We start from the raw sequence: 226770 nt of genomic DNA on the forward strand, positions 1-226770 counted from the left end.
CCGCCTTGCTGGCCTTGTACAGGCAGATTTCGCCGCCGTCGGGGATGGTCACGCTGCCGAGGATCGAGCTCATGAAGGCCAGCACGCCGCTGCTTTCGCGTACCTGGCCGACCAGGCGGCGGGCCACGCGGATTGGCGCCACGGCGTTGGTCATGAACAGGTCGCCGATGTCCTTGTTCTGCACCGTCTCCAGGTCTTGCGGCAGAGGCCCCATGACCCCGGCGTTGATGAACACCAGGTCGAAGACTTGGTCTTGCAGGCGTTGCTTGAGGCCATCGAGTTGGGCCGTGTCGTTCATTTCCAGCTGTTCGATGCGCACGCCGGGCACGTCCGCCAGGGCGCCGGGCTGCTGCGGGTTGCGCACGGTGGCGGTGATGTTCCAGCCGTCTTCCTGGAGGCGTTGCACCAGGCCCAGGCCTAGCCCGCGCGAGGCGCCGATGATGAGTGCGGTTTTTGCGTTAGCCATTTGGATGCGCTCCGTGATCGGTTCGAAGAAGGATATTGAGGATAATGCACTGTGGTGCCGAGCGCCTCGTGGTGGGCTGTACGAAAAATCACCAGTTGCGTCAGGCCCTTGTACGGCGTGGCCTTCGGCCTGTTGGCGCACGGGTTATCCACAAGCTGGTCCACAGTTATTGTGTGCAAGCGCAGATTGCTTGCGGGGGGTACGCAGGCTGGGGACCTGGGGATAACCTCAGGAGCATCAACGGTTTGCGGCTGTCATCAAATGGTGATCAAAATATGATCAAGCCTCTGTAGCCCTTGATTAATGCTGCCTGCAAGCGAATGCCCCAAGCTTATCCACAGGCCGGCCCACAGTTGTTGTGGGCAATGTTCAACGTGCTTCGAGCAGAATGCGCCCGCGGCTCAAGTCGGCCAACTGCTGCTGAATTTGCGCCAGATGGGTGTCGCCGAGTGCAATCAGCAGGTCCACGCCATTGGCGGTGAATTGTTCGTCCAGAACCAGGCCGTCAACCTCTGCCAGACGCAGCTTCACCAGTGCCAGTTCGCTGAAACTGCAACTGCAGGTGAATTCGCTGCGCTGCACAAGGAGCCGCTTGGGTGCCTGTTGCAGGCATTTGTTGGCGCCGCCGCCGTAGGCCCTGGCCAAGCCGCCAGTTCCCAGCTGAATGCCGCCGTACCAGCGGATTACCAGCACCACCACCTGGTCGCAGTCCTGCGCCTCGATGGCCGCGAGGATCGGCCGCCCTGCCGTACCGCCAGGTTCGCCGTCATCGCTGCTGCGGTACTGGGCACCAAGCTTCCAGGCCCAGCAGTTGTGGGTGGCGGCCAGGTCGCTGTGGCGTTCGATGAAACTCATCGCGTCGGCGGCACTGCTGATCGGCCCGGCCAGGGTGATGAAGCGGCTTTTGCGGATTTCCTCGCGGTACTCGCAGAGGTCGAGCAGGGTAGAAGGCATAAATGACGATCAGGCAGCCGGCTTGATGCCGCAGCCCTTCAAAATGATGTGGATAAGATTGTTGCTCGCGTCTTCCATGTCCTGCTTGGTCAGGCGGCTGCGGCCGGTCACCTGGCAGATCTGGGTGGCGAAGTCGGCGTAGTGCTGGGTGCTGCCCCACAGCAGGAAGATCAGGTGCACCGGGTCGACCGGGTCCATCTTTCCGGCTTCGATCCAGGCCTGGAACACCGCGGCCCGGCCGCGGAACCATTCGCGGTAGTCGGCACTGAAGTATTCGCTCAGGCAGGTGCCGCCGCTGATCACTTCCATGGCGAAAATCCGCGAGGCTTGCGGGTTGCGCCGGGAGAACTCCATCTTGGTGCGGATGTACTGGCTCAGGGCTTCGCCCGGGTCGTCGTCGACGCTCAAGGCGTTGAAGGTGCTGTCCCACAACTCGATGATGTTGCTGAGTACGGCAATGTACAGGCCCAGCTTGTTGGTGAAGTAGTAATGCAGATTGGCCTTGGGCAACCCCGCCTTGAGGGCGATGGTGTTCATGCTGGTGCCCTTGAAACCATGGCGGGCAAACTCGTCTTCCGCGGCCTGGATAATGGCCTGTTCGTTCTTCTGGCGGATGCGGCCCGCGGGCTTGCCCGAGGCGGAGAGGCGATGCGCAGGGACTTCTAGGGTCATGGACGATTCCGTACGGGTCAGTGGCTGCGGCTGTCGGACAAGATTACCTGCCTGTGCCGAAGTGACAAGCGTTTGCGGCACAGACTGGCATCAGCGTGTCGCAGCCAGGCTTTCGAGGAAGCTTTCCAGTACCAGGTTCGGCCGCCGGCCCTTGCGCGTTACCCAGCTGAGACTCAGATCATAGAAGCGTTCCCGGGGCTTGAGGGCACGCAAGCGGCCTTGCTGCACCCAGAACGTGGCGTAGTGGTCTGGCAGGTAGCCGATGTAGCGCCCGGTAAGGATGAGAAACGCCATGCCTTCGCGGTCCGAAGCACTGGCCGTGCAATTCAGTGCCTGGTAATGCGCCTGGATTTCGGCCGGCAGACGGAAGGTGGGGGTGATGGCTTCCTGGCTGTTGAGGCGGTCGTCGTCGATCTGCTGGTCATCGGCATAGAACAGCGGGTGGCCGACTGCGCAGTACAGCAGCGAGCGCTCACTGTACAGCGGCTGGTACTCGAGGCCCGACAGCGGGCTGGTCTGCGGCACCACGCCGACATGCAGGCTGCCATCAAGCACGCCGTGCTCGACCTGGCTGGGTGCGATCATGCGGATCTGGATGCGCACATCGGGGCCGCGGTCCTTGAGCTCGGCCAGGGCATGGGTAATGCGCATGTGCGGCAGCGTCACAAGGTTGTCGGTCAGGCCAATGTTCAGCTCGCCACGCAAATGCTGGTGCAGGCCGTTGACCTCGGTGCGAAAGCTTTCCAGAGCGCTGAGCAGTTGCAGCGCCGAGTGGTAGACCTCGCGGCCTTCCTCGGTCAGCGAGAACCCGGCGCGTCCGCGCTGGCACAGGCGCAGGCCAAGGCGTTGCTCAAGGTCGTTCATTTGCTGGCTGATGGCCGAACGGCCAATGCCCAGCACGTTTTCGGCGGCCGAGAAACCGCCGCACTCTACGACACTGCGATAGATCTTCAGCAGGCGGATGTCAAAATCGCTGACTTGGGCGAGTGGATCGGGTCGTCGGCTCATTAGTTTAGTCAGGGCCTGTCTGAAGATTAGAAATGTTGGCTTTTCCAGACTTTATCGCCGTGCCAATTTAGCTGCAACAACATCCATCGTTGCCTAATCGTCTCCGAGGAACCGCCGATGAACATGCCCGAAACCGCCCCCGCCGGTATCGCCAGCCAGCTCAAGCTGGATGCGCACTGGATGCCCTACACCGCCAACCGCAACTTCCAGCGCGACCCACGCCTGATCGTGGCGGCCGAAGGCAGCTACCTGTTCGACGACCAGGGGCGCAAGATCTTCGATGCCCTGTCCGGTTTGTGGACCTGCGGCGCCGGGCACACCCGCAAGGAAATCACCGAAGCGGTGGCTCGCCAGATCGGCACACTGGACTACTCCCCGGCCTTCCAGTTCGGCCACCCGCTGTCGTTCCAGCTGGCCGAGAAGATCACCGAACTTACCCCGGGCGACCTGAACCATGTGTTCTATACCAACTCCGGTTCCGAGTGTGCCGACACCGCGCTGAAGATGGTGCGTGCCTACTGGCGCCTGAAAGGCCAGGCGACCAAGACCAAGATCATCGGCCGTGCTCGCGGCTACCACGGCGTGAACATCGCCGGCACCAGCCTCGGTGGCGTCAACGGTAACCGCAAGCTGTTCGGTCAGCTGCTGGATGTCGACCACCTGCCTCACACCGTGCTGCCGGTCAACGCCTTCTCCAAAGGCATGCCGGAAGAGGGTGGTATCGCCCTCGCTGACGAGATGCTCAAGCTGATCGAGTTGCACGACGCCTCCAACATCGCTGCCGTGATCGTCGAGCCGCTGGCAGGTTCGGCTGGTGTTCTGCCGCCGCCGAAGGGTTACCTGAAGCGCCTGCGTGAAATCTGCACCCAGTACAACATCCTGCTGATCTTCGACGAAGTGATTACCGGCTTCGGTCGCATGGGCGCGATGACTGGCTCCGAAGCCTTCGGCGTGACCCCGGACCTTATGTGCATCGCCAAGCAGGTGACCAACGGCGCCATCCCGATGGGCGCGGTTATCGCTAGCAGCGAGATCTACCAGACCTTCATGAACCAGCCGACCCCGGAGTACGCCGTGGAATTCCCGCACGGCTACACCTACTCGGCCCACCCGGTAGCCTGCGCCGCCGGTATCGCCGCGCTGGACCTGCTGCAGAAGGAAAACCTGGTGCAGGCCGCCGCCGAGTTGGCGCCGCACTTCGAGAAGCTGCTGCATGGCGTGAAGGGCACCAAGAACATCGTCGATATCCGCAACTACGGCCTGGCCGGCGCGATCCAGATCGCTGCCCGCGACGGTGATGCCATCGTGCGTCCGTACGAAGCGGCGATGAAACTGTGGAAGAAAGGCTTCTATGTACGCTTCGGTGGCGACACCCTGCAGTTCGGCCCAACCTTCAACACCACGCCGCAGGAACTGGATCGCCTGTTCGACGCAGTAGGCGAAACCCTGAACCTGATCGACTGATCTTTCCGATTCTGATGCCTGGCGCGTGAACGCATCGCGCGCCTGCCTCAACCTTCTTTATCTGGAGTTTTGCATGAGCATTGTTCAGCACCTGATCCATGGCGAACTGGTTACCAAGGGTGAGCGCACCGCCGATGTGTTCAACCCGTCCACCGGTCAGGCCGTGCGCAAAGTCGAGTTGGCCAGCCGCGCGACCGTGCAGGAAGCGATCGACTCGGCCAAGGCTGCCTTCCCGGCCTGGCGCAACACCCCACCGGCCAAGCGCGCCCAGGTGATGTTCCGCTTCAAGCAACTGCTGGAGCAGAACGAAGCACGAATCTCGCAGATGATCAGCGAAGAGCACGGCAAGACCCTGGAAGATGCTGCCGGCGAACTGAAGCGTGGCATCGAGAACGTCGAGTTCGCCTGCGCCGCGCCGGAAGTGCTCAAAGGCGAGTACAGCCGCAACGTCGGCCCAAACATCGATGCCTGGTCCGACTTCCAGCCGCTGGGCGTGGTTGCCGGTATCACCCCGTTCAACTTCCCGGCCATGGTGCCGCTGTGGATGTACCCACTGGCCATCGCCTGCGGCAACGCATTCATCCTCAAGCCTTCCGAGCGCGACCCGAGCTCGACTCTGTTCATCGCCCAGCTGCTGCTGGAAGCCGGCCTTCCGAAGGGTATCCTCAACGTGGTGCATGGCGACAAGGAAGCGGTGGATGCGCTGATCGAAGCGCCGGAAGTGAAGGCCTTGAGTTTCGTCGGTTCGACTCCGATCGCCGAGTACATCTACGCTGAAGGCACCAAGCGCGGCAAGCGTGTGCAGGCCCTGGGTGGTGCGAAGAACCATGCGGTGCTGATGCCGGATGCCGACCTGGACAATGCCGTGAGCGCACTGATGGGGGCAGCCTACGGTTCGTGCGGCGAGCGTTGCATGGCCATTTCGGTGGCGGTATGCGTGGGTGACCAGGTGGCTGACGCCCTGATTGCCAAGCTGGAACCGCAGATCAAGGCCCTGAAGATTGGTGCCGGCACCTCGTGCGGCCTGGACATGGGCCCGCTGGTGACGGCTGCTGCCCGTGACAAGGTAGTGGGGTATATCGACGAAGGTGTTGCTGCTGGCGCCAAGCTGGTGGTGGATGGCCGTGGCTTCCGTGTGGCTGGTAATGAGGATGGCTACTTCGTCGGTGGCACCCTGTTCGACAAGGTGACCCCGGAGATGCGTATCTATAAGGAAGAGATCTTCGGCCCGGTGCTGTGCGTAGTGCGTGTGAACAGCCTGGAGCAGGCCATGCAACTGATCAACGATCATGAGTATGGCAACGGCACCTGCATCTTCACCCGTGACGGTGAAGCGGCGCGCCTGTTCTGCGACGAGATCGAAGTGGGCATGGTCGGTGTGAACGTACCGCTGCCGGTGCCGGTGGCCTACCACAGCTTTGGTGGCTGGAAGCGCTCGTTGTTCGGTGACCTGCATGCCTATGGTCCGGACGGTGTGCGCTTCTATACCCGTCGCAAGGCGATTACCCAGCGCTGGCCGCAGCGGGCCAGCCATGAGGCTTCGCAGTTTGCGTTCCCTAGTTTGTAAGGGATGAAGCGGAAGCGGGGAGGCCGACAGGCCTCCCCGCTTTGTTTTTGGGGTTTGGTGTTTTGGCTTTTGGTTGTCGTGTGCGTCAGGGCGGCTATGGGCCTGTCTTGAGATGGTATTGGCTTTGAGATATGCCTGCCTTAGGTTCCCTGGCGCCTGTGAGATCGAGCGCCGCCCGCGCGGCGCTTCGCAGCACAAGGCTGCTCCTACCGTTTGTTTCGGGCCAATTATTCCTGTGAGAACGGCACGCGACCGCCTTGGCGTCCACCTCGATGTCGCGTCGGGCAAACAAGGCGGTCGCGTGCGCAGGCACAGGCGTGACTGGCCCGAAACAGATGTAGGAGCAGCCTTGTGCTGCGAAGCGCCGCGCGGGCGGCGCTCGATCTCATAGGCGCAGAAGGTGTTGTGGCGAACATCTGGTGGCCTTTATAAGGTCTTCGCCTGGGATATTTCAAATAAATGAAATTAACCCTTGACCGCCTTCTGAATCCCCTTATAATGCGCCCCACTTCCAGCGACGCCGGAACGACAAACTCCTTGATTTTCAAAGAGTTAGATAGTTGAAGCGAAGTTGAAAGGGCTACGATCGAATGATCGGCAGCGGTTGAGATGATGGTTGACAGCGCTTCTAAACGCTGTATGATTCGCCTCCCGCTACGAGAGATCGCAGCGAGTCAAGTGTTTGAAGCTAAACGAGTTTCTCGCAAAAAACTTCAAAATAAACGCTTGACAGCAAATGAGGAAAGCGTAGAATGCGCGCCTCGGTTGAGACGAAACGCTCTTAACCAAACGCTCTTTAACAAATCGAATCAAGCAATTCGTGTGGGTGCTTGTGAGTACGGACTGATAGTCACAAAGATTATCAGCATCACAAGTGGCCATGCGAGAAATCACATAGTCATTTGAGATTGCTGAGCCAAGTTTAGGGTTTCTTAAAAACCCAAGCAGTATTGAACTGAAGAGTTTGATCATGGCTCAGATTGAACGCTGGCGGCAGGCCTAACACATGCAAGTCGAGCGGATGACGGGAGCTTGCTCCTTGATTCAGCGGCGGACGGGTGAGTAATGCCTAGGAATCTGCCTGGTAGTGGGGGACAACGTTTCGAAAGGAACGCTAATACCGCATACGTCCTACGGGAGAAAGCAGGGGACCTTCGGGCCTTGCGCTATCAGATGAGCCTAGGTCGGATTAGCTAGTTGGTGAGGTAATGGCTCACCAAGGCGACGATCCGTAACTGGTCTGAGAGGATGATCAGTCACACTGGAACTGAGACACGGTCCAGACTCCTACGGGAGGCAGCAGTGGGGAATATTGGACAATGGGCGAAAGCCTGATCCAGCCATGCCGCGTGTGTGAAGAAGGTCTTCGGATTGTAAAGCACTTTAAGTTGGGAGGAAGGGCAGTAAGTTAATACCTTGCTGTTTTGACGTTACCGACAGAATAAGCACCGGCTAACTCTGTGCCAGCAGCCGCGGTAATACAGAGGGTGCAAGCGTTAATCGGAATTACTGGGCGTAAAGCGCGCGTAGGTGGTTCGTTAAGTTGGATGTGAAAGCCCCGGGCTCAACCTGGGAACTGCATCCAAAACTGGCGAGCTAGAGTACGGTAGAGGGTGGTGGAATTTCCTGTGTAGCGGTGAAATGCGTAGATATAGGAAGGAACACCAGTGGCGAAGGCGACCACCTGGACTGATACTGACACTGAGGTGCGAAAGCGTGGGGAGCAAACAGGATTAGATACCCTGGTAGTCCACGCCGTAAACGATGTCAACTAGCCGTTGGAATCCTTGAGATTTTAGTGGCGCAGCTAACGCATTAAGTTGACCGCCTGGGGAGTACGGCCGCAAGGTTAAAACTCAAATGAATTGACGGGGGCCCGCACAAGCGGTGGAGCATGTGGTTTAATTCGAAGCAACGCGAAGAACCTTACCAGGCCTTGACATGCAGAGAACTTTCCAGAGATGGATTGGTGCCTTCGGGAACTCTGACACAGGTGCTGCATGGCTGTCGTCAGCTCGTGTCGTGAGATGTTGGGTTAAGTCCCGTAACGAGCGCAACCCTTGTCCTTAGTTACCAGCACGTTATGGTGGGCACTCTAAGGAGACTGCCGGTGACAAACCGGAGGAAGGTGGGGATGACGTCAAGTCATCATGGCCCTTACGGCCTGGGCTACACACGTGCTACAATGGTCGGTACAGAGGGTTGCCAAGCCGCGAGGTGGAGCTAATCTCACAAAACCGATCGTAGTCCGGATCGCAGTCTGCAACTCGACTGCGTGAAGTCGGAATCGCTAGTAATCGCGAATCAGAATGTCGCGGTGAATACGTTCCCGGGCCTTGTACACACCGCCCGTCACACCATGGGAGTGGGTTGCACCAGAAGTAGCTAGTCTAACCTTCGGGAGGACGGTTACCACGGTGTGATTCATGACTGGGGTGAAGTCGTAACAAGGTAGCCGTAGGGGAACCTGCGGCTGGATCACCTCCTTAATCGACGACATCAGCCTACTGATGAGCTCCCACACGAATTGCTTGATTCATGGTTGAAGACGATCAAGATCCTGTATGGGTCTTGTGTTGTTCCTGGTCAGAACTTGGAAATGAGCATTCGCATCGAATGTTGATTTCTGACTTTTGTCAGATCGTTCTTTAAAAATTCGGATATGTGATAGATATAGACTGATGGCCAGTTTCACTGCTGGTTAATCAGGCTAAGGTAAAATTTGTGAGTTCTGCTCGAAAGAGCAACATGCGAATTTTCGGCGAATGTCGTCTTCACAGTATAACCAGATTGCTTGGGGTTATATGGTCAAGTGAAGAAGCGCATACGGTGGATGCCTTGGCAGTCAGAGGCGATGAAAGACGTGGTAGCCTGCGATAAGCTTTGGGGAGTCGGCAAACAGACTGTGATCCAGAGATCTCTGAATGGGGGAACCCACTCAGCACAAGCTGAGTATCTTGTACTGAATACATAGGTGCAAGAGGCGAACCAGGGGAACTGAAACATCTAAGTACCCTGAGGAAAAGAAATCAACCGAGATTCCCTTAGTAGTGGCGAGCGAACGGGGACCAGCCCTTAAGTTGATTTGAGATTAGTGGAACGCTCTGGAAAGTGCGGCCATAGTGGGTGATAGCCCCGTACACGAAAATCTCTTGTCAATGAAATCGAGTAGGACGGAGCACGAGAAACTTTGTCTGAATATGGGGGGACCATCCTCCAAGGCTAAATACTACTGACTGACCGATAGTGAACCAGTACCGTGAGGGAAAGGCGAAAAGAACCCCGGAGAGGGGAGTGAAATAGAACCTGAAACCGTATGCGTACAAGCAGTGGGAGCCTACTTTGTTAGGTGACTGCGTACCTTTTGTATAATGGGTCAGCGACTTATATTCAGTGGCGAGCTTAACCGAATAGGGGAGGCGTAGCGAAAGCGAGTCTTAATAGGGCGTTTAGTCGCTGGGTATAGACCCGAAACCGGGCGATCTATCCATGGGCAGGTTGAAGGTTAGGTAACACTGACTGGAGGACCGAACCGACTACCGTTGAAAAGTTAGCGGATGACCTGTGGATCGGAGTGAAAGGCTAATCAAGCTCGGAGATAGCTGGTTCTCCTCGAAAGCTATTTAGGTAGCGCCTCATGTATCACTCCAGGGGGTAGAGCACTGTTTCGGCTAGGGGGTCATCCCGACTTACCAAACCGATGCAAACTCCGAATACCTGGAAGTGCCGAGCATGGGAGACACACGGCGGGTGCTAACGTCCGTCGTGAAAAGGGAAACAACCCAGACCGTCAGCTAAGGTCCCAAAGTCATGGTTAAGTGGGAAACGATGTGGGAAGGCTTAGACAGCTAGGAGGTTGGCTTAGAAGCAGCCACCCTTTAAAGAAAGCGTAATAGCTCACTAGTCGAGTCGGCCTGCGCGGAAGATGTAACGGGGCTCAAACCATGCACCGAAGCTACGGGTGTCATCTTTGATGACGCGGTAGAGGAGCGTTCTGTAAGCCTGTGAAGGTGAGTTGAGAAGCTTGCTGGAGGTATCAGAAGTGCGAATGCTGACATGAGTAACGACAATGCGAGTGAAAAACTCGCACGCCGAAAGACCAAGGTTTCCTGCGCAACGTTAATCGACGCAGGGTTAGTCGGTCCCTAAGGCGAGGCTGAAAAGCGTAGTCGATGGAAAACAGGTTAATATTCCTGTACTTCCAGTTATTGCGATGGAGGGACGGAGAAGGTTAGGCCAGCCTGGCGTTGGTTGTCCAGGTTTAAGGTGGTAGGCTGGAATCTTAGGCAAATCCGGGATTTCAAGGCCGAGAGCTGATGACGAGTTGCCTTTAGGCGACGAAGTGGTTGATACCATGCTTCCAAGAAAAGCTCCTAAGCTTCAGATAACTGGGAACCGTACCCCAAACCGACACAGGTGGTTAGGTAGAGAATACCAAGGCGCTTGAGAGAACTCGGGTGAAGGAACTAGGCAAAATGGCACCGTAACTTCGGGAGAAGGTGCGCCGGCGAGGGTGAAGGACTTGCTCCGTAAGCCCATGCCGGTCGAAGATACCAGGCCGCTGCGACTGTTTATTAAAAACACAGCACTCTGCAAACACGAAAGTGGACGTATAGGGTGTGACGCCTGCCCGGTGCCGGAAGGTTAATTGATGGGGTTAGCGCAAGCGAAGCTCTTGATCGAAGCCCCGGTAAACGGCGGCCGTAACTATAACGGTCCTAAGGTAGCGAAATTCCTTGTCGGGTAAGTTCCGACCTGCACGAATGGCGTAACGATGGCGGCGCTGTCTCCACCCGAGACTCAGTGAAATTGAAATCGCTGTGAAGATGCAGTGTATCCGCGGCTAGACGGAAAGACCCCGTGAACCTTTACTATAGCTTTGCACTGGACTTTGAATTTGCTTGTGTAGGATAGGTGGGAGGCTTTGAAGTGGGGACGCCAGTTCTCATGGAGCCATCCTTGAAATACCACCCTGGCAACTTTGAGGTTCTAACTCAGGTCCGTTATCCGGATCGAGGACAGTGTATGGTGGGTAGTTTGACTGGGGCGGTCTCCTCCCAAAGAGTAACGGAGGAGTACGAAGGTGCGCTCAGACCGGTCGGAAATCGGTCGTAGAGTATAAAGGCAAAAGCGCGCTTGACTGCGAGACAAACACGTCGAGCAGGTACGAAAGTAGGTCTTAGTGATCCGGTGGTTCTGTATGGAAGGGCCATCGCTCAACGGATAAAAGGTACTCCGGGGATAACAGGCTGATACCGCCCAAGAGTTCATATCGACGGCGGTGTTTGGCACCTCGATGTCGGCTCATCACATCCTGGGGCTGAAGCCGGTCCCAAGGGTATGGCTGTTCGCCATTTAAAGTGGTACGCGAGCTGGGTTTAGAACGTCGTGAGACAGTTCGGTCCCTATCTGCCGTGGACGTTTGAGATTTGAGAGGGGCTGCTCCTAGTACGAGAGGACCGGAGTGGACGAACCTCTGGTGTTCCGGTTGTCACGCCAGTGGCATTGCCGGGTAGCTATGTTCGGAAGAGATAACCGCTGAAAGCATCTAAGCGGGAAACTTGCCTCAAGATGAGATCTCACTGGGATCTTGAATCCCCTGAAGGGCCGTCGAAGACTACGACGTTGATAGGTTGGGTGTGTAAGCGCTGTGAGGCGTTGAGCTAACCAATACTAATTGCCCGTGAGGCTTGACCATATAACACCCAAGCAATTTGCTAGCGCAGATTGCGGTGGTGAAGACGAAACAACCGAAAGTTCGCAACATCACAAATATCGCATATCCGAATTCGCTGGGCTGTCCATCTGGACATTCTGGCAACAGAATTTCTTGACGACCATAGAGCATTGGAACCACCTGATCCCATCCCGAACTCAGTAGTGAAACGATGCATCGCCGATGGTAGTGTGGGGTTTCCCCATGTGAGAGTAGGTCATCGTCAAGATTCATTTCGCAAAACCCCTATCTGCGCATGCAGGTAGGGGTTTTGTCTTTCTGGCCAATAAGTCCCAGGCCTGCACAACCCTCCGCTGTAGGAGCGGGCGCGTCGAGGCGTCGAACCGCCGCGAAGCAGACGACGCGGTGTATGGCACCGGCTTCGCCGGTGTGGCGGTTCGACGCCTCGACTCGCCCGCACTGGTCTCCGTTCAATCGTCGCCTCCCACAATTCGAGCCAGAACACTAGAATAGGCCCACGCACCTATTCAGAAGCGCTATATGCCCAATCCTGTCGAACCTGAAACCCTGGCCCAGTTGCCGTTGGACGAGCTTGTCGCCTGTCATGAATGTGACCTGCTGCTGCGCAAGCCCGTGCTCCAGCATGATGAGAAAGCCCAATGCCCGCGCTGCGGCTATGAGCTGTATGCCCATCGGCACAATGTGGTCAACCGCAGCCTGGCCCTGGTGCTCACCGCCTTGCTGCTGTTTGTGCCTGCCAATTTCCTGCCGATCATGCAGCTGCACCTGCTTGGCCAGACATCGGACGATACTGTCTGGAGCGGCGTGCTGGGCCTGTACAACTCGGAAATGCGCGGTGTGGCCGTCGTGGTTTTCCTGTGCAGCATGGCCATCCCTCTGGCAAAACTGCTCTGTCAGCTGGTCGTGCTCTTGAGTATCCGTCTGAACGTGGGGCGTAGTTTCGGCCTGCTGTTCTACCGCATCTATCACCACTTGCGTGACTGGGGCATGCTCGAGGTCTATTTCATGGGCGTGCTGGTAGCCATCGTCAAGCTGGTGGACCTGGCCGAGCTGACGGTAGGTCTGGGGCTGTTCTGCTTCATCAGCCTGTTATTGATCCAGGTGTGGCTCGAGGTGGTGATGTCACCGCACCAGATCTGGAGTGCGCTATCAGGGGAGGACCTGCATGCGGGCGATTGATGCAGGCATTCTTGTCTGCAATGAATGTCACGAGCTGAACCGGCAACAGCCAGACAGCACTTCACAAACCTGTACACGCTGCGGTGCCATCGTGCATGCCCGTCGGCCGAACAGCATCGCGCGTACTTGGGCGCTGCTGATTGCCGCGTCGATCCTGTACATCCCGGCCAACATGCTGCCGATCATGACCGTGAGCACCCTGGGCCAAGGCAGCCCCGACACGATCATGTCCGGTGTCATCACCTTGCTCAAGCATGGCATGGTGCCCATTGCTGCCGTGGTGTTCATTGCCAGTATCCTGGTGCCCACGTTCAAACTGGTGGGCATCGGCTTGCTGTTGTACTCCGTTCAGCGTCGTCAGCCGCTTTCGGCACGGCAACGGATATTGATGTACCGCTTCATCGAATTCATTGGGCGCTGGTCCATGCTCGATATCTTTGTCATCGCCATCCTGGTGGCGGTGGTGAATTTCGGCCGAATAGCCAGTGTCGAAGCCAACCTGGGCGCTGTCGCCTTTGCAACTGTGGTGATCCTGACAATGCTTGCCGCTTTAACTTTCGATCCCCGACTGATTTGGGATAACACGGAGTCGGATGACGACCATGAGTGACCTGCCAACGGCTAAAACCCGCCCAGCCTCGAACTGGTCGGCCATATGGATCCTGCCTTTGATCGCCTTGATGATCGGTGGCTGGCTTGCGTGGCAGGCTTACCGGGATGCCGGTGTGGAAATTGAAGTCCGCTTCGAGTCGGGTGAGGGTATCGTCGCCAACAAGACCGAGGTGATCTACAAGGGCATGCCGGTTGGCAAGGTCAAGAGCCTGGTGCTCGACGCCAAGGGTGAGAACCAGGGAGTGATCGCCACCATCGAGATGAACAAGGCTGCCGAGCCGCATCTGACCAAAGGCACGCGTTTCTGGCTGGTGAAGCCGAGCGTCAGCCTGGCGGGTATTTCCGGCCTGGAAACTCTGGTGTCAGGCAACTACATCGCCGTCAGCCCAGGGGAGGGGGAGCGCACCAAGCGTTTTACTGCCTTGAAGGTTGCGCCGCCGCTGTCGGACACCGAGCCGGGCCTGCACCTTACCCTCAAGGCTGAGCGGCTTGGGTCGCTCAACCGTGACAGCCCGGTGTTCTACAAGCAGATCCAGGTTGGCCGGGTAAAAAGCTACCGCCTGTCCGAGGATCAGAGCACTGTCGAGATTAAGGTCTTCATCGAGCCGGCCTATGCCAGCCTGGTGCGCAAGCACACGCGTTTCTGGAATGCCAGCGGCGTCAGCATCGATGCCTCGCTGTCGGGCGTGAAAGTGCGTAGTGAATCGCTGTCGAGCATTGTCGCCGGTGGTATCGCCTTTGCCACGCCGGAACACCGCAAGGACAGTCCACCCACCGACTCGAACCTGCCGTTCCGTCTGTATGAGGACTTTGATGCGGCCCAGGCCGGTATCCGGGTGAAGGTGAAATTGAGCGATTACGAGGGCCTGCAGGCGGGCCGTACACCGGTCATGTACAAGGGCATCCAGGTAGGCTCGCTGAAAGCCCTGACAATGGCAGACAACCTGGCCAGTGCCTCGGCCGAGCTTACGCTGGACCCGTTGGCCGAGGATTACCTGGTCGAGGGCACGCAGTTCTGGGTGGTAAAGCCGTCGATTTCTCTGGCGGGTATCACCGGCCTGGAGGCGCTGGTAAAGGGTAACTACATTGCCATTCGCCCTGGTGAAAAGGGCGCGCGGCCCGAGCGCGAGTTCGAAGCCCGCGCCAAGGCGCCTCCGCTCGACCTCAAGGCACCAGGCCTGCACATGGTGCTGTTCGCCGACACCCTGGGTTCGCTGGAAGTCGGTAGCCCGGTCATGTACCGCCAGGTGAAGGTGGGTAGCGTGCAGAGCTACCAGTTCGCCCGCAACAGCAACCGCATCCTGATCGGTGTGCATATCGAGAAGGAATACGAAAAGCTGGTCAACGGTTCGTCGCGCTTCTGGAATGTCAGTGGCATCACCCTGACGGGCGGCCTGTCGGGCATCAAGATCAAGAGTGAATCACTGCAGACCCTGATGGCTGGTGGTATCGCGTTCGACACGCCACGGCCCGATGTGCCGCTCAAACGCCACATCCCACGCTTCCGCCTGCATGACAGCCAGGAGGCGGTCAACCGCGCAGGAACGTTGATCACCATTCGTGTGGACCGTGCTGACGGCCTCAAGCCAGGCACGGCGATCCGCTTCCGTGGCCTGGATGTGGGCAGCATCGAGAGCGTCGACCTGACCGATGACCTGCAGGCGGTGCTGCTGCGGGCGCGCATTACCGAAGCGGCGGACCGTATCGCCCGCGTCGGTACGCAGTTCTGGGTGGTCAAGCCAGCCTTTGGCCTGGTGCGCACGCAGAACCTCGACACTCTGGTGGGTGGGCAGTACCTGGAAGTGCAGCCGGCTGCCAAGGACCGTGGCCCGCAGCGCGATTTCATCGCCTTGGCCGACGCCCCGCAGGTGGCAGGGCCCGAAGTCGGGCTGCCGTTGACGCTGAGCGCCCCGCGCCGTGGCTCGATCAAGCCGGGCGTGCCGGTGACCTATCGTGAGGTTGCGGTGGGCAAGGTGACGGGCTTCGAGTTGGGCCAGAGTGCTGACCGCGTATTGATCCATATCCTGATCGAGCCGCGCTACGCGGCCCTGGTGCGCAGCGGCAGCCGTTTCTGGAACAGTAGCGGCTTCGGTTTCGACTGGGGGCTGTTCAAGGGGGCTACGGTGCGTACCGAGTCGGTGGAGACCATGATCGACGGCGGTATCGCCTTTGCCACGCCGGATGGCGAGCGGATGGGCAACCCGGCACGGCCGCAGCAGACGTTCGCCTTGTTCGACAAGGCCGAGGATGAATGGCTGCAGTGGGCGCCGAAGATTCAGATAGCGAAGTAGCACTGGGCAAACGCGGCCCTGCTTTTTGTAGGAGCGGCCTTGTGTCGCGATCGGGCTGCTCAGCAGCCCCTCGGTTTCAGCGTCGATGCTGATATTGCTGGGGCTGCTGCGCAGCCCGATCGCGAAACAAGGCCGCTCCTACAAAAGCGGATCAGCGATGTTGCATAGGTCGCAGCAGCGGGGCGGCGATGTGCACAAATCGCAGGCAACAAAAAACCGACCCTAGGGTCGGTTTTTCGACTAGCGCGTCGCTTAGGCAGCTGCAGCTTCTTTCAGCGCCTTGATGTGGCCATTCAGACGGCCTTTGTGACGAGCAGCCTTGTTCTTGTGGATGATGCCCTTGTCGGCCATACGGTCGATTACAGGCACAGCCAGAACGTAAGCGGCTTGCGCTTTTTCGGCGTCTTTTGCGTCGATGGCTTTAACTACATTCTTGATGTAGGTACGGACCATGGAACGCAGGCTGGCGTTGTGGCTGCGACGCTTCTCAGCCTGTTTTGCACGTTTCTTGGCGGAAGGTGTGTTGGCCACCGTCGAGCTCCTCGAAAGACTTTAGGTAAATAGCAAACAAAATAGGCCGCGAATCATGCCGATCAGTCGAACGGATGTCAAGGCCACCTGCAAGGTTCCGCCGAGCGGTGCGCCAACAAGAGGGAAATATTCCTTTCTGCTGCGCGACCTGTAAACTCGGGAATTTTTGGCTCCCCTGCGAAGGCGCGGGAGTATCGCACATTCGGACGCTGTCTGGCAGCGTCCTCTGCCCTTGGCGTGAATCTTTTCGATGAACCTGCTCAAATCCCTGGCTGCGGTAAGCTCGATCACCATGATTTCGCGGGTGCTGGGCTTTGTCCGCGACACCATCCTGGCGCGTGTTTTCGGTGCCGGCATCGCCACCGATGCTTTCTTCATCGCCTTCAAGCTGCCCAACCTGCTGCGGCGCATCTTCGCCGAGGGCGCGTTTTCTCAGGCCTTCGTGCCGATCCTGGCCGAATACAAGACCCAGCAAGGCGAGGAGGCGACCCGCACCTTCGTCGCCTATGTCAGTGGCCTGCTGACCTTGGTTCTGGCGCTGGTGACCGCCATCGGCATCCTGGCGGCGCCATGGGTGGTGTGGGCGACCGCACCAGGCTTTGTCGACAGTGCCGAAAAGTACGAACTGACCACCGCCCTGTTGCGGGTGACTTTTCCTTATATATTGCTGATCTCGCTGTCCTCCCTGGCCGGGGCAATCCTCAATACCTGGAACCGTTTCTCGGTGCCGGCCTTTACCCCGACCTTGCTGAATGTGGCGATGATTGCCTTCGCCGTGCTGCTCACGCCGTATTTCGACCCGCCCATCATGGCCCTGGCATGGGGCGTGCTGGCCGGTGGCCTGGCACAGTTGCTGTACCAGCTGCCAGCGCTGAAGAAGATCGGCATGCTCGTGCTGCCGCGCCTGAACCTGCGTGATACCGGCGTGTGGCGGGTGCTCAAGCAGATGCTGCCAGCGATCCTCGGGGTGTCGGTGAGTCAGATCTCGCTGATCATCAACACCATCTTCGCCTCCTTCCTGGTAGCCGGCTCGGTGTCGTGGATGTACTACGCCGACCGCCTCATGGAGCTGCCTTCCGGCGTACTGGGCGTGGCCTTGGGCACCATACTGCTGCCGACCCTGGCCAAGACCTACGCCAACAAGGACCGCGAGGAGTACTCACGGATCCTCGACTGGGGCCTGCGCCTGTGTTTCCTGCTGGTGCTGCCCTGCACCCTGGCCCTGGCCATCCTCGCCGAGCCTTTGACCGTGGCGCTGTTCCAGTACGGCAAGTTCACTGCCGTCGACGCAGCCATGACCCAGAAGGCGCTGATCGCCTATTCGGTGGGCTTGCTGGCGATCATTCTGGTCAAGGTACTGGCACCGGGCTTCTATGCGCAGCAGAATATCCGTACACCGGTGAAGATCGCGGTATTCACCCTGGTCTGCACCCAACTGTTCAACCTGGCCCTGATCGGGCCGCTCGCGCATGCCGGCCTGGCCTTGGCGATCAGCCTGGGGGCCTGCCTGAACGCCGGCCTGCTGTTCTGGAAACTGCGCAGTCAGCAGCTGTTTCAGCCGCAACCAGGCTGGGCGATATTCCTGCTCAAGCTGTTGCTGGCGGTGGGGCTGATGTCGGCGGTGTTGCTGGCCGGCATGCATTATCTGCCAGCCTGGGAACAGGGCAACATGCTCGAGCGCCTGGTGCGCCTGGGGGCTCTGGTACTGGCGGGCGTCGTGACCTATTTCGGCTGCCTGTACCTGTGCGGCTTCCGGCCTCGGCATTTCGCCCGCAAGGCCTTGCACTGAGGCATCGGGCGGGTCAGGCGTCGGTTTTTCGCATTCCACGCCGCCCTTGGGCGCTGCTGCCTGTCACCGGCGCCCGGGTGTGGTTATAATCGGCCACTTTATGAGCAAGAAGCGCGTTATGCAGCTGGTTCGAGGTCTTCACAACCTGCGCCCCGAGCACCGGGGCTGTGTCGCCACCATTGGCAACTTCGACGGGGTTCACCGCGGCCACCAGGCTATCCTGGCGCGCCTGCGCGAGCGCGGCCACGCCTTGGGCCTGCCGACCTGCGTGGTCATCTTCGAACCGCAACCACGCGAGTATTTCGCCCCCGACACCGCGCCGGCCCGCCTGGCCCGGCTGCGCGACAAGATCGAGCTGCTGGCGGCCGAGGGTATCGACCGGGTGCTGTGCCTGGCATTCAACCAGCGCCTGAGCAAGCTCGGCGCCGATGCCTTCGTCAAGGCCATCCTGGTCGACGGCCTGGGTGTACGCCACCTCGAAGTGGGCGATGACTTCCGCTTCGGCTGCGACCGCGCCGGCGACTTCGCCTTCCTGGTCGAGGCCGGCAAGCAGTACGGCTTCACCGTCGAGGCTGCCAACACGGTGATCCAGGACGGCCTGCGGGTCAGCAGCACCGAAGTGCGCAAGGCCCTGTCCGAAGGCAACTTCGAGCTTGCCGAGCACCTGCTGGGCCGCCCGTACCGCATCAGCGGCCGCGTGCTGCATGGCCAGAAGCTGGCCCGCCAGCTCGGCACACCTACCGCCAACATCCAGCTCAAGCGCCGCCGCGTGCCGCTGTCCGGGGTCTACCTGGCCAGCATCGAAATCGACGGCAAGGCCTGGCCGGGTGTCGGCAATATCGGCGTGCGCCCCACCGTTGCCGGTGACGGGCGCCCGCACCTGGAGATTCATCTGCTGGACTATGCCGGCGACCTTTACGGCCGGCGCCTGACGGTGGAGTTCCACCACAAGCTGCGTGAAGAGCAGCGATTCGCCTCCCTGGAGGCGCTGAAGTCGGCGATCGATGCGGATATCGCCGCCGCACGTGCACATTGGCACGCTCAACCGCTAACGAAGAGCCTGAAATGACCGACTACAAAGCCACGCTTAACCTTCCGGACACCGCCTTCCCCATGAAGGCCGGCCTGCCTCAGCGCGAACCGCAGATCCTGCAGCGCTGGGACAGCATTGGCCTGTACCAGAAGCTGCGCGAAATTGGCAAGGATCGTCCCAAGTTCGTCCTGCACGACGGCCCGCCCTATGCCAACGGCAAGATTCATATCGGTCATGCGCTGAACAAGATCCTCAAGGACATGATCGTCCGTTCCAAGACCCTGGCCGGCTTCGATGCGCCGTATGTGCCGGGCTGGGACTGCCATGGCCTGCCGATCGAGCACAAGGTCGAGGTCACCCACGGCAAGCACCTGTCCGCCGACCGCACTCGCGAGCTGTGCCGCGAGTACGCCGCCGAGCAGATCGAAGGGCAGAAGACCGAGTTCATCCGCCTGGGCGTGCTGGGTGACTGGGACAACCCGTACAAGACCATGAACTTTGCCAACGAGGCCGGCGAAATCCGCGCCCTGGCCGAGATGGTCAAGCAAGGCTTCGTGTTCAAGGGCCTGAAGCCTGTGAACTGGTGCTTCGATTGCGGTTCGGCCCTGGCCGAGGCCGAAGTCGAGTACGCCGACAAGAAATCGCAGACCATCGACGTTGCCTTCCCGGTAGCCGATGACGCCAAGCTGGCTACTGCCTTCGGTCTGGCTTCGCTGGCCAAGCCGGCTGCCATCGTGATCTGGACCACCACCCCGTGGACCATCCCGGCCAACCAGGCGCTGAACATCCACCCGGAGTTCAAGTACGCCCTGGTCGACACCGGCGAGCGTCTGCTGGTTCTGGCCGAAGAGCTGGTCGAGTCGTGCCTCAAGCGCTACAGCCTGGAAGGCTCGGTCATCGCCACCGCCCAGGGTTCGGCACTGGAACTGATCAACTTCCGCCACCCGTTCTACGACCGCCTGTCGCCAATCTACCTGGCTGACTACGTCGAACTGGGCGCCGGTACCGGCGTGGTGCACTCCTCGCCAGCCTACGGTGAAGACGACTTCGTTACCTGCAAGCGCTACGGCATGGTCAACGACGACATCCTCACCCCGGTGCAGAGCAACGGCGTGTATGTGGACTCGCTGCCATTCTTCGGCGGCCAATTCATCTGGAAGGCCAACCCGGCCATCGTCGAGAAGCTGAGCGAAGTCGGCGCGCTGATGCACACCGAAACCATCAGCCACAGCTACATGCACTGCTGGCGCCACAAGACCCCGCTGATCTACCGCGCCACCGCGCAGTGGTTCGTGGGTATGGACAAGCAGCCGACCACCGGCGAGCCGCTGCGTGAGCGCGCACTTAAAGCCATCGAAGACACCAAGTTCGTCCCGGCCTGGGGCCAGGCGCGCCTGCATTCGATGATCGCCAACCGCCCGGACTGGTGCATCTCCCGACAGCGCAACTGGGGTGTACCGATCCCGTTCTTCCTGCACAAGCAGACCGGCGAGCTGCACCCACGCACCGTCGAGCTGATGGAAGCAGTGGCCAAGCGCGTCGAACAGGAAGGCATCGAGGCCTGGTTCAAGCTGGACGCCGCCGAACTGCTGGGCGCTGAAGCCGAGCAGTACGACAAGATCACCGACACCCTCGACGTGTGGTTCGACTCGGGTACCACCCACTGGCACGTGCTGCGTGGCTCGCATGACATTGGCCACGCCACCGGCCCGCGTGCCGACCTGTATCTGGAAGGTTCCGACCAGCACCGCGGCTGGTTCCACTCGTCCTTGCTGACCGGTTGCGCCATCGACGGCCACGCGCCGTACCGCGAGCTGCTGACCCACGGCTTCACCGTGGACGAGAACGGCCGCAAGATGTCCAAGTCGCTGGGCAACACCATCGAGCCGGAGAAGGTCAACAACACCCTGGGTGCCGATATCCTGCGCCTGTGGGTTGCCGCTACCGACTATTCCGGTGAAATGGCCGTTTCCGAGCAGATCCTGCAGCGCAGCGCCGACGCCTACCGCCGTATCCGCAACACTGCACGCTTCCTGCTCTCCAACCTGTCCGGCTTCGACCCGGCCCGCGACCTGCTGGCCCCGGAAGACATGCTGGCGCTGGACCGCTGGGCGGTTGACCGCACCCTGCTGCTGCAACGCGAGCTGGAAGAGCACTACAGCGAGTACCGTTTCTGGAACGTCTACTCCAAGGTGCACAACTTCTGCGTGCAGGAACTGGGCGGCTTCTACCTCGACATCATCAAGGACCGCCAGTACACCACCGGCGCCAACAGTGTCGCTCGCCGCTCCTGCCAGACCGCGCTCTACCACATCAGCGAGGCGCTGGTGCGCTGGATCGCGCCGATCCTGGCGTTTACCGCCGACGAAATCTGGCAGTACCTGCCAGGCGAGCGCAACGAGTCGGTAATGCTCAACGGCTGGTACGAGGGCCTGAGCGAGCTGCCGGAAGGTACCGAACTGGACCGCGCCTACTGGGACCGCGTGATGGCCGTCAAGGCATCGGTCAACAAGGAGCTGGAAAACCAGCGTACCGCCAAGGTCATCGGCGGCAACCTGCAGGCCGAAGTTACCCTGTACGCCGACGAAGGCCTGAGCGCCGACCTGGGCAAGCTGGGCGACGAACTGCGCTTCGTGCTGATCACCTCGGCTGCCAGCGTGGTGCCATTCGCGCAAGCGCCGGCCGAAGCGGTGGCCACCGAAGTCGAAGGCCTCAAGCTGCAAGTGGTCAAGTCCGGCCACACCAAGTGCGGCCGTTGCTGGCACTTCCGCGCCGACGTCGGCAGCCACCCGGAGCACCCGGAAATCTGCGGCCGTTGCGTCGACAACCTGAGCGGTTCCGGCGAGGTGCGCCACTATGCCTAACCCTGTAGCGGGGCGCTTCGGGCGCCTTGCATGGCTTTGGCTGAGCCTGGTGGTACTGGTCCTCGACCAGGCCACCAAGCTGTATTTCAACAATGCCCTGACCATGTACCAGCAGGTTGTCGTCATCCCTGACTACTTCAGCTGGACCCTGGCCTACAACACCGGCGCGGCGTTCAGCTTCCTGGCTGAAAGCTCCGGCTGGCAGCGCTGGCTGTTCGCCCTGATCGCCGTGGTGGTCAGTGCCGTGCTGGTAGTGTGGCTCAAGCGCCTGGGGCGCAACGAGACCTGGCTGGCCGTGGCGCTGGCGCTGGTGCTGGGTGGCGCGATCGGCAACCTGTACGACCGCGTCGTGCTCGGCCATGTGGTCGACTTCATCCTGGTGCACTGGCAGAACCGCCATTACTTCCCGGCCTTCAACCTGGCCGACAGCGCCATCACCGTTGGTGCGGTGATGCTGGCGCTGGATATGTTCAAGAGCAAGAAGTCCGAGGATCCGGTCCATGACTGACACCCGTATCGGCCAGAACACCGAAGTCACCCTGCACTTCGCGCTGCACCTGGAAAACGGCGACACCGTCGACAGCACGTTCGACAAGGCCCCGGCCACCTTCAAGGTTGGCGATGGCAACCTGCTGCCAGGGTTCGAGAACGCCCTGTTCGGCTTCAAGGGCGGCGACAAGCGTACCGTCGTGGTGGCCCCGGAGAACGCATTCGGCCAGCCAAACCCGCAGAACGTGCAAGTCATGCCGCGGTCCCAGTTCGAGGGCATGGAGTTGTCCGAAGGGCTGTTGATCATCTTCAACGACGCCGCCAACACCGAGCTGCCGGGTGTGGTCAAAGCGTTCGATGACGACCAGGTGACCATCGACTTCAATCACCCATTGGCTGGCAAGACCCTGACCTTCGAGGTGGAGATCCTCGAGGTGAAGGCCCTGTAAGCCTGGAGCCGAGCATGCAAATCAAACTCGCCAACCCTCGCGGCTTCTGCGCGGGGGTCGACCGGGCGATCGAGATCGTCAACCGCGCGCTGGAAGTCTTCGGCCCGCCGATCTATGTGCGTCACGAAGTGGTGCACAACAAGTTCGTGGTGGAAGACCTGCGCAACCGTGGCGCCATCTTCGTCGAAGAGCTGGACCAGGTACCGGACGACGTCATCGTCATCTTCAGTGCCCACGGGGTTTCCCAGGCCGTGCGCCAGGAAGCTGCTGGCCGTGGCCTGAAAGTGTTCGATGCCACCTGCCCGCTGGTGACCAAGGTGCACATCGAAGTGGCCAAGTACAGTCGCGACGGCCGTGAGTGCATTCTCATCGGCCACGAAGGGCATCCGGAGGTCGAAGGCACCATGGGCCAGTACGACGCCAGCAACGGTGGCGCCATCTACCTCGTCGAAGACGAGGAGGATGTTGCCAACCTGCAGGTGAAGGACCCGGACCACCTGGCGTTCGTCACCCAGACCACGCTGTCGATGGACGACACCAGCCGCGTGATCGACGCCCTGCGTGCGCGCTTCCCGAACATTGGCGGCCCGCGCAAGGACGACATCTGCTACGCCACCCAGAACCGCCAGGACGCGGTCAAGCAACTGGCGGACGAGTGCGACGTGGTACTGGTGGTCGGCAGCCCGAACAGCTCCAACTCCAACCGCCTGCGCGAGCTGGCCGAGCGCATGGGCACCCCGGCCTACCTGATCGACGGTGCCGAGGACCTGCAGCGTGGCTGGTTCGACCAGACGGCGCGGGTCGGCATTACCGCTGGCGCTTCGGCTCCCGAAGTGCTGGTACGTGGCGTGATCGAGCAGCTCAAGGCCTGGGGCGCCACCGGTGCTGAAGAGCTGGATGGGCGGGAAGAGAACATCACCTTCTCCATGCCCAAGGAGTTGCGGGTTCGGTCGCTGATCTGAAACGGCCCTCACCTGGTGCTGTTTTATGTGGGAGCGGCCTTGTGTCGCGAAAGGGCCGCAAAGCGGCCCCGGCAATATCAGCTCCAACGCTGAAATCCTGGGGCTGCTTTGCAGCCCTTTCGCGACACAAGGCCGCTCCCACAACGACCACGTATGCTAGCTGGAGGCGTCTTTGCATCGGGATTTTTTTGGCTCTCCCATCTGTACCTTGACCCTGCCAGTCGATGCCATCACCACTTGATACTGGCTAGTTGCGGTCAAGCGCTCGCAAATCTCCATCGTTGAACCTAACCAATTACCGTTGGCCCCAAGCGGAACACCCTGCGCACTGAATTTCAGCTGCTCACCGCGATTGCTCGTGATCTTCAGCGGCCGTGAAAGACGCTGCTCGCGCAGCACCTGCCCGTTATGCTCCAGCATCACCTGCCAACCATTCCCCCAGTTACCGTCCAACGCCTGCACCAGCACCGGCTGGCTTTGCAACATGGCATGGCTGCGCGCACTGCGCAGCGCCTGCGCCAAGTCACGCGCAGCTGCCGCCCTGTGTAGGTCGTCGCTCAATCTGGCGTAGGCCGGCATGCCGAGCTGTGTCAGCAACACGGCCACCGCCAGGGCCGACAACATTTGAATCAGTGTTACACCTCGTTGCTTCACCGTGCATTCCTCCCTGGAAGTGCTTGGCTGTAGCTTCACGGTCGTTGGACCGGCGGTCCAGTCGCCCGGGTTCAATGCAATTGCAGGAAAAGTCGCAGGAGGTGCAGGGATGCACGCAAGACAACGGGGCATGACGTTTCTGGAAGTGTTATTGGCGGTGGTAGTGGTGGCTGTGGGTATGTTCGCAGCGGCAGGCCTGCAACTGCAGGCATTGCAGGCTGCGGAGAACGCGCGCCGCGATGGACAGGCGGCAATGGCGGCGCACAGTGAGCAGGAAAGGGGGCGGCCATGAGTCGGGGCCAGCGTGGTTTCGGCTTGCTTGAGGTGATGCTGGCGCTGACCATCGGGTTGCTGCTGTTGGCGGCGGCCAGCCAGCTATTCGCCTCGGCCCACCATACCTGGCGGCTGCAAAGCACGGCAGTACGCATGCAGGATGAGGCACGCCTGGCATTGCTGCGAATGGCCCAGGATATCCGCATGACCGGGATGTTTGGCTGCCTGCGACTGCGGCCAAAGCACTTCGGCAGTTCGAGCGCAGAGCACGCATTCGCCCGGCCGATGGAAGTCGAAGCATCCACCCTTAGCCTGGTCGTTGCGGAGTTACCTGGGCAAGCCGGGGGCCCGCAGTGGTTCCTGCACACGGACTGTACTAGCAAGGTGTCTGTGGACGATGAGTTGAAGGAGGACTACCCACAGGTTTACCCCATCAGCAAATATGTCTACCAACTCCAGGGCAATACGCTGAAATTCAAACGCAACAAAAGCAACTTCCAGCCGCTGGTTGAAAATGTGCGCTCAATACGTTTCCAGCGTGTGCAAATGGCACAGGGTGAGGGGGTGGATATTGCCCTGACGCTTTACGAACCCACGCTCGAACTTGAACAGCACCATGAACTGAGCGTCGCAATCCGCAACCCGGTGCCGGCCTCATGAATCGTCAGCGTGGCATAGTCCTGTTGTTGGCCTTGGTCCTGAGCCTGCTGCTTGGGCTGCTTGCGGCGTCCGCCCTGCGTGATGCGCTGGCGCAAACGCGAATGACCGGCTATCTGAGCGAAGGCCTGCTGGCGCTGGAGCAGGCCGAGGCCACGCTGCTGGCAGGGGCAGGCGAGCTCGAGCGGGCTCCCCCCGACCCTTGCGAGGCGTGCCCGCCACCCGCTCGACCGCATGACCTGAGCGGGCAGTGGCAGCGCACGCGAACCGGCTATTTCCATTTGCAGAATCTGGGTACCAGCGAACACGCGGCGCATATGCCGGAAGGGCAGCAGGTCACCCTGTACCGCGTCACCGCCGTCAGCCTGCAAACCCAGTCGCGGCATGTGCTGGAAGCGGTCTACGCCATGGCCGGCGACACAACCCGGCGCATTGCCTGGCGGCAGAGATTGCGAGGAGACTGACATGCAGCAAGGCTTGAGCCTGATCGAGTTGTTGATTGTGCTGGCCGTGACCGGCATTCTGGCAGCCATTGCCTACCCCAGTTACAGCGACCAGCTACGGCGAGCCGCGCGCAGCGAAGTGGTTGGCCTGCTGCATGACGCCGCCCTGCGCCTGGAGCGCCACCGCGTACGCACTGGCCAATACGCCGAGGGCGACCCGGCGTTGCCCGACGGTACCCGCTATTACAGCCTGCAGGCCCAGCGCGACAGCGACACCTTCACGCTGCGCGCCCGGCGGCTGCCGAGCGGGCTGATGGCGCAGGACCGCTGTGGCGATTTCCAGCTCGACCAGGCCGGCGTGCAGCGCAATCCGGGTGCCGTCGAAGACAGCGTGCACTGCTGGGGAAGCTGAAGATTGAATGATGCCCGGTGCATCGCGGATTTACTTCAGGTGTTGGATCGACAGATGAACAAGCAAGTAGTGGTGGTCGGCGGCGGGGTGATCGGCCTGCTGACGGCATTCAACCTGGCGGCGAAGGTCGGGCAGGTGGTGGTGTGTGATCAGGGTGAAGTCGGCCGCGAGTCGTCCTGGGCCGGGGGTGGTATCGTCTCGCCGCTATACCCGTGGCGCTACAGCCCGGCCGTGACCGCCCTGGCACACTGGTCGCAAGACTTTTATCCGCAGCTGGGCGAGCGTTTGTTCGCCAGCACCGGCGTCGACCCCGAAGTGCACACCACGGGCCTGTACTGGCTCGACCTGGACGACGAGGCCGAAGCGCTGGCCTGGGCCGAGCGTGAGCAGCGGCCGCTGAGTGCCGTGGATATTTCGGCGGCCTATGACGCGGTGCCGGTGCTGGGCCCGGGCTTCAAGCGTGCCATCTACATGGCCGGCGTGGCCAACGTGCGCAACCCGCGCCTGGTGAAGTCGCTCAAGGCGGCGTTGCTGGCGTTGCCCAACGTGACCTTGCGTGAGCACTGCCAGGTTACCGGTTTTGTCCAGCAAGGCGGTCGCGTGACCGGGGTGCAGACGGCAGACGGCGTTCTGGCGGCGGATGAGGTGGTGCTCAGTGCTGGCGCGTGGAGTGGCGACCTGCTGCGTACGCTCGGCCTGGAACTGCCGGTGGAGCCGGTGAAGGGCCAGATGATTTTGTTCAAATGTGCCGAAGACTTCCTGCCGAGCATGGTGCTGGCCAAGGGGCGCTATGCGATCCCGCGGCGTGACGGGCATATTCTGGTGGGTAGCACGCTGGAGCATGCCGGGTACGACAAGACGCCGACCAAGGAGGCGTTGGAGAGCCTGAAGGCCTCGGCGGTGGAATTGTTGCCTGAGCTCGAGGGGGCCACGGTGGTGGCGCATTGGGCCGGGCTGCGGCCGGGGTCGCCGGAAGGTATTCCGTACATCGGGCCGGTGCCGGGGCATGCGGGGCTGTGGTTGAACTGCGGGCATTACCGCAACGGGCTGGTGCTGGCGCCGGCTTCGTGCCAGCTGTTTACCGACCTGTTGACCGGGGCAGAACCGATCATTGACCCGGCGCCGTATGCGCCAGCCGGGCGGTTGAGCTGACATTGCCGGGGCCGCTTTGCGGCCCTTTCGCGACACAAGGCCGCTCCTACAGGGGCCGCGTACTCCATGTAGAGCGGCCTTGTGTCGCGAAAGGGCTGCAAAGCAGGCCCAGTTTCTAACGGGATTGCCCCGGCCCTTGCTGCAGGTGTGCCTGGCTGCAATACCACTCGTTGCCCTGCTGCAGCGCCCGGTCATTGGGCAGGTGCACGCCGCAATGGGCGCAGCGCACCATCTTCAGCGGCGCATCCAGCTTCGCCTCGGGGGGCGACTGTTGGCTGGCTTTGAACTTGCGCCACAGCCAGAACGCGGCGGCGATCAGGGCGATCCAGAAAAGTAGGCGAACCATGGTGTCCAGCTTGTCGGTTGAAGAAGCCGACAGTCTAGGACGCGGCCAATAAAAAAGGGAGGCCCAGGGCCTCCCTTTCATGTACCGCTACGTATCAGTCGAACAGACCAAAGGTCATGTAGCTGAACCAGGAACGGTCCTTCTCGGCTTCCTTCGGCCCTTCCGGCACGATCGGGTCACCGTTCTCGTCAGTTGGCAGCAGCTCACGCGGCATCTCGTCACGTGCATCCTGGAACTGCTTGACCACGTCCTGGTTGGCGCGGGTTTCACCCGGTGGCAGCGGGGTTTCGGTTTCGATCAGGCCCAGGGTCGCCTTGGACAGCCAGCCGCGGCCGTCAGACTCGGTCTGCTTTGGCTGGAACTCGCCATCTACCAGGCTCGGGTGGTCCGGGTAGTTGAGCTTGAGGGTTTCCAGGCTGGTGGCGGCCAGTTCGTCCAGGTGCATCTTCTGGTACGCCTCGACCATCACCGCCAGGCCGTCGCCGACCGATGGGGTTTCCTGGAAGTTCTCTACCACGTAGCGGCCACGGTTGGCAGCGGCTACATAGGCCTGGCGGCTCAGGTAGTAGTCGGCCACATGGATTTCGTACGACGCCAGCAGGTTGCGCAGGTAGATCATGCGCTGCTTGGCATCGGGGGCGTAGCGGCTGTTGGGGAAGCGGCTGGTCAGCTGGGCGAACTCGTTGTACGAGTCGCGGGCAGCACCCGGGTCACGCTTGGTCATGTCCAGCGGCAGGAAGCGCGCCACCAGGCCACGGTCCTGGTCGAACGAGGTCAGGCCCTTGAGGTAGTAGGCGTAGTCGACGTTCGGGTGCTGCGGGTGCAGGCGGATGAAGCGCTCGGCAGCCGACTTGGCAGCCTCGGGCTCGGAGTTCTTGTAGTTGGCGTAGATCAGCTCGAGCTGCGCCTGGTCGGCATAGCGGCCGAACGGGTAGCGCGACTCCAGGGCCTTGAGCTTGTTCACGGCGCTGGTGTAGCTGGAGTTGTCCAGGTCAGCTTGCGCCTGCTGATACAGCTCGGCCTCGCTGAGGTTCTCGTCAATCACTTCTTTATTGGAGGAACAGGCCGCGGTGAGCCCGAGGATGGCGATCAGCAGCAGGTGTTTCACTTGCATGGCGGCTTGCGTCCCTTTGACGGCCGCTGTCTTGGGCGGTGCCGTCCTGTTATGATGAGCGCCCCGGCCAACCCCGGGACAAAAGAAGTCGTATTTAACCACAAGCTCGCAGCCGAAACCAAAGGCTGTGCGCCCGCCGAATCGAGCATGTCCGAGATCATTCAACTTAGCGCAGAGGTCCCGTCCGAACTGGGCGGTCAACGCCTCGACCAGGTCGCCGCCCAATTGTTCGCCGAGTACTCGCGTTCCCGGCTGACTTCGTGGATCAAAGAAGGCCGCCTGACGGTCGATGGTGCCGTGGTGCGCCCTCGAGACCTCGTCTATGGTGGCTCGCAACTTGTCCTGGAGGCCGAGCAAGAGGCCCAGGGCGAGTGGGTCGCCGAAGATATCGAGCTGGATATCGTCTACGAAGACGACCATATCATGGTGATCAACAAGCCTGCCGGGCTGGTTGTGCACCCGGCCGCCGGGCATGCCAGCGGGACTTTGCTCAATGCACTGCTGCACCACGTGCCTGACATCGTCAACGTACCGCGCGCCGGTATCGTCCACCGCCTGGACAAGGACACCACCGGCCTGATGGTGGTGGCCAAGACCTTGCAGGCGCAGACCCGGCTGGTCGAGCAGATGCAGGCGCGCAAGGTCAGCCGCATCTACGAGTGCATCGTGATTGGCGTGGTCACTGCCGGCGGCAAGATCGATGCCCCGATCGGCCGCCACGGCGGCATGCGCCAGCGCATGGCGGTCACCGATGGCGGCAAGCCGGCGGTCAGCCACTACCGTGTGCTCAAGCGCTTCCGCTCGCACACCCACGTGCGGGTCAAGCTGGAAACCGGCCGTACCCACCAGATTCGCGTGCACATGGCTCACGTTGGCTTCCCGTTGGTCGGCGACCAGACCTACGGCGGGCGCTTCCGCATTCCGCCGGCAGCCAGCCCGACCATGGTCGAGGCGGTGAAAACCTTCCCGCGCCAGGCACTGCATGCGCGCTTCCTGGCATTGGCCCACCCGATTACCGGTGAAGTCATGAAGTGGGAATCGCCGCTGCCGGATGACTTCGTCTGGTTGCTGTCGCTGCTGAACCAGGACCGCGAGAGCTTTGTCGGATGAGTGGCCTGACGCAGTCGCTGCTGTTCCCCGACTGGCCAGCCCCGGCCTCGGTGCGCGCCTGTGTCACCACCCGCCAGGGCGGCGTCAGCCTGCCGCCCTATGAAACCTTCAACCTTGGCGACCATGTAGGGGACGACCCTGCCGCGGTGGCCGAAAACCGTCGTCGCCTGAGCGACGAATTCGCCATCCAGCCGGCCTGGCTCAAGCAGGTGCATGGGCTGGTGGTGGCAAATGCCGACCCGGCTGTGGTGGCCGAGGCCGACGCCAGCTGGACCGACCAGCCTGGCATTGCCTGCACCGTGATGACTGCCGATTGCCTGCCAGCGCTGTTCTGCGACCGGGCCGGTACCCGTGTGGCGGCGGCGCATGCTGGCTGGCGCGGGCTGGCCGGTGGTGTGCTGGAGGCCACCTTGGATCGCCTGGCACTGCCACCCGAAGAGGTGCTGGTGTGGCTGGGACCGGCGATTGGCCCACAGGCGTTCGAAGTGGGGCTGGAAGTGCGTGATGCCTTTACGGCGGTGCACCCGGAAGCGGCCCGGGCCTTTGTCGATGGTGCGCGGCCGGGCAAGTTGATGGCCGACATCTATGAGCTGGCGCGTATTCGTTTGGCGGCGCGTGGGGTGACTGCTGTTCATGGCGGTGGCTTGTGCACGGTCAGCGACGAGCGGTTCTTCTCCTATCGCCGTACTCCGCAGGGGGGGCGCTTTGCTTCCCTGGTGTGGCTGGAGCCGCGCTAGCCTGCACCGGCCTTTTCGCGGGCACGCCCGATCCACAGGTTTCAAACATTGCGGATTCCCTGTAGGAGCGGGCATGCCCGCGAATGGCCCAGCACTAATCCAACAGGTTGATCCTGGTCAACCCCGCTACGCTTGAATCTTCCAGAATCAGCCTTATCTATAAGGTCATCTCAGGCAGGTTTCTTCACAAACAGGCGCTGTCCATCGCTCCGACCTGCCCTTTAAAAGGAAGGTACCCCCATGCGAATAGACCGTTTGACCAGCAAGCTGCAGCTTGCGATATCCGATGCCCAATCCCTGGCGGTTGGCATGGATCACCCTGCCATCGAGCCGGTGCACCTGTTGCAGGCACTGCTCGAGCAGCAGGGCGGTTCGATCAAGCCGCTGCTGATGCAGGTAGGCTTCGACATCAACAGCCTGCGCCAGGCACTGGTGAAAGAACTCGACCAGCTGCCGAAAATCCAGAACCCCACCGGCGACGTAAACATGTCGCAGGACCTGGCGCGCCTGCTCAACCAGGCCGACCGCCTGGCCCAGCAGAAGGGCGACCAGTTCATTTCCAGCGAACTTGTGCTGCTGGCTGCCATGGACGAGAACAGCAAGCTCGGCAAGCTGTTGTTGAGCCAGGGCGTGAGCAAGAAGGCCCTGGAAAACGCCATCAACAACCTGCGCGGCGGTGCGGCGGTCAATGACGCCAACGCCGAGGAATCGCGCCAGGCGCTGGACAAGTACACCGTCGACCTGACCAAGCGTGCCGAAGAAGGCAAGCTGGACCCGGTGATTGGCCGTGACGACGAAATTCGCCGTACCGTACAGGTGCTGCAACGCCGTACCAAGAACAACCCGGTGCTGATCGGTGAGCCTGGCGTAGGTAAAACCGCCATCGCCGAAGGCCTGGCCCAGCGCATCATCAATGGTGAAGTGCCGGACGGCCTCAAGGGCAAGCGCCTGCTGGCGCTGGACATGGGCGCGCTGATTGCCGGTGCCAAGTACCGCGGCGAGTTCGAAGAACGCCTCAAAGGCCTGCTGAACGAGCTGTCCAAGCAGGAAGGCCAGATCATCCTGTTCATCGACGAACTGCACACCATGGTCGGCGCCGGCAAGGGCGAGGGCGCCATGGACGCCGGCAACATGCTCAAGCCGGCCCTGGCTCGTGGCGAGCTGCACTGCGTTGGCGCCACCACGCTGAACGAGTACCGCCAGTTCATCGAAAAAGATGCTGCCTTGGAGCGCCGCTTCCAGAAGGTGCTGGTCGAGGAGCCGAGCGAGGAAGACACCATCGCCATCCTGCGTGGCCTGAAAGAGCGCTATGAAGTGCACCACAAGGTGGCCATCACCGACGGCGCCATCATTGCTGCGGCCAAGCTCAGCCACCGCTACATCACCGACCGTCAGCTGCCGGACAAGGCCATTGACCTGATCGACGAAGCGGCCAGCCGCATCCGCATGGAGATCGACTCCAAGCCGGAAGTGCTCGACCGCCTCGACCGTCGCCTGATCCAGCTGAAGGTGGAGTCGCAGGCGCTGAAGAAGGAAGAAGACGAAGCGGCGAAAAAGCGCCTGGAGAAGCTGACCGAGGAAATCGACCGGTTGGAGCGTGAATACGCCGACCTGGAAGAAATCTGGGCCTCCGAGAAGGCTGAGGTGCAGGGCTCAGCGCAGATCCAGCAAAAGATCGAGCAGGCCCGCCAGGAGCTGGAGACCGCCCGTCGCAAAGGCGACCTGAGCCGCATGGCCGAGCTGCAGTACGGGGTGATCCCGGATTTGGAGCGCAGCCTGCAGATGGTCGACCAGCACGGCAAGACCGAAAACCAGTTGCTGCGCAATAAGGTCACCGAGGAAGAAATTGCCGAAGTGGTCTCGAAGTGGACCGGTATCCCGGTGGCCAAGATGCTCGAAGGCGAGCGTGAAAAGCTGCTGAAGATGGAAGAGCTGCTGCACCAGCGTGTGATCGGCCAGAACGAGGCGGTAACCGCCGTGGCCAACGCGGTGCGCCGTTCGCGTGCCGGGCTGTCCGACCCGAACCGGCCGAGTGGTTCGTTCCTGTTCCTCGGCCCGACCGGGGTGGGCAAGACCGAGCTGTGCAAGGCGCTGGCCGAGTTCCTGTTCGACACCGAAGAGGCAATGGTGCGCATCGACATGTCCGAGTTCATGGAGAAGCATTCCGTGGCTCGCCTGATCGGTGCCCCACCAGGCTATGTGGGGTATGAAGAGGGCGGTTACCTGACCGAGGCAGTACGGCGCAAGCCATACTCGGTGGTGCTGCTGGACGAGGTGGAGAAGGCCCACCCGGATGTGTTCAACGTGCTGCTGCAGGTGCTGGAAGACGGCCGCCTGACCGACAGCCACGGGCGCACCGTGGACTTCCGCAACACCGTGATCGTGATGACCTCCAACCTGGGCTCGGCGCAGATCCAGGAACTGGTGGGTGACCGCGAGGCACAGCGTGCGGCGGTGATGGATGCGGTGGGTTCGCACTTCCGTCCGGAATTCATCAACCGTATCGACGAAGTGGTGGTGTTCGAGCCACTGGGCCGCGAGCAGATTGCCGGCATTACCGAAATCCAGCTGGGCCGCCTGCGCAGCCGTCTGCTGGAGCGCGAACTGTCGCTGAGCCTGAGCCCGGAGGCATTGGACAAGCTGATTGCCGTGGGTTACGACCCGGTATACGGCGCACGGCCACTGAAGCGGGCGATCCAGCGCTGGATCGAAAACCCGTTGGCGCAGTTGATCCTGGCAGGCAAGTTCATGCCGGGGACGGCGATTACCGCCAAGGTGGAAGGCGACGAAATCGTCTTCGGCTGATCTGTTTCACCATGAGCCCCGCATCTGCGGGGCTTTTTTTGTCTGTATCTCCCAGGCCTCACACACATTCCGAGGACCGGTGCCGTACCTGTGGGAGCGGGCATGCCCGCGAAGGGGCCCTCACAGCCCCAGCAAATCCGGGCCTTTCCGGCCTTCTGGATAACTAGCTGAAATTTTTGAAATTTTTGCTTGCATCTAAAATCGGGTGCCCCTAATATACGCCGCGTTGTCAGGCACTAAGCGAATCACCAGCAACATCGGTGACCGCAAAACAACTTACAAATCAGTAAGTTGAATGAAAAAAAGTGGTTGACAAGCAAAACGAAGAATGTAGAATAGCCGGCCTCAGCAGCTGCAACGCGAAAGCGGATAGCCAAAGAGACCGAAGCTAACACAAGCTTCGAAGCTGTAAAGATGTACCGAAGTTCAGTTCCGCGATAGCTCAGTCGGTAGAGCAAATGACTGTTAATCATTGGGTCCCTGGTTCGAGTCCAGGTCGCGGAGCCAATCTCGGGGTGTAGCGCAGTCCGGTAGCGCGCCTGCTTTGGGAGCAGGATGTCAGGAGTTCGAATCCCCTCACCCCGACCATTTTCCGGGTCGTTAGCTCAGTTGGTAGAGCAGTTGGCTTTTAACCAATTGGTCGTAGGTTCGAATCCTACACGACCCACCATGTAAAAAGGGCATCTCAAGCGAGATGCCCTTTTTCTTTAAGTATCACGGGGTGTAGCGCAGTCCGGTAGCGCGCCTGCTTTGGGAGCAGGATGTCAGGAGTTCGAATCCCCTCACCCCGACCATTTCCGGGTCGTTAGCTCAGTTGGTAGAGCAGTTGGCTTTTAACCAATTGGTCGTAGGTTCGAATCCTACACGACCCACCATGAAAAAAAGGGCATCTCGCATGAGATGCCCTTTTTTTTTGCCAGAATTTTGGGCCTGCGTTGCAGGCCATCGCGACACAAGGCCGCTCCTACAGCAAGCAGATATTGCGCGGTCGTTTGTAATCGATGGACTCGCCCCCGCCGAGGCATCACAGTGCCACGGTGGCGTTCTAAGAAGCCAACGGCAGCGAGGGCGAGACCATGAAAAAGCATAGTTCCAAGCAAGGTTCCCTGTCGTCCACTGATGTGGAGCTTTGCACAACCATCTGTGTAGACCTGGCCAAGCAGGTCTTTCAGTTAGCAGGCGAGGATGCTACCGGTCGGGTGATCTACGAAGATCGCATCAAATCCCGTCAGGCCTTTCATGATTTCCTGCTCAGGTTGCCAGCGACAGTGACCGTCTTGATGGAGTGCGGCCCAGGTGCACAAGCCTGGGCAAGGCTGCTGCAGGCCAAAGGTAATGCGGTTCGCATCCTGCCTGCGCAACGAGTCGCCGAACACCGCAGCGGCGCGAAGAACGACCGTAACGACACCCATGCCATTTTGCGCGCCGGTCGCGATACCAGTATTGCCTCGATATCGATCAAGAGCACCACAGCACTGGCTATTCAAGCACTGCACCGTATCCGCCGCGGCAACATCAAGCGGCATACCGCGCTGGGTAACCAGATACGTGGTTTGCTGCTTGAGCATGGCGTATCCATGCCACAGGGCGACGCTGCGATTGGTAAGCATGTGCCGCGGTCTCTTGAGGATGCCTCTTTACCTTTGCCCGACCTATTGCGTGAGTTGCTCGATGAGCTGTTGACGGACTGGCTGTCTCTGGGTGAACGCATTGCGGGGCTCAGTAGACGGCTCGAAGCGACAGCCCGGGAGGATAAAGTCGCACAGCGACTGGTCACCATTCGTGGCGTAGGCCCTATCATCGCCACGGCGATCGTGGCGAAACAGACCGAGCCCAGCCGCTTCGCCAGTGGCCGAATGTATTCCGCCTTCTTCGGTATCGTGCCCGATCAGCACAGCAGTGGAAACAAAGTCAGATTGGGCAGGATGAGCAAGCGAGGTGACGGCTACATACGTAGCCTGATGATCCAGGGCGCACATGCTGTCTTGAGTCAGCTAAGGCCTGATTCCGATCAGCCAGACGATCGCCGCCTCTTGCGCTGGCTATCCCGCCTTGGGCGCAAGGAAGCGGCGATCAGACTGGCTAATCGAAATCTGCGCATTATCTGGGCCCTGTTACAGAACGACCAGGTTTATCAACACAAACCGAACAGCAACCCGGAGGCTGCCATGAGCCTCTGACCAACCGAGTAATGCCACCGGGGCGCTAAGCGCTCCAACCCCTGCTAGTGAACATTGACCCCTGGTAAGACCGTCGCAGACTGATGCCTCCGCTCCTACAGGCCCGATGCAGTGGCCTCAATGTAAACGGCACGCTGCGAGCTCACCACGATGTCGGCCAGAAGCAAAAAGCTTCCTCGAACAGGCCTGATACATAGATGCAACCGGGTTCCTATGTTCAAAAGCAGCTAGACAGTGTGGGCGAGTCCATACATAGGAGCGGCCTTGTGTCGCGAAAGGGGCGCAAAGCGCCCCAGCAATCTTCAGTGTCAGTGCAACTTCAACCTAGGCTCGGTACCCCGGCCAATCTTGCTACCCAGCATCATCAACGCCGTACGGAAGAACCCGTACAACGCCATCTGGTGCATCCGGTACAGCGACACGTAGAACATCCGCGCCAGCCAGCCCTCCAGCTTCACGCTGCCCATCAGGTTACCCATCAGGTTGCCCACCGCCGAGAAGCGCGACAGCGACACCAGCGAGCCGTAGTCCTTGTACTCATAGGTCGGCAGCGCCTTGTTCTCCAGCCGCGCCTTCAAACTCTGCGCCAGCATCGAAGCCTGCTGGTGCGCCGCCTGGGCACGTGGCGGCACGTTGCGGTCGCTACCCGGTTGCGGGCAGGCGGCGCAGTCCCCGAAGGCAAAGATGTTGTCATCGCGCGTGGTCTGCAAGGTAGGGCGTACCACCAGCTGGTTGATGCGGTTGGTTTCCAGGCCATCGATGTCCTTGAGGAACGCCGGCGCACGGATACCAGCCGCCCACACTTTCAAACTGGCCTGGATCACTTCACCGTCTTTGGTTTTCAGGCCATCCTCGGTCACTTCACTGACGGCGGCATTGGTCATCACCTTCACCCCGAGCTTTTCCAGGGTCTTGTGCACCGGCACGCTGATGCGCTCTGGCAGCGCCGGCAAGACGCGCGGGCCCGCCTCGATAAGGGTGATGTGCATGTCCTTGGGCTGGATGCGGTCCAGGCCATAGGCCGCCAGTTCGTGGGCCGCGTGATGCAGCTCGGCTGCCAGTTCCACACCGGTGGCACCGGCGCCGACAATGGCCACGCTGATCTTCTCGCTCGCCACGTCACCGGCATGGGCACGCAGGTAGTGGTTGAGCAACTGCTGGTGGAAACGCTCGGCCTGCTTGCGGGTGTCGAGGAACAGGCAGTGCTGCGCCGCGCCCAAGGTGCCGAAGTCGTTGGTGTTGGAACCCACGGCAATGACCAGGGTGTCGTAGCCCAAGGTGCGCGCAGGCAACAGCTCGCGGCCCTCTTCGTCGAGGGTGGCGGCCAGTTGAATCTGTTTGCCTTCACGGTCCAGGCCGCTCATGCGCCCCAGCTGGAAGTTGAAGTGGTTCCACTTGGCCTGGGCCACGTAGTTCAGTTCGTCTTCCGAGGAGTTCAGCGAGCCGGCGGCCACTTCGTGCAGCAGAGGCTTCCAGATGTGCGTGAGGTTGGCGTCGACCAGGGTAATCTCGGCCTGCTTGCGCTTGCCCAGGCTTTTACCCAGGCGGGTCGCCAGTTCCAGGCCGCCGGCGCCGCCGCCGACAATCACGATGCGATGAGTCATGGGGATATCTCATAAGGTTTACGGAATTCGTGGCCCCGGGGGCCGGCCGCAAACTGCACGAGGGGAGGGCGAGCGCGAAGCAGCTCATAGCACCAGTCCACTGAGCAGGCGGCTGATGAGACCCAACCCGATGGTCACGGCCACCACCAGCACAAGGAGCAGCCACGGCCGGAAGGGCCTGCGCTCGACTTGGTGCTGGGGGGCTCGCAGATACTCATCGACACGACGCTGATCTTCCGGATTCAGGCGGCTGGTCATGGTGGGGCCTCGTCAGGTAGACGTTTGGGACTGCGTAAACGCTACAGCGTTCACGCAAGCGCTTGAAACAAATGATAAGGCTTTCTATCTCTGGCGCCGAGTGTACGCCATCGCAAACACTCGCTGCAGTGGATCAAAGACTGATGCCCACGTCGAACACAATGCTGCGGCCCAGGTTGCCGCGCAGGAAGTCCGGCGCATCGGGGTGGGCGAACAGCACCCGGGCAAAAGTCGGCCCGACCAGTGACAGCGAGCGCCAGCCCTGGCGCAGATATTCGGTGGGCGGCGGGAAATGGGTATTGAGGTCGAGCACTTCGCGCTTGAGGCTGGCGAAGGCAATGATATCCAGCTCGTTCAGTTCCAGCCCGCGTTCCCGGTAGTTGTGCGCCTTCTTGCGCAAGGTCGGCGCCAGCCGCCCCAGCAGCTCGGTGGCACTGATGCGCCGCGGGCGCGCTTCGCGGCGCACCAGTTGCGCCAGGGAAAACGCACTGCGCCGGCGCTGCAGTTCTTCGCGCCATTCATCGTTGAGCCGGCGGCCCTCGTCGAGCACGAAAAACACCTCGAACGCCGCGTCGCGGAACAGCACGTCTGGCGGTTCTTGCCCGGCCGGGGTGAAGTCCTCGCTGCGATAGGGGATGTTCAGCCCCTGCAACAGGCGTTGGCACACCCAACGCTCCCGCTCCCACTTGCGGGCGTTGGAGAGAAAGGCGTTGGCTTGTTCCGCCTGGATGGTAAGCAGGCGCAGGTAGTCTGAGTCATCCATGCAGACAAGCTTAGCTGCTAATCGATGACGATAAGATGCTGTTTGTGCGCAGAAATCAGCCCAGTATTGGCCATTGCTGCACCACCCCAAGCAGGTGCACCAGGCCAAACCCCAGGCAGATCAGCGAACTGACCACGATGAAACGCCGCGAGCGCCCGGTACCCGCCAGCAATATCGGCCCCAGCAGGCCGCGCGCCAGGTACACCAAGGTGATCAGGCAGATGGCCGGCAGCAGCAAGGGCAACCGCCCGATGGCCCCGGCAGCTGACAGCGCATACCCCGACCAGGCCAGCAGCACGCAGGCGATGGCTGCGGTGATCAGCCCTGGGTACCAGCGGCCGTTTTCGGCGGCCACGGCCATGCGCTCGCCGGCCCCGAACAAACGGTACCAACGCGGCCCGACGGCGATGATGACCAGGTGAAGTACGCCGATGATGGCGTTGAGCGCTGCTGCCAGCAGCAGGGCGAGGTTGATTCCTTCCGGCATGAGCAATGCTTCCTGCATCGAGTGAGGGTGCCAGCCTAGCGCAACCGAATGAAACGGAGAATGGGTGTAGACTCGGCGTTATCCACATGGCTGCAAGGGGCATTCGTCAGGTGATCAGCGCGCAGGTGTTGTCGGGCACCACCCTTACGCTTGGCTGGCTGGGATATGTGCCGTTGCTGATCTGGGCGGTCAGCCAGGTGCGCTGGGTTGAGCTGTTCACCGACCGGCGCCGCCAGCATCTGCTGTTTGGCACGGTGTTCTGCCTGTTTGCCTTGTGGTTGGTGCGACGCGATTTCGATACCGGTGTGTCGTACCACTTCATAGGCATGACGGCGGTAACCCTGTTGCTGGACTGGCCACTGGCGGTGCTTGGCGGGTTCATGGCCCAGCTCGGTTTGCTGGTGCTGGGGCGTCAGGACCTGGCGGCGCTGGGGGTGAATGGCTTGTTGCTGGTTGGCCTGCCGGTGCTGATCGCCGAGGCGTGCGCGATAGGGGTCGAGCGCGCCCAGCCGCGGAACCTGTTTGTGTATATCTTCTGTTCAGGGTTCTTCCCGGCGGCACTGACCGTGCTGGCCTGCCTGTCGACCGCGCTGGGGCTGTTGTGGCTGGACGGGCGCTTCGCCATGCCGGAGTGGCTCAGCGATTTTGTCGGCTACCTGTGGCTGATGATGTTCCCCGAAGCGTTCATCAACGGCACGGTGATCAGCGCGCTGGTGGTGTTTTGCCCGGAGTGGCTGGAAACCTTCAACCGCACGCGGTATCTGCAGGCGCCGTGGAAGGAGGATGATCGATAACTAACCAGGCCACCGCAGCGGTGCGGTCCTTGCTTGTAGGAGCGGCCTTGTGTCGCGAAAGGGCTGCGGAGCAGCCCCGGCGAACTTTGGGTTAACGCTGAAATCGATGGCCGCTTTGCGGCCCATCGCGACACAAGGCCGCTCCTACAGGTACCGCGCCAGTCTTGAAGCTTGTGGGGTTGCCTGTGGGAGCGGGCATGCCCGCGCAACGGCCCGCACAGCCACTTGGCTATCGGATCAATGCCGCGGCTCCAAATCCCCCGAGTACAGCTCATCCTCGGACTCTTCCGCCCCCGGAATCTTGTGCTCCTCCGCCGCCCAGGCGCCCAGGTCGATCAGCTTGCAACGGTCCGAACAGAATGGCCGGAACGGGCTTTTCTCGTTCCATTCCACAGGTGCGCCACAGGTCGGGCAATCGACGGTCAATGGCTGGCTCATGGCTGGCCTCCTCGTAAAGTCAGGTAAAAGTGGTGCAGGCGGTCAATCTGCTGATGCAGCGCGGCCAGGTCGCCGTCATTGACCACCACATCATCGGCATGGCGCAGGCGCTCCTCGCGGGCCAGCTGGGCCTTGAGAATGGCCTGCACCTGCTCGGCGCTGGTGTTGTCACGCGCCAGGGTACGCGCCACCTGCAGCTCCTGCGGCGCATCGATCACCAGCACCCGTTGGGTTTTCTGGTGCTGGCCCGACTCGATCAGCAGCGGCGACACATACACCGCATACGGCGACTCCGCCTTGGCCAGGTAGCTGAAAATCTCCTGCCCGATCAGCGGGTGCAGCAATTGCTCCAGCCATTTGCGCTGCGCCGGGTCGGCGAATATCAGCTGGCGCAGTGCCGAACGATCGAGTTGGCCGTCCGCCTGCAGTACGCCGGCGCCAAAGCGCTCGACGATGCTGGCCAGGGCCGGGCGGCCAGGCTCGACCACCCAGCGCGCCGCCTGGTCGGCATCGACCAGATGCACGCCAAGCTCGACGAAACGCTCGGCAGCGGCGCTCTTGCCGCTACCAATGCCGCCGGTAAGGCCGAGAATCCAGGGGGTAAAGGCCGCAGTGGTCATCAGAATCCAAGCAGGTTTGTGTATGAGGCGTATATTTCATCACCCCAGAGCACGGCAATCCACCCCGCAATCGCCAGATAGGGGCCAAACGGGATCGCCGTGCCCATCGCATGCCGGCGCAAGCGCAACAGGCACAGCCCAGCCAGCGCCCCGACCACTGACGACAACAGCAAGGTCAACGGCAACACCTGCCAGCCACCCCAGGCCCCGATCAGCGCCATCAGCTTGAAGTCGCCATAGCCCATGCCCTCCTTGCCGGTAACCAGCTTGAACACCCAGTACACCGTCCACAGGCTGAGGTACCCGGCCACCGCGCCCCACAACGCACTGGTCAGCGGGACGTAGAGGCCAAAGGCGTTGACGATCAGCCCCAGCCACAGCATCGGCAGCACCAGCGCATCCGGCAGCAACTGGTGCTCGGCATCGATCAGGCTCAGGGCCAGCAGGCACCAGGTCAGCGGCAGCGCCAGCAAGGCCTCGGGCGAAGCACCAAAGCGCCAGGCCACCACCAGCGACAGCAGCGCGCTGGCTAACTCCACCAATGGGTAGCGCGGGCTTATGCGGGTCTTGCAGGCTGAACAACGCCCGCGCAAGGCCAGGTAGCTGATGACCGGAATGTTCTCCCACGCGCGAATCCGATGCGCGCAATGCGGGCAGCGCGAGGCGGGTAGCCACAGGTCGAAACGCTCGTGCGGCGTGATCGGCAACTCCAGCATTTCCTGCGCCTCACGCTGCCATTGCCGCTCCAGCATGATCGGCAGGCGATACACCAGCACGTTGAGAAAACTGCCCACCAGTAGGCCGAGCACCGTGGCCAGGGTGACAAAGTACGCCGGCTGCTCAGCCAGCAAAGTCCATAAAGTCATGTTCAGATCAAGCTACCCAACTGGAAGATCGGCAGGTACATCGCCACCACCAGGCCGCCCACCAGCAGGCCCAAGACCAGCACGATGGCCGGCTCCAGCAGGCTGGTCAACTGGTCCAGCGCCTGGCTGACCTGTTCCTCGTAATGGCTGGCGGCTTTTTCCAGCATCTGGTCCAGCGTGCCGCTGGATTCCCCGATGGCCGTCAGTTGCACCAGCAGCGGCGGAAACAGCGGCTCAGCGGCCATCGCCTGGTGCAGCCCCTGCCCATTGGCCATGCCCTGGCGCAGCCGTAACACCGCCTGTTCATGCAGGTCGCCACCACTGACCCTGGCCACCGTGCCCAGTGCATCCAGCAACGGCACCCCGGCGGCGTAGGACGTTGCCAGGCTACGCGCAAACCGCGCCAGAGCCGCCTGCCCCAGCAGCGTGCCAAACACCGGCAAGCCCAGCACCCGGCGAGATATCCACAGGCGCGCTGGCGCGTGCTGCCGGTAGAGCTGGCGCATGGCAAAACCCAGCACCACGCCCATCACCAGCAACAGCGGCGCAAAGCGGCTCAGCCCTGTGGACAAGTCGATCACCCATTGGGTAAATGCCGGCAACGCCACGCCCATGCCAGAGAACATGCCCTCGAATTTCGGAATCACCTCCAGCAACAGGATCGCCGACACCCCCAACCCCGTCAGCAACAGCAGCAACGGGTAAATCATCGCCTTGCGCACCTTCTTGTGCAGCACCCGACGCTGCTCCAGCATGCCTGCCAGCTGTTCCAGCTGCCGGTCGAGCGTGCCGGACTGCTCACCGACGCGCACCAGGTTGCAGTACAGCGCATTGAACCACCCCGGGTGGCGCTGCAACGCATCTGCCAGCCCCAGGCCCGAGGCCACATCCTGTTTCAATCTATCCAGCAATGCCGCCTGCGCCGCATCACAGCCACTGCGCCCCATCACCTCGAACGCCTGCAGCAGTGGCACCCCGGCCTTGAGCAAGGTCGCCAGCTGCCGGCTGAACCCCGCCGGGTCGGCCTTTGCACGCCGTTTCGGCAAACTGAGCGTCAACCCACCGGCAGGCCGCAAACTGGCAACCTTGATGCCCTGGCGGATAAGCCCGGCACGCACATAGGCCGGGCTGCGCCCGGACGTTTGCCCGCTGACCGGCGCGCCGTTGGCGTCGGTGCCGTGCCAGGTGTAGAGGAGTGTGGATTGGGTCATGCAAGGTCCTTTTTCTGCCCGTGCGACAAGCCTGGAAACAGCTTGCCGCGCCCATGCGAGGGCGTGCGTCCGAGATGCTCACTAGAGTAGTTCAGCGAAGACGACGCCCAAGCGGGCAGGGGTGACAAAAGGTGTCTGTTCAGGCCTACTGCGCCGCTGCCAGCCGGGGTCGAGCCTGACCTCAACGAGTACGCGTATCAAAAAGGAAAACGTTCATGAAAGGGCAACGCGGTATCACCCTGATCGAACTGATGATCGTCGTCGCGATCATCGGCATTCTGGCGACCATCGCCTTACCGATGTACACCAACCACCAGTCACGCTCCAAGGCCGCGGCCGGGTTGCTGGAGATCAGCGCGCTGAAGACGGCGATGGACCTGCGATTGAATGATGGGAAGGATGTAGCGGATGTGGCCGCGCTGGGTGGCCAGCCGGCGACGGCGCACTGTGCGATCACGGCTAGCGGCAAGGCGGCGGATGGCACTGGGAGCATCGTTTGCACGCTGGTGGATGCGCCGGCGACTGTGCTCGGCAAGGCACTGACCCTGACGCGCTCGGCTACCGGGTGGGCGTGTACTACCGACATCGAGGAAGACCTGGCGCCGAAGGGGTGCAAGGAGCCTTGAGGGTGGGGCAATAAACTAGCGGAAACAGGGGTTTGCGTAACGGGTGCGAGCAGTGGTACGTTGCGCTACACGCCGGTGTAGCTCAGTCGGTAGAGCAGCGCACTCGTAACGCGAAGGTCGCAGGTTCGATTCCTGTCTCCGGCACCAGATCTTGTTGGCACGATGCAGGTTTTCCTGGTTTCGGCCCCTCCAGAAATGCCCGCCTTGTGCGGGCATTTTTGTTTCTAATCTGTCGCGCTATTTCTTTAACCTGCCATGGCCTACCTCTACACCGCGCCTCGAAATGCGACCTCACCGTTCTGTGGCGCGAGACAGACCAAAACGTCTCACTCAGACCAGATCGTGTCTCTCGCGGACCTGGCGTGAGCCAGGCAGCCGCCTGATACATTGTTTTGCTGGCAATTGGCCGCACATCCTACGCTGAACAAGGAACGTGAAATTGAGAACATCTGCCATTTTGTTGCTCGCACTTGCGGTGAGCGGTTGCGCCCAACGGCCATCAGTTGAGTGGATAACAGTCCGTGACACCGACCAGTTCACTGACAAGTCAACTTGCGGCGTTACCGTAGGCAGTTTCTACACGGGAGGAGGCGTATTTACCGTTTCGAACCACTACTACCCATACATCGAGTCGGCGAATGGGGAGTTGCGAATAGGGATTCGGAGCGGTGGACGCTTCAAGGTACCAGTAGGGGATGTACAGCTCAGGATCGACCAGAACCCTGCTTGGACCATTGCAACAAGTGAAACTCCAGTGGATTACGTTCCGGAGGGGCAGTTGAAAGCCATGCAAGCCTATGCTGGTGACGCCAAACAGCAGCAAATGCTGGAGAGTACATACAAGGCTGCCCTCCAGGCCTCAGCCCAAGCTATGTCTCCTTTCACAGCCACTACCGGTGAGAAGGCCGAGAAGATCCTGGCGCAGATGAAGAACGGGAAAGTGCTGATTTATCGCACGCTAGGCCTGAACCAGGCTGCCAGTACCACCGGTGAGTACGCCTTGGATCATTCGCTGAGCAAGGCGCTAGCTGAATGCGGTATCAAGTGAAGGATTAATCGTTAGCCAGCCGCATCGAGGGCTGGCCAGCCACGGCCAAGCACTAGTATTTGCTAACAGGGAAGGTGCCTGGAGGGGCGCGCGAGCCTCCGATGTCAACATTTGTCAACGTCTGGCCGGGTCGCCATGCTGACCCGGATGTGAGGTTTTGACAAGTTCCCCACCTAGGCGTTCACTCCGATAACGGCACACGCGGAAGACAGAGGGCGCTACTATGGTTTGGGAACTTAGGCATGACCCAGACGAATACATCTCGATCATTGCTGAGGTCTTTTACGATTCTGCCCGCCGCAAGAATGGCGTTCGTCCTGCGAGTGACCAGCCCTTCCCGCAGACCATGAAGATCGAGTGCGCGCGGAAGATTAGAGACTATCCGGTCGGTACGAAGGTGAAACTGTGGGTCGTGGCAACCACAAAGGAGGACAGTCGTCCATTCCTGTACAGCAGCTACAAGTGGAAGCATGAGCTTGTATAGGCCGCCTAGGCTGGCTGGTATCCACAGAGCAGGCCCCTCTAGGGATAATCTAAAAAAGCCCACTTTTTAGAAAATCACTGACCTGGAGGCCACGTATTTCAAGGGTTCATTTTTCTGAGGCAGGGCTTTTTCAGACCATCCCTAGGCGCGAGTACTGGGGGCACTTAGGGCCTCCGCACGTTCGTAACGCAATCGGAGTGCGCGATCCCGCCGGGTACGTAGCCAGGTACGCGCTGCTGGTACGCATTCTGGCGGTGATGCTGGGGCAGCTCGCACCGGTGGTTCGCGCTACAGGTTCGCAACCCCGATGGCGCGAACCTAGGCGGCCTGCGTGTTGAGAAATGTTGAGGTTGCCAGGCCCGGTTACCACTCTGGTTTCCATGGTATTGCAGTGTTTTCCGCTAGCAACCATGGCCTGATCTCGAAGAAACCCACGAGGACAGCGCGACGAGCTTGCAGGCTATTTATGAAAGCCTACGGGCGCGTAGGATCAATATGCACAAATCGGAGGATGCCTTTATGAATTTGGTCATGGACTTCAAGGCCGACTGGCACGAAACACTCAAGGAGATCATGAAGTCAGAATGGGATCTCGACACGAGAGCAATCACTGAAGACGTTCCTGTTCACTACTTCAACGCGGCCCAACGCCGCATAATCGCGACGCCGAGAAAGATTCTTGTATCTGATGATTTTCACTGCCCGGCCGAACATTTGCAGGGGTGGGAAAAGATCAAGCGAGGCGTGATAGAGGGTAAGGATCTCAACCCCCATCTGAGTAGACTCATCGGCAAGGTAAAAAAAACTGATCTTCTGCTCAGCGACTGGGGAGTTCACCACCTACATCTGGGCACCGTATTAGAAGGGCGGTACATGGCTAGAACAGGGCCGCTTTTATTTGCACGAGTGACCAAGGAAGTTTTTTATGCGATCAATATCTATACGCATTATGACTTCGCAGATGCGGAGATCGTGGAGGTAATCCACAGAAACTGGCCTAAGTCGATTGAACGTTGGGTTCTTCGTGGAGTCCGGCAAGAGGGCAGGCTCACTTCGGATCAACGGGAAGCTCTTCGCAAGAAACGATACAATTCCTTTGTTCAAGTATTAGACGGTACTACATATGCCCCGATTGGCGGAGGCTTCGTTTTTTCTGGGCACAGCGTCCACGCGATCACCGAGATGGACAAAGAGCATTATCTTTTGGAAGAACTGGAAAAATTGGTGGTTGACTTACTGCCGGAATTGCTTCCAGAGCTGGAGCAGCGGGGTTATCTGAAAGGAAACGAAGTAAAAGTCAGTTTATTGCTTACCGATCTCGCTTACTTTGCTCATTTCACTGAATACGGAATTGCCACCGAGCTACAGAAACGGCGTCCAGGCCCTTGGAGTGCTGTCGTCTCCAAAAATGCCCAGACCTTGAAGTGGGCTTAGGCGTGGCGCGCGCACTTTGACTACGCTTTGACGGAATGTGAGACAGGCATGAGACGAAATGGGCGCCGACTGAGCGTCTGAAGTCAGTCCTGTGCGGGAGGCTTTCCAAAGTTACGGGCCTGGCCGTCTCATACCCCTGACAGGCCTTAGACGGATTTTGGACAGATCGTCGCTGGTGTTGCGCGGTGGTGCTGGCGCCGCTGACGCCGCGGCGCGTGATGGCTAGGCTGCCGGCGTCGAGGTGGTCTGTTTCGGCCGCACGCTCGTCCAGAATCGCCTGTTGAAACTAGACCAGCACGAGACCAGCACTAGACCGCGGTCGACCGGTACCGCCGCCCAGATGCGTTCGACGGGCTTGGCTTGGCTTGGGGCTATGCGTGATGGGCTGGTGCGGGCAACCCCGTCTTATGCCGAGGGACGAATTCTGGACAGGCTCTGGACGGATTCGCGGGGCCAGGGGGGGGCAGCTGGACCAGGGAGCCCGTCGGCAATGAGCTGCGCACCGGTGCCGTTGGGTCTTGGCCGAATCGCTGTCCAGAATGGCTCGCACCCTAGACCCGCCCTTGACGGAAACTCTTGACCACACTTGACGGATTGGGCGGCTGGCGCTTGAGCAGGATCGTCTGTAGGGCTTGCTGTACAAGGGCTGGCGCTAGACGCGACTGACCTGTGGGAGCGGAAGCCGTCAAGAATTTCCGCGCAGGCTAGTCAAGGGAAACCTGGCGCTCCAGAACCTGACAAAACCGCAAAGGGGGCGGTGAATACCGCGGCAGGAGAGTAGAAATGATGAGTGCAATCATATTTGGGCTATTGCCCTCCGCACTGAGCTCATTTCAAATAGAATTCCTGGACTAGATCCTTGGCAAGACCCTACCCCGGGCCTGTGCTGTAGGGCATAGGACGATAGAGTGGATGTCATGGCCGCCACAGACAGTGACCGCGGGCCTAGAGGCGGATCACCGTACTTCTTCAGCCTAGGATGGAGCTAATAATGCTTGCGACAGAAATTGAGAATGCCCAGCGGAACGTTCGTACGGACGCTTACCAGATGTCTGTTGGCGAAATCGTAAGCATGTACGAAGAGGGAGAGATCACTATTGCTCCGGAGTTCCAGCGTCTATTCAGATGGGGTATTGGGCAAAAATCCAAGCTGATCGAGTCACTTCTGCTTGGTATTCCATTGCCTTCGATATTTGTCTTCGAGACTGAGGATGGCACTTGGGAACTCATCGATGGGCTTCAACGTATTTCGACGATTTTGGAGTTTATGGGGCGCTTGCGTGGTCCTGACGGGAATTTGCTGCCTCCATCTATTTTAGAAGCTACAAAGTATCTGCCATCACTTTATAATGCAGTTTGGGAAAATACTCAGCTTGTAGACGTGCCTGCGGAAGATCAGGCTCCACTGGACCGTGCTCAACAACTTTCAATTCGTCGAGGCCGTTTGGGTGTTGAGATATTGAAACGGCCGAGCGATGACCAAACGAAGTATGATCTCTTTCAGCGATTAAATGCTGGGGGTACTTTGGCTAATGCCCAAGAGCTTCGAAATTGCGTAATGCTGATGATCAATCAAAATTACTTCAGAGCGATTAAAATGGCCGCTGAGGCGGTCGCGTTCAGAGATGTAGTTGCAGTCACCGACGATCAAGCTGAGAAGCAGCGGCACATGGAGATGGCGGTGCGTTTCCTTGTTCATACAAAAGTTCCCTATGATGGACGACTTGATGTCGAGGAGTACATTGATGAAGGTGTTGTCGCTCTTTCGGAGGCAGGTGATCATGCTGACGCAGTCGCTTTAATTGACGGAACATTCACGCTTCTGGCACAGGTCGCAGGTGGAAACGCCTTGCGTCGTTTCCAGCACGGAGGCCATCAGGGTAAAGTGGGCTTAGTTGGTCTAGAGGGCATCGCGGTTGGCATTGCCAAAAACCTACAAGCTATTATGGCTTTGGGCCAAGATGCCGCGCTAGAGTTTGTGAGGGTACGGATTGAGCAGTTTTGGGCAGCGCCGCAGATTGCTCAGTTTTCTTCGCCAGGCCTTCGCGGCACTATTCGTATCCAGCGTACAGTTCCATTCGGTGAGGCCTGGTTCAGGCCATGAGCAAACCTTATACGGAAGCAGATTTTTCTGCACAGATCACTGACGATCGAAATTGGCGCATAAAAGAAATATCCGATCTGAAGTCGGCAATACGTCGGGGTGACGCAAATCTGCGCAAGGTTTTACTTCGTGCGCTTATCACGCTTAGTTATGCCCATTGGGAAGGGTATGTGAAGTTCGCTGCGAAGAAGTATTTAGATTACGTTGCGCTTCGGAAGTATGCGTACGGTAATTTGAATAAGCAATTTCTTCGAAATTTATTCTTGCCTCGTCTCGGTGCGATGTATAACGCAAGGATTAATGTTGCTGAGCGGGTTTCGCTTATTGATGAGATATTGAATTCCGCGGATCAACGTTTTAGTCAGGTCAATGAGGATTTGGTTAATACAAAGGCTAATCTTAATTTTGAGGTGTTTTCTGAAATTTGCATAATCTGCGATGTGCCTCTACAGGGTTTTGCAGAAAAAAGTACGTTCATCGACGTTGTATTGCTAAAGCGTCGGAATGCCATTGCTCACGGCGAAAACACACTTATTGGACTGGACGACTTAGATGCAATCTGTGAAGAGACTATCAGTTTGATGCGCGCTTTTGGGGATGCTTTGGAGAATCATGTTGTTCTGCAAACATACAAAGCGGGCTAAATCTAGGTCCATCGGCAGATGAGTCTGTGGGTAGCGGAGACCATCTGCCGTAACTCGAAGCAAGGCTGTGTTATCGCAATGCCTAGTGCGGCACACCCAGCATGATCGTATCGGAAGGCTGGCCGTCCCCCCCCTCCCGGGGTGGCCTGCGGTGTAGTACAAAGGAGGTGCCGGGAGGGGTATTTTTCGTTTTAGGTATATGTTTAGGTATACAGTGGTGGCTTTAGGCTGGCAATAGGCCCTATTTTGCTGGCCTGTAGGTGCCTGATTCGACTCCTGTTTCCGCACCAGATCTTGTTGGCACGATGCAGGTTTTCCTGGTTTTGGCCCCTCCAAAAATGCCCGCCTTGTGCGGGCATTTTTTTCTGCCTCATTCTGTGTTTGGCCGCTCAGGCTACCTTCAGCCCACCGCTTCGCCTGAGTGAATGGTCTGCGGCTTTTCACTTCCGATTGCACTGTTTTCAAGATAATGGGTGGCTGGCATTTGGCTTTCGCCCAGTGTTTTCGGGGCGTTTGGAGAAAATTTTTTAGATAGTGCCTGCACCGGTAGAGATATTTTCAGATGGCCAAGCTTTCCATCACGATCTCCAGCTGCTGGCCCAGCTTGGTCATCACATAGCCGGCAGACACACTGCAATACCCTGCGGCTGGAAATCGGGCTTTTCGGCATCCCTAACCGTCCATTTCCGGCTGGTGAGCAACCTGTTCGGAGTTTCCCTAAAGGCCCCTGATGGCCATCTTCCTACGAAACGCATAGTCCTTTCCTACTCTTGGAAACTTGCGAAAACAGCCACTCGGGAATAAAGTCCTCCCGTCACCGAAGCATCGGTGATGCGACCTTGGCCGGTCGGAATCGAAAGGCGCATCAGCGCCCAGTCTTCATCGCAGGCGCTTTTTTTGTGCCCGCGATGTCGCGTTATGGCGGTGGTGCGCGGGACACCTTCGGGTGTGCCGGGCTCCTTTCGTCCCGGTCGGCCAACCCGCGTACTGCTGCCACCTTAACTTGCTTGGCCGCGAGCGGTGGCAGTTCCATCACGAAAGGAACTCATGCATGACCACCGAAAATCCGCTAAAGATCCTCGTATCCGTTCTCCACCGTCGTACCTCGGCGGCCTTCGACGATCTCACCTCCAGTCAATCTCGCTCTGTCTCTGCAACAAGGGAGGCACGTCATGACTGACCAAGAACGCCTATCCACCATCCAAAGCTACGCCTGGACCCTAGAATTGCTAGGCGAAGCCCTGGTCCAGCACGACGAAATGCTGGAGTGCGAACACAACCCCCACCTGAGCTTTCGCAACACTGCCGGTATCCACCAGGCGATCCGGATCATCAGCCGTTTGGCCAGTGAGCAGTGTGGGAAGGTGATGGAGCGAAACGGGCAGGACCCTGTTAGTTAGGCAGGATCATTGATGAGCGGCGGGCCGGATATCACGCTTGCGGCTGGCCTTCTGCTAATGGCCTTCTGGTGGTGTATTCCTGTCGGGTAGGGTTATGGGGCTGCTGCGCAGCCCTTCGCAGGCAAGCCAGCTCCTACAGGGACCGCGCTAGTCCCTCCAGCACGGCGAAATGCTGGAGTGCGAACACAACCTCCACCTGAGTTTTCGCAACACTGCCGGTATCCACCAGGCGATCCGGATCATCAGCCGTTTGGCCAGTGAGCAGTGTGGGAAGGTGATGGAGCGAAACGGCCGGGACCCTGTTAGTTAGGCAGGATCATTGATGAGCGGCGGGCCAGATATCACCCTTGCGGCTGGCCCTCTGCTAAAGGCCTCCTGGTGGTGTATTCCTGTCGGGTAGGGTTATGGGGCTGCTGCGCAGCCCATCGCAGGCAAGCCAGCTCCTACAGGGACCGCGCTAGTCCCTCCAGCACGACGAAATGCCGGAGTGTGAACACAACCCGCACCTGAGCTTTCAAAACACGGCCGGTATCCATCAGGCGATCCGGATCATCAGCCGTTTGGCCAGTGAGCGGTGTGGGAAGGTCATGGAGCGAAGCGGCCAGGCCCCTGAGCGTTAAGCAAGATCCCGTTGTTGCGTGTAATCGCCATGCCGTCGTCAGCCCCGCACCGAATCGGAGGCTGGCAGGCTGCTGTGAGGCGCTTTGGCACGCCTTGCCTGCTCGTCTTGACCAAGCAAAAAGAACGCCGCTCCAGCCGATAACACGGTGAAGCCGATAAGCACCAGCACCAAGGTGCCGAAGCCGTCCAGATACGCAGCCTGCAGCAGCAACGGATCGACGCCCTGAACCTGGCCCAGGTCGCCCATCACCAGGCGCTGCGCCAGTTCGCTGTAATCGCCGGCAGGCAGTACGCGCCCAAGACTGTTACCTACCAACGCGGTGAGCAGGGCGATGGTGATCGCCAGGGCGACACCTTCGCCGGCTACCCGGGTGGTGTTGAAGATGCCGGCGGCCATGCCTGCTTGCTCTTTGGGGATCACGCTAACCGCCAGCCCGTCCATCAGGCCCCAAGGGAAACCGGTGCCGATACCAATCACCAGCATTGCCAGCACCAGTTGCTGGTAATCGCCAATAGCGGCATGGGCCAACAGGTACAACCCCGCAGCCGCCACCAGGAAGCCTGCAGCCGACAGCACGCCAGCACTTACCCAGCGGGTCAACCAGGCGGCCAGCAGCGGGACCACCAGCATCGGCGCCGACAGTGCCAGCATGGTCAGGCCGCTGTGCATCGGGGCGATGCCTTCTACGCCGATCAAGCGAAACGGAAGCAGTACGATCAGCACGATGTAGCAATAACAGGTGCCGATCGGCAGAATCTGCACCCCGACAAAGCGCGGGTATTTCAGCAGGCTCAGCTCGAGCATCGGCTGCCTGGCGCGCAGCTCGATGGTCACGAACGCCAGCAAGCTCAGTGCCGCGCCGCCGAACAGGCCCAGGATCAGCGGGGAGCGCCAGCCGGCCTGCGGCCCCAGGATGATCGCAGTGGTAAACAGTGCGAGCATGCTCGAGAAGGCAAGCACACCGGGCAGGTCCAGCTTGGGCGCTTCGGGGTTGAAACTTTCGCGCATCCGTGACAACGCCGCCAGCAGCGAGATCGCAGCAAGGACCGCGGTGCTGACGAAGATCGAGCGCCAGCCGAACTGTTCGATCAGCAGGCCGCTGACCATCGGCCCGAACGCCAGGCCCAGCCCGAACGTGGTGCCAAGCAGGCTGAACGCGCGCGTGCGGGCCTGGTCCTCGAACTCTTGGGCCAAGGCGGCGGAACCGCTGGCCAGGGCAGCGGCGGCGGCAACGCCCTGCACCGCCCGCAGGGCATCAAGCCAGACAATGCTGTAGACGCTCGCCAGCAGGATGCTGACGATGACGAACAGGGCCAGGCCCAGCGTGAACAGGCGCTTTCGCCCGTAAATGTCCGACAGGGTTCCGGCTGCCATCAGCAGGCTGCCGAAACTGAGCATGAAGGCGTTGGCGATCCAGGTAAGCGAGGACGGCTCGGCATCGAAGGCCTTGCCGATGGCCGGCGTGGCCACGGCGCCACCGGTGAAACTCAGCGGCAGCACCAGGGCGGCCAGGCAGATGGCTGCCAGAACATGGTAACGGCCCGCGTGCGGGGTGTGATCAGTAGCCTGATCCATTGCGCTATCCCTCCTGTTGTAGCTCCGTGTGCGTTAAATCTATAGTGGCCGCAATGCTGGATAAACAGGCTGGAACTCCACTCATAATGGACAAAAGGGAAGTAATGCCATGGAAAGCCTGAACGGCATCCTCGCCTTCGTGAAAACCGCCGAGTCGTTGAGCTTTGTCAGCGCGGCGCGGGCGATGGGTATTTCCGCATCGGCGGTTGGCAAGAACGTTGCCCGCCTGGAGAGTTCGTTGAAGGTGCGGCTGTTCCAGCGCAGTACGCGCAAGGTCAGCCTGACGGCGGAAGGCCAGCTGTTCTATGAGCGCTGCCGGCGTATCCTCGACGACCTCCAGGATGCGGAGGCCATGCTGTCCCATGCGATACAGGCCCCGCGTGGTCGCTTGCGGGTCAGCCTCCCGACCATCGGCTACCGTTTTCTGCTGCCGTTGATGCCGGCTTTTCGCAAGGCATACCCTGAAATCGAACTGGAAATGGACTTCAACGACCACCTGGTCGACCTGATCGACGATGGCTTCGATGTGGTGATCCGCAGTGGTGGGCTAGCCGATTCAAAACTGATGTCGCGCAAGCTCGGGCCGTTCCGCTTTGTCATGTGCGCAGCGCCTACCTACCTGGCACGCAAGGGGCGGCCCCAGACGCTAGCCGACCTGGAGCGACACGACTGCCTGCGCTATCGCTTTGTCACGACCGGCAAGATCATGGACTGGAGCCTCGGCGCCGATCCCGAGATTACCCAGTTGCGCTTACCCACGGTGCTGACGCTGAACAACATGGAGGCAATGCTGATGGCTGCGGTGGACGGCCATGGTATCGCCTACATGCCGGACTTTCTGGTACGGGAATCGGTCAGGACTGGCGCACTGGAAAGCCTGCTTGATGCGCATACCTCCGACCAGGGCCAGTTCTGGGCGCTGTGGCAATCGAGCCGCCACCTGTCGCCGAAGATCCGTGTGTTCGTCGACTTCATCGCCGAGCGTTTGTTCAAGGCGTAAATTGCCCGGCGCCTCCCACGCTCTCCACAACACATAACTCATTGAGTTGGCAGTGACCTAGTGGGCGCGGGCGTGTCGAGGCATCGAACCGCCGCGAACACCGGCGCAGCCGGTGCCAGGCACCGCGTTGGATTCTTCGCGGGCACGCCCGCTCCCACACGGTACGCGGACCGCTTGCGAGCGCTTCACAAATGAAGCAACCCCAACGCCCCGATCAAGGCAGGCGGCATTACCAGCGCCCCCAGGCGCAGGAAGTCCAAGGCACCGACGTGTTCGCCTTCACGGCGAACGGCAACCAGCCAGAGCAAAGTGGCCAGGGAGCCGGTAATCGACAGGTTCGGCCCGAGGTCGACGCCAATCAGCAGCGCCGCAGTGGTTCTCGCGGGTAAATCGACAATATGGCCAACGGAGCCTGCGATCAGGCCGGTCGGCAGATTGTTCATCAGGTTGCCGGCGATAGCCGCGACCACGCCGGCGCCCCAGCTCGCCTGGTGCTCGGAGCTGCGCGCCAGCGCGGCCAAGCCATGGGCCAGGTGCTCGATCACACCCGTCTGTGCCACCGCTTCCACCAGCACGAACAGGCCCGCGACCAACGGCAGTACGCCCCATGCCACACCTTTGAGCACCGGCATCGGGTTGCGCCGCTGGCGCAGGTGGATCAGCCCGGCCGTGGCGATGCCGGCGCAGAAGGTGGGTAAGCCGAGCTGCCGGTCCAGGGCGGAGGTCAGCAGCAACAGGGCGCCTGTCAGCACGATACCCAGCGCGCACAAGCGTGCACCGCTGGACAGCGGTTGCATGTCGATAGTCGTTGCCAGGGGCTGGCGTATCTGTTTGCGCTGGGCCAGCCGCAGCACCAGGTAGGTCAGGCCGATGGCCGCAAGCGACGGCAAGGTGAACTGCCGCAGCCAATCCAGCAACGGCGGCATCTGGCTGCCGAACACTACCAGGTTGGCCGGGTTGGAAATGGGCAGCACAAAACTGGCGGCATTGGCGATGAAGGCACAGATGAACAGATAGGGCAGCGGCTCGGCCTTGGCCGCCCTGCATGCGGCATACACTGCTGGGGTAAGCACCACAGCCGTGGCATCGTTGGAGAGGAACACCGTTACCAGTACCCCCACCAGGAATACCAGGTCGAACAGGCGCTGGCCGGAGCCCCGGGCATGCTGCACCGCGTACATGGCCAGCCAGTCGAACAGGCCTTCCTGGCGTGCCAGTTCGGCCAGCACCATCATACCGATCAGAAACAGGTAAACATCGCCACCCTCGGCGACAGCGCCGAGGGCCGTGGGTAGTGGCACCAGGCCAAACGCGGTCAGCAATACAGCGGCGCCGACTGCCCAGACATATTCCGGCACCCGCCAGGGGCGCAGGATTACCCCACCGGTCGCAACGGCGGCGACGGCCCAGATGAGCGAGGATGGATCAAATACAGGCATGCAGTTTACTCAGGTGAATGAATGAGTTGGCGCGGCTTGGCCGGGTGCCAGCCTTTGGTGGATGGCGTGCAGCACGCTATATCGTGTCAACATTATTTGGCTGAGCTGGCAATTGCCGGCTTGGGTGTTCCTTCCTAAGGCCTGTCTGATAGGTGAGTAGCCCGATAGCAGCCACGATACCCAGAACGACGAAGGCTGTGCCATAGCCGAAATGTTGCGCGATCCAGCCGGCGAGTGCGTGGCTCATGGCCGCGCCTATTCCCTGTATCGTCATCACTGCACCAAGCCCTGCATTGATGTGCCCAGTGCCGCGCAGGATGGAGGCGACAAGCCCAGGCAAGGCGACACCCAGCAGGCCTGCCCCGATTCCATCAAGGGCCTGTACCGGAATCAGGGCCCAAGGGGACTCCCAGCAACCGGCGATCAGCCCGCGCAAGGGCAAGGCCAGGAGGGCGGCAAGGATCAGTGCCCGATACCCGTGCCGAGAGGCATGCCGCCCGGCCCAAAGCGCGACGGGAATCATGACCAGCTGCGCCACGATGACGGTGGATGCCGTGAACACGCTGGGGTCGGCCAGCCCACGCGTGACAACCGACTGTGCCAGCAAGGGCAGCATCGCGGCATTGCCAAGGTGGAACAGCAGCATGGTGATCGCGAGCAGGCCCAGCTCGCGCGAGTGCGTCAAAACCCGCACCATGGAAGGCGAGGGGCTGCTACCTTGCGCAGGCTGGTTGCCAGTGAGGTCACCACCGCGGGCACGCTCATGATCGATGTCATGTGGATCGATCTTGCGCAAGCAGGCAAGGGCCGCGCACGCCATCAGGGCCATCAGGACGAATACGGCTGACAGCCCCCAGCGGTAGCCTGCCAGCCCGGCCAAGGCAGCCGCTACCACGTTGCCGGCATGGTTCCAGGCTTCGTTGATGCCTAGCTGCCGAGACAAGTCTTTTTGATCAACGATGCCCAAGGTGATGCCCATGATGCCGGCGCCCATCAACGCACCCACAACACCCGTCACCACTTGAGAGGCGACGGCGACGCCGAACGTTGGCGCCGTCCATAGCGCTGCCGTGGCGAGAATGAGTGCAATGGCGCCGCTTGCCAGAAGCAGTCGCTTGTGGCGCGAGGCGTCGATCCACGCGCCCATCGGCGTGGTCGCCAACATGCCTGCGATGCCGCCGGCGGCCATCACGTAGCCGATGTCATCGGCTCGCCAGCCGTGGCTGGCCAGAAACACACCGAGGAAGGGGCCCAGGCCGTCACGGACATCGGCCAGGAAGAAGTTGAGGCCGGACAGCCAGCGCCGTGAGCTGGCATGCGCCGGGGTTATGAAAGGCGTTGCCGGGTGCATAGAGGCATTCCCTTATGGCACGCGGTCATAGAGCGGCTGCAGGGTGGATAACGTGGTGCCCATGCTGACCGCTTCCAAAGCGGTGCCAAACGCATTGCGCGTGCCCAGCCCGGATGCCGCGAACGGTGCGCCCGTCTGCACGGAAATACGCAGGCTCTCTGACGGGAAACGTACGATGCTGCCATCGCTCAGGATGACGCCGTTGGCCTCGCCCCGTGGGCCAGTGAGCACGGTCTCCACCTGGCCTTCCACCTGTTGGGGCTGCAAACGCTGGGCGCGCAGGTGTGGCGGCAGGGCTCGGCCTTCGCCAACCGGTGGCGGCTGGTCGTACACGGTGCGCCCGCTGTCGGCGTGGATGATGGCGTCGGCTTTGACCGTGCCTCGCGTTTCCACCCGCCCGATGATGCGGACGGCGTCCCCCACTTTGACCGTGGCTGTGAGCGCATCGGCCATATGCGGTGGAAACTTTGCAATGGTCCCGTCGCTCAGGCGCAGCCCGTCGACCTCACCATAGGGATTGATGAGCATCCGTTGCACCTGGCCTTCCACCACGTACTGGCTCACCAGGCCAGGTGTTTCCACACCCTGATGCGGTGTTGGAGGCAGATGGGCGGCGGCGGGCGGCATGGCATGCGCGCTGAGGCTACCCAGGCCAATTGCCAGTGCAAGAGATGTGGCGATGAAATACCTGGACATTGGAGAAGCTCTTTTGGGTGGGAACACCCAACCTGTAGCGCAAACACCATGCCAGATAAAATTGTTAATTAAATCAATCAGTTATGATTGATAGGAGTGATGTGCCGTCCGATTCCGTGACGCTAAGGTGTCACGGAATCGGACACCTCCTTTGCGTGCGAAGGGGTTAGTCCAGATCGAACTCGGCCAGCTTGCGGTAGAGCTGCTGGCGAGACAGACCGAGGCGCCGCGCCGCCTCTGCGCGGTTGCCCGCCGTCGCAGCCAGGGCGCGCACGATCATTTCGCGCTCCAGCTGGGCAACGGCCTGTGCCATTGGGCCTTCCCAGTCAATGTCCAGGCCCGGGGTGGGCGCCGCCGCCGTCTGCAACCCGATGTGTTCGGCCTCGATGACCGGGCCGTGGCTGAGGATGGCCGCGCGCTCCATGGCATTGCGCAGTTCGCGCACGTTGCCCGGCCAGGAATGGGCCAGCAGCATCCGGGCTGCCGCCGCGCTCAACCGCTTGGGCGAGTCGCCGCCCAGCAGGCGTAGAAAGTGTTCGGCCAGCAGCAGCACGTCGCCCAAGCGCTCACGCAGCGGCGGCAGCCACAGGGGCACTACCTGCAGGCGGTACCACAGGTCTTCCCGGAAGCGCCCTTCCTTGACTGCGCTGGGCAGGTCCCGGTGGGTGGCCACGATGATGCGCACGTTCACCGGCTGGGCACGATTGGCGCCCACGGGGGTGATTTCGCGTTCCTGCAGCACCCGCAGGATCTTTGCCTGCGTGGCCAGCGGCATATCGCCTATTTCGTCGAGGAACAGGGTGCCGCTATCGGCCTCGCGAAAGCGCCCGGTGCGTTCAGTGATGGCACCGGTGAACGCGCCTTTGACATGACCGAACAGCTCGCTTTCCATCAGTTCGGCCGGGATCGCCGCGCAGTTGACGGCGACGAAGGGGCCGGTGGCTCGCCCGCTGTTGCGATGCAAGGCACGCGCGACCAGTTCCTTGCCTGTGCCCGTCTCGCCCAGGATCAACGCAGTGGCATCGGAGTTCGCGGCCAGCCCGATACGCTTGAAGACCTGGCGCATGGCCTCGCTGCTGCTGACCAGTTCGGTGCCATCCACGGGCTCTTGTGCGGCAGGTGATGCCCCGGCCGCCTGGGGGGTGTCTGGGGTGTTGGCTGCCCGTCGCAGGGCCCGTTCGAGCGTCTCGATCAGGGCGGCCCTGGTCACGGGCTTGGTCAGGTGGTCGAACGCGCCCAGGCTCATCGCCTCGATGGTGTTGCCGCCACTCGCATAGGCGGTGAGCATGATGCAAGGCACCGGCGAGATGCGCGCCGCGCGGCGCAGGAACACCAGGCCATCCTCGCCCGGCAGCCGCAGATCGACGATGGCCGCATCCACGTCCTCGGTGCGCAGCCTGTGCAGGCCTGCATCGGTGGTTTCAGCCTGCAGCACCGCATACCCCAGGTCTTGCAGCATTTCTGCAAGGCTGTCGCGGAATGCGGCGTCATCGTCGACGATCAGGATTCGGGCCACGGTAGCTCCATCTCTATGCGCGTTCCTTTGGCCGACTCGGCGAGACCGACCCGCCCGCCGTGACCCTGCACGATCTCGCGCACCAGCGCCAGTCCCAGGCCGGTACCTCCAGCGCGGTTGGTGGAGAACGGTTCGAACAGTGTATCGCGCAGGTCATTCGGTATGCCGGAACCATCGTCCGCCACCCACAACAGCAATGTGCCGCGGTGCGTGCGATGTGCACCGAGCTCGATTTCACCGCGTTCTTCCGTGTGCGCCAGCGCATTGAGCAGCAGGTTGTCAAAGACCCGCGCCATTTGTGTCGGGTCGAACAGCGCAACTTGCTTCGCGCTAGCGGTCAGCGCCGGTTCAACGGCCAGTGTTATTCGTACGCCTTTCTTTTGCGCTGCTTCGGCGTGGGCATTACGCCGCTCCTCCAGCCATTCCTGCAGGTCAACTGCCTGGCGCTCGGCGCGGAAAGGTTGGGTCAATGCCAACAGGCTCGACACCAGCGTCTCCAGCCGTGCCGTTTGCGAAAGTACGGCCTCCAGGGCACCAACCACACGTGCTTCGCGCCGGTCAGCCGGGGCAGCCATCGCGTTTTCCACCTTCATGCGCATCGTGCCCAAAGGGTTGCGGATCTCGTGTGCAAGCCCGGCGGAAACGCGCCCCAGCGTGGCCAGGCGCTCGGACTGGGCCAGTTGCTTTCGCAAATGCGCCGACTGGCGCTGCCAACGCGAAATCATCCAGCCCAGCCATGCCCCGGAGACAACGACCAGCGCCAGCAGCAGGCTTACCGCGAGTATCAAGGTATTGACTGTTTCTGTGGCCAAAAGCGGAACGCGCATCAGGGTCCAGGCGATCAGCTGCCGGTCATAGGCCTGAACGGGGCAGGCGGCGAAGGCCACGGCTTCGCGTAAGCCCGGTCGGACGTCCGCCACCAGGCCTGCAGAATCCTGCGCACGCTGGGCCGTGGAGGCAATGCGCTGCAACTCGGCGCTCGGCGGGTCGCGTTTGATTCCCGTGCCGTCGTAGGTTGGGAAGGCGTAGGCCACCACACCCGCATCCGCTCGCCAGAAGCCGCCCTCCATGCCCGGCTGATCGCGCAGTGCCAAATCCAGCACTGCCTGTGCGGCAGCGGGGGGCATGAGATCAGGGTGGTCTTGTGCAGGCGGGAGCTGCTGGCGAACCCGTGCCGCACCCGCCTGGAGCGCCTGGCAACTGGTCGAGGTGAGTTGGCGCGCCTGCGCAATCTGAGGGCCGGCGCCTTGGCGGCTGATTATCAGCAGCAGCCATCCCAGCACAAGCGCAACTGCGGCAATGGAAAGCCACAGAATCAGCAGATCACGGCGAACGGAGGGTTGCAGTGACAGGTCAGGTTTCCTTTGATGTGGGGCACCGCTGGTCAGTCGGTGGGCGTTCTGATGGCAACCTTGCCAGATGGAAAATCGCCGTGCAAGGACAGGGTCGGTTGAATTAGCAGTGACTCTGTGGGCGCTTGGCGGTGAACCAGTACTTGGTGGCCATTGGCGATGCGCGGCAGGTGAGCTTGTCCAGTACCTTCGAGTTCTAGGCCAGCCTGCACCGGCCTCTTCGCGGCTAAAGCCGCTCCCACAGGTACTGCACTGCACTCGAAGGTGGCGCGGTCCTTGTGGGAGCGGCTTTAGCCGCGAACACCGGCGCAGCCGGTGCCAGGCAACGCGTTGGATTCTTCGCGGTTAAAGCCGCTCCCACGGGGTACGCGTACCGCTTCCATTTGCCTTTGTGTGGTCTTTTCGCCTCAGCAGGCGATACTTCTCTGTATTGCAGGCGTGTTCCTGGTGGCGCGCGCCGCTGGGAGGTGTCGTGTGAACAAACTGACAATCGTGGGTGCCGGCATGGTCGGCGAGGCGGCGGCGCAGATCATCGCTCGGGAAGAGTTGTGCCGTGAGCTGGTGTTGATGGATGTGCAGGGCGAGATGGCGCAAGGCAAGGCGCTGGATGTGTGGCAGGCGGCAGTCGAGTCGGGTTCCGATACCCGGGTTCACGGCGGGGCCAAGGCTGAAATGCTGGACGGCTCTGAGCTGGTGGTCATCACTGCAGGCGTGCCGCGCAAGCCGGGGCAGTCGCGTCAGGATGTACTGAGTATCAACCTGCCAATCCTCGACGGCATCATGGCCGACATCAAGCTGCATGCACCAACTGCGACGGTGCTGGTGGTGTCGAACCCGGTCGATGTGCTCACCTATCGCGCCTGGAGCTTGAGCGGGCTGGGGCGCACCAAGGTGTTCGGCCAGGCGGGGGTGCTGGATACCGCACGCATGAAGTGTTTCATCGCCGAGCAGACCGGGTTTTCTGCCCGGGATATCACGGCGCTGGTCCTGGGCGGGCATGGCGACAGCATGGTGCCGCTGATGCGCTACTGCCAGATCGGTTCGGTGCCGTTGTCGCACTTCCTGTCCAGTGAGCAGATCGAGCAGATCGTCGAGCGTACCCGCAAGGGTGGTGGCGAGATCCTGGGGCTGAAGAAGCTGGGCAGCGCCTGCGATGCGCCGGGCGTGGCGATTGCGCAGATGGTCGATGCGATCGCCAACGGGCGAAACCGCATCTTGCCGGCGGTGGCGATCCTGGAAGGCGAGTACGGGCGCACGGATATTGCCATGGGTGTGCCCTGCGTCCTGGCAGAGGAGGGGCTGGCGCGGGTGATCGAGTTGCCGCTGGATGCGCAGGAGCAGGCGATGTTCGACCAATCGGCTGATCAGGTGGCGCGGGATATTGCTGAAATGAAGGCGCTGTAACGCTGTGGGAGTGGCTTTAGCCGCGAAGAATCCAACGCGGTGCATGGCACCGGCTGCGCCGGTGTTCGCGGCTAAAGCCGCTCCCACAGTGTCACTGCTAATTCAATGAGTTTACGTGCAGTTCAATAAGGGGGGGCTGCCAACCCAGCCTGGCCCCTAGCGCTGGTAAGCCTTGCCAAAATGCCGCTCCAGCCGCGCCTGCACCAGCTCGAGCAGGATCGACAGCACCCAGTAGATCACCGCCGCCGTGGTCAGCATCTCCAGGTATCGATAGCTCGACCGCCCGTACGACTGCGCCAGGAACATCACCTCCCATACCCCCATCACCGATATCAGCGATGAATCCTTCAGCATCGAGATGAACTGGTTGGCCGTAGGCGGAATGATCACCCGCATGGCCTGGGGCAGGACGATATGCCAGAAGATCTGCGGCGTGCGCATGCCCAGCGCCAGTGCCGCTTCACGTTGCCCGCGCGCGACGCCGAGGATGCCGGCGCGGAAGATTTCGCTCAGGTAGGCCCCGTAGTTCAGCGACAAGGCGATGATGCCGGCGCTGATGGCGCCCGGTACAAGGCCCAGCTGTGGCAGCCCCAGGTAGATCAGCAGAATCTGGATCAGCAGGGGTGTGCCGCGGAAGAACGAGGTGTAGAAGCTGGCGACACCCACCAGCACCGCGCTGTTCGACAACCGCGCCAGCGCGGCGGCGAAGCCGAACAGTACCGACACCAGCATCGAGCACAGGCACAGGAACAGGGTCAGTGCCGCGCCTTGCAGAAAGCCGTTGGGCCCCAGCTTGAACCCTGCGAGGTTCGGAAACTTCTCCAGGATGATCGAGAACTTCAGATCGAAACTGAGGAAAAACGCAACGAACAGGCCAAACAGCGCCAGCCAGGTCAGCAGCAGCCGGGTGCGAAAGCCGAACAGGCCGGCACCCGTGGGCTTGGCCACGGGCTTGGGGGAGGAGGGGAAGGTGCTCATTTGCTGATATCGGCGCCAATCCATTTCTGCGACAGCTTGGCCAGGGTACCGTCAGCCTTCAACTCGGCAAACACCTGGCGCACCTTGGCATCCCACTCGGGGTCGCCTTTCTCGATGGCCACCGAGTTCGGCTCTTCATACAGCGGGGCACCTGCCAGCTTGAAGCGTTTGTCCTGGTCCAGGCGCGGCTGCGCGGTCACCAGGTTGGTGAGGATGGCGTCCAGGCGTACGCCGGCACCCAGGCCAAGGTCCTGGAAGGCGACGTTGTCGGTGTCGTAGGGCGCGATCTGCACGAAATCGAAGGGGTATTCGATCTTCTTGTCTTCGTCGCCTTCGATCACCAGGTTCTTGTTCAGGTAGCTCTCGTAGCTCGATGCACTGGTCAGGCCTACCTTGCGGCCTTCCAGGTCCTTGGCGCCATGGATGCGCTCATCCTTGGCGTTGACCACGATCACCGCAGGCGATGCGTAGTACTCCACCGGGAAGTCGAACACTTCGGCGCGGGCCTTGCTCGGGGTCATCGAGCAGATGCAGATGTCGTAGCGGCCGCTCCAGCGGCCTGCGGCGATCACGTCCCACGAAGGGGTTTCCAGGCGCAGCTTGACGCCGAGCTTGTCCGCCACGGCCTTGGCCACATCCACGTCGAAACCGTCCAGCTGGTTCTGGTCATTGAGGAAGGAAAACGGTGGGTAGCTTTCCATCAAAACGTTGACCAGTTCCTTGCGCGATTCAACCCGCTCCAGCGTGGCACCGGCAAAGGCCTGGGAAGCAGTTGCGAGCAGCACAAGGCCCGCACCGAGCACAGTAGAAAATCGCATGGACATACCTGAAATGTTGGCCAATTATAGGAAGCGGTATTTAATAGTTATAAATGTCACCTACATAATGAATTTTATTCATAAGCACCTTTAGAGTAGTTATATGAAACAGCGAGCGATGGTAATTCTCGACGGTGGCATGGGCCGTGAGCTGCAGCGCAGTGGGGCGCCGTTTCGTCAGCCCGAGTGGTCGGCGCTGGCGCTGAGCGAGGCGCCGGAAGCGGTGGTTGGTGTGCACGCAGCGTTCATCGCTGCCGGTGCCCAGGTCATTACCAGCAACAGCTATGCGGTGGTGCCGTTCCACATCGGCGAAGAGCGTTTTGCAAAGGAAGGGCGACAACTGGCCAATATCGCAGGCCAGCTGGCGCGGCATGCCGCCGATACCGCAGCGCACCCGGTCAAGGTGGCGGGCTCGCTGCCGCCGCTGTTCGGCTCCTATCGCCCGGACCTGTTCCAGCCCGAGCGCGTCGAGGAGGTGCTGGCCCCGTTGCTGCAGGGCCTGGCCCCGCATGTTGACTTGTGGCTGGCCGAAACCCAGAGCTCGGTTGCCGAGGTGCGAGCCATTCACAGCCAATTGCCGGCAGACGGCAGGCCGTTCTGGGTGTCGTTCACCCTGCAGGACGAAGAGGTCGACGAGGTGCCACGCCTGCGCTCCGGCGAGCCAGTGGCCGATGCCATCGAAGCCGTGGTCGGCCTGGGCGCGGCGGCCGTGCTGTTCAACTGCAGCCAGCCCGAGGTCATTGGCGCTGCACTGGATGTAGCGCGCTCGGTAATCGAGCGACACAACGCCGACATCGCCATCGGTGCCTATGCCAACGCCTTCCCGCCACAGCCGAAGGAAGCCACCGCCAACGACGGCCTGGATGAGCTGCGCGAAGACCTTGACCCGCCGGGTTACCTGGCATGGGCCAACGATTGGCGTGAACGGGGTGCCAGCATGATCGGTGGCTGCTGTGGCATTGGCCCGGAGCATATCGCCGAGCTGAAACGCAACCTGGCGTAAAGCCTTGAAGGGGCAGGGCGGCTTCCGCACCCGCTCGGCCCCAGCCATTAAAAAAAACGTTACTCAGACCCGGATTCCATCGTTTTTCAGTCCCCCCGCCATGCCCCTATAGTCCGCTGAAAGCCGATGCCGAATCGGTGTACACAACTCAGCGGTGCGGGAACCGGATATGAACAAGAACGAGAAATTCGAGGGCAATGCAGCGGCCGGTATCGGTACGCGTGTGGTGTGGAGCGGGGAGCAGGTTCAGCATCCGTACAACGCTACCCAGACCCCGATCGTGGTCAGTGCCGCCTACGGCTACAACGACATCGATGCCTGGTACGACGTGGCGCAGGGCAAGCTGCCCGGCTACATCTACAGCCGCATGAGCAACCCGACAGTCGCTACCCTGGAAGCCAAGCTCTGCGAGCTGGAGCAGTCCGAGTCGGCGGTGGCATTCAGCAGCGGCATGGCTGCCATCAGTGCCGTGCTGCATACCTTCCTCTCAAGCGGCAAGCGTGTGGTATCGACCCGCGACAGTTACGGCGGTACCAACAAGATCTTCGAAGAGTTCCTGCCGCGCATGGGTGTGCAGGTCTGCCTGTGCGACACCCTCGACACCGAAGCGCTGGAGCGCGAGATCGCCGCGGGTTGCGACCTGCTGTATCTGGAAACCCCTACCAACCCCACCCTCAAGGTACTGGACATCCAGCGCCTGAGCGCTGCCGCCCGGAAGGCTGGCGCCGTGGTGGTGGCCGACAACACCTTCGCCACCCCGCTGAACCAGAACCCGCTGGCCCTGGGCGTGGATGTGGTGGTGCACAGTGCCACCAAATTCCTGTCCGGGCACGGTGATGTACTGGGCGGGGTGGTGTGCGGTGCCGAGTCGTTGATGGCCCAGGTGCGCCACTACCGCGAGATCAACGGTGCGGCGCTGGACCCGTTTTCCGCCTACCTGATCATCCGCGGTATCAAGACCCTGGCCCTGCGCCTGCGTCAGCAACAGGCCAGTGCCCAGGCCCTGGCGCATTACCTGACTACCGAACCGCTGGTCGAAGCGGTCAACTACCCGGGGTTGCCCCAGCATCCGGGCCATGCGATTGCCAAAGCGCAGATGCGTGGCTTCGGCGCCATTGTCAGCTTCGTGCTCAAAGGCGGCATGCCCACCGTAGCGCGGCTGCTGCCGCGCCTGAAGTACGCCCATCGGGCGGGCAACCTGGGCGCGGTAGAAACCATCTACGGCCCGGCGCGTACCACCAGCCATGTGGAAAACACCCTCGAAGAACGGCTGGCCCTGGGCATTTCCGAAGGGCTGGTGCGCATTTCGGTGGGCATCGAAGACACCGAGGACCTGCTGGCAGACCTGGCACAGGCCTGTGCATCGGTGCGCCAGGAGTTGGCCGCAGCAAAGGAATTGCACGGTGACGAAGACGCCTGCCTGGCCGAAGCACAGGCCTGAGACAGGCGTGTAGCACCCGCTCCTTGCGGTGGGTGCCACTTCATGAAGTCGAACAAAAACAATATGCAAGGCAATTCGCTTCGCTCTGCCAAGACGAGGTCGTTGCAACGTCCTTGCCCGCCAACTTTCATGAGTAAACCACAATGTCCCTGCAGACAACGACAACGAGAAATGCTTCGGCGCATAGCTTCAAGCAGGATATGCAAACACGCCATATCGTCATGCTGGCGCTGGGCGGTGTCATCGGTACCGGCCTGTTCCTGACGTCGGGCTACACCGTCAACCAGGCGGGCCCGCTGGGGGCGGTCATCGCCTATATCCTCGGCGCGATCATGGTCTACCTGGTGATGATGTGCCTGGGCGAACTGGCGGTACACATGCCGGAAGTCGGCTCGTTCAGCAGTTACGCCACGCGCTACCTCGGGCCGGGTACAGGCTACATGGTGGCCTGGATGTACTGGCTGACCTGGACCGTGGCCATCGGCTCGGAATTCACCGCCGCCGGTATCCTGATGGTGCGCTGGTTCCCCGATACGCCGGTGTGGATATGGAGTGCGCTGTTCGGGTTTGCGGTGTTCATCAGCAATATCATTTCGGTGCGGTCGTTTGCCGAAACCGAATTCTGGTTGTCACTGATCAAGGTGCTTGCGGTGATTGCCTTCCTGGTGGTGGGCGGCGGCGCGATCCTGGGCGTTTTCGAAATCACCCAGGCGCACAGTGTCGGGCTGGGCAACTTCACCCGCGAGGGGCTGTTCCCTACGGGCTTCTGGTCGATCGCCATGACCCTGCTGGCGGTGGCCTTCGCGTTCTCGGGTACCGAGTTGATCGGCATCGCCGCCGGCGAAACCCGCGACCCGGAAAAGAACGTACCCAAGGCCATCCGTACCACGGTCCTGCGCCTGGCGCTGTTCTTCGTCGGCACCATCTTCGTATTGGCTACCTTGTTGCCGCGTGAACAGGCCGGGGTGGTTGAAAGCCCGTTCGTGATGGTCTTTGCCATGATCGGTATCCCCTATGCGGCGGACATCATGAACTTCGTCATCATCACTGCACTGCTGTCGGCGGCCAATTCCGGGCTTTATGCAGCGGCGCGCATGCTGTGGACCCTCAGCGACCAAGGCAACATGCCCCGCCGGTATGCGGCGCTGTCGCGTCGTGGCACGCCGTTCAATGCCATCGTCCTGAGCATGGCCGGTGGCATGGCATCGCTGCTGAGCAGTGTGTTTGCCCCCGACACCATCTACCTGGCGCTGGTGTCCATTTCCGGGTTGGCGGTGGTGGTGGTGTGGATCAGCATCGCGGCCAGCCAGATGGCATTCCGTCGCCATTACATCGCCAATGGCGGCAAGCTCGAAGACCTCAAGTTCCGCGTGCGCGGCTACCCGTTCGTGCCGCTGGCGGCCATCTTCTGCTGCGTGCTGGCCTGCGTCGGCATTGCCTTCGACCCGGCACAGCGCGTGGCCCTGTACTTTGGTCTTCCATTTATCGCCTGGTGTTACCTGGCCTACTGGCTGACCCGCAAGTACCGCGACCGTCGCCCGCTGCAACCGGAAGCCTTGGCAACAGGTTCCGAGGCCGCCAGAGCAGGGTGATACTAGGGCACCGGAACGTTGCCACGAGAAACCGCCGATGACCCAGAAAACCCTGCCACCCTTGAACTGGCTCAGAGCCTTCGAAGTGTCGGCGCGTTACCTGAACTTCACCCATGCAGCCGAGGAACTGCACCTCACCCAAGGGGCCGTGAGCCAGCAGATCCGCCACCTGGAGAGCCAGTTGGGGGTGGCGCTGTTCAAGCGCCTGCCCCGGGGGCTGGGGTTGACCGAAGAAGGCCAGTCCTACCTGCCGGTGGTGCAGGATGCGATAAGCCGCCTGGCGGTAGGCACCAATGAAATTTTCGGGCAACGCCAGCGTCGGCCCCTGAAAGTGCGCGGCAGCCTGTCGTTCCTGCATTTCTGGCTGGCGCCCCGCCTGGTCGATTTTCGCCGTTCGCACCCACAGGTGGACATCCGCTACATCAGCAACCTGTGGGTCAAGGAACTGGATGCAGAGGATGACCTGGAAATCCGCTGGGGCAGCGGCCAGTGGGCTGGCGTGGAGGCGCAGCGCCTGACCCGCGACCTGCTGGTGCCAGTCTGCTCCCCTGCGCTGATTGCCGGCTCCCCGCTACGCGAGCCGCGCGACCTGGCCCGCGTCCCGTTGTTGCATGTGCTGGGTTACGAGGAGGGGTGGGGTTATTGGCTGGAGCGGGTAGGCGCCGACCAGGTCGATTCTTCCAGCGGCCTGCAGTTCGACACCCTGGTGGCGACCTTGCGCATGGCGGAACTGGGGCTTGGGGTGGCACTGGCGCGCTCGTCGCTGGTCGAGGACTTGCTGCAGGAGGGGCGGCTGGTGGCGCCTTTTGCGCAGCGCATCGAGGCGAGCGAGTCGTTTTACCTGGTACGTGGCCTGGGTGAGGCGTTGTCCACGGATGCCCAAGCCTTCAGCCACTGGTTGGTGGCGATGGCCCACCGTTAATCAAATATTTACCTGGAGCACCGATGCAGTACACATCCACGCGCGGCAACGAGACACGGGTTGATTTCCGCACGGCGCTGCTTTCCGGGCTGGCCGACGATGGCGGGCTGTACGTGCCGACTGCGGTGCCGACGTTCAGCCAGCAGGATATTGCCAGCTGGTCGTGGTTGCCGTTCGACGAACTGGCCTGGCGGGTAATGGCGCCGTTTGTCGGCGACACGCTCGATGAGCCGACCCTGAGAGCGCTGGTAAGCGACAGCTACCGCGGCTTCAAGCACCGTGGCATCGCACCGCTGCAGCAGATTGGCCATAACGAATGGATCCTGCAGCTGTTTCACGGGCCTACCCGTTCCTCCAAGGATTTCGCCGCGCAGTTGCAGGCGCGGCTCATCCGCCATTTCCTGGGCCCCGATTGCGAACGGGTCATGCTGGTCGGTGCCAGCAACGGCGATACGGCGGTGGCCGCTATCGAAGCCTTGCGGCATTGCCCTACGGCACGCTTGCTGGCGCTTTACCCCAGTGCCGGGACACCGGCCGACCGGGCGGCGGTGATGCGCAGTGCCGCTTCCGAAAGCGTGAGCTGCGTGGCCGTGGACGGCAGCTTCGATGACTGCCAGTCGCTGGTGTCGGCGCTGCTGCGTGCATGGCCGTGCCCCGGGCTGATACCCGTGAGCTTCAATTCGACCAACTGGGTCGGCGTGCTGGCGCAGATCGTGTTCTATTTCCACGCGGCGCTTCAGCTGGGTGGTGGGATTCGGCCGGTGGGTTTCAGCATCCCCACGGCCAGTTTTGCCGAGATCTACGCGGGGTTCATTGCCCAGAAAATGGGCCTTCCAATCAACCAGATCATTGTTTCCACCAACCGCAACGATGCCTTGCACCGGTTCATCCACTGCAATCGCTACAGCCGTGGTTCCACCAGCCAGACCTTGTCGCCGGTCATGGACTTTTCGCTGTTCTCCAACCTGGAACGTTTCGTCTGGGAGCTGTATGACCGCGATGGTGGGGCGACCCGGGCACTGATGGAGCATTTCGAGGATTGTGGCGAGTTGAGCATCGGCAACCGCCAGTGGCTGCACGCGCGCATGCTGTTCGACTCCTATGCCGTGGATGACGCGCTGATTCGCGAAGAAATCGTCACGCTGTTCCAGGAAACCGGCTGCGCAGTAGACCCACACGCTGCCACCGGGGCATTCGCCGGGCGCCTGCACCGGCGCAACATTGGTGCGCCGATCGTCACGCTGGGCCAGTTTGCCCCGGAAAAGTCTGCCGGGTTGCTGGCGGAGCTTGGGGCCTGGCATGGCGAGGTGCCGGCCTGTGGTGTTGGCAGCGCAGGCGTTGGGCCGCTGCTGGCGCCAGAGGACCTGGCGGGGGTTCATGAGATATTGGCCCGGTTGCAGGCAGGACGATGAAGCGCATCCTCGACCCCCTGGACGAGCGAATTCTCGCCGAACTCACCGCCAATGCACGCATTGCCCATGCCGAACTGGGGCTCAAGGTGAACCTGTCGCGTAATGCGGTACGCCAGCGCATCGAGCGCCTGGAGCGTGACGGGGCCATCCAGGGCTATACCCTGCGTATCGGTGAAGGGCGACGACCGACCTCGCTGATCAACGCGGTCATCTTCGTCTACCGCTACGACCGCATGCGCGGAGAGGCTGTGCTCGATGCGTTGCGCCAGATCCCCGAGGTGATCCAGTGTGAAGTGCTCAGCGGCGAATTCGACCTGCTGCTGCGCGTCGAGGCTTCCAGCCCGGAACGGGTGCACCATGTATGGAAGGAGATTGCCGCCATGCCAGGGGTCGAGAACACCGTGACATCGTTCGTCCTGGCCACGGTGATCTGAGACGCGCGTTTGCCTTTTGGCAACCATTGCTACAACAACGCCGCCCGGGTTTGCGCCCTGGCGGCGTTTTGCATTCCGGCGGCGCTCAGGCGTGCATCGGCTACTGGTCAGATTGGCCAGTAAATACAGCGGATTGCCATATTCAACTGGCATTGCACGGCTCTTACGCTTGTCCCCATCGACCAACCGCCTGGAAAGGACAGCGAACCATGACCGAATACAAAATTGCACTTGTTGGCTTTGGCGGTGTGAACCGTGCCCTGGCCCAACTGATCGCCGAACGCAATGCGCGCTGGCAGCAAGAGCTGGGCTTTGGCCTGAAGATCGTTGGCGTGACCGACCTGTTCCTGGGGTCGGCAATCGACCGCAACGGCCTGGATGCGGCCACGCTGGCTGCTCTGCCTGCTCAGAAGGGGGCGCTGGCGCAGATCCCGCAAGGTTCGGCTGAAGCGTTCAACGAATCGGTGATCAAGCAGTCCGGTGCCGACATCATCGCCGAGGCCACATTCACCAACCCCAAGGACGGTGAACCGGCGGCAACCTTCTGCCGTTGGGCGCTGGAAGCTGGCAAGCATGTGGTCACTACCAACAAGGGGCCGATCGCCTTGCATGCTGCGGCGCTGAAGGCCCTGGCCAAGGCCAATGGTGTGTCGTTCGAGTACGAAGGCGCGGTCATGAGCGGTACGCCGGTGCTGCGCATGGCGCGCCAGACGTTGGCCGGCGCAGGCCTGGTGGGGTTCGAGGGCATCCTCAACGGCACCTCCAACTATGTGCTGACGCGTATGGAAGAGGGACTCGGTTTTGCCGATGCAGTGGCCCAGGCGCAAGCACTTGGCTATGCCGAGGCGGACCCGAGCGCCGATGTGGAGGGGTATGACGTACGCCTGAAAGTGGTGATCCTCGCCAACGAGCTGCTCGGCGCTTGCTTGCAGGTGAATGATGTGACCTGCAGCGGGATCAGCAGCCTCGATAGCGCTGCTATCCAGCAAGCGCAGGCGGCGGGCCAGCGCTGGAAACTGATCGGCAGTGCCAGCCGTGAAACCGATGGTTCGGTGCGTGCCAGCGTCGAAGCGCGCCTGTTGCCCGGCAACCACCCTCTGGCGGGTATTTCCGGTGCCACCAATGCGGTTGCGTTCAACACCGAATTGCTGGGCGCTGTAACCGTGTCCGGCCCGGGTGCGGGGCGTGTCGAAACGGCATTCGCCCTGTTGTCGGATATCGTCGCCATCCACACTGCTGGCCGCTCGGCCTGAGGAGCAACCTTCATGAGCCTGACTTCCGTGTCCCGGGTAGCCGTCCAGCAACCCGCCTTGATCGATGTGTATAGCCCGTTCGACGGTAGCCTGGTCGGCAGCGTCGCCAACCTTGCTGCCGATGCCGTGCCAGGTCTGCTCGTGCGTGCTCGGCAGGGCGTGCACGAAAGTGCTGCGCTGCCTCGGCACCGTCGCGCCAGCATTCTGGAGCAGGCCGCCCGGCTGATCGAACGTGACGCCGCGGATTTTGCCGGCCTGATTGTCGACGAAGCGGGCAAGACCCTGCGTCAGGCCGAGAAGGAGGTGAAACGCTGCATCAACACGCTCAAGCTGTCTGCCGAGGAAGCGCGGCGCAACGCCGGCGAGGTGGTGCCTTTCGATGCCTATGAAGGCTCCGAGTCGCGCCAGGGCTGGTTCACCCGCGAGCCGTTGGGGCTGATCCTGGCCATTACCCCGTACAACGACCCGCTCAACCTGGTGGCGCACAAGCTGGGGCCAGCGATTGCTGGAGGCAATGCGGTCATTCTGAAGCCTTCGGAGCTGGCCCCGCTTTCTGCGTTGAAGCTGGTGCAGTACCTGGTTGATGCAGGGCTGCCGGAGGCTGTCGTCACCGTGGCCACTGGCGGTGCCGAACTGGGCAAGGCGCTGGTGGCCGTGCGTGAAGTGCGGATGATTTCCTTCACGGGCGGCTTCGCCACGGGTGAACAGATTGCCCGGGGGGCGGGCCTGAAAAAACTTGCCATGGACCTGGGCGGTAACGCCCCGGTGCTGGTACTGAAGGACTGCGACCTCGAGGCCACTGTCGAGTCATGTGTGTCAGGCGCATTCTGGGCGGCCGGGCAGAACTGCATCGGCACCCAGCGCATCCTGGTGGACGCTTCGATCTATGAGGCGTTCCGCCAGCGCTTCGTTGCCTTGACCCAGGCGATGGTGGTGGGTGATCCTGGCCTGCGCGAAACCGACATGGGGCCGATGATCACCGAAGGCTCGGCACGGCAGATTGAAGAGCGCGTGAGCCAGGCCCTTCAGGGCGGCGCTCGCCTGCTCTGCGGCCACAAGCGGCAAGGGGCTACCTATGTGCCGACGGTGCTGGAAGGCGTTGACCATGGCAGCCGGCTGTGGCGTGAAGAGGTATTCGCACCGGTAGTGATGCTGGCGCCTTTCGAGGATATCGAGCAGGCGATTGCATTGGCCAACGCCCCGGAGTACAGCTTGCACGCCGGTGTGTTTACCCGCGATCTGTCCTTGGCATTGAGCCTGGCGCGGCGTATCGAGGCGGGTGGCGTGATGATCAACGACTCGTCCGACTACCGCTTCGATGCCATGCCATTCGGTGGCTCCAAATATGGGAGCCTTGGGCGCGAGGGGGTGCGGTTCGCGTACGAGGACATGACCCAGCCCAAAGTCGTCTGCCTCAACCAGATGGGCTAAGAGGAGGAATCTTGATGATCGAACGGTATGGACAAGGCGAACGGATGTCGCTGGCGGTGAGCTACAGGGGCCTGTTCGAAACGGCTGGCGTGGTCGCGGACGACCTGCAGCAGGATGTGCAGGGGCAGTTGCGCCAGGCGTTGAGTACGATCGATGGGCTGATGGCTGAGGCCAACGTCGGCAAGGAACATTTGACCCGGGTTCAGTTATGGATTGCCGACTACAGCCACTTCGACCTGGTCAATGAGGTGTACGACGCCTGGTTGAAGGGGTATCCGAAACCTCCACGGGCTTGCGTAGGCGCAGACCTGGGAGAGGGGTACCTGGTCGAGGTGCAGGTGTTTGCCGTGTGCCCTGAGCGCTCCTGACCCAAAGCGGCTGACGCCCCGGGTCAGCGCACAAACCGGGGTATCGCCTTTACGTAGACCAGTTCGCCTAGCAGTTCCACCAATGTCTGCGTAATCACAGCTGCCGCCGCCAAACCGCGCATGTCTTCCGGCAACGCCAGCGCCAGCGGCAGCACTACCAGCGAATTGCGCGTGGCGGCGCTGAAGGTTACCGAGCGTGCCTCGGTCACCGGCAAGCGCAGCAAGCGCGCCGCAACGAACCCGAGCACTGGCGCCAGCAGCATGAAGCCGATGTACACCGGAATCACCGGCAGCAAACGGTCGAAATCACGCAGTACCACGGCAATCTGCGAGGCGATGACCACCACCAGCACCAGAGCCATGGCCGGTACCGGCATCCACGCCCAGGCGTCGTTCCAGGTCGAGACCGTGCGTGAGCGACGGGCGCCGGCGCTGGTGAGTACAGCGAGGACCATCGGCAGCACGATCAGCAGCACGAAGGCTTCCACGAACGGGGTGGTGGAAATGGCCACGCTGCTGTTGTCACCCAGCATCAGGGCCAGGTAGAGCGGCAGCATTGCCAGTTGTACCAACAGCAGCACAGGGGTGGCGGCCAGGGTCAGGCGGGAGTCGCCTTTGCCGATGTGGGTGAAAACCACCACGTAATCGATGCACGGTGTCAGCAACACCAGCAGCGCGCCGATGAGGATCGCCGGGTGCTCGACCAGCCCGCGGGTGATGGCCCATACCAGTAGCGGCACGAGGACGAAGTTGGCCAGCAGCAGGGCGGAAGTGAAGCGGCGGTTGCCCAGGCCTTGGCGCAGGTCGAGGAAGGGGATTTGCAGAAACATCGCGTACATCAGCACGGCGATGGCGGGGGTGACCAGGGCTTCCAGGTGGCGTGCAGTGTCGCTGGCCAGCAGGCCGAAGGCCACGGCGGCGAGCACGGCGGCGAAGTAGATCGGGATCTGCTGGGTTTCGAGTTGCTCTCTGGTCAAGGTCCGGTCCTGCTGACTGATTTCGCGCTCATGAGGGTTGCTAGCGGCGGCGATAGTACACCGTTGCTCGACTCGCTGGTTCGTAAGGTTTATATTTGTCTTATATTTTCTTAATTCATAAACCTCAGGAGGAGGTCGTCAATGATCGGCGAGCGGCTCAAACGTGCCCGTGCTGCTGCTGGCCTGTCGATGCAGGCGCTAGGTGATCAGGTGGGTGTGAGTGCCAACATGATCAAGAAATACGAACATGACCAGAGCATGCCGAGCTCTGGCGTGCTGGTGCGTTTGTGCAAGGCGCTATCGGTGCGTGCCGAGTATTTCTTTCGGCCTGCCAAGGTCGAGTTGACCGGTGTCGAGTATCGCAAGCGCTCCGCTACCTCCAAGGCCACTTTGAAGCGCATCGAAGCCGATGTGCTGGATCAGGCGGAGCGTTGGCAGGAACTGATCAACCTGTGGCCGGAATACCCTGTCCAGCCATTCAGCGTGCCTGCCGGATTGCCTGAGCAGGTCGCTTCGCTGCAGGCGGTCGATGCTCTGGCGGATCAGGTTCGGTGCCTGTGGAGTCTCGGTTCGAGCCCGATACCGGACCTGATCGACGTGCTGGAGTCGTTCGGTATTCTGGTGATCATTACCCAGGTGGATGCGCAGGCGAAATTCGACGGCTTGCAGGCGAGTGTGGCTGGCCAGCCCGTGATCGTGGTTTCTGCGGACTGGCCTGGTGACCGGCAGCGATTCACCCTGGCCCATGAGTTGGGGCATCTGCTGATGCATGGTCGCCTGGCTGAAGGGCTGGATGAGGAAAAGGCTTGTAACCGTTTTGCTTCGGCATTACTGGTGCCAGCCTGCGCCATGCGGCAGCATCTTGGCGATAAACGCCACATGCTGGAGGTGCGCGAGTTGTATCTGCTCAAGGCCGAGTATGGCCTCAGCATGCAGGGCTGCCTGTATCGTGCCGGGGATCTGGAAATCATCCCGCACAGTGTGCGCGATCGGTTGTTCATGGTGTTCGTCAAACAGGGCTGGCGCAAGCAGGAGCCTGGGGCTGCGTACCGGCAGGAGACCACGCGGCTGTTCCAGCAACTGGTCTACCGGGCGCTGGGGGAGGGGATTCTCACTGAGTCCAAGGCGGCGGAATTGCTGGGGATGGCGGTTTATCAATTCCACCAGGCGCGCAAACTGGAGTTGCTGGATGCAGTTGCTCATCAGTGATGCCAACATCCTGATCGACCTCGAAGAGGGAGAGCTACTGGCTCAACTCTTCACGCTGCCTTATCAGTTCACGGTGCCGGACCTTCTCTATTTCGAAGAGCTCGAAGCGCAGCATGCTCACCTGCTCGGTATGGGGCTTGAATTGGCTGAGCTGAACCCTGCAACCATGTTGTATGCGATGGAACTGGCTGGCCGGGTGAGAGGGCCTAGCCGTAATGACTGCTTTGCGCTGGCACTGGCAAGGCAGGAGGGGTGTCCGCTGTTGTCCGGGGATGATGCGTTGCGCAGGGCTGCCATGCAGGAAGCCGTTGATGTGAAAGGGACAATCTGGGTGGTTGAGGAGTTGGTGCGAACGGGTGTGATCACCGTTGGTCGGGCTCGTGAGTCTTACGAGCAGATGCGTGCCAATGCCCGACGGCTGCCTTGGGCTATTGCGCATCAGCGGCTGGACGAGTTTTAGCGGTAAGCGAGTACCCTGCTCATACTGGGGCCGCTTTGCGGCCCATCGCAGGCAAGCCAGCTCCCACCTCGACTGCATCGATCTCACGCTATGTGCAATCCCTGTAGGAGCCTGGCTTGCCAGCGATGAGGCCAGTACAGGCAGCACAAGACAGTTGCTCCCACAGGGTGCGCGACAGGCCCGCGAACGTTGTCCATGGTCCGAAAACGAAAAAGCCCGGCACGAGGCCGGGCTTTTTCCTGTCAGGCAATCGCCAATCAGTTGCCGTAAACCGGCAGCTTCTTGCAGATGGCCTTGACCTTCTCACGCACGGCGTCGATCACCGCTTCGTTGTTCAGGTCAGCCAGGATGTCGCAGATCCAGCCAGCCAGCTCGCGGCACTCGGCTTCCTTGAAACCACGGGTGGTAACGGCTGGGGTGCCGAAACGCAGGCCCGAGGTGACGAACGGGGAACGTGGGTCGTTCGGTACCGAGTTCTTGTTGACGGTGATGAAGGCTTTGCCCAGGGCGGCGTCAGCGTCCTTGCCGGAGATTTCCTGCTTGATCAGCGACAGCAGGAACAGGTGGTTCTGGGTGCCACCGGAAACCACGTCGAAACCACGCTCGATGAACACGCTGGCCATGGCCTGGGCGTTCTTCACGACCTGCTGCTGGTAAGCCTTGAACTCAGGCTGCAGGGCTTCCTTGAAGCAGATGGCCTTGGCAGCGATGACGTGCTCCAGCGGGCCACCCTGGGCGCCAGGGAAGACGGCGGAGTTCAGCTTCTTCTCGATCTCTTCGTTCTTGCGAGCGAGGATCAGGCCGCCGCGCGGGCCGCGCAGGGTCTTGTGGGTGGTGGTGGTGACCACATCGGCGAACGGAACTGGGTTCGGGTACACGCCAGCGGCAACCAGGCCGGCAACGTGGGCCATGTCGACGAACAGGTAGGCACCGACCTTGTCGGCGATGGCGCGGAAGCGGGCGAAGTCCAGAACCTGCGAGTAGGCCGAGAAGCCGGCAACGATCATCTTCGGCTTGTGCTCGACAGCCAGGCGCTCGACTTCGTCGTAGTCGATCAGGCCGTTGCTGTCGATGCCGTACTGGATGGCGTTGTACAGCTTGCCCGAGGAGCTTACCGAAGCACCGTGGGTCAGGTGGCCACCGTGGGCCAGGCTCATGCCCAGGATGGTGTCACCGGCCGACAGCAGGGCCAGGTAGACGGCGGCGTTGGCCTGGGAGCCGGCGTGCGGCTGGACGTTGGCGTAGTCGGCGCCGAACAGTTCCTTGGCACGGTCGATGGCCAGCTGCTCGACGACGTCGACGTACTCGCAACCACCGTAGTAGCGCTTGCCTGGGTAGCCTTCGGCGTACTTGTTGGTCAGGACCGAGCCCTGGGCCTCCATGACTGCCGGGCTGGTGTAGTTTTCCGAAGCGATCAGCTCGATATGCTCTTCCTGGCGCAGAGCTTCTTGCTGCATGGCTTCGAAGAGCTCGGCGTCGTACTTGGCAATGGTCAAATCACGGCTGAACATGGCGGTCCTCAAGGATCGGGGTGAATTGGGGGGGCATTCTAACCGATTGATCCGCGGCTGGCATATGAAGTGGCATCAAGTCGCGGACCAATGGGCTTCACGTTGCATCCCGCGCCGTGTCTGGGCTGGGCGGGAACTGGAGTTGACTCGCAGGTCCGTTTTTTTGGGGGCGCTGTGCGCCCCATCGCCGGCAAGCCAGCTTGTGTCTTCAAGGTCTCTTAAACTCGAAAGGGTGAGAGCAGTGGATGGCAGACTGAAAGCCAGATGTGCTCTAAAGCACGAGTGGGAGCCTAGTCGCCATCCACCTCTCACTCTGACCTAAGCCCGAACAGTTGAATGAGTGGCGAACTCGTAGTCACAAGCTAGGGCTAAGTCAGAGTGCTCTCACTTCTTGAGTGTAAGAGGGCTTGGCGATGATTTCCTACTTCGTTGGTCTCGACGTTTCGAAAGCGACTCTGGATGTGGGCTTTCTTCCTGAAAGTATTCCCCAGTTCCAGGTCAGGAATGACCCAGAGGGCTTTGCGCAACTGATCGCATGCCTGAACGAGCTTGAGGTCGAACGGGTCTTGCTGGAAGCCACTGGTGGCTATGAACGAGCCGTATTCAAAGCCTTGCGACTGGAGGGTTTGAACGTCATCAGGGTCAACCCCAAGCGCTGTCGGGACTATGCGAGTGCCATGGGCAAAATTGCCAAGACTGACAAGATCGACGCCCAGATGCTGGCGCGGTTTGCCAGGGATTTCGAGGACTTGCCGCAGATAGAGCCTAATCAAGATCGGGATGAACTGGGAGAGCTCATCAAACTCCGTGGCAATCTTGTCCAGCATCGGGATGATGACAAGCGTCGGATGAAACAAACCACTTCAGTTACGGCCATTACCGTTTATACCGAGCATGTCGCTTACCTGAATGATCAGATTAAGGCTTTGGACAAGGCGATTGAGCGCGCCTCGAACGTGCTGGATCGCACGACAGCCATGCGGCTAAGGTCTGTGAAAGGGATTGGCGTCATCAGTTGTGGCACCTTCATGGCCTACCTACCTGAGCTGGGAAGCGTGACGGGGCGCGAAATTGCAGCCTTGGCTGGGTTAGCGCCGTACAACAAAGACAGCGGCAAGAAGAGTGGCCCGAGGAAGATCGAAGGCGGGCGTTACAGAGTCCGCAAGGCGGCCTACATGTCGATCTGGTCAATGATCCAGCATGTCCCAGAAGTTAGAACCCGCTATGAAGACCTGATAGCCCGAGGCAAGTGCGCAAAAGTTGCCGCAGTGGCGTGCATGCGCGTGTTGCTGGTGCGCCTGAACGCAATGCTGCGTGACGGAACGGAGTGGAAAGAGCTCAAGCCTCAGGTACCCGCAACCTGATCACGAACGAGGATCGATTTTCTACAAATGCGGGCTTCGCCAACGACACCGCTACGCGGTATCGAGCGAAGCCCTGCCCGAATGGCACGCTTGAAAATAAATTTCTAAAGACAGTTGCTCCCACAGGTACTGCACAGGGCTCGAGGTCTGTGCGGTCGAGGTGGGAGCTGGCTTGCCGGCGATAGGGCCAGTGCAGGCAACTGCTCAATGAAACATGAAGAGCTTCTCGTTGGCGAACTGCGCCTCGAACTGATGCGCCGGCATCGGCCGCCCGAACAGGTAGCCCTGCACCTCGTCGCAACCATGCTCGCGCAGGAACTCCAGCTGCTCGTGGGTCTCCACCCCTTCGGCGATCACCGCCAGGTTGAGGCTGTGGGCCATGGCGATGATCGCCCGGGCAATCTGCGCATCCTGTTCGCCTTCGGGCAGGCCGTCGACGAAGGTGCGGTCGATCTTCAGCACGTCGATCGGGAACTGCTTGAGGTAGTTCAGCGACGAATAACCGGTGCCGAAGTCGTCCACCGCGATGCTCAGGCCGAGGTTTTTCAGGCTGGCGAGAATCTGCATGGCTTCGTTCACTTCGCGCATCAGGATGCTTTCGGTCAGCTCCAGCTCCAGGCACGCCGGTGGCAGGCCGGTTTCTTCCAGAATGGTGGCGATGCGCGTGCCCAGTTGGCCGTCGGAGAACTGCCGCGCCGAGATGTTCACCGACACCTTGGGCACGCGCACCTTGGCCTTGTGCCAGGCCTTGAGCTGGCGGCTGGCCTCGCGCAGCACCCAGTCGCCCACGTCCACCACCAGGCCCAGTTCTTCGATCACCGGGATGAATTCGCCCGGCGGGACCAGGCCGCGGGTCGGGTGGCGCCAGCGCAGCAGGGCTTCTGCGCCGGTCAGGCGCTTGCCGTCGCCACTGAACTGCGGCTGGTAGTAGAGGATGAACTCGTTCTGCTCCATGGCATGGCGCAGGTCGCTCTCCAGCTCCAGGCGTTCCAGGGCGCTGGCGTTCATCTCCGCCTGGTAGAACTGGAAGTTGTTCTTGCCGCGCTCCTTGGCGTGGTACATGGCGGTGTCGGCGTTTTTCATCAGTTGGCTCAGCTCGCTGCCGTCCTGCGGGCTGAGGGCGATGCCGATACTTGCGGTAACGAAGAACTCGCGGTTTTCCAGCACGAACGGCCGCACCAGGCTGCCGAGGATGTTCTCGGCCACATGGATGGCGCGGTTGAGTGCCATCTCGCGGGTAGCGCGCGGTTGCAGCAGCAGGGTGAACTCGTCGCCGCCCATGCGCGCCACGGTGTCGTCGTTGTCCACGCAGGCCAGCAGGCGCTGGGCCATGTCCTTGAGCATGCGGTCGCCGGCAGCGTGGCCGAGGGAGTCGTTGATCGGCTTGAAGCGGTCCAGGTCGAGGAACATCAGCACCACCCAGGCCTTTTGCCGCTCGGCCTGCTGCAGGGCGTTGTACAGACGGTCCTGGAACAACGTGCGGTTGGGCAGGTGGGTGAGGGCGTCGTAGTAGGCCAGGCGGTGGATGCGCTGTTCGCTGGCCTTGCGCTCGCTGATGTCGGTGAAGAAACACACGTAGCTGGCCAGGTCGCCTTCGTCGTCCAGCACTGCGGTAATGCCGACCCAGGCCGGGTAGTGGTCGCCGTCGCGGCGCTTGAGCCACATTTCGCCCTCCCAGCTGCCGCGCTGGTAAAGCTGCTTCACCACGTAGCGCAGGTGGCCTTCCTGCTGCTCGTCGACGGTAAGCATGCCCGGCAACTGGTCGAGGACCTCGCTGACGGCGTAGCCACTGACGCGGCTGAACGCTTCGTTGGCCTGGACGATATAGCCCGCCGGGTCGGTGATGAGGATGGCCGAGGTGGAGTGCTCGAATACCGTCGCTGCCATGCGCAGGTCTTTCTCGGCACGGCGTTGCTGGCTGATGTCGCGGCCAACCCCGAGCACGCCTTCGAAGCGCTCTTCATCGTCCCACACCAGCACCAGGCGCAGTTCGATGGGGATCTTGCGGCCATCGGCGCGCAGGCAGTCGAAAAGGAACAGCTGGGTGGGCAGTTGGTTGCGTAGCTGGGCCAGCTGGGCCGGGTCGCCCATGGCCTTGCTGACGCGCTCCATCAGGCTGTAGATGCCGGTGAGCTGGGACGGGTTGGCGATGATCGACTGCCAGCCGTTGGCGAAGATCCAGTCGGCCTGGTAGCCCAGCACGCTTTGCACCGAGGGGCTTACGTAGTTGAGCTGGAGCAGGTTGTCGGTGGAGAAGATCACGTCGCTGATGCTTTCGGCGAGCATGCGGTAGCGCTGCTCGCTGTCGCGCAGCGACTGGCTGGCCTCGATCTGCACCGTCACGTCCTTACCCACGCCGATGATGCGTGTAACCAGGCCGTCGGCGTCACGGGTCAGCACTTGTTCGCGGATGTCGTAGCAGCGCCAGCCGCCATCGCGGTGGCGGAAACGCAGCTGGCAGTGCAGCGGCTGGTCATGGCCGCTGTCCCGCTGTTGCTGGCGCAGCGCCTGGTAGTGCGTGGCATCCTCGGGGTGCAGCAGCAGTTCCCAGAAGCGCTCGCCCATCTGCGCCAGCTCGGTACGGTCGTAGCCCAAGGTCTGGCCGAGGTGGCGGTTGCTGAAGATCATGCGCTGGCTAAGCACGTCCTGCACATACAACTGGTCGGGCACGGTGCGCACCACGTCCGACCAGAAGCTTTCGCGCTCCAGCAGCGACAGCTCCACCTGCTTGCGGCTGGTGATGTCGCTGATGCTGAGGATGACCGCCTGGTAGTCGCGGCGCTGCTGCGGCAGGCGGGCCATCAGCCACAGGTGCAGCTCGCCACCCAGCGGCGCCGGCAGGCGCACCTCCAGCTCCAGCAGCGGGCGCTGCTCGATCAGCGCGTCGATCAGTTGCATGCCGATGCTGTCGCGGCCATCGCCAGTGCCATCGATCAGGCGCTGCCAGGCACCTTCGTGGCTGTCGATGTTCAACAGTTGGCGGGCGACCTGGTTGATCTCGGTGATCTTCAGCTCCAGCAGCAGCGAGCGGCGCAGGTTGGGGTCCAGGGCCAGGCTGTGTTTGAGCGCGGCACGGTTGCGCAGGTGGTAACGGTCGAGTTGGCCGGGCAGGCTGGACAGGTCGAGCACACACAAGGCCACGCCGGTGCCTTCGAAAATTTCCTGATAGCGCCGGCGGTCGTCCTGCAGCGCCCGTTGGCGGCGGCGCATGTTGACCAGGGCCAGCATCGGCAGCAGGGCGCAGAACAGCACCAGCAGGCATTTGCCGAGCAGCGCCGGCAGCAGCTTCTGTTGGGCCAGCTTGGCGTCGAACAGGCCGCGCAACTGCCAGGTACTGTTGTCGATGAAAGCCAGCATCACGCTTTGCAGCGGTTCGTTGCTGGTAACGGCCGGCGCATGGCTTTGCAGTACCTCGCCGTTGCGGCTGTTTTCCAGCAGCCACAGCGGGTGGCCGGCACCATCCAGGTGGAGGGTGAGGGTGCGGTAGTAGTCCGGCGACAGGCGCAGCAGCCAGTAGCCGCGGCCCTGTTCGGTGGCCTGGCGTAGCAATAGGTAGACGGTTCGGTTGTCGCCCGAATTGGTGAAGAAGTACGGGCTGCCCTGGTTCAGCCTAAGCAGCTCGTCAAGCAAATGGCGGTCGGGGCTGCCGGCCAGGCTGTCGGCCTGCACCTGCCCGGTAGCGTCCAGCCAGGCCATGCTCTGCAGGGCCGGCAGGCGCTCGCGAAGGGTGCCCAGCAGGCTGGGCAGGGCCGAGGGCGTCGGCGCCTTGACGTAGGGCTGCACCACATTCACGGCCTGTTGCGCCTTGAGGGCCATGTTCAGGCTCAGGTGGTCGGCCAGTTCGGCGGTGGCGTCCAGGCTCTGTTTGCGCAGGTCGGCCTGGGTATGGTTGAACTGGGCGAACAGCTGCCACAGCAGCAGGCCCAGCAGGATCAGGGCCAGCAGCGCCAGCGCACCCTTGATCGACCCGCGCAGCGAGGCGACGGGCGCCTGTGGCGCGGAACGCAATGACGACGGATGAGTAAGATTGGTCAAGCGTTGATCCTGCGATTGGGCTGGCGATGGCAGGGATGGATCATGCACGGTGTGTGCCGGTGTCTGGTTGCCAGACCGCGGTGGCGCACTATACGGCCGGACACCTGAAACGGGCTAGCATGCCTAGGATTATGGCAAAGTGCCAGCCGATGTGACCGGTGGTGCCTGCCCGGTGGTTCGGCAAGCCCCTGCAACCTGTGCGAGAATAGCGCCCGCTTCAAATGACAACGCATCGGAGATGTTCGGTTTTGGTTACTCACTTTTCCTCCAATGGCCTCGATTCCGCCTGCGGGCGCAGCAGTCAGACCCTTGTCAGCACTGCCGTGACCGAGGACGTATCCTGCAAGTCTTGCCAGCGTTCGCTGAGCAAACCCGAGGCGGCAGCTGTCGCCAAGAGCAAGAGCCCATCGCTGGCCGAACTGCGCAAGACCGCCAAGGCGGCAGTTGAGCCGGCAGTCGCCGTGGCCGAGGTCAAGCCGGCGGCCAAGGTTGTCAGCGTGCCTGTGGCCGCCAAACCGGCAAAAGCTGCCGAGCAGCAGCCGGCTCGTAGCGGTGGCTTCAGCGTGAAGTCCGCCTGGGCCGCGCGCCTGGCCGAGCAGGGCGACCGTTGCCGCTTGCCGCGGGGCAAGGCCAAGCAGCGTCACGTCTGAGTCATCTCTGGCTGCCGTGCCGGCCTTTTCGCGGGCTCGCCCGCTCCCACAGGGATCCCTGATTGCTCAGGGCCTGTGGGTCAACCTGTGGGAGCGGGCGTGCCCGCGAAGAGACCGGTACAGGCAATAGATTCTCCCCGGTCCTACCCCCCACCATCCGCCCCTCCTATGCAACGCCGCGCGTTGGCGTAGAATGGTCGACTTTGTTCAATGACACCCCGTAAATACATCCCCCTGGCCAGCGCGCCGGGGCGATCGTCGATGTCTTTACCTATCTGATTAGAGGGCTTGGTTTTGGCTCAATACGTCTACACCATGCATCGGCTGAGCAAGGTCGTGCCGCCGAAGCGGGAAATTCTCAAGAACATTTCCCTGTCGTTCTTCCCGGGCGCCAAGATCGGCGTGCTCGGCCTGAACGGCGCGGGTAAATCGACCCTGCTGCGGATCATGGCGGGCGTCGACAAGGAATTCGACGGCGAAGCCCGTCCGATGCCCGACATCAACGTCGGCTACCTGCCACAGGAACCGCAACTGGACCCGAACAAGTCGGTGCGCGAAGTGGTCGAGGAAGCGGTCAGCGTGATCAAGGACGCCCAGGCGCGCCTGGACGAGGTCTATGCTGCCTACGCCGAACCGGATGCCGACTTCGACAAGCTGGCCGCCGAGCAGGCCAAGCTGGAAGCCATCCTGCAGGCCGCTGACGGCCACAACCTGGAGCGCCAGCTGGACGTTGCCGCCGACGCCCTGCGCCTGCCGGCCTGGGATGCACGCATCGAGCACCTGTCCGGTGGTGAGAAGCGCCGAGTGGCCCTGTGCCGCCTGCTGCTGTCGGCCCCCGACATGCTGCTGCTGGACGAACCGACCAACCACCTGGACGCCGACTCGGTGGCCTGGCTGGAGCGCTTCCTGCACGACTTCCCAGGCACCGTGGTAGCCATTACCCACGACCGTTACTTCCTCGACAACGTCGCTGGCTGGATCCTGGAACTGGACCGCGGCGCCGGTATCCCGTACGAAGGCAACTACTCGGGCTGGCTGGAAGCCAAGTCCGAGCGTCTGGCGCAGGAATCCAAGCAGCAGAGCGCCCACGAAAAGGCCATGAAAGAGGAACTGGAGTGGGTGCGCAAAGGCGCCAAGGCCCGCCAGTCCAAGTCCAAGGCACGTCTGCAGCGCTTTGAAGAAATGCAGTCGCAGGAATTCCAGAAGCGCAGCGAAACCAACGAGATCTACATCCCGGCCGGCCCGCGCCTGGGCGACAAGGTCATCGAGTTCAAGAACGTCACCAAGGGCTACGGCGACCGCGTGCTGATCGACAACCTGTCGTTCTCCATGCCTAAAGGCGCCATCGTCGGTGTGATCGGTGGTAACGGTGCCGGTAAGTCGACCCTGTTCCGCATGCTGATGGGCAAGGAACAGCCGGACTCGGGCAGCATCGAGATCGGTGAAACCGTGCAGCTGGCCTGCGTCGACCAGAGCCGCGAAGACCTGGACGGCGGCAAGACCGTGTTCCAGCAGGTTTCCGACGGCTCTGACATGATCCGCATCGGCAACTACGAGATCCCGTCGCGTACCTATGTGGGCCGCTTCAACTTCAAGGGTGGCGACCAGCAGAAGTTCGTCAAGGACCTGTCCGGTGGTGAGCGTGGCCGCCTGCACCTGGCCCTGACCCTGAAGGAGGGCGGTAACGTCCTGCTGCTCGACGAACCGTCCAACGACCTCGACGTCGAAACCCTGCGTTCGCTGGAAGAAGCCTTGCTCGACTTCCCGGGCGCGGCGATCGTGATCTCCCACGACCGTTGGTTCCTGGACCGTGTGGCTACCCACATCCTGGCGTACGAAGACGACTCGAACGTGGTGTTCTTCGAGGGTAACTACACCGAGTACGAAGCCGACCGCAAGAAGCGCCTGGGCGATGCTGCTGCCCAGCCGCACCGTGTACGGCACAAGAAGCTGGCCCAGTAAGCCGGTGTTCTGATGCACAAGAATGGGGCCCTTTGCGGCCCCATTTTTGTGCCTGGCTGGAAAGTGGTGCTGGCTTCATTCGCGGGCATGCCCGCTCCCACAGGAGCCCCTGGAACCAAGGCCTGTGATGAACCAGTGGGAGCGGGCGCGCCCGCGAATGAAGCCACCACCGACCAAGGTTTTGTATACACTTATAGAAAACGCACCAAATAATTTCAAAAAAACGACATTTCGCCCTATTCCGGTGCGATTGCTTCTTGGTACATTCCTGAAAAAAACCAATAAGTCCAATCCTCTTGGTGAGATGTCTACCATGATCGAATCTGTCGACAATTTCCTCGCGCGCCTGAAGCAACGCGATCCGGCCCAACCTGAATTCCACCAGGCTGTGGAAGAAGTGCTGCGCAGCCTGTGGCCATTCCTCGAGGCCAACCCGCATTACCTGCAGGCCGGCATTCTGGAGCGCATGGTCGAGCCCGAGCGCGCCGTACTGTTCCGCGTGTCCTGGGTCGATGACCAGGGCAAGGTGCAGGTCAACCGCGGCTACCGCATCCAGATGAGCAGCGCCATCGGCCCGTACAAGGGCGGCCTGCGCTTCCACCCGTCGGTCAACCTGGGCGTGCTGAAGTTCCTGGCCTTCGAGCAGGTGTTCAAGAACTCTCTCACCTCGCTGCCCATGGGCGGCGGCAAAGGCGGCTCGGACTTCGACCCCAAAGGCAAGAGCGACGCCGAAGTCATGCGTTTCTGCCAGGCGTTCATGAGCGAGCTGTACCGCCACATTGGCGCTGACCTGGACGTCCCGGCCGGTGACATCGGCGTGGGTGCCCGCGAAATCGGCTTCATGTTCGGCCAGTACAAGCGCCTGGCCAACCAGTTCACTTCGGTGCTGACCGGCAAGGGCATGACCTACGGCGGCAGCCTGATCCGTCCGGAAGCCACCGGCTACGGCTGCGTGTACTTCGCCGAGGAAATGCTCAAGCGCCAGGACAAGCGTATCGATGGCTGCCGCGTGGCGATTTCCGGTTCGGGTAACGTGGCCCAGTATGCCGCGCGCAAGGTCATGGACCTGGGCGGCAAGGTGATTTCGCTGTCTGACTCCGAAGGCACCCTGTACGCCGAAGCTGGCCTGACCGATGCCCAGTGGGATGCGGTGATGGAGCTGAAGAACGTCAAGCGTGGCCGCATCAGCGAACTGGCCGCGCAGTTCGGCCTGGAGTTCCGCAAGGGCCAGACCCCGTGGAGCCTGCCGTGCGACATCGCCCTGCCGTGTGCCACGCAGAACGAACTGGACGCCGAAGACGCCCGCACCTTGCTGCGCAATGGCTGCATCTGCGTGGCCGAAGGCGCCAACATGCCGACTACCCTGGAGGCTGTGGATATCTTCCTGGAGGCCGGCATCCTGTACGCCCCGGGCAAGGCCTCCAACGCCGGCGGCGTGGCCGTGTCGGGCCTGGAGATGTCGCAGAACGCCATGCGCCTGCTGTGGACTGCCGGTGAGGTGGACAGCAAGCTGCACAACATCATGCAGTCGATTCACCATGCTTGCGTGCATTACGGTGAAGAGGCGGATGGCAGCATCAACTATGTCAAAGGTGCGAACATCGCGGGCTTCGTGAAAGTGGCTGATGCGATGTTGGCGCAGGGCGTGGTTTGATCTGAGGCCGTTGGGGCCGCTTTGCGGCCCTTTCGCGACACAAGGCCGCTCCTACAGGTATCGCGCATGTTCAGAAATGACGCGGTCCTTGTAGGAGCGGCCTTGTGTCGCGATGGGCTGCAAAGCAGCCCCCAGGTCCTCAATCTTCACCAAAAACCTCAACCACTTCGATCACCTGCTCCCCCACCGGCCGCCGCCAGACCACTTCATCCCCAGGCCCCGCCCCGAGCAAAGCCCGCCCCAACGGCGAACCCCAGTTTATCAACCCCCGCCCGGCATCCGCCTCATCCTCGCCCACCAGCCGCACCACATGTTCCTGGTCCTGCGCATCGACATACCGCACCCGGCTGCCAATCTGCACCTTGCTGCGCGACGTCGCCGCCGGCACAACCTGGGCGCTTTGCACTCGCGCGCTGAAGTAGCGCAGGTCCCGTTCGGTATCCGCCAGCCGCTGCTTGTCGCCACGTTCACCTTGTGCCTGCAGTTCGCTGCGCAGGGCATTCAGCTCGGTCACGCGCTCCTGCAGCTGGCGCAGGCCACTGGCGGTCACGTAGTTGGGTTGTTCGCTGACCCGTCGCTCGACCGGCTGATCAGCCTGGGCGGCGGTCTGGTCTTCGTTGACGAATGCTCGGCTCATGCGGGGCCTCCTTTTGCAGGAGACCATCATCGCAGGCCGCCGGTTTCAAGGGATGTCCGTTTGCGACTCAGTTGTGGCGATAGGCGCGTGCGGCGTCGCGGTCCTTTTCCTGCTCCCAGTCGCGCTCGCGCTGGTCCCAGAAGCGCTCGTGGTACTGGCGCTGTTCTTCGCTGTTCTGCATGGCGTGGCACTGGCGAAAGCCGTCGTCCCAGCCGCTTTCGTACTGGCGCTCGTGCAGGTAGCGCGGCACGTCCTTGCGAAAAGCGCCGACCATCAGCCCTGCCGCCTGTCGGCCGCTGCTGCAGCCGTCCTGGAAGCCATCGGCATAGGCGGGGGGATAACCCTGGTGGACCATCTGCTCGTGGGTGGTTTCGCAACCAGACAGCAACAACGCCATGCACACGCCGAACCAGTACCGCGACATAACCCCAAAACCCTCCGGTTGATACTGGAAAGTCTAGGTGGCGATTTGTCGGGGAGCCGTTAAAACAGTGTCAAAGAGTCGGTTGGTTCACACTGCTCTGCTGACCTCACTGGCCCATTCGCGGGCACGCCCGCTCCCACAGGATCACCCCAGGATTCGAGGCCAGTGCAGTACCTGTGGGAGCGGGCATGCCCGCGAAAGGCCGCAAAGCGGCCTCAGTAGTGATACCACTTCAACTCCAGCATCACCTCGTTCTGCGCCGTAGCCAGGTGGCTGAACTCTCGCGAAGCACTCAACCGCAGGCCCAGGCTCTGGCTGATCTCCCATTGCTGGTTCAGGCTCACACTGCGCCGTACTTCGCCATTGGTGAAATAATCGCCCTTGGCCTCCAGCGTCATGTTGCCCAGCCCGTTGCGCCACAGCAGCCCGCCATTGAAGCCCGCCGCCGGGGCGATGAACTGGGCAAAATCATTGTGGTGCTCGACCCGCACCGTGCCCAGGGCAAAGCCCAGCAACCCGTCGGCCAGTTGCCAGGTGCCGCCGGCCCCGCCGTTCACATGGCTTACCAGCACTTCGTCATCATGCTTGCCCGGCACGCGCTCCAGCCCGCCGGCCACCTGCCACGACCAGGGCTTGAGTAGCTCGTTGCGCGGTGTCAGCGAACGGATGGTGGCCAGGTCCAGGCGCTGCACCTGCCAGTCATTGCCTTCGTACTGGCGCAGCTTCAGCTGCAGGATCTCGATCTGCGCCCCCAGCGGGAAGCCATAGGCGTTGTCATTCAGGTCGTGGTAGGCCATGCGCAGGCCGTACTCGGCGTAGGCGCGGTCTTCGCGGGTGCCTACGCCCAGCTGCCAGGTGCGCGAGTCATGGCCGTCCTCGGGCAGGCCTGGGCGCTCGATCTGCAGGGGCGGGGGCGGGTTGCTGTTGATTGCCCGCAGCAGTTCGAAGCTGCGTTTCGCCTGCCCAGGGTCGCGCTCCTGGCCATTGGCACGGTAACGCTCCAGCCGGTACGCGGCGTCCTGCACCAGCGCCTGGCGCTGGCGGGGGAGAGCCTTGAATTCGGGGCTCTGCAGTTGCCCGGTGTCGGCACTTACAGCCAGCACCTGGCGCTTTTCGTCGTGATCGAGCGGCTCGGCCCGGGCCAGCAGTTCACGTTCGCGAGAGGGGCGGTACGTCTCGCTGGCGACCATGCCTGACTGCTTCACGGCCTTCACCGTGTCGGTCGGGATGGCGGTCAGCGGGAACTGCGAGGTCAGGTCAATGCCCGGCCGGGCCACCTGCAGCAGCTCCAGCAGGCGGTACGAGCAGTTCTCATCGAAGAAGAAGTAGTCGAACTGGATCTGCTTCAGCTCCCACACATGTTCGACCATGCGCCCGGTTTCTTCCGGGGTCAGGTCCAGTTGGTACTCCCACAGGTCGCGGTTTTCCAGGCTGCGGTATTCGGACAGTTTCTCCTGGTAGGGCATCAGCGCGAACAGGCCCGGGTAGCCACCCATCAGGCCCTTCCAGGCATACAGGATGCTGTTGTCGCTGCCTTCGATGTAGGCGCCGAAGTTGATTGCGTAGCTCAGCAGCGTGGTGTCGTCGCTGCGGGTGTTGGACTGGTCGATGCGCAGCAAGGTGTGGCCGAACATCGATGACGGGCTGTTCAGGTAGGCCGCCGGGAAGATCAGCGCCGCACTGTGTGGGTCGATCGACTGGTACCAGGTGGTGAACTCCTGGCAGTCAGGTTGCGGCAAGTCTTGCAGGTCGAGCTGTTCGCGCAGCCAGCGGGTGCGCGCCGGGAATACGCACTGGGCATGTTTGTCACCGAGGCTGGCCGGGGCGTACAGCGCTTCGACCGTGGCTTGCAGCTCTTGGTCGGGGTGGTGCGCGCCGTCCTCGGCAAGGAAGAACGCATCATCATCCACGTAGCTGCGCCAACCACCCAGCTTGGCGGTTTCGTAATGGCCCAGGGCAATCCAGTAAGGGGTGTTGGCCAGTTGCTGGACACGGCCTTGGTCCAGCACCGGCGCGGCATGAACAGGGGCGCAGGCACACAGCGCCAGGGATACGAAGCGTTTGAGCATGTCGGGCAACTACTTCTTAACGATGCCGAAAAAAGGCGAAACCCGCCCCGGGGCCGGGGCGGGAGGAGCTGCACTCAGGCCTCGGTTGCGTATTTGGCCAGGCGTGGGTCGTTCTTCAGAACAGCCAGGGTGTTGCTATGGACGGTTTCGGCAGTGACGTCGGCGCTGCTGAAGATCTGGTTGAAGTGCTGATGGGTGACCGATGCGAAGTAGCCACGGTCTTCCGGCGCCACGCCGAGAACCACGGCATAGGTGGTCAGTGCTTCGCCTTGGCCCATGGCCATGTCTTCGGAAAGTTCATTCATCATGCCGTTCATGGCGAACCAGGACTTGCCGCCGTAGGTCAGCGACGCTTTGGTCGAGCAGCCGTTGGTGCCGGAGGTCATGCCGAAGGTGGCGTTACCGGAGGTGCCGTTGGTGGTGGAAGCCAGGAAGTGTGCCGGAGTGCCGCGCTGGCCTTCGAACAGCATGTTGCCCCAGCCGCAGTTCGGGCCGCCTGGCGCTTCGGCCATGGCATTGATCGAGACCACGGTGAACAGAGTACCCAGAAGAATCCGTTTCATAGCATTTGTTCTCTATTTGACTTAACCAAGGGTCAGGGTTTCTGGCAACTCGGTTGCCAGGTCGGGAAAGCTTTTCACCCACCCGCGCAGCTTGGAGTTTAGGCACGATCTAAGAGTTGCGTTGTTGATTGCGAAAAATTTGCTGTTGCATGACCCGCACCGGCTGCGACATAAAGTCCTGCGGAGCCTTGCAAGGCGCGCGCGGGCAGCGCCAGAATGCTGCGTATCTGCCCCGCCGAAGTAAGGAAACCCAATGCCCGATCCTGTCGCTGCGCGCCTGCGTCTCGCGCCTGAAGCCCTGACCCGGCGTTTCTCCCCCGAGCAGTTTGCCTTTACCAATACCGACGATCTGGAGCCGTTTCGCGGAGTCCTGGGCCAGGAGCGTGCTGTCGAGGCCCTGCAGTTTGGCGTGGCCATGCCGCGCCCTGGTTACAACGTGTACGTGATGGGCGAGCCCGGCACCGGCCGCTTCTCGTTCGTCAAGCGCTACCTCAAGGCCGAGGGCAAGCGTCAGCAGACCCCGGCCGACTGGGTTTACGTCAACCACTTCGATGACACGCGTGAACCCCGCGCACTGGAATTGCCGTCCGGCACCGCCGGGGCGTTCATCGCCGACATGAACGGGCTGATCGACAACCTGTTGTCGACCTTCCCTGCGGTATTCGAGCACCCGTCCTACCAGCAGAAGAAAGGCGCCATCGACCGCGCCTTCAACCAGCGTTACGACCGCGCCCTGGATGTGATCGAGCGCGCCTCGCTGGAAAAGGACGTGGCCCTGTACCGCGATGCCAGCAACGTCGCCTTCACCCCGATGGCCGACGGCAAGGCGCTGGATGAAGCCGAATTCGCCCAGTTGCCGGAAGAGGTGCGCGAGCAGTTCCACGAGGATATCGCCCTGCTCGAGGAACGCCTGAACGAAGAGCTGGCCAGCCTGCCGCAATGGAAACGCGAGTCGAACAACCAGCTGCGCCAGCTCAACGAGGAAACCATCACCCTGGCCCTGCAGCCGTTGCTGGCGCCGCTGTCGGAGAAGTACGCCGAGAACGCTGCGGTCTGCGCCTACCTGCAGTCGGTGCAGCTGAACCTGCTGCGTACCGTGGTCGAGCAACTGGTCGATGACAGCAAGACCGACGCGGCTGCGCGCAAGCTGCTGGAAGAGCAGTACGCGCCAAGCCTGGTGGTCGGCCACCACGCCGACGGCGGTGCGCCGGTGGTGTTCGAGCCGCACCCGACCTACGACAACCTGTTTGGCCGTATTGAATACAGCACCGACCAGGGTGCGCTGTACACCTCTTACCGTCAGCTGCGCCCAGGTGCGCTACACCGCGCCAACGGCGGCTTCCTGATTCTGGAAGCCGAGAAGATGTTGGGCGAGCCGTTCGTCTGGGACGCGCTCAAGCGTGCGCTGCAGTCGCGCAAGTTGAAGATGGAGTCGCCACTGGGCGAGCTGGGGCGGGTGGCTACCGTCAGCCTGACGCCGCAGATGATCCCGCTGAACATCAAGCTGGTCATCATCGGTTCGCGCCAGCTTTACTACGCGCTGCAGGACCACGACCCGGACTTCCAGGAGATGTTCCGGGTGCTGGTGGACTTCGACGAAGACATGCCCATGGTCGATGAGAACCTGGAGCAGTTCGCCCAGCTGTTGCGCACCCGCACCAACGAAGAGGGCATGGCGCCACTGACCAGTGACGCGGTGGCGCGTCTGGCCACCTACAGCGCCCGCCTGGCAGAAAACCAGTCGCGCCTGTCGGCACGTATCGGCGACCTGTTCCAGCTGGTCAGCGAAGCTGATTTCATCCGCCAGCTGGCCAGTGACGAAATGACCGACGCCGGGCACATCGAGCGTGCGCTCAAGGCCAAGGCCACCCGCACCGGGCGTGTTTCGCAGCGGGTGCTGGACGACATGCTCGCCGGCATCATCCTGATCGACACCGAAGGCGCGGCCATCGGCAAATGCAACGGCCTGACCGTGCTGGAAGTGGGTGATTCGGCGTTCGGTATGCCGGCGCGTATCTCCGCCACCGTGTACCCGGGCGGCAGCGGTATCGTCGACATCGAGCGTGAGGTAAACCTCGGGCAGCCGATCCACTCCAAGGGTGTGATGATCCTCACCGGTTACCTGGGCAGCCGCTATGCCCAGGAGTTCCCGCTGGCGATCTCGGCGAGCATCGCCCTGGAACAGTCCTACGGCTATGTGGACGGTGACAGCGCCTCGCTGGGCGAAGCCTGCACGCTGATCTCGGCCTTGTCGCGTACGCCGCTCAAGCAGTGCTTCGCCATCACCGGCTCGATCAACCAGTTTGGTGAAGTGCAGGCGGTGGGTGGGGTCAACGAGAAGATCGAAGGCTTCTTCCGCTTGTGCGAGGCGCGTGGCCTGACCGGCGAGCAGGGGGTGATCATCCCGCGTGCCAACGTTGCCACGCTGATGCTCGACGAGCGTGTGCTGCAAGCAGTGGAGAACGGCATGTTCCACGTGTACGCGGTCAGCCAGGCCGACGAGGCGTTGAGCCTGCTGGTGGGCGAGGAGGCCGGTGTGCTGGATGACAAGGGCCAGTTCACCGAAGGCAGCGTCAACGCCCGGGTGGTGGAGCGCCTGCGTGAGATTGCCGAGATGATCAGCGAGGAAGAAATCGAGAAGGCGGAGAAAGAGCGCCTGGAAGAGGTGATTGCCCAGGCCAAGCCGGCCTGAGTCAAAAAGCCGGCGCTGGCGGCGATGTGCTACCGTTCAGCGCCGGTTTTCCATCTTTCTGTACCGTTCTTCTATGCTGGAACTTAAGGACGGTAACAGCGTTCAGGATGGAAACAGCCTGAGGTTCAGGCTGAACAAGGCTTATTGGAGGGGGCGCGGCCATGCGCAATCTCAGCCTCACACGCCAGTGCCTGGGCCTGGTGACCCGCATCGAATGCAGCATCCGTCCGCTGGCCGGGGATAACGGCATGTGGACGCTGCTGTTCGCCGCCGGCATGGCCGGTGAACAACCGTCCGCGATCAAGGCCCAAGGGCCGTTCCATGGGCCGCTGGTGGCCGAATCTGTGCTCAATGCCATTGTCGACAGCTTGACCTTGCATGGGTACCAGGTGGCCGAGGATCCGCAGATCTGGTGTTTGCATTTGCAGGCGCAGTTGCGGCGGATCAACGGTGAGCGGTGTCGGAATCTGGGGGATTACCAGTTTCATCCTGAGACCTGAGTAACTTTTACTGGCCTCATCGCCGGCAAGCCAGCTCCCACAGGTAAAGTAAAGGCCACAGGTCGGTGCTCAACCTGTGGGAGCTGGCTTGCCGGCGATTGGGCTGCAAAGCAGCCCCGTTCACCGGGCTTTTGCTGTAACAGGTGGCTGGCTATACTCGCCGTCGCTTTTTTAGTCACCTGATGAGTCCCGACACTCCATGGAACGTATCCTCGAAAATGCGATGTATGCCTCGCGCTGGCTGCTCGCCCCCATCTACTTCGGCCTGTCCCTCGGCCTGCTGGCCCTGGCGCTGAAATTCTTCCAGGAAGTGGTCCACGTCCTGCCCAACGTCTTCGCCCTCAGCGAAGCCGACCTGATCCTGGTGATCCTGTCGCTGATCGACATGTCGCTGGTGGGCGGCCTGCTGGTGATGGTGATGATCTCCGGCTACGAGAACTTCGTCTCGCAACTGGACATCGACGAGAGCAAGGAAAAGCTCAACTGGCTGGGCAAGATGGACTCTTCGTCGCTGAAGATGAAGGTTGCTGCATCGATTGTGGCCATTTCGTCCATCCACCTGCTGCGGGTGTTCATGGACGCACAGAACATCTCCACCGATTACCTGATGTGGTACGTGATCATCCACATGACCTTCGTGGTCTCGGCATTCTGCATGGGTTACCTGGACAAGCTGACCAAGCACTGAACCTTTCAGGCCTCTTCGCAATCCCTGTGGGAGCGGGCAAGCCCGCGAAGAGGCCGGCACGGTCTAACTGACGAGCGGCGTCAGTCATGCCTTGTGCATTCGCCCTTTCTGTACAAAAAATGAGCTCTCATGCGTGGTTCCCATCGCGAGGTGCTCTCATGAACCTGCATCAGCTCAACACCGAGGCCAGGGCTGGCCATGTCGACGAACTGAACCTGATCGCCATCGAAGGCGGTGACTACCTGCTCGAAGCGCGGATCAAAGGCCACCCCCATCCCCTGTCCGATGCCCGTGGTGAACGCTTGCGCGTGCATTCGGTGGAGGATGCGCGCAAGTTGCTGCAAACCATCCCCATGGTCTCGATGAACCTGGTGCACTGGTCGGTGCAGGACGAAATGTGCGGCATGGGCACGCACCCGGAAGAAGACTTGAAGGTGCCGATTTCCCAGCGCTCGGCCTGGTAGCTGCTCGCAGCGCCCCAGTGTGCTAGGCTGCTCGCCCTTTTCATCAAGGGCGCGGCTTCACTGCGCCCTGCAGTGGAGCACGACAATGTCCGAACTCAACCTGTCCACCGACGAAACTCGCGTCAGCTACGGCATCGGCCGTCAGCTGGGCGGCCAGCTGCGCGACAACCCGCCACCGGGCGTCAGCCTGGAAGCCATCCTGGCTGGCCTGACCGATGCCTTCAACGGCGCCGACAGCCGCGTTAGCGAAGCCGACCTGTCGGCCAGCTTCAAGGTGATCCGCGAAGTGATGCAAGCCGAAGCAGCTGCCAAGGCTGAAGCCGCTGCTGCCGCTGGCAAGGCATTCCTGGTCGAGAACGCCAAGCGTGACGGCATCACCACCCTGGCTTCGGGCCTGCAGTTCGAAGTACTGACCGCAGGTGAAGGCGCCAAGCCGACCCGCGAAGACAATGTGCGCACCCACTACCACGGCACCCTGATCGACGGCACTGTGTTCGACAGCTCCTACGACCGTGGTCAGCCGGCTGAATTCCCGGTAGGTGGTGTGATCGCTGGCTGGACCGAAGCCCTGCAGCTGATGAACGCTGGCAGCAAATGGCGCCTGTACGTGCCGAGCGAGCTGGCCTACGGCGCCCAAGGCGTTGGCAGCATCCCGCCGCACAGCGTGCTGGTGTTCGACGTCGAGCTGCTCGACGTTCTGTAATGCCCTCGGGGCCGCTTTGCGGCCCATTCGCGACACAAGGCCGCTCCTACAGGGGAACGCATACACCTGTAGGAGCGGCCTTGTGTCGTGATCGAGGGCGAAGCCCTCGCCAGGTCCGTCAGTTCCAGTCTATCCCTCCGGGGCGCAACGCCCGCGCATAGCAGAACAGAAACAGATTCCGCACTAGCTCCTTGAGTACCCCCGGTTCACTCGAATTCAGCCCGCTCATGTCCAGGTCGCCCTGGTCACGCAGCTCGTCGAGTGCTTCTTCTTCAAGCACCGCGCACACTTCGCCGGTTTCCCGATGAAGAATGCGCAGGTAGGGGTGAGGGCGGTCCAGCCAGGCGTCGATCAGATAAGTCATGGCTATTCTCCTTGGATAGCAGTCCCAATGAGAATAATTCTTATTATCTGAATAGCAAGCGCCAATTGGCGGTTTTATGGAAAATCAGACCTTGCGTACGAACTCGGACTTCAGCTTCATGGCGCCGATGCCGTCGATCTTGCAGTCGATGTCGTGGTCGCCGTCGCACAGGCGGATGTTCTTGACCTTGGTGCCGACCTTGACCACCAGGGACGAGCCCTTGACCTTGAGGTCCTTGATCACGGTGACGGTGTCGCCATCCTGCAGGATGTTGCCGACCGAGTCCTTCTTCACCACCTCGTCGCTGGCCGCTTCGGCGTCGCCGCTGGCCGACCACTCGTGGGCGCATTCAGGGCAGATCAGCTGCGTGCCATCCTCATAGGTGTATTCGGAGTTGCATTTCGGGCAGGGTGGCAGAGTGCTCACTTCGGTTCCTCAAACAAACAGACGGGCGGTTAAAAACCCGAATTGTATAAGGTATTTTTTCAGAAGTGATTATGTCCGGACAAAAGCATCGCGGGCAAGCCAGCTCATACAGGCGACGCAATCCTGTAGGAGCGGGCTTGCCCGCGAATGAAGACGACTCGGTCTATCAGTGAGTACGCGCGACAGCAAACTCGCTCAACTCGACCAGCGCATCACGATATTCGCTGGCCGGCAGCACTTCCAGGCACTGGATGGCACGCTTCACATAGTCACGCGCAAGCTCCGCCGTGTACTTCAGAGCACCCGACTCCTCGACTGCCACGCGAATCTGCTCCAGGTCTTCCAGGCCACCCTTCTGGATCGCCTGGCGCACCAGCGCAGCCTGTTCGGCGGTGCCTTCGCGCATGGTGTAGATCAGCGGCAGGGTAGGCTTGCCTTCGGCCAGGTCGTCACCGACGTTCTTGCCCAGGGTCTGCGAGTCGCCCTTGTAGTCCAGCAGGTCGTCGACCAGCTGGAACGCCACGCCCAGGTGGTCACCGAAGGTACGCAGGGCCTCGCGCTGTTCGTCGGTTGCTTCGGCCAGCGCGGCGGCGCTGTGGGTCGAAGCCTCGAACAGCATCGCGGTCTTGCCGCGGATGACCTCCATGTAGACTTCCTCGGTGGTACTGGCATCGCGTACCCGCGACAGCTGCAGCACCTCACCTTCGGCAATCACGCGGGTGGCCTTGGACAGGATCTGCATGACCGGCATCGAGCCCAGTTCGACCATCATCTCGAACGAGCGCGAATAGAGGAAGTCGCCCACCAGCACGCTCGGCGCGTTGCCCCACAGGGCATTGGCGGTGGAGCGGCCACGGCGCATGCCGGACATGTCGACCACGTCGTCGTGCAGCAGGGTAGCGGTGTGCAGGAATTCGATGGTGGCAGCCAGCAGGCGCAGGTCGTCGCCTTCGCGGCCCAGGGCCTTGCCACACAGCAGCACCAGCAGGGGGCGCAGGCGCTTGCCACCGGCGGACGTGATATAGTCGCCGATCTTCGATACCAGCGGCACGCGCGAGGTCAGCTGCTTCTTGATGATCTCGTCGACGGCGCTGAAATCATCAGCCACCGCGCGGTAGAAGGATTGGGGTTGCATCGGCTGCTCCAGTGAGGTTGCGCGGCATGCTAGGTCGCGGGTCCCGGTGTGTCAAGGCGCGGTGCCAGCGCCCCGGGGGCGGCACTTGCAAGCAAAACCGCGGTTGCGTACAATCGCGCACCCTAACTTCCTGGGCAGCACCTGCCTTACGCAATTGCGCCGGGCCGTTCCAGCCCTGTGCAGCCATGCCAGCCAATACTCATCATATAAAGCGCTGGGTGAGCAGGATTATCGGAGAAATACCATGTCTTACGCAGTAATCGTTACCGGCGGCAAGCAGTACAAAGTCGCTGAAGGTGAATTCCTCAAGATCGAAAAACTGGAAGTCGCCACTGGCGAATCCGTGACCTTCGATCGCGTCCTGCTGGTCGCCAACGGTGAAGAAGTCACCATCGGTGCTCCAGTTGTTGCTGGCGCTAAAGTAGTGGCCGAAGTCGTTTCGCAAGGCCGCCACGACAAGGTTCGCATCATCAAGTTCCGTCGTCGTAAGCACCACATGAAGCGTATGGGCCACCGCCAGTGGTTCACCGAGATCAAAGTCACCGGTATCCAGGCTTAATCCCCTAGATCCCCTGAATTTATTTGGAGAATTGAACCATGGCTCACAAGAAGGCTGGTGGTAGTACTCGTAACGGTCGCGACTCAGAATCGAAACGCCTTGGCGTGAAGATGTATGGCGGCCAGGTTATCAAGCCAGGCAACATCATCGTCCGTCAGCGCGGCACCGAATTCCACGCTGGCTACGGTGTTGGCATGGGCAAGGATCACACCTTGTTCGCCAAGATCGAAGGCGTGATCAAGTTCGAGAAAAAAGGCGAGTTCATGCGCCGTTACGTGAGCATCGTCGCCGCTTAATCGCGACGTCGCTCCAGAAGCCCCGTCATGCGACGGGGCTTTTTCGTTTGTGGTGAGCCTCTTGCAAAGCTGTTTGTATGGGCTGCCGGCGTGGGTTTCTACGGTCGTACGGGGCCGCCGCGCTCATTTTTGCAAGAGCCTCAGGTTTTTCAGGTATTCAACTCGCCAGCAGGCGAGAGGCGGTTTTGAATGAAGTTTGTTGACGAAGTATCCATTCGGGTCAAGGCCGGTGACGGTGGCAACGGTTGCATGAGCTTCCGTCGCGAGAAATTCATCGAGAACGGTGGCCCCAACGGTGGTGACGGTGGCGACGGTGGTTCGGTGTACATGATCGCCGACGAAAACCTCAACACCCTGGTCGACTATCGCTACACCCGTCACCACGAGGCCCAGCGTGGCGCCAACGGCGGCAGCACCGACTGCACCGGCAAGAAGGGCGACGACCTGTACCTGCGTGTGCCGGTCGGCACTACCGTGATCGACGCCTCCACCCAGGAAGTGATCGGTGACCTGGTCACCCCGGGCCAGAAACTGATGGTCGCCCAGGGCGGCTGGCACGGTTTGGGCAACACCCGCTTCAAGTCCAGCACCAACCGTGCACCGCGCCAGACCACCCCGGGCAAGCCAGGTGACCAGCGTGACCTGAAGATGGAAATGAAGGTGCTGGCTGACGTCGGCCTGCTGGGCCTGCCGAATGCCGGCAAGAGCACTTTCATTCGCTCGGTTTCGGCCGCCAAGCCGAAGGTGGCCGACTACCCGTTCACCACCCTGGTGCCGAACCTGGGTGTGGTCAGCGTCGACCGCTGGAAGAGCTTCGTCATCGCCGACATTCCCGGCCTGATCGAAGGTGCTTCCGAAGGCGCCGGCCTGGGTATCCGCTTCCTCAAGCACCTGGCGCGTACCCGCGTACTGCTGCACCTGGTGGACATGGCGCCGCTGGACGGAAGCAGCCCAGCCGATGCCGCCGAAGTCATCGTCAACGAGCTGACCCGCTTCAGCCCGTCGCTGGCCGAGCGTGAGCGCTGGCTGGTGCTGAACAAGGCCGACATGGTCATGGATGACGAGCGCGACGAGCGGGTCAAGGAGGTGGTCGAGCGCCTGCAGTGGGAGGGCCCGGTCTACGTGATTTCGGCCATCTCCAAGCAGGGCACCGAAAAGCTCAGCCACGACCTGATGCGCTACCTCGAAGACCGCGCCGACCGCCTGGCCAACGACCCGGCCTACGCCGAAGAGCTGGCCGACCTCGACCAGCGCATCGAAGACGAAGCCCGTGCCCAGCTGCAGGCCCTGGACGATGCCCGTACCCTGCGCCGTACTGGTGTCAAGAGCGTGCACGACATCGGCGACGATGATGGTTGGGACGATGATTTCGAGGACGACGAAGACGGCCCGGAAATCATTTACGTGCGCGACTGACCGGTTGCAGTACACTAAACGCCGCTCTTTGGAGCGGCGTTTTTGTATCCACGGTATCTACAGATTCGACATAGGTTGGAAGAAGATGCGAAGCAAGGTGACGGGCGCCAAGCGCTGGGTCGTGAAGATTGGCAGTGCTCTGCTGACCGCCGATGGCAAAGGCCTCGATCGCGGTGCCATGGCCGTTTGGGTCGAGCAGATGGTCGCGCTGCGTGAGGCAGGCGTGGAGTTGGTACTGGTCTCCTCCGGGGCCGTGGCTGCCGGCATGAGCCAGCTGGGCTGGACGTCGCGACCGAGTGCGATGAACGAGCTGCAGGCGGCTGCCTCGATCGGCCAGATGCGCCTGGTGCAGGCCTGGGAGTCGAGCTTCGGCGAGCACGGCAAGCACACCGCGCAAATCCTGCTGACCCATGACGACCTGTCCGACCGCAAGCGCTACCTGAACGCCCGCAGCACCCTGCGCACGCTGGTCGACCTGGGCGTGGTGCCGGTGATCAACGAAAACGATACCGTGGTCACCGATGAGATCCGCTTCGGCGACAACGACACCCTGGCGGCGCTGGTGGCCAACCTGGTCGAGGCTGACCTGCTGGTGATTCTCACCGACCGCGATGGCATGTTCGACGCCGACCCGCGCAACAATCCCGAAGCCCAGCTGATCTACGAGGCTCGCGCCGACGACCCGGCACTGGATGCCGTGGCCGGCGGTACCGGTGGCGCGCTGGGTCGTGGCGGCATGCAGACCAAGCTGCGCGCCGCGCGCCTGGCTGCCCGTTCCGGTGCCCACACCATCATCATCGGTGGCCGCATCGAGCGCGTGCTGGATCGCCTCAAGGCTGGCGAACGCCTGGGTACCTTGCTGTCGCCCGAGCGCGGCATGCTTGCCGCGCGCAAGCAGTGGCTGGCCGGCCACCTGCAGACCCGTGGCACCCTGGTGCTGGATGCCGGTGCCGTGCAGGCGCTGCGCCAGGCCAACAAGAGCCTGCTGCCGGTTGGCGTGAAGACCGTGCAGGGCAGCTTCCGTCGTGGCGAGATGGTGGTGTGCGTCGGCCCGGACGGCCTGGAAGTAGCCCGTGGGCTGGCCAACTACAGCGCCCTTGAGGCGCAGAAGATCATCGGCCAGCCCTCCGATGCCATCGAAAGCCTGCTGGGCTACAGCGCAGAACCGGAGTTGGTGCACCGCGACAACCTGGTGCTGGTATGAGCGTGCTGAAACGGGTAATCGGCGTGGCGGCATTGGTGCTGCCAATGCTGGCCGGGGCCGAGGAAATCGGCCAGGTGTCCACCGTGTTCAAGTTCCTCGGGCCGAATGACCGCATTGTGGTCGAGGCGTTCGACGACCCCAAGGTCGAGGGTGTGACCTGCTACCTGTCGCGGGCCAAGACTGGCGGCGTGAAGGGTGGGTTGGGGTTGGCGGAGGACCGGGCGGAGGCATCGATTGCCTGTCGTCAGGTCGGGCCGATCAGCTTCAAGGGTGAGCTGAAGGATGGCGAGGAAGTGTTCAAGGAGCGCACCTCGCTGGTGTTCAAGACCATGCAGGTGGTGCGCTTCCTCGACAAGAAGCGCAATACGCTGGTGTACCTGGTGTACAGCGACCGCATGATCGAAGGCAGCCCGCAGAATGCGGTGACCGCGATTCCGATTCTGCCTTGGGCTCATTGATAGCCTGACAGATCGCCGGGAGGCCTTTGGCCTCCATCGCGACACAAGGCCGCTCCTACAGGGGGACGCGAATCCCTGTAGGAGCGGCCTTGTGTCGCGATAGGGCCGCAAAGCGGCCCCACTACTCCGATATCAGGCCAATTCCTCGGCCTGATGATCCTCACGCACAACCGCCTTCACCTCATCGCGACGGCTGATGAACTTCCAGTCCGCCTCGTCGATGTAGATGCCATTCGGCCCACTGCCACCTTCCAGGTCGATCGCCACGCGCGCCGACACCTGCGGCTTCACGCTCGCCAGGATCGGCACGAAGCCGAGCTGCAGGCTGGTCTCCAGCAGTGCAGCCTGGTTGCGTTCGTCGATGTCCGCCGCTTCGTCCAGGTAGTACGGCAGGCGGATACGCCCGGCCAGGTCGCGGTCCATCAGGTGCAGCAACAGGTACATGTTGGTCAGCGCCTTGATGGTCATGGTGGTGCCGTTGGATGCCGCGCCGTCGATGTCGGCATGGATCACCGGCTGGCCGTTGACCTTGGTGATCTCGAACGCCAGCTCGAACAGGTCCTTCAGGCCCAGCTGGTTGTGGTTGGCCGCCACCAGCCGTGCCAGGTATTCCTTGGCCTCTTCGTTCTTGTTGTCCTGCTCGGCGCTCTGGGTCAGGTCGAATACCGACAGGGTTTCGCCTTCTTCGTACTGACCGGCGCTGTGAATGATCTGGTCGATGTGCTTGAGCGCTTCCTTGTTCGGCGCCAGCACCACACGGAAGCTCTCCAGGTTGGATACCTGGCGCCTGTTGATCTCGCGGTTGAACAGCGCCAACTGGTGCTCGAGGCTGTCGTAGTCGCTGCGGATGTTGCGCAGGGTCCGGGCGATGTCGGTGACCGCTGCGCGGCGGGCCTTGGCCAAGGTCAGGGCTTCGTCGGTGCGGTGCGCGTAGGCATTCACCAGCAGCTGCAGGCGGCGTTCCATGTCGTCTTCACTGTCGAACTTTGCCACGCCTTTCAGGCGCACCTGGGCGTACAGCGCCTCGATCTGGTTGTCGACCCGTTGCAGGCTCTGCCAGCTGTCCTGGTAGTCGTTGAGCAGTGGCAGCAGGTTGTCCATCGAGTCGTCGATGGCTTCCATGTACGGCGTGCCGTAGGGCAGGTCGGCCGGCAGCAGCTGGCGACGGCGCAGGGCGTCTTCCAGGGTGCGCTGCTTGGCCTCGAGGTCGCCGATCTGCCGGCCGACCAGCTGCAGCTTGGCCGACAGCTGCTGGACACGTTCAGTGAAGGCGTCGCTGGAGCGTTTGAGTTCGTCCTGGGCGGCTTCGAGCTGTGACAGCTGCTCCAGCTTCTCGGGCTCTTCGGCGGCCAGGGTTTCGCTGCGGCGGAAGTCTTCCAGCGCTTTCTGCGCGTCCAGTACTTCCTGGTAAAGGGCTTCGGTCTGCGCCTTGGAGGCGGAGCGGTCGGCGGCCACGGCTTGCTGGGTCTTGAGCTGCTTCAGCTCTTTTTCCAGGCGCTCTTTCTGGTCACGCAGGGCGGCACGGTCGGCCAGGGCCTGCAGTGCCGGTGGGTCGATGTGCGACAGGTCGATGGACAGGCCCGGGGCTTCGAAGCGTTCGCCCTTGAAGCCGTCGAGCACCGCTTCCAGCGATTTTACCCACAGGTCGCTGTCGTCCAGTTCGATACCGCGGTCGCCCAGCGGCAGGCTGAACAGCGCGCCATTGAACAGGCGCATCAGGCGGTCGACGTCCTGCTGCGAGAACTCTTCGCGCAGGCGGGCGTAGCTGTTGTTGTCGGCGTGGTCGAGCTGCTGCTTGACCTGCTTCAGGCGCTTTTCCAGGTCGCGGACGCGTTCGTCCAGGTCTTCGGCGCTGAACTGCCGCGACTGGGCCAGGGCGCCGGCCAGTTCGTCGTGGGCGTCCTTGGCCGCCAGCAGTTGCTGCTCCAGCACCTTGACGTCATCGACCAGGGCGAAGCGATGCTTGAGCACCGACAGCTCGCCCAGCCAGCGCTGGATACCGGTGATTTCACGCTCCAGGCGCATCAGTTCCTGAGTACCGCCGCGCTGGTCGTTCTGCAGGCGGTCCTGCTCGCCACGGTAGTGCTCGGCCTGGATCACCAGCTCTTCCTTGCGCGCCATGGCGTATTCCTGCCAGGTGCCCAGCAGGGTGTCGAGCACTGGTGAAATGCGGTGCAGCTTGCCGCGCAGGATGTCGCGCTGGGCCACGCCACCGGCCAGGGCCTCGACCAGCGGGCCGGCGGCGACCAGGGCGTTGTAGTCCTGTTCCATGCGGCGCACGTCGCGGAAGGCTTCCTCGCACGCGGCGATATAGTCGACGCTACCAGAGCGCAGGCTGTGCTCGAAGGCGTCGAGGAACAGCTGCTTGAGCTTGGCGGCGGTGATTTCGCGCATGTGCAGCAGGTTGATAAACAGCGCGCGGAAGGTTTTCAGGCTTTGCTCGCTGGTCGAGCGCAGCGGGATCATGGTCAGGTCCAGCGGCACCGAGGTGTGGCCACCGACCAGCAGACGACGCAGTTCGTCAGGCTTCAGCTCGTAGGCCTTGATCCCCAGGCGCTCGAGGTTGGTGAACAGCTCTTTCTGGCGCAGGCAGGTGTCGTTCTTCTGGTAGTGGGCCAGGTCCAGTTCGCCCTTGTAGGCAAAGAACTGGTGGCCGAAACCGCCGCCCGGGCCGCGGCCGACGACGCCGATGACGTGCGGGCCGTGGGGCAGGCTCAGTTCGCAGAGAATGTACGAGGTATCGCTGGCGAAGTAGAAGCGGCGCGACTGCTCGAGGCTGTACTTGCCGAAGCTCATGTCCGACATGCGCGCTAGGATCGGGAACTGCAGGGCGTTGATCGACGCCGATTTACCCAGGTTGTTGGCACCGTATACCGACAGTGGGTGCTCCAACGGGAACAGGCCAAGGCTGTAGCCGGCGGTGTTGAGCAGTGCGAAGCGGCGGATGCCGTAGCGTTCCTGGCTCATGCGTCAATCTCCTGTTGCTCTTCGCGGATGGCCCGGGCCAGGGCTTCCTCTTCGCTTTCCTCGCCCTCGAAGGGGCTGAGGTCGAGCGGGTCGTCGGTGCGGTTGAGTTCTTCGGGGCTTTCTTCCTCGACCAGTACCGGGGTCGGCAGCGGCAGGTCGCTGTGCAGGGTGGCGGCCAGGTCGCGGTCCTGCTGCACGGCCAGGCACACGTCGAGGAAGCGATGCATCGGCGGCAGGAAGCGGTAGATGCCGCCTTCCTCGAAGGCGAAGCCGAGCTGGGTCATGCGGCGCAGGATTTTTTCTTCCAGCTCGTCCACGGTCTGCACTTCGGCCTGCAGGAAAAGGTCGCGGTACTTGTCCAGCAGCGAGGGCAGTTCGTCACGGCCAATGCTGCCGCCATCGAGCACGGCCATCGGGTCGCGGCCCTGGTCGGCCAGGTGTTCGACCAGGATGAAGGTGAACAGCGACAGGCGCTGCGCGGTCTTGTTGACCTGCGCGGCGGTCATGTCCGGCACGAAGTAGTAGAAGCCACGGGTGTCGCACACCAGTTCGAAGCCCAGGGCCTTGAACAGGGTGCGGTACTGGTCCTGGAAGTTCGACAGCTGGGCGTACAGCTCGGGGTCGCGGCGGCTGACGTGGAAGCCTTTGAACAGCTCGCGGAAGATCGGCGCGAGCTGGGACAGTTCGGAAAGATCAAGATGCATGGGCTGGGCTCGCGTTGGATTCGGTAGGCGCGCTGGCGGCGTCTTCGCGGCTGGAGGTCAGGGCGAACGAGCGCAGGCTGACCAGGTGTTCCTGGGTGATGTACTCGCGGCGGTCGAGGCGTTCGCGCTTGAAGCGCTTTTCCCGCGACAGGCGCGAGAACCAGTACAGCAGCTCGTCGGTGGCGCCTTCGGGTTCCTGCTCCAGCAGCCAGACCATCAGGTCGGGCAGCGGCAGGGCCTGTTCGCAGCGTTCGGTCATTTCCTTGACCGTGCGCGGTGCGCGGGGCAGGGCGCCGGACTGGGTCTTGTGGGCCTTGGGGAAGCGCGCCGGCTTGGGCTCGAAGCGGGCCAGTGCGTAGACATAGGCCTCGACCTGGCTGGCGCTGCCGAGGAAGGTGCTTTGCGGGCGGGTGAACATCGGCATGGCCGCTTGCGGTACGGCGTCGATGCCCTTGCGCCGGATCACCGACAGGGCCAGTGCGGCTCCACGGGTCACGGCGTTGTGCCGGCGGGCTTCTTCACGCAGCGGCAACAGCAATTCGCGGGCGTGGCGCAGGGTCAGCTGGGCGCTGGTCTGCATTTCCAGGATGCGCGCGTGGGTGCGCAGCAGCATGTCGTCGTCGACCAGGTGGCCCAGGCGCGCCTGTTCGCCCAGCAGCTTCAGCAGCACGGTCTCGACCTTGCGCACGCCCTGTTCGAAGGCGCCGTCGGCGTTGACCAGCTGGATCATCGGCTCGACGTACTCGTCCCAGGTCGCCAGTACTTCGGCATAGCGCTGGCGCAGCGGGATCTGGCGGTTGCTGGTCTTGGCCCGCTCGGCCACGGCCACCAGTGCCTGTTCGTCGTTGTCGAGCTTCTTCAGTACATCGCGCACCCGCATGTCGAGCAGGCGCAGCTGGCGCGCCAGGTCGTCGCTGTCGCGGTTGTCGAAGGCGTCCTGGATATGCCCGGCCAGGCGCTCCAGGTGGCGCAGGTAGGCTTCGATCTCCAGGCACAGGCCCAGCCGGTGTTCGCGGCGCAGGTAGGCGAGGAAGTCGTGGATCTGCGCGTTGAGCTCGAAACGGTTCGGGCTCTTGGCCACCGGGACCAGGATATCCAGGCGGATCCACACGTCGAGCAGCTGGGTGATGTCCTGCGGGGTGCTCTCGACCTGCTGGCGGGCCACATGCTGACGCAATTCGACCAGGCTCAGGGTGCCCTGGTCGAAACGCTCGCACAGCGGCTCGATCAGGGCCCAGTGTTCGGCTAGGGCGCGCAGGACGCGCTTGGGTTCGATCATTGGCTTCGACTCGTTGCCAAGAAAAAGGGGGCGATTGTACTGCATCCGGGGGGGAGGTTTTCACCCCTTGGTCTGTAATGGGGGATCACCCTTGCTTTGATGAGGGTTTCACTGGCCCTTTCGCGGGCACGCCCGCTCCCACAGGTACTGCGCAAGGCCCTGTGGGAGCGGGCGTGCCCGCGAAAGGGCCGGTACAGGCAATAAAAATCCGCCGACCAGTTGCGGCACTCGAATGCCAACGGCGTTAGAATGGCCCTTTGTCTTCACCCCTCGGAACCCCGCCCCTTGCTCACCGAACCCCGTCGCCGCGCCTACCTTTCCGCCATGCAAGTGGTGCACTGGCTGCCGCGCGCCGAACTGCCGTTCGCCGCACCGTCGCGGCCCGAGCTGCTGCTGCCGGTGGCGCCGGTCGAGGACCTCGACTTCGACGTCAGGCCGGCACCGGCTGCCAACGAGGCGCCAGTCACCCCACAGGCCCGCTCCGGCGAGCGGCCGAAAATCGAGATTCCGCGCCCGGGCAGTGCGCCCAAGCCGGCCGCCAAGCCCGCCGAGGCCGAGGAGCAGGTCGCGCCACCGCGCCCGGCCCCGGTGCCTCCCCCGCGCTTCTCGCTGCAGCTGCTGCGAGCCGGCCGCTGCCTGCTGCTGGTGGAGTTGGCCACCGGCCAGCCGTTCCAGAGCCGCGACCCGTCGTACCTGCTGCTCAAGGACATGCTGCGCGCCGCCGGCCTGCCCGACGCACCGCAGATCATCGGCGAGCCGGTGCGCTGGCCGCTGCTGGTGCGCGGCAACATGGACCAGGGCCCGGAGGCGGCGCGCGATTTTGTCCAGGGCTTTGTCCAGGCGCGCCTGGAGGACGCCCCGTGCACCTGCCTGTGGCTGGTCGGCCTGCCGGCGCTGCGCTTTGCCGCCAATGTCGACGGCGAAGCCTATTACCAAACCCTGAAGCTCGAGGGCCTGGGCGAAGCCTGGGCCTTACCGGGCCTTGAACTGTTGATGGACGAGCCGCAGCGCAAGGCGGACGTCTGGAAAGCCATGCGCCAGCTGATGGCGCGCTGGAAGAGCGTTGAATGAGTGACTCGATCAGCTTCCGCCGGATGACCGAGGCGGATCTGGATGCCGTACTTAAGATCGAATATGCCGCGTTCAGTCATCCCTGGACTCGAGGGATCTTTCAGGATGCGCTCAAATCGTATGAAGTCTGGCTGATGTTCGACGGCCAGCAGCAGGTGGGCCATGGCGTGATCAACGTGATCATCGACGAGGCCCACCTGCTCAACATCACCGTCAAGCCGGAAAACCAGGGCCGCGGCCTGGGCCTGCGCCTGCTCGAGCACCTAATGGCCCGGGCCTACCAGCTCAATGGCCGCGAGTGCTTCCTGGAAGTGCGTGCCAGCAACCAGTCGGCCTATCGTTTGTACGAACGCTATGGTTTCAACGAAATCGGCCGCCGCCGCGACTATTACCCGGTTGCCGGCGGCCGTGAAGACGCCTTGGTGATGGCCTGCACCCTGCTCGAAGATTGAGCAGGGCGGGCTTCAATCACAGGTCCTGTGGCTGAGCCTCCATCGGCTTGGCCAGGTCGCGCAGGCTTCTGGTCACGCTGCCGGTATTGCATTTTGCCGCCGCCTGCTCCGGCGTGTACTTGCGAATGGTGCGGAAGAACAGCTCGCAGGTCTGTTTCTTCTGTGTAACCTGCCACTTGGTCGAGCAGGCATCCAGCGTCAGCTTGGCATCGGCCCGTTGATTGCGCCCCATCCCTGCCTGCCAGCAGGCTGCCGTCAGGTCCTGCCCCATCATTTTCAAGCCGGCAGCATCAGCTGCATCCTGGTTGCCGCCGTGGCTGTCCTTGTCTGCCGCATACCAGATGGCACTAGGGTGGTTGGCACCCAGTACCGGTACCTTGGCACCTGCCTGCGGGCTGATGCTGACCAGGCCCAGCACATTCACCTGCGGCCCGTACTGCTGCTGGATCCAGCTGCGTACCGGCGCGCCGAATGCCACCATCGGCAGAGGCCTGGCGGGGTTTTGCAGGGTCATCTCGCTGACCATGCGCACCTGGTAGTCCTTGAAGTAGCTGTAGGTTTCCTTCAGCGTTTCACCCGCGCTGGCGGGTGCGGCGATGGGAGCGATATCGATGATGGTCTGGTAGGCCGGGGTCTGGCTGGCGTCGATGCCGTTGAATGTCAACAGCTCGGCCCAGCGGTCGGTGGTGTTGGAGCGCAGGTAGTCCTGGGCCTGGGTCAGCGAGTAGTCCGGCGGGAAGTGCAGCAGTTCGATGCTGCGGCGGTTCTGCAGGGCCATGCCCAGCGGCAGGAACAGATACCAGTCGTAGGACCATTTGCCGTCCTCGTTCAGCCGGGTGGCCGCCTGATAGGCCAGTTCACCGCTGTCGAGCAGCTTGCGCAGGGGTTTTGCATAGTTGGCGGGTACGCCACTGATGGTTGCGTGCAGGCGATCGTTGTCGCGGCTTACATGCACCTGGGCCGCGGCATGGCCGTCGCGGCGTACGCTCTGCGTCAGATAGTGTTCTACGGTTTGCTCCAGGGTCCAGTCGCGATAACAGATCACGTGGCAGTTGTTGGGGAAGGCGAAAAGGCGGGTGACGCGCTGGGCGTCGCCCAGGTCGATTCGCGCATCGGCGGCTGCAAGGCCGCTGAAGGCCAGGGCGGCAAGGCTCGGTAATGCCATCTTGTGCATGCTTAACTCCTTGTTGGGCGCAACCGTATTCGGCAGCGTGGCACATACTGTGGCAAGGGGAGCAGGGATGAAAAGGGCTGGATGGCTGCCGCTGGTGCTGGGCATGTTGGGTGCAGGAGCGCAGGCCGATGAGCGTGATATCTGGTTGTTCGCGCAATGGGCCGGGGACCATCAGACACGGCCATTTCGCGAGATGCTTGTGGATGCCCGTCTTTATGGCGTGGTGCCGATCCATCAGCTGCTGCGTTCGGCTTCGGACTGGAAGCTGTGCCACGCGTCCCCCTTCGCCGTGCCGCCCGCCAGCAACTGGCCGGCAGTGCGCTCGACGCTCTCGCTGATAAAGACGCTTCATGACCAGGGCATCCTGCGTCAGTTCGAGGTGGTTTCAGCCTATCGAGCCCCGCGCCTGAATGCCTGCGCCGGCGGGGCGGCCAACAGCGCCCATGCCCGGGCGTTCGCTGTCGATATCCTGCTGCCCGACTGGGCGGACCCCAACCCGCTGTGCCGGTTCTGGCAGCAATACGGCCAGGCCTGGAACATGGGCCTGGGGCGCTACCCCTCCGGGCGTATTCATGTGGATACCGCGGGTTACCGTACCTGGGGTGGTGACGGCCGTGCGGGTTCGTCGTTCTGTATCAAGCCCAGATGAGCCAGGCAGCTCCGGCATTCGACCATCACCCACGTGGCGAAGCGCTGGCGCTTGCCGTCGTCTTCCAGCGGCAGGGGGCTGAGCAGGTGGTAGGCCGAGCCGTCACGCACGAAGCCGAACGGTGCCTGCAACTGCCCATTGTCGAGTTCGTCGCGCACCATGAGGGCTGAGGCCATGGCCAGGCCCAAGCCGGCGCTGGCGGCCTGAATCGACAGGTAAAAGTGCTGGTAGTCGCTGCGCTCGGTGTGCCGGACCTGTTGGCCGCTCAGGCGCAGCCAGTTGGGCCAGGCGCCGGGGCGGGTGGCGCTGTGCAGCAAGCGCTGGCCTTCGAGTTGGAGGGGGGCGGTGGGGTGGCAGACCGGGCCGATCCATTCGTCGCAGATCTTCTGGTTGTACAGCTGTTTGTCCCAGTGGAAGTCATCGCGGCGAATTGCCAGGTCGACACCACTACGTGCGAAGTCCAATGGCCCGCCAGCGGCCACCAGGTGCAACTGCAGGTCGGGATGGGCGGCGTGGAAGCGGGGCAGGCGCGGGATCAGCCAGCGCATGGCGATGGTCGGCTCGCACGACAGCACCAGTACGTTGTCGCGGGCCTGTTGTTGCAAACGCTGCACGGCACCTTCGAGCTGCTCGAAGATCGCCTGGGTAGTGCCCTGCAAGGCACGGCCGGCAGAGGTGAGGAAAATGGCCCGGTTGCGGCGCTCGAACAACTCCACACCAAGGCTTTCTTCAAGCAGACGCACCTGGCGGCTGACTGCGCCATGGGTGACATGCAGGTGCTCGGCGGCGCGCACGAAGCTCTCGGTCTGGGCGGCTATGTCGAAGTAGCGGAAGGCGTTGAGTGGCGGCAGTTTCATGGCATTTGTGTTGCCAGTACCGGCCTCTTCGCGGGCTTGCCCGCTCCCACAGGGTTTCACACCGACTGAGAGTTGTGGGTTACCTGTGGGAGCGGGCGAGCCCGCGAAGAGGCCGGCACCGACACTAGACCTCTGTGAAGAAAACTATCAGATTTGCCTCACTATAAATCGATTTTTCCTGGGCTATAAGCTCTCGATAATTACATGGTCTGTGCATTTCCATCGTCTATCGAGAGCCTCCAGCATGACCGAACTCATTGCCGTCGCCCTGTTCACCCTGCTCGCCGTCATCAGCCCCGGTGCCGACTTCGCCATGGTCACCCGCAGCAGTTATGCACAGGGCCGTAAGGCCGGGCTGGCTGCCGCCGTGGGCATTGCCCTGGGAGTGCAGGTGCACGTCCTGTACACGGTGCTGGGCATCGCGGTGATCATCAGCCAGAGCCCGACCCTGTTCCTGGGCATGAAAGTGCTGGGTGCGGGTTACCTGGTCTACCTGGGTTTCCAGTCGCTGACCAACACCCGGCGTATCAGCCTTGACGGTGTTGCCGCATCAGCCACCAGCGTAACGCAGGCCCTGCGCACGGGCTTTCTGACCAACGCCCTCAACCCCAAGACCATGCTGTTCGTGATCAGTGCGTTCACCCAGGTGGTGCAGCCTGGCAGCTCGCTGGCGCTGGATTTTGCCTACGGCGCTTTCATGTCCGTTGCCCACTGGCTGTGGTTCAGCCTGGTGGCGGTGTTCTTCTCCAGCGCGGCATTGCGCAAGGCGATGATCGAGCGGCAAAGGCTGGTGGACCGGGTAATCGGCCTGGCGCTGATCGGGTTGGGCCTGGCTGTGGCGGTGACCGGCATGCGTTGAGGTAGCGATTGCATGCCCTGTGGGGGGAGGGGCAGGCCTGTTGTATTTTCCGCAGGCAAAGAAAAAGGGCTTACCTTGCGGTAAGCCCTTCGTCTTGTTTGGTGGCTACACAGGGACTTGAACCCCGGACCCCAGCATTATGAATGCTATGCTCTAACCAACTGAGCTATGTAGCCGATGGCGCGCATTATTCTCTTGAACGGCCCCCCTGTCAACACTCATTTCAAAAAAAATTTGCACGCTTTCAAAAACTTAGCGGCCCGGCCCGGGTTCTGCCTTGCCCAACGGCATGTCGCCGGCTTTCAACTGCCCGCTGCGCCAGCCATCGGCGGCTTTGAGGTCGGCTTTCCGTACCGGGCCGATATGCGCGCCATCGAAGGTTACCCGCTCACCCATCGATACCATGCGCTGTTCGCTGCCTTGGATAACCATGGCCTTGCCACTGAGCACCACCAGTTCGTCATGGCCTGCATGGCGGGCGACCTGCAGGCGGGTACCGAACACCTGGATGCGCGCGTCGCCCACTGCTATCTCCATGGCCCTGCCGTCGAGCATCACTTCCAGGTATACCCGGCCCTGCACCAGGTGCAGTTGGCGCGTGCGGCCACGCAGGTCGGCGTTCATCGCACTGGCGCTGCCCAGGTGCAGGGTGGTGCCATCGGCCAGGCGGATGCTGCGGCGCTCACCTGCATCGGTATGCAATTCGCTGCCCAGGCGCTGTATCACCGGCCAGTACAGGTAGGCGGTAGCGGCCAGCCCCAGGAGGAACAATAGCGCCAGCCATTTGCCCAGATGGCTGCGGTGCGCGTTGATCTGCCGTGGACGGACGCGAACGGGCATTGGGCTCATGGGGTGGGTGTGCTCGCGATTAGGGCCGTTTCGCCCAACGATGACGGGTATTTTGGCCAAGGATGCTAATTATATTGAGAACCATTTTCAAGTGTGTTGCGGACAAAGGAAATAAAAGGTAGCTATGTATCTATTTGTTTTCCGATAATCGGATCCCAAACTACGGACGGAGATTCAGGCACATGGCTATCAGTAGCGCCTCCACGGCGCCCACCAGTGCGGCGGCGAGCCAAGCCACGCCGCTGGTGATGCGCATAATCGGTTTCTGCGCCCTGGCGCATCTGATCAATGACCTGATCCAGTCTGTGCTGCCGGCGATCTACCCGATGCTCAAGGCCAACTACGACCTGAGTTTCGCCCAGATCGGCATGATCACCCTGACGTTCCAGATCACCGCCTCGCTGCTGCAGCCTTGGGTCGGCTTCTTTACCGATCGCCGACCGGCACCGAACCTGCTGCCACTGGGCACCCTGTGTACCCTGGTGGGTATCGTGATGCTGGCCTTCGTCGGCAGCTTCCCGATGATTCTGCTGGCCTCGGCCCTGGTGGGTATCGGCTCGTCGACCTTCCACCCGGAAACCTCGCGTATTGCGCGCCTGGCATCGGGCGGGCGCTTCGGCCTGGCCCAGTCGACCTTCCAGGTCGGTGGCAACACCGGGTCGGCTTTGGGGCCGCTGCTGGCGGCAGCCATTGTCATTCCGTTCGGCCAGAGCAACGTGGCCTGGTTCGGCCTGGCTGCGCTGTTCTTTCTCGGCGTCACCCTGATGTTGCGTGGCTGGTACAAGGAGCACCTCAACCAGGCCAAGGCGCGCAAGGCTGTGCAGGCGACCCACGGCATTTCCCGCGGGCGGGTGGTGGCGGCGCTGATCGTGCTGGGCCTGCTGGTGTTCTCCAAGTACTTCTACATGGCCAGCTTTACCAGCTATTTCACCTTCTACCTGATCGAGAAGTTCGATGTGTCGGTGGCCAGCTCGCAGCTGCACCTGTTCCTGTTCCTCGGTGCGGTGGCGGCGGGTACCTTCTTTGGCGGGCCGATCGGTGACCGCATCGGGCGCAAGGCCGTGATCTGGTTCTCGATCCTCGGCGTGGCGCCGTTCACCCTGGTGTTGCCGTATGCCGATCTGTTCTGGACCACCGTGTTGAGCGTGGTGATCGGCTTTATCCTGGCTTCGGCGTTTTCCGCGATCGTGGTGTATGCGCAGGAGCTGGTACCGGGCAGTGTGGGCATGATTGCCGGGATCTTCTTCGGGCTGATGTTCGGCTTTGGTGGCATCGGTGCGGCCTTGCTGGGGTATGTGGCGGACTTGCGTGGCATCGAGTACGTGTACGAGGTGTGTTCGTTCCTGCCTTTGTTCGGGTTGCTGGCGGTGTTCTTGCCAAGTACCGGCAAGCGCTGAAAGATGCACAGAACCTGTAGGAGCAGCCTTGTGCTGCGAAGAGGCCATTACTGCCGAAGACCATTTGTTGTCTTGCCGGCCTCTTCGCAGCACAAGGCTGCTCCTACAAGGGCCCGCGCAGGTCTGGAGAGCATGCAAGGCGGTTGCTCTCCGAAATTTGACGACTTGACCACCCTTGGCCTAGAGTCCGCCCTTTCTTCAACCACCTGCGTAGTAGTCAAAGCAATGTGCCGTACCCAGTCCCTGCCAAACGCCCGCCAGCCTGCCTTCCAGGCCCTGCGTCGTGCGTGGCCGAGCGACACGGTGCTCAAGCGTCGCCGCAGCGTGCTTTTTGCCTTCACCTTCTCGCCACACCTCGCCTGAACTGATCTGCGCTTTCGCGTCGCTCGCCGCCCTGGCGTGCGCGCCTGTGTCTGCACGTCTTTTCGGTTTGCAAGGAGTGGTACATGAACATGCGTTTGCTGGCGGGCCTGTTGTTCGCCGTTTCGGTCGTGGGTTTCAGTTTGGGGGCCAGCCTGCCGCTGGTGTCGTTGCGCCTGCATGAAGCCGGTGCGAGCACCCTGGAAATCGGCATCATCTCGGCCATCCCCGCTGCGGGCATGATGCTCTCGGCGTTCCTGGTCGACGCCTGCTGTCGCCACCTGACCCGGCGCACCATCTACCTGCTGTGCTTCAGCCTGTGCACGCTCAGCATTGCCTTGCTCGAGTCGGCGTTCGGCTCGCTGTGGCAGCTGGCGCTGTTGCGCCTGGGCCTGGGGCTGGGCATGGGTATCGCCATCATCCTCGGCGAGTCGTGGGTCAACGAACTGTGCCCGGAGCACAACCGCGGCAAGATCATGGCCCTGTACGCCACCAGCTTCACCGGTTTCCAGGTGCTCGGCCCGGCAATGCTGGCGGTGCTGGGCGCCGACAGCCCGTGGATCACCGGTGTGGTCACCGCCTGCTATGGCCTGGCGCTGCTGTGCATCGTGCTGACCGTACCCAACGACCATGTGGAACATGAAGAAGGTGAAAAGAGCTTCGGCCTGGCCGGTTTCTTCCGTGTGGCGCCGGCGTTATGCGTGGCGGTGCTGTTCTTCTCGTTCTTCGATGCCGTGGTGCTGTCGCTGCTGCCGGTGTATGCCACCAGCCATGGCTTTGCCGTGGGCGTGGCGGCGCTGATGGTGACCGTCGTGTTTGCCGGTGACATGTTGTTCCAGTTGCCGCTTGGCTGGTTGGCCGACCGGGTGGAGCGCACCGGGCTGCACCTGGTATGCGGGCTGCTGGCGATGGCGATCGGTATCGGCCTGCCCTGGCTGCTGAACCTGACCTGGTTGCTATGGCCGCTGCTGGTGCTGCTGGGCGCCGTGGCAGGCGGCATCTATACCCTGGCGCTGGTACTGATCGGGCAGCGCTTCAAGGGGCAGGACCTGGTTACCGCCAATGCCAGCGTGGGTTTGCTGTGGGGGGGGGGTAGCCTGGTCGGGCCGCTGGTCAGCGGTGCGGCGATGGATGTGGCGCCGCATGGTCTGCCTATCGCGCTGGCTCTGATGGCCGGGTTGTTCGTGTGCTTTGCCCGGCAGTCGTACCGGCGCACGGTGCGGTTGCGGGGCGATGGTGCCGAGCAATACCCTGCCAGGAATTAGCCGCGCAAGAATCGGCGTTTGTCCGATGAACGGCTGCGTTAAGCTGGGCCTGCAATCGACCCGTTGGAGGTGCCATGATCCTGTCCGACCTATCGCCTGAAGCCTACCGTGAGGCCACTGAATACCTTGCGGCGCTCGACCCGGACTGGTCGCGGCATATCGAGGCGACCGGGCCTTGCCTGCACCAGGCCACGCCGGGGCGTGAACCTTACGAAGTGCTGGTGCGAGCGATTGCCTACCAGCAACTGCATGCCCGTGCTGCCGAGGCAATTCTGGGGCGGCTTTTGGCGCTGTTTCCGGAGGCTGCGTTCCCAGGGCCGGAGCAGTTGTTGGCGGTTACACCGGAAACCATGCGCGCCTGTGGTTTTTCCGCGAGCAAGATGGCGACGATCCAGGGTATTGCCCAAGGCCGGCTGGATGGCCTGGTGCCGAGCCGGGAAGAGGCACTGGCCATGGCTGACGAGGCGTTGATCGAACGGCTGGTGGCATTGCGCGGGGTAGGGCGGTGGACGGTGGAGATGTTGCTGATCTACAGCCTGGCGCGTTCGGACGTACTGCCGGTCGACGATTTTGGCGTGCGCGAGGGGTATCGGCGGCTGAAGGGGCTGGACAAGGCGCCGACGCCGGCGCAAATGCGTTCGCTGGGTGGCGGCTGGCGCCCATACCGCACCGTGGCGGCCTGGTACCTGTGGCGGGCCTGAGGTTTTGCACTGCCTGTGCCGGCCCTTTCGCGGGCAAGCCCGCTCCCACAAGGATTCCACAGCCTTGAAAGGCTATGCAGTACCTGTGGGAGCGGGCATGCCCGCGAAGAGGCCGGCACAGGCAACAACCTATCTGGACATTTACCAATGAACCCCTACACCACCCCCGACCAACGCTGGCAAGCCGTAGAATCCCGCGAAACCGCCGCCACCGGTCACTTCGTCTACGCCGTGCGCACCACCGGCATCTACTGCCACCCCGGCTGCAAATCGCGTCTTGCCAAGCGAACCAACGTCGAGTTCTACGACACCCCAGCTGCCGCCGAAACCGCCGGCTACCGCGCCTGCAAACGTTGCACCGCCACCACCAGCGCCACCCGCCACAGCCAGCTGGTCACCCGCGCCTGCCGCCTGATCGAAGCCATCGACCCGGCACCCAGCCTCGACCAACTCAGCGCCCAACTGGCCGTCAGCCCTTTTCACCTGCATCGCCTGTTCAAGGCCGAAACCGGTCTGACCCCCAAGGCCTATGCCACCGCTTTCCGTGCCCGGCGCCTGCGCGCCCACCTGGAAGATGGCCAGCGCTCTGTCACCGATGCCATCTATGACGCCGGCTACAACTCCAACAGCCGCTTCTACGAAAGCGCCGACCAGCGCCTGGGCATGCGTCCGCGGCAATACCGCGCCGGCGGCGCCGGGGCAACCATCCACTTCGCCCTTGGCCAATGCTCCTTGGGTGCCATCCTGGTGGCCCAGAGCGAGAAGGGCATTTGCGCGATCCTGCTGGGCGACGATCCCGAGGCCCTGCTGCACGATCTGCAGGACCAGTTCCCCAAGGCCCACCTGGTCGGCGGCGACAGTGCTTACGAACGGTTGGTCGCCGAGGTGGTGGGATTCGTCGAAGCACCCGCGCTGGGCCTGGCCCTGCCACTGGATGTGCAAGGCACTGCGTTCCAGGAGCGGGTGTGGCAAGCCCTGCGCGAGGTGCCGGCCGGCAGCCGGGTCAGCTACACCGACATCGCCGAGCGCATCGGCGCGCCCAAGGCGGTGCGTGCGGTGGCCATGGCCTGCGCGGCCAACCACATCGCCGTGGCCATCCCCTGTCATCGGGTGGTCCGCCGCGACGGTGACATCAGTGGCTACCGCTGGGGCATCGAGCGCAAACAGCAGTTGCTCAAACGAGAAACGGCACTCTCCTGATCGCGTGAAGCCGCGTAGAATCCACCGCCAAATCGAATTGTAAAGAGGAATATTCGATGAGGCGTGTCAGCCTTGCCCGTTATTGTCCAGGCCTGATGGTTTTCATGGCCCTGATGCTTGCCATTGCCAGCCCGGCCTGGTCGGCCCCGGCCACGCCATTGTCCAATCTGGCGGTTGCCGAAGCGGACGTGCTGGATGAAAACGCCAGCATCGAGCAGTTGAGCGAGCGGCTGGACCAGATACGCCAGGGCGTTACCAGCGACGCCAATGACGATCTGCTTTCGCAGTTGCGCCTGGGCGCAATGCAGGTGCAGCGTCAGGCCGACGCGTTGACTGCCCTGCGCACCACTGATGTTGAAAAAGTCGACGACAAGCTCAAGGTCATCGGCCCGGTCCAGCCGGACGAGGCGGCTACCCTGACCCAGCAGCGTAAAGCGCTGGAGGCCGAGAAGAAGGCCTTGGTGGCGCAGCGGGATCAGGCCTCCAAGCTGACCCAGTCGGCGCGCGACTTGTCCACGCAAATCGTCAACCTGCGCCGCAGCCAGTTCAACTCGCAGATCACCAGCCGCGCGGCCTCACCGCTGAGCCCGGCGTTCTGGCAGAGCATCATTCGCCCCACCCAGGACGATGTTGCACGCCTGCGTGACCTGCGTGGTGAGACGGCTGATGCCATCGGCAGTGCCTTCAGCGCTGAAAATCGCTGGCTGTTCATTACCAGCCTGGTAGCGGCAATCCTGGTCTGGACCTTGGTGCGCCGCGTGCTCGAGCGCCTTCTCGCCGGCGCCATGGTCAGCTGGCTGCCCGAAGGCCGCCTGCGCCGCAGTGCGCTGGCGCTGGGTGTCAGCCTGGCAACCTTGGGCACCATCGCCGGCTCGGTCTCGCTGCTGCGTTGGGGGCTGGAGAGCAGCGCCGAGTTGGGCGCCGATATCGCCAGCCTGGCCAATCATGTGCTCGCGCTGGTGGTGTTCAGCGCCTTCATCACCGGCCTGGGCCGCGCCATGCTGATGCTGCAGCGTCCGTCCTGGCGCCTGCCGCCTATTCACGATGAAGTGGCCAGCGCCCTGGGCTGGTTCCCCAAGGTGCTGGCGTTGGCGCTGATGGTCATGATGACCATGGAACGCATCAACAGCGTGATCGGTGCCAGCCTGGCGCTGACCGTGGCGGTCAACGGCCTGACCGCGCTGGTAGTGGCGTTCACCTTCGCCGGTGCGCTGCTGCGTTACCGCCGCACCCTGCGCAAGCATGACCTGGAGCGCCCCACAGGCCTGGCCGGGCTGATCCCGTTCGTGATGGTGATCTGGCTTACGTTGATCCTGCTGGCCTTGCTCGCCGGTTACCTGACACTCGCCTACTTCCTCACCGCCAAGCTGCTGTGGGTCAGCCTGGTGATTACCTGTGCCTACCTGCTGACCACGTTCTTTGGCGACCTCTGCGAAACCCTGCTGTCGCCCCGCCAGCCCGGCGGCCTGGCGCTGGCCTCGACCCTGGGCCTGGCGCCACGTCACCAGGCCCAGGCCAGCACCATCCTGGCCGGTATCGGCCGCACCGTGGTGCTGTTCCTGGCGTTGTTGCTGGCACTGATGCCGTCGGGCACCAGCCCCAGCGAACTGCTGTTGAGCCTGGGTGATTGGGACGAGACCGGCGGCAAGCTGCTGGGCAACATGAACATTGTCCCCCAGGACATTCTGTTGGCAGTGGTGATGTTCCTCGGCGGCCTGTTCGCCATCCGCGTGGTCAAGCGCTGGCTGAGCGATCGCCTGCTACCGGAAACCGACATGGACGCCGGCATGCGTGCCTCGCTGGTGACTCTGGTGGGTTACCTGGGCTTCATCTTCCTGGCCATGCTGGTGATGTCGACCCTGCGCATCAACCTCACCAGCCTGACCTGGGTGGTCAGTGCCCTGTCGGTGGGTATCGGTTTCGGCTTGCAGCAGATCGTGCAGAACTTCATTTCCGGCCTGATCCTGCTGACCGAGCGCCCGGTCAAGGTGGGCGACTGGGTCAGCCTGGCGGGTGTCGAGGGCGACATTCGCCGTATCAACGTGCGCGCCACCGAGATCCAGATGTCCGACCGCTCGACGGTTATCGTGCCCAACTCGCAGTTCATCTCGCAGAACGTGCGTAACGTGACCATGGGCAACGCCCTGGGCGTGGTCGGCATTACCCTGACCATGCCGCTGGAGACCGATGCCAACCGCGTGCGTGAACTGCTGCTGGCGGCTTACCAGGAGCACGAGGCGATTCTGGATGCGCCGGCTACCTCGGTCACCTTCAAGGACCTGACCAGCAGCGGCATGGTGATAGGTGTGAGTGGTTACGTGGCGGGGCCGCGGCAGGTGTCCGGTACGCGCAGCGACCTGTTGTTCACCATCCTTGGGCGCCTGCGTGATGAAGGTATTGCCCTGTCGTCGCCGCAGAGCATGGTGTTGGTGCAGGAGGGCGCTCGCTCGGCTGACGAGTCGGTGTGAAGCCAATCGCCGGCAAGCCAGCCCCCTGCCTCAATGCTGCTTGGCCTGCCTGATCCTCAGCAAAATCACCAGCAACACCAACAGCGCAGGCGGCGCCATGGCCAAAAGCCCATCCCGCGCCGTCAGCCCCAACCCCAGCACATTCAGCCCGCCATACAGCAGCTTGAACAAGTTCAGCAGGTAGTAGGTGATGGCAATGATCGACAGCCCCTCCACCGCCCGTTGAATCTTCACCTGGGCATCAGCCCGGGCATTGAGGCTGCGCAGGATCTCGGCGTTCTGCTCTTCCATTTCCACCTGTACCCGCGCCTGCAACAGGTCGCCCAGGTTGGCCACATTCTTTGCCAGCTGCTCCAGGCGCTGCTCGGTGGCCGCGCAGTAGCGCACGGTCGGCTTGAACCGGCGTTCGATGAAAACCCCCAGGCGCTGGCAGTCGCCCACATGGCTTTCCCGCAGCTCGCCCAGGCGTTCGAACACCAGTTGCGCATAGGCTTGCGTGGCGCCGAAGCGGTGGCGGGTTTTCACCGTACGGCTGACCACCTGGCGTGACAGGTGGGCAATGGCTTCCAGCAAGCCTTTGGAATCATGGTCATCGACACCGGCACTTCGCTCCGAGAGGTTGACCAGGGTCTTGTCGAAGGCATCCAGTTCCTGGCTCAGGTCCTTGGCCGTGGTCAGGGTCAGCGAGGCCATCATGCGGTAGGTCTCGATCTCCAGCAGACGGCGGATCATGCGGCCCTGTCGGTAGGCATTGAGGCGACGGTTGATGAACAGGAAGCGGTTGGTGCCGTCCTCGGTCAGGCGAAAATCGCTCCACACCACCGCATCGCCACCGCCGACGCAGGAGCCGCACGGGTCTTTGAAACCGTAGTGGGGCAGGTCCAGTTCGTGTTCGTCACGGACCAGCACCTGCACCGCGTTGATCACCTGCGCCGCTTGCGGGGCGATAGCCTCGGCCAGCACCGGCGGCAGCGTTTGCCACTCGGTGTCGGCGGCAGTGCAGGGCACCACCAGGGTCAGGGTGAAGAACTCGGTGTGCCGTTCCCACTTGAACGGATGACCATCCAGGCGGGTGATGCCTTGGGCGGCTGCGGTGTCCAGGGCATCCGGGCAGCATCGTTGCAGCAGTGCCGCACAGGCAGCATCGCCGCCGAGCAAGGCCAGGTGGAAGACATGCGCCGGGCCGTCGAAATACAGCGACGGGCGGGCGTGCAGTTCGTTGTGCAAGGCGGTGCGTTGAGGGTGCATGGGTGGTCCGGCCTGGTGTTGTGATTGTGGGGGGTACCAGGAAGTGGGACTTTGCGGTCGGCGGGCAAAGTCACGCGGGCGCAGAGTTTTGTGTCGCCTGTGCCGGCCTCTTCGCGGGCAAGCCCGCTCCTACAGGTAGCGCGCAGCCCTTCAGGCCTGCGCCGCAAAGAAGTCCCGGTATCATTGTGACGACCCAGGGAAATTAGCCCTGATGCTCCTGTTCAACAACAGAGAAACGGCTGCGGCGCGGGTAGGATAATTCCCAAGCTACTTCCAGCTGAAGCATTTGGTTTCAGGTTGGGAAAAGTCTTACATCTGAGGGGGCCAAGGCGAGGGCTTCGCCCTCGATCGCCGGCAAGCCAGCTCCCACAGCGATGGCACATGGCTTGCCGGCGAAAGGGCCGCAAAGCGGCCCCGGAAATCTCAACCCAGACAGCGCGTCACATGCTTGACCGACTGGTAGGCCGACAACCCCCAAGGCCCCAGCTCACGCCCGATCCCGCTACCCTTGGTGCCACCCCACGAGGTCTCGACGAACACCGCCTGCACCGAGTTGATCCACACATGGCCAACCTCCAGCGCATCGGCCACCCGCTCGGCGCGTTCCAGGTCGGCGGAGCACACCGTAGCCACCAGCCCGAAGCGGCTATCGTTGGCCTCGGCAATTGCCTGTTCCTCGGTCGCAAAGCGACGCGCGCACAGCACCGGGCCAAAGATTTCCTCGGTCCACAGGCGGCTGTCTTTCGGCACATCGGCATACAGCGTCGGGCTGACGAACCAGCCATCCCGGTCCAGCGCCTTGCCACCGGCCAGACACTGCAGGCCTTCTTCCCGCGCCGTGGCAAAGTAGCCGGCCACCTTCAGCCACTGCGCCTGGCTGGTCAGCGGCCCCATGTCGACCTCTTCGGTCAATGGATTACCGACCCGCAGGTTTTCCAGTGCCACCTGCAAGCGCGGCAGCAGCGCATCGGCAATGCCGTCCTGCACCAGCAGCCGCGAAGTGGCCGAGCACATCTGCCCGGCGTTCCAGGTGATGCCGGCGACGATCCATTCCACTGCCTGGCCCACGTCGCAATCATCGAACACCACGATCGCCGACTTGCCGCCCAGCTCCAGCGTCACCGGCCGGCACTGCGCCGAAGCGCTGCGCATTACCTGGCTGCCGACACTATTGCTGCCGGTGAACGACAGCTTGTCCAGGCCATTGTGGTTGCTCAGTGCAGCGCCGGTTTCGGCCTTGCCGTTGACGATGTTCAACACCCCGGCCGGCAGCTCCAGGGCATCGGCGATCTGGCCATAGGCCTGTTCGATCAGCGGGGTGACTTCCGATGGCTTTAGCACCACGGTGCAACCAGCGGCCAGGGCCGGGGCGAGCTTCCAGGCGCTGGTCACAAGCGGGAAATTCCACGGCACGATCAGGCCGACCACGCCCACCGGTTCCAGGCGGGTGCGAGCGCTGAAACCCGGCGCAGCCAACGGCACATCGCGGTTCTTCGATGGCAGTTGCTCGGCCAGTTCGGCGTAGTAGCCGAAGGTGGCGATGGCGTCGTCCAGGTCGATTTCCGCCTCATGACGTGGCTTGCCGTTGTTGCGCATCTGCAAGGTGATCAACGCTTCACGGCGCTGCCCGAGTTGTTCGGCAAAGCCGCGCAGGTAGGCGGCGCGCTCGCTGGCGCTGGTGTTTTTCCAGGCGGGCAGGGCGCCACGGGCAGCGGTCACTGCCTGGTCTACCTGGGCGACGCTGGCGGCCTTCAGTTCGGCAAAGGGTTGCCCAAGGGCCGGGTCATTGACGCTGATGCAGTCGCTGCCCTGGCCTTCGACCCAGCGGCCGGCGATGTAGTGGGAAGTGGTCATGGTCGGTTTCCAGTCAGGCCGTTTCGGCGGTGGTTACCGGCGAGTGCGCGGTGCTTTTGCAACGCACCCAACGCGGGCCCTGGGGGCCATACACGCCGGCAGGTTCGGGGAACAGGTTGAGCAGCAGCAGGTACAGCACACCGGCCAGCCCCAGGGTGACCGGCAGGCTCAGGTCGATGCCGCCGGCCAGGTCGCCCAGTGGGCCGACGAACTGCCCTGGCAGGTTGACGAAGCACAGGCCCACCGCCGCGCTGGGGATCCACGCCCCCATGCCGCGCCAGTTCCAGCCATGCAGGAACCAGTAGTGGCCGCCACGTTGGCCGCGGGTGAACACCTGCAGGTCGTCGGCATGGTAGAAGCCGCGGCGGGTGATCAGGCCGAGGATCATGATCACCATCCACGGGCTGGTGCAGGTGATGATCAGCACGGCGAAGGTCGACACGCTCTGCACCAGGTTGAAGGTGAAGCGGCCGACGAAGATGAAGCCGATCGCCAGCACGCCGATCAGCAGTGTGGCGCCGGCACGGCTGAGCAGGCGTGGGAACACACTGGACATGTCCAGGCCGGTGCCGTACAGCGCGGTGGTGCCGGTGGACATGCCACCGATCACCGCAATCAGGCACACCGGCAGGAAGAACCAGCTTGGCGCCACCGCCAGCAGGCCACCGACGTAGTTGTTGGCGGCGATGTAGTCCGGCGCCTGGGTGGCCACCAGGGTGGCGGTGCACAGGCCGAACAGGAACGGGATCAGTGTCGCGCCCTGGGCCGCGATCACCGCCAGCATGATGCGCGCCTTGGGCGTTTCACGCGGGATGTAGCGCGACCAGTCGCCGAGGAACGCACCGAACGACACCGGGTTGCTCATGGCCAGGATCGCCGCACCGACGAATGCCGCCCAGAAGCCCGCCTGGCCGAGGTTTACGCTACCCGCATAACCGGCGTCGAACGGCCCGGCAAAGGCAACGATGCCCAGCAGGAACAGCAGGCTCGAGGCCCACACGGCGATCTTGTTGACCCACAGCATGAAGCGGAAGCCAAAGATACACACCACCAGCACCAGTACCGCGAACAGGCCGTAGGCCAGGCCCAGGGTCAGGTCGGTTTCCGGCAGGCCGGCCAGGCGCTTGGCACCGCCGACCAGGGCGTCGCCCGAACTCCACACCGACAGCGAAAAGAATGCCACCGCGGTGAGCAGCGACAGGAACGAACCGACGATGCGCCCGTGCACGCCAAAGTGCGCACCCGACGACACCGCGTTGTTGGTGCCGTTGAGCGCGCCGAACAGGCCCATGGGCGCGAGGATCAGCGCGCCCACGCCGACGCCGAGCAGGATCGCCCACACACCGGCCTGGAACGACAGCCCGAACAGCACCGGGAAGCTGCCCAGCACGGCCGTGGCGAAGGTATTGGCGCCGCCGAAGATCAGGCGGAACAGGTCCAGCGGGGAGGCGTCGCGTTGATCGTCGGGGATCTGTTCGACGCCATTGGTCTCGATACCGGTCGAGTGGCTCATGGTGATGCTCCAGCGCGGTTGTTGTGGGCCGGCGCAGTGCGCGGGCCTTCTTGTGGGTGCGATGGCAGGGCGGCAGGGCCGCGTAAAGGGGATCAGGCCGGCGATACGACCGACAGGTGCTCGTGGCAGGCCAGCCACCGTTCGCCGTGGCGGCGGAAGACGATGGTCTCGCGCTCGCTCAACTGGTGTTCTTCGCCGGCGATGCGGATGTGCGTGGCCACATCGTGCATGAAGATCGCCACGTCACCTTGCAGGCTCACCTGGGCATTGCCCGATTCGCAGGCGAGCACGGCAAACCCGTCGGCCTGCCACTGGTCCCAGAGTTGCTCGTAGGCATGGCGCGAAAGCAGCGGTTGCGGCAGGGTGTGGAAAAGGAAGGTGGCGTCTTCGCTGAAGCAGGCGAAATAGCGAGCGGTGTCGTTGCTGGCGAACGCCGCAACGAGGTCGGCGGCGGCTTGCCGTACCTGGAGTGTCTGGTCCACGGGAGTGGCCTCACGGTTCTTGTGATTGTGGTGAAGCGATTCTGGTGGCGGTCGGCGAGGGGAAAAATCGCTGCGGGCAAATAATCAGTTCAGGAATTTGTGAAGTGATGGCTGCGCTTTCTCAGGTTTCGCACTGCGCATCCTGTGGGAGCGGGCGTGCCCGCGAAGCATGCAACGCGGTGCATGGCACCGGCTTCGCCGGTGTTCGCGGGCGCGCCCGCTCCCACAGGGATTGTGCTGGCCGTGCTTGCGGAGTCTGCTGTCATCTGACTGCAACGAATATTCAGCAACCTTTCTGCCATCTCCCCGTGCCTCATTGCGAGTTCGAATGGGCCATCCCGCGCTGCATCTGCCACAGGACCACGACCTGTTCGGCCTGCTCTACGCCTTCGCCTTCCGCCCTGGCCAGCCGGGGCGCGAAATCGATTCGGCGCAGTTGTTGCGCACGCTCGGCCAGCCGCTGGAACCTGGCGAGTTTCTCTGGGTGCACCTGAACCTGGCCCACGCTGCCTGCGAACGCTGGTTGCGCACCCACCTGCAGTTGCCCGAAGCCTTCTTCGAAACCCTGCGCGAAGGTTCGCGCTCGACCCGTATCGAACACGCCGACTCGGCGCTGCTGGCGGTGGTCAACGATGTGGTGTTCAACTTCGGCCTGGTGTCCTCGGACATCTCCACGCTGTGGGCCTGCGCCAGCAGCCAGTTGCTGGTAAGCGCGCGGTTGCAGCCGCTGCATTCGGTGGACAAGCTGCGCTCGTCGGTCAAGCATGGCGAGCGCTTTCATTCGTCCATCGAGTTGCTGGTCCATCTGTTGCGCGACCAGGGCGATGTGCTGACCCAGATCGTGCGTGAAACCACCACCAGCGTCGACCGCATCGAAGACCAGTTGCTGTCCCAGCGCCTGAGCGACAACCGCGCCGAACTGGGCAGCATGCGCCGGGTGCTGGTGCGCTTGCAGCGCCTGCTGGCGCTGGAGCCGGGGGCGCTGCTGCGCCTGCTCAACCGGCCGCCCGACTGGCTGCAGGAACAGGACATACGCCAGCTGCGCGCGGCCACAGAAGAGTTCACCCTGGTGATCAGCGACCTCACCGCCCTCGGTGAGCGGATCAAGCTGTTGCAGGAAGAAATCGCCGCCAAGCTCAACGAACAGACCAACCGCACCCTGTTCACCCTGACCGTGGTGACCGTGCTGGCGCTGCCCATCAACATCATCGCCGGCTTCTTCGGCATGAACGTCGGGGGTGTGCCGCTGGCGGAAAACCCCCATGGTTTCTGGGTGCTGGTGGCCCTGGTGGCGACCTTCACCGTGCTGGTTGGGCGCTGGGCGTTTCGCAAGCGGCGCGAGTACTGACTTAATTGTTGTGTTGGCCGGGACAGGCCAAAACGAATCGACCGACGGCCTCCCCACCCCGCCATCCTTGCCTACGCTGATACTCCAACCTGCTAAAGCAAGGAAACCCGTCATGGCCTTCCAATACAAGCGTCTGGACAAGAACAACGCCGCCGTGCTGCTGGTCGACCACCAGACCGGCCTGCTCTCGCTGGTAAGGGACATCGACCCCGACCGCTTCAAGAACAACGTCCTGGCCCTGTCGGACCTGGCCAAGTACTTCAAGTTGCCGACCATTCTCACCACCAGTTTCGAGACCGGCCCCAACGGCCCGCTGGTGCCCGAACTGAAAGAGCAGTTCCCCGACGCCCCGTACATCGCCCGGCCTGGCAACATCAACGCCTGGGACAACGAGGACTTCGTCAAGGCCGTCAAGGCCACCGGCAAGAAGCAGCTGCTGATCGCCGGCGTGGTGACCGAAGTGTGCGTGGCCTTCCCGGCACTGTCGGCGCTGGAGGAGGGCTTCGAGGTATTTGTCGTCACCGATGCCTCCGGCACCTTCAACGAACTGACCCGTGACTCGGCCTGGCGGCGCATGGAGGCCGCCGGGGCGCAACTGATGACCTGGTTCGGCGTGGCCTGCGAGCTGCACCGTGACTGGCGCAATGACATCGAAGGGCTGGGGACCCTGTTCTCCAACCATATTCCGGACTACCGCAACCTGATGACCAGCTACAACAAGATGGCCAAGTAATCCGGCCTTGAAGGCACCCCGTACCCTGTGGGAGCGTGGCAGTTAAGGTTTGCCGGCTTGATTGGGGCTGCTTTGCAGCCCTTCGCGGGCTTGCCCGCTCCCACAGGGACCGCGCTTTTTTGAGCCTCACACCAAACCTGTGGGAGCGGGCAAGCCCGCGAAGGGCCGCAAAGCGGCCCCCATTTGCTTGATTGACCGGCATCAGGGTAAACCCACATCCTCCCCGGAACACTCCCCAGCACTCGCAGAATCAATGAGATAGAAGCAAGCCTGCAAAATCCACAAGCGAAGCGGCAAACTGCCATGGATCGACCATACTGACTCTTCATTCGCCCTCAGGAGAGCGCCATGTCGAAGTCGTCCAGGAAGAGAGACCCCAAGGACCAGCCAGAGAAACTGGGCGGCAAGGCGTACGAGAAGGAACTCAAGCAGCTGCATGTGGAGCTGGTGAAGCTGCAGGAATGGGTGGTGGCCAAGGGCCTGAAGGTGTGCATTGTCTTCGAGGGCCGCGATGGCGCCGGCAAGGGCGGTACCATCAAGGCCATTACCGAGCGCGTCAGCCCGCGAGTATTCCGCGTGGTGGCGCTGCCGGCGCCAACCGAGCGGGAAAAGAGCCAGATGTATGTGCAACGCTACCTGGGCCACCTGCCTGCCGCGGGCGAGGTAGTGATCTTCGACCGCAGCTGGTACAACCGCGCCGGTGTCGAGCGAGTGATGGGCTTCTGCAGTGAAGAGCAGAGCAGCAAGTTTCTCACCGTGGTGCCGCTGTTCGAAAAGATGATGGTCGAGTCGGGGATCATCCTCATCAAGTACTGGCTGGAGGTCAGCGCCGAAGAGCAGACCCGCCGCCTGCAGGACCGCATCAACGATGGCCGCAAGCTGTGGAAGCTGTCGCCGATGGACCTCAAGTCCTACACACGCTGGGATGAATACACCCGGGCCCGCGACGAAATGTTCGCCGCCTCCGACTCGTCATGGGCACCGTGGTTCATGGCCCATTCCAACGACAAGCGCCGTGCCCGGCTGAACATCATCAGCCATCTGTTGACGCGCATTCCCTACAAGGACATTACCCGCGACGGGCTGGTGAAGTTGCCCAAGCGCGGCAAGATCGGCAAATACAAGGCCGTCAACTACCCGTTCAAGGTCGTCGAAGAGCGTTTCTGATCTCTCCCCGTGGGGAGCAGCGAGGGTGCGAGCCTATGCCACATGATGGCAGCCTGTTGCAGGCGACGGTGGTGTTCCTGCTGGCCGTGGTGCTTCTGGTACCGCTGGCGCAGCGTTTGAAAATGGGGGCGGTGCCCGGCTATCTGCTGGCGGGCATCCTGATAGGGCCATCGGTGTTTGGCCTGCTGAACAACCCGGATAACGTGGCACGCCTGTCGGAGATGGGTGTGGTGATGCTGCTGTTCGTCATCGGCCTGGAGCTGTCGCCGCGGCGTTTGTGGGGCATGCGCCGGGCGCTGTTTGGCGTCGGCTCGCTACAAGTGGGCCTGAGTGCTGTAGTGCTTGGCCTGCTGGCGTACTGGCTGTTCGGCCAGTCGAAGCCGGCTGCCATCGTGCTGGGCCTGGGCCTGGCGCTGTCGTCCACCGCGTTTGGCCTGCAGGTACTGGCCGAGCGCAAGGACCTGGGCAAGCCGCACGGCCGCCTGGCCGTGGCGATCCTGCTGTTCCAGGACATTGCCGCGATCCCGCTGATTGCCGTGGTGCCGCTGCTCGGTGGTGATGTCAGTACCGCCGACGAAGGCGCCTGGCCGGTGTTGGCGGTGGTGGTTGGCATAGGTGTGCTGATCATCTTTGGCCGCTACCTGTTGACCCCTGTTTTCAAGTGGACAGTCGGTTCGGGCCTGCCCGAGCTGTCTACCGCTACCGCCTTGCTGGTGGTGCTGGGCACCGCCTGGGTGATGGAGCACGTGGGCGTGTCGATGGCGCTGGGGGCATTTCTGGCGGGCGTATTGATGGCCGAGTCGCCTTTCCGTCACGAACTGGAAACCCAGATCGAGCCCATCAAGGGTTTGCTGCTGGGGCTGTTCTTCGTTGGCGTGGGGATGAGCGCCGACCTGCGCCTGCTGTTCGGCATGCCGTTAATGGTGCTGGGGCTGACCCTGCTGCTGGTGATGATCAAATTGCCGCTGCTTTATGGCCTGGGCCGCACCGCAGGTGGGCTCACCCAGGCCCAGGCGCTGTGCCTGGGCGTGGTGCTGGCGTCTGGCGGCGAGTTTGCCTTCGTGGTGTTCAAGCTGGCGTTGGATCATCAGGTGCTTGCGCAGCAGGTGCATGACCTGCTGGTGCTGGCCATCACCTTGTCGATGGCGGTAGTGCCGTTGGTAATGATGGCCCTGGCGCGGCAGTTGCGTGACGACAACCCCACACCGGCAGCCCCTGAAGCGGGCCACTGAATCGCGCCACATGGCGCACCTGGAGTTCGGAGGTGAAGCATGCAACCGGGTATCAAGATGGACAGCCGCCTGTCGCGGGGCTTGCTCGATGTGCTCATCAAGGCCGGCCTGGTGGCTGCGCTGGTGATATTCGCCTTCCAGACGTTCCAGCCGTTCCTGGAGCTGATGCTGTGGTCGGTGATCCTGGCGGTGACCTTGTACCCGTTGTATTGCCGCATCCAGCGCCGCACAGGGCTCAAGGACGGGCTTTCGGCGACGCTGGTCGTTCTGCTGGTACTGGTCGTGCTGCTGGTGCCGATCTACCTGGTGGTGATGTCCATCGGCGAGTCGGTGGACAGCCTGGTGACGCTGCTGAAAAGCGGGGCCTGGACCGTGCCGGCCCCTCCCGACTCGGTGGCGGCTTGGCCGCTGATCGGGCCGAAGGTGCATGCCTTGTGGCTGGCCGCCTCGGAAAACATGGCCGGTGTGCTGAACCAGTGGATGCCCCAGCTCAAGGGTGCCGGGCGCACGGTGCTGGGGGCAGCGGCCAGCGCAGGCGGCGCGTTCCTGCTGTTCATCGCGGCGATCATCGTCTCGGGCATCATCATGGCGTTCGGTGACCGCGGCGAAATCGCGGCGCAGCGCATTGCCATGCGGGTGTCGGGGGAGGAACGCGGCAAGCCATTGGCCAAGCTGTGCACCGCCACCATTCGCGCGGTGGCCCAGGGCGTGATCGGCATTGCCTTCATCCAGATGCTGCTGATCGGTGTCGGCTTCGTCATCAAAGGGGTACCGGGGGCGGGGATGCTGGCAATCGTCATCCTCATGCTGGGGATTGCCCAGGCACCGGCCACGTTGATAACGGTGCCTGTGATCATCTACATCTTCAACGTCGAAGGCTTTACCGTGGCGACCATCATTTTCGCCATCTACACCTTCGTCGCCGGGCTTGCCGACAACGTGCTCAAGCCGCTGCTGCTGGGACGCGGGGTGGACGTGCCGATGCCGGTGGTGCTGATCGGGGCATTGGGCGGCATGGTGGTCAAAGGCATCATCGGCCTGTTCATCGGGCCGGTGATCCTGGGCGTCACTTATGTACTGTTCTGGCAGTGGGTGGCGCTGCAGGTGCCGGAAAATCCCGTCGAACCGTCGGCATAAGCCAAGGCCTGCCATGCCCGGACGCTTCTGTGGTTGTGCACTGAGCCTGGCTGCCGCGTTGGTGGGCTGTACCCAGGTCGGCCCGGATTTCCAGCCGCCGCAAGACCCGTGGCTGGGCACCTGGAACACCCCGCTGCTGGAGCAGGCCGGGCAGCAGGCCGCGGCGCCCGACCTGCGCCAGTGGTGGGCCGTGTTCGCCGACCCTGCCCTGGATGCCTTGATCGCCGAGGCCGATGCCAATAACAGCAACCTGCGCGTGGCTGGTTTGCGCGTTGCCGAAGCCCGCGCCCAGTTGGCCATCGTGCAGACCGGGCGTTATCCACAGCTGCAGCAACTGCGCGCGCAGAGCCTTTACCTGAAACAGGATCAGTCCGGCACCGCCACCGCTCGCGACTCGGTGTTCTGGCAATCCAGCGCGGGCTTCGACATCGGCTGGGAAATCGACTTCTGGGGGCGCTTCAGCCGCGCCATCGAAAGCGCCGACGCCGTCTACTTCGCCTCCCAGGCCAATTACGCCGATGCCATGCTGCTGTTGCGTGCGCAGGTGGCCGACACCTACTTTGCCCTGCGCACCGCCGAGGCGCGGCTGGATATCGCCGAAGAAAACGCCCGCCGCCAGGAGCGCAGCCTGGAGATAACCGAGCGGCTGTTCCGTCATGGCGAAAACGACGAACTCGACTGGCAACAGGCGCGCACCCAGTACCTGGCTACCCAGGCCACCATCCCCGAGTTCCAGAACCAGCTCAATGCCCTGCGCAATGTGCTGTGCTCGCTGCTGGGCCGCGCGCCCGGGCCGCTGCCACAGCTGGATGCCGGCCACGGCCAGTTGCCGTTGCCGGACCGTGCCGTGCTGCAGGATGTGCCCGCCCGCCTGCTGCAGCGTCGCCCGGACATCCGCGCCGCCGAGCAGGCGGTGGCGGCGCAGTCGGCGCTGGTCGGGGTGGCCGAGGCCGACCTTTATCCACAACTGAGCCTGTTGGGCAGCATCGGCTGGAGTTTCGTCACGGCCAATCATTTGCCCGATACCTTCGACATCGCCGCCGGGCCCAGCCTGATCTGGAACCCGTTCGACTACGGCCGACGCAAGAACGCTGTGCGCGTGGAAGATGCCCGCTTGCAGCAACTGATCGAGCTGTATCACCAGGACGTTCGCGAAGCCGCCCGTGAGGCCGACGATGCCGCCAGCGGGCTGGTGCGCTCGCTGCAGAGCGCAAGTATCCGCGACCAGGCCTCGCAGGCCGCGCAGCGCTCCCTGAACCTGGCCAGCTCGCAGTACCGCGAAGGCTTTGCCGACTTCCAGCGCGTGCTCGACGCCCAGCAACTGCTGCTGCAGCAACAGGACGGCTACCTGGTCAGCCGCGGCAATGCCGTCAGCAGCCTGGTGACGCTGTACAAGGCCCTGGGCGGCGGCTGGGACGCCAGCCGCGCACCGATCGACCCGGCCACCCGCCAGCAGATGCAGCAACGCACCGACTGGGGTGAACTGCTTGACGAGCCAGGCCCCAGCGCACATGCACAAGGTGAAACGAAATGAGCGACACCACGCCGACGCCATCCCCGCCAGCCCCCGATCGCGGCATGCGCTGGGTGCTGCTGCTGATTGTCGTGAGCCTGCTGTGGTACCTGCTGGCCGATCGCTTCACGCCCTATACCCAGCAAGCCCGCCTGCAGGCCTACGTGGTGCCGGTGAGTGCCGAGGTGGCTGGGCAGGTGAAGCGTGTGGCGGTGGGCAACAACCAGGAAGTGCGCAAGGGCGATGTGTTGTTCGAACTGGACCAGGAGCAATATCGCATTGCCCTGGCTCGCGCCGAAGCCGACCTGGACACGGTACGCCGGCAGATCGGCGCCCACACCGCTGGCATCGACTCGGCCCAGGCGGCGCTGGTGGCGGCCCAGGCCAACGAGCGCAAGGCCCGGCAGGACGCCGAGCGGCTCAAGCGCCTGATCGATGAAGACCCGGGCACGGTGTCGGTGCGCCGCCTGGAGGGCGCCCAGGCCAGCCGCGACCAGGCCATCAGCCAGGTGGCGGCAGCCCGTGCCGAAGTTGAGCGGGCCCGTGAGCAGCAGGGCGGAGCGCAGGACGACAACGCCCAACTGCGCAGCGCGGCGGCCAATGTGGAAAAAGCCCGGCTGGACCTGGCGCGCACCATGGTACGCGCCGATGCAGACGGGTTGATCACCGACCTGCGCACCGACGTTGGCCACTATGTTGGCGCCGGCAGCCCGATGATGACCCTGATCGCTATCCATGACGTGTGGATAAGTGCCGACATGACCGAGAACAACCTAGGTCGGCTGCGCCCTGAAACCCCGGTGCTGGTAGTGCTCGATGCGCTGCCCGGCACGGTGTTGAAGGGGCGCATTCGCAGCATCGGCTACGGTGTGAGCGTAGGCCAGAGTGCCCCGCCAGGTACGTTGCCGACCGTACAGAACAGCCGCGAGTGGCTGCGCTCCGCACAGCGCTTCCCGGTTATCGTCGAACTGGAGCGTGACCAGTTGCAGGACAAGACCGTATTGCGGGTCGGTGGCCAGGCCGAAGTCATGGCCCTGCCAAGCGAGGGCAACCCATTGAACCTGCTGGGCCGGCTGTTCATGTGGCTGATGAGCTGGCTGTCGTATGCCTATTGAACTACGCCGCCTGCGTGCCCTGCGCCTGGCCTGGGGCGTGGCGCTTTGCCTGGCGGTGAGTTTCGGCATCGGCTTGCCGGTACCGATCCTGGCGCCGGTGTTCGCGGTGTTGTTGCTGGCCATGCGCAGCCAGCCCTTGCCCCTGCGTGCGGCACCGGCCTTGGCGGTGCTGGTGCTGCTTGCCTGCGGCAGCGGGCTGCTGCTGATTCCGCTGCTGCGCCATGCCCCGGTAAGTGGGGTGTTGCTGGTGAGTGTGGGGGTTTTCCTTACCTTGCGTTATGCGCTGAAAGGCGGCAACGGCCTGTTGGCCAATTTGCTGGTTATCGGCCTGACCATGATCGCTGCCGCCGGCACCAGCGACTTCAGCCTGGCGCTGTCGGTGGTCGAAGCGCTGGCCAAAGGCATGCTGCTGGCGGTGCTGGGCACGGCAGCGGCGCATGTGCTGTTTCCCGAGCCGGCCGATGCGCCGGCGCAACCGGCACCGCCTCTGCTCGACAGTGACCAGGTGAGCTGGGTTGCCTTGCGTGCTACGTTGATCGTCATGCCGGCCTTCTTGCTGGCGCTGATCGCCCCGGACCAGTACATGCCGCTGATCATGAAGGCAGTGAGTCTGGGGCAGCAGGCCGGTGAGACCCGCGCACGGCATGCCAGCCGCGAACTGATCGGCTCGACCTTGCTGGCCGGGTTGCTGGCGATATTGATGTGGGGCGCGTTGAGCCTGTTCGTGCACCTGTGGATGTTTTTCCTGTGGGTGCTGCTGTTCGTCCTTTGGCAGGGGCGCAGGCTTTACCGGGCGGTGGATACCAGGCAAAGCCCGGCGTACTGGGTGAGTTGCCTGACGACCATGCTGATCTTGCTGGGGCAGTCGGTGCAGGACAGCGCGGGAGGGCAGGATGTTTACCGCGCCTTTGCCGTGCGCATGGCGCTGTTTCTGGCGGTGTCGGTGTACGCCAGTGCCATGCTCATATGGATTGATCGGCGGCGGGTTCGGACTGCTTAGTTCTTCTGTACTGGCCTCTTCGCGGGCACGCCCGCTCCCACAGGTACAGCGACAACCTTGAGGTTTGTGCGGTCCCTGTGGGAGCGGGCATGCCCGCGAAGAGGCCAGCCCAGGAAAACCTAGGGCTTCCAGTCAACCCCACTCTCCTCCAGGTAGGCATCCACCGCTGCCCCAACAGTGGGATGAAACGCCGACTCCCCCATATGCTCGAACAACTCGAACTGCCGCATCTTGTCCTTTACCGGGTCCTTCATCTCGGCAAACTGCAACTCCACCCCCCGCGCCTCCAGCGCCCGGTCCAGCTCGGCCAGCATGTCCGCCGAGGTGATATCGATGCTGGTCACCGGCTCTGCCGCGATCACCAGCCGTTGTACCGGGGTAGGCGATGCATCCACCGCCGCCATCACCGTGCTCTGGAACTGTTCGGCATTGGCAAAGAACAGCGGGGCATCCCAACGCAGCAGCACCAGCCCCGGAATGCGTCGGGCCTGTGGATAACGCTGCACATCATGGTAACCGCGGGTGCCATCCACCCGTCCCAGCACCGCATGATGCGGCCGCCAGCCGTCCCACAGGAATTCGATCACCGATATAGCCACGGCAATGCAGATACCGGGAATGGCCCCGAATACCGCTACGCCGACGAAGCAAGTGAACGACAGCCAGAATTCCCATTGCTGCATGCGGAAGATGCGCTTGAGGTCGGCGAACTCGAACAGGCCCAATGCTGCGGCAATCACCACTGCCGCCAGGGCGCTGTTGGGCAGGTGTTGCATCAGGTTGGGCGCCACCAGCAGCAACAGGGTCACCGCCAGCGCGCCGATAATACCGGTGAGCTGAGTCTGCGAGCCGGCCGCTTCCGCCACGGGGGTGCGCGATGAGCTGCTGCTGATGGGGATGCCCTGGAACAGCCCCGAGGCCAGGTTGGCCACACCCAGGCCGAACATTTCCTGGTTGGGGTTGACCGGGGCCTTCATGCGCGCGGCGTATGAACGTGACAGCACACTGGTATCGGCGAACGACACCAACGCTACTGCGATGCCGCCGAGCAGCACCTCCACCAGGTCGATATCGCTGACCCAGGGGAACACGAAGCTGGGTAGCCCCTGGGGCAGTTCGCCGAGCACTTTCACGCCTTGCTGGTCGAGCCCCAGCAGGCTCACCGCCAGCGTGGCCAGCACCACAGCAATGAGAATGCCCGGCAAACGCTTGAACGGCTTGAGCAGCAGGATCAGCGCCAGGCTACCGCCACCGACCACGAAGCTTGGCCAATGGCCCTGGCCGGCGAGCAATGCCTGGATCAGGTTCCAGGTATCCCGCAGCGGGCCCTGGCTGTCGACCGACAGGCCGAACAGTTTGGGCAACTGGCTGATCAGCACCGTGAGGGCGATGCCGTTCATGTAGCCATAGCGGATCGGCTTGGACAGCAGTTCGGTGATGAAGCCCAGGCGCAGCAAACCGGCGATCACACAGAACGCCCCGGCGACCAGGGCCATCATGCTGGCGATGGCGATTGCCCGTTGCGGGTCGCTGGCGGCGTATTGCACCACTACTGCCAGGATCGGCGCGGCCAGCGCCGAGTCCGGGCCCAGCACCAGGATGCGGCTGGGGCCGAACAGGGCGTAGGCCAGCAGCGGGATGATGGTGGCGTACAGGCCGTAGATGCCAGGTACGCCGGAAGCTTCGGCATAAGCGATACCCACCGGCACCAGCATGGTGGTGAGCACCAGGCCTGCGGCGATGTCTTTGGGTAGCCAGGCGGGTTGGTAGTGGAGCAGGGTGACCAGGCCGGGTAACCAGCGTTGCCAGTCGATGCGGGTTTTTTCGGGCATGGTGCGTGCGTCCATGGGAGGGTGCTGAATCACAGCTTAGATGCTGAATTCCGGGGCCGCTCTGCGGCCCTTTCGCGACACAAGGCCTTTGATGCAAGGACCAGAAAATGCGTGGTACCTGTGGGAGCGGGCATGCCCGCGAACACCGGCGCAGCCGGTGCCATGCACCGCGTTGGATTCTTCGCGGCTAAAGCCCACAGGGGGCGCGTGCCGCTTGCCAAATGCCAGAAAAAACAAAACCCCTTGAGGCGTTGGCCTCAAGGGGTTCGTAGGTACTGCGGTCTGGCGCTTAGACGTTGAAGCGGAAGTGCATCACGTCACCGTCCTTGACGATGTAGTCCTTGCCTTCCAAACGCCATTTACCGGCTTCCTTGGCACCGCTCTCACCCTTGAACTGGATGAAGTCGTCATAGGCCACCACTTCAGCGCGGATGAAACCTTTTTCGAAGTCGGTGTGGATCACGCCAGCGGCCTGTGGTGCGGTGGCACCGACGCGTACGGTCCAGGCGCGTACTTCCTGCACGCCGGCAGTGAAGTAGGTCTGCAGGTTCAGCAGCTCATAACCGGCGCGGATAACGCGGTTCAGGCCAGGCTCTTCCAGGCCCAGGGCCTCGAGGAACATATCCTTCTCTTCACCGTCTTCCAGCTCGGCGATTTCCGCTTCGATCTTGTTGCACACCGGCACCACTACCGCGCCTTCTTCCTCGGCGATGGCCTTGACCACGTCCAGGTGCGGGTTGTTGTCGAAGCCGTCTTCGGCCACGTTGGCGATGTACATGACCGGCTTGCTGGTCAGCAGGTGGAAGCCGCGGATGACCGCCTTGTCTTCGGCGCTCATGTTCTTCATCAGGCTGCGCGCTGGCTTGCCTTCGGTGAAGTGCGGGATCAGCTGTTCGAGGATGGCCTTCTGCGCCAGGGCTTCCTTGTCGCCGCCCTTGGCGTTGCGGGCAACCTTCTGCAGCTGCTTCTCGCAGCTGTCGAGGTCGGCGAAGATCAGCTCGAGGTCGATGATCTCGATGTCACGCTTGGGGTCGACGCTGTTGGAAACGTGGATCACGTTCTCGTCTTCGAAGCAGCGCACCACGTGGGCAATGGCGTCGGTCTCGCGGATGTTGGCGAGGAACTTGTTGCCCAGGCCTTCGCCTTTCGAGGCACCAGCCACCAGGCCGGCGATGTCGACGAACTCCATGGTGGTCGGCAGGATGCGGTTTGGCTTGACGATTTCAGCCAGTGCATTCAAGCGCGCATCGGGCATCGGCACGATGCCGCTGTTAGGCTCGATGGTGCAGAAGGGGAAGTTCTCCGCCGCGATGCCAGACTTGGTCAGGGCGTTGAACAGGGTGGACTTGCCGACGTTGGGCAGGCCGACGATGCCGCAATTGAAACCCATGGGTATTCCCCTCTCTAAAGGAAATCAGGCCTTCTGGCTGTGCAGCTCGCGCATCGCCTTGGCGAAGTCGCCGGCAAGCACGTCCGGCAGCACGCCGAGGGCAAAATCGATGCTGGCGTCGAGCTTCTCCTGCTCGGCGCGCGGCGCGCGGCCCAGGACGAAGTTGGAGACCAGTTTGGCGTCGCCCGGGTGGCCGATGCCAAGCCGCAGGCGGTGGAAGTCGTTCTGGTTGCCGAGCTGCGCGATGATGTCGCGCAGGCCGTTGTGCCCACCATGGCCACCGCCGCGCTTGAGCTTGGCGACGCCCGGGGGCAGGTCGAGTTCGTCATGCGCCACCAGGATCGCTTCCGGCTTGATGCGGAAGAAATTGGCCAAGGCCGCCACGGACTGGCCGCTACGGTTCATGTAGGTGGTGGGGATGAGCAGACGAATGTCGTTGCCCTGATGGCTGAACTTAGCCGTCAGGCCGAAATATTTGCGGTCAGCGGTCAACGAGACGCGCTGGGCGCTGGCAATGCGTTCAACGAAAAGAGCCCCTGCGTTATGCCGGGTCTGTTCGTATTCGGGGCCGGGGTTACCCAGGCCGACGATCAACTGGATGGCGGTCACGTCAGGGGCTCTTCCTTGGAGTTGGTGGGTTACAGGGCGCGCGGCACTGTAACCCGATCAACGCCGGCGCGCGAGTGGATTACTCGGCAGCGCCTTCTGCTTCTGGAGCAACGCGTGGAGCGTGAACGTTGGCAACAGCTTTGTCATCACCGTGGGCCAGAGCTACGAACTCTACGCCTTTCGGAGCTTTCAGGTCCGACAGGTGGATGATGGTGCCGATTTCAGCGTTGGCCAGGTCGACTTCGATGAACTCAGGCAGGTCTTTGGCTTCGCAGGAAACTTCGATCTCGGCTTCTACGTGGGAGATCTCGCCGCCTTTCTTGACCGGGGCTTCTTCATTGATGAAGTGAACCGGTACCTTGGCGGTCAGTTTCTGGCCAGCAACGACGCGAACGAAGTCGGCGTGCATGATGAAGCCTTTGGCCGGGTGGCGCTGCAGAGCCTTGACCACGACGTTTTGCTTGGCGCCGTCGACGTTCAGTTCCAGAACGTGGCTGAAGGCAGCCTCGTTTTCGAACAGCTTGGTGATTTCCTTGGCCAGGATGGTCAGGGACTGAGCGTCCTGGTTACCACCGTAGACAACGGCTGGGATGTTCGCGGAGTGACGCAGGCGGCGGCTCGCACCTTTCCCCAGGTCAGTACGCGCTTGGGCGTTCAGAGTGAATTCGGTCATTTTGTTTCTCCAAAGTAGCCCCCCGAGGGCGTTTGCGACCAGCGCCAACGGGGATGGCAAAAAAGCCCCGCCCCAACAACCAGTGTTGGGGCGGGGCGCTTTTCGTCAGCGTGTGTTCCGCTTAGCGGAACATCGCGCTGATCGATTCTTCGTTGCTGATGCGGCGGACCGCTTCAGCGACAACCGGTGCGATATCCAGTTGGCGGATACGGTCACAGGCTTGAGCGGCGGCGGACAGCGGAACGGTGTTGGTCACCACCAACTCGTCCAGTACCGACTTCTCGATGTTCTCGATCGCGCGGCCCGACAGGACAGGGTGCGTGCAGTAGGCGTAAACCTTGGCAGCGCCGTGTTCTTTCAGGGCTTTGGCCGCGTGGCACAGGGTGCCGGCGGTGTCGACCATGTCGTCTACCAGGATGCAGGTGCGCCCTTCGACGTCGCCGATGATGTGCATGACCTCGGAGTGGTTAGCCTTCTCGCGGCGTTTGTCGATGATACCCAGGTCGACGCCCAAGGACTTGGCGACGGCACGTGCGCGCACGACACCACCGATGTCCGGGGAGACGATCATCAGGTTCTCGAAACGCTGGTCCTCGATATCGTCGACCAGTACGGGCGAGCCGTAGATGTTGTCGACCGGGATATCGAAGAAACCCTGGATCTGGTCAGCGTGCAGGTCGACGGTGAGTACACGGTCGATACCTACGACAGTGAGCATGTCAGCGACGACTTTGGCGCTGATGGCTACACGTGCCGAACGCGGACGGCGGTCCTGGCGGGCGTATCCGAAGTAAGGAATCACGGCGGTGATTCGGGATGCTGAGGAGCGGCGGAAGGCGTCGGCCATCACTACCAGTTCCATCAGGTTATCGTTGGTCGGGGCACAGGTCGGCTGAATAATGAAGACGTCTTTACCGCGGACATTCTCATTGATCTCAGTGCTGATCTCGCCGTCGGAGAACTTACCGACAGAAACGTCACCGAGAGGGATATGCAGCTGACGTACGACACGCCGAGCCAGATCGGGGTTGGCGTTCCCCGTAAAGACCATCATCTTGGACACGCGCAGTACCTGAAGGCTGAGGGTAACCTGGATGAGTATAAGGAAAATGGCAGGGGCGGCTGGATTCGAACCAACGCATGGCAGGATCAAAACCTGCTGCCTTACCGCTTGGCGACGCCCCTGTATCTGTTGCTGCGAACGCTTATGCGCTCGACTTCTTGACCAGACTTTGCAGCTTGCGATGCAACATCGAAACGTTGCTTCCTTTCGCCACAAACCCTGTTTGGGTCGCTGAAAGAAGGGCCAGAACTTTATCAGCTTCGGCTTTGCTTGGGAAGGCCCCAAACACACAACTTCCAGTACCGGTCAGTCGAGCCTCAGTGAATTTACCCAGTGAATTCAACGCATTGCGAACTTCCGGGTAACTCTGCTCTACCACCGGTTGGCAGTCATTTCGACTGTTTCCCTCGGGAACGGGGCGCATCTTAAGGGGGAGCGAATCACGTGTCAACTGTGGATGTGAAAAAATTTCTACTGTGCTGACAGACACTTGCGGCACCAGCACGACATACCACGGCTCTTCCGGGTCGACCGGGGTCAATTGTTCACCCACGCCCTGGGCGAATGCCGCGTGGCCGCGCACGAATACCGGTACGTCGGCGCCCAGGCTCAGGCCCAGTGCGGCCAGGCGGTCTTCGTCCCAGTCCAGTTGCCACAGGTGGGCGAGGGCCAACAGGGTAGTGGCGGCATCCGAGCTGCCGCCGCCGATGCCGCCGCCCATGGGCAGCACCTTGGTCAGCCAGATATCGGCGCCCAACGTCGTGCCGGATTGTTCCTGCAGCTTGCGCGCAGCACGCACGATCAGGTTGCTGTCATGCGGCACTGCTTCGATCTCGGTGTGCAGGCGGATCACGCCGTCGTCACGCACGGCAAAGCTCAGTTCGTCGCCGTGATCGAGAAACTGGAACACGGTTTCCAGCTCGTGATAGCCGTCCGCACGGCGGCCGATGATGTGCAGCCACAGGTTGAGCTTGGCCGGAGCGGGCAGGGTGAGGGTCTGCATGTATCAGTGCCCCAGCTGGCGGGGTTGCCAGTCCTTGACCACCAGTGTCACGTCGAGGTCCTTGCCGTGCAGCTTCATACGCTCGGGCAGCCAGTAGCCGTTCTGTTCCGTGTAGCTCAGGTATTGCACCTGCCAGCCGTCCTGGTCGAGGCTGGCCAGGCGGCTGTCGCCGTCCAGGGTCAGCTTGCTCTTGCTGTCGGGGGCTGGCAGGCCGCGGACCCACCAGACCAGGTGTGAGACCGGCAACTGCCAGCCCAGTTGTTCTTCCAGCAGGGCTTCGGGGCTGAGGGCCTCGTAGCGGCCCTGGTTGGCCACTTCCAGTACCACGCCGCCGGGGCGGCCGGTCAGGCGAGCGGCGCCACGGCCCAGCGGGCCGGCCAGGCGAATGTCGTAGTAGTCCTGGCGTTGCAGCCAGAACAGCGTGCCGCTGCCGGAGTCGCGCGGGGCACGGATGCCGACCTTGCCGTTGATCTGCCAGCCATCGAGGCTGCTCAACTGCTCTTTATGGGCGCGCCACTGCTGCGGGTCGCCGTGGCCCTGCAGGGCCTCGCGACTACCGAAGCCGGCACAGCCGGCCAGCAGGGCGATCAGGGTGAAGGTAATGCAATGGCGCAGGAACATGGCGTTAGAGAGTCTCGGATCCGGTCAGGCGCAGGATGGTCTTGCGCAGGATGGGGCTGTCGGCCTGGGCTTCGAAGCCCTTGGCCCAGACCTGGCGGGCTTCGCGGCGCTTGCCGTTGGCCCATAGCACTTCGCCCAGGTGGGCGGCCACTTCGTGGTCTGGGAAGCTGGCAAAAGCCTTGCGCAGGTAGGTTTCAGCCTCGTCGAGGTTGCCCAGGCGGTAATTGACCCAACCCAGGCTGTCGAGCACCGCCGGGTCATCCGGGGTCAGCTGATGGGCCTTGTCGATCAGCGCCTTGGCTTCGCTGTAGCGGGTGGTGCGGTCGGCCAGGGTGTAGCCGAGGGCGTTCAGGGCCATGGCGTTTTCCGGCTCGCGGGCGATGATGGCGCGCAGGTCTTTTTCCATCTGCGGCAGGTCGTCACGCTTTTCCGCCAGCATGGCACGGGTGTACAGCAGGTTGAGGTCGTCCGGGTAGCGCTGGATGGCTTGCTGCAGCACCTGGCTGGCCTGGGCGTCCTTGTTGTTGTTGCTGTAGCTTTCCGATTCGATCAGGAACAGCTGTATGGCGTAGTCCGGCTGGGATTCGCGGGCATCGGCGAGCAGGCGCGAGGCTTCGGTACCACGGCCGTTGGCAATCAGGATGTCGGCCTGGCGCAGCTGCGCCGGCAGGTAGTCGGGGCCCGGGCCGACCAGGGCGTATTCGCGCAGGGCGCCTGCAGGGTCGTGGCGCTCTTCGCGGATGCGGCCCAGGTTCAGGTGCGCGGCGTCGACGTTGCTGTCGCGTTCGATCAGCTCCTGCAGGTAGCCCTCGGCTTCATCCCAGTCCTTGTTTTCCAGGCACACCAGCGCCAGCGAATAGCGCAGCTCGTCGTCCTCGGGGTATTGCTGGACCAGGCTGAGGAACTCGCCCTTGGCATCGGCGATGCGGTCCTGTTCGACCAGGGTGCGCGCGTAGGTCAGGCGCAGGCGCTTGTCGTCCGGGTTGTCGCGAATCGCCCCGCGCAGCAGTGGCAGGGCCTCCGGGCCGCGGTCCAGGGCTTGCAGCAGGCGAGCGCGCAGCAGGACCGGGGCGACTTCGCCGTTTTGCGGCGGGTGCGACTCGAGCAACTCCAAGGCTTCTTCGGCCTTGCCGTCCTGGTTCAGCAGCAGGGCCTTGCCGAACACCAGCTGGCTGTTGTCCGGGTACTTCACCAGCAGGCGTTCGAAGCTTTGCAGCAAGCCGTCGCGGGTGCTCTGGTCGGTTTCGGCGGCGGACAGGGCGAGGAAATCGAAATGGGTGTCGCCTTGGCCCTGCAGGACCTTTTCCATGTAAGTCATGGAGTCGTCATAGCGGCCGGCGCGGGCCAGCTGGATGGCGGCGGCGCGCTGGGCGTCGAGGTTCTGCGGGTCGTTGCGGGCCCATACCAGGGCGTTGTCCAGTGCCGGTTCGTCGGCGCCGAGGTATTCGGCAATGCGGTAGGCGCGCTCGGAAACCCCCGGGTCCTGGGTTTTCGCGGCCTGGTCGGTGTAGTTGGCCAGGGCGATGTCGAAGCGGTTGCGCTGGCCGGCCAGTTCGGCCACCAGCAGGCTGTAGAGCGTGTCCTGCTTGAACGAGCCATACACCACGGGTTTTTCCGCCTCGCTCTTGTCGGCCTCGGCGACGGGAGGCTCGGCCTTTTGCGGGGCCAGGCTCTGGCAGCCCTGGAGCAGGGCGAAGGCAAGCAGCAATGCGTATGGTTTGTTCATAGAAGGCTTTAAGAGGACTCACCGGCGGTCGGAGCATGATGACACAAGCGCGGGGGCAAACCCACCTGCGAAGGTATGAAGCTGCGCTTCGCTTATGCAGACCGCGCTGTGCCCGCGCGGTTCGCCGCAGAGCCTGCCACGGCGCCCAGAACACAGAATTTTTGCTCTTGCTCTTGCTTCTGAGCGCGCGATAGTTCAGGCGCCGCAGATTGCGACTTCAGGAGGCCGAGCGAAGGGACTGCGGAGGGAGGTGACGGGCATGGATGCCCGTCAAGCGCTGAGGCCCCATGGATGGGGCCTGCAGCGCGTACTCTCGGGAGCAGGCCCATAGCGAGGGTGCCCCGGAGCGAAGCGTAGGGGCCGGATGATGGGAGCCGACGGTTTTTGGTTCCATTTTGCCACGACAAAAAAGGTTCCGCCGTAAGGGCGTCAAGGTGACGTGGCGCCACTATCGCGAATGAATGTCTACTCGATATGAATGCCTACACCTGAAAGCAAAAAGCTTAGGGCTGATGTCTCAACAGCCAGCCTCTTGGCGTCCGATGTCACGGAATAGGCCCAAGGGGGCGCAACCAAATGCGAAATAAAATAAGTGCTCCGATAAGTGTTGGGTGCATAGCCCCTAAGACGATCAGGGTGCGCTTCATGCGTATAGGGAAGTTCGTGACCTCATCAAGGTCAACCAAGCTTTTTCGCGCATATATTTTTGGCACTGTTAGTAGTATTGATATTAAGAGTGTGCGCATTACCTTTCCAATTAGGCCTGCTTGTGAAAAGGTTTTTTTATTCCCGCTCACGAATGCGCTATTCGGTAGTAGTGATTCGATCCTGTCAAGATGATAGATTGATATGTAGAACGATACGCAAAGCGTGACGGTCATGGCGGCCAAAATTATAAATGCAACAATACCCGCTTCAGTGCTCATTCGCTGCCTACCTTTTCATACAATACTTCGCCGAGCGCTTCCCCTACAGCACCGCCAAGCATGCTTCCTCCTGTGGCTCCCGCAGCCCCACCAATAACAGCGCAGACAAGTACGCCTGTACCGACTGTGGGCACGCCAAGAGCGAGACAAATATTAGTGGCAATAGCACCGCCGTAGCTTGTTGCTATCCCTCCCACGGCGACACTGCCTGTCAAGGAAGATCCATGGACGTATTTAGCTTTTCTACACTCATTGTCGCGGCCAGCGGTGCAGGCTTTATGGATTTCAAGACCCGTCGCGGCGACTTCCAGCGCAATACCTATATAGGTGTCTTTTTTGATCAGGTTGGCAGCCCTGACCACACCTATGATCTTAACTGCACACCCCACAATCTCAGTCGTTTGCAAGTCCTTGCCACGCGTCGAGTGCCGGCCTTGAGTTTCCAATGATCGATTGCTGCGGGAGAACTTTGTCCTTGAACAGAATACGAAGTCGTATCTCCATTGGGTCATAGATAGTGAGACAGCACGAGTGCAAGGAATAATATGATGTGAATAGCCCAGAGGTTGACCAAGACAAGCCTTTCACGGCGCGGAAATTTTTGTACTTCCTCGATATCTGCTGCGCCCCTGTAGGTGAAGATTTTGGGTGTGGCCAGTAGTGTTGCAATTTGACCAGTTCTTATCAGTTTTCCTATTAGTCCAGCATGCTTATAGTTTTTTATGTTGTTAGATACGATACGAGAGGTGGGTAAGAAAGACTCAAAGTGCTCGGTGTATTTATGTGCAACGTAAATTTGGACAGTAATTGCGATTGCGATTGAGGTGATGAGAATAAGTGCGATCAGACCCGGTTCCATATTGATCATTGCGAGAACTCTCGATATAGGAAGTCACCAAGCACCTCGCCTTTTTCTCCTCCGAAGTCACCGCCTAGCTTCCCCCCTGCGGCAGCACCAATGACTGCGCAGGTAATTGACCCCAAACCGGCCGTCCCTACTCCCAGAGCCGCACATACAAAGGGCGCAACAATGGTCCCTCCTATGTATCCACCTATGCCGCTGCCGGTCAGACCACCGGCTAATGACGCACCATTGAGAAATTTTGCACGCGTGCACTCATCTTCTCTGCCGAGCATACAGGCTTGGCGAATCGCCAGGCCCGTTGCTGCGACATCAAGCGCTATGCCAATGTAAGTACCTTTTTTTATCAAACTGGCAGCCTTGCCTACCCCGGCAACCTTATTCGCATACCCTGCAATCTCACCGGTGTGCAAATAGCGTTTCGTGGATATGGCCAGTGTCCTTTTAATCGATCCCTTGTTACGCAAACCCGAGCCGAACGCCGCCAGTTTGCCCAACTGTTCGTCAAGCTTCGAGAACAGTGCCACACGCTTGGCATAAAACTGGTCACGGTTTTTGAGCGTCCCTGACCCAGATGTTCTCTGTGCAATTTCTCGATCTCCAGCAACGTGTCCTGAATGGCCTTCAGATGCCTGCTCCAGCCGTCGCTGACCACGCCTGCGCCCAGTGAAGCATGGGCAAGCAAGCTCTTCAGCAACTCGAAATTATCCAGAAAAAACTCATCAGCCCCCTGGCCACTGCGCATCAGCCCCATATGCGTGATGGAGGCCTGAGACATCAGATAAGCCTCCTGACTGGTACACGAAGGTGTAGACCAGTCGCCGACGATCACCAGTTCGCCGCTTCTGACCACACTGTTGTAAATGTGTGCATTCAGGATGTCGAACTTGCTTGCGGCATGCCCGCCAAGCGCAAGGCCGGCCTTGAGCGTGTGATAGTTCTGCATCCTGGGGTTGATGAAAGCGCGGGCTTCGTACATGGCGATACCTCACGCGTACTTCTTGTTGCCGATCCGGTCCCAACCACCGGCAATATTGCCGCCGCCCGAGCCGTCGATGCGCTTCTGCAGGGTATAGGTGGTCTTGATTCTGCCGTAATCGAGGCGAACCACCTCGATAGGCACGCCGTCGGCGGCGCTCTGGGCGTAATCGGCAATGATCACTTCTTCTAGGATGATCTCGTAGTACTTCAGCTTGTCACCGCCCGCGCGGCACAGCGCGAGTTTGACTTCCTTGAGATGCTGCCCCGCGCAACTGGCCTCCATGAGTTTGCAACTGGCGCTGTCGAGAAACTTGGTAAAAGTGAAATGGCTCACTTCGGTGCGCCCCGAAGTGGCACCCCCTGCCGAGCTTGCAGTGGCAGAGGGGCTTTGGCTTACACCGAAATCATAACCGGTGACTTCAATCCACTTGCCGTACTTCTCGTCCAAGGCTTCGCCTGGAATATCGTCGATTTTCAAATACGCGTCCAAAGCCATATCTACCGCTCCTTGGTCATCATGTGGGTGAGGAATATCGATGTAGCGGCGTCAAGGCTAGGCGCGGAAAGAGGGTGGAGCAACAGCTGGGCATGTATTTGGGAAAAGGACTACAAGACTGTGGATAAGTCTTGTAGAGATATGTCAAAAGTCCTCTCGACTTGGTCGGTGTAATTAACTAAGGAGATGTCGAGCCGATGGTTCTGGTTCTTGCTTCTAAGCGCGCGGTAGTTCAGGCGCCGCCGATTGCGACTTCAGGAGGCCGAGCGAAGGGACTGCGGAGGGAGGTGACGGGCATGGATGCCCGTCAAGCGCTGAGGCCCCATGGATGGGGCCTGCAGCGCGTACTCCCGGGAGCAGGCCCGTAGCGAGGGGACCCCGGAGCGAAGCGTAGGGGCCGGATGATGGGAGCCGACGGTTTTTGGTTCCTTTTTGCCACGACAAAAAGGGACCCGCCGTAAGGGCGGAAAGGTGACTTTGCGCCGCCGTCGCGAATGAATGCCTGCTCGATGTGAATGCCCACCTCCAAAAAGCCAAAAAGCCAAATAGCCAAATAGCCAAATAGCCAAATAGCTTAAGCGACGGTTTTGATATGGCGAACAGTCCGTATGCGATGGCGACGCTGACTCACCTTTTCGCCCTTACGGCGAGTCACTTTTTGCCAAACGCGGCAAAAAGTAACCAAAAAACGCTGCGCTCCCATCATCCGGCCCCTACGCTGCGCTCCGGGGTTCCCTCACTCCGGCCTTGCTCCCGGGAGTACGCGCTGCAGGCCCCATCCATGGGGCCTCAGCGCTTGACGGGCATCCATGCCCGTCACCTCCCTCCGCAAGGCCTGCGTTCGGCCTCCTGAAGTCGCGAAGATCAAGATCAAGATCAAAAGCCAGATCAAAAGCCAGATCAAAAGCGGGGGTGTGAGCTGAAGTTGCCGCTGATGCTGGCCTGAAGCCGGCGATAGCCGCAGCGCTATCAGCGCAATAGCGAACGGTGGTTGTCCTGAAACCTGCGAAAGAGGACAATTATCGGCTTCCCGTCACAACCAGCGACCTTGCATGGCCTTTCTTGCACTTGGTATCAACCATAAGACTGCCTCGGTAGACGTACGCGAGCGCGTGGCGTTTACCCCAGAGCAGCTGGTAGACGCCCTGCAGCAGCTCTGCCGACTGACATCCAGCCGCGAAGCGGCGATTCTGTCGACCTGCAACCGTAGCGAGCTCTATATCGAGCAGGACCACCTGTCCGCCGATGCCGTGCTGCAATGGCTCGCCGATTACCACCGCCTCAGCCTGGACGAGCTGCGCGCCAGCGCCTACGTGCACGAAGAGCACGAGGCGGTAAAGCACATGATGCGGGTGGCCTCCGGCCTGGACTCGCTGGTGCTCGGCGAACCGCAGATCCTCGGCCAGATGAAGTCCGCCTATGCCGTGGCGCGTGAGGCCGGCACCGTCGGCCCGCTGCTCGGGCGGCTGTTCCAGGCCACCTTCAGTGCCGCCAAGCAGGTGCGCACCGACACTGCCATCGGTGAAAACCCGGTGTCGGTGGCGTTTGCCGCGGTCAGCCTGGCCAAGCAGATCTTCAGCGACCTGGGCCGCAGCCAGGCCCTGCTGATCGGTGCTGGCGAAACCATCACCCTGGTCGCCCGCCACCTGCATGAGCAGGGCGTGCGCCGTATCGTCGTGGCCAACCGTACCCTCGAGCGGGCCAGCATCCTGGCCGAACAGTTCGGTGCGCACGCGGTTCTGCTGGCCGACATCCCACAGGAACTGGCCAACAGCGATATCGTCATCAGTTCCACTGCCAGCCAGTTGCCGATCCTTGGCAAGGGTGCTGTCGAGAGCGCGCTGAAGCAGCGCCGGCACAAGCCGATTTTCATGGTCGACATTGCTGTACCGCGCGATATCGAAACCGAAGTCGGCGAACTGGATGACGTCTACCTGTACACTGTCGATGACCTGCACGACGTTGTGGCAGAAAACCTCAAAAGTCGCCAGGGCGCGGCCCAGGCCGCCGAAGAGCTGGTGTCGGTGGGGGCAGAGGACTTCATGCTGCGCCTGCGCGAGCTGGCCGCGGTGGATGTGCTCAAGGCCTATCGCCAGCAATGCGAGCGCCTGCGCGACGAAGAACTGCAAAAGGCCCAGCGGCTGCTGGCCAACGGCGGCAACCCCGAAGACGTACTGGCCCAACTGGCCCGGGGGCTGACCAACAAACTCCTGCACGCGCCCAGCGTGCAATTGAAAAGGCTCTCGGCCGAGGGCCGCCTCGATGCGCTGGCCATGGCCCAGGAACTCTTTGCCCTCAACGAGGGCTCGACGGACAAATCCCCGCAATGAAAGCGTCGCTGCTGAACAAACTGGAAATCCTCCAGGACCGCTTCGAAGAACTCACCGCTCTGCTTGGTGATGCCGAGGTCATTTCCGACCAGACGCGCTTTCGCGCCTATTCCCGTGAATACGCCGAAGTCGAGCCGGTCTACGCTGCTTATAAAGAGTGGCGCAAAGTCCAGGACGACCTCGAAGGTGCCCAGGCGCTGCTCAAGGACAGTGACCCGGACCTGCGCGAAATGGCCGTGGAAGAAGTGCGTGAAGCCAAGGAACAACTGCTGACGCTGGAGTCGCAGCTGCAACGCATGCTGTTGCCCAAGGACCCCAACGATGGCCGTAACGTGTTCCTCGAAATCCGTGCCGGCACCGGTGGCGACGAGGCGGCGATCTTCTCCGGCGACCTGTTCCGCATGTATTCGCGCTACGCCGAAAAGCGTGGCTGGCGCCTGGAAATCCTCTCCGAGAACGAAGGCGAGCACGGCGGCTACAAGGAAATCATCGCCCGCGTCGAGGGTGAGAGCGTGTACGGCAAGCTCAAGTTCGAGTCCGGCGCGCACCGTGTGCAGCGCGTGCCCGAGACCGAATCCCAGGGCCGTATCCACACCTCCGCGTGCACCGTGGCGGTACTGCCCGAGCCGGACGAACAGGCGGCCATCGAGATCAACCCGGCCGACCTGCGGGTAGATACCTATCGCGCATCCGGTGCCGGCGGCCAGCACGTCAACAAGACCGACTCGGCGATCCGGATCACCCACTTGCCCACCGGTATCGTGGTCGAGTGCCAGGAAGAGCGCTCGCAGCACAAGAACCGTGCCCGCGCCATGTCCTGGCTGTCGGCCAAGCTCAACGACATGCAGACCAGCGCCGCGCAGAACGCCATCGCCACCGAACGCAAGCTGCTGGTCGGCTCTGGCGACCGTTCCGAGCGCATCCGTACGTACAATTATCCACAGGGGCGGGTGACCGACCACCGTATCAACCTGACCCTGTACTCGCTGGACGATATCCTCGCCGGCGGGGTGGAGGCGGTGATCGAACCGCTGCTGGCCGAATACCAGGCCGATCAACTGGCCGCTCTGGGGGACTGATGACCATCATCGCCAGCCTGCTGCGCAACGCGCAGTTGCCAGAGTCGCCTACCGAGCGGCTGGATGCCGAGTTGCTGTTGGCCGCGGCCATCGGCAAATCGCGCAGCTACCTGCACACCTGGCCCGAGCGAATCGTCAGCAGCGAAGATGCCGAGACCTATGCTGGCTACCTGCAGCGCCGCCGTGGCGGCGAACCGGTCGCCTACATTCTCGGGCTGCAGGGCTTCTGGAAGATCGACCTGGAAGTGGCACCGCATACCCTGATCCCGCGGCCGGATACCGAGCTGCTGGTCGAAGCTGCCCTTGAACTGCAACCCGCCACGCCGGCCAAGGTCCTTGACCTGGGCACCGGCACCGGCGCGATTGCCTTGGCCCTGGCCAGCGATCGCCCGGCCTGGCAGGTGACCGCAGTGGACCGCGTGGAGGAGGCTGCAGCCCTGGCTGAGCGCAACCGCCAGCGGCTGGGCCTGGCAAACGCCCAGGTACGGCTCAGCCACTGGTTCGACAGTCTGGCCGGCGAGCGTTTCGACCTGATTGTCAGCAACCCGCCCTACATCGCTGCCGCAGACCCGCATTTGGTCGCCGGTGATGTACGCTTCGAGCCCAGCAGTGCGCTGGTGGCCGGTGCCGATGGCCTGGACGATCTGCGCGTGATAGCTGCCCAGGCGCCCGCGCACCTGGTACCGGGTGGCTGGTTACTGCTGGAACACGGCTACGATCAGGCAGCGGCGGTGCGCGCCTTGCTGGCTGAACAAGGCTTCATCGAGGTCGCTAGCCGCACGGACCTGGGCGGCCATGAACGCATTACCCTGGGGCGCCTGCCATGCTGAGTGATCAGGAACTGCTGCGTTACAGCCGGCAGGTTTTGCTGGCCCAGATCGACATCGACGGCCAGTTGCGGCTCAAGCAGAGCAAGGCGCTGATCGTCGGGCTCGGCGGCCTTGGCTCGCCCGTCGCCTTGTACCTGGCCGCCGCCGGGGTCGGTGAGCTGCACCTGGCGGACTTTGACACCGTCGACCTGACCAACCTGCAACGCCAGGTGATCCACGACAGTGCGAGCGTGGGCATGAGCAAGGTCGATTCGGCCCTGCAGCGCCTGCAGGCAATCAACCCGGAAATCAACCTGGTTGCCCATCGCCAGGCTCTGGACGAGGACTCGCTGGCGGCCGCTGTGGCAGCGGTCGACCTGGTGCTGGACTGCTCTGACAATTTCGGTACCCGCGAGGCGGTCAACGCTGCCTGTTTCGCGGCTGGCAAGCCGCTGGTCAGCGGTGCGGCGATCCGCCTGGAAGGACAGTTGTCGGTATTCGACCCACGGCGTGACTACAGCCCTTGCTACCATTGCCTGTACGGCCATGGCAGCGAAGCCGAACTGACCTGCAGCGAAGCCGGCGTGATCGGCCCATTGGTGGGCCTGGTAGGCAGCCTGCAGGCGCTGGAGGCGATGAAGCTGCTGGCCGGGTTCGGCGAGCCGCTGGTCGGCCGCCTGCTGTTGATCGATGCTCTCGGCACTCGTATCCGCGAATTGCGGGTCAAGCGCGACCCGGCTTGTGCGGTCTGTGGTAAGCGCGATGGCTGAGCGATCGGCGCCGGTCGGCGTGATGGACTCCGGGGTTGGCGGCTTGTCGGTACTCGCCGAGATCCAGCGCCTGCTGCCCAACGAGACGCTGCTGTACGTGGGCGATTGCGGCCACATACCCTACGGCGAGAAGTCGCCGGACTATATCCGTGAGCGTCTTCGGCGCATTGCTGCGTTCTTCCATGAACAGGGCGCCAAGGCCATGGTACTGGCCTGCAATACCGCCACGGTGGCGGCGGTGGCCGACCTGCGCGAGTTGTACCCGAACTGGCCGCTGGTGGGCATGGAGCCGGCGGTGAAGCCCGCTGCCGCCGCTACGCGCTCTGGCGTGGTCGGTGTGCTGGCCACTACCGGTACCCTGCAGAGTGCCAAGTTCGCTGCCTTGCTCGATCGTTTTGCCAATGACGTACAGGTCATCACCCAACCTTGCCCGGGCCTGGTCGATCTGATCGAGACCGGTGACCTGGCCAGCCCGGCGCTGCGCCAGTTGCTGCAAGGTTATGTGCAGCCGTTGCTGGCCGCTGGCTGTGACACGTTGATTCTCGGTTGCACCCATTACCCCTTCCTGCGCCCGTTGCTGGCCGGCATGGTGCCAGCCGACGTTGCCATCATCGACACCGGTGCCGCAGTGGCGCGCCAACTGCAGCGGCTGCTGGGCGCGGATGACCTGTTGGCCGAAGGGCCGGCCAGGGATACCCGCTTCTGGACCAGTGCCGATCCGCAATCTCTCAGAAAGATCCTGCCTTTGCTGTGGCATAAGTCGGACAGTGTGCAAAGCTTTTCATTGTGAAAAAAACGTGAAAAGAAGCTGAACTATCGTACCGCTGCCGTTTTCTACCGCCTTGCCTGAAATGAGGCGGATACCAATAACAGCAAAGAAGGATGTTGCTCATGAAGAAGCTGCTCGGCTTGGCGGCGGCTGCCGTCTTCACCCTGGGGCACTCACTGTCGGCGCAGGCTGCCGACGTTTCGTTTTCGGTGGGGCAGACCGGTGACTCGACCATGGTCTACCGGTTGGGGCTGCAATCGAATTGGGAAGCGAGTTGGTGGCAGACCAGCGTCGGGCGCCTGACGGGGTATTGGGATGGGGCCTACACCTATTGGGATGGTGACGAGACCGCGAGCAACCATAGCCTGTCGTTCGCGCCGGTGTTCGTCTACGAGTTTGCCGGGGAGTCGGTGAAGCCTTATATAGAGGCTGGGATTGGCGTGGCGGCATTCTCCAGCACCGAGCTGGAAGACAACGAGCTGGGCTCGGCATTCCAGTTCGAGGACCGCATCGGCTTTGGATTGCGCTTTGCCGGTGGGCATGAGATTGGCGTGCGGGCGATTCACTATTCCAACGCGGGCATCAAGCAGCCCAACGATGGGGTGGAGAGCTATAGCCTGCATTACCGCATGGCGCTCTGAGCTCTCCTGTGCCGGCCTCTTCGCGGGTGAACCCGCTCCCACAGGGGGGCTCACATAGCTTGAGATCTATGAGGTACCTGGGGGAGCAACTGTCTTGCTCCATTACTCAGGCTACCTCATCACCTTGTAGGAGCAGCCTTGTGCTGCGAAGAAGCCATTGCTGCAGAAGAACATCTGCTGCCCTACTGCCCTCTTCGCAGCACAAGGCTGCTCCTACAGGTTATGCGCATGACTTCAAGCCGATGCGGTCGAGGTGGGAGCCGGCTTGCCGGCGATAGGGCCGGAACGGTCACCACATCGATTACTTGAGTGGCAAAGGCCACAGGCTAGTCAGATCCAAAGCCTCCAGCACAAGCTCGGGCTCCCTCTGCGGCCACCGCCGCAGCAGCTCTTCCGCCGCATTCTGCGGCGTCCACGCCTCCGGTAGCGCCTGCGCCGGTGTCACGGGTGTCTTCAGCGACTGCGGCCCCACCACGGTCAGCTCAACCCCCTGCGCCTTCAACGCCTGACGCTGCTCGCGCATCCATTGCGGCATGTTGTTCCAGCCCGCAGGCACCTGCGTCGGTGCATGCAACTGCAGCGCTGAATAACGGTTGAACACCGCCATCACCTGCGGCGAGTCACCCTTCGCCAACAACGGCAGCGCACTGGCCAGGCAATGCTCGCCGGCCAACTGGTTGTCCGTGACGATCGCCTCGAACAACTCGCTGTCAGCCACATCGTCCGCCAGGTAATCGCTGGTACCGGCGTTGATGATCAAGCCATCCAGCGCGCACCAGGCATGGCAGATCTGCTGGCTGGCCTGGGCCGCCTGATGTTCTTCGTGCAACTGCCACGGCAAGCGCAACAGCTGGCTGCCATAGCGTGCACCCAAGGCATCCAGTGCCTCGCCATGCTTCGCGCTTGCAGCTACCCGGTGTCCTTGCCCGAGCAGCCCCTCCACTAACGCCAGGCCAAGTCCATTGCCTGCTCCCGTCACCCAGATACTGCGTGCGTTGTTCAAGATGCTGCCCTCTGATCCTGCCGGCGCGGGAGGTTCTTGAATGCCTCCAGTGCGCGCTGACGACTGCTGTCGAGATCGACAATTGGACTGTGGTAGGAATATCTAGCAAAAAGATCGGCCGACTTCACGGGGAAATGAATGGCTTTTTCATCCACCCCCTGCAATTCCGGCAGCCAGTGCCGAATGAAACGCCCTTGCGGGTCGAATCGCTGCGACTGTGAAACCGGGTTGAAGATGCGGAAATAGGGCACTGCGTCGGTGCCAGTGGACGCGCTCCACTGCCAACCGCCGTTGTTGGCGGCCAGGTCGCCGTCTATCAAGTGGCGCATGAAATGCCGCTCGCCCTTGCGCCAGTCGATCAGCAGGTTCTTGCTGAGGAACATGGCCACGATCATGCGCAGGCGGTTGTGCATCCACCCGGTGTGCAGCAGTTGGCGCATGGCGGCGTCGATGATCGGGAAGCCGGTTCGGCCCTGTTCCCATGCTTCGAGGTCGGCCGGTGCATCGCGCCAGGGCAGGGCTTCGGTCTGGGCGCGGAAGGCGCGGTGACGCGAGACCTGTGGATAACCGGTCAGGATGTGTTTGTAGAATTCGCGCCAGAGCAGCTCGTTGATCCAGGTTTGCACGCCGCTGCTGCCGCTGTCGAACTCGCCGCGGTTGCTGGCCAGGGCACCGTGCAGGCACTGGCGTGGCGAGATCACGCCGGCGGCCAGATAGGCGGAGAGCTGGCTGGTACCGGGCTTTGCAGGCAAGTCACGCAGCTGTTGGTAATCGTCGATGGTTTCATCGAGAAAACGGGTCAGCCGCGCCTGCGCTTCGGCTTCGCCGGCGGGCCAGTGGTCGCGCAGCGCCTGCGCGGGTTTTTCGAAGCCGTCCACGTGCTGTGGGATCGGGTCGCTGCTGACCTGCAGCGGTGCCTGGCGTTTTATCTGGCGGGCCAGGGCAGGGAGGCTGCGGTGCAGGTGCTCCAGGCAGCTCTTCTTGAACTGGCTGAACACCTGGAAGTAGTCGCCGCCGCGGGTAAGGATGGTGCCCGGGCGGAACAACAGCTGGTCGAGGTGGCTGTGGGCCTGGATGGACGACTTTTCCAGCAGCGCGCGGGTGGCGTCGTCGCGACGTTGCTCGTTGATGCCGTACTCCTCGTTCCAGTGCACGCTTTGCACCTGATGTTGGCGGCAGACGTCGAGTACGGCCTGTGGCGCCTGGTCCCAGGTGTCGATCCTGCGGATCAGCAGGGGGATGTTCAAGCGCTCCAGCGACTGGCGCAGGTCGCGCAGGTTGCGCAGCCAGAAGTCGACTTTGCAGGCGGCGTCGTCGTGGGCCAGCCATTGCCCGGGGCTGACCAGCCACAGTGCGAGGGTCGGGCCGCGTTCGCTGGCGGCGGCTAGCGCGGTGTTGTCATCGATGCGCAGGTCGCTGCGCAGCCAGGTCAGGTGCATGGTGCGGTCATCTCTCCAGGCTGGCGGTCATGGGCTTGCAGCAAACGCAATGCCGCCTGCGGGGTATCGAACAGGGCAAGATTGGGCAGCCCCAGGGCGCGCAGCCGGGTTTCATGCAGCGCCAGCGTCGGCCCGCCAGCCAGGGTTGGCACGGGCAGGTTGGACAGGGTACGGTGCAACGCCTTGTCATCGATGCGTGGCCCCAGGTGCAGGAGCACGGCGCGTGGCTTGAGCATGGTGGCTGCGCGTTGCAGGTGCGCGCCAGCAATGGTGTGCTCCAGCACTTCAACCGGCAGGCCGTTGCTGGTGAACAGCCAGGCGCACAACCACAAACCGGGGCTGAAAGTTTGTTCGCTGTCTTCGGCCAGCAAGATGGCAGGCCCTTGCAGCAACTGGTTGTCGTGGTAGACCCTGGCGCCCAGCTTGCTGCGCAACCAGCTGTGGAAAAACACCTGTTCCAGCCGTGCGTTGAAATAGTTGCGCCAGCGCAGGTCGAGGAGGTCGAGCAGCGGCAACAGCAATTGCTCGCACAGGGTGACGGCCGGGTACAGGGCCATCGCCTGGTTGAGCTGCTGGTCGAGGGCGCGCTGCGACAGCGTGGCGATGGCCTCGATCAGTTGGAACTGCCGGGCTTGCCAGTCGCCTTTCGGCGGCGTGCTGGCCGGTTTGTCGAGCAGCTCGCGTACCTGGCCGACGGAGGCGCCGCGCTGCAGCCAGGCAAGGATCGCTTCTACTCGTTCGACCTGCTCCAGCGGATACAGGCGATGGCCCTTGGCGGTACGCTGGGGCTTGAGCAGGCCGTAGCGGCGCTCCCAGGCTCGCAGGGTGACGGGATTGACGCCCGTGCGGCGAGCCAGTTCGCCGATGGGCAACAGGATCTCAGACGGCATTGCGCAGGCCCAGGCTCTCGGGGTGCGGCTGAAGGTAGGCCTGCTGCTGCAGATACGGATCGGGATGCTTGCGCAAATGGTGCTTGAGCAGGGTCAGCGGCACTACCAGCGGCACCACGCCTTGCTGGTATTGGCCGATGATGGCCTGCAGCTCGGCTTTGTCCTGCCGTGTGAGGATGTCCTTGAAGTAGCCGCTCAGATGCTGCAGCACGTTGCAATGAGTGCCGCGGCTGGCACAGCGGCGCAGAGCCTGCATCAGCTGGCTGAAGTAGCGCGGGCCGATGCTTTGCGGGTCATCGTCCTTGCTCATGCTGCCGAGCAGGCGCCCGAGGCTGCGGTAGGCCTGCGGGTTGTTGGCCATCAACAGGTACTTGTAGCGTGAGTGGAATCTCACCAGAGCGCCACGGCTCAGGCCTTCGGCCAGCAGGCGTTGCCAGTCGGCGTAGGCGTACACGCGGCTGATGAAGTTCTCGCGCAGTATGGGGTCGTGCAGGCGGCCTTCTTCTTCTACCGGCAGGTCCGGCCGCCGTGCGCAGAACGCCTGGGCATACACTCCCCGCCCACCGTGAAAGGCAGGGTGGCCATTGTCCTGGTATACCTTGACCCGCTCCAGGCCACAGGAAGGCGATTTCTGCATGAAGATGTAGCCGCAGATATCATCGAGTTCCGCCGCCATTTGCTCGCCATAGCTGCGCAGCGGCCCGGTCAGGTCCATGCCGGGGTTGCGGGTGCCTACCACTTCCGGCTGCTCGGGGTCGCCGACCAGGCGGATCGGGTCGCGCGGCACGCCCAGGCCGATGGCCACCTCCGGGCACACCGGCAACCAGTCGAAATGTTCCTCGAGTTGCATACGGCACAGGTCGGAGGCCTTGTGGCCGCCGTTATAGCGCACGCTGTGCCCGGTCAGGCAGGCGCTGATGGCGATACGCGGCTTGCTGTGGGCGGATGAGTCGTGCATGGGCTGCCTCCAAAAACCTGTACGAGACAAAATAGTTGTACAGGTTCATTCCAGCACAGCCCGGAAGTTATGCAAACAGTTTTTTTTGTATAACCCTACATCACTCGAGATGTTCCAGCAGCCGACGCGCCGCTTCCTGGCCACTGAGCCAGGCGCCCTCGACACGGCCGGACAGGCACCAGTCGCCGCAGGCGTATAGGCCCTGGTCAGCATCGGCCAGTGCGCCCCATTCATGGTTGCTGCTCGGGCGGGCATAAAGCCAGCGGTGGGCCAAGGCAAAAGTAGGTGCTGGCACCACGCAGCCGACCAGTTCGGCGAATTCGCCCCACAGCTGTTCGATCACTTCCTCCTTGGGCAGGTCGATGTGTTGCCGGCTCCAGTCCGAGGTGGCGTGCAGTACCCAGGTGTCGAGTTGCTCGTCACGCCCGGGCTTGCTGCGGTTGCGCGCCAGCCAGTCGAGCGGGTTGTCCTGCACGAAGCAGCCTTGCATCGGGGTGTCCAGCGGTGTCTGGAAGGCCAGGGCGACGGCCCAGGTGGGCTCCATCTGCACACCGGCGGCCACGGCAGCGAGCTTCGGGGTAGCGGCCAGCAGCGGCGTGGCCTGTGGCGCCGGCACGGCGATCACCACGCGGCTGTAGGGGCCGTGGCTGCAGCCTTCGGTGTCCTGCAGGTGCCAGTACTGCTTGCCGCGGAACACTTCGGCGATGCGGCAGCCGAAGTTGACCGTCACGTCCTTGAGCAGGCCGCGGGTGATTGCACTCATGCGCGGCACGCCCACCCAGCGCGTCTGCTCGTCGGGGGAGGGGCTGAGTTCACCATCGCGGTAGTTGTACAGCTGTGGCTTCCATTGCGCGGCCCAACCGGCGGCAACCCATTGCTGTACCTGCTCGACGAAGCGGCGGTCACGGGCCGTGAAGTATTGGGCGCCGAGGTCCAGCGCGCCAGCTTCGCTGCGCTTGCTGGCCATGCGCCCGCCACTGCCGTGGCCCTTGTCGAACAAATGCACGGATTGCCCGGCCTTCTGCAAGGCCTGGGCGGCTGACAGACCGGCGATACCGGCCCCGATGATGGCGATAGGTACTGTCATGATGGCCTCTTCAAACCTTGCTGTAAGCAGACTACGCTGTCAGGCAAACCTGTACAATGCTCAAATGTTGTATAAGGTTATTCCGTGTTGGCAGGCAGGTTGGCCTATGTTTATCCGAGAGCGTCGGGTCAAAAAAGTGCCTTGATGTTAAAAATAGACCACCGCCGCATTCTGCGAGGACACAGCCATGCATATATTGCTGACAGGCGGCACCGGGTTGATTGGCAAGCACCTGTGCCAGTACTGGCTCGGCCAGGGTCATCGCCTGACGGTGTGGAGTCGGCGGCCTGAACAGGTGCCGAAAATTTGTGGGACCGGCGTGCGTGGCATCGCCCGCCTGGAGCAACTGGAGGCGGACGATCAGCTGGACGCGGTGATCAACCTGGCCGGCGCCCCGATTGCCGACCGGCCCTGGACGGCGACCCGGCGCAACCTGCTGTGGGCCAGCCGCGTCACCCTCACCGAGCAGTTGCTGGCCTGGCTGGGCAGCCGCGAACAGCGCCCGGAAGTGTTGATTTCCGGCTCGGCGGTGGGCTGGTACGGAGACGGCGGCGAACGCGAGCTGACCGAGGCTTCACCGCCGGTGCGCGAAGATTTCGCCAGCCAGCTGTGCATCGCCTGGGAAGAGACGGCGCTGCGTTCCCAGGCCCAGGGCATTCGCGTGGTGCTGGTGCGTACCGGGTTGGTTCTGGCCAGTGATGGCGGCTTTTTGTCGCGCCTGCGCCTGCCCTTCAAACTGGGGCTGGGCGGGCCTTTGGGCGACGGGCGGCAGTGGATGCCTTGGATCCATATAGACGACCAGGTCGCCCTGATTGATTTTCTCTTGCAGCACAAGGATGCCAGCGGTCCTTATAATGCCTGCGCCCCGGAGCCGGTGCGCAACCGCGAGTTCGCCAGGCGCCTGGGCCGCACCTTGCACCGGCCGGCGCTGCTGCCAGTTCCGGCACTGCTGCTCAAGGCGGGGCTGGGTGAGCTGTCGACCCTGCTACTCGGCGGCCAGCGCGCCCGCCCGGCACGCTTGCTGGCGGCAGGCTTCACCTTCCGCTTCAACGATTTGCAATCGGCTCTGGACAACCTGTCCAGCCGCCTCTGACATAGGACGCTGCATGACCGATCACGCCCTGCTGCTGGTCAACCTGGGTTCCCCGGCCTCCACCTCGGTGGCCGATGTGCGCCGCTACCTCAACCAGTTCCTCATGGACCCGTATGTGATCGACCTGCCCTGGCCGGTACGGCGCCTGCTGGTGTCGCTGATCCTGATCAAGCGCCCGGAGCAGTCGGCGCACGCCTATGGCTCGATCTGGTGGGAAGAGGGCTCGCCGCTGGTAGTGCTGACCCGTCGCCTGCAGGCGGCGATGGTCGAGCACTGGCCCCATGGCCCGGTGGAGATTGCCATGCGCTATGGCCAGCCGGCCTTGCCCGAGGTGCTGGAGCGCCTGGTGGCCCAGGGTGTGCGCAAGGTGACCCTGGCGCCGCTGTATCCACAGTTCGCTGACAGCACGGTGACCACTGTGGTGGAACTGGCCAGGCAGACGGTCAGTGAACGCCAGTTGCCGTTGCAACTTCGCGTGCTGCAGCCATTCTACGAGCACCCGGACTACATCGAGGCATTGGTCGCCAGCGCCCGGCCTTACCTGGAGCAGGATTACGATCACCTGTTGCTGAGCTTCCATGGCTTGCCGGAGCGCCATTTGAAGAAGCTGGACCCTACCGGCAAGCATGACTTCCAGGCGGCCGATTGCTGCAAGGATGCCAGTGCCGACATGCGCGCGGTGTGCTACCGCGGGCAGTGCCTGGCAACGGCCAGTGCCTTTGCGCAGAAGATGGGCATACCCGATGGCAAATGGTCGGTGTCGTTCCAGTCACGACTGGGGCGGGCCAAGTGGATCGAACCCTATACCGAGGCGCGGCTGGACGAGCTGGCCAAGGCTGGGGTGAAGAAGCTGCTGGTAATGTGCCCGGCGTTCGTGGCCGATTGCATCGAGACCCTGGAAGAGATCGGCATGCGCGGGAGCGAGCAGTTTGTCGAGGCCGGCGGGCAGGAGCTGGTGCTGGTGCCTTGCCTGAATGATCACCCGGAGTGGGTGAAGGCGCTGGCGGGGATGTGCGAAAAGGCCTGACTTTCAGGTTGTCTGTACCGGCCTCTTCGCGGGCTTGCCCGCTCCTACAGGTTCTGCACGATGGCAGAGAGCAGTGGAGTACCTGTGGGAGCGGGCAAGCCCGCGAAGAGGCCAGGTCAGGCTAAAGCCGAATCAAGGCAACTGATCATCCAGCTTCTTGTGCTTCCAGCCATCATTGCCCGGCAAGATCAGGTTCAGGGCGATAGCCACGATGGCGCACAGGGCGATGCCCTTCAGGCCCCAGTCATCCGGGCCATCACCACTGCCGATCAGTACGCCGCCGATACCGAACACCAGTGTCACCGACACGATCACCAGGTTGCGCGCTTCAGCCAGGTCGATCTTGTGGCGGATCATGGTGTTCATGCCCACCGCCGCGATCGAGCCGAACAGCAGGCACAGGATGCCACCCATCACCGGTACCGGGATGCTTTGCAGCAATGCGCCGAACTTGCCGATGAAGGCGAGTGTGATAGCGAAAATCGCCGCCCAGGTCATGATCTTCGGGTTGTAGTTCTTGGTCAGCATCACCGCGCCGGTGACTTCGGCATAGGTGGTGTTGGGCGGGCCGCCGAACAGGCCGGCTGCGGTGGTGGCCAGGCCGTCGCCCAGCAGGGTGCGGTGCAGGCCGGGCTTCTTCAGGTAGTCGCGGCCGGTCACGCTGCCGACTGCGATCACCCCGCCGATGTGCTCGATCGCCGGTGCCAGGGCAACCGGGACGATGAACAGGATGGCCTGCCAGTTGAATGCTGGCGCGGTGAAGTTGGGCAGCTCCAGCCACGGCGCGGCGGCGATCTTGGCAGTGTCGACCACGCCAAAGGCGAACGACAGGGCAAAGCCTACGAACACGCCGGCAATGATCGGCACCAGACGGAAGATGCCCTTGCCGAACACGGCAACGATCAGCGTTGTCAGCAGGGCCGGCATCGAGATCATCATGGCGGTCTTGTACGGCAGCAGCACGCTGCCGTCACCGGCCTTGCCCATCGCCATGTTGGCGGCGATCGGCGCCATGGCCAGGCCGATGGAGATGATCACCGGGCCGATCACCACCGGCGGCAGCATGCGGTCGATGAAGCCAGTGCCTTTGATTTTTACCATCAGGCCCATGAAGGTGTACACGAAACCTGCGGCCATCACGCCGCCCATGGTCTCGGCCAGGCCGAACTGGCCCTTGGCGAGGATGATCGGGGTGATGAAAGCAAAGCTCGAGGCCAGGAACACGGGGACCTGGCGGCCGGTGACCAGCTGGAACAGCAGGGTGCCGATGCCGGCAGTGAACAGCGCTACGTTCGGATCGAGGCCGGTGATCAGTGGCATCAGCACCAGCGCGCCAAATGCCACGAAGAGCATCTGCGCGCCCGAAACGACCTGGCGCCAGAGCGGGTCGTTGAAGCCGTCCTGCATGGTCAGGCGTCCTTTTGCTTGGTGCCGAAGATCTTGTCACCGGCATCGCCCAGGCCCGGCACGATGTAGCCGTGTTCGTTCAGGCGCTGGTCGATCGAGGCGGTGTAGATCTGCACGTCCGGGTGGGCTTTTTCCACCACTTCGATGCCTTCTGGCGCAGCGACCAAAACCATGGCGCGGATCTCTTTGCAGCCGGCCTTTTTCAGCAGGTCGATGGTGGCGACCATCGAACCGCCGGTGGCCAGCATCGGGTCGATGATCAGGGCCAGGCGCTGGTTGATGTCCGGCGCGAGCTTTTCCAGGTAGGTGTGGGCTTCGAGGGTTTCCTCGTTGCGGGCAACGCCGACGGCGCTGACCTTGGCGCCCGGGATCAGGCTGAGCACGCCGTCGAGCATGCCGATGCCGGCTCGCAGGATCGGTACCACGGTAATCTTCTTGCCGGCGATTTTTTCAACTTGCACCTTGCCGCACCAGCCGTCGATCTCGTAGGTTTCGAGCGGCAGGTCCTGGGTGGCTTCGTAGGTCAGGAGCGCTCCGACTTCCTGGGCAAGTTCGCGAAAATTCTTGGTGCTGATATCGGCACGGCGCATCAGGCCGAGCTTGTGGCGGATCAGCGGATGGCGGATCTCACGAGTGGGCATAGGGGGCTCCGAAAGGCGGGCAAAAAAACCGCGCTAGATTAATCTATTCAGCCTGTGCTGTCGTCTGGTCATTCTGGACGTTAGTCCATAAATGCTTGATCTGTGACGAGCGGATGCGTACCTTTGCCCGCTTTTCCAAAATGCACCCCCGGAGAGCGCCATGTCCGCCGATCTCGAGCATATCCGTCAAGTCATGCGTGAAGCTGACTGCCTGTACACCGAAGCCGAAGTCGAAGCGGCCATCGCCAAAGTCGGCGAGCAGATCTGCAAGGACCTGCACGACAAGAACCCGGTGGTTTTCTGCGTGATGAACGGCGGCCTGATCTTCTCGGGCAAACTGCTGACCCACCTGCAGTTCCCACTGGAAGCCAGCTACCTGCACGCTACCCGCTACCGCAACCAGACCAGCGGAGGCGAGCTGTTCTGGAAGGCCAAGCCCGAAGTATCGTTCATCGACCGTGACGTACTGATCGTCGATGACATCCTCGACGAAGGGCACACCCTCAGCGCCATCATCGAGTTCTGCAAGCACGCCGGTGCGCGCTCGGTGCACACCGCGGTACTGATCGACAAGGAACATGACCGCAAGGCCAGCCCGGAACTCAAGGCCAACTACGTGGGCTTGCCCTGCGTCGACCGCTATATCTTCGGTTACGGCATGGACTACAAAGGCTACTGGCGCAACGCCAACGGCATCTTCGCCGTAAAGGGGCTGTGATCATGCGCCAGCCTGCGTTCATCGACCAATCGCTGTTCGCCGGGCTGGCCGCAAAGGCTGCAGCCAACCCGCGCGGGCGGCAACATCACAATTTCCATGAGATGGAAGAGCCTTGCCACCGCATGGCAGTCGGGCTGCAACCGAGCACCTATATCCCGCCGCATCGGCACCTGAGCGATGACAAAGCCGAAACGCTGGTCGTGCTCAAGGGTTGCCTGGGCCTGCTGCTTTTCAACGAGCAGGGGGCGGTGACCGACAAGCGAGTGCTGCAGGCGGGCGGCGATTGCCTGGGTGTGGACCTGGCGCCTGGTATTTACCATGGGCTTGTGGTGCTGGAGCCGGACAGCATCCTGTTCGAGTGCAAGGCCGGACCGTATCGGCCGGTGGGTGAAGGCGAACATGCGCACTGGGCGCCGCGCGAAGGAGAAGAGGGCGTGGACGAGTACCAGGCCTGGATGCGCGCGCAGTTCGATTGATGTCGGGCCGGCGCACTCAACTGTAGGAGCGGCCTTGTGTCGCGATCGGGCTGCGCAGCAGCCCCTCGATTGAAGCTTCGCCACCAACATGACCGGGGCCGCTTTGCGGCCCATCGCGACACAAGGCCGCTCCTACAAGAGCCTGTGCAGGCCGTGCTAGAGTGCTCCTTCATTCAAGGAGCCTCACATGCGTGCGTTTCTTCCCCTCCTGCTGGCGGTCAGCCTGCCACTCGCCGCCGCACCGTTGCACAGCCAGTTCCTGCCACCTGACGACCAGTCCCTGCGCCAGGAAGCGCCGACCGGCCAGCAATTGCTGCAAGTGACCGACTACTCGGTGGTAGTGGGTACCCAACGCCAATCCGACCAGCAGCCGATCCCGATCACCTCGTCGTTGCAGGTGCGCCTCAAGGGCAAGCCGCTGAGCAAGGGCGCAACCATCGCCCAGGTACTGCTGACCTTTGACGGTGAAGCGGCCAAGAGCCTGAAGAAACCCGTATACGATGAGAAAACCCGCACCCTGAGCCTGAATTATCCGCTCAGCGACTACCGCGTGATCATGGACCTGCTGCGCAACGAGACACTGTATGTGCAGTTCCTCACCTACGGCAACGGCCACGTCTGGGCCGACCTGCACACCGGTACCGTACGTACGCGTTGAGGCGCCCGGCCTGCGGGGGGTACACTGCCGGCCTTCGAAATTTCGTGATGGTCCAGTTGGAGTCGGCAATGCGTAAAGACAAGAAACAGGTAATCGGTGACGAGATCAGCGACGACTACATCAAGTCGTTCCTCCAGTTCGAGCCGGCTGATGGCGTGACCTCGCCGTCGCTGCACAAGCTGGTCAAGGCCTACCGCGGCCTGCGCATCGACGATTTCGAGCGTTTTGTCGGCTTCTTCGTCGAGGCTGGGCTGGACCTGGATGGCAAGGACGAGCACGGCCAGACCTTTGTCGAGCAGATTGCCGACCAGCGCAATGCATCGGATTACATCGAGATCATCGCCAAGGCCCGTGGCTGATTTGTAAACCTGCTCCGGCCCTTTCGCGGGCACGCCCGCTCCCACAGGGATGGTGCAGAGCCTGAGGGCGACGCCGAAACCTGTGGGAGCGGGCATGCCCGCGAAGAGGCCGGCACAGGTCAATGAGTAACCAGGAACGAAAAAACGCCCCGAGGGGCGTTTTTTCGTGACCGGCCGAATCAGGCGTAATGCTTGGCCGCCGGGCTGCTTTCCACCAGGTCCAGCGCCACGTCGTTGTCGGCACTGATCTTGTGGTACAGGGCAGCATCGGTCGCCAGGGTCTTCTCGCGAGCCGGGAAGATTTCCTTGAGCTTGGCAGCCCAGGCACCTTTGGCCTGCTCGGGGAAGCAGCGCTCGATCAGTTCCAGCATGATCGAAACGGTCACCGAAGCACCCGGCGATGCGCCGAGCAGTGCAGCCAGGCTGCCGTCCTGGGCCGAGACCAGCTCGGTACCGAACTGCAGCACGCCGCCTTTCTTCGGATCTTTCTTGATGATCTGCACGCGCTGACCGGCTACTTCCAGGCGCCAGTCTTCGGCCTTCGCCTGCGGGTAGAAGCGACGCAGGGCTTCCAGGCGCTGCTCCATCGACTGCATCACTTCGCTGACCAGGTACTTGGTCAGGTCCATGTTGTCACGGGCCACGGCCAGCATCGGGCCGATGTTGCCCATGCGTACCGACAGCGGCAGGTCCATCAGCGAACCGTGCTTGAGGAACTTGGTGGTGAAGCCGGCATATGGACCGAACAGCAGCGATTTCTTGCCATCGACCACGCGGGTATCCAGGTGCGGTACCGACATCGGCGGGGCGCCGACCGCAGCCTGGCTGTAGACCTTGGCCTGGTGCTGCTTGACGATTTCCGGGTTGTCGCAACGCAGCCACTGGCCGCTGACCGGGAAGCCGCCGAAGCCTTTGCTTTCCGGAATGCCCGACAGCTGCAGCAGCGGCAGGGCCGCGCCACCGGCGCCGAGGAAGACGAAGCGGGCGTCCACTTCACGGCTACCGCCGCTGTTGACGTCCTTGATGCTCACGGTCCAGCCCTTGCCGTTACGGCGCAGGCCAACGACCTTCTTGCTGTACTTGACCTGGGCGTCCTGCGAGTCGCCCAGCAGCTTCAGCAGCTTGTTGGTGAGGGCGCCGAAGTTGACGTCGGTGCCCTTGAGCACGCGGGTGGCGGCGATGTGCTGGTCGGCTGGGCGGCCTGGCATCATCAGCGGCATCCAGTCCTTCATCACGGCCTTGTCTTCGGTGTATTCCATGTCCGCAAAGGCATGGTGCTGCTTGAGCAGCTCATAGCGCTTCTTGAGGAAGGAAACACCCTTGTCACCCTCGACGTAGCTCAGGTGCGGGACAGGGTTGATGAAGGCACGTGCCGAGCCGAAGTTGCCCTTCTTGCTCAGGTAGGCCCAGAACTGGCGCGAAACCTCGAACTGGGTGTTGATGTGCACGGCCTTCTTGATGTCGATGCTGCCATCGGCGGCCTGGGGCGTGTAGTTAAGCTCGCACAGGCCGGCGTGGCCGGTGCCTGCGTTGTTCCAGGGGTTGGAGCTTTCCGCGGCTCCGGAGTCCATCGCCTCCACGACCTCAAGCTTCAGGGTCGGGTCGAGCTCCTTGAGCAGTACGGCCAGGGTGGCACTCATGATGCCTGCGCCTACCAGTACCACATCAACCGATTCGTTCTGCGCCATTTAACGCGTCTCCACAATCTACAGCTACCTAATTGACAGCATAGGACCTGGGTTCGCCAGGGTCGCCATGTCCGACTTTTCGCAGTTCTTGCAACTTCCGCGGACACCGCCAATCAGTCTTCGGGTTCGCGTATTGAACGCGGTTTGCCACGGGTGCGGCAATTCGACTTATGGTCAAGGTGTCGTGCGTGCGTTATGGAACGGCTCAGACACTCATACGGGATGAGCGCATTTGCCGCCTGTTCAGGGCTGTTCGGGACACATCTGCCGCTTTTGCACATGCCAGACTGTTCATTTGCTCGCCACACTCTTGTGAAGTTGTGAAAACCGTTTTTTCACGCTCTTTTGGAGACGTGAACCTCAAAAGGGGACTGCGCGATGGCAACCCGCAGGTTCATGCAGTGTGAAGGGCCGGAAAAGCAGGCACGACAGCCGATGCAAGACCTGAGTGGAAGGCTCTCTGTGGGCGAAGCATTGAAGTTGCCGGGGTCAATCGGCGAGTGCGGGGCCCGATCAGGAGACGTCCTTATAATCGGGGGGAGATTATAGCGATGTCGCGGGCAGAAATGTCGCCATTCGTGGTTTTTATTGCAGCGTTTGTCAGGCCGCGAGGATGCGCTGGTGCCAGCGGCGGCTTGCGCGGGCGCAAACCCGGGCACTGGCGGGCAGCTCGCGGCCCAGCCAGGCGAGCCGGATTTCGCCGATCTGGACCCAGCCGCTGCCGCTGGGCGCCTGGCTGCATTGCTTGAAGGCCAGGCATTTGCCGTCGGCATCGAGGCGGGCATAGGTGTTGTGGCGCGGGCGTTGGAAGAGCAGGGTCCAGAGCGAGGCCATGGCAGCGAGTCCTGTGCGTTAGGGCTTGGCGCAAGGATAAGGGCGCGGCGATGAAACGATTGTGACAAGCGGGCCGGACCGATGACTGGTCGATGCGTGGCTAGGTATACTGTGGGCCTTCGCCGCTTTTTCTGGAGTAACGCGCATGTTGCAACGTCTGTTGTTCGGTTTGATCGCCGTGGCCAGCCTCAGCCTGGTCGGTTGTGCCCACAGCCCGCAACAACTCAATCCGCAACCCACGCTCAAGGCCCAGCTCGCCCCGGTCGGCCATGGCCAGCCGGTAGTGGTCCGGGTTGTTGACGGCCGGGCCTCGCAGTCCCTGGGCACTCGCGGTGGCATGTATCCCGAGACCAGCACCATCAGCGTGAGTGGCAACGACATCGTGCCCAAGCTGCAGGCCCAGGCTGAAGCCGCTGTACGCCTGCTCGGCTTCACCCCGACGCCGAACGCCTACAACGCACCGCAGTTGACCGTGACCCTGGCCGAGCTGAAGTACCAGTCGCCGAAAGACAACCTGTACGTGACCGAGGCTACCATCGGCGCCACCTTCCGTGCCGACGTGTCCAATGGCGGCCGCCGTTACAGTGGCCGTTACGGCGCTTCGCTGGACCAGCGTTTCGGCATGGCGCCGAACCAGGAAACCAACACCCAGCTGGTGGGCGATGTGCTGAGCGATGCCCTGACCCGCATGTTCAAGGACCCGACCATCGGTCAGGTGCTGGGGCAGTAAGCCTTCAGCTATAAAACAAAACCCGCTGCCTGTGTTCCAGGCAGCGGGTTTTTTGTTGTCTGTGCCCGCGAAGAGGCCGGCAAATCTTCATGCCATGCCAGATGAAATTTGATGACACTTTGTCGCCTGAACCGGGCGTCTGGGCATGACTTGGGTAGAATGCCGGCCTTTGCCGTCGCTCATACCGAGGTTGCGTGATGTCCTTGCAAGTGCTCTGGGGGTTCCTGGCCGCCCACCCGACCAAGCTGATCAATCTGCTGGCGCTGCTGCTGACCTGCCCGGGCGGGTTGCTGCTCCACAGTGCGCGGCGGCGCGAGGCCGAGACTCGCGAATACATGGCGGTGGACGAGGGGGTGGTGGACGCGTTCGACCTGCGGGTGCCGCGGTACTTCTACATTCTCGGCTTTTCGTGCCTGGCGATGGCGTTGCTGTTGTCCTGGTTCAGTACCTGGGTCTGAGATTCCGGGGCCGCTTTGCGGCCCATCGCCGGCAAGCCAGCTCCCACAGGATTACACAAGCCTGAGGGAAATGCGGTCTCTGTGGGAGCTGGCTTGCCGGCGATGGGCTGCAAAGCAGCCCCGGCATTCGCTCAGGCAACCGGTGCCTGCTGCCTGACCTGGTACTGGTTGCGCACCGGCGTCGCATACTGCAGCACAAGGTACGGCCGCTGCTCCTCAGGGCAGGCATCCAGGCGGCGTTGCCATTCCTCCTTGGCCCGAGCCAGCTCATCGGCCGGGAACACCTTCTCGGCGTTCGGCACCTGTAGCGCCTCATCCTTGCCATCCCACATCGCATAGGCCAGGTAGTGCACCGGGAACAGTCGGTAGCCACCGAGGATCTGCCGGTCGATTTCCGCTGCCAGTTGCTTGGTATCCTCGTGATACTCGGTCACCGGCGGGGCGAAGTTGATGTGCACCCGGCCTTTGTAGCCGGTAATGCCCTTGGCGATGCTGTTGTCGTCCTCGCCCGGCGCCTTCTTGTAGGTGCCGGTGGTGGCGCGGATGTACAACTCGCGGGCCTTGGCCTGGTCGCACGGGTCATATTCGTAGCTGATCGAAACCGGTGTCAGGTTCAGGCTCTGGATCACCGCGCCGAACGGCTCGTCCTTGCGGCTCATGTGGAACATCTTGAGGATCGCCGAATCGGTGCGGTCGTCACCATCCTTGGCCCGGCCTTCTGCCTGGGCGATCCAGATCGACGTGGCGTCGTTGCGGATCGAGTGGTTGATGTAGGCTGAGAGCAACTGGTAGGCCGCCAGCTTCTCGCGGCGCCCACTGATCGAGCGGTGCACGATGAAGCTCTTGTTCAGGCGCATCATGTCGCTGACAAACGGCTTTTGCAGCAGGTTGTCGCCAATGGCGATACGCGGCGTGGGCAGGCCGGCGTGGTACACCGCGTAGTTGACGAAGGCCGGGTCCATGACGATGTCACGGTGGTTGGCCAGAAACAGGTAGGCGGTGCCGGCCTTGAGCTGCTCCACGCCCGAATAAGTGACGCCGTCGGTGGCGCGGTCGATGGTCTGGTCGACGTAGTACTCGACTTTGTCCTGCAAGGTCGAGACACAGGTGACACCGGCGAATTCCTTGCGCAGGCGGCGGGCGATCAGCGGTTTGAGCAACCAGCCGAGAGCACCGGCCGCACGCGGGAAGCGGAAGTGGGTGAGGATATCGAGGAATGCCGGGTCGCTGAGCAGGCGTGCCAGAACGGCAGGGACCTCAGCGTCGTCGTACGGTCGGATGGCATCGAATTCGCCCATCATGCTCTCTTGTTGGAAACGGCTAGGGTAATAAGGTAGGGGCGGGCTCCGAAAAACGGCTCGGACACACACAGGCCCTGTAAATAGACCGGCAATTATACGCATAAGTCACCCCGGAGGCCGCGATGCTGCAAACTGCTATCTACGATTGCCCTTATTGTGGCGAAGAAGTCGAAACCACGGTGGACCTGTCCGGTGGCGATCAGGAGTACATCGAGGACTGTCAGGTATGCTGCAAGCCTATCCGCTTCGTGCTGCAAGTTCATGGCGAGGAGTGGATGCTGGATGTATTCGGTGAGAATGACTGATGCAGCGTATCTACGAACCGGAAAACCTGCTCGAGGCTGAAATGCTGGCAGGCATGCTCGCCAGCGAGGGGATCGATGCGCACCTGGTTGGTCGTGACCTGATCGGTGCTGCCGGTGAACTGCCGATGCAGGGCTTGCTTGGGCTTGCCGTGGCTGATGAACAGGCCGAGTACGCACGGCAGCTGATCGATGCGTACAATGATGCCCAGCCACTGGTTGGCGACGAACCGGAGAGTTTCCCCGGTACCTTGATCTGCTAGGTTCTGAATTCGCCCATGTGTGGACGTTACGCCCTGTTTCGCTGGCCCCAGGCTCTTGCCAGTCTGCCGGGCTTTCCCGTTGGCCAGCCAGCCCAATGGAACATCTCGCCCGGGGCTTCGGTGCTGATCCAGCGCCAGCTCGACGGCCAGTTGCAACTGGCCAAGGCGCGCTGGGGGTTGACCCCGGCCTGGCTCACCGACCTGTCCCGCACCCCCGCCCATGCCCGCGCCGAAACCCTGGCCGAGCAGCCGATGTTTCGCGACGCGTTTCGCCTGCGCCGCTGCCTGATGCCGGCCAACGGCTTTTACGAATGGCGCGGTAGCGTGCGCAAGCGCCCGTACTGGCTGACCCCGGGGGAGGGCGCATCGCTGTACTTCGCCGCCGTGTGGGAGGCCTACCCTGTGCAGGACCAGGTTTGGCTGAGTTGTGCGGTGGTGACCCAGGCGGCGATGAACCAGCGTCGGCCGCTGATACTGGACGAGACAGGGCAGGCCGCCTGGCTTGACCCGGACACGCCGCTGGCCCGCCTGCATGAATTGCTGGCCAGCCCGCCGGCGACGTTGCGCGAACGGGCCCTGGCGCATTTCGTCAATGATCCGAAGCTGGATGCGCCGGAGTGCCTGACCCCGGCTTGAGGGGCTACCCGCACCGGCCCCTTCGCGGGCATGCCCGCTCCCACAGGTATTACACTGCCTTCAGGTTTACTGTTTTCACTGTGGGAGCGGGCGTGCCCGCGAAGAGGCCGGTGCAGGAAAATAAATTCTTCCGTGCGGCTATGGCGGCCCACCGGCGAGTCGTCCTAGGATACGGCGCATGTAGAAAGGGAGTGTTTTCATGCGTAAGTCTTTTGTCGTCAGCCTGTTGAGTGCTGGCATCCTGCTGGCCGGCTGCCAGGCGGTTAATACCACCAGCGGCGGTGCTGTCGGCGTCGAGCGCCAGCAGTACATGTTCAGCATGCTCTCGACCGATGAGGTCAACCAGATGTACGCCCAGTCGTACCAGCAGACCCTGGGTGAAGCATCGAACAAAGGCGTGCTCGACAAGTCGAGCGCAGATGCCAAGCGTGTGCAGGTAATTGCCAACCGCCTGATCGCCCAGACCCCCAAGTTCCGACCGGATGCCGCGCAATGGAACTGGGAAGTGAACGTGATCAAGAGCGACGAGCTCAACGCCAACTGCGGCCCGGGCGGCAAGATCATCGTCTACACCGGCCTGATCGATCAGCTCAAGCTCACCGATGCGGAAATTGCTGCGGTGGTGGGCCACGAGATCGCCCACGCTTTGCGTGAGCACAGCCGCGAGGCGATGTCGAAGGCGTATGGCGTGGAAATGGCGCGCCAGGGCGCCGGTGCCCTCTTTGGCCTCGGCCAGGGCAGCATGGCCATGGCCGATACCGTGGTGAACTATGCCATGACCCTGCCCAACAGCCGGGCCAACGAGAACGAAGCTGACCTGATCGGCCTGGAGCTCTCGGCGCGTGCCGGTTACGACCCGAATGCCGCGATCACCTTGTGGAACAAGATGAGCCAGGCTTCCGAAGGCGCACCGCCTGAGTTCATGAGCACTCACCCGGCGTCCCAGAGCCGCATTGCTTCGTTGCAGGCGGCCATTCCGAAGGTGATGCCGCTGTATCAGGCGGCCAAGAAGTAAGACCGTAAGGGGCCGCAGAGCGGCCCCCGTCAGCAGTCAACCCACCCAGCCACTGGCTTTCATCGCCGAGTACACGGCCACGATCGCCAGCACGAAGAACGCCGTGGCCGCCAGGCGACGGATTAGCGTCAGCGGCAGTTTGTCCGCTGCGAAGTTACCCGCCAGTACCACTGGCACGTTGGCAATCAGCATGCCCAGGGTAGTACCGATAATGACCATGATCAGGTACGGATACTGTGCTGCCAGCATTACCGTGGCGACCTGGGTCTTGTCACCGATTTCAGCCAGGAAGAACGCGATCAGCGTGGTCAGGAACGGCCCGAAGCGGCGCGCCGGGTTCTCGTCGTCATCCATCTTGTCCGGAACCAGGGTCCATAGGGCAGTGGCGGTGAAGCTCGCGGCCAGGATCCAGTGCAGTGCCGAGTCGCTGAAGAAGCTGCCTACCCACGCGCCCACGGCACCAGCCGCGGCATGGTTGGCCAAGGTGGCGGCGATGATGCCGGCGATGATCGGCCAGGGCTTGCGGAAGCGGGCAGCGAGTATGAGCGCGAGCAATTGCGTCTTGTCGCCGATTTCGGCGAGGGCAACGATGGCGGTGGGGACCAGCAAAGATTCCAGCATCAGGATTCCTACGGGGGCGGGTCGACACGGCTATGACACGTACAGCCTCCCCGCCCCGGGTAAGGTGTGCGTGTCATAGGTCTTGTCAAACCCTGGATCCGTCTATGCGGATCTCGCCATGCAGGCTGGCATGGTGGGTCGCACGCGCCATGGTCTGTGGACCAAGTATGTTGACGCGTACCGGGCGAGCTGGGCGCTCGCGGGAGACTACTCCCCTAGGACGGTGCGGATTCTGCCTAGACTAAAAGCTTTCGGCAAGCGCTGTTTTTATCCGTGTGTTGCCTGGTAGATTCGGAAACCGTCCGCCTCGTCGCGTACCTGGCAGTTGCCCAGCGCCCCTTCGATCAGTGGCTGGTAGCGCAGGAAGCTGTTGGCAACCAGGCGCATTTCGCCACCTTTTCGCAGATGAACGGCTGATTTTTTCAGCAAGTTTTCCGATGCCTGGTAGTTGGTGTGCACCCCGGTGTGGAACGGCGGGTTGCTCAGGATCAGGCTCAGTTCGGTCGGCGCCGCGTCGATGCCGTCGCCGCTGATCACTTCGCCCTCCAGACCATTGGCGGCCAAGGTCAGGCGGCTGGCGGCCACGGCGAAGGCATCCACATCCAGCAGGGTCACCCGGTTTTGTGGATAACGGCGTTTGACCGTGGCGCCCAGCACCCCGGCACCGCAGCCGAAGTCCAGCACATGCCCGCTCGGCAGGCCATCGAGGTGCTTGAGCAGCAGGGCGGTACCGCGATCGAGGCGGCCATGGCTGAACACACCGGGCAGGCTGACTACTTGCAGCGGGCCGTCTTCCAGGCTGAGCTCGAAGCGTTCGGCCAGGCTTTCCAAGGGCTTGGCCTCTGGCGCGTGCTCGATGGTCACCTGCCACAGCTGGCAATGGCGGGCGCTGTCGAGCTTGCGCGGCTTGCCAAAGGCCTGCAGCTGCTTGGCCGCACCCTCGATGCCACCACGTTTCTCGCCGACCAGGTACAGCTCGCGGCCCGCCAGGCGCGAGGCCAGGGCGTTGAGCAGGTAGGCGGCCAGTTCGCGGGACTTGGGCAGGAACAGCACGGCGCTGTCGAAAGTCACTTCAGGGGGCTCCACCGCATAGTGGCTGCGGCCGGCGAAGCGGCTTTCGAGCATGGCCTGGTCGCCCGCATGCCAGCTCCAGGCTCGGGCCTGGGGCAACTGGCCAAGCAGGCCGTCGGCGGGGGCGCCGGCGAGCAGCAGCGGGCCCTGGAACAGCTCTGCCTGGCGGAGCAACACTTCACTGCGCGGGTCCATGGACGACGCCTCCTGGAAAAAAGTGGCGCAGTTTAGCAGAGGCGGGCGTCGGGCTCAGCTAACCACGCGACGTGGCTGCCCGGCGAAGAAGGCCTGGGCGTTCTCGCTGAGCTGGCCGACGATGCGCTGGCGCGACTCCACCGCGCCCCAGGCGCTGTGCGGGGTGATGATCAGGCGCGGGATGCCGGGCTCGAGCAGCGGGTTGCCGTTGATCGGTGGCTCCACGCTCAGCACGTCGGTGGCGGCACCGCCCAGGTGGCCACTGCGCAGGGCGTCGGCCAGCGCCTGCTCGTCGATAAGGCCGCCGCGGGCGGTGTTGACCACCAGCACGTTTGGCTTGAGCAAGGCCAGTTCGCGGGCCCCGAGCATGTGTCGGGTGTGCTCGTTCAGCGGGCAGTGCAGGGTCAGGGCGTCGACTTGCGGCAGCAACTCGTCCAGCGGCAACCGGTCGGCGCGTTCCGGGCGGCCGGGGATCTGCCCGCTGAGCACGCGCATGCCAAAGGCTTCGGCCAGTCGCGCCACCGCGCCGCCCAGTTCACCGTGGCCGAGCAGGCCAAGGGTCTTGCCCTCCAGCTCGACGATGGGGAAGTCCAGCAGGCAGAACTGGCTGGCCTTGGCCCACTGGCCGTCGGCTACCGCCTGGTTGTAGTCGCACAGGCGGGTGGCCAGTGCCAGTAGCAGGGCGAGGGTGTGCTGGGCGACGGACGGTGTGCCGTAGCCCTGGCAGTTGCACACGGTGATGCCCTGGGCGCGGGCGGCCGCCAGGTCGACGTTGTTGGTGCCGGTGGCGGCCACCAGGATCAGCTTCAGCTGCGGGTTGGCGGCCAGGGTCGCGGCGTCGAGCATGACCTTGTTGCTGACTACCGCTACCGCGCCCTTAAGGCGTTCGGCGACCTGCTCCGGCCGGGTGGCGGCGAACAGTTCGAACTCGTCGAACTGCTGCTTCAGGGGCGAGAGGTCGAGATCGCCCAGGTCCAGGGACTGGTGATCGAGAAACACGGCGCGACGCGGGCTGGGCATGAAGTTCTCCGAGGCTGGGCGGGGTATTGGTGTTGTGGCCATTCGCGGGCATGCCCGCTCCCACAAGACCCCCACCAACCTGCGGGTGTGTAGTACCTGTGGGAGCGGGCGTGCCCGCGAAAGGGCCTTTGGCTCCAGCACAAATCCTGAAGCTGCCGCCGCAGTGTCTAGTTCAACCTTGCCGCCCGTCAACGCCCGCCACTCATACCTTCATCACGCAAATCATTCCTTCGGCTGATTTAGCCGTCACATTGGCGAACTACAGTAGTTCCCAGACTTGTCCGGCCCGCTTTTCAGAAAAGGGATACCCATGTTGCAGACCCGCATCATCAAGCCCGCCGAGGGCGCCTACGCCTACCCCCTGCTGATCAAGCGACTGCTGATGTCTGGCAGCCGCTATGAAAAGACCCGCGAAATCGTCTACCGAGACCAGATGCGGCTGACCTACCCCCAGCTCAACGAGCGCATCGCGCGCCTGGCCAACGTGCTGACCGAAGCCGGGGTAAAGGCCGGTGACACCGTGGCGGTGATGGACTGGGACAGCCACCGCTACCTGGAATGCATGTTCGCCATCCCGATGATCGGTGCGGTGGTGCACACCATCAACGTGCGCCTGTCGCCCGAGCAGATTCTCTACACCATGAACCACGCCGAAGACCGCGTGGTGCTGGTCAACAGTGACTTCGTCGGCTTGTACCAGGCCATCGCCGGGCAACTGACCACGGTCGACAAGACCCTGCTGCTGACCGACGGCCCGGAAAAGACAGCCGAGCTGCCCAACCTGGTGGGCGAGTACGAGCAACTGCTGGCCGCTGCCAGCCCGCGCTACGACTTCCCGGACTTCGACGAGAACTCGGTGGCCACCACCTTCTACACCACTGGCACCACCGGCAACCCCAAGGGTGTGTACTTCACTCATCGGCAACTGGTGCTGCACACCCTGGCCGAAGCTTCGGTGACTGGCAGCATCGATAGCGTGCGCCTGCTGGGTAGTAACGACGTGTACATGCCCATCACGCCGATGTTCCACGTGCACGCCTGGGGCATTCCCTACGCCGCCACCATGCTGGGCATGAAGCAGGTGTATCCGGGGCGCTACGAGCCGGACATGCTGGTCAAGCTGTGGCGCGAAGAGAAGGTCACGTTCTCCCATTGCGTGCCGACCATCCTGCAGATGCTGCTCAACTGCCCGACCTCCAAAGGTCAGGACTTCGGCGGCTGGAAGATCATCATCGGCGGCAGCGCACTCAACCGCTCGTTGTACCAGGCCGCCCTGGCACGCGGCATCCAGCTGACCGCCGCATATGGCATGTCCGAGACCTGCCCGCTGATTTCCGCCGCCCACCTTAACGACGAACTGCAGGCCGGCAGCGAGGATGAGCGCGTCACTTACCGCATCAAGGCCGGCGTACCGGTGCCGCTGGTGGAGGCGGCCATCGTCGACGGCGACGGCAACTTCCTGCCCGCCGACGGTGAAACCCAGGGCGAACTGGTGCTGCGTGCGCCATGGCTGACCATGGGCTACTTCAAGGAACCGGAAAAGAGCGAGGAGCTGTGGCAGGGCGGCTGGTTGCATACCGGTGATGTCGCCACGCTCGACGGCATGGGCTATATCGACATCCGCGACCGTATCAAGGATGTGATCAAGACCGGTGGCGAGTGGATTTCCTCGCTCGACCTCGAAGACCTGATCAGCCGTCACCCGGCCGTGCGCGAAGTGGCGGTGGTAGGGGTGGCCGACCCGCAGTGGGGTGAACGCCCGTTTGCCCTGCTGGTGGTGCGTGAAGACCAGGTCATCGACGCCAAGGCGCTGAAGGAACACCTCAAGCCGTTCGTCGAACAAGGGCACATCAACAAGTGGGCGATTCCAAGCCAGATCGCCGTTGTTACCGAAATTCCCAAGACCAGTGTCGGCAAGCTCGACAAGAAACGCATCCGCCAGGACATCGTCCAGTGGCAGGCCAGCAACAGCGCGTTCCTCTCCACGCTGTAACCGCCATGCGGGTCGCGCACTGCAGCGCGCGACCCGCACGCTAGAGGGGTGGAACCTTGCCAAACGGCAGAAATACGCCATCCTTTAGCACTGCCAGCGCGCAGCCGGTGCAACATGGCAGCGAGTTGGCCGCACGGAGCGCAAATCACACTTTAGAGGGATCAAGCGCCTGTGCCTTGCTGGCTATAGTCGGGGCCAGGGGATTTTCAGGAATGGGGGAGGCGACATGCGCAAGCCGTGTCGCCGCGGGCGCAAGCCTGCAAACCGGTCGCTCGGGCCGTTCTTGAAAGGACTCACTGCCATAACAAAAAAAGTACATGGAGTAGCGTCGATGAAATCTGCAAACCTGTTCTGGCGCCGGGCCAAGTTGCCCCTGGCCGTCAGCCTTGCTTCCACGCTCGCAAGTCCTGCTTTCGCTGTCAGTTTCAACATTGGTGAAATCGAAGGCCAGTTCGACTCGTCGCTCTCCATCGGCGCCAGCTGGTCGACGGCCAACCCCAACAAGAACCTGATCGGGGTGAACAACGGCGGCAAGGGCCTGTCGCAGACATCCGACGATGGCCACCTGAACTTCAAGAAGGGCGAAACCTTCTCCAAGATCTTCAAGGGTATCCATGACCTGGAGCTCAAGTACGGCGACACCGGCGTGTTCGTCCGCGGCAAGTACTGGTACGACTTCGAACTGAAGGACGGAGGCCGCGAGTTCAAGGACATCAGCGACTCCAACCGCAAGGAAGGCGCCAAATCGTCCGGTGCCGAACTGCTCGACGCATTCGTCTACCACAACTACTCCATCGGCGATCAGCCAGGCTCGGTGCGCTTGGGCAAGCAGGTGGTGAGCTGGGGTGAAAGTACCTTCATCGGTGGCGGCATCAACTCGATCAACCCGATCGACGTGTCGGCGTTCCGCCGCCCGGGGGCCGAGATTAAGGAAGGCCTGATTCCGGTCAACATGTTCTACATTTCGCAGAGCCTGACCGACAACCTGTCGGCGGAGGCTTTCTACCAGATCGAATGGGACCAGACGGTCGTCGACAACTGCGGCACCTTCTTCTCCCAGCCAGACATCATTGCCGACGGCTGTACCGACAACCTGCGCGTGCTCAACAGCAGTCGCACAGTGCCGGGGGCGGCGCAGCAATTCCTTGCCACCCGTGGCGTGGACATCAATGAGGAAGGGGTGATGGTGCGCCGCGGCGCCGACCGCGATGCGCGTGACAGCGGCCAGTTTGGCGTGGCAATGCGCTACATGTTCGAGCCGCTGGACACCGAGTTTGGCGCCTACTTCATGAACTACCACAGCCGTGCGCCAATCTTCAGTGCTACCGGGGCCGCGCCTTCAGTGTTCGCCGGCCTGAGCGCATTGCCTGCACAGCTGCGCGCATTGGCACCGCTGATCGTGGCAGGTAACTCCGAGTACTTCGTCGAATACCCCGAGGACATCCGCCTTTATGGCTTGAGCTTCTCTACCACGTTGCCCACCGGGACCGCCTGGAGCGGCGAACTCAGCTACCGCCCCAACGCACCGGTGCAACTGAATACCACGGATATCCTGTTCGCCGGGGTCCGCCCCATTGGCGGTGCCTTGAGCAACGCTTCGCTGCTGACCGGTACGCCGGGGCAGGACTTGCACGGGTATCGCCGCAAGGAGATCACTCAGTTCCAGACCACCCTCACGCATTTCTTCGACCAGGTAATGGGCGCCAGCCGCATGACCGTGGTGGGCGAGCTGGGTGTCACCCATGTGGGCGGCCTGGAGAGCGCCCACGATACCCGCTACGGTCGCGATCCGGTGTTTGGTCCAGGCCCGCTGCCATCCACCGGTGGGGCAAACACCTGTCAGGCCCTGAATGCCAGCACCATCGCAGGCGCTGGTGCCGGTGCCTCCACCGCCAACCTGAGCCGCAACTGCGAGAACGATGGCTTTACCACCAGCACTTCCTGGGGTTACCGCGCCCGAGTCATCTGGGACTACAACGATGTCTTTGCCGGGGTCAACCTGAAACCCAGCGTGGCCTGGTCGCATGACGTCTCCGGCTATTCGCCGGGCCCTGGCGCCAACTTCGAGGAAGGCCGCAAGGCCGTCAGCCTGGGCCTCGACGCCGAGTACCAGAACACCTACACGGCAAGCCTGTCGTACACCAACTTCTTCGATGGCAAGTACACCACCGTGGATGACCGCGACTTCGTCGCGCTCAGCTTCGGCGTGAACTTCTAAGCATTCAGATCCAGGACGACACGACATGAACAAGACCAGAAGTCTGCTGCAAGCCGGTGTGCTGGGCCTGTCCCTGCTGGCGACCAGCGTCATGGCTGCAGTATCCGCCGACGAGGCGGCCAAGCTGGGCAGTACCTTGACTCCGATGGGCGCCGAAAAGGCTGGCAACGCCGATGGCTCGATCGGCCCGTGGGAACCGCTGTCCAAGAGCGCGGGCAGCGTCGACGGCAAGGGCTTCCTGTCCGACCCGTACGGCAGTGACAAGCCACTGTTCACCATCACCGCGCAGAACGCCGACCAGTACAAGGACAAGCTCTCGCCGGGCCAGCTGGCCATGCTCAAGCGCTATCCGGACACCTTCAAGATCCCGGTATTCAAGACCCATCGCGGTTCCACGGTGCCGGCCGATGTGTTCGCTGCCATCAAGGAAAACGCTACCAAGACCACCCTGGTCGAAGGCGGCAACGGTCTGAACAACTTCCGCACGGCTGTACCGTTCCCGATCCCGAAAAGCGGCCTGGAGGTGATCTGGAACCACATCACCCGCTACCGGGGCGGTAGCGTCAGCCGTCTGGTGACCCAGGCAACGCCTCAGCAGAACGGCTCTTTCAACCCGGTATACTTCTCCGACCAGTTCGTCTTCCGCGAAAGAATGAAGGATTACGACCCGAACAACCCGGGCAACATCCTGTTCTACTTCAAGCAGGAAGTGACCGCGCCTGCGCGCCTGGCCGGTACCGTGCTGCTGGTGCACGAAACCCTCGACCAAGTGAAGGAACCGCGCAAGGCGTGGATCTACAACGCCGGTCAGCGCCGCGTACGCCAGGCACCACAAGTGTCGTACGACGGCCCGGGTACCGCAGCCGACGGTTTGCGCACCTCCGACAACCTGGACATGTTCAACGGTGCGCCAGACCGCTATGACTGGAAGCTGGAAGGCAAGAAGGAGATGTACATCGCGTCCAACGCCTTCAAGCTCGACGACCCCAAGCTCAAGTACACCGACATCATCAAGGCCGGGCACATCAACCAGGACCTGGCCCGTTACGAGCTGCGCCGTGTATGGCACGTGGTCGCCACCCTCAAGCCGGGCCAGCGGCACATCTATGCCAAGCGTGACTTCTACATCGACGAGGACACCTGGCAGGCTGCGGTGATTGACCAGTACGACGGCCGTGGCCAACTGTGGCGCGTGTCCGAGGCACATGCCCAGCCGTACTACAACGTGGAAGTGCCGTGGTACACCCTGGAGGCCATCTATGACCTGCAGTCGGGCCGTTACCTGGCCTTGGGCATGAAGAACGAAGAGAAGCGCGCCTACGACTTCGGTTTCAGTGCCAGCAAGGCTGACTTCCAGCCAGCGGCACTGCGCCAGTCGGGTATTCGCTAAGTATCGCGCAACCTCGGAGCGCCCCGGCTTGTCCGGGGCGTTTCATTTTCCTGTACCGGCCCCTTCGCGGGTGAACCCGCTCCCACAGGGATTGCACAGGTTTCAAGTCCAGTGCAGTACCTGTGGGAGCGGGCGTGCCCGCGAAGAGGCCGGTACAGCAATAAAGCTGGTGAATACCTCCCCAAACCCCCGCCCCAGCCGCTGTCCATCAGTCATGTTGCTTTTTGTCGCAGTCTTTTCCAGTGGAATTGCGCCCATCATCTTCAAATACGTAGCGTTACCCGCTAGTCTCGCAAGCATCCATACCGCCGTAGTCTTCCAACCAGAACGAGCCGGCCATGACAGATCTGTCCCGTACGCATGGATTCACCAGCCAGGCCCTGGGCCTGCTGGACGGGCGTTTCTTCCGGCCGCCCTTGCCGGACGGCCATGTGCCGCGCCTGCGCCTGTGCCAGCGGCTGCAAGCCGGTCTCGGCGGGCGGTTGTTACTGGTCAATGCCCCGGCAGGGTTCGGCAAAAGCTCCCTTGCCATCGAATTTTGCGAAGCGCTGCCCGAGCACTGGCGTAGCCTGTGGCTGGGCCTGAGCCAACGGGATGCCGACCCTGGCCGATTCCTCGAACGCCTGCTCGAAGGCCTGCAGCAGTATTGCCCGGCGCTGGGCGGCCAGGCCATGGGTCTGCTGAAAATGCGCCAGCGCCACCAGCCGTTCGCCTTCGAGGAATGGCTCGACGGCCTGCTCGACGAGCTGGCGCTGTACCTGCAAGCCGATACTCCCTTGTTGCTGGTGCTGGACGACTATCACCTGGCCCAGGGGCCGGTACTCGACCGCTGCCTGCAGTTCTTCCTCAATCACCTGCCCCCCGGCCTGGTGCTGCTGGTCACCAGCCGCCAACGCCCGGATTGGCACCTGGCGCGCCTGCGCCTGTCGCGGCACCTGGTCGAACTCAACGAACAGGACTTGCGCCTGACCGCCGAAGAATCACTGGCGGTGATCGGCCGCCAACCCAACGGGCTGCGTGGCCAGGCTCTGGACAACCTGATCCAGCGCAGCGACGGTTGGGTGGCCGGGTTGCGTTTCTGGCAGCTGGCGGCAAGCGAGTCCGCTGACGAGCAGGCCTTGCCCCAGGCCTTGCATGGCGGCGAGGGCCTGATCCGTGACTATCTGCTGGAAGAAGTCATCGACATGCTGCCCGCCGATGTGCAGGCCTTCCTTTACGAAACGGCCTGCCAGGAACGTTTCTGCGCCCCGCTGTGCGATGCCGTACGCGGCCGCCACGACAGTGCCGCGATCCTGCGTTTCTTGCAGGCGCACCAGGTGTTCCTGGTGCCGCTGGACGAGCATGGCCACTGGTTCCGCTATCACCATTTGTTCTCCGACCTGTTGCGCAGCCGCCAGGCCAGCGAGCCGCTGGCCGACCTGCAGTTGCGTGCCTGCCGCTGGTTCGAAAGCCAGGGCCTGCTGGACGAAGCGGTGGAGCAGGCCCTGCGCGCCGGTTACCTCGATGTCGCCGCCGACCTGGTGCAGAGCCTGTCCGAGGAGCAACTGCTGGCCGAACAGAACGTCGGCATGTTGCTGCGCTGGAAGATGGACCTGCCCGACAGCCTGCTGATCAGCACGCCGCGGCTGATCGTGCTGTACAGCTGGGCGTTGGGCCTGGCGTGCCAGCTGGACGCGGCCGAGGAGCTGGCGGGTTATCTCAGCCGCTTCCTGCCCGCGCCTTCGGCGACCGCGCAAAAGTCCATGCTGGCCCAGTGGCTGGCGCTGAGTGGTGTTATCGCCCGTGGCCGTGGTGATCGCGAGCGCACCCTGGCCTATTGCGGTGAAGCGCTGCAGAGCTTGCCGAGCAAGCGTTATGGCCAACGCCTGGTGTGCCTGTCGACGCTGTCCAACCTGGCGATTGCCGATGGCGATTTCTGGCGGGCCCGCGGCTGGAACCGTGAGGCGCTGGAGTTGGCCCAGCGTGTTGGCAACCCATTGTTCGAGGCCCTGGCCCATTACGACCGGGCGCGGGTGCTGCATGCCCGTGGCGAGGTGTTGCGCGCACTGGACGAAGTGCGCGAGGGGCTGCAACGCCTGCAAGGGCTGTCGGCACAGCGGCTGTATGCCGTGCGCGCCCGCTTGACGCTTTACGAAGGCTACCTGCTGGTATCGCGCCTGCAGCCGTCCCAGGGCCGTGCCCGCTTGCGTGCGGGGTTGGGCGAGGCGCGGGCCTGCCGTGATATCAGTGTGCTCATCGGCCACTGCGTGATCGCTACGCTCGATGGCCGGGAAGGGCACTTTGCCGAGGCTTTTGCCGAACTGGCCGAGGCCGAGCGGCTGATGCACATCTGGGATGTGCCGCCGGTCTACTACCTGGCCATGATCACCCTGGTCAAATGCGAGTTGTGGCTGGCCCAGGGGCGCATCGACCTGGCCGAGTCCTGGCTGCTGCGCCTGGGTCAGACCTATGGCGGCGAGCAACCGGCGGCGGCCCCGGAGTTCCACCCGTTGCTGCCGTTGCACATCGCCTTGCAGCAGGCATCGCTCGAGCGTATCCAGTCGCGTAGCGACGACGCGGCGCAACGCCTGGCCAGCCTGGTCGAGCGCGGCCAGGCCAGTGGCGGCATGATGCTCAGCGTCAGTGCCCTGTGCCAGTGGCTTGGCTTGTTGCTGGGCGAAGGTCGGGAAGAGCAGGCCGCCCAGTTGTTGCCACGGTTGCTGGTGGCAGCCCAGGGCGGCGTGTTGCAACCGTTCCAGCCTTTGCTGGAGCAGCACCCGCAGTGGCTTCTCGAACAGCTCCAGGCTGTTGCCGCCTGCCCGGTGCAGGCCGAGTTGCTCAAGCGCCTGCCGCAGATACCAAGCGCCAGCATCGGCAGCGGCGAAGCCCTGAGTAGCCGCGAGTTGGCCGTGCTCGAGCTGATTGCCCAGGGTTGTTCCAACCAGCAGATCAGCGAGCGGTTGTTCATTTCCCTGCACACGGTGAAAACCCACGCCAGCCATATCAACAGCAAGCTGGGGGTGGAGCGGCGTACCCAGGCGGTGGCGAAGGCCAAGTCCCTGGGGCTGCTGTTGTGATATTGGCCCATCAGGGTCTTGCTCGTTAAAGTGATGGCTCGAGGCCATGGTTCGTGGCCGCGAATGCTCTACCCTAATCTTTTCCGACCAGCTGCCGATACAGCTATCGGTGGCATCGCCTCGCGCGATTTTTCAATCATTCCAAGGCAGGTCGTGTTGATGCTGCAGTACGGGCAAAAGAGCTTTCTGATCGTCGACGACTTTACCGACTTTCGCACGTCGACCCGTTCCATGCTGCGCGAACTGGGCGTGCGTGACGTGGATACCGCCGACAGCGGCGAGCAGGCGCTGCGCATGTGCGCGCAAAAGCGCTATGACGTCATACTGCAGGACTTCCACCTGGGCGACGGCAAGAAGAACGGCCAGCAGGTGCTCGAAGACCTGATCCTCGACAAGCACATCAGCCATGAGTGCATATTCATCATGGTCACTGCCGAGAGCAGCCAGGCCATTGTCCTCAGCGCCATCGAGCACGAGCCTGATGCCTATCTGACCAAGCCGTTCAACCGAGTTGGCCTGGCCCAGCGTGTCGAGAAACTGTACCAGCGCAAGACCCTGCTCAAGCCGATCCTGCAGGCCCTGGACCGCAATCGCCCGGCCGAAGTGCTGGCTGCCTGCGCCGAGCTGTGCAAGCGCGACCCACGCCTGGCCCCGCTGTGCCTGCGCTATCGGGCCGATGCCTTGCGCAACCTCAACCGCTTCGAGGAACTGGAGAAGTTCCTCAAGGCCATCCTGGCCAGCCGCCCGCAGCCGTGGGTCTACTCGGCGTTGGGCGGCCTGATGCACAAGCGTGGCCAGAATGCCCAGGCCCAGGGCGTGTACGAGCAGGCGCTCAAGGCTTTCCCAATCATGCCAGGCCTGTACGATGGCATGGCCGAGGTGCTGGTGGCCCAAGGCGAGACCAGGCGTGCGCAGAACATGCTTGAAGAAGCCGTGCGCCTGTCGCCGTTATCGGTGCGCCGGCAGTCGACGCTGGGCAAGCTGGCGTTGGAAAACGAAGACTTCGAGAGTGCTTCGAAGGCATTTCGCCACGCGGTGAATCAGGGCCAGAGCTCACGCTACAAGGACCCCGAGAACAACCTGGGCCTGGTGCAGGCGCTGATGAGCAGGAATGCCGGCTTTGGGCTGGATGCGCGCACACGGGTCGAGATCAACAGCACACTCAGCGAAGTGGCCAAGGAAAACCCCGAGGACCAAGGCCTGCAGGTGCGTGCCCGCATGATGAAGGCCGCCAGCCTGCAGCAGGCCGGCGACCCTGAAACGGCTGCAAAGCTGACCGAACAGGCGATCCAGCGCCTGGACAAAATGAACCAGTTCTTCTCGGTCGATTCGGCCCTGACCGTTGCCGCGCAGTTGCAGGCCATGGGGCAGGAAGCTGCCGCCATCGGCGTGCTGAAGAACTGTGTGGAAAGTTATGGCGATGACCCAAAGGTCATGGAGAGGGTCGGCAAGCTGACGGACGACCCCAGCGTGCTCAACGCCATTACCGAAGCGGTCACCCTCAATCGCCAGGGTGTGCGCAGTTACCAGGGAGGGCAGCTCGGCGAGGCTTTGCAGCTGTTCCGCAAGGCGCTGGGTTTGCAGCCGAAGAACATCAGCATCGCCCTCAACACTGCCCAGGCGCTGCTGCGCATCGGCGGAGACAACCCTCAGCCCGCGATCATGCAGGAGTGCCGCGACGCCCTGACCAGCGTGGCCGGCATCCCCGCCAGCGACAACCGCTACGATCGCTACCGCAAACTGCACATCCGAGTGTTCGGCGCATGAATCAAGACAACCAGGGGCTGGATTTTTCCACGGTGATCGCCTCCACCGTGCACGACCTGAAGAATTCCCTGTCGGCGCTGATCCAGTCCCACAACCAGTGGATGCAGCGCTTGCCCGAGGAGCTGCGAAGTGGTGCCGAGCAAGGGGTTATGGAACATGAGTTTCGCCACCTCAACGGCATGCTTGTGCAGTTGCTGGGGTTGTACAAACTGGGCGTGAACCAGTTGCCGGTGTGCCCGGACTACCACGAACTGGACGACTTTATCGAAGCCCAGCTGGCGGCACACGAGGAGGTGCTCAAGCACAAGGACATCCTAGCCACCTGGCGCATCGACACCGACAACCCGCTGGGCTTCTTCGACCGCGAGCTGGTGGCCTCGGTGATCGCCAACGTGATCACCAACGCCACCCGCTTTGCCGCGCATGCCTTGCTGATCACCATCGAAGAGGCAGACAACCAGCTGGCCATCTGCGTCAACGATGACGGCCCGGGTTATCCACAGCGGATGCTCGAACGCCAGGAAGAATTCATCCAGGGTATCGACTCGACCAGCGGCAGTACCGGCCTTGGCCTGTATTTTGCGGCGCGGATCGCGGCACTGCATGAAAGCGGCGGGGTGCGCGGGCGGATCGAGATCTCCAATGGCGGCGCGCTTGGGGGTGGGTTGTTCAGGTTGTTTTTGCCTTGAAACTGACAAGGATTGCGTTTCAAATTTTTGCAGCTGGAAAGTAGGTTCCCAAGGTGATGTAGGGCATTTCCTTCTTGAGGTTGCAGGGCTTTTGTCCATACCGGGCAAATGACAGTGTAGATACGACGTCTCTACATTTCGCTTGCAATCATTTGGAGGGTTTCTACTATGTATCTACCTTGGGAGATACTCATGCAGATCAAGATTCAACAGTGGGGTAACAGCGCTGCGATTCGCTTGCCGGCTGCAGTGCTCAAGCAGATGCGTCTCGGAGTCGGCTCTACCTTGAGCCTGGACACCGCGGGTGAGACCATGGTGCTCAAACCCGTCAGGTCGAAACCCAAATACACCCTTGAAGAGCTGATGGCTCAGTGCGACCTGGATGCACCGGAGCCAGAGGACATGGCCGACTGGAACGCGATGCCACCAGTAGGGCGTGAAGTGTGAAACGGGTGAAGTTCGCCAGGGGCGATATCGTCCGCATCAATCTCGATCCGACTGTTGGACGGGAGCAGCAGGGTGCTGGGCGACCTGCGCTGGTGCTCACTCCCGCTGCGTTCAATGCGTCAGGCCTGGCTGTGGTAGTGCCGATCACTCAAGGTGGCGATTTTGCCAGGCATGCGGGTTTCGCCGTCACGCTCAGCGGTGCGGGTACGCAGACTCAGGGCGTGATGCTCTGCAATCAGGTGCGCACAGTCGACCTTGAAGCCAGATTGGCCAAACGCATAGAGTCGGTACCCGAGGTCGTCATCCTTGATGCACTGGCTCGCGTACAGACCCTCTTCGATTAACCGGTTCCCGTATTCCCTATGCAGAATCCATCGTCAGCGCTCATCCGCGAAACCTTCCCCGTAGGCCCCCTGCAGTGCAACTGCACCCTGATCGGCGACCCGCTGACCAAAAAGGCCATCGTCGTCGACCCGGGTGGTGACCCGGACAAGATCCTGGCCCGCCTGCAGGCCCACGGGCTGACGCTGGTGAGCATCATCCACACCCACGCGCACTTCGATCACTTCCTCGCCTCGGGCAAGCTCAAGGAGCTGACCGGCGCCACGCTGCACCTGCACAAGGACGACCAGTCGCTGTGGGACAACCTGGAAATGCAGTGCCAGATGTTCGGCGTGCCCTACACTCCGGTACCCGCGCCAGACCGCTGGCTGGGGGATGACGAGGAGCTGGCCTGTGGATGTGGAGTGGCCTTGCATACGCCAGGCCACACGCCAGGCTCGATGAGCTTCTGGTTTGCCGACGCCAAGCTGCTGATCGCCGGCGATACCCTGTTCCGCCGGGGCATTGGCCGTACCGATTTTTGGGGTGGCGACCAGCGGGCCATCGTCCGTTCCATCAGGGAGCGGCTGTACCGGCTGGACGAAGAGGCCATCGTGGTGACCGGCCACGGGCCTGATACCCGCCTGGGCGACGAAATGCGCGAGAACCCCTTTGTGCGTGCCTGATGGCACATGAAGGCACTTTCACGGAATTTTTCGGCGCCGATGCAATCCAAGGCTGGCATAGATCCCTTTATGATCTGTCGCATTCATGAATTCAGTAGGAGCTTGTCCATGTTCACCATGCGTCGTCTGATTATCGTCGCAACCGCCGCTGCCCTGATGACCGGCTGTGCCGGCCAGAACCCTTATGACAGCCAGGGGCAGGCGCAGGGCTCCACCGGGATGAGCAAAACTGCCAAATACGGCGGCCTGGGCGCGCTGGCCGGTGCTATCGCCGGTGCCGCCATCGACCACAACAACCGTGGCAAGGGCGCACTGATCGGCGCTGCTGCCGTGGGTGCCGCTGCAGCCGGTTATGGCTACTACGCCGACAAGCAGGAAGCCGAATTGCGCGCGCAAATGGCCAATACCGGTGTGGAAGTGCAGCGACAGGGTGACCAGATCAAGCTGATCATGCCGGGCAACATCACCTTCGCAACCGACTCGGCCAACATCGCGCCAAGCTTCTACTCGCCGCTGAACAACCTGGCTGGCTCGTTCAAGCAGTTCAACCAGAACACCATCGAAGTGGTCGGCTTCACCGACAGCACTGGCAGCCGCCAGCACAACATGGACCTGTCCCAGCGCCGTGCGCAGGCGGTCAGCACCTACCTGACCTCGCAGGGTGTGGATGCCTCGCGTATCACTGTACGTGGCATGGGGCCGGACCAACCGATCGCCAGCAACGCCGACGCCAATGGCCGTGCGCAGAACCGCCGTGTGGAAGTGAACCTGAAGCCGATTCCGGGTCAGCAGTATGACCAGGGGCAGGTTCAGCAGTAAGGCATCAATCCTGGGGCCGCTTTGCGGCCCATCGCCGGCAAGCCAGCTCCCACAGGTACTGCACAAGGCTCAAGGGCTATGCAAATCCTGTGGGAGCTGGCTTGCCGGCGATGGGCTGCAAAGCAGCCCCAGCTTTTAGCCCCCCACGCTGGCCTGGATCGCCGTCAGGGCAATGGTATGCACGATATCGTCAACCTGAGCCCCGCGCGGCAAGTCGTTCACCGGCTTGCGCAACCCTTGCAGCATCGGCCCCAGGCTGACCCCGTCGGTGCTGCGTTGCACCGCCTTGTGGGTCGTGTTGCCGGTATTCAGGTCAGGGAACACGAATACCGTCGCCCGCCCGGCTACCGGGCTGCCCGGCGCCAGGTCCCGTGCAATCGCCGGGTTGGCCGCCGCGTCATACTGCAACGGCCCGTCGATCAGCAGCTCTTGCGCCGCGCCTTGTGCCAGGCGGGTCGCTTCGCGCACTTTTTCGACTTCCTCGTCGCTGGCCGAATCGCTTGAATAACTGATCATCGCCACCCGTGGCGCGATGCCGAAGGCCTGCGCCGATTCGGCACTCTGCCGGGCGATCTCGGCCAGTTCGACAGCACTCGGGTGTGGGTTCATCACGCAGTCGCCGTACACCAGCACCTGCTCGGGGAACAGCATGAAGAACACCGACGACACCAGGCTCGAGCCCGGTGCGGTCTTGATCAGTTGCAGTGCCGGGCGGATGGTATTGGCGGTGGAGTGCACCAGGCCCGAGACCAGGCCGTCCACTTCGTCCAGAGCCAGCATCATGGTACCGATCACCACCGGATCCTCCAGTTGCTGCTCGGCCATTGGTGCATTGAGGTTCTTGCTCTTGCGCAGCTCGACCATCGGTTCCACATAGCGCCCGCGAATCAGCTCTGGGTCGAGAATCTCCAGGCCCGGTGGCAAGGTGATGCCCTGGGCTCGGGCCACCGCGTCGACATCCTCAGGCTTGGCCAGCAGCACGCAGCGGGCAATGCCGCGAGCCTGACAGATGGCTGCTGCCTGAACGAGCAGAGGCTCGGCACCCTCCGGCAGGACGATCCGCTTGTTCGCCTGCTGCGCCCGCTGGATCAACTGGTAGCGGAACACGGCTGGCGACAGGCGCAATTCACGCGGCGTGCCGCAACGCTGGTGCAGCCAGGCGGCGTCGAGGTGGCTGGCGACGAAGTCGGTGATGAATTCGGCGCGCTCGCGGTCGTCCACCGGTATCTCGCGGTTCAGCGAGTTGAGCTGGTTGGCGGTGTCGTACGAGCCGGTACTGACCGACAGGATCGGCAGGCCGGCCTGCAGGGCGCCACGGCACAGACCAAGGATACGCGCGTCAGGTTTGCTGTCGCTGGTCAGCAGCAGGCCGGCCAGCGGGACGCCGTTGATCGCCGCGAGGCTGACGGCGAGGATGATGTCGTCGCGGTCGCCCGGTGTCACCACCAGGGTACCCGAGGTGAGCAGTGGCACCGTGTTGGCAACTGTACGCGCGCAGATGATGATCTTGCTCATGCGCCGCTGTTCATAGTCGCCGGCGTTGAGCACCTGGGCACCTAGCAGGTCGGCCACATCGCGGGTGCGCGGGGCGTTCAGTTCAGGCTGGTAGGGGATGCAGCCCAGCAGGCGGAAGTCGTTGCCGCGCAGTAGCGGCGAGTGCTCGCGCAGGCGGGTGGAAAAGTCGGCCATGCTTTCGTCGGTGCGCACCTTGTTGAGGATTACCCCGAGCACCTTCGGATCGCGCGGGCCGCCGAACAGCTGGGCCTGCAGTTCGACCCGGCCGGACAACTCGCTGAGCACTTCGTTTTCCGGCGCTGATACCAGAATCACCTCGGCATCCAGGCTCTTGGCCAGGTGCAGGTTGACCCGCGCCGCATAGCTGGCGTGGCGCGTGGGCACCATGCCCTCGACCACCACCACGTCGTTGCCGATGCAGGCTTGCTGGTACAGGCGAATGATTTCTTCGAGCAATTCGTCCAGCTGGCCATCGCCGAGCATGCGCTCGACGTGGGCCAGGCTCAGCGGCACCGGGGGCTTGATGCCGTGGGTGCGGGCGACCAGCTCGGTGGAGCGTTCGGGGCCGGTGTCACCCGGGTGGGGCTGGGCGATCGGCTTGAAGAAGCCGACCTTCAGCCCGGCGCGCTCCAGGGTGCGCACCAGGCCCAGGCTGATGGAGGTCAGGCCGACACCGAAATCGGTCGGCGCAATGAAAAATGTGTGCATGCGTGCTTCTCGAAATAAGCGGTGCAAGAAATTAACGGCCAAGGGTAGCGCTATCGGCACCTTGTGCGCACCAGCCGCAAGCGAAAGGCTGGCCGATGCGCTGCTCGCGCTGGGCCGGGTCGAGCACCCAGGGGCGCGCCTGCCACGGCGGCTGGTGGCGCAGGTGCTGGGTGTGGCCGCAGGACAGTTCGGCCACCCAGTGGCCCTCTTCGTCCTGGTGGAAGCCGGTGATCCGACTGATGGGCCGTTGCTCGTCCGCGGTGCGTTCGCAATCGGGCGATGGCTTGGTTACACTTGTCCGCTCTACATACTTTTGCAAAAGGTCTTGCCCCATGCTGATCGCCGCCAACAAGGCTGTCTCCATCGACTATACCCTGACCAACGACGCCGGGGAGACCATCGACAGCTCCGCCGGCGGTGCACCGCTGGTTTACCTGCACGGTGCCGGCAACATCATCCCGGGCCTGGAAAAAGCCCTGGAAGGCAAGCAGGCCGGTGACGAGCTGAACGTTTCCATCGAGCCGGAAGATGCCTACGGCGAATACCTGGCCGAGCTGGTCAGCACCCTGAACCGCAGCCTGTTCGAAGGTGTCGACGAACTGGAAGTGGGCATGCAGTTCCACGCTTCGGCGCCGGATGGCCAGATGCAGATCGTCACCATCCGCGACATCGACGGCGACGACGTGACTGTCGACGGCAACCACCCGCTGGCCGGCCAGCGTCTGACCTTCCAGGTCAAGGTGGTCAACGTTCGTGATGCCAGCGACGAAGAAATCGCTCACCGCCACATCCACGGTGAAGGTGGCCATCACCACTGATTTTCTGCGCTAAGCTCAGAAAGTCGCCAGGCGCTCGGGCAAGCCGATTTGCCTTCCTACGGGAGGTGGACGGTTTGGACGAGCGCCTTTTTAGTGGGCGTAATTCGCCTGCGCGGCAACCGGGAACCTGAGAGGGGATTCATCATGAGTGCATTTCACGACCTGAAACTGGACGCGTTGAACGGCGGGGAGCTGCCCCTCGCACCGTTCAAGGGCCAAGTGGTGCTGGTGGTCAACGTTGCCTCCAAGTGTGGTCTCACGCCGCAATACAAGGCCCTGGAGAACCTCTACCAGAATTACAAGGACAAGGGCTTCAACGTGCTTGGCCTGCCGTGCAACCAGTTTGCCGGGCAGGAGCCTGGCAGCGAAAAGGAAATCCAGGAGTTCTGCAGCCTCAACTACGGGGTGAGCTTCCCGCTGGGTGCCAAGCTGGAGGTCAACGGGCCGCAGCGCCATTCGCTGTACCGCCTGCTGGCGGGTGAGGGGGCAGAGTTCCCGGGCGACATTACCTGGAACTTCGAGAAGTTCCTGGTGGGCAAGGACGGGCGGGTGCTGGCGCGTTTTTCGCCGCGCACGGCGCCGGATGATCCTGCGGTGGTGCAGGCTATCGAGAAAGCCTTGGCCTGAAGTGCCTGACGCGGTCCCTCTGTAGGAGCGGCCTTGTGTCGCGATCGGGCCGCATAGCGGCCCCCGGATATCAGCATTGTCGCAACTATCGAGGGGCTGCTTTGCACCCCGATCGCGACACAAGGCCGCTCCTACACAGATCGCGTAGCACCCAGCCTCGAAGCTGGTGAGGTCGCAGCCTGGTTCCGAGCTGCATGCAGATACCCCTCGAACTGCTCGACAATCCCTGGCCATCCCTGGTGGCTGGCATGCTTTCGCGCATTCAGGCGCACCCGCCGTAACGTCTCTTCTTCCTCCAGCAGCCAGCAGGCTGCATCGATGAACGCCGCCTGATCCCCCGGCATGGCCAGCGCACCGCTATGGCCATGACGAATATGCTGCGCGGCGGCCGCCTCGTCATAGGCGACCACCGCCAACCCCGAGGCCATGGCTTCGAGTACCACATTGCCAAAGGTTTCGGTCAGGCTCGGAAACAGGAACAGGTCACCGCTGGCATAGTGTTCGGCCAGCACCTCGCCACGCTGGACGCCGCAGAACATGGCATCCGGTACCTGCTGTTCGAGGGCGGCACGCTGCGGGCCGTCACCGACCATGATCAGGCGCAGACGTTTGTGTGGATAAGTTTTCTGCAGGGCCTCCAGGCTTGGGCGCAGCAAGCTCAGGTTCTTTTCTGCCGCCAGCCGCCCCACATGCAGCACGGCGATATCATCCGGGCCGAGCCCCCAGCTTTCCCGTAATGCGGGGTTGCGCCGGGCCGGGTTGAACAGGCAGGCATCGACCCCCCGGGCCAGTAGTTCCAGGCGTTCGAAGCCACGGCGTTCGAGCTCCAGGCGCTGGCTGAGGCTGGGTACCAGGGTGATCGCCGTGCGCCGATGGAACCAGCGCAGGTAGTTGGTGAGCAGGCGCGCCAGCAGGCCCAGCCCGTACTGGCCGGAATACTGCGGGAAGTTGGTGTGGAAGCCACTGACCACCGCAACCCCGAGGCGCCGGGCCGCGCGCAGTGCACTGAGCCCAAGCGGCCCCTCGGTGGCGATGTACAGCACATCCGGACGCTGTCGACGCCAGCGGCGCAACAGCTTGTGCATCGATACTTCGCCCCACTGCAAGCCCGGGTAGCCAGGCAGTGGCCAGCCACGGCACAGCATCAGGTTCGGGTCGCTGTGCCGCGGTGCTTCTCCGGCCTGGCGTGGGCGCACCACTTCGATCTCATGGCCGCGTTGGCGCAACCCCTCGCTGAGGCGGCCAAGGGTGTTGGCCACGCCGTTGATCTCGGGTGGGAAGGTTTCGCTGACCAGGGAAATGCGTAGGGCGGGTGTATTCATGACAAAAAGTGTCCGCCTGCTGGATTGCGCCAATGTGACTGTCATGTGACGTACAGATGACGCCTGATCGCCGACGCTTTTCGCCTTGTGAATTTTTCCTTGCATGGGTGCTCAAGAGGGGGCATCGGCAGCCGATGAAGATGCATTCGACAATGCGCTCCAGGAGAGCGGTGATGTTCAACAACAAGCTCAAGCAAGAAATACGGCAGCTGCGCGAAGACCTGATGTCCATCGAGCAGGTCAAGAGTAGCCTCGACAGCGAGATGCTGGTACTGCAACTCGACCCACAGGGGCGGATCGAGATGGTCAACGGCAACTTCGAGAGCGAGATGCTCTACCGTGCCGAACAATTGCTTGGGCGCAACATTGAGGACATCGTCCCCGCCCATGTGAAGACGCTGGATTTCTACCAGCGCATGAAGGGCGCAATCAGCCGCGGTGAACACCTGAACGGTGCATTCCGCCTGCTGCGTGGCAATGGCCAGGAAGCCTGGCTACGGTCGATCCTGCAGCCGGTAAAGAACAGCGAGGGGCGCATCAAGTATTTCACGCTGCATTCCAGCGACCTTACCCGCACCATCGAGACCTCCCGCGAGCACGAAAGCCTGATCAAGGCCCTGATGCGCTCCACCGCGGTGATCGAGTTCGATCTCGATGGCACCATCCTCACTGCCAACGACCGGTTCCTGGGCGCTGTCGGTTACCGCCTGGAGCAGATCCGGGGCAAGCATCACCGCATCTTCTGCGAGCCGGAGGAGGCCAACTCGGCCGGCTACCAGGCGTTCTGGGACAAGCTGCGCCGTGGCGAGTACGTTGCCGACCGCTTCAAGCGTATCGATGCCCACGGCCGGGTGGTCTGGCTGGAAGCTTCATACAACCCGATTTTCGATGCCCATGACGTGCTGTACAAGGTGGTGAAGTTCGCCACCGTCATCACCGATCAGGTCAACCAGGAGCAGGCGGTGGCCGAGGCGGCGGATGTCGCCTACAACACCTCGCTGGGTACCGATGCCAGTGCCCGCAAGGCCACCGATGTGGTCACCCAGAGCGTCAGCGTGATGCGCGGGCTGGAAGCGTCGATGCAAGAGGCGGCAGAGGGTATTCAGGCACTGGATACCCAGTCGCGGGTGATCGGCTCGATCATCAAGACCATCAGCGACATTGCCGGGCAGACCAACCTGCTGGCGCTGAACGCGGCCATCGAAGCGGCCCGCGCCGGCGAGCAGGGGCGGGGGTTTGCCGTGGTTGCCGATGAAGTGCGCCAACTGGCCTCGCGCACCAGCACCGCCACCGAGGAAATCGCCCGCGTGGTACAGCAGAACGAGCAACTGGCCCAAGCGGCAGTGGCGATCATCGACACCAGCAAGCGCCAGGCCGAGCAGGGCCTGGCACTGGCGGACGAGACAGGGAGCGTGATCGTCGAGATTCAGGATGGTGCGAAGCGGGTGGTGGATGTGGTGGGGCAGTTTTCCAGCCAGTTGAATCTTTGATATGGCCTGAGGTTTGTAGCGCCTATGCAGTCGAGCCCCCGCCCAGATGGGGCTCGATCTCAGGCACGACAAAGATCCCCAACCTTGTCCATGGTGCCGGCTGAATAGCTCAACTTCGCTGAACCTGCTGTAAAAGAAGTCGCATTTTCCTACAACTGACTCAGAAACCTCCGATCCGAATCCATGATGGGATTTCCTCCTGTACACGCTGTCAGGGAGACACCTCATGTACCTGGATTACCTCGTGCCCTCCTGGCACGAGATCGAGTCACGTGTCATCGCCATGGTGGGCTACCAAAGCGGTGGCCAGTTCCGCACCAGCCTCAATGAAGAAGTCGCCTCGCTGGGCCTCAACCTGCGCCGTATAGAAGCTGTCCGCACAGCCTTCTACCACGCCGAATGGCAGGCGGCGCACATGCTGCGCCAGCGCTTCGCCGACCTTGACATCAACAGCATCGTCGACGAACTGCTGATGGTCGTACGGCAGATGGCGATGATCGTCGCCGGCAGCACCATTACCGGTGGCCTGCTTGGTGCGGGGGTTGGCGCATTCGCCGGCGGCGCCGGAACCATTCCGTTCGCCGGCGCGGGCGCGGCCATGGGCCTCAAGGTCAGTGGCTGGATCCTCGGCGCGCTGGGGCTGGCCTCCATCGCCGAGTTCTTCATCGAGGGCTTGCCGCGTATCGGCGAGTACTACGTCGACGGCATTCGCTTCGCCTGGGAAGGCACCTGCGGCAATGAAGGCACGGGCCCGTTCTGCCGGGACGACCCCTATGCGATATCCCGGGCCACGCATCAGATTGCCCAAGGCCATGTGGAAGTCGTGTTGCTGTTGTTGGGGGCGATCGTGTCGTACCTCACCCGCGGCCGCGGCGATGCCCGGGTGCTGGCCCAGGAGATGGCGGCCAGCCGCAAAGGTGCGCGGCTGGGGCAATGGATGCTCAAGCATGAAGAGGGCTTGAAGAAACGGCCGGACCTGCAGGTAGCGGAGCGGCGCAAGGGGGCAGTGGGTGAGCCGCAGCCGATGCAGCCTGATCGGCCGGCAGGGAAAGACAAGGAGCCCTCGACAGGGAAGCCCGGTAGCATGCCGTTGCATACCGTGGCGTGCTTCAAGGCCGACAAATTGCCACCCGCCAAGCATGGCGAGTTTGAACGGCAGTTGAAGGGACAGCAGGATGGGCTAAACCGGCTTACGGTTGAAGAGTTTCTTGAAAATCTTACTCATCCAGTCAAGCGGGATCCGAACATTGCCAGGAAAGCAAGGAAGAAACTGTATGATAAATTGAAAGATAGAATTCAGAAAGATTTGATGAAAAGTATGAGCCCTATTGAAGCTAAAAAGCTTTCAGTGAAGCAAGCAAAGGAAACCATGTCATCGCTTGCGGCATTGCATAATCCAGATTTGAGCGCGGGTGGTCGGGACGCTATTTCTGACTTCGGCGACAGACAAGTCAACTCTACTATAGGTCCGCAGTGGAAAAATAGAGTGGGAGGATTAAAGCAAGCCGCTGAAGAGCTATCCAGATCGGGTGGTGCATCAAGCCTTTTGAATGTCAGGTTGCATAAATGCTAATAGTTAGAGGTTTTTAATATGGATGATTTTTTTTCAATTTTTATAGAGGAAATGGGTAATCCTGTATTCCGGCAAGAGGTTCCGCCTTCGAGCATACAGCGTTATAGGGGAAAATTGCCGGAAAAATTATTGGAATATTGGGCTGAGCACGGATGGTGTGGATACGGCGACGGGATATTCTGGACTGTCAATCCACAGGATTACGAGGGGGTGGTAGCTTCATTCATTGAAGGTACTGCATTAGAGGGGCGTGATACGTATCATCTAGTCGCTCGCGGTGCCTTTGGCGATCTCTATCTATGGGGTGAAAATTCCGGGTTTTCATTGGACATCATAGCCTACGCGTCACGTTATTCTGGCAATGACCATGAATTAGCGACAGCTGATATCGATAGGGAAGTGCAAGGTTTTTTCCTGGGCATGGAGAAGGAATCCAATGATTTCGGCGACCTATTCGAGCCAGCAAAGAGAAAATTAGGCATGCTAAAGCACGATGAAATGTATGGTTTTGTTCCGGCCTTGGCGTTCGGTGGGCCAAGTGAACTTGCTAATATCGAAAAGGTTAAGGCAGTGGAACATTTGATATTGCTTTCTCAGATTTCTACTCTAGAACCCTACAGCTTCTCTGACTTCTAGAAACGCAATCTGCGGAAAGGGGCTGCCCTGCAGCCCCTCGCCCCTTCAGTTCCGTTCCCGCACCCAGAACAACGTAGCTCCGGCCACCGCCGCCGGCATCATCAGCACGTTCACCAGCGGAATCATCAACGCCAGGTAGGTAATGCCGCCAAAGCCCAGACTCTGCCAGCGTTTCTGGCGCAGCCAGGCGAGCATGTCCTGCCAGCTCATCTTGTTGTTGTCCGCCGGGTAGTCGATGTACTGGATAGCCATCATCCACACCCCGAAGATCAGCCAAAGCGGCGCCGCCACCACGTTGACCACCGGGATCAGCGACAGGATGAACAGGCCGATGGCCCGCGGCAGGAAGTAGCCCAGCTTGCGCATTTCACGGCCGAAGGTACGTGGCACCATGGCCACCAGTTCGCCCCAGCTGAACGCGGGGAAATTGTCCTCGCCACGCACCACAACCTCGACCTTTTCCGCCAGAAAGCCATTGAACGGCGCGGCGATGATGTTGGCCACCAGGGTGAAGGTGAAGAACACCATCAGCACCACCAGGGCGACGAACAGCGGCCAGAGGATGTAGGTGAGAAAGCTCAGCCAGCTCGGCAAGCTTGGCATCAGGGCGTCCACCCACAGGCTGAACTGGTGGCCGGCGAAGTAGATCAGGCCGCCAAACAGCAGCAGGTTGACCGCCAGCGGCAGCAGCACGAACAACCGCAGATTGGGGCTCAGCACCAGTTTCAGGCCTTCGCGCAGGTACTGGGGGCCAGAGAGTACAGGGGCTTGCATCGAGAGACTCCGCAGAGAAGGAAAACGCGCTGACCTTACCGAGTTTGCCGCGCCGACGAAAGGCGGGCAGCGGGCGGGAAACGGGCTGTAACAAAAGCAGCAGGGCTTGGCTATCGATCAAATCGCTGAATAGACGATGGCTATGAGGTGGATTGTCGAAGGATATTTCCTTAATCTTTGCGACCTCGCTACAGTGCGCTCACTTTCCGCTTTATGGGCCTGCGCGTTGTAGCCTTCCCCAAGTGCTGCGTGGGTCCTTTTTAATTTCCAGGCAGGCGCAGCCGGTACACCGATGCCGGCCCTGCGGCCCGCTCGACAGGAGTTCGACATGTCTGAAGTACGTCATTCGCGCGTCATCATTCTCGGTTCCGGCCCTGCCGGTTACAGCGCCGCGGTGTATGCCGCCCGTGCCAACCTCAAGCCGCTGCTGATCACCGGCATGCAGGCCGGTGGCCAGCTGACCACCACCACCGAAGTCGACAACTGGCCGGGCGACCCCCACGGCCTGACCGGCCCTGCGCTGATGCAGCGCATGCAGGAACACGCCGAGCGTTTCGAAACCGAAATCGTCTTCGACCACATCAACGCCGTCGACCTGGCCAACAAACCCTTCACCCTGCAGGGTGACAGCGGCAAGTACACCTGTGACGCGTTGATCATCGCCACTGGCGCCAGCGCCCGCTACCTGGGCCTGCCGTCGGAAGAAACCTTCATGGGCAAGGGTGTTTCGGCCTGTGCCACCTGCGACGGCTTCTTCTACCGCAACAAGCCGGTCGCCGTGGTGGGTGGCGGCAACACTGCCGTGGAAGAGGCGCTGTACCTGGCCAACATCGCCAGCAAGGTGACTCTGGTACACCGTCGCGATACGTTCCGCGCCGAGAAGATCCTGGTCGACAAGCTGCACGCCCGTGTGGCCGAAGGCAAGATCGAGCTCAAGCTCAACGCCACCCTGGACGAAGTGCTGGGTGACAACATGGGCGTGACTGGTGCGCGCCTGAAGAACAACGATGGCAGCAGCGACGAAATCAAGGTCGACGGCGTGTTCATCGCCATTGGCCACACCCCGAACACCTCGCTGTTCGAAGGCCAGCTGACCCTCAAGGACGGCTACCTGGTGGTCAACGGCGGCCGTGAGGGCAATGCCACCGCCACCAACATCGAGGGCGTGTTCGCCGCCGGTGACGTGGCCGACCACGTTTATCGCCAGGCCATTACCTCGGCCGGTGCCGGCTGCATGGCCGCGTTGGATGTCGAGCGTTACCTGGATGGGCTGGCCAACGCTTCGTTCTGATCCGAGAGCGCCACCAATGAAAAAACCGGCCCTGAGGCCGGTTTTTTCATGCCTGCAATCAGCTTACAGGCTCAACCGCATCGACAGGTCCACCGCCTTCACATCCTTGGTCATGGCACCAATCGAGATGTAGTCCACCCCAGTCTCGGCAATCACCCGCAAGGTCGTCTCGTTGACCCCGCCACTGGCTTCCAGCTTGGCCTTGCCCGCAGTAATGCGCACTGCTTCGCGCATCTCTTCCAGAGTCAGCTCGTCGAGCATGATGATGTCGGCACCAGCGGCCAGTGCCTGGCGCAGCTCATCCAGGCTTTCCACTTCGATTTCCACCGGCTTGCCCGGCGCAATGCGGTGCGCCGCCGCCACGGCCGCGGCCACGCCGCCGCTGGCTGCGATGTGGTTTTCCTTGATCAGGAAGGCGTCGTACAGGCCGATGCGGTGGTTGTCGCAACCGCCGCAGGTCACTGCATACTTCTGCGCCAGGCGCAGGCCCGGCAGGGTCTTGCGGGTGTCCAGCAGGCGTACCTGGGTGCCTTCCACCAGGTCGGCAAGGAAGCGCGCACGAGTGGCGACACCCGACAGCATCTGCAGGAAGTTCAATGCACTGCGCTCACCACTGAGCAGCGAACGCGCGGGGCCCTCCAGATGGAACAGCGGCTGGTTGGCCGTGGCGCGCTCGCCATCGGCCACCTGCCAGTGCACGGCCACGCGTGGGTCGAGTTGGCGGAACACGGCATCGACCCAGGCGGTGCCGGCGATCACGCAGTCTTCGCGGGTAATTATGGTCGCCTTGGCCAGGCGCTCGGCCGGGATCAACTGCGCGGTGATATCGCCACTGCCGATGTCCTCCAACAGCGCACGGCGCACGTTGGCTTCGATTTCAGCGGTCAGGTCGGCAAGGCGTAGGTTCGGCATGGTCGGCTCCACAAGCTAGATGCCGGCGATTATAGGGCAGGGGGCCGGTGTGTACAGTCGCCTTGGCGATGACCTTTGGTCGGCCGGTGTGAGCAGGCGGGGTAAATCAGGGTCATTAGCCAGCTAGTGAAACGGCGCTGGCAGCTGTGTGGATTTTTACCGATAATGGTGACCAGTATTTGGCGTCATGACTTTGACGATCTTCAGCCCCTTCGGGCGAGACACCCTGCAAGGAGTACAGGATGCAAAAAGAAGGCAAGGTGGTGCCCTTGGCGGCAGCCATCGATCGAGGCGGGCGTACGCCTCTGCCTTGCCTTCCGGTATTGCTCCTGCAGGTGCGCGACAAGGCCGCCTTGCAGTTGCGTCAGGGCCTGCAGGGCTTGTTCGACAATGCTGACGACACCCTCTTCGAGATGGCCGACAAGGCCTTGGACCGCGGCGACCAGAACCTGTACTTCGAGGCCATGCGCGACCTGCGCCTGAAGCGCAAGAGCATCGAGCGCGGTTTTCTCGACACGTTCTATGATGCCTTTGCCCGTATCGGCCAGGTTGACCTGCTGGCGCACATGGCCGAGCCGGGCAACCTGCGCAGCAAGGCCCACGTAGAACGGGCTGGCGCGATAGAAGGCATGGTCGCGCGCGTGCTGTCACGCGACGGTATTGCCCTGCAGCAACTGGGCCTGCGCTTGCAGGTACTGCTCGACCGCCCCCTGCACGAGCAGCACAACCCGCTGGGGCCCGCAGCGCTGTGCGGCTACTTCCTCGACGCTGGCCGCAACCTGGGGGTTGGCCTGCGGGTCAAGCTGGTCCTGCTCAAACTGTTCGAGCGCTATGTGTTGCGCGATGCCGACGTGATCTATAGCGAAGCCAACCAGTTGCTGGCCGCCGCCGGTGTACTGCCTGAATTGCCGTCGGCACCACGTCGGCGTGCCGAAGATCGGCGCATGAGCGCAGGTCGTGGGCCGGCGAACCTGGGTCACGAGGTGGGCTCGGACGCGGCAGGGCAGGCTTTCTTTGCCTCGTTGCAAACACTGCTGGCCCCGGTGCGTGGAAAGTTCGCGCCTCGTTTGCAGGCGGTGGCCGCCGCCCAGCCAATCAGCACCGCCGACCTGCTGCGCCTGCTTTCGCATTTGCAGCACTATGTGCCCGCTACCCACGAGGCCGACGATTTCGAACTTGGCCAACAGCTTGAACAATTGCTGTTGCGGGTCAGCGTGCGCAGCGGCACACGCCGGCGTATCGATGTTGCCGACGAGGACATGATCAACCTGGTTGGCCTGCTGTTCGCCTTCATCCAGGACGACGACAACTTGCCGGCCAGCCTGCGTGCGCTGATCGGGCGTTTGCACATTCCGCTGCTTAAAGTGGCCCTGTTGGACAAGGGGCTGCTCAGTCGTGCCAGCCACCCGGCCCGCCGGCTGCTCAACGAGATCGCTGGCGCGGCAATCGGCTGGGAATGCGGCGGCGACGGTATGCGTGACAGCCTGCACCTGCGGGTGGAGCGTATCGTCCAGCGCCTTCTCAATGATTTTGCCGAAGATACCAGCCTGTTCTCCGAACTGCTCGAAGACTTCCTCGCTTTTAACCAGGACGAGCGGCGGCGCAACGAGCTGCTCGAACAACGCACCCGCGACGCCGAAGAAGGGCGTGCACGAACACTGCAGGCCAGGCAGCAGGTGCAGCATGCTCTCAACCAACGGCTGCGCGGTAGGTTATTGCCGCAGGTGGTGGTACAGATGCTGGTGCAAGCCTGGAGCCAGGTACTGCTGCTGGCCTGGCTCAAGCAAGGTGAAGCATCCCAGGCCTGGCGGGATGCCTTGCAGACGATGGACACGCTGCTGGCCAGCATCACTCCGCCGCATGAGCCGCATGCCTTGCTGCAGCAGGTACCGGGCCTGCTCAAGGCACTGCGCGATGGCCTGGCCAGCGTGGCCCTGGACTCGGCAGCGACCCGCGAATTCTTCCTGCAACTGGAACAGCTGCACCTGCGTGCCTGCGCGGGTACCGCGATGCAGCCCGGCACTGAGGGCCAGCCCTTGAGCGAAGTGCTGGTGGCCGAGGACATCGTCCTGGCGATTGCCGAGGAACCCGCTTGTGCTCCGTCGCAGTTTGCCGACGGGCAGGCTGTGGCCGTGCGTCAGGTGCAGCGCCTGCGTATCGGTACCTGGGTAGAAGTGCTGGACGAGGACGAACCGCTGCGCTGCAAACTGGTGGCGCGCGTCGACAGTAGCGACCGGCTGGTATTCGCCAACCGCACCGGCATGAAAGTACGCGAATGGAACGGGGCCAGCCTGGCCCGGGCACTGCATCGAGGTGAGGTGCGGGTGCTGGATGACGGGCTTTTGTTCGAGCGGGCGCTTGAGGCGGTGCTCGACGGGCTGCGGCGGTAGGCACAACTGTCTTGCACATTATCTGCAAGCTGGCACGATCTCTGTGGGAGCGGGCGTGCCCGCGAAACAAGCGCCGCGGTGGATGGCACCGGCTGCGCCGGTGTTCGCGGGCACGCCCGCTCCCACAGCATTACAATGATTCACATGCAAACGCCGTTGGCCGCAGGGCATACTGTTGACCTGTTCACGGCGCTCTCAGGATCTGCCCCATGCAATTGGACCGTGCCACTGGCTGGTTCCACGGAATCGGAATCACCCATTGCCCCTCGCCGAACTTCAATGCTCGCCCCGAAGGCGAATCGATTTCCCTGCTGGTTATTCACAACATCAGCCTGCCGCCGGCCTGCTTCGGTACCGGCAAGGTCCAGCAATTCTTCCAGAACCGCCTGGACCCCAATGAGCACTCGTACTTCGCCAGCATCAACCACCTGACCGTATCGGCGCACCTGTTCGTCGAGCGTGACGGTGCGGTGACCCAGTTCGTGTCATTGCTCGACCGCGCCTGGCATGCTGGTGTGTCGTGCTTCGACGGGCGTGAAGGCTGTAACGATTTCTCCATCGGCATAGAACTGGAAGGCACCGACGACCTGCCCTATACCGATGCCCAGTACGCGGTGCTGGAGCAACTTACCCGGCACATCCGCGGTGCCTGGCCGGCCATCGGGCTGGACCGCATCCAGGGCCATAGCGATATTGCCCCGCAGCGCAAGACCGACCCCGGCCCGGCCTTCGACTGGCCGCGCTACCGAAAGGCGCTGCAGCAAAACGAGGAAAAGGCATGAGTTTTCTGGTGTTGTTGCTGGCGCTTTGGGTCGAGAAGTTCTCGGCCCTGCGCCATCAGGTGCAGCGCGATGGGTTCTTCCTTGGCGAACTGGTGCGCCTGGAGCGCAGCGGCAAGGTGCACCCATGGTGGACGCTGGCCATTCTGGTGTTGGCACCGGTAGCGCTGCTGGTTTTGCTGCTGCATGTTCTGGACCCGGTGGCGTATGGCTTGCTGGCGTTGCCGGTGCACCTGCTGGTGCTGATCTACAGCCTGGGCCGCGGCGATGCCAAGGCATCGATGGGGCCGTTCCGTGATGCCTGGCGGCGCGGTGATGACCAGGCCGCGCTGCACGTGGCCGAGCGCGACCTGGGTCTGGCGGCCGACGAGCCGCAAAGCCTGTTGGTGCAGGTGCAGGGCAACCTGCTGTGGCAGGTGTACCAGGGCTTTTTCGCGGTGATCTTCTGGTACTTCGTGCTGGGCCCGGGTGCAGCCCTGGCCTATCGCTTGCTGGCTCTGTGTGGCGAACACAGCAAGCAACCGACGTTGAAGGCCCGTGCCGAGCAGCTCAGGCATATCATGGACTGGCTGCCGGTACGGGTGCTGGCCTTGAGTTTCGCCCTGGTCGGCAACTTTCTCGCGGTTACCCGGGTAATGCTGCACGAGGTGCTCAACTGGCACATCAGCGCCGCCCACCTGGTTGCCAGGGTCGGGCGCATTGCCGATGACATTCCCGAACAAGAAGACAGCCAGCGCGGGCTGGGCCGGCTCGACAGCCTGTGGGAACTGCTGCTGCGCTGTGCGGTGCTGTGGTATGCCGGGTTTGCGCTGTGGACGGTGCTTGTCTGAACTGACACGCTGGCTTCTTCGCGGGCTTGCCCGCTCCCACAGGTACTGCGCCGGCCTCGAGATTTGAGCGGTCCCTGTAGGAGCGGGCAAGCCCGCGAAGAGGCCCACGCAGGTGCAGCACTTCAGCTACCAGCCAAACAACTCGCAAGCATTGCGGGTGCTGGCTTGAGCCAGTTCGTCAACTTCCACACCCATCACCTGCGCCAGCGCCCCGGCAATCTCCGGCAGGTGTTCCGGGCTGTTTCTTACCCCGGGGAACATAACCGGCGCCATGTCCGGCGCATCGGTCTCCAGCACCACGCTGTCCAGCGGCAACCGCGCCAGGGTCTTGCGCAGCCTTAAGGCCTGTGGCCAGGTACCTGCACCGCCAAGCCCAAGCCGGAAGCCCAGCTTGATGTACTCGCGGGCCTCTTCGTAACTGCCGGCAAACGCATGAATCACCCCCGCCCGCGCCGGCTTGTAGCGCTTGAGCGTAGCGATCACCTGGGCGTGACTACGACGCACGTGCAGCAGTGCGGGCAGTTCGAAGTCGCAGGCCATCTGCAGTTGCGCTTCGAACAGCGCCTGCTGGCGGGCCTTGTCCAGGTCTTCGAGGTAATAGTCCAGGCCAAACTCGCCCACGGCACATAGCCGTGGGTCGCCGCGCAGGCGCTCCAGCCACTCGCGCAGCTGCGCCAGGTGCTCCGGGCGATGCTGGTCAAGGTAGACCGGATGCAGGCCGAGTGCGGCGAACAGGCGCTGATCAGCACAGGCCAGGTCCCATACCCGCTGGAAATTTGCCTGGTACACCCCCAGCACCACCATCCTCTCCACCCCGCGCGACGCCGCGTTGGCCAGCAGTTGTGGGCGGTCGGCGTCGAAGTCGGGGAAGTCCAGGTGGGTGTGGGTGTCGATCAGGCGCATGTTCAGGCCGCTGTAATACGTTGCTTGAACGTTCGACCGACGGCATGCACGCCAGGTTCGTAGCGTTTGTCCTCGATCGCGGCCAGTGCCAGTTCCAGCGCGGTGGCGGCAATCAGGCCATGCTGCTGGGCCATGGCATTGACTGGCAGCGGCAGGAAGTCGAGCAACTGGTTGTCGCCAAAGGTACCCAGCTGCAGCTGGCGTGAGTCGGCAGTGCGCGCCTGCAGGGTGTCGAACACCCCTTGCAGCAGCACGTAGGAGGTCGTCACCAGGGCATCCGGCAGGCCGCCAAGGTCATCGATCAGTTGCTGCATCAGGCGCTGGCCGCACTCTCGGCTGAACGCTTCGCCCTGATAGCGGCGAACCTCGCCGGCATAGCCTTGCAGGGCTTCGTCGAAGCCACCGGCGCGTGCCTGGCTGACCGACAGCTCGGGGCGGGCGCCGATCAAGGCGATGCTGCGCGGGGCGGCGCTCAGCAAGCTGGCGGCCAGCTGGCGGCTGGCGTCGCGGTCGTCGCTGATCACTGAGCAGAAGTGCGCAGGGTCCAGGCGGCGGTCGATGGCGATTACCGGCAGGCCTTTGTCCTGCAGCTCGCGGTAGCTGTCGTCTTCTGGCGGCAGGCAGCTGGCGACGAACAGTGCATCGCAACGGCGGGCGCGGAACAGCTGTTGCAACTGGCGCTCGCTGTCGGGCTGGTCGTCGCTGCTGGCAATCAGCAACTGGTAGCCACGGGCGCGGGCACCTTGTTCGAGCTGCTTGGCGATGCGGGCGTAGCTGGGGTTCTCCAGATCCGGGAGAATGAAGCCCAGAGTGCGGGTATGCCGGCTGCGCAGGCCAGCGGCCTGCGGGTTGGGGGTGAAGCCGTGGGCCTCGACCACCGCGCGTACCCGCTCGACAGTGCTGTTGCTGATGCGCTGTTGTTCGGCCTTGCCATTGATGACGTAGCTGGCAGTGGTCACGGACACACCGGCCAGACGGGCGATATCGCTGAGTTTCACCGAATTTTCCTTGTTATTACCGGGGCTGGCTGTGAGCCCTGACCGGGTAGTTTGACCCGGCGAGGGCGCCACGCGCAGACGACCATTGTCGCAATTGTCCGACAGGATGGGGCTTTTTCATCGGCAGATTATCGAGTAACGTGGCCGCCTGGTCAGATTAATCGTTTCAGCTGCCGAATTTTCTGCCTCGGCTGCCATCCGTGCAAGGCTGTTGAACTGGCCGTTCATGTGAATTTCACAACAATACTCCAGTACCCGACCGGGAACTGCAAAAGGAGAAGGTCATGCTCGAGCTCGCCAAGGAGCAGATAGCCATGGGCCAGAAGGCCGCCGACAAGGCCGAGGCATTGCGCCTGCTGGCCGACCGGCTGGTCGCTGACGGCCTGGTCGCCGAGGGATACCTGCAAGGGCTGCAGGCCCGAGAGGCACAAGGCTCCACCTTCCTTGGGCAGGGCATTGCCATCCCCCATGGCACGCCGCAGACCCGTGACTTGGTGTACGCCACCGGCGTGCGCCTGTTGCAGTTTCCCGAGGGCGTGGACTGGGGCGATGGCCAGATGGTCTATCTGGCTATCGGCATCGCTGCCCGTTCCGATGAGCACCTGCGCCTGTTGCAACTGCTGACCCGCGCCCTGGGCGAGACCGACCTGGCCGAAGCTCTGCGCCGCGCCGGTTCCGCGGAGGCGTTACTGAAGCTGTTGCAGGGCGCGCCTCAGGAACTGGCGCTGGATGCGCAGTTGGTCGGCCTGAACCTGCCGGCCGAAGACTTCGATGAGCTGGCCTGGCGCGGTGCCCGCCTGTTGCAGCGCGCCGACTGCGTCGATAGCGGTTTTGCCGCCGTCCTGCAGCAGGCCGAACCGCTGCCGCTGGGCGAGGGCCTGTGGTGGCTGCACAGCGAGCGCCAGGTGCGCCAGCCGGGGCTGGCCTTCATCACCCCGCAGCAGCCGCTGCGTTACCGCGACCAACCGCTCAACGGCTTGTTCTGCCTGGCCAGCCTCGGTGCAGCCCACCAGGCCTTGCTCGAACGCCTGTGCGAAGTGCTGATCGAAGGCCGCGGGCAGATGCTCTACCAGGCCACCAGCAGCCGCGCGGTGCTGGAGGTGCTAGGCGGTGAGGCGCCGGCAGGTTGGCCCAGTGCGCGCGTGGTGCTGGCCAACCCGCACGGTTTGCATGCCCGCCCGGCAAAGGTATTGGCGCAACTGGCCAAAGGTTTCGAGGGGGAAATCCGTGTGCGGCTGGCGGATAGCGCGCAGCCGGCGGTGTCCGTAAAGAGCCTGAGCAAGCTGCTCAGTCTCGGCGCCCGACGTGGCCAGACACTGGAACTGGTGGCTGAGCCCGGCATCGCCCCCGATGCCTTGCCGGTGCTGCTGGCCGCCATCGAACAAGGCCTGGGTGAAGAGGTGGAGCCACTGCCGCAGAGTGCTGAGGTTGTAGCTGGCGCAGCGGCCGAAGTGCTGCAAGCGCCCGCGGCCGGTAGCCGTATCCACGGCGTGGGTGCTGCGCCCGGCATTGCCAGTGGCCCGGCCCATGTGTGTGTCGAGCGTGAGTTCGACTACCCCCTGCGCGGTGAGTCCTGCGCCCAGGAGCGGCAGAAGCTGCGTGAAGCTGTGGCGACCGTGAATGGCGAGCTGCAGGCTTTGGTCCAGCGCAGCGACAAGGCCATTGGCGAAATCTTCGTCACCCATCAGGAAATGCTCGCAGACCCGGCCCTGAGCGACGATGTCGAGCAGCGCCTGGGCCAGGGCGAAAGCGCCGCGGCAGCATGGATGGCAGTGATCGAAGCGGCGGCGCGTCAACAGGAGTCGCTGCACGATGCCTTGCTCGCCGAACGTGCTGCCGACCTGCGTGACATCGGCCGCCGCGTGCTGGCGCAGTTGTGTGGCGTGCAGGCCCAGGCTGAACCCGAGCAACCCTACGTGCTGGTAATGACCGAAGTCGGCCCGTCCGATGTCGCCCGGCTGGACCCGAGCCGCGTCGCCGGTATCGTCACCGCCCAGGGTGGCGCCACCGCCCACAGTGCCATCGTCGCCCGTGCCTTGGGCATTCCGGCGGTGGTGGGCGCGGGGGCGTCGATACTGCTGTTGGACAGCGGCACGCCGTTGCTGCTCGATGGCCAGCGTGGCGTGGTCAGCGTGGCGCCGCCGGCGGATGAACTGCAAAAGGCCCTGGCCGAGCGCGACCTGCGCGAGCAACGCTTGCAGGCCGCCTGGGCCAACCGCTTCGAGCCGGCGGTCACTCGCGATGGTCACGCTGTCGAGGTGTTTGCCAACATCGGCGAGAGCAACGGCATCGCCAAGGTAGTGGAGCAGGGCGCCGAAGGCGTTGGCCTGCTGCGCACCGAGTTGATTTTCATGGCCCACACCCAGGCCCCGGACGTGGCGACCCAGGAAGCCGAGTACCGTCGCGTGCTCGATGGCCTCGACGGGCGCCCGCTGGTGGTGCGCACCCTCGATGTCGGTGGCGACAAGCCGCTGCCGTACTGGCCGATCGCTGCCGAGGAAAACCCGTTCCTCGGTGTGCGCGGCGTACGCCTTACCCTGCAGCGCCCGCAGGTGATGGAAGACCAGTTGCGCGCCCTGCTGCGCGCTGCCGACCAGCGCCCGCTGCGCATCATGTTCCCGATGGTCGGGCAGGTGCATGAATGGCGCGAGGCGCGCGCCATGGTCGAGCGCCTGCGCGCCGAGATCCCGGTAGCCGACCTGCAACTGGGTATCATGGTCGAAGTGCCCTCGGCAGCGCTGTTGGCACCACAACTTGCGCGCGAAGTGGACTTTTTCAGCATCGGCACCAACGACCTGACCCAGTACACCTTGGCCATCGACCGTGGTCACCCCAGCCTCTCGGCCCAGGCTGACGGCCTGCACCCGGCGGTGCTCAGCCTGATCGACATGACCGTGCGCGCCGCCCATGCCCATGGCAAGTGGGTGGGCGTGTGCGGCGAGCTGGCGGCCGACCCGCAGGCAGTGGCCGTGCTGCTGGGCCTGGACGTGGACGAACTCAGCGTCGCCGCGCGCAGCATTGCCGAAGTCAAGGCCCTGGTTCGCCAGGCCGATCACCAGACGGCCCGCGCCCTGGCGCGCGAGGCCCTGCAACAGGACAGCGCCGCAGCGGTTCGCGCGCTGGTGGAGCGTTACTGAATGGCCAAGATCCTCACCCTCACCCTGAACCCTGCGCTGGATATCACCATCGGCCTGGGTACCCTGCGCCCAGGGCAGGTCAATCGCAGCCAGGAGCAGCACAGCCACGCCGCAGGCAAGGGGCTGAACGTTGCCCAGGTACTGGCAGACCTGGGCCACACCGTCACTGTTGGCGGCTTCCTCGGGCGTGACAACCTGCAGCCTTTCGAGGCGCTGATCGACTGGCGCGGCTTCGTCGACTGCTTTGTCCGCGTGCCGGGCGAAACCCGCAGTAATATCAAGCTGGTCGAAGCCGATGGCCGTGTCACCGACATCAACGGCCAAGGCCCGGACGTCGACGAAGCGGCGCGCAGTGCATTGCTGCGCTGCCTGGCGCAGGTTGCCCCGGGCCACGATGCGGTGGTGGTGGCTGGTAGCCTGCCGCGTGGGATCAGCGCCGACTGGTTCCGACAGTTGCTCGAACAGCTCAAGGCGCAAGGCCTGAAGGTGGCCCTGGACAGCAGCGGCGAAGCCCTGCGTGCCGGCCTGCAGAGCTCGCCCTGGCTGGTCAAGCCCAATACCGAAGAGTTGGGCGAGGTGCTCGGCCTGGCTGTGGATAACCCGGCGCAGCAGCGCGCTGCTGCCGAGCGCCTGCTGGCCAGTGGCGTCGAACACGTGGTGGTTTCGGCGGGAGAGCAGGGCGTCAGCTGGTTCACCCACGGCCATGCCGTACATGCTTGCCCGCCCAAGGTGCAGGTTGCCAGCACAGTGGGTGCAGGTGATTCGCTGGTGGCCGGCATGGTCCACGGCCTGCTGCAGGGCGAAGCCCCGGCGCAGACCTTGACCCGTGCCACCGCCATCGCTGCACAGGCTGTTACCCAGGTTGGTTTCGGCATCCGTGACCGCGAGCAACTGGCGCGTCTGGAAGCTGCCGTGCAACTGACAGAACAAAAAGAGGGTTGCCGATGAACATTGCCATTGTCACTGCCTGCCCCAACGGTCAGGTGTCGAGCGTGCTGAGCGCGCGCTTGCTGTCCGCCGCAGCCCAGCGGCGGGGCTGGAGTACCAGCGTCGAAGTGCAGGATGCCGGCCACCCCGAGCGGCAACTGAGCACCACGCAGATCGCCGAGGCCGACTGGGTGCTGGTGGTCAGCACCGGCCCGGTGGACCTGGAGCGTTTCGTCGGCAAGCGCGTGTACCAGAGCACGCCATCCCAGGCTTTGGCCGACCGCGAAGGCTTCCTCGATGAGGCGGCTTCCAACGCCCGTCTGCTGGCCACGGTGCCAGGCCTTCCGGCTGAAACTGGCAGCGCTGGCGCACGCATCGTCGCCGTCACGGCTTGCCCGACTGGCGTCGCGCATACATTCATGGCCGCGGAAGCCTTGCAGCAGGCTGCGCAGCAACTGGGCTACGAGCTCACCGTCGAGACCCAGGGCTCGGTCGGTGCGCGCAACCCCTTGTCTGCCGAAGCCATCGCTGCAGCGGATGTAGTGCTGCTGGCCGCCGACATCGAAGTGCCCACCGCGCGTTTCGCTGGCAAGCGCATTTACCGTTGTGGCACCGGTATCGCCCTCAAGCAGGCCCGCGCGACCCTCGACAAGGCCCTGGCTGATGCCAAGGTGGAAAACAGCGGCGATGCCGCAGCGGCGAGCACGCCAGCCAAGGGCGAGAAGAGCGGGGTATACAAGCACCTGCTCACCGGCGTGTCGTTCATGCTGCCGATGGTGGTGGCTGGCGGCCTGCTGATTGCCCTGTCGTTCGTATTCGGTATCGAGGCTTACAAAGAAGCGGGCACATTGCCGGCGGCGTTGATGCAGATCGGTGGCGAGGCTGCGTTCAAGTTGATGGTTCCGCTGCTGGCGGGCTACATCGCCTGGTCCATCGCCGACCGCCCGGGGTTGGCGCCCGGCATGATCGGCGGCCTGCTGGCCAGCACCCTGGGCGCCGGTTTCATCGGTGGTATCGTCGCCGGCTTCCTCGCCGGCTACAGCGCCAAGGCCATTGCCCGCTGGGCGCGCCTGCCCAGCAGCCTGGAGGCACTCAAGCCGATCCTGATCATTCCGCTGCTGGCCAGCCTGTTCACCGGCCTGGTGATGATCTACGTGGTCGGCCAGCCGGTGGCGGCGATGCTGGAAGGGCTCACGCATTTTCTCGACAGCATGGGCACCACCAATGCCATCCTCTTGGGCCTGTTGCTGGGCGGCATGATGTGCGTCGACCTGGGAGGGCCGATCAACAAGGCCGCCTATGCCTTCTCGGTGGGGCTGTTGGCCTCATCGAGCTATGCACCGATGGCGGCGACCATGGCCGCCGGCATGGTGCCGCCGATTGGCCTGGGTATCGCCAGCTTCCTGGCCCGACGCAAGTTTGCCCAGAGCGAGCGTGAAGCGGGCAAGGCGGCCCTGGCGCTGGGGCTGTGCTTCATCTCCGAAGGGGCGATCCCGTTTGCCGCCAAGGACCCGCTGCGGGTAATCCCGGCCAGCGTGGCCGGTGGGGCATTGACCGGGGCATTGTCGATGTACTTCGGCTGCAAGCTGATGGCGCCGCACGGCGGCCTGTTCGTGTTGCTGATACCCAATGCGATCAACCATGCGCTGCTGTACTTGTTGGCGATCGTGGCGGGCAGCCTGCTGACGGCGGTGGTGTATGCGGTGATCAAGAAGAGCGAGCGGGTGGAGTTGGCGGTAGCGCCGGTGAAGGGTTAGAGATTTGAGCTGGCTTTACTGGCCTCTTCGCGGGCACGCCCGCTCCCACAGGGTCACTGCAAGCTTCAGGATCATGCAGTAACTGTGGGAGCGGGCGTGCCCGCGAAGAGGCCGGAACAGCTCAACGCCCGTGCTTCTGCCGCAACGGCACAAGCAGATCGCCCAGCCCGTTGTGATCGATCTCGTGCATCAGCGCCAGCAACCCACCCAATTCCCCCGCCGGGAAACCCTTGCGCGCAAACCAGGCCAGGTAATCCCCTGGCAGGTCGGCAATGATTCGTCCCTGGTACTTGCCAAACGGCATGGTGCGGGTGACCAGCAGTTCGAGGGTTTCCGGCTTCATCATCGGCGCACCTGGCTGTTGAAAAGCGCCGACCATACTGCAATCTGCACGAAGGCCCAAGCGGCAATCATGCAGAACGCCGTTTTCAGGTTCTGCTCTGATATTTGTATCTAATTGATTTATAAAGATTTTGTCGAGATTAAAGGCTTGGCACGAACGCTGCTCCATTACAGATGACTATCACCTGCCAAGGAGTTTGTGCCATGAGCAATCCCAACAAAGACGTGATCGACGTGCTGAACGACCTGATCGAGTACAGCAAGGATGGCGAGAAAGGCTTCAAGGCCTCGGCCGATGATGTGAAGAACCCCGAACTGAAAGCGTTCTTCGTTCAACGTGCCGGTGAGTGTGCCAATGCGGCCGGCGAACTGCAGAGCGAGGTGCGTCGCCTGGGTGGCGACCCGGAAACCTCCACCAGCATCAGCGGTGACCTGCATCGGGGTTGGGTCAACCTCAAGGCGATGGTCACCGGCAAGGATGAGGAAGCGGTGCTGAACGAGGTGGAGCGGGGCGAGGACCATGCCCTCAAGGCCTACAAGGAAGCCCGCGAGAAATTGGTGAAGCTGGGCCGCACCGCCAGCGACCAGACCTACACCCTGGTGGAAAAACAGCTGCAAGGTGTACAGCGCAACCATGACCAGGTCAGGGCCCTGCGCAACGCCGCCCGCGCCCGCGCCTAGTCGGCAGGCCCCTCTACCCGGTTGCGGCCGTTGGCCTTGGCCCTGTAGAGCGCTTCGTCCGCAGCACCCAGCACCCTCGCCAGATCGTGCTGGGTGCCTGACAGGCCGATGCCGATGCTCACCGTGACCGAGTGGGCATCATCGGCAAACGGCGCCAGCGCCTCGACACTGGCGCGGATGCGCTCGGCCAGCAGCTGCGCACCGGCCAGATCGGTTTCCGGCAGCACCACCTGAAATTCCTCCCCACCGTAACGCGCTGCCAGATCGGCCGGGCGGCGGATGCATTCCTCGATGGTCCTGGCCACTTCGCGCAAGGCATGGTCGCCACCGGCATGGCCGTGGCGCTGGTTGAACGCCTTGAAATGGTCCACGTCCACCATCAGCACCGCCAAAGGCTTGCGGTTGCGCTGGGCGCGGGCCCACTCCTGGCGCAGTACCTGGTCCAGGCGGCGGCGGTTGGCCAGGCCGGTCAGGCTGTCGGTGGCAGCCAGGGTCGCCAGGCCCTGTTCGGCTTCCTGGCGGCGGCGCAGTTCGCGGCCCAGCAGCAGGGTCAGCGAGAGGATGCCGACACAGAGCACCCCGGTGGCCACGCTGACCAGGATCGCAGTGCGGCGCCAGGACTCGAACACGTCTTCGGCCGAATGCACCACCAGTACGATCAGCGGCAGCTGCGCGACCCGGGCGAAGGTGTACATGCGTGGTTTGCCGTTGCGGCTGGAGCGGGCGGTGAAGCTGCCGCTCTGCTCGCTGAGAATGCGTTTGAAATTGGGCCGCTCGGCATAGTTGCTGCCGATCCCTGGGTCTTGCGTGCGGCTGGGCTGGCGAGCCAGCAGTTGGCCGTCGGTGTTGAGCAGGTTGATACTGCTGTCATCGCCAATGTCCAGGCGCTGGAACAGCTCACTGAAGTACGACAGGCGCAGTGCACCCGCTGCCAGGCCGGTGAACTCGCCATTGGCGTCGGAGATACGCCGGCTGAAACTGATGCACCAGTCCAGGTCGCCCAGCTTGGCCTTGAATGGCGGGCCCACCAGCAGGCCGAGGTTGGGGTTGTGCAGGTGCGCCTGGAATACCCCGGTGTCGCCGAAGTTGGCCTTGCGTGGCACGCTGCTGGTGGAGTCGCCCACCACATTGCCTTGCTTGTCCAGCCACAGCACGTCACCGCGCTTGCGGTCGACGAAGGCTTCATTGAATAGCAGGCGTTGGCGCAGCGGGCCGGGTATTTCCGGCAGCTCCTTGCGCCCGACCGCCCAGATCAGGCCCTGCAGCGACTGGTCGTAGAGTTCGACGTTGCGCAGGATGTCGCTTTCGATCAGCTGGACGATATTGTTGGACGAGCGAATTGCCGACAGCTCGACATTGTCGCGCTCGCGCGCCAGCAGGTAGCTGACGATGGCCACGATGGCGAGCACGGCAAGGCAACTGCCCAGATTGAGGATCAGCTCGGGGTGCGACCTGTAGTGTGCGAAACGCGGTAATCGGGTGGTCATGCTCGCTACTGCGTGGGCAGGGCCATTCGCGGCGGCGACATTCTAGGGAAGCGGGGATTGTCGGACAAGATTTCTCCGACGGAATCACGCAGGGGCTGCTGCGCAGCCCATCGCCGGCAAGCCAGCTCCCACAAGTACCGCACAAGGCTTGAGGTCAATGCGGTCAAGGTGGGAGCTGGCTTGCCGGCGAAACGAGGGCGAAGCCCTCGCACCCGGGCCTGGATCAGAACACGTTCAACGGGTAATCCACGATCACTCGCAGTTCATCGTTGTCGCTGTTGCTGTCGATGGACGCATAACCCTGGCTGCCACGGTGGGTGGCATAGCGCACCAGCACCGACAGGTCCTTGAGGTCTCCTTCCTGGAACACGTACTTTACGTCCACGTCGCGTTCCCAGTGCATGGCGTTCTTGCCATCGGCACGGTAGTAGTCGTAGTGGGTAGTGTCCTGGGTGGCCTTGGTCAGGTCGGCTTCACCGCGCGAGTAAGACAGCACCGTACTCAGGCCAGGGATGCCCACACCAGCGAAGTCATAGTTGTACTGCAGTTTCCACGAGCGCTCGTTCGGTGCGTTGAAGTCCGAGTACATGCGCGAGTTGTCCAGGTAGACGCTGTCGCCCAGGTTGATGTAGTCGAACGGCGTGTTGCCATTGACCCGCTGATAGGCGGCGGTGACGCTGTGGAACCCGGCGTTGACGGTGAAATGCACGCTGTAGGTGTTGTTGTCGATCTTGCCCAGCAGTGCCTGGCCGGTGTCCTGGGTGTGATAGAAGTGCACGCCCGGGTTCAGGCTGACCAGATCGTTGACCACATAGGTGTAGTCGAAATCGGCGTAGTACTGGTTCCAGATGTCCTTCAGTTCGGCTGCATACAGGTTGGCAGTGATGTTCGGGGTGCCACTCCACGACGCGCCGGCCCAGTTCAGGTGCTTGCTTTTGTCATGCTCGCCCAGCGAACCGTAGTAGGTGTCGATGCGGCGGTGGCCGCTCTGGTTGTACGGCTTGGTGAAACTCACCTGGCCGCCTTCGAGCAGCAGGCCGTCGATGCTGGTGTTGGTCAGGCTCACACCACGGAAGGTCTGCGGCAGCATGCGGGTTTCGCCGCCAGCAATCACCGGGTTGGTGAGGAACAGGTCACCGGCTTTCAGCTCGGTGTCGAACGCCTTGAGCTTGACCGCGGCACCGGCGGTGGAGAACGAGTGCGGGGCAGCACCCAGTTCGTCTTCGTTCTTCTGGTGGGTCGGCAGGATGCTGGTGCCAGCATGGCCGCCGCCCCCATCGAGCTTCAGGCCCAGCATGGCATGGGCGTCCAGGCCAAAGCCGACCACACCCGGGGTGTAGCCCGACTCGAAACGTGCAACCGCACCTTGGCCCCACTCGCGGGTGTCGCGCACTCCGGCGTTGTGGTTGTCGCGGTTGAAGTAGGCATTACGGAAATGCAGGTTGAAGGACGAGCCTTCGATGAAGCCATCAGCCTTGTCTTCATCTGCCTGGGCGGCGAAAGGGATCGTTGCAGTCAACGCAATGAACAGCGGGGTAAAACGAAACGCGGAAGGCACCGGTACTAGCTCCTTGGGTCTGGCGGTGGGGCAGTTTTTATTTTCGAATGTGCGTCTTTTTTATAGGTGAACGTTACAGCTTGGCTGATAGTTGAAGCACATAAAAAAAGCCGCTGATCGGCAGCGGCTTTAAAAGGCTAACATATCGGCACTGGTAGTGCCCATGGCGTAGCCAAGGGAAAACGGGAGCAGCGACAGCACTTGATCAGCTGTCGGCATTGGCATCGACAGAGACCTTGGAAGCTGTCTGGTTAGCGTCTTTTGCGGTGTCTACCTGCTGTGCGGCTACGGCTTCGCGGGCCTCTTGGTGGACTGCGGCGAACTCAGCATTACGGGTGACGAAAGCCTTGGATTCTTCAGCCATGGCCAGGGGCGACAACAACAGGGAAGACAGGACGAAGACGCTGGCAATACCCATACTGTTGGACATTTGAAACTACCTTCTTGCGATGCAAGTGCTAATGAGGACGGGGGTAAAGTTAGTCCTTTCAATGCACTTGAAACAGAGCGAAGAGCGATAAGCACTGTTGCGCAAAAGGTAACTATCGCAGTAAAAGCAATTGGACTTTCGCCGCAAACCCCCATGCTAGACGCGCTACGCGTTCATTGTGGGAGCGGGCGAGCCCGCGAAGCAGGCACCGCGGTGGATGGCACGGGCTTCGCCCGTGTTCGCGGGCTTGCCCGCTCCCACAAAGATTGCGGCTGTTTTCAGACTCTGAGCAAGGCAATTGTTCCCACAAGGACGGCGTTGGCTGGTCAGATATGGGCCGGTAGCCTGATCCCAAAGGTATTGGCCCCAGCGGCACTACGCACGAACACCTCCCCACCATGCATCAGCGCAATCGCCTTGACGATCGCCAACCCCAACCCATGGTTACCCCCACCACTGTTGCTACGTGCCGCATCCACCCGGTAGAAGCGTTCGAACAACAACGGCAGGTGCTCATCGTCGATCGCCGGCCCCGGGTTGCTCACGGCGATGCTGACCTGCTCCGGCCCGGCAGCGATCTGCACCTCGATCACCTGGTGCGGTGCGGTGTGCTGCACGGCGTTGTTCAGCAGGTTGATCAGCGCCCGGCGCAGCTGGGCCTTTTCGATGGGCGCCTGGGCGTCACCGCTCACACTCACGCTGACTTGCGCATCTTCGAGAATGTAGTCCAGGTAGTCCAGGGTGGTCGCCACTTCCTGGGCCAGCGAGGCCTGGGTCAGGGCAGTGGCCTTGCTGCCCTGGTCGGCACTGGCCAGGAACAGCATGTCGTTGATGATGCTGCGCAGGCGCTCCAGCTCCTCAAGGTTCGATTGCAGCACTTCGAAATAATGCTCGGCGCTGCGCCCTCGGGTCAGTGCAACCTGGGTCTGGCCGATCAGGTTGGTCAGCGGCGAGCGCAGTTCGTGGGCGACGTCGGCATTGAACGCCTCCAGCCGCGAGTAGGCCTGGCTTACCCGGTCCAGTGCGGCATTGAAGGCACCTGCAAACTGTGCAAGCTCCGGGGCCAGGGCGTGGGTCTGCAGGCGCCCGTCCAGGCGCGGTGGGGCCAGGGCCTGGGCCTCAACGGACAACGCCAACAGTGGGCGCAGGCCGATACGCGCCACCCAGTAGCCCAGCAGCGAGGCCAGTAGCACGCCGAGCACCGCCAGCCCGACAATCGCCACCAGCAGGCTGTGCTGCGCCTGCCAGAATGTTTCGGTGTCGATGCCGATCAGAAAGCGCAGCGGCGGCCGCTCGCCCAGGGCCGGCAGTTCGCTGACCAGCACCTTGTAAGGGTAGGGCCGGTCGGGCAGGCGCAGGTCGCGCATGCCCTGCACGCCTTCGGCGAAGGCGCGGACCAGCTCGCTAGGGTGGCCGTATTCGTAGGCCGGGTTGCTGCTGACCACCCAGAAGCGAATGCGCTTGTCCTCTTCACTGAGCAGGTTGAGCTTGTTGTTGATCTTGACCCAGTGCTCCGGTGTGCCGAAGCGGTTGAGGGTGGACTCGAGCACACTGAAGCGCGCGTCCAGCTCGGCTTGCGGCAGCAGGTCGAGGCTGCGGTCTACCTGGCGGTACAGCGCCGAACCGATCAGCAGGAACACGCCCAGCGCCACCAGGATGAACAGCGCCGACAGGCGCAGCGCGATGGAATTACCCCGCACGGCTTTCCAGGACATAGCCCATGCCTCGGATGGTGTGCAGCAACTTGTTGTCGAAAGGCCCGTCGAGCTTGGCGCGCAGGCGCTTGATCGCCACTTCGACGACGTTGGCATCGCTGTCGAAATTGATGTCCCAGACCAGCTCTGCAATCGCTGTCTTTGACAGAATTTCGCCCTGCCGGCGGGCCAGCACGCTGAGCAGCGAGAACTCCTTGGCCGTCAGCTCAAGGCGTTGGCCGGCGCGCGTGGCCTTGCGCGCCATCAGGTCGATCCACAGGTCACCCACCTGCACCTGCAGCGGTTCATGGTTGCTGCTACGGCGTGTCAGGGCTTGCAGGCGGGCGACCAGTTCGAGGAAGGAAAACGGCTTGCCCAAGTAATCGTCGGCGCCCTCGCGCAGGCCATGGATACGGTCTTCGACCCGTTCACGGGCGGTCAGCATGATGACCGGCGTCTGCTTGCGCGCGCGCAGGGCGCGCAGCACGCCATAGCCGTCCATGCCCGGCAGCATCACGTCCAGCACGATCACCGCGTAGTCACCCTCCAGGGCCAGGTGCAGGCCCTCGATGCCGTCCCGCGCCAGGTCCACGGTAAACCCCTGCTCGCTGAGGCCGCGATGCAGGTAGTCGGCGGTTTTTTCTTCGTCTTCGATGATCAGCACACGCATGGTCTTGTCCTAACTGGCACTGGGCGCCGCCGCACGGGCGGCCTGGCGGCGGTGGAACAGGCGCTCTAGGGCCAAGTATATGACCGGGGTGGTGAACAGCGTCAGCGCCTGGCTCACCAGCAGGCCACCAACCACGGCGATGCCCAGTGGCTGGCGCAGTTCGGAACCGGTGCCGAAGCCGAACATAAGCGGCACCGCGCCGAGCAAGGCGGCCAGGGTGGTCATGATGATCGGCCGGAAGCGCGTCAGGCAGGCCTGGTGGATCGCCTGCTCCGGGGTCAAGCCCTGGCGGCGTTGGGCCTCCAGGGCGAAGTCGATCAGCAGGATGCCGTTTTTCTTGACGATACCGATCAGAAGCACCACGCCGATCAGCCCCATGATGCTGAAGTCCTGGCCCAAGGCCCACAGCAGGATCAGCGCGCCGAGGCCGGCCGAGGGCAGGGTGGAAATGATCGTCAGCGGGTGGACGAAGCTTTCGTACAGCACGCCGAGGATGATGTACACCGCCACCAGCGCAGCCAGGATCAGCCAAGGCTGGCTCGACAGCGAACTCTGGAAGGCCTGGGCCGCGCCCTGGAAGTTGCCGCTGATGGAGTCGGGCATGCCCAGCTCGCGCTGGGTGCGCTCGAGGATGGTCACCGCATCGCCCAGGGCCACGCCCGGGGCCAGGTTGAACGACAGGTTGGCCGCCGGGAACAGGCCATCGTGGCTGATCGACAGCGGCCCGGTGCTGGGCGCCGGTACATGGGCTACTGCCGACAGCGGTACCATCTCGTTGGTCAGCGGCGAGCGCAGGTAGAAGTAGTTGAGGCTTTCGGCCTTGCCGCGCTGGCGGGCATCCAGTTCGAGGATCACCTTGTACTGGTTGGTCTCGGTCTGGAATTCACTGATCTGCCGTTGGCCGAAGGCGTCGTACAACGCCTGGTCGACGTCGGTGGTGGTCAGGCCGAAACGTGCCGCGGCCTGGCGGTCGATATCGATGCGGGTGACGCTGGCACCCAGTTGCAGGTCGTTGGCCAGGTCGCGGAACGCCGGGTTTTCCCGCAGGCGCTCGGTCAGGCGCTGGGTCCACAGGTTCAGCGCCATGCCGTCGTTGCTCTTGAGCACGTACTGGTACTGGGTGCGCGACGGGCCGGAGCTTAGGTTGATGTCCTGGCCGGCACGCATGTACAGGACGATGCCTGGCACCTGGGCCAGCTTGGGCCGCAGCCGATCGATCAGTTCGCTGGCCGACACATCGCGTTCGCCACGGGGCTTGAGGGCGATCCAGAAGCGGCCGTTGGCGATGGTCTGGTTGCTGCCGGTGACACCCACCGAGTGGGAGAACGCGCGCACCGCCGGGTCGGCCTCGATGATTTTGGCCAGCGCCTGGTGCTTCTCGATCATCGACGGGTACGACACATCCGCCGCCGCCTCGCTGGTGCCAAGGATGAAGCCGGTGTCCTGCAGTGGGAAAAAGCCCTTTGGAATACCCACGTAACCGGCCACCGCCAGGGCCAGGGTCAGGCCAAACACGCCGAGCGTCAGACGCTGGTGGGTGAGGGCGCGGTCCAGGCCCTTTTCGTACCACCTGACCAGCCGCTCGCCGAAGCCGCCCTTGTGCTCTCCGGGCGGGCGGCGCATGAACAGTGCGCACAGGGTTGGCGCCAGGGTCAGCGAAACCACCACCGAAATCAGGATGGTGGCAGTGGCGGTAAGGGCGAACTCCTTGAACAGCCGGCCGACCACGCCGCCCATGAACAGCAGCGGGATGAACGCGGCGATCAGCGAGAAACTGATCGACACCACGGTGAAGCCGATTTCCCCGGCGCCCTTGAGCGCTGCCGTGCGGCTGTCGTCGCCGGCCTCCAGGTGACGGTGGATGTTCTCCACCACGACGATGGCATCGTCGACCACGAAGCCCACCGAGATGACGATGGCCACCAGGGTCAGGTTGTTCAGGCTGAAGCCGAAGATGTACATCAGCGCGCAACTGGCGATCAGCGATACGCCAAGCACGCTGGACACCACCATGGTCGCCGACCACTGGCGCAGGAACAGCGCCATCACCCCGATCACCAAGGCCACGGCGATCATCAGGGTCAGCTCCACTTCATGCAGCGAGGCACGGATGGTCTGGGTGCGGTCCTGCAGCACCGACACTTCGACCGAGGCTGGCAGCATCTCCTGCAGCTTGGGCAGGGCAGCCAGTACCCGGTCCACGGTATCGACGATGTTGGCGCCAGGCTGGCGGAAAATCACCAGGTTCAACCCGGGCTGGTCGCCGGACCAGGCTTTGACGTAGGCGTTCTCGGCGCCATTGATCACCTTTGCCACGTCCCTCAGGAGCACTGGTGCACCGTCACGGTAGGAGACGATCAGCTGGGCGTAGTCGTCGGGATGGAACAACTGGTCGTTGGCGGCGATGGTCGAAACGCTGTGCTCGCCGTACAGCGCCCCCTTGGCCAGGTTCAGGCTGGTCTGCTGGATGGCCTGGCGCAAGTCGGCCAGTGTCAGGCCGATGGCGGCCAGTTTCTCGGGTTGCGCCTGCACGCGGATCGCCGGGCGCAGTTGCCCGGTGATGTTGATCAGGCCGACCCCGTCGATCTGGCTCAGCTGGCGCGCGAGCAGGGTTTCGGCGTAGTCGCTGAGGTCGTTGCCAGGCATCTGGCTGGAGCTGACCGTCAGCACCAGCACCGGGCTGTCGGCCGGGTTGACCTTGCGCCAGGTCGGCGGGTTGGGCAGGTCTTGCGGCAGGCGCGCGGTGGCGGTGTTGATGGCCGCCTGCACTTCCTGGGCGGCGGTGTCGATGTTCTTGTCGAGCGTGAACTGCAGGATCAGGTTGGTCGAGCCCAGTGCGCTGCTGCTGGTCATCTGGGTCATGCCGGGGATGGCGCTGAACTGCACTTCCAGCGGCGTGGCCACCGACGAGGCCATGGTTTCCGGGCTGGCGCCGGGCAGCTGGGCGGTGACCTGGATGGTCGGGAAGTCGGCTTCCGGCAGTGGTGCCACCGGCAGGCGCGGGAAGGCGATGGCCCCCAGCAGCACAAGGGCGAAGGTCAGCAGCAGGGTGGCGATAGGGTGGTCGATGCACCAGGCCGAAACACCGTTGCGCGTGTTCATGGCTGGCTCCGCCGGTCGGCCATTTCCGACGGCGCGGGGGCATCGGGGGCCACCTCGACCCGCGAACCTGGCTTGAGCCGCGACTGGCCATCGAGCACCAGGCGCTCGCCCGGCTTGACCCCGGCAATGATGTTCAGCCCGCTGTCCTGATACAGCACCTTGACCGGCACGCTGGTGACCTTGTCACCGTCCAGGCGGTAGACGAAGTGCCCGTCGACGCCGCGCTGTACCACCGGAGGCGGCACTACCAGGGCGTTTTCTTCCACGGCGGTGCGCAGGCGGATGGTGACCAGCTGGCCCGGCCACAGGCGGCCGTCCTTGTTGTCGAACTCGGCTTTTACCCGCACGGTGCCGGTGGTGGCGGAGATCTGGTTGTCGATCAGTGCCAGGTGGCCTTCACCGAGCAGGCTGCGTTCGCCGTCGGCATCCATGTAGGCCTGCACCTGTGCCGGGGTGGGCGCCTTCAGCAGGCTTTGGAGGGTTGGCAGCATTTGCTGCGGCAGGGCGAATTCGACGGCGATCGGGTCGATCTGGGTGACGCTGAACAGGCTGCGGGTATCGCTGGTGCGCACCAGGTTGCCGGGGTCGACGTTGCGAATACCCACCCGGCCGGTCACTGGCGAGCGGATCTGCGTGTACGACAGCTGCACCTCGGCATTGGCGATGGCCGCCTGGTTGCCCTTGACCGTGGCTTGCAGGCGGTTGACCAGGGCCTGCTGCTGGTCGAGGGTCTGCTTCGAAACGCCGTTGTCGGTACTCAGCAGGCGGTAGCGCTGCAGGTCGACGTTGGCTACCTGGATCTGCGCCTGGCTCTGGCCAAGTTCGGCACGGGCCTGGTCGAGGTTGGCGCGGATGGCGCGGTCGTCGAGGGTGGCCAGCAGGTCACCTTCCTTCACCCACTGGCCTTCCTTGACCAGCACCTGGGTCAGTACCCCCTCCACTTGCGGGCGCACCTCGACGCTGTGCAGCGACAGCACCGAGCCGATGGCGCTGGCATAGCGCGGCACGTCCTGCTGGACGACACTGACCACGCGCACCGGGATGGCGGTTTGCGCGCGGGTGGCAGGTGCTGGCTGGCGCTGGCCGAACCAGAGGCCCGCTACCGCCAGGACCAGGAGCGCCAGGGCGGCGAGGATGACAGGGCGGGACGGACGTCGCATCGGTGCGGGCACCTTGGCCATAGGGGAGGGAAGTGGGCTGTATTCAATCTTATAGCCCTCGAACCGGGTCGGCAGCGTGACCGCTGGCTGACAGCGCTGTCAGTTTCGCTTGCCGCGCCACGACGCACCTGGCATGCGAACTGCGCCCCCTGTGGGAGCGGGCATGCCCGCGAAGAATACAACGCGGTGCATGGCACCGGCTGCGCCGGTGTTCGCGGGCACGCCCGCTCCCACAGGGACCGCGGCAGGCTTTGGTTCCTGTGCAAGGCGGTTGCCCCGCCAAGGCATAGCTAGAAGCTGATGAAGGCGTAATACACCGGGGGCTCGCTGGTGATGCGCAAACCATGTTCCTGCAAGCTCGCCACCAGCGCCGCGTCCTCCACGTGCAGGGGCCACTGTGCCAGGCCAGCCTCCGGTACCTGCTCCAGACCCGCGCGGAAGGCCCCCATGTCAGGCAGGTAGGCAGTAAATCCGTTGCCCTTGAGCGCACTGGTGGTCATGCCCAGCGCCTGGCACACCGCCACCTTGGCGGCGATGTCATCGCGGTCGGCCTGGCGCGAGGCCTGCACCAGCGCCTCCAGCCCGGCATCGACCAGTTGCCTGCCGTGAATCAGCTCCGGCCCCTGTTGCCAGGCTTCCGGCGGGCAGTCCTTGCTGCCCGGGCGCAGAGGTATATGCGGGTTGATTTCCACCGGGTAGATGCGACAGACCAGCGGGCGCTGGTCGTAGATGGTGCACAGGTCGTTGTCGTCGAGGTTGCGGCAGCGCCCGGGGTTGAACGCGGCAAAGGTCACCGAGACGCGTACTTCGCTGTCGCCGCAGGGCACGGGATGGGAACGACGCAGCACATGATCACGCTGTTCTACTGGCATGCCAGGGCCGTCCGCAACGAAGGCTTCGATCAGCACCACCACCTGGCCGTCGTTGTCCGCCCAGCGGCGCGCTTCGGCCAGGGTCAAGGGCACGTGGTGGCCGGTACAGCACTTGCCGCAGCCGGTACAGGCGAAACGCAGGCTGTCGGTCACTTGGCTTCCGGGCTCCACTCGCTGACGAAGGCGCGCTGGTGCTGGCGGTCGTACAAGCAAAGCTCGGTGCCGGTGCGCTGCTGCATGTGCTTCTGGGGGTAGACGCCTTCGATCAGCAGGGCGCTCATGCCGACCTGATCATCGAACTCGGCGGGCTTGCTGCGGGCGTGAGCATCCTTGAACTGGCTGGCGGCCAGGCAAGCCTTGAGCATCTGCTGGCGCTGCTCGTTCCAGGCCTGGCTGCTGGAGGCCTGGGCGATACCGCTGAAGAGGGCGAAACTGATCAGGATAGAGCTGAAAAACTTCATACGGATTCCGGCAAGTTACTTGCGAGGGGGGCGAATTATGCCCGACTCGACCCCGACGGCAAGCCGGGGAGTTTGTCTCCGAATATATCAGCGCTCGGCGAACACCACGGCGCGCGCCGCCACCACCAGACAATCGGTCAGCTCTGGCGAGGAAAACTTGGTGAGGATGGCATTGGCCCCGGCCTGCGTCGCCTTTTCACTGCTCATCGCGCTGTCCAGCGAGGTGTGCAGCAGTATGTACAGGTGCTGGAAGTCGGGGGTTTCGCGCAGGGTGCGTGTGAAAGCGTAGCCGTCCATTTCGCTCATTTCGATGTCGGAGACGATCACGTTGATTTCCTGCGCGGTGCCCTGCAGCTCCAGCAACACGTTGATGGCGTCCTTGGCGCTGCGCGCGGTATGGCATTCGACGCCGAGGTTGCGCAGGGTGTGCACCGACTGTTGCAGGGCTACCTGGCTGTCGTCCACCACCAGGATATTGGCGGCGGCCAGCAGGCTGGCGTCTTCCTCGCTCAGGGTGGCGTGATGCGGTTCGGGCAGCGGCGGGGCGATGGCGTGGATGACTTTTTCGATGTCCAGCACCTGCACCAGAGTGTTGTCGACCCTGGTCACGCCGGTGATGAACGAGCGGCTGCCCGAGCCATAAGGGGGTGGTTTGATGTCGGTGCTCAGGCAATGCACGATGCGGCTGACCGCCTGCACATGCAGGCCCTGGCGCGAGCGGCTGATCTCGGTGACGATCAGGCAGCCGCCGTCAGGGTCGGCCAGCGGCCGTTCGCCAATGGCGCGGGACAGGTCGATGACCGACAGCGAATTGCCGCGCAGGGTTGCCACGCCTTTCACGTGGGGGTGCGATTCGGGCAGCTTGGTCAGCGGCGGGCAGGGGATTATCTCGCTGACCTTGAGCAGGTTGATTGCCATCAACTTGCCGCTGCGCAGGGTGAACAGCAGCAGGGACAGCGAGTCCGCGCGGGCATTTTGCGTGGCCATGGTGACCTTCGTGGGGAACAGGGGATAACCGGTTATCGGCCTGGTTTGGTCGGGCTTTAGCGGGTGTGGGGATTGTGGGGCTGCTTTGCAGCCCATCGCGACACAAGGCCGCTCCTACAGGGGGGGGCGCGGTCCCTTGTAGGAGCGGCCTTGTGTCGCGATGGGGCGCAAAGCGCCCCCAGGATTCCAACTCAGCGCAGCCCCAGCCGACGGGCCAGGCGGCTAAGGTTGGCGCGGTCCAGGCCGAGTTCCCGGGCAGCCGCTGCCCAGTTTTCTTCGTGCCGCTGCAGGCAGGCCTCGATCAGCTGGCGCTGGTAGTCGTCGACGGCTTCGCGCAAGCCCCCTTCGGGTAGCGGTGCCGCCGGCAAGGGCACAGCAGGGGAGGGCGGGGTGCCGGGCGTTGCGGTTGCGCGCAGGTCCAGGTCGATGGCTTCCAGGGTGAGGATGCGTGGCCTGTCGGAATGTTGGCCCAGCGCCTTGAGCGCCGAGCGGCCGATCAGATGTTCCAGTTCACGTACGTTGCCTGGCCAGTCGTAGGCCAGCAGCGCGGCCTGTGCTTCGCTGCTCAGGCGCAGGCTGTTCAGGCCTAGGCGCGAACGGTTCTGTTCGAGGAAGTAGCCAGCCAATAGCAGCACATCACGCCCACGTTCGCGCAACGGCGGAACGTGCAGCGGGTATACGCTGAGGCGGTGGTAGAAGTCGGCGCGGAAGTTGCCAATACGCACCTCTGCTGCAAGGTCGCGATTGGTGGCTGCGATCAGGCGCACATCCACCCGGTGTTCGCGATCCGAGCCCAGGCGTTGTAACTGGCCGCTCTGCAGTACGCGCAACAATTTGGCCTGCACCGTCAGTGGCAGTTCACCGACTTCGTCGAGGAACAATGTGCCGCCATTGGCGAGCTCGAACTTGCCGCGGCGCTCGCCATGGGCGCCGGTGAAGGCTCCGCGTACATGGCCGAACAGTTCGCTTTCCACCAGGGTGTCAGGCAGGGCGGCGCAGTTGAGGCTGACCAACGGCTTGTCGGCGCGGTTGCTGGCCTGGTGCAGGGCCTGGGCCACCAACTCCTTGCCGACGCCGGTCTCACCGGTTATCAGTACGGTCAGGTCACTGCCACCGACCAGGCGAATTTCCTCGACCAGGCGCTTGTGCGCGGGGCTCTGGCCAATCAGCTCTTTGTCCTGGCCGCTGGCCTGGCGGTAGATTTCCGCGCGGTGGTGTTCGTCTTCCGCGCGCAGGGCCAGGTGCTCGATGCGCTCGGCCACGGTTACCGTGGCGGCGGCAAGGCTGGCGAAGGCCTGCAGAGCGCCCAGCTCCAGGCTCTGGAACTGCCCGGGGGTCAGGGCATCGAGGGTAACCAGGCCCCAGGGGCGCTCGTCGACCATCAACGGGCAACCCATGCAGTCATGTACTTCCAGGTTGGCATCAGGGGCGTTGACCAGGCCGTCGTAAGGGTCGGGTAGCTCGGAGTCGCTGGCGAAGCGGGTGGGTTCCCGGCTGCTGAGCAGGATCTGGAAGCGTGGGTGCTCGCTGACTCGGAAGCGCCGGCCCAAGGTATCGGGGCTCAGGCCGTCCACTGCCAGCGGCACCAGCCACTCGCCGTCCAGGCGCAGCAGCGCGGCGGCATCACAGGGCAGCAACCCCCGCATGGCCTGCAGCAGGCGGCGATAGCGTTCCTGGTCGGGCAGGTCGCGGGAAAGGTCGCTGACCAGGGGCAGCAGGGTGGTGAGCAGGGGCTTCGTGGTCATATGGACTCCTGTGGGTCGATATGAC

The 226770-nt window shown here is 62.6% G+C and carries 200 protein-coding genes, 8 tRNA genes, 3 rRNA genes, 4 pseudogenes and 1 riboswitch (1 of these 216 cut by a window edge); of the genes and pseudogenes, 124 read left to right on the forward strand and 91 right to left on the reverse strand.

The window, feature by feature from the left end; translation table 11 throughout:
• From AC2T3R_RS03005 to AC2T3R_RS03020, 4 genes are all read right to left on the reverse strand, one after another.
• A protein-coding gene (locus tag AC2T3R_RS03005; RefSeq protein ID WP_015268838.1) for an SDR family oxidoreductase crosses the window boundary here: on the reverse strand, positions 1–466 show its 5' portion. Its footprint begins 221 nt before the window's first position; 466 of the gene's 687 nt are visible here — the first part of the coding sequence; it begins with the start codon at positions 464–466; its stop codon lies beyond the left edge, outside the window.
• A 369-nt stretch (positions 467–835) separates the two neighbouring features.
• Positions 836–1420, reverse strand: coding sequence for an IMPACT family protein (locus tag AC2T3R_RS03010; protein WP_015268839.1), 585 nt, complete (start codon positions 1418–1420; stop codon positions 836–838).
• Between the two features lie 9 nt (positions 1421–1429).
• Positions 1430–2092: a TetR/AcrR family transcriptional regulator gene (locus tag AC2T3R_RS03015; RefSeq protein WP_003257076.1), complete on the reverse strand. Its 663-nt coding sequence runs from the start codon at positions 2090–2092 to the stop codon at positions 1430–1432.
• 90 nt (positions 2093–2182) lie between these two features.
• Positions 2183–3100, reverse strand: coding sequence for a LysR family transcriptional regulator (locus AC2T3R_RS03020; RefSeq protein WP_013970743.1), 918 nt, complete (start codon positions 3098–3100; stop codon positions 2183–2185).
• A gap of 117 nt (positions 3101–3217) precedes the next feature.
• On the opposite strand from AC2T3R_RS03020, the gene aptA reads away from it, so the two are divergent.
• From aptA to AC2T3R_RS03060, 8 genes are all read left to right on the forward strand, one after another.
• Complete coding sequence (aptA, locus tag AC2T3R_RS03025) at positions 3218–4564, forward strand: omega-aminotransferase AptA (protein WP_410953675.1); 1347 nt, start codon at positions 3218–3220, stop codon at positions 4562–4564.
• Positions 4565–4637: 73 nt separating this feature from the next.
• Entirely contained in the window at positions 4638–6131 is a 1494-nt protein-coding gene (locus tag AC2T3R_RS03030) for a CoA-acylating methylmalonate-semialdehyde dehydrogenase (RefSeq protein WP_039614667.1), read from the forward strand.
• Between the two features lie 952 nt (positions 6132–7083).
• Positions 7084–8620: ribosomal RNA gene (locus tag AC2T3R_RS03035) — 16S ribosomal RNA — on the forward strand.
• A gap of 317 nt (positions 8621–8937) precedes the next feature.
• A 23S ribosomal RNA gene (locus AC2T3R_RS03040) occupies positions 8938–11829 on the forward strand.
• A gap of 131 nt (positions 11830–11960) precedes the next feature.
• A 5S ribosomal RNA gene (gene rrf / locus AC2T3R_RS03045) occupies positions 11961–12076 on the forward strand.
• Together the 16S, 23S and 5S rRNA genes form the textbook arrangement of a ribosomal RNA operon.
• A 272-nt stretch (positions 12077–12348) precedes the next feature.
• Entirely contained in the window at positions 12349–13008 is a 660-nt protein-coding gene (locus AC2T3R_RS03050) for a paraquat-inducible protein A (RefSeq protein WP_013970746.1), read from the forward strand.
• Entirely contained in the window at positions 12995–13618 is a 624-nt protein-coding gene (locus tag AC2T3R_RS03055; protein ID WP_015268842.1) for a paraquat-inducible protein A, read from the forward strand. Before AC2T3R_RS03050 ends, AC2T3R_RS03055 begins: the two co-directional genes overlap by 14 nt.
• Positions 13611–15911: a PqiB family protein gene (locus tag AC2T3R_RS03060; protein WP_486744624.1), complete on the forward strand. Its 2301-nt coding sequence runs from the start codon at positions 13611–13613 to the stop codon at positions 15909–15911. Before AC2T3R_RS03055 ends, AC2T3R_RS03060 begins: the two co-directional genes overlap by 8 nt.
• A 252-nt stretch (positions 15912–16163) precedes the next feature.
• On the opposite strand, the gene rpsT is transcribed toward AC2T3R_RS03060, so the two are convergent.
• Positions 16164–16442: a 30S ribosomal protein S20 gene (gene rpsT, locus AC2T3R_RS03065; RefSeq protein ID WP_003247625.1), complete on the reverse strand. Its 279-nt coding sequence runs from the start codon at positions 16440–16442 to the stop codon at positions 16164–16166.
• A 250-nt stretch (positions 16443–16692) separates the two neighbouring features.
• Here rpsT and murJ point away from each other — a divergent pair, with 250 nt between their 5' ends.
• The 6 genes from murJ (at position 16693) to ispH (ending at position 24028) form a co-directional block, all read left to right on the forward strand.
• Positions 16693–18231: a murein biosynthesis integral membrane protein MurJ gene (murJ, locus tag AC2T3R_RS03070; RefSeq protein ID WP_486744625.1), complete on the forward strand. Its 1539-nt coding sequence runs from the start codon at positions 16693–16695 to the stop codon at positions 18229–18231.
• A gap of 118 nt (positions 18232–18349) precedes the next feature.
• Positions 18350–19300: a bifunctional riboflavin kinase/FAD synthetase gene (ribF, locus tag AC2T3R_RS03075; protein WP_410952074.1), complete on the forward strand. Its 951-nt coding sequence runs from the start codon at positions 18350–18352 to the stop codon at positions 19298–19300.
• Positions 19297–22128 (forward strand): isoleucine--tRNA ligase, encoded by a 2832-nt coding sequence (ileS, locus tag AC2T3R_RS03080; RefSeq protein WP_015268847.1) that lies wholly within the window; start codon positions 19297–19299, stop codon positions 22126–22128. The genes ribF and ileS overlap by 4 nt, the downstream gene beginning before the upstream one ends.
• The gene (lspA, locus tag AC2T3R_RS03085) at positions 22121–22636 is read left to right on the forward strand and encodes a signal peptidase II (RefSeq protein ID WP_003258216.1); all 516 of its coding nucleotides are present in this window, start codon (positions 22121–22123) and stop codon (positions 22634–22636) included. Before ileS ends, lspA begins: the two co-directional genes overlap by 8 nt.
• Positions 22629–23066 carry an FKBP-type peptidyl-prolyl cis-trans isomerase gene (gene fkpB, locus AC2T3R_RS03090; protein WP_003258215.1) on the forward strand — a complete coding sequence of 146 codons (438 nt, stop codon included), beginning with the start codon at positions 22629–22631 and terminating at the stop codon, positions 23064–23066. The genes lspA and fkpB overlap by 8 nt, the downstream gene beginning before the upstream one ends.
• A gap of 14 nt (positions 23067–23080) precedes the next feature.
• Positions 23081–24028: a 4-hydroxy-3-methylbut-2-enyl diphosphate reductase gene (gene ispH / locus AC2T3R_RS03095; RefSeq protein WP_013970753.1), complete on the forward strand. Its 948-nt coding sequence runs from the start codon at positions 23081–23083 to the stop codon at positions 24026–24028.
• A 156-nt stretch (positions 24029–24184) separates the two neighbouring features.
• Here ispH and AC2T3R_RS03100 read toward each other — a convergent pair whose 3' ends face one another.
• The gene (locus AC2T3R_RS03100) at positions 24185–24682 is read right to left on the reverse strand and encodes a GspH/FimT family pseudopilin (protein WP_486744626.1); all 498 of its coding nucleotides are present in this window, start codon (positions 24680–24682) and stop codon (positions 24185–24187) included.
• Positions 24683–24791: 109 nt separating this feature from the next.
• On the opposite strand from AC2T3R_RS03100, the gene AC2T3R_RS03105 reads away from it, so the two are divergent.
• The 5 genes from AC2T3R_RS03105 to thiO are packed head-to-tail and all read left to right on the forward strand — an operon-like array spanning position 24792 to position 27619.
• Positions 24792–24974, forward strand: coding sequence for a prepilin-type N-terminal cleavage/methylation domain-containing protein (locus AC2T3R_RS03105; protein ID WP_486744627.1), 183 nt, complete (start codon positions 24792–24794; stop codon positions 24972–24974).
• Complete coding sequence (locus AC2T3R_RS03110) at positions 24971–25615, forward strand: PilW family protein (RefSeq protein WP_486744628.1); 645 nt, start codon at positions 24971–24973, stop codon at positions 25613–25615. The genes AC2T3R_RS03105 and AC2T3R_RS03110 overlap by 4 nt, the downstream gene beginning before the upstream one ends.
• Entirely contained in the window at positions 25612–26076 is a 465-nt protein-coding gene (locus tag AC2T3R_RS03115) for a hypothetical protein (protein ID WP_039614945.1), read from the forward strand. The genes AC2T3R_RS03110 and AC2T3R_RS03115 overlap by 4 nt, the downstream gene beginning before the upstream one ends.
• A 1-nt stretch (position 26077) precedes the next feature.
• Positions 26078–26467 carry a type IV pilin protein gene (locus AC2T3R_RS03120; protein ID WP_013970758.1) on the forward strand — a complete coding sequence of 130 codons (390 nt, stop codon included), beginning with the start codon at positions 26078–26080 and terminating at the stop codon, positions 26465–26467.
• Between the two features lie 54 nt (positions 26468–26521).
• Complete coding sequence (gene thiO / locus AC2T3R_RS03125; protein ID WP_486744629.1) at positions 26522–27619, forward strand: glycine oxidase ThiO; 1098 nt, start codon at positions 26522–26524, stop codon at positions 27617–27619.
• A gap of 115 nt (positions 27620–27734) precedes the next feature.
• Here the strand turns inward: thiO and AC2T3R_RS03130 are convergent, their stop codons facing one another.
• Positions 27735–27965 carry a PP0621 family protein gene (locus AC2T3R_RS03130; RefSeq protein ID WP_486744630.1) on the reverse strand — a complete coding sequence of 77 codons (231 nt, stop codon included), beginning with the start codon at positions 27963–27965 and terminating at the stop codon, positions 27735–27737.
• A 94-nt stretch (positions 27966–28059) separates the two neighbouring features.
• Positions 28060–29079: an outer membrane protein assembly factor BamD gene (locus AC2T3R_RS03135; protein ID WP_013970761.1), complete on the reverse strand. Its 1020-nt coding sequence runs from the start codon at positions 29077–29079 to the stop codon at positions 28060–28062.
• A 147-nt stretch (positions 29080–29226) separates the two neighbouring features.
• Here AC2T3R_RS03135 and rluD point away from each other — a divergent pair, with 147 nt between their 5' ends.
• The 9 genes from rluD to AC2T3R_RS03180 all read left to right on the forward strand — a co-directional run bounded on the left by rluD (position 29227) and on the right by AC2T3R_RS03180 (position 35911).
• On the forward strand, positions 29227–30189 hold the full coding sequence (gene rluD / locus AC2T3R_RS03140) for a 23S rRNA pseudouridine(1911/1915/1917) synthase RluD (RefSeq protein ID WP_025337605.1): 963 nt from the start codon (positions 29227–29229) through the stop codon (positions 30187–30189).
• Positions 30186–30926 carry a peptidoglycan editing factor PgeF gene (gene pgeF / locus AC2T3R_RS03145; RefSeq protein WP_015268857.1) on the forward strand — a complete coding sequence of 247 codons (741 nt, stop codon included), beginning with the start codon at positions 30186–30188 and terminating at the stop codon, positions 30924–30926. The genes rluD and pgeF overlap by 4 nt, the downstream gene beginning before the upstream one ends.
• A gap of 240 nt (positions 30927–31166) precedes the next feature.
• A complete protein-coding gene (gene clpB, locus AC2T3R_RS03150; RefSeq protein ID WP_015268858.1) occupies positions 31167–33731 on the forward strand; it encodes an ATP-dependent chaperone ClpB in 2565 nt (854 codons plus the stop codon).
• A gap of 431 nt (positions 33732–34162) precedes the next feature.
• Positions 34163–34238: transfer RNA gene (locus AC2T3R_RS03155), tRNA-Asn, on the forward strand.
• Positions 34239–34242: 4 nt separating this feature from the next.
• Positions 34243–34319, forward strand: a tRNA-Pro gene (locus AC2T3R_RS03160).
• 6 nt (positions 34320–34325) lie between these two features.
• Positions 34326–34401 (forward strand) — tRNA-Lys (locus AC2T3R_RS03165).
• 47 nt (positions 34402–34448) lie between these two features.
• A tRNA-Pro gene (locus tag AC2T3R_RS03170) sits at positions 34449–34525 on the forward strand.
• A 5-nt stretch (positions 34526–34530) separates the two neighbouring features.
• Positions 34531–34606, forward strand: a tRNA-Lys gene (locus AC2T3R_RS03175).
• A 246-nt stretch (positions 34607–34852) separates the two neighbouring features.
• A complete protein-coding gene (locus AC2T3R_RS03180; RefSeq protein WP_085665802.1) occupies positions 34853–35911 on the forward strand; it encodes an IS110 family RNA-guided transposase in 1059 nt (352 codons plus the stop codon).
• A 308-nt stretch (positions 35912–36219) separates the two neighbouring features.
• Here AC2T3R_RS03180 and AC2T3R_RS03185 read toward each other — a convergent pair whose 3' ends face one another.
• From AC2T3R_RS03185 to AC2T3R_RS03200, 4 genes are all read right to left on the reverse strand, one after another.
• On the reverse strand, positions 36220–37515 hold the full coding sequence (locus tag AC2T3R_RS03185) for an NAD(P)/FAD-dependent oxidoreductase (RefSeq protein ID WP_486744631.1): 1296 nt from the start codon (positions 37513–37515) through the stop codon (positions 36220–36222).
• Positions 37516–37599: 84 nt separating this feature from the next.
• A complete protein-coding gene (locus AC2T3R_RS03190) occupies positions 37600–37773 on the reverse strand; it encodes a DUF3094 family protein (RefSeq protein ID WP_013970765.1) in 174 nt (57 codons plus the stop codon).
• 133 nt (positions 37774–37906) lie between these two features.
• Entirely contained in the window at positions 37907–38536 is a 630-nt protein-coding gene (locus tag AC2T3R_RS03195; RefSeq protein WP_013970766.1) for a DUF1780 domain-containing protein, read from the reverse strand.
• 55 nt (positions 38537–38591) lie between these two features.
• A complete protein-coding gene (locus AC2T3R_RS03200) occupies positions 38592–39023 on the reverse strand; it encodes a hypothetical protein (protein WP_015268860.1) in 432 nt (143 codons plus the stop codon).
• A gap of 86 nt (positions 39024–39109) precedes the next feature.
• On the opposite strand from AC2T3R_RS03200, the gene AC2T3R_RS03205 reads away from it, so the two are divergent.
• Complete coding sequence (locus tag AC2T3R_RS03205; RefSeq protein ID WP_043935298.1) at positions 39110–39817, forward strand: energy-coupling factor ABC transporter permease; 708 nt, start codon at positions 39110–39112, stop codon at positions 39815–39817.
• 237 nt (positions 39818–40054) lie between these two features.
• On the opposite strand, the gene yacG is transcribed toward AC2T3R_RS03205, so the two are convergent.
• Genes yacG through AC2T3R_RS03225 form a run of 4 tightly spaced genes read right to left on the reverse strand, consistent with a single transcriptional unit; the run spans position 40055 to position 42952 of the window.
• The gene (gene yacG, locus AC2T3R_RS03210; RefSeq protein WP_003260624.1) at positions 40055–40255 is read right to left on the reverse strand and encodes a DNA gyrase inhibitor YacG; all 201 of its coding nucleotides are present in this window, start codon (positions 40253–40255) and stop codon (positions 40055–40057) included.
• Positions 40252–40875: a dephospho-CoA kinase gene (gene coaE, locus AC2T3R_RS03215; protein ID WP_013970769.1), complete on the reverse strand. Its 624-nt coding sequence runs from the start codon at positions 40873–40875 to the stop codon at positions 40252–40254. The genes yacG and coaE overlap by 4 nt, the downstream gene beginning before the upstream one ends.
• Entirely contained in the window at positions 40875–41741 is an 867-nt protein-coding gene (locus AC2T3R_RS03220) for a prepilin peptidase (protein WP_486744632.1), read from the reverse strand. The genes coaE and AC2T3R_RS03220 overlap by 1 nt, the downstream gene beginning before the upstream one ends.
• Positions 41742–41743: 2 nt before the next feature.
• On the reverse strand, positions 41744–42952 hold the full coding sequence (locus AC2T3R_RS03225; protein WP_486744633.1) for a type II secretion system F family protein: 1209 nt from the start codon (positions 42950–42952) through the stop codon (positions 41744–41746).
• A 215-nt stretch (positions 42953–43167) separates the two neighbouring features.
• On the opposite strand from AC2T3R_RS03225, the gene AC2T3R_RS03230 reads away from it, so the two are divergent.
• From AC2T3R_RS03230 to AC2T3R_RS03255, 6 genes are all read left to right on the forward strand, one after another.
• Positions 43168–43578 (forward strand): pilin, encoded by a 411-nt coding sequence (locus tag AC2T3R_RS03230; protein ID WP_486744634.1) that lies wholly within the window; start codon positions 43168–43170, stop codon positions 43576–43578.
• A 71-nt stretch (positions 43579–43649) separates the two neighbouring features.
• Positions 43650–43725: transfer RNA gene (locus AC2T3R_RS03235), tRNA-Thr, on the forward strand.
• A gap of 286 nt (positions 43726–44011) precedes the next feature.
• Positions 44012–44626, forward strand: coding sequence for a hypothetical protein (locus AC2T3R_RS03240; protein ID WP_486744635.1), 615 nt, complete (start codon positions 44012–44014; stop codon positions 44624–44626).
• Between the two features lie 1003 nt (positions 44627–45629).
• Positions 45630–46544 (forward strand): hypothetical protein, encoded by a 915-nt coding sequence (locus tag AC2T3R_RS03245; protein ID WP_486744636.1) that lies wholly within the window; start codon positions 45630–45632, stop codon positions 46542–46544.
• Between the two features lie 991 nt (positions 46545–47535).
• Positions 47536–48648, forward strand: a complete 1113-nt coding sequence (locus AC2T3R_RS03250; protein WP_100413052.1) for a DUF262 domain-containing protein — start codon at positions 47536–47538, stop codon at positions 48646–48648.
• Positions 48645–49292 (forward strand): MAE_28990/MAE_18760 family HEPN-like nuclease, encoded by a 648-nt coding sequence (locus AC2T3R_RS03255; protein WP_100413051.1) that lies wholly within the window; start codon positions 48645–48647, stop codon positions 49290–49292. Before AC2T3R_RS03250 ends, AC2T3R_RS03255 begins: the two co-directional genes overlap by 4 nt.
• Positions 49293–49692: 400 nt before the next feature.
• On the opposite strand, the gene AC2T3R_RS03260 is transcribed toward AC2T3R_RS03255, so the two are convergent.
• The gene (locus AC2T3R_RS03260) at positions 49693–49962 is read right to left on the reverse strand and encodes a hypothetical protein (RefSeq protein ID WP_486744637.1); all 270 of its coding nucleotides are present in this window, start codon (positions 49960–49962) and stop codon (positions 49693–49695) included.
• Positions 49963–50464: 502 nt separating this feature from the next.
• Here AC2T3R_RS03260 and AC2T3R_RS03265 point away from each other — a divergent pair.
• Positions 50465–50692: a hypothetical protein gene (locus AC2T3R_RS03265; protein ID WP_015268870.1), complete on the forward strand. Its 228-nt coding sequence runs from the start codon at positions 50465–50467 to the stop codon at positions 50690–50692.
• A 658-nt stretch (positions 50693–51350) separates the two neighbouring features.
• Here the strand turns inward: AC2T3R_RS03265 and AC2T3R_RS03270 are convergent.
• Positions 51351–52889: an MFS transporter gene (locus AC2T3R_RS03270; protein WP_486744638.1), complete on the reverse strand. Its 1539-nt coding sequence runs from the start codon at positions 52887–52889 to the stop codon at positions 51351–51353.
• Between the two features lie 109 nt (positions 52890–52998).
• Here AC2T3R_RS03270 and AC2T3R_RS03275 point away from each other — a divergent pair, with 109 nt between their 5' ends.
• Positions 52999–53889 carry a LysR family transcriptional regulator gene (locus tag AC2T3R_RS03275; RefSeq protein ID WP_410952064.1) on the forward strand — a complete coding sequence of 297 codons (891 nt, stop codon included), beginning with the start codon at positions 52999–53001 and terminating at the stop codon, positions 53887–53889.
• A gap of 185 nt (positions 53890–54074) precedes the next feature.
• Here the strand turns inward: AC2T3R_RS03275 and AC2T3R_RS03280 are convergent, their stop codons facing one another.
• The 5 genes from AC2T3R_RS03280 to AC2T3R_RS03300 form a co-directional block, all read right to left on the reverse strand.
• Positions 54075–55328: an arsenic transporter gene (locus AC2T3R_RS03280; RefSeq protein ID WP_330142726.1), complete on the reverse strand. Its 1254-nt coding sequence runs from the start codon at positions 55326–55328 to the stop codon at positions 54075–54077.
• 76 nt (positions 55329–55404) lie between these two features.
• A complete protein-coding gene (locus AC2T3R_RS03285; protein ID WP_486744639.1) occupies positions 55405–56679 on the reverse strand; it encodes an MFS transporter in 1275 nt (424 codons plus the stop codon).
• 12 nt (positions 56680–56691) lie between these two features.
• A complete protein-coding gene (locus tag AC2T3R_RS03290) occupies positions 56692–57375 on the reverse strand; it encodes a hypothetical protein (RefSeq protein WP_486744640.1) in 684 nt (227 codons plus the stop codon).
• A gap of 166 nt (positions 57376–57541) precedes the next feature.
• Complete coding sequence (locus AC2T3R_RS03295; RefSeq protein WP_486744641.1) at positions 57542–58891, reverse strand: sigma-54-dependent transcriptional regulator; 1350 nt, start codon at positions 58889–58891, stop codon at positions 57542–57544.
• The gene (locus AC2T3R_RS03300; RefSeq protein WP_486744642.1) at positions 58876–60018 is read right to left on the reverse strand and encodes a sensor histidine kinase; all 1143 of its coding nucleotides are present in this window, start codon (positions 60016–60018) and stop codon (positions 58876–58878) included. Before AC2T3R_RS03300 ends, AC2T3R_RS03295 begins: the two co-directional genes overlap by 16 nt.
• A gap of 699 nt (positions 60019–60717) precedes the next feature.
• Between AC2T3R_RS03300 and AC2T3R_RS03305 the strand changes: the two genes are divergently transcribed.
• On the forward strand, positions 60718–61647 hold the full coding sequence (locus tag AC2T3R_RS03305) for a malate dehydrogenase (RefSeq protein ID WP_023663598.1): 930 nt from the start codon (positions 60718–60720) through the stop codon (positions 61645–61647).
• Positions 61648–61803: 156 nt separating this feature from the next.
• Here AC2T3R_RS03305 and AC2T3R_RS03310 read toward each other — a convergent pair whose 3' ends face one another.
• Both AC2T3R_RS03310 and AC2T3R_RS03315 read right to left on the reverse strand, forming a co-directional pair.
• Positions 61804–62625, reverse strand: a complete 822-nt coding sequence (locus AC2T3R_RS03310; RefSeq protein ID WP_015268879.1) for an amino acid ABC transporter permease — start codon at positions 62623–62625, stop codon at positions 61804–61806.
• Positions 62622–63443, reverse strand: coding sequence for an ABC transporter substrate-binding protein (locus AC2T3R_RS03315; protein ID WP_003256303.1), 822 nt, complete (start codon positions 63441–63443; stop codon positions 62622–62624). Before AC2T3R_RS03315 ends, AC2T3R_RS03310 begins: the two co-directional genes overlap by 4 nt.
• A 118-nt stretch (positions 63444–63561) precedes the next feature.
• On the opposite strand from AC2T3R_RS03315, the gene AC2T3R_RS03320 reads away from it, so the two are divergent.
• The 9 genes from AC2T3R_RS03320 to AC2T3R_RS03360 all read left to right on the forward strand — a co-directional run bounded on the left by AC2T3R_RS03320 (position 63562) and on the right by AC2T3R_RS03360 (position 73299).
• Complete coding sequence (locus AC2T3R_RS03320) at positions 63562–64446, forward strand: homocysteine S-methyltransferase family protein (protein ID WP_031325950.1); 885 nt, start codon at positions 63562–63564, stop codon at positions 64444–64446.
• Positions 64447–64615: 169 nt separating this feature from the next.
• Positions 64616–65887 (forward strand): cystathionine gamma-synthase family protein, encoded by a 1272-nt coding sequence (locus AC2T3R_RS03325; protein WP_015268882.1) that lies wholly within the window; start codon positions 64616–64618, stop codon positions 65885–65887.
• A 143-nt stretch (positions 65888–66030) separates the two neighbouring features.
• Positions 66031–67479 (forward strand): amino acid permease, encoded by a 1449-nt coding sequence (locus AC2T3R_RS03330; protein ID WP_043935306.1) that lies wholly within the window; start codon positions 66031–66033, stop codon positions 67477–67479.
• 37 nt (positions 67480–67516) lie between these two features.
• Positions 67517–68401, forward strand: a complete 885-nt coding sequence (locus AC2T3R_RS03335; RefSeq protein WP_061303411.1) for a LysR substrate-binding domain-containing protein — start codon at positions 67517–67519, stop codon at positions 68399–68401.
• A 23-nt stretch (positions 68402–68424) separates the two neighbouring features.
• Positions 68425–69813: a threonine synthase gene (locus AC2T3R_RS03340; RefSeq protein ID WP_015268885.1), complete on the forward strand. Its 1389-nt coding sequence runs from the start codon at positions 68425–68427 to the stop codon at positions 69811–69813.
• The gene (locus AC2T3R_RS03345) at positions 69810–70247 is read left to right on the forward strand and encodes an Lrp/AsnC family transcriptional regulator (protein WP_015268886.1); all 438 of its coding nucleotides are present in this window, start codon (positions 69810–69812) and stop codon (positions 70245–70247) included. Before AC2T3R_RS03340 ends, AC2T3R_RS03345 begins: the two co-directional genes overlap by 4 nt.
• 209 nt (positions 70248–70456) lie before the next feature.
• The gene (locus AC2T3R_RS03350; protein WP_054572298.1) at positions 70457–71500 is read left to right on the forward strand and encodes a homoserine dehydrogenase; all 1044 of its coding nucleotides are present in this window, start codon (positions 70457–70459) and stop codon (positions 71498–71500) included.
• Positions 71501–71512: 12 nt separating this feature from the next.
• Positions 71513–72931, forward strand: a complete 1419-nt coding sequence (locus AC2T3R_RS03355; RefSeq protein WP_123085685.1) for an aldehyde dehydrogenase family protein — start codon at positions 71513–71515, stop codon at positions 72929–72931.
• A gap of 44 nt (positions 72932–72975) precedes the next feature.
• Positions 72976–73299, forward strand: coding sequence for a RidA family protein (locus tag AC2T3R_RS03360; RefSeq protein ID WP_322265735.1), 324 nt, complete (start codon positions 72976–72978; stop codon positions 73297–73299).
• Positions 73300–73322: 23 nt separating this feature from the next.
• Here the strand turns inward: AC2T3R_RS03360 and AC2T3R_RS03365 are convergent, their stop codons facing one another.
• Positions 73323–74276 carry an arsenic resistance protein gene (locus tag AC2T3R_RS03365; RefSeq protein ID WP_486744643.1) on the reverse strand — a complete coding sequence of 318 codons (954 nt, stop codon included), beginning with the start codon at positions 74274–74276 and terminating at the stop codon, positions 73323–73325.
• Positions 74277–74417: 141 nt separating this feature from the next.
• Here AC2T3R_RS03365 and AC2T3R_RS03370 point away from each other — a divergent pair, with 141 nt between their 5' ends.
• Together AC2T3R_RS03370 and AC2T3R_RS03375 are read left to right on the forward strand one after the other, a co-directional pair.
• Positions 74418–75485, forward strand: coding sequence for a helix-turn-helix domain-containing protein (locus AC2T3R_RS03370; RefSeq protein ID WP_486744644.1), 1068 nt, complete (start codon positions 74418–74420; stop codon positions 75483–75485).
• Positions 75466–75945, forward strand: a complete 480-nt coding sequence (locus AC2T3R_RS03375; protein ID WP_486744645.1) for a PIN domain-containing protein — start codon at positions 75466–75468, stop codon at positions 75943–75945. Before AC2T3R_RS03370 ends, AC2T3R_RS03375 begins: the two co-directional genes overlap by 20 nt.
• 257 nt (positions 75946–76202) lie before the next feature.
• On the opposite strand, the gene glyA is transcribed toward AC2T3R_RS03375, so the two are convergent.
• Positions 76203–77456 (reverse strand): serine hydroxymethyltransferase, encoded by a 1254-nt coding sequence (gene glyA, locus AC2T3R_RS03380; RefSeq protein WP_003256308.1) that lies wholly within the window; start codon positions 77454–77456, stop codon positions 76203–76205.
• 413 nt (positions 77457–77869) lie between these two features.
• On the opposite strand from glyA, the gene AC2T3R_RS03385 reads away from it, so the two are divergent.
• On the forward strand, positions 77870–78820 hold the full coding sequence (locus AC2T3R_RS03385; protein ID WP_486743821.1) for an IS110 family transposase: 951 nt from the start codon (positions 77870–77872) through the stop codon (positions 78818–78820).
• Between the two features lie 204 nt (positions 78821–79024).
• Here the strand turns inward: AC2T3R_RS03385 and AC2T3R_RS03390 are convergent, their stop codons facing one another.
• Entirely contained in the window at positions 79025–82855 is a 3831-nt protein-coding gene (locus AC2T3R_RS03390; protein ID WP_486744647.1) for a sensor domain-containing protein, read from the reverse strand.
• 248 nt (positions 82856–83103) lie between these two features.
• Here AC2T3R_RS03390 and AC2T3R_RS03395 point away from each other — a divergent pair, with 248 nt between their 5' ends.
• The 3 genes from AC2T3R_RS03395 to gdhA all read left to right on the forward strand — a co-directional run bounded on the left by AC2T3R_RS03395 (position 83104) and on the right by gdhA (position 87121).
• Positions 83104–83505 (forward strand): hypothetical protein, encoded by a 402-nt coding sequence (locus tag AC2T3R_RS03395; RefSeq protein ID WP_486744648.1) that lies wholly within the window; start codon positions 83104–83106, stop codon positions 83503–83505.
• A 294-nt stretch (positions 83506–83799) separates the two neighbouring features.
• A complete protein-coding gene (ettA, locus tag AC2T3R_RS03400) occupies positions 83800–85467 on the forward strand; it encodes an energy-dependent translational throttle protein EttA (protein ID WP_015268893.1) in 1668 nt (555 codons plus the stop codon).
• A 313-nt stretch (positions 85468–85780) separates the two neighbouring features.
• Positions 85781–87121 (forward strand): NADP-specific glutamate dehydrogenase, encoded by a 1341-nt coding sequence (gene gdhA / locus AC2T3R_RS03405; RefSeq protein WP_015268894.1) that lies wholly within the window; start codon positions 85781–85783, stop codon positions 87119–87121.
• 139 nt (positions 87122–87260) lie between these two features.
• Here the strand turns inward: gdhA and AC2T3R_RS03410 are convergent, their stop codons facing one another.
• The 4 genes from AC2T3R_RS03410 to AC2T3R_RS03425 form a co-directional block, all read right to left on the reverse strand.
• Complete coding sequence (locus AC2T3R_RS03410) at positions 87261–87758, reverse strand: GreA/GreB family elongation factor (protein WP_486744649.1); 498 nt, start codon at positions 87756–87758, stop codon at positions 87261–87263.
• 67 nt (positions 87759–87825) lie between these two features.
• On the reverse strand, positions 87826–88182 hold the full coding sequence (locus tag AC2T3R_RS03415; protein ID WP_013970815.1) for a hypothetical protein: 357 nt from the start codon (positions 88180–88182) through the stop codon (positions 87826–87828).
• Between the two features lie 215 nt (positions 88183–88397).
• Positions 88398–90251, reverse strand: a complete 1854-nt coding sequence (locus tag AC2T3R_RS03420; protein ID WP_486744650.1) for an Lnb N-terminal periplasmic domain-containing protein — start codon at positions 90249–90251, stop codon at positions 88398–88400.
• Between the two features lie 74 nt (positions 90252–90325).
• Positions 90326–90814: a DUF3015 domain-containing protein gene (locus tag AC2T3R_RS03425; RefSeq protein ID WP_003256313.1), complete on the reverse strand. Its 489-nt coding sequence runs from the start codon at positions 90812–90814 to the stop codon at positions 90326–90328.
• A 253-nt stretch (positions 90815–91067) separates the two neighbouring features.
• On the opposite strand from AC2T3R_RS03425, the gene AC2T3R_RS03430 reads away from it, so the two are divergent.
• The 5 genes from AC2T3R_RS03430 (at position 91068) to bamJ (ending at position 95861) form a co-directional block, all read left to right on the forward strand.
• Complete coding sequence (locus AC2T3R_RS03430; RefSeq protein ID WP_013970817.1) at positions 91068–93506, forward strand: Lon protease family protein; 2439 nt, start codon at positions 91068–91070, stop codon at positions 93504–93506.
• Between the two features lie 161 nt (positions 93507–93667).
• Positions 93668–94006 carry a PA4575 family protein gene (locus tag AC2T3R_RS03435; protein ID WP_003247487.1) on the forward strand — a complete coding sequence of 113 codons (339 nt, stop codon included), beginning with the start codon at positions 93668–93670 and terminating at the stop codon, positions 94004–94006.
• Between the two features lie 199 nt (positions 94007–94205).
• The gene (locus AC2T3R_RS03440; protein ID WP_003247486.1) at positions 94206–94694 is read left to right on the forward strand and encodes a TIGR00645 family protein; all 489 of its coding nucleotides are present in this window, start codon (positions 94206–94208) and stop codon (positions 94692–94694) included.
• A 158-nt stretch (positions 94695–94852) separates the two neighbouring features.
• A complete protein-coding gene (locus AC2T3R_RS03445; protein WP_015268897.1) occupies positions 94853–95158 on the forward strand; it encodes a DUF6482 family protein in 306 nt (101 codons plus the stop codon).
• A gap of 85 nt (positions 95159–95243) precedes the next feature.
• Positions 95244–95861: a BamJ family beta-barrel-assembly machinery protein gene (gene bamJ / locus AC2T3R_RS03450; protein WP_003256315.1), complete on the forward strand. Its 618-nt coding sequence runs from the start codon at positions 95244–95246 to the stop codon at positions 95859–95861.
• A gap of 118 nt (positions 95862–95979) precedes the next feature.
• On the opposite strand, the gene AC2T3R_RS03455 is transcribed toward bamJ, so the two are convergent.
• The 3 genes from AC2T3R_RS03455 to AC2T3R_RS03465 form a co-directional block, all read right to left on the reverse strand.
• Complete coding sequence (locus AC2T3R_RS03455; protein ID WP_253138618.1) at positions 95980–96225, reverse strand: PA4570 family protein; 246 nt, start codon at positions 96223–96225, stop codon at positions 95980–95982.
• 84 nt (positions 96226–96309) lie between these two features.
• Complete coding sequence (locus tag AC2T3R_RS03460; RefSeq protein WP_009686103.1) at positions 96310–96651, reverse strand: zinc ribbon domain-containing protein YjdM; 342 nt, start codon at positions 96649–96651, stop codon at positions 96310–96312.
• A 166-nt stretch (positions 96652–96817) separates the two neighbouring features.
• On the reverse strand, positions 96818–97786 hold the full coding sequence (locus tag AC2T3R_RS03465; RefSeq protein WP_003256318.1) for a polyprenyl synthetase family protein: 969 nt from the start codon (positions 97784–97786) through the stop codon (positions 96818–96820).
• Between the two features lie 244 nt (positions 97787–98030).
• Between AC2T3R_RS03465 and rplU the strand changes: the two genes are divergently transcribed.
• The 5 genes from rplU (at position 98031) to AC2T3R_RS03490 (ending at position 101719) form a co-directional block, all read left to right on the forward strand.
• Positions 98031–98345: a 50S ribosomal protein L21 gene (gene rplU, locus AC2T3R_RS03470; protein WP_486744651.1), complete on the forward strand. Its 315-nt coding sequence runs from the start codon at positions 98031–98033 to the stop codon at positions 98343–98345.
• A gap of 38 nt (positions 98346–98383) precedes the next feature.
• Positions 98384–98641, forward strand: coding sequence for a 50S ribosomal protein L27 (gene rpmA / locus AC2T3R_RS03475; protein ID WP_003247464.1), 258 nt, complete (start codon positions 98384–98386; stop codon positions 98639–98641).
• A gap of 189 nt (positions 98642–98830) precedes the next feature.
• A complete protein-coding gene (cgtA, locus tag AC2T3R_RS03480) occupies positions 98831–100057 on the forward strand; it encodes an Obg family GTPase CgtA (protein WP_013970821.1) in 1227 nt (408 codons plus the stop codon).
• 85 nt (positions 100058–100142) lie between these two features.
• Entirely contained in the window at positions 100143–101261 is a 1119-nt protein-coding gene (proB, locus tag AC2T3R_RS03485; protein WP_015268899.1) for a glutamate 5-kinase, read from the forward strand.
• Positions 101258–101719 (forward strand): CreA family protein, encoded by a 462-nt coding sequence (locus tag AC2T3R_RS03490; protein ID WP_015268900.1) that lies wholly within the window; start codon positions 101258–101260, stop codon positions 101717–101719. The genes proB and AC2T3R_RS03490 overlap by 4 nt, the downstream gene beginning before the upstream one ends.
• Before the next feature lie 132 nt (positions 101720–101851).
• Here the strand turns inward: AC2T3R_RS03490 and mksF are convergent, their stop codons facing one another.
• Genes mksF through mksB form a run of 3 tightly spaced genes read right to left on the reverse strand, consistent with a single transcriptional unit; the run spans position 101852 to position 106669 of the window.
• Entirely contained in the window at positions 101852–104686 is a 2835-nt protein-coding gene (gene mksF / locus AC2T3R_RS03495) for an Mks condensin complex protein MksF (protein WP_063911190.1), read from the reverse strand.
• Positions 104683–105390 (reverse strand): Mks condensin complex protein MksE, encoded by a 708-nt coding sequence (gene mksE, locus AC2T3R_RS03500; RefSeq protein ID WP_013970824.1) that lies wholly within the window; start codon positions 105388–105390, stop codon positions 104683–104685. The genes mksF and mksE overlap by 4 nt, the downstream gene beginning before the upstream one ends.
• A complete protein-coding gene (mksB, locus tag AC2T3R_RS03505) occupies positions 105380–106669 on the reverse strand; it encodes an Mks condensin complex protein MksB (RefSeq protein ID WP_486744653.1) in 1290 nt (429 codons plus the stop codon). Before mksB ends, mksE begins: the two co-directional genes overlap by 11 nt.
• Before the next feature lie 285 nt (positions 106670–106954).
• Between mksB and AC2T3R_RS03510 the strand changes: the two genes are divergently transcribed.
• Positions 106955–107740 carry an energy transducer TonB gene (locus AC2T3R_RS03510; protein WP_486744654.1) on the forward strand — a complete coding sequence of 262 codons (786 nt, stop codon included), beginning with the start codon at positions 106955–106957 and terminating at the stop codon, positions 107738–107740.
• On the forward strand, positions 107737–108192 hold the full coding sequence (gene rimI, locus AC2T3R_RS03515; protein WP_003256329.1) for a ribosomal protein S18-alanine N-acetyltransferase: 456 nt from the start codon (positions 107737–107739) through the stop codon (positions 108190–108192). The genes AC2T3R_RS03510 and rimI overlap by 4 nt, the downstream gene beginning before the upstream one ends.
• A gap of 16 nt (positions 108193–108208) precedes the next feature.
• Here rimI and AC2T3R_RS03520 read toward each other — a convergent pair whose 3' ends face one another.
• The gene (locus AC2T3R_RS03520) at positions 108209–109366 is read right to left on the reverse strand and encodes a hypothetical protein (protein ID WP_410952052.1); all 1158 of its coding nucleotides are present in this window, start codon (positions 109364–109366) and stop codon (positions 108209–108211) included.
• Between the two features lie 67 nt (positions 109367–109433).
• On the opposite strand from AC2T3R_RS03520, the gene AC2T3R_RS03525 reads away from it, so the two are divergent.
• On the forward strand, positions 109434–110015 hold the full coding sequence (locus tag AC2T3R_RS03525) for a D-Ala-D-Ala carboxypeptidase family metallohydrolase (RefSeq protein ID WP_043935315.1): 582 nt from the start codon (positions 109434–109436) through the stop codon (positions 110013–110015).
• Here AC2T3R_RS03525 and AC2T3R_RS03530 read toward each other — a convergent pair.
• The gene (locus tag AC2T3R_RS03530; protein WP_486744656.1) at positions 109955–110872 is read right to left on the reverse strand and encodes a LysR substrate-binding domain-containing protein; all 918 of its coding nucleotides are present in this window, start codon (positions 110870–110872) and stop codon (positions 109955–109957) included. The genes AC2T3R_RS03525 and AC2T3R_RS03530 overlap by 61 nt on opposite strands.
• Before the next feature lie 244 nt (positions 110873–111116).
• On the opposite strand from AC2T3R_RS03530, the gene AC2T3R_RS03535 reads away from it, so the two are divergent.
• The gene (locus AC2T3R_RS03535) at positions 111117–111731 is read left to right on the forward strand and encodes a LysE family translocator (RefSeq protein ID WP_486744657.1); all 615 of its coding nucleotides are present in this window, start codon (positions 111117–111119) and stop codon (positions 111729–111731) included.
• Between the two features lie 99 nt (positions 111732–111830).
• Here AC2T3R_RS03535 and AC2T3R_RS03540 read toward each other — a convergent pair.
• Positions 111831–111907: transfer RNA gene (locus AC2T3R_RS03540), tRNA-Met, on the reverse strand.
• 100 nt (positions 111908–112007) lie between these two features.
• Positions 112008–112580: pseudogene (locus tag AC2T3R_RS03545) on the reverse strand (FecR family protein); the annotation flags it as partial.
• A gap of 182 nt (positions 112581–112762) precedes the next feature.
• On the opposite strand from AC2T3R_RS03545, the gene AC2T3R_RS03550 reads away from it, so the two are divergent.
• The 6 genes from AC2T3R_RS03550 to AC2T3R_RS03575 all read left to right on the forward strand — a co-directional run bounded on the left by AC2T3R_RS03550 (position 112763) and on the right by AC2T3R_RS03575 (position 119971).
• Complete coding sequence (locus AC2T3R_RS03550; RefSeq protein WP_486744658.1) at positions 112763–113977, forward strand: MFS transporter; 1215 nt, start codon at positions 112763–112765, stop codon at positions 113975–113977.
• 225 nt (positions 113978–114202) lie between these two features.
• The gene (locus AC2T3R_RS03555) at positions 114203–114340 is read left to right on the forward strand and encodes a hypothetical protein (protein WP_166674214.1); all 138 of its coding nucleotides are present in this window, start codon (positions 114203–114205) and stop codon (positions 114338–114340) included.
• Between the two features lie 83 nt (positions 114341–114423).
• Positions 114424–115602 (forward strand): MFS transporter, encoded by a 1179-nt coding sequence (locus AC2T3R_RS03560; RefSeq protein ID WP_486744659.1) that lies wholly within the window; start codon positions 114424–114426, stop codon positions 115600–115602.
• A gap of 74 nt (positions 115603–115676) precedes the next feature.
• Positions 115677–116303 (forward strand): DNA-3-methyladenine glycosylase family protein, encoded by a 627-nt coding sequence (locus AC2T3R_RS03565; RefSeq protein WP_013970834.1) that lies wholly within the window; start codon positions 115677–115679, stop codon positions 116301–116303.
• Between the two features lie 147 nt (positions 116304–116450).
• The gene (gene ada, locus AC2T3R_RS03570) at positions 116451–117503 is read left to right on the forward strand and encodes a bifunctional DNA-binding transcriptional regulator/O6-methylguanine-DNA methyltransferase Ada (RefSeq protein ID WP_015268912.1); all 1053 of its coding nucleotides are present in this window, start codon (positions 116451–116453) and stop codon (positions 117501–117503) included.
• A 56-nt stretch (positions 117504–117559) separates the two neighbouring features.
• Positions 117560–119971 carry a DUF3772 domain-containing protein gene (locus AC2T3R_RS03575; RefSeq protein ID WP_410952048.1) on the forward strand — a complete coding sequence of 804 codons (2412 nt, stop codon included), beginning with the start codon at positions 117560–117562 and terminating at the stop codon, positions 119969–119971.
• A gap of 30 nt (positions 119972–120001) precedes the next feature.
• On the opposite strand, the gene AC2T3R_RS03580 is transcribed toward AC2T3R_RS03575, so the two are convergent.
• From AC2T3R_RS03580 to AC2T3R_RS03595, 4 genes are all read right to left on the reverse strand, one after another.
• The gene (locus AC2T3R_RS03580; RefSeq protein ID WP_486744660.1) at positions 120002–121219 is read right to left on the reverse strand and encodes a DUF3422 domain-containing protein; all 1218 of its coding nucleotides are present in this window, start codon (positions 121217–121219) and stop codon (positions 120002–120004) included.
• Positions 121220–121642: 423 nt separating this feature from the next.
• Positions 121643–123073, reverse strand: a complete 1431-nt coding sequence (locus AC2T3R_RS03585; protein WP_015268915.1) for an aldehyde dehydrogenase family protein — start codon at positions 123071–123073, stop codon at positions 121643–121645.
• A gap of 13 nt (positions 123074–123086) precedes the next feature.
• Positions 123087–124586, reverse strand: a complete 1500-nt coding sequence (locus tag AC2T3R_RS03590; protein ID WP_264209764.1) for a purine-cytosine permease family protein — start codon at positions 124584–124586, stop codon at positions 123087–123089.
• A gap of 92 nt (positions 124587–124678) precedes the next feature.
• On the reverse strand, positions 124679–125068 hold the full coding sequence (locus AC2T3R_RS03595) for a YybH family protein (protein WP_486744661.1): 390 nt from the start codon (positions 125066–125068) through the stop codon (positions 124679–124681).
• Between the two features lie 328 nt (positions 125069–125396).
• On the opposite strand from AC2T3R_RS03595, the gene AC2T3R_RS03600 reads away from it, so the two are divergent.
• The 8 genes from AC2T3R_RS03600 to AC2T3R_RS03635 all read left to right on the forward strand — a co-directional run bounded on the left by AC2T3R_RS03600 (position 125397) and on the right by AC2T3R_RS03635 (position 134313).
• Positions 125397–126416: a transporter gene (locus AC2T3R_RS03600; RefSeq protein ID WP_024086247.1), complete on the forward strand. Its 1020-nt coding sequence runs from the start codon at positions 125397–125399 to the stop codon at positions 126414–126416.
• 112 nt (positions 126417–126528) lie between these two features.
• Positions 126529–127149: an isochorismate family cysteine hydrolase YcaC gene (gene ycaC / locus AC2T3R_RS03605; RefSeq protein WP_013970853.1), complete on the forward strand. Its 621-nt coding sequence runs from the start codon at positions 126529–126531 to the stop codon at positions 127147–127149.
• Between the two features lie 348 nt (positions 127150–127497).
• A complete protein-coding gene (ppk2, locus tag AC2T3R_RS03610) occupies positions 127498–128316 on the forward strand; it encodes a polyphosphate kinase 2 (RefSeq protein ID WP_003256373.1) in 819 nt (272 codons plus the stop codon).
• Positions 128317–128351: 35 nt separating this feature from the next.
• The gene (locus AC2T3R_RS03615) at positions 128352–129548 is read left to right on the forward strand and encodes a monovalent cation:proton antiporter-2 (CPA2) family protein (RefSeq protein WP_410952045.1); all 1197 of its coding nucleotides are present in this window, start codon (positions 128352–128354) and stop codon (positions 129546–129548) included.
• Between the two features lie 39 nt (positions 129549–129587).
• Entirely contained in the window at positions 129588–130685 is a 1098-nt protein-coding gene (locus AC2T3R_RS03620) for an AI-2E family transporter (RefSeq protein ID WP_013970855.1), read from the forward strand.
• Positions 130686–130698: 13 nt separating this feature from the next.
• Complete coding sequence (locus AC2T3R_RS03625) at positions 130699–132219, forward strand: efflux transporter outer membrane subunit (RefSeq protein WP_367070555.1); 1521 nt, start codon at positions 130699–130701, stop codon at positions 132217–132219.
• Entirely contained in the window at positions 132216–133313 is a 1098-nt protein-coding gene (locus AC2T3R_RS03630; protein WP_015268934.1) for an HlyD family secretion protein, read from the forward strand. The genes AC2T3R_RS03625 and AC2T3R_RS03630 overlap by 4 nt, the downstream gene beginning before the upstream one ends.
• The gene (locus AC2T3R_RS03635; protein WP_054572318.1) at positions 133303–134313 is read left to right on the forward strand and encodes a DUF2955 domain-containing protein; all 1011 of its coding nucleotides are present in this window, start codon (positions 133303–133305) and stop codon (positions 134311–134313) included. The genes AC2T3R_RS03630 and AC2T3R_RS03635 overlap by 11 nt, the downstream gene beginning before the upstream one ends.
• Before the next feature lie 119 nt (positions 134314–134432).
• On the opposite strand, the gene AC2T3R_RS03640 is transcribed toward AC2T3R_RS03635, so the two are convergent.
• The 10 genes from AC2T3R_RS03640 to AC2T3R_RS03685 all read right to left on the reverse strand — a co-directional run bounded on the left by AC2T3R_RS03640 (position 134433) and on the right by AC2T3R_RS03685 (position 144156).
• Positions 134433–136145, reverse strand: a complete 1713-nt coding sequence (locus AC2T3R_RS03640; protein ID WP_486744662.1) for a SulP family inorganic anion transporter — start codon at positions 136143–136145, stop codon at positions 134433–134435.
• 289 nt (positions 136146–136434) lie between these two features.
• The gene (ychF, locus tag AC2T3R_RS03645) at positions 136435–137535 is read right to left on the reverse strand and encodes a redox-regulated ATPase YchF (RefSeq protein WP_013970895.1); all 1101 of its coding nucleotides are present in this window, start codon (positions 137533–137535) and stop codon (positions 136435–136437) included.
• A 24-nt stretch (positions 137536–137559) separates the two neighbouring features.
• The gene (gene pth / locus AC2T3R_RS03650) at positions 137560–138144 is read right to left on the reverse strand and encodes an aminoacyl-tRNA hydrolase (RefSeq protein ID WP_410952042.1); all 585 of its coding nucleotides are present in this window, start codon (positions 138142–138144) and stop codon (positions 137560–137562) included.
• Positions 138145–138223: 79 nt separating this feature from the next.
• Positions 138224–138817 carry a 50S ribosomal protein L25/general stress protein Ctc gene (locus tag AC2T3R_RS03655; protein WP_013970896.1) on the reverse strand — a complete coding sequence of 198 codons (594 nt, stop codon included), beginning with the start codon at positions 138815–138817 and terminating at the stop codon, positions 138224–138226.
• Positions 138818–138938: 121 nt separating this feature from the next.
• Positions 138939–139880, reverse strand: coding sequence for a ribose-phosphate pyrophosphokinase (locus AC2T3R_RS03660; protein ID WP_003247410.1), 942 nt, complete (start codon positions 139878–139880; stop codon positions 138939–138941).
• Positions 139881–139927: 47 nt separating this feature from the next.
• Positions 139928–140002, reverse strand: a tRNA-Gln gene (locus tag AC2T3R_RS03665).
• 20 nt (positions 140003–140022) lie between these two features.
• Positions 140023–140883 (reverse strand): 4-(cytidine 5'-diphospho)-2-C-methyl-D-erythritol kinase, encoded by an 861-nt coding sequence (gene ispE, locus AC2T3R_RS03670; protein WP_013970897.1) that lies wholly within the window; start codon positions 140881–140883, stop codon positions 140023–140025.
• Between the two features lie 3 nt (positions 140884–140886).
• A complete protein-coding gene (lolB, locus tag AC2T3R_RS03675; RefSeq protein ID WP_013970898.1) occupies positions 140887–141504 on the reverse strand; it encodes a lipoprotein insertase outer membrane protein LolB in 618 nt (205 codons plus the stop codon).
• A 4-nt stretch (positions 141505–141508) separates the two neighbouring features.
• Entirely contained in the window at positions 141509–143230 is a 1722-nt protein-coding gene (locus tag AC2T3R_RS03680; RefSeq protein ID WP_015268937.1) for a tetratricopeptide repeat protein, read from the reverse strand.
• 545 nt (positions 143231–143775) lie between these two features.
• Positions 143776–144156 carry a hypothetical protein gene (locus AC2T3R_RS03685; protein ID WP_486744663.1) on the reverse strand — a complete coding sequence of 127 codons (381 nt, stop codon included), beginning with the start codon at positions 144154–144156 and terminating at the stop codon, positions 143776–143778.
• Positions 144157–144380: 224 nt separating this feature from the next.
• Here AC2T3R_RS03685 and AC2T3R_RS03690 point away from each other — a divergent pair, with 224 nt between their 5' ends.
• Positions 144381–144605: a hypothetical protein gene (locus AC2T3R_RS03690; RefSeq protein WP_015268938.1), complete on the forward strand. Its 225-nt coding sequence runs from the start codon at positions 144381–144383 to the stop codon at positions 144603–144605.
• A gap of 59 nt (positions 144606–144664) precedes the next feature.
• Here AC2T3R_RS03690 and AC2T3R_RS03695 read toward each other — a convergent pair whose 3' ends face one another.
• The 3 genes and pseudogenes from AC2T3R_RS03695 to AC2T3R_RS03705 form a co-directional block, all read right to left on the reverse strand.
• Positions 144665–145024: a hypothetical protein gene (locus tag AC2T3R_RS03695; RefSeq protein WP_486744664.1), complete on the reverse strand. Its 360-nt coding sequence runs from the start codon at positions 145022–145024 to the stop codon at positions 144665–144667.
• Positions 145021–145997: pseudogene (locus AC2T3R_RS03700) on the reverse strand (hypothetical protein). The gene AC2T3R_RS03695 and the pseudogene AC2T3R_RS03700 overlap by 4 nt, the downstream one beginning before the upstream one ends.
• 9 nt (positions 145998–146006) lie before the next feature.
• Entirely contained in the window at positions 146007–146495 is a 489-nt protein-coding gene (locus tag AC2T3R_RS03705; RefSeq protein WP_015268941.1) for an Hcp family type VI secretion system effector, read from the reverse strand.
• 1052 nt (positions 146496–147547) lie between these two features.
• On the opposite strand from AC2T3R_RS03705, the gene hemA reads away from it, so the two are divergent.
• From hemA to AC2T3R_RS03735, 6 genes are all read left to right on the forward strand, one after another.
• The gene (gene hemA / locus AC2T3R_RS03710) at positions 147548–148825 is read left to right on the forward strand and encodes a glutamyl-tRNA reductase (RefSeq protein WP_013970908.1); all 1278 of its coding nucleotides are present in this window, start codon (positions 147548–147550) and stop codon (positions 148823–148825) included.
• A complete protein-coding gene (gene prfA / locus AC2T3R_RS03715; protein WP_013970909.1) occupies positions 148822–149904 on the forward strand; it encodes a peptide chain release factor 1 in 1083 nt (360 codons plus the stop codon). The genes hemA and prfA overlap by 4 nt, the downstream gene beginning before the upstream one ends.
• Positions 149904–150734: a peptide chain release factor N(5)-glutamine methyltransferase gene (gene prmC, locus AC2T3R_RS03720; protein WP_013970910.1), complete on the forward strand. Its 831-nt coding sequence runs from the start codon at positions 149904–149906 to the stop codon at positions 150732–150734. The genes prfA and prmC overlap by 1 nt, the downstream gene beginning before the upstream one ends.
• Positions 150728–151483: a molybdopterin-synthase adenylyltransferase MoeB gene (locus AC2T3R_RS03725; protein WP_410952034.1), complete on the forward strand. Its 756-nt coding sequence runs from the start codon at positions 150728–150730 to the stop codon at positions 151481–151483. The genes prmC and AC2T3R_RS03725 overlap by 7 nt, the downstream gene beginning before the upstream one ends.
• Positions 151476–152273 (forward strand): glutamate racemase, encoded by a 798-nt coding sequence (gene murI, locus AC2T3R_RS03730; RefSeq protein WP_486744665.1) that lies wholly within the window; start codon positions 151476–151478, stop codon positions 152271–152273. The genes AC2T3R_RS03725 and murI overlap by 8 nt, the downstream gene beginning before the upstream one ends.
• 101 nt (positions 152274–152374) lie before the next feature.
• Entirely contained in the window at positions 152375–152893 is a 519-nt protein-coding gene (locus AC2T3R_RS03735; RefSeq protein WP_039613794.1) for an acyloxyacyl hydrolase, read from the forward strand.
• 301 nt (positions 152894–153194) lie between these two features.
• On the opposite strand, the gene AC2T3R_RS03740 is transcribed toward AC2T3R_RS03735, so the two are convergent.
• The 5 genes from AC2T3R_RS03740 to AC2T3R_RS03760 all read right to left on the reverse strand — a co-directional run bounded on the left by AC2T3R_RS03740 (position 153195) and on the right by AC2T3R_RS03760 (position 158270).
• A complete protein-coding gene (locus AC2T3R_RS03740) occupies positions 153195–153896 on the reverse strand; it encodes an SDR family oxidoreductase (RefSeq protein ID WP_410952032.1) in 702 nt (233 codons plus the stop codon).
• Entirely contained in the window at positions 153893–155335 is a 1443-nt protein-coding gene (phrB, locus tag AC2T3R_RS03745) for a deoxyribodipyrimidine photo-lyase (RefSeq protein WP_486744666.1), read from the reverse strand. The genes AC2T3R_RS03740 and phrB overlap by 4 nt, the downstream gene beginning before the upstream one ends.
• On the reverse strand, positions 155326–156225 hold the full coding sequence (locus AC2T3R_RS03750; RefSeq protein WP_013970916.1) for a MerR family transcriptional regulator: 900 nt from the start codon (positions 156223–156225) through the stop codon (positions 155326–155328). Before AC2T3R_RS03750 ends, phrB begins: the two co-directional genes overlap by 10 nt.
• Positions 156215–157183, reverse strand: coding sequence for a YbgA family protein (locus AC2T3R_RS03755; RefSeq protein ID WP_013970917.1), 969 nt, complete (start codon positions 157181–157183; stop codon positions 156215–156217). The genes AC2T3R_RS03750 and AC2T3R_RS03755 overlap by 11 nt, the downstream gene beginning before the upstream one ends.
• 100 nt (positions 157184–157283) lie before the next feature.
• On the reverse strand, positions 157284–158270 hold the full coding sequence (locus AC2T3R_RS03760) for an NAD(P)/FAD-dependent oxidoreductase (RefSeq protein WP_013970918.1): 987 nt from the start codon (positions 158268–158270) through the stop codon (positions 157284–157286).
• A gap of 187 nt (positions 158271–158457) precedes the next feature.
• Between AC2T3R_RS03760 and AC2T3R_RS03765 the strand changes: the two genes are divergently transcribed.
• Both AC2T3R_RS03765 and hemH read left to right on the forward strand, forming a co-directional pair.
• Entirely contained in the window at positions 158458–159363 is a 906-nt protein-coding gene (locus tag AC2T3R_RS03765; protein WP_486744667.1) for a TIGR01777 family oxidoreductase, read from the forward strand.
• Between the two features lie 13 nt (positions 159364–159376).
• Positions 159377–160390 (forward strand): ferrochelatase, encoded by a 1014-nt coding sequence (hemH, locus tag AC2T3R_RS03770; RefSeq protein ID WP_410952028.1) that lies wholly within the window; start codon positions 159377–159379, stop codon positions 160388–160390.
• A gap of 132 nt (positions 160391–160522) precedes the next feature.
• Here hemH and AC2T3R_RS03775 read toward each other — a convergent pair whose 3' ends face one another.
• Entirely contained in the window at positions 160523–161797 is a 1275-nt protein-coding gene (locus AC2T3R_RS03775) for a uracil-xanthine permease family protein (protein ID WP_013970921.1), read from the reverse strand.
• 2 nt (positions 161798–161799) lie between these two features.
• Positions 161800–162438 carry a uracil phosphoribosyltransferase gene (gene upp, locus AC2T3R_RS03780; RefSeq protein ID WP_011532223.1) on the reverse strand — a complete coding sequence of 213 codons (639 nt, stop codon included), beginning with the start codon at positions 162436–162438 and terminating at the stop codon, positions 161800–161802.
• Between the two features lie 160 nt (positions 162439–162598).
• Here upp and AC2T3R_RS03785 point away from each other — a divergent pair, with 160 nt between their 5' ends.
• The 4 genes from AC2T3R_RS03785 (at position 162599) to AC2T3R_RS03800 (ending at position 164649) form a co-directional block, all read left to right on the forward strand.
• Positions 162599–163156, forward strand: coding sequence for a hypoxanthine-guanine phosphoribosyltransferase (locus tag AC2T3R_RS03785; protein WP_013970923.1), 558 nt, complete (start codon positions 162599–162601; stop codon positions 163154–163156).
• Positions 163157–163158: 2 nt separating this feature from the next.
• Positions 163159–163632 carry a WbuC family cupin fold metalloprotein gene (locus AC2T3R_RS03790; protein WP_015268953.1) on the forward strand — a complete coding sequence of 158 codons (474 nt, stop codon included), beginning with the start codon at positions 163159–163161 and terminating at the stop codon, positions 163630–163632.
• A gap of 187 nt (positions 163633–163819) precedes the next feature.
• Entirely contained in the window at positions 163820–164290 is a 471-nt protein-coding gene (locus AC2T3R_RS03795) for a hypothetical protein (RefSeq protein ID WP_013970925.1), read from the forward strand.
• Positions 164291–164358: 68 nt separating this feature from the next.
• Positions 164359–164649 (forward strand): PA4642 family protein, encoded by a 291-nt coding sequence (locus AC2T3R_RS03800; RefSeq protein ID WP_410952027.1) that lies wholly within the window; start codon positions 164359–164361, stop codon positions 164647–164649.
• A 179-nt stretch (positions 164650–164828) separates the two neighbouring features.
• On the opposite strand, the gene mqo is transcribed toward AC2T3R_RS03800, so the two are convergent.
• Both mqo and AC2T3R_RS03810 read right to left on the reverse strand, forming a co-directional pair.
• On the reverse strand, positions 164829–166337 hold the full coding sequence (gene mqo, locus AC2T3R_RS03805; RefSeq protein WP_013970927.1) for a malate dehydrogenase (quinone): 1509 nt from the start codon (positions 166335–166337) through the stop codon (positions 164829–164831).
• A gap of 600 nt (positions 166338–166937) precedes the next feature.
• On the reverse strand, positions 166938–167171 hold the full coding sequence (locus tag AC2T3R_RS03810; RefSeq protein WP_013970928.1) for a hypothetical protein: 234 nt from the start codon (positions 167169–167171) through the stop codon (positions 166938–166940).
• Positions 167172–167316: 145 nt separating this feature from the next.
• Here AC2T3R_RS03810 and AC2T3R_RS03815 point away from each other — a divergent pair, with 145 nt between their 5' ends.
• The gene (locus AC2T3R_RS03815) at positions 167317–167901 is read left to right on the forward strand and encodes a YajG family lipoprotein (protein WP_013970929.1); all 585 of its coding nucleotides are present in this window, start codon (positions 167317–167319) and stop codon (positions 167899–167901) included.
• A gap of 197 nt (positions 167902–168098) precedes the next feature.
• Complete coding sequence (locus AC2T3R_RS03820) at positions 168099–168359, forward strand: hypothetical protein (protein ID WP_012270506.1); 261 nt, start codon at positions 168099–168101, stop codon at positions 168357–168359.
• 131 nt (positions 168360–168490) lie between these two features.
• Here AC2T3R_RS03820 and AC2T3R_RS03825 read toward each other — a convergent pair whose 3' ends face one another.
• Positions 168491–169657 (reverse strand): 1-acyl-sn-glycerol-3-phosphate acyltransferase, encoded by a 1167-nt coding sequence (locus AC2T3R_RS03825; RefSeq protein ID WP_486744668.1) that lies wholly within the window; start codon positions 169655–169657, stop codon positions 168491–168493.
• A 125-nt stretch (positions 169658–169782) separates the two neighbouring features.
• On the opposite strand from AC2T3R_RS03825, the gene AC2T3R_RS03830 reads away from it, so the two are divergent.
• From AC2T3R_RS03830 to AC2T3R_RS03845, 4 genes are all read left to right on the forward strand, one after another.
• Positions 169783–169965, forward strand: a complete 183-nt coding sequence (locus AC2T3R_RS03830) for a CPXCG motif-containing cysteine-rich protein (RefSeq protein ID WP_003260667.1) — start codon at positions 169783–169785, stop codon at positions 169963–169965.
• Entirely contained in the window at positions 169965–170225 is a 261-nt protein-coding gene (locus AC2T3R_RS03835) for a putative signal transducing protein (protein ID WP_003260668.1), read from the forward strand. The genes AC2T3R_RS03830 and AC2T3R_RS03835 overlap by 1 nt, the downstream gene beginning before the upstream one ends.
• Before the next feature lie 15 nt (positions 170226–170240).
• On the forward strand, positions 170241–170861 hold the full coding sequence (locus AC2T3R_RS03840; RefSeq protein WP_410952025.1) for an SOS response-associated peptidase: 621 nt from the start codon (positions 170241–170243) through the stop codon (positions 170859–170861).
• 199 nt (positions 170862–171060) lie between these two features.
• Positions 171061–171876 carry a M48 family metallopeptidase gene (locus AC2T3R_RS03845; protein WP_013970933.1) on the forward strand — a complete coding sequence of 272 codons (816 nt, stop codon included), beginning with the start codon at positions 171061–171063 and terminating at the stop codon, positions 171874–171876.
• A 36-nt stretch (positions 171877–171912) separates the two neighbouring features.
• On the opposite strand, the gene AC2T3R_RS03850 is transcribed toward AC2T3R_RS03845, so the two are convergent.
• From AC2T3R_RS03850 to AC2T3R_RS03860, 3 genes are all read right to left on the reverse strand, one after another.
• Positions 171913–172497: a TMEM165/GDT1 family protein gene (locus AC2T3R_RS03850; RefSeq protein WP_013970934.1), complete on the reverse strand. Its 585-nt coding sequence runs from the start codon at positions 172495–172497 to the stop codon at positions 171913–171915.
• Between the two features lie 87 nt (positions 172498–172584).
• A riboswitch (yybP-ykoY riboswitch) is annotated at positions 172585–172725 on the reverse strand.
• A gap of 39 nt (positions 172726–172764) precedes the next feature.
• A complete protein-coding gene (locus tag AC2T3R_RS03855; RefSeq protein WP_410952024.1) occupies positions 172765–173763 on the reverse strand; it encodes a methyltransferase in 999 nt (332 codons plus the stop codon).
• A 54-nt stretch (positions 173764–173817) separates the two neighbouring features.
• The gene (locus tag AC2T3R_RS03860) at positions 173818–174783 is read right to left on the reverse strand and encodes a 2-hydroxyacid dehydrogenase (RefSeq protein WP_410952023.1); all 966 of its coding nucleotides are present in this window, start codon (positions 174781–174783) and stop codon (positions 173818–173820) included.
• 310 nt (positions 174784–175093) lie between these two features.
• On the opposite strand from AC2T3R_RS03860, the gene AC2T3R_RS03865 reads away from it, so the two are divergent.
• From AC2T3R_RS03865 to AC2T3R_RS03910, 10 genes are all read left to right on the forward strand, one after another.
• Complete coding sequence (locus AC2T3R_RS03865) at positions 175094–176776, forward strand: fatty acid--CoA ligase (RefSeq protein WP_410952022.1); 1683 nt, start codon at positions 175094–175096, stop codon at positions 176774–176776.
• Positions 176777–177107: 331 nt separating this feature from the next.
• Positions 177108–178994, forward strand: a complete 1887-nt coding sequence (locus AC2T3R_RS03870; protein WP_486744669.1) for a DUF1302 domain-containing protein — start codon at positions 177108–177110, stop codon at positions 178992–178994.
• Between the two features lie 25 nt (positions 178995–179019).
• Complete coding sequence (locus tag AC2T3R_RS03875; RefSeq protein WP_013970939.1) at positions 179020–180384, forward strand: DUF1329 domain-containing protein; 1365 nt, start codon at positions 179020–179022, stop codon at positions 180382–180384.
• A gap of 338 nt (positions 180385–180722) precedes the next feature.
• Entirely contained in the window at positions 180723–183440 is a 2718-nt protein-coding gene (locus tag AC2T3R_RS03880; protein WP_410952020.1) for a winged helix-turn-helix domain-containing protein, read from the forward strand.
• Positions 183441–183599: 159 nt separating this feature from the next.
• Positions 183600–185207: a response regulator gene (locus AC2T3R_RS03885; protein ID WP_023661095.1), complete on the forward strand. Its 1608-nt coding sequence runs from the start codon at positions 183600–183602 to the stop codon at positions 185205–185207.
• The gene (locus tag AC2T3R_RS03890) at positions 185204–185896 is read left to right on the forward strand and encodes a sensor histidine kinase (protein WP_013970942.1); all 693 of its coding nucleotides are present in this window, start codon (positions 185204–185206) and stop codon (positions 185894–185896) included. Before AC2T3R_RS03885 ends, AC2T3R_RS03890 begins: the two co-directional genes overlap by 4 nt.
• Positions 185897–186064: 168 nt before the next feature.
• A complete protein-coding gene (locus tag AC2T3R_RS03895) occupies positions 186065–186343 on the forward strand; it encodes an AbrB/MazE/SpoVT family DNA-binding domain-containing protein (protein ID WP_003259615.1) in 279 nt (92 codons plus the stop codon).
• Positions 186340–186687 carry a type II toxin-antitoxin system ChpB family toxin gene (locus tag AC2T3R_RS03900; protein ID WP_486744670.1) on the forward strand — a complete coding sequence of 116 codons (348 nt, stop codon included), beginning with the start codon at positions 186340–186342 and terminating at the stop codon, positions 186685–186687. Before AC2T3R_RS03895 ends, AC2T3R_RS03900 begins: the two co-directional genes overlap by 4 nt.
• An 18-nt stretch (positions 186688–186705) precedes the next feature.
• Complete coding sequence (locus AC2T3R_RS03905; protein WP_486744671.1) at positions 186706–187350, forward strand: MBL fold metallo-hydrolase; 645 nt, start codon at positions 186706–186708, stop codon at positions 187348–187350.
• 108 nt (positions 187351–187458) lie between these two features.
• A complete protein-coding gene (locus AC2T3R_RS03910) occupies positions 187459–188169 on the forward strand; it encodes a YiaD family glycine zipper/OmpA-like lipoprotein (protein WP_015268963.1) in 711 nt (236 codons plus the stop codon).
• A gap of 135 nt (positions 188170–188304) precedes the next feature.
• Here AC2T3R_RS03910 and pta read toward each other — a convergent pair whose 3' ends face one another.
• Both pta and AC2T3R_RS03920 read right to left on the reverse strand, forming a co-directional pair.
• Entirely contained in the window at positions 188305–190392 is a 2088-nt protein-coding gene (gene pta / locus AC2T3R_RS03915) for a phosphate acetyltransferase (protein WP_486744672.1), read from the reverse strand.
• Positions 190393–190423: 31 nt separating this feature from the next.
• A complete protein-coding gene (locus tag AC2T3R_RS03920; protein ID WP_410952017.1) occupies positions 190424–190726 on the reverse strand; it encodes a DUF3565 domain-containing protein in 303 nt (100 codons plus the stop codon).
• Here AC2T3R_RS03920 and AC2T3R_RS03925 point away from each other — a divergent pair.
• A complete protein-coding gene (locus AC2T3R_RS03925) occupies positions 190725–191210 on the forward strand; it encodes an FKBP-type peptidyl-prolyl cis-trans isomerase (protein WP_003259610.1) in 486 nt (161 codons plus the stop codon). The two genes, AC2T3R_RS03920 and AC2T3R_RS03925, sit on opposite strands and share 2 nt — an antisense overlap.
• 144 nt (positions 191211–191354) lie before the next feature.
• On the forward strand, positions 191355–191837 hold the full coding sequence (locus AC2T3R_RS03930) for a glutathione peroxidase (protein ID WP_015268966.1): 483 nt from the start codon (positions 191355–191357) through the stop codon (positions 191835–191837).
• Between the two features lie 131 nt (positions 191838–191968).
• Here AC2T3R_RS03930 and AC2T3R_RS03935 read toward each other — a convergent pair whose 3' ends face one another.
• Entirely contained in the window at positions 191969–193159 is a 1191-nt protein-coding gene (locus AC2T3R_RS03935) for a glycosyltransferase family 4 protein (RefSeq protein WP_486744673.1), read from the reverse strand.
• A 302-nt stretch (positions 193160–193461) separates the two neighbouring features.
• On the opposite strand from AC2T3R_RS03935, the pseudogene AC2T3R_RS03940 reads away from it, so the two are divergent.
• From AC2T3R_RS03940 to AC2T3R_RS03955, 4 genes and pseudogenes are all read left to right on the forward strand, one after another.
• Positions 193462–194061, forward strand: a pseudogene (locus AC2T3R_RS03940) (PAS domain-containing protein); the annotation flags it as partial.
• 228 nt (positions 194062–194289) lie between these two features.
• Positions 194290–194649 (forward strand): annotated as a pseudogene (locus AC2T3R_RS03945) (methyl-accepting chemotaxis protein); the annotation flags it as partial.
• 226 nt (positions 194650–194875) lie between these two features.
• On the forward strand, positions 194876–196222 hold the full coding sequence (locus AC2T3R_RS03950) for a DUF6861 domain-containing protein (protein WP_486744674.1): 1347 nt from the start codon (positions 194876–194878) through the stop codon (positions 196220–196222).
• 18 nt (positions 196223–196240) lie between these two features.
• Entirely contained in the window at positions 196241–196858 is a 618-nt protein-coding gene (locus AC2T3R_RS03955) for a GAD-like domain-containing protein (RefSeq protein WP_410952880.1), read from the forward strand.
• A 45-nt stretch (positions 196859–196903) separates the two neighbouring features.
• Here AC2T3R_RS03955 and cysZ read toward each other — a convergent pair whose 3' ends face one another.
• Positions 196904–197632, reverse strand: coding sequence for a sulfate transporter CysZ (gene cysZ, locus AC2T3R_RS03960; RefSeq protein WP_015268971.1), 729 nt, complete (start codon positions 197630–197632; stop codon positions 196904–196906).
• 328 nt (positions 197633–197960) lie between these two features.
• On the opposite strand from cysZ, the gene trxB reads away from it, so the two are divergent.
• Positions 197961–198923, forward strand: coding sequence for a thioredoxin-disulfide reductase (trxB, locus tag AC2T3R_RS03965; protein WP_015268972.1), 963 nt, complete (start codon positions 197961–197963; stop codon positions 198921–198923).
• A gap of 63 nt (positions 198924–198986) precedes the next feature.
• Here trxB and nadC read toward each other — a convergent pair whose 3' ends face one another.
• On the reverse strand, positions 198987–199835 hold the full coding sequence (nadC, locus tag AC2T3R_RS03970; protein WP_004376060.1) for a carboxylating nicotinate-nucleotide diphosphorylase: 849 nt from the start codon (positions 199833–199835) through the stop codon (positions 198987–198989).
• Between the two features lie 242 nt (positions 199836–200077).
• Here nadC and AC2T3R_RS03975 point away from each other — a divergent pair, with 242 nt between their 5' ends.
• The 3 genes from AC2T3R_RS03975 to ampE all read left to right on the forward strand — a co-directional run bounded on the left by AC2T3R_RS03975 (position 200078) and on the right by ampE (position 203834).
• A complete protein-coding gene (locus AC2T3R_RS03975; RefSeq protein WP_350013028.1) occupies positions 200078–202225 on the forward strand; it encodes a DUF1631 domain-containing protein in 2148 nt (715 codons plus the stop codon).
• 209 nt (positions 202226–202434) lie between these two features.
• Positions 202435–203007 (forward strand): 1,6-anhydro-N-acetylmuramyl-L-alanine amidase AmpD, encoded by a 573-nt coding sequence (gene ampD / locus AC2T3R_RS03980; protein ID WP_096009897.1) that lies wholly within the window; start codon positions 202435–202437, stop codon positions 203005–203007.
• Positions 203004–203834, forward strand: coding sequence for a regulatory signaling modulator protein AmpE (gene ampE, locus AC2T3R_RS03985; protein WP_096009898.1), 831 nt, complete (start codon positions 203004–203006; stop codon positions 203832–203834). The genes ampD and ampE overlap by 4 nt, the downstream gene beginning before the upstream one ends.
• A 126-nt stretch (positions 203835–203960) precedes the next feature.
• Here ampE and AC2T3R_RS03990 read toward each other — a convergent pair whose 3' ends face one another.
• Both AC2T3R_RS03990 and cra read right to left on the reverse strand, forming a co-directional pair.
• Positions 203961–204737 (reverse strand): TatD family hydrolase, encoded by a 777-nt coding sequence (locus AC2T3R_RS03990; protein WP_486744675.1) that lies wholly within the window; start codon positions 204735–204737, stop codon positions 203961–203963.
• A 2-nt stretch (positions 204738–204739) separates the two neighbouring features.
• Positions 204740–205735, reverse strand: a complete 996-nt coding sequence (cra, locus tag AC2T3R_RS03995) for a catabolite repressor/activator (protein WP_004376064.1) — start codon at positions 205733–205735, stop codon at positions 204740–204742.
• 284 nt (positions 205736–206019) lie between these two features.
• Between cra and ptsP the strand changes: the two genes are divergently transcribed.
• From ptsP to AC2T3R_RS04010, 3 genes are read left to right on the forward strand one after another with little or no spacing between them, the layout of a single operon-like run.
• Positions 206020–208872, forward strand: coding sequence for a phosphoenolpyruvate--protein phosphotransferase (ptsP, locus tag AC2T3R_RS04000; protein ID WP_486744676.1), 2853 nt, complete (start codon positions 206020–206022; stop codon positions 208870–208872).
• Positions 208873–209820: a 1-phosphofructokinase gene (gene pfkB / locus AC2T3R_RS04005; protein ID WP_410952882.1), complete on the forward strand. Its 948-nt coding sequence runs from the start codon at positions 208873–208875 to the stop codon at positions 209818–209820. It abuts the gene before it with no gap.
• Positions 209817–211556, forward strand: a complete 1740-nt coding sequence (locus AC2T3R_RS04010; RefSeq protein ID WP_410952883.1) for a PTS fructose-like transporter subunit IIB — start codon at positions 209817–209819, stop codon at positions 211554–211556. Before pfkB ends, AC2T3R_RS04010 begins: the two co-directional genes overlap by 4 nt.
• A 121-nt stretch (positions 211557–211677) precedes the next feature.
• On the opposite strand, the gene AC2T3R_RS04015 is transcribed toward AC2T3R_RS04010, so the two are convergent.
• Positions 211678–211899, reverse strand: coding sequence for a DUF3820 family protein (locus AC2T3R_RS04015; protein WP_015268980.1), 222 nt, complete (start codon positions 211897–211899; stop codon positions 211678–211680).
• Positions 211900–212102: 203 nt separating this feature from the next.
• On the opposite strand from AC2T3R_RS04015, the gene AC2T3R_RS04020 reads away from it, so the two are divergent.
• On the forward strand, positions 212103–212579 hold the full coding sequence (locus tag AC2T3R_RS04020) for a ferritin-like domain-containing protein (RefSeq protein ID WP_025337730.1): 477 nt from the start codon (positions 212103–212105) through the stop codon (positions 212577–212579).
• Here AC2T3R_RS04020 and AC2T3R_RS04025 read toward each other — a convergent pair.
• The 11 genes from AC2T3R_RS04025 to norR all read right to left on the reverse strand — a co-directional run bounded on the left by AC2T3R_RS04025 (position 212576) and on the right by norR (position 226745).
• A complete protein-coding gene (locus AC2T3R_RS04025) occupies positions 212576–214066 on the reverse strand; it encodes a diguanylate cyclase domain-containing protein (protein WP_486744677.1) in 1491 nt (496 codons plus the stop codon). The two genes, AC2T3R_RS04020 and AC2T3R_RS04025, sit on opposite strands and share 4 nt — an antisense overlap.
• 223 nt (positions 214067–214289) lie before the next feature.
• Positions 214290–215624 (reverse strand): OprD family porin, encoded by a 1335-nt coding sequence (locus AC2T3R_RS04030; protein WP_054572342.1) that lies wholly within the window; start codon positions 215622–215624, stop codon positions 214290–214292.
• A gap of 205 nt (positions 215625–215829) precedes the next feature.
• On the reverse strand, positions 215830–216054 hold the full coding sequence (locus tag AC2T3R_RS04035; protein WP_023661166.1) for a hypothetical protein: 225 nt from the start codon (positions 216052–216054) through the stop codon (positions 215830–215832).
• A gap of 326 nt (positions 216055–216380) precedes the next feature.
• Complete coding sequence (locus AC2T3R_RS04040) at positions 216381–217769, reverse strand: heavy metal sensor histidine kinase (protein ID WP_410952884.1); 1389 nt, start codon at positions 217767–217769, stop codon at positions 216381–216383.
• Entirely contained in the window at positions 217744–218418 is a 675-nt protein-coding gene (locus tag AC2T3R_RS04045; protein WP_015268985.1) for a heavy metal response regulator transcription factor, read from the reverse strand. The genes AC2T3R_RS04040 and AC2T3R_RS04045 overlap by 26 nt, the downstream gene beginning before the upstream one ends.
• Before the next feature lie 9 nt (positions 218419–218427).
• Positions 218428–221520 (reverse strand): multidrug efflux RND transporter permease subunit, encoded by a 3093-nt coding sequence (locus AC2T3R_RS04050; RefSeq protein WP_486744678.1) that lies wholly within the window; start codon positions 221518–221520, stop codon positions 218428–218430.
• Positions 221517–222680, reverse strand: a complete 1164-nt coding sequence (locus AC2T3R_RS04055; protein WP_486744679.1) for an efflux RND transporter periplasmic adaptor subunit — start codon at positions 222678–222680, stop codon at positions 221517–221519. The genes AC2T3R_RS04050 and AC2T3R_RS04055 overlap by 4 nt, the downstream gene beginning before the upstream one ends.
• Positions 222681–222970: 290 nt before the next feature.
• A complete protein-coding gene (locus AC2T3R_RS04060) occupies positions 222971–223705 on the reverse strand; it encodes a YkgJ family cysteine cluster protein (RefSeq protein WP_486744680.1) in 735 nt (244 codons plus the stop codon).
• A complete protein-coding gene (locus AC2T3R_RS04065; protein ID WP_013970974.1) occupies positions 223702–224013 on the reverse strand; it encodes a hypothetical protein in 312 nt (103 codons plus the stop codon). The genes AC2T3R_RS04060 and AC2T3R_RS04065 overlap by 4 nt, the downstream gene beginning before the upstream one ends.
• 87 nt (positions 224014–224100) lie before the next feature.
• A complete protein-coding gene (locus AC2T3R_RS04070; RefSeq protein WP_410952888.1) occupies positions 224101–225000 on the reverse strand; it encodes a chemotaxis protein in 900 nt (299 codons plus the stop codon).
• A gap of 191 nt (positions 225001–225191) precedes the next feature.
• Entirely contained in the window at positions 225192–226745 is a 1554-nt protein-coding gene (gene norR / locus AC2T3R_RS04075; RefSeq protein ID WP_410952889.1) for a nitric oxide reductase transcriptional regulator NorR, read from the reverse strand.
• Positions 226746–226770 lie beyond the last annotated feature (25 nt).

This window comes from Pseudomonas sp. PVC-5-1, from assembly GCF_057444345.1.

Bases quoted from the DNA above. Each gene is read 5' to 3' on its own strand.
- AC2T3R_RS03790 (WP_015268953.1), top strand. From the start codon at position 163,159: ATGCGCCAGCCTGCGTTCATCGACCAATCGCTGTTCGCCGGGCTGGCC.
- phrB (WP_486744666.1), bottom strand. From the start codon at position 155,335: ATGCACCTGACCTGGCTGCGCAGCGACCTGCGCATCGATGACAACACC.
- murJ (WP_486744625.1), top strand. From the start codon at position 16,693: ATGAACCTGCTCAAATCCCTGGCTGCGGTAAGCTCGATCACCATGATT.
- norR (WP_410952889.1), bottom strand. From the start codon at position 226,745: ATGACCACGAAGCCCCTGCTCACCACCCTGCTGCCCCTGGTCAGCGAC.
- AC2T3R_RS03655 (WP_013970896.1), bottom strand. From the start codon at position 138,817: ATGACCGAATTCACTCTGAACGCCCAAGCGCGTACTGACCTGGGGAAA.
- AC2T3R_RS03130 (WP_486744630.1), bottom strand. From the start codon at position 27,965: ATGGTTCGCCTACTTTTCTGGATCGCCCTGATCGCCGCCGCGTTCTGG.
- AC2T3R_RS03925 (WP_003259610.1), top strand. From the start codon at position 190,725: ATGCTGATCGCCGCCAACAAGGCTGTCTCCATCGACTATACCCTGACC.
- AC2T3R_RS03640 (WP_486744662.1), bottom strand. From the start codon at position 136,145: ATGCCCGAAAAAACCCGCATCGACTGGCAACGCTGGTTACCCGGCCTG.
- AC2T3R_RS03930 (WP_015268966.1), top strand. From the start codon at position 191,355: ATGAGTGCATTTCACGACCTGAAACTGGACGCGTTGAACGGCGGGGAG.
- AC2T3R_RS03560 (WP_486744659.1), top strand. From the start codon at position 114,424: ATGAACATGCGTTTGCTGGCGGGCCTGTTGTTCGCCGTTTCGGTCGTG.
- AC2T3R_RS03010 (WP_015268839.1), bottom strand. From the start codon at position 1,420: ATGCCTTCTACCCTGCTCGACCTCTGCGAGTACCGCGAGGAAATCCGC.
- AC2T3R_RS04055 (WP_486744679.1), bottom strand. From the start codon at position 222,680: ATGCGACGTCCGTCCCGCCCTGTCATCCTCGCCGCCCTGGCGCTCCTG.
- AC2T3R_RS03315 (WP_003256303.1), bottom strand. From the start codon at position 63,443: ATGCGATTTTCTACTGTGCTCGGTGCGGGCCTTGTGCTGCTCGCAACT.
- AC2T3R_RS03795 (WP_013970925.1), top strand. From the start codon at position 163,820: ATGCGTGCGTTTCTTCCCCTCCTGCTGGCGGTCAGCCTGCCACTCGCC.
- AC2T3R_RS03975 (WP_350013028.1), top strand. From the start codon at position 200,078: ATGCAAAAAGAAGGCAAGGTGGTGCCCTTGGCGGCAGCCATCGATCGA.
- AC2T3R_RS03630 (WP_015268934.1), top strand. From the start codon at position 132,216: ATGAGCGACACCACGCCGACGCCATCCCCGCCAGCCCCCGATCGCGGC.
- AC2T3R_RS03225 (WP_486744633.1), bottom strand. From the start codon at position 42,952: ATGACCCAATCCACACTCCTCTACACCTGGCACGGCACCGACGCCAAC.
- AC2T3R_RS03775 (WP_013970921.1), bottom strand. From the start codon at position 161,797: ATGCAGGACGGCTTCAACGACCCGCTCTGGCGCCAGGTCGTTTCGGGC.
- AC2T3R_RS04010 (WP_410952883.1), top strand. From the start codon at position 209,817: ATGAACATTGCCATTGTCACTGCCTGCCCCAACGGTCAGGTGTCGAGC.
- rluD (WP_025337605.1), top strand. From the start codon at position 29,227: ATGTCCGAGATCATTCAACTTAGCGCAGAGGTCCCGTCCGAACTGGGC.
- bamJ (WP_003256315.1), top strand. From the start codon at position 95,244: ATGTCCGAACTCAACCTGTCCACCGACGAAACTCGCGTCAGCTACGGC.
- AC2T3R_RS03105 (WP_486744627.1), top strand. From the start codon at position 24,792: ATGCACGCAAGACAACGGGGCATGACGTTTCTGGAAGTGTTATTGGCG.
- AC2T3R_RS03185 (WP_486744631.1), bottom strand. From the start codon at position 37,515: ATGACTCATCGCATCGTGATTGTCGGCGGCGGCGCCGGCGGCCTGGAA.
- AC2T3R_RS03280 (WP_330142726.1), bottom strand. From the start codon at position 55,328: ATGCCTGTATTTGATCCATCCTCGCTCATCTGGGCCGTCGCCGCCGTT.
- AC2T3R_RS03490 (WP_015268900.1), top strand. From the start codon at position 101,258: ATGAGCGTGCTGAAACGGGTAATCGGCGTGGCGGCATTGGTGCTGCCA.
- AC2T3R_RS03875 (WP_013970939.1), top strand. From the start codon at position 179,020: ATGAACAAGACCAGAAGTCTGCTGCAAGCCGGTGTGCTGGGCCTGTCC.
- AC2T3R_RS03285 (WP_486744639.1), bottom strand. From the start codon at position 56,679: ATGCACCCGGCAACGCCTTTCATAACCCCGGCGCATGCCAGCTCACGG.
- ampE (WP_096009898.1), top strand. From the start codon at position 203,004: ATGAGTTTTCTGGTGTTGTTGCTGGCGCTTTGGGTCGAGAAGTTCTCG.
- AC2T3R_RS03870 (WP_486744669.1), top strand. From the start codon at position 177,108: ATGAAATCTGCAAACCTGTTCTGGCGCCGGGCCAAGTTGCCCCTGGCC.
- AC2T3R_RS03250 (WP_100413052.1), top strand. From the start codon at position 47,536: ATGCTTGCGACAGAAATTGAGAATGCCCAGCGGAACGTTCGTACGGAC.
- AC2T3R_RS03850 (WP_013970934.1), bottom strand. From the start codon at position 172,497: ATGCTGGAATCTTTGCTGGTCCCCACCGCCATCGTTGCCCTCGCCGAA.
- mksE (WP_013970824.1), bottom strand. From the start codon at position 105,390: ATGCATCTTGATCTTTCCGAACTGTCCCAGCTCGCGCCGATCTTCCGC.
- AC2T3R_RS04035 (WP_023661166.1), bottom strand. From the start codon at position 216,054: ATGTCCAACAGTATGGGTATTGCCAGCGTCTTCGTCCTGTCTTCCCTG.
- AC2T3R_RS03350 (WP_054572298.1), top strand. From the start codon at position 70,457: ATGACCGAATACAAAATTGCACTTGTTGGCTTTGGCGGTGTGAACCGT.
- AC2T3R_RS03525 (WP_043935315.1), top strand. From the start codon at position 109,434: ATGAAAAGGGCTGGATGGCTGCCGCTGGTGCTGGGCATGTTGGGTGCA.
- AC2T3R_RS03750 (WP_013970916.1), bottom strand. From the start codon at position 156,225: ATGCCGTCTGAGATCCTGTTGCCCATCGGCGAACTGGCTCGCCGCACG.
- AC2T3R_RS03255 (WP_100413051.1), top strand. From the start codon at position 48,645: ATGAGCAAACCTTATACGGAAGCAGATTTTTCTGCACAGATCACTGAC.
- AC2T3R_RS03340 (WP_015268885.1), top strand. From the start codon at position 68,425: ATGCAGTACACATCCACGCGCGGCAACGAGACACGGGTTGATTTCCGC.
- rplU (WP_486744651.1), top strand. From the start codon at position 98,031: ATGTCTTACGCAGTAATCGTTACCGGCGGCAAGCAGTACAAAGTCGCT.
- AC2T3R_RS03345 (WP_015268886.1), top strand. From the start codon at position 69,810: ATGAAGCGCATCCTCGACCCCCTGGACGAGCGAATTCTCGCCGAACTC.
- prfA (WP_013970909.1), top strand. From the start codon at position 148,822: ATGAAAGCGTCGCTGCTGAACAAACTGGAAATCCTCCAGGACCGCTTC.
- AC2T3R_RS03320 (WP_031325950.1), top strand. From the start codon at position 63,562: ATGGTAATTCTCGACGGTGGCATGGGCCGTGAGCTGCAGCGCAGTGGG.
- AC2T3R_RS03325 (WP_015268882.1), top strand. From the start codon at position 64,616: ATGAACAAGAACGAGAAATTCGAGGGCAATGCAGCGGCCGGTATCGGT.
- AC2T3R_RS03920 (WP_410952017.1), bottom strand. From the start codon at position 190,726: ATGGGGCAAGACCTTTTGCAAAAGTATGTAGAGCGGACAAGTGTAACC.
- AC2T3R_RS03455 (WP_253138618.1), bottom strand. From the start codon at position 96,225: ATGACTTATCTGATCGACGCCTGGCTGGACCGCCCTCACCCCTACCTG.
- AC2T3R_RS03200 (WP_015268860.1), bottom strand. From the start codon at position 39,023: ATGCCGGAAGGAATCAACCTCGCCCTGCTGCTGGCAGCAGCGCTCAAC.
- AC2T3R_RS03935 (WP_486744673.1), bottom strand. From the start codon at position 193,159: ATGAATACACCCGCCCTACGCATTTCCCTGGTCAGCGAAACCTTCCCA.
- ada (WP_015268912.1), top strand. From the start codon at position 116,451: ATGAACCCCTACACCACCCCCGACCAACGCTGGCAAGCCGTAGAATCC.
- AC2T3R_RS03195 (WP_013970766.1), bottom strand. From the start codon at position 38,536: ATGGATGACTCAGACTACCTGCGCCTGCTTACCATCCAGGCGGAACAA.
- AC2T3R_RS03575 (WP_410952048.1), top strand. From the start codon at position 117,560: ATGAGGCGTGTCAGCCTTGCCCGTTATTGTCCAGGCCTGATGGTTTTC.
- proB (WP_015268899.1), top strand. From the start codon at position 100,143: ATGCGAAGCAAGGTGACGGGCGCCAAGCGCTGGGTCGTGAAGATTGGC.
- AC2T3R_RS03565 (WP_013970834.1), top strand. From the start codon at position 115,677: ATGATCCTGTCCGACCTATCGCCTGAAGCCTACCGTGAGGCCACTGAA.
- AC2T3R_RS04070 (WP_410952888.1), bottom strand. From the start codon at position 225,000: ATGGCCACGCAAAATGCCCGCGCGGACTCGCTGTCCCTGCTGCTGTTC.
- AC2T3R_RS03905 (WP_486744671.1), top strand. From the start codon at position 186,706: ATGCAGAATCCATCGTCAGCGCTCATCCGCGAAACCTTCCCCGTAGGC.
- AC2T3R_RS03690 (WP_015268938.1), top strand. From the start codon at position 144,381: ATGGACGTATTTAGCTTTTCTACACTCATTGTCGCGGCCAGCGGTGCA.
- AC2T3R_RS04065 (WP_013970974.1), bottom strand. From the start codon at position 224,013: ATGAAGTTTTTCAGCTCTATCCTGATCAGTTTCGCCCTCTTCAGCGGT.
- hemH (WP_410952028.1), top strand. From the start codon at position 159,377: ATGACCGATCACGCCCTGCTGCTGGTCAACCTGGGTTCCCCGGCCTCC.
- AC2T3R_RS03705 (WP_015268941.1), bottom strand. From the start codon at position 146,495: ATGGCTTTGGACGCGTATTTGAAAATCGACGATATTCCAGGCGAAGCC.
- rimI (WP_003256329.1), top strand. From the start codon at position 107,737: ATGAGTGACTCGATCAGCTTCCGCCGGATGACCGAGGCGGATCTGGAT.
- ispE (WP_013970897.1), bottom strand. From the start codon at position 140,883: ATGCAGACCCTCACCCTGCCCGCTCCGGCCAAGCTCAACCTGTGGCTG.
- AC2T3R_RS03530 (WP_486744656.1), bottom strand. From the start codon at position 110,872: ATGAAACTGCCGCCACTCAACGCCTTCCGCTACTTCGACATAGCCGCC.
- cgtA (WP_013970821.1), top strand. From the start codon at position 98,831: ATGAAGTTTGTTGACGAAGTATCCATTCGGGTCAAGGCCGGTGACGGT.
- AC2T3R_RS03220 (WP_486744632.1), bottom strand. From the start codon at position 41,741: ATGACTTTATGGACTTTGCTGGCTGAGCAGCCGGCGTACTTTGTCACC.
- ppk2 (WP_003256373.1), top strand. From the start codon at position 127,498: ATGTCGAAGTCGTCCAGGAAGAGAGACCCCAAGGACCAGCCAGAGAAA.
- nadC (WP_004376060.1), bottom strand. From the start codon at position 199,835: ATGCCGAACCTACGCCTTGCCGACCTGACCGCTGAAATCGAAGCCAAC.
- AC2T3R_RS03725 (WP_410952034.1), top strand. From the start codon at position 150,728: ATGCTGAGTGATCAGGAACTGCTGCGTTACAGCCGGCAGGTTTTGCTG.
- AC2T3R_RS03375 (WP_486744645.1), top strand. From the start codon at position 75,466: ATGCAGTTGCTCATCAGTGATGCCAACATCCTGATCGACCTCGAAGAG.
- AC2T3R_RS03820 (WP_012270506.1), top strand. From the start codon at position 168,099: ATGTCCTTGCAAGTGCTCTGGGGGTTCCTGGCCGCCCACCCGACCAAG.
- AC2T3R_RS03555 (WP_166674214.1), top strand. From the start codon at position 114,203: ATGTGCCGTACCCAGTCCCTGCCAAACGCCCGCCAGCCTGCCTTCCAG.
- AC2T3R_RS03120 (WP_013970758.1), top strand. From the start codon at position 26,078: ATGCAGCAAGGCTTGAGCCTGATCGAGTTGTTGATTGTGCTGGCCGTG.
- AC2T3R_RS03580 (WP_486744660.1), bottom strand. From the start codon at position 121,219: ATGCACCCTCAACGCACCGCCTTGCACAACGAACTGCACGCCCGCCCG.
- AC2T3R_RS03855 (WP_410952024.1), bottom strand. From the start codon at position 173,763: ATGGACCCGCGCAGTGAAGTGTTGCTCCGCCAGGCAGAGCTGTTCCAG.
- AC2T3R_RS03880 (WP_410952020.1), top strand. From the start codon at position 180,723: ATGACAGATCTGTCCCGTACGCATGGATTCACCAGCCAGGCCCTGGGC.
- prmC (WP_013970910.1), top strand. From the start codon at position 149,904: ATGACCATCATCGCCAGCCTGCTGCGCAACGCGCAGTTGCCAGAGTCG.
- AC2T3R_RS03245 (WP_486744636.1), top strand. From the start codon at position 45,630: ATGAATTTGGTCATGGACTTCAAGGCCGACTGGCACGAAACACTCAAG.
- AC2T3R_RS04020 (WP_025337730.1), top strand. From the start codon at position 212,103: ATGAGCAATCCCAACAAAGACGTGATCGACGTGCTGAACGACCTGATC.
- AC2T3R_RS03535 (WP_486744657.1), top strand. From the start codon at position 111,117: ATGACCGAACTCATTGCCGTCGCCCTGTTCACCCTGCTCGCCGTCATC.
- AC2T3R_RS04050 (WP_486744678.1), bottom strand. From the start codon at position 221,520: ATGAACACGCGCAACGGTGTTTCGGCCTGGTGCATCGACCACCCTATC.
- AC2T3R_RS03800 (WP_410952027.1), top strand. From the start codon at position 164,359: ATGCGTAAAGACAAGAAACAGGTAATCGGTGACGAGATCAGCGACGAC.
- ribF (WP_410952074.1), top strand. From the start codon at position 18,350: ATGCAGCTGGTTCGAGGTCTTCACAACCTGCGCCCCGAGCACCGGGGC.
- AC2T3R_RS04045 (WP_015268985.1), bottom strand. From the start codon at position 218,418: ATGCGTGTGCTGATCATCGAAGACGAAGAAAAAACCGCCGACTACCTG.
- AC2T3R_RS03585 (WP_015268915.1), bottom strand. From the start codon at position 123,073: ATGACCACTTCCCACTACATCGCCGGCCGCTGGGTCGAAGGCCAGGGC.
- AC2T3R_RS03990 (WP_486744675.1), bottom strand. From the start codon at position 204,737: ATGCGCCTGATCGACACCCACACCCACCTGGACTTCCCCGACTTCGAC.
- pfkB (WP_410952882.1), top strand. From the start codon at position 208,873: ATGGCCAAGATCCTCACCCTCACCCTGAACCCTGCGCTGGATATCACC.
- AC2T3R_RS03370 (WP_486744644.1), top strand. From the start codon at position 74,418: ATGATCGGCGAGCGGCTCAAACGTGCCCGTGCTGCTGCTGGCCTGTCG.
- rpmA (WP_003247464.1), top strand. From the start codon at position 98,384: ATGGCTCACAAGAAGGCTGGTGGTAGTACTCGTAACGGTCGCGACTCA.
- ispH (WP_013970753.1), top strand. From the start codon at position 23,081: ATGCAAATCAAACTCGCCAACCCTCGCGGCTTCTGCGCGGGGGTCGAC.
- AC2T3R_RS03020 (WP_013970743.1), bottom strand. From the start codon at position 3,100: ATGAGCCGACGACCCGATCCACTCGCCCAAGTCAGCGATTTTGACATC.
- AC2T3R_RS03895 (WP_003259615.1), top strand. From the start codon at position 186,065: ATGTATCTACCTTGGGAGATACTCATGCAGATCAAGATTCAACAGTGG.
- cysZ (WP_015268971.1), bottom strand. From the start codon at position 197,632: ATGCAAGCCCCTGTACTCTCTGGCCCCCAGTACCTGCGCGAAGGCCTG.
- AC2T3R_RS03330 (WP_043935306.1), top strand. From the start codon at position 66,031: ATGTCCCTGCAGACAACGACAACGAGAAATGCTTCGGCGCATAGCTTC.
- murI (WP_486744665.1), top strand. From the start codon at position 151,476: ATGGCTGAGCGATCGGCGCCGGTCGGCGTGATGGACTCCGGGGTTGGC.
- ychF (WP_013970895.1), bottom strand. From the start codon at position 137,535: ATGGGTTTCAATTGCGGCATCGTCGGCCTGCCCAACGTCGGCAAGTCC.
- AC2T3R_RS03275 (WP_410952064.1), top strand. From the start codon at position 52,999: ATGGAAAGCCTGAACGGCATCCTCGCCTTCGTGAAAACCGCCGAGTCG.
- AC2T3R_RS03440 (WP_003247486.1), top strand. From the start codon at position 94,206: ATGGAACGTATCCTCGAAAATGCGATGTATGCCTCGCGCTGGCTGCTC.
- AC2T3R_RS04040 (WP_410952884.1), bottom strand. From the start codon at position 217,769: ATGTCCTGGAAAGCCGTGCGGGGTAATTCCATCGCGCTGCGCCTGTCG.
- AC2T3R_RS03425 (WP_003256313.1), bottom strand. From the start codon at position 90,814: ATGAAACGGATTCTTCTGGGTACTCTGTTCACCGTGGTCTCGATCAAT.
- AC2T3R_RS03955 (WP_410952880.1), top strand. From the start codon at position 196,241: ATGGATGATTTTTTTTCAATTTTTATAGAGGAAATGGGTAATCCTGTA.
- AC2T3R_RS03260 (WP_486744637.1), bottom strand. From the start codon at position 49,962: ATGCCGAAAAGCCCGATTTCCAGCCGCAGGGTATTGCAGTGTGTCTGC.
- AC2T3R_RS03385 (WP_486743821.1), top strand. From the start codon at position 77,870: ATGATTTCCTACTTCGTTGGTCTCGACGTTTCGAAAGCGACTCTGGAT.
- gdhA (WP_015268894.1), top strand. From the start codon at position 85,781: ATGATCGAATCTGTCGACAATTTCCTCGCGCGCCTGAAGCAACGCGAT.
- AC2T3R_RS03310 (WP_015268879.1), bottom strand. From the start codon at position 62,625: ATGAGCACCTTCCCCTCCTCCCCCAAGCCCGTGGCCAAGCCCACGGGT.
- mksB (WP_486744653.1), bottom strand. From the start codon at position 106,669: ATGATCGAACCCAAGCGCGTCCTGCGCGCCCTAGCCGAACACTGGGCC.
- AC2T3R_RS03625 (WP_367070555.1), top strand. From the start codon at position 130,699: ATGCCCGGACGCTTCTGTGGTTGTGCACTGAGCCTGGCTGCCGCGTTG.
- AC2T3R_RS03810 (WP_013970928.1), bottom strand. From the start codon at position 167,171: ATGGCCTCGCTCTGGACCCTGCTCTTCCAACGCCCGCGCCACAACACC.
- AC2T3R_RS03695 (WP_486744664.1), bottom strand. From the start codon at position 145,024: ATGATCAATATGGAACCGGGTCTGATCGCACTTATTCTCATCACCTCA.
- AC2T3R_RS03335 (WP_061303411.1), top strand. From the start codon at position 67,517: ATGACCCAGAAAACCCTGCCACCCTTGAACTGGCTCAGAGCCTTCGAA.
- AC2T3R_RS03445 (WP_015268897.1), top strand. From the start codon at position 94,853: ATGAACCTGCATCAGCTCAACACCGAGGCCAGGGCTGGCCATGTCGAC.
- AC2T3R_RS03910 (WP_015268963.1), top strand. From the start codon at position 187,459: ATGTTCACCATGCGTCGTCTGATTATCGTCGCAACCGCCGCTGCCCTG.
- AC2T3R_RS03550 (WP_486744658.1), top strand. From the start codon at position 112,763: ATGGCTATCAGTAGCGCCTCCACGGCGCCCACCAGTGCGGCGGCGAGC.
- AC2T3R_RS03815 (WP_013970929.1), top strand. From the start codon at position 167,317: ATGTTGCAACGTCTGTTGTTCGGTTTGATCGCCGTGGCCAGCCTCAGC.
- AC2T3R_RS03865 (WP_410952022.1), top strand. From the start codon at position 175,094: ATGTTGCAGACCCGCATCATCAAGCCCGCCGAGGGCGCCTACGCCTAC.
- AC2T3R_RS03860 (WP_410952023.1), bottom strand. From the start codon at position 174,783: ATGCCCAGCCCGCGTCGCGCCGTGTTTCTCGATCACCAGTCCCTGGAC.
- ycaC (WP_013970853.1), top strand. From the start codon at position 126,529: ATGGCCTTCCAATACAAGCGTCTGGACAAGAACAACGCCGCCGTGCTG.
- AC2T3R_RS03420 (WP_486744650.1), bottom strand. From the start codon at position 90,251: ATGCTCAAACGCTTCGTATCCCTGGCGCTGTGTGCCTGCGCCCCTGTT.
- AC2T3R_RS03030 (WP_039614667.1), top strand. From the start codon at position 4,638: ATGAGCATTGTTCAGCACCTGATCCATGGCGAACTGGTTACCAAGGGT.
- AC2T3R_RS03590 (WP_264209764.1), bottom strand. From the start codon at position 124,586: ATGAGCCACTCGACCGGTATCGAGACCAATGGCGTCGAACAGATCCCC.
- lolB (WP_013970898.1), bottom strand. From the start codon at position 141,504: ATGTTCCTGCGCCATTGCATTACCTTCACCCTGATCGCCCTGCTGGCC.
- AC2T3R_RS03885 (WP_023661095.1), top strand. From the start codon at position 183,600: ATGCTGCAGTACGGGCAAAAGAGCTTTCTGATCGTCGACGACTTTACC.
- thiO (WP_486744629.1), top strand. From the start codon at position 26,522: ATGAACAAGCAAGTAGTGGTGGTCGGCGGCGGGGTGATCGGCCTGCTG.
- AC2T3R_RS03265 (WP_015268870.1), top strand. From the start codon at position 50,465: ATGACTGACCAAGAACGCCTATCCACCATCCAAAGCTACGCCTGGACC.
- glyA (WP_003256308.1), bottom strand. From the start codon at position 77,456: ATGTTCAGCCGTGATTTGACCATTGCCAAGTACGACGCCGAGCTCTTC.
- AC2T3R_RS03355 (WP_123085685.1), top strand. From the start codon at position 71,513: ATGAGCCTGACTTCCGTGTCCCGGGTAGCCGTCCAGCAACCCGCCTTG.
- ptsP (WP_486744676.1), top strand. From the start codon at position 206,020: ATGCTCGAGCTCGCCAAGGAGCAGATAGCCATGGGCCAGAAGGCCGCC.
- AC2T3R_RS03760 (WP_013970918.1), bottom strand. From the start codon at position 158,270: ATGACAGTACCTATCGCCATCATCGGGGCCGGTATCGCCGGTCTGTCA.
- AC2T3R_RS03205 (WP_043935298.1), top strand. From the start codon at position 39,110: ATGGCTGCAAGGGGCATTCGTCAGGTGATCAGCGCGCAGGTGTTGTCG.
- AC2T3R_RS03845 (WP_013970933.1), top strand. From the start codon at position 171,061: ATGCGTAAGTCTTTTGTCGTCAGCCTGTTGAGTGCTGGCATCCTGCTG.
- AC2T3R_RS03060 (WP_486744624.1), top strand. From the start codon at position 13,611: ATGAGTGACCTGCCAACGGCTAAAACCCGCCCAGCCTCGAACTGGTCG.
- hemA (WP_013970908.1), top strand. From the start codon at position 147,548: ATGGCCTTTCTTGCACTTGGTATCAACCATAAGACTGCCTCGGTAGAC.
- AC2T3R_RS03600 (WP_024086247.1), top strand. From the start codon at position 125,397: ATGGGCCATCCCGCGCTGCATCTGCCACAGGACCACGACCTGTTCGGC.
- AC2T3R_RS03635 (WP_054572318.1), top strand. From the start codon at position 133,303: ATGCCTATTGAACTACGCCGCCTGCGTGCCCTGCGCCTGGCCTGGGGC.
- clpB (WP_015268858.1), top strand. From the start codon at position 31,167: ATGCGAATAGACCGTTTGACCAGCAAGCTGCAGCTTGCGATATCCGAT.
- AC2T3R_RS03890 (WP_013970942.1), top strand. From the start codon at position 185,204: ATGAATCAAGACAACCAGGGGCTGGATTTTTCCACGGTGATCGCCTCC.
- AC2T3R_RS03465 (WP_003256318.1), bottom strand. From the start codon at position 97,786: ATGCAACCCCAATCCTTCTACCGCGCGGTGGCTGATGATTTCAGCGCC.
- AC2T3R_RS03290 (WP_486744640.1), bottom strand. From the start codon at position 57,375: ATGTCCAGGTATTTCATCGCCACATCTCTTGCACTGGCAATTGGCCTG.
- pgeF (WP_015268857.1), top strand. From the start codon at position 30,186: ATGAGTGGCCTGACGCAGTCGCTGCTGTTCCCCGACTGGCCAGCCCCG.
- AC2T3R_RS03950 (WP_486744674.1), top strand. From the start codon at position 194,876: ATGTACCTGGATTACCTCGTGCCCTCCTGGCACGAGATCGAGTCACGT.
- mqo (WP_013970927.1), bottom strand. From the start codon at position 166,337: ATGGCGCAGAACGAATCGGTTGATGTGGTACTGGTAGGCGCAGGCATC.
- AC2T3R_RS03435 (WP_003247487.1), top strand. From the start codon at position 93,668: ATGCGCAATCTCAGCCTCACACGCCAGTGCCTGGGCCTGGTGACCCGC.
- AC2T3R_RS03415 (WP_013970815.1), bottom strand. From the start codon at position 88,182: ATGTCGCGGTACTGGTTCGGCGTGTGCATGGCGTTGTTGCTGTCTGGT.
- AC2T3R_RS03410 (WP_486744649.1), bottom strand. From the start codon at position 87,758: ATGAGCCGAGCATTCGTCAACGAAGACCAGACCGCCGCCCAGGCTGAT.
- AC2T3R_RS03835 (WP_003260668.1), top strand. From the start codon at position 169,965: ATGCAGCGTATCTACGAACCGGAAAACCTGCTCGAGGCTGAAATGCTG.
- pta (WP_486744672.1), bottom strand. From the start codon at position 190,392: ATGCACACATTTTTCATTGCGCCGACCGATTTCGGTGTCGGCCTGACC.
- AC2T3R_RS03755 (WP_013970917.1), bottom strand. From the start codon at position 157,183: ATGCACGACTCATCCGCCCACAGCAAGCCGCGTATCGCCATCAGCGCC.
- AC2T3R_RS03735 (WP_039613794.1), top strand. From the start codon at position 152,375: ATGAAGAAGCTGCTCGGCTTGGCGGCGGCTGCCGTCTTCACCCTGGGG.
- ampD (WP_096009897.1), top strand. From the start codon at position 202,435: ATGCAATTGGACCGTGCCACTGGCTGGTTCCACGGAATCGGAATCACC.
- AC2T3R_RS03050 (WP_013970746.1), top strand. From the start codon at position 12,349: ATGCCCAATCCTGTCGAACCTGAAACCCTGGCCCAGTTGCCGTTGGAC.
- fkpB (WP_003258215.1), top strand. From the start codon at position 22,629: ATGACTGACACCCGTATCGGCCAGAACACCGAAGTCACCCTGCACTTC.
- AC2T3R_RS03680 (WP_015268937.1), bottom strand. From the start codon at position 143,230: ATGAACAAACCATACGCATTGCTGCTTGCCTTCGCCCTGCTCCAGGGC.
- AC2T3R_RS03765 (WP_486744667.1), top strand. From the start codon at position 158,458: ATGCATATATTGCTGACAGGCGGCACCGGGTTGATTGGCAAGCACCTG.
- AC2T3R_RS03615 (WP_410952045.1), top strand. From the start codon at position 128,352: ATGCCACATGATGGCAGCCTGTTGCAGGCGACGGTGGTGTTCCTGCTG.
- AC2T3R_RS03840 (WP_410952025.1), top strand. From the start codon at position 170,241: ATGTGTGGACGTTACGCCCTGTTTCGCTGGCCCCAGGCTCTTGCCAGT.
- AC2T3R_RS03430 (WP_013970817.1), top strand. From the start codon at position 91,068: ATGCCCGATCCTGTCGCTGCGCGCCTGCGTCTCGCGCCTGAAGCCCTG.
- AC2T3R_RS03830 (WP_003260667.1), top strand. From the start codon at position 169,783: ATGCTGCAAACTGCTATCTACGATTGCCCTTATTGTGGCGAAGAAGTC.
- AC2T3R_RS03685 (WP_486744663.1), bottom strand. From the start codon at position 144,156: ATGAGCACTGAAGCGGGTATTGTTGCATTTATAATTTTGGCCGCCATG.
- mksF (WP_063911190.1), bottom strand. From the start codon at position 104,686: ATGAGCCAGGAACGCTACGGCATCCGCCGCTTCGCACTGCTCAACACC.
- AC2T3R_RS03270 (WP_486744638.1), bottom strand. From the start codon at position 52,889: ATGGATCAGGCTACTGATCACACCCCGCACGCGGGCCGTTACCATGTT.
- AC2T3R_RS03785 (WP_013970923.1), top strand. From the start codon at position 162,599: ATGTCCGCCGATCTCGAGCATATCCGTCAAGTCATGCGTGAAGCTGAC.
- AC2T3R_RS03135 (WP_013970761.1), bottom strand. From the start codon at position 29,079: ATGCAAGTGAAACACCTGCTGCTGATCGCCATCCTCGGGCTCACCGCG.
- AC2T3R_RS04015 (WP_015268980.1), bottom strand. From the start codon at position 211,899: ATGAAGCCGGAAACCCTCGAACTGCTGGTCACCCGCACCATGCCGTTT.
- AC2T3R_RS03115 (WP_039614945.1), top strand. From the start codon at position 25,612: ATGAATCGTCAGCGTGGCATAGTCCTGTTGTTGGCCTTGGTCCTGAGC.
- AC2T3R_RS04025 (WP_486744677.1), bottom strand. From the start codon at position 214,066: ATGACCACCCGATTACCGCGTTTCGCACACTACAGGTCGCACCCCGAG.
- AC2T3R_RS03055 (WP_015268842.1), top strand. From the start codon at position 12,995: ATGCGGGCGATTGATGCAGGCATTCTTGTCTGCAATGAATGTCACGAG.
- aptA (WP_410953675.1), top strand. From the start codon at position 3,218: ATGAACATGCCCGAAACCGCCCCCGCCGGTATCGCCAGCCAGCTCAAG.
- AC2T3R_RS03620 (WP_013970855.1), top strand. From the start codon at position 129,588: ATGCAACCGGGTATCAAGATGGACAGCCGCCTGTCGCGGGGCTTGCTC.
- AC2T3R_RS03300 (WP_486744642.1), bottom strand. From the start codon at position 60,018: ATGCCCCCCGCTGCCGCACAGGCAGTGCTGGATTTGGCACTGCGCGAT.
- AC2T3R_RS03190 (WP_013970765.1), bottom strand. From the start codon at position 37,773: ATGACCAGCCGCCTGAATCCGGAAGATCAGCGTCGTGTCGATGAGTAT.
- lspA (WP_003258216.1), top strand. From the start codon at position 22,121: ATGCCTAACCCTGTAGCGGGGCGCTTCGGGCGCCTTGCATGGCTTTGG.
- trxB (WP_015268972.1), top strand. From the start codon at position 197,961: ATGTCTGAAGTACGTCATTCGCGCGTCATCATTCTCGGTTCCGGCCCT.
- ileS (WP_015268847.1), top strand. From the start codon at position 19,297: ATGACCGACTACAAAGCCACGCTTAACCTTCCGGACACCGCCTTCCCC.
- coaE (WP_013970769.1), bottom strand. From the start codon at position 40,875: ATGACCACTGCGGCCTTTACCCCCTGGATTCTCGGCCTTACCGGCGGC.
- upp (WP_011532223.1), bottom strand. From the start codon at position 162,438: ATGCCCACTCGTGAGATCCGCCATCCGCTGATCCGCCACAAGCTCGGC.
- AC2T3R_RS03230 (WP_486744634.1), top strand. From the start codon at position 43,168: ATGAAAGGGCAACGCGGTATCACCCTGATCGAACTGATGATCGTCGTC.
- AC2T3R_RS03015 (WP_003257076.1), bottom strand. From the start codon at position 2,092: ATGACCCTAGAAGTCCCTGCGCATCGCCTCTCCGCCTCGGGCAAGCCC.
- AC2T3R_RS03825 (WP_486744668.1), bottom strand. From the start codon at position 169,657: ATGGGCGAATTCGATGCCATCCGACCGTACGACGACGCTGAGGTCCCT.
- AC2T3R_RS03110 (WP_486744628.1), top strand. From the start codon at position 24,971: ATGAGTCGGGGCCAGCGTGGTTTCGGCTTGCTTGAGGTGATGCTGGCG.
- AC2T3R_RS03520 (WP_410952052.1), bottom strand. From the start codon at position 109,366: ATGCACAAGATGGCATTACCGAGCCTTGCCGCCCTGGCCTTCAGCGGC.
- yacG (WP_003260624.1), bottom strand. From the start codon at position 40,255: ATGAGCCAGCCATTGACCGTCGATTGCCCGACCTGTGGCGCACCTGTG.
- AC2T3R_RS03360 (WP_322265735.1), top strand. From the start codon at position 72,976: ATGTCGCTGGCGGTGAGCTACAGGGGCCTGTTCGAAACGGCTGGCGTG.